Consider the following 230,686-nt stretch of genomic DNA (forward strand, 5'->3'; position numbering starts at 1 on the left):
CTCTTCGTCGTCGACGCCGGCCGCGCCCGGCTGCGCCTGGTCCGCAGCGGCGCCGCGATGAACGGCAAGGTCGAGATCCTCACCGGCCTCAAGGCCGGGGAAACCGTGGTTGTCGAGGGCAGCCGGACACTGGTGGACGGTCAGCCCGTCACCGTCGAATAACGGCCCGCGCGGCCCCCTTTTTGAGATCGCAACCATGGATTTGCCGAACACCCACCACAGTCCGGGATTCGCCGGCAGGCTGGCCACCGCCTTCATCAATTCGAAGCTGACCCCGCTCGGCATCCTCGCCTCGCTGCTCCTCGGGGTCCTCGCCGTCTTCCTGCTGCCGCGCGAGGAGGAACCGCAGATCAAGGTGCCGATGATCGACGTGATGGTGACGATGCCCGGCGCCACCCCGCAGGAGGTCCAGCAGCGGCTGACCATCCCGATGGAAAAGCTGCTCTACGAACTGCCCGGCGTCGAGTACATCTACTCGACCTCGATGAGCGGCCAGAGTCTGCTGATCGTCCGCTTCTACGTCGGCGAGGACCCCGAGACCTCGATCGTCCGCCTCAACCAGAAGCTCGAGACCAACTTCGACCGCATCCCCCACACGGTGTCGAAGCCGCTGATCAAACCGCACACCATCGACGACGTGCCGATCCTGGCCCTGACCTTTCATGGCGGCGGCTCCGACCACTTCACCCTGCGGCGGCTGGCGGCCCAGGTCGACGACAACATCAAGAGCATCAAGGATGTGGCCGAAACCAGGCTGATCGGCGGAACCCGGCGCCAGGTGACGATCAGCTTCGACCCGCTGCGGATGGCCTCGCGCAACCTCACCGTGGCCGAGATCGCCCCCAGGATCCAGCAGGTCAACCTCCAGTCCCACACCGGCAGCCTCACGTCGCTGGACCAGGAGCTGCTGCTGCAGACCGGCACCTTCCTGACCTCGGCGGCGGAGATCGGCCGGGTGGTGATCGGCGTCCATGCCGGGGTGCCGGTCTATCTCGACGAGGTGGCCGAGATCCGCGACGGGCCGGAGGAACCGGACAACTATGTCCTCTTCGGCCAGGGCGGCAGCCACCAGCGCGAGGCCGCCGTCACCCTGTCGCTGGCCAAGCGGCCGGGGGCCAACGCCGTCACGGTAGTGCACGAAGTCCTGGCCAAGGTCGACAGCCTGCGCGGCACCCTGATCCCGGACGCCGTCGAGGTCACCGTCACCCGCGACTACGGCGAGACCGCGGCCGACAAATCGAACGAACTGCTGCTGCACATGGGCATCGCCGTGTTCGGGGTGGCCCTCTTGATCCTGTTCTTCCTCGGCTGGCGCGAGTCGATCGTGGTGATGCTGGCCATCCCCTCGACCCTGGCCCTGACCCTGCTGGTGTTCTACCTCTACGGCTACACCCTCAACCGCATCACCCTCTTCGCCCTGATCTTCTCGATCGGTATTCTGGTCGACGACGCCATCGTTGTCGTCGAGAACATCGTCCGCCACCTCCGCCTGCCCGAGAACAAGGGCCGGTCGGCGACCACGGTCGCGGTCGAGGCGGTGATCGAGGTCGGCAACCCGACCATCCTCGCCACCTGGGCGGTGATCGCCGCGATCCTGCCGATGGCCTTCGTCGGCGGCCTGATGGGGCCCTACATGCGGCCGATCCCGGTCGGCTCGTCGGCGGCGATGGTCTTCTCGCTGTTCATCGCCTTCACCGTCACCCCCTGGGCCGCCACCCGGCTGTTGCGGGGCCACATCTCCCACGGCGCCCCGGACCAGGACGAGCGGATGCCCGACGACTGGTTCACCCGGATCTACCACCTGGTGATGGACCCGCTGCTGGCCCACGCCGGCTGGCGCCTGATCTTCTTCGCCACCATCACCGTCCTGCTCCTCGCCGCCTGCTCGATGGTCTACTTCGGCCTGGTCAAGGTCAAGATGCTGCCCTTCGACAACAAGAGCGAATTCCAGGTCATCCTCAACATGCCGGAGGGCTCGACCCTCGAGCACACCGCCCGGGTGGCGATGGAGATGGGCGATACGGTGAGCGAGGACCCCGATGTGGTCAATTACCAGATCTATGCCGGCACCGCCTCGCCGTACAACTTCAACGGCCTGGTGCGCCACTACTTCATGCGCTCGGGTCCGGCGGTGGCCGATATCCAGGTCAACCTCAAAGCCAAGGGCGAGCGCGACCTGCAGAGCCACGACATCGCCAAGCGGCTGCGGCCGGCGATCGCCGCCATCGCCGCCAGATACGGGGCGGCGGTGGCGGTGGCCGAGGTCCCGCCCGGGCCGCCGGTGCTGCAGACCCTGGTCGCCGAGATCTACGGCCGCGATGAGGGGGACCGCCTCAAACTGGCGACCGAAGTCAAGAAGATCTTCACCGAGACCAGGGGAGTGGTCGATATCGACTGGTTTCAGGAGGAACCGCGGGTCCGGCAGGTGCTGACCGTCGACAAGGAAAAGGCGGCCCTCAACGGCATCTCCGAGGGCCAGATCACCCGGGCGCTGGAGATCGCTGTCCACGGGCTATCCCTTGACATCTTCCACCAGCCGGCCGACAAGGAGGAGATCAACATTGTCCTCGAGCTGCCGCCCGCCGACCGGGCCCGCACCGAGACCCTGCTCAACCTTTCCCTCCGTCCCGACCTGATGGCCGATGCGCCGCTGGTGCCGCTGCGCGAACTGGTCAACATCAGCTCGCAGCCGGTCGAGCAGCCGCTGTACCGCAAGAACCTCAAGGATGTCACCTACGTCACCGGCGACGTCGCCGGCGAGGTCGAGAGTCCGGTCTACGCGATCTTCGACATCAACAGCCGCCTGCGCCGGCTCAACACCGCCGATTTCGGCGGCACCCCCGGACAGCTGGAGCTGTACAACCTCAACCAGCCCTTTTCCGACCGCCAGCCGGCGATGAAATGGGACGGCGAGTGGCATATCACCCTCGAGGTCTTCCGCGACCTCGGGCTCGCCTTCTGCGTGGTGATGATCCTGATCTACATGCTGATGGTCGGCTGGTTCAGGAACTACATCACGCCGCTGGTGGTGATGGCCGCCATCCCCTTCTCGCTGATCGGCATCCTGCCGGCCCACTGGGCCTTCGGCGCCTTCTTCACCGCCACCTCGATGATCGGTTTCATGGCCGGGGCCGGCATCGTCGTCCGCAACTCGATCATCCTCGTCGATTTCATCGAACTGCGGACCAGGGCCGGCCAGCCGCTGGCCAAGGCGGTCGTCGATGCCGGGGCCATCCGCTTCCGGCCGATGCTGCTCACCGCCCTGGCGGTGGTGGTCGGGGCCTCGGTGATCCTCGCCGACCCGATCTTCCAGGGCCTGGCCATCTCGCTGATGTTCGGCGAGATCGCCTCGCTGCTGGTCAGCCGCATGGCCGTCCCGGTCATGTACTATGTGCTCAAGAAACATAGTCATCCGCCGACTCAGGCGGCGGTGGAGGGACAACGATGACCGACGACTCAATCCATCCCCGGGTGGCCGGCCGGAGCGAGCCGGCCGCGCCCCTTCGTTTCGAACCCTTCCAGGACCGGCCCAGCCGCGACATCCGCAACACCCTGTCGACGGCCCTGGCCGAGGCGATCGCCGACGACGGACCGGAGCCGTTCGAGCAGGCGGCGACCCGGCTGCTGAGCGACCATCCCACCGACCGCTACCGCGATTACATCGTCGATCGTCTGGCCCGTTATCGCCGGGCCCTGGCGGCAATCAGCCGGGGGATCACCGATCCCCTTCACCAGGGTATGGTGCTGTGGAACGAACGACTATTTTTCGAGGTGCACGAGGTGCTGGAGCACGCCTGGCTCCAGGCCGACGGCAGGCGCAAGCTCCTGCTGCAGGCGCTGATCCGGGCGGCCGGGGTCTACATCAAGCTGGAATACGGCTACGAGCGCCAGGCGGCGAAAATGGCCGCCAGGGCGAGGGAGGTGCTGGCGACCAGCGGCGATCTGCTGCGCGACTATTTCGACCCGGCGGAACTGCTGGCGGCGTTGGCCCGACTCGATCCGGTCCCGCCGAAACTGGTACCGACACCGACTGGACGACAGGACTGACGGCCACCGGCGGCTGCAATCGGGCCGTCGATTCCATCTTCCGTGGTCAATTCCCCAGGCCGCAGTAGCGGGCCAGGGCCACCAGGCCCATGCCGACCAGCACCGTGGCGAACAGGCTTTTACTCTTCCACGACACCGGAAAGGCCACCAGCGCCGCCCACAAGAAGATGTTGTCGAAACCGAGATCGACCTCCTTCTCCGGCACCAGCAGGGCCGGCAGCAGCATCGCCGCCAGCACCGCCGGCGGCACCAGCCGCAGCCAGGCGACCATCAGCGGCTTGAGGGTCCGGCCGCTGAGGAAGAGGATCGGCAGCAGCCGGGGCAGGAAGGTCACCGCCCCCATCCCGACCATGGTCAGCAGGATCAGCGTCTGGTCCATTGCTCCACCGCCAGGCCGAAGGTTGCGCCGGCCACGGTGGCGGCGATGATATGGAACTGGTGCCAGCCGGCGAGGAACAGCGCCGTCGCCAGCAGCCCCGAGAATAGCGCGGTCGCCAGCCGCACCAGGCTGGTGCACTGGCTGACCAGGAGGCCGATGAACATTGCCGACAGGGCGTAGTCGAGGCCGAGCGGCTTGACGTCGCCGATCAGGTTCGAGGCGACGACGCCGAGGGCGGACCCCAGCACCCACGAGGCCTGGGCGGTGACATTGAGGCTCAGGGCCTCGAGCGGACAGGTGCTCAGATCCCTGGTGGTGGTCGAATGGAGGGCGAAGGTCTCGTCGGTCAGTTCGTAGGCGAACAAGGCCTGGCGCCGCCGCGACCATTTCGCCAGGTAGGGGGCGAGGGAGGCGGCCATCAGCAGGTGGCGGAGATTGACGACGAAGGTCGTCAGGATCACCACCGCCGGGCCGGTGCCGCTGGCGAACAGGCCGACGGCGATGAACTGGGCCGAACCGGCGAAGACGATCAGCGACATGAGCACGGTGTTGGTGGCCGAGATGCCGCTCTTGCCGGCCAGCACGCCGTAGGCGAAGCCGATCGGGACATAGCCCAGGACGATCGGCAGGGCCCGCCGCACGCCCTTGAAGACGGCGGCGGAGGTTGATGGTGGATATTCGTTCATGTCTGGAGAATGGCGAAAGACAAATGCCAAAGAAGCGGCCCGCGCCGATCAATGTGCCAGCGTGTACCCCTTCCCGAACCTTTGCGCCGCTTTATCCGGAGCGCGCGGAATCGCACAGGATATCCCTGCCGCCTTTTCCTGTCAACCGCTTTCCCTGACCGCCGATATCTTCAAACTATGCTGATCCGTAATTTTCGAAGCAAATTGTCGATGTCGAGCGCAAGGTCAGATGTCGCAGATCAAGGTATCATACCCCAGTTCGACCTTCTTTCCCGTCTGTTCGGAACAATACCTCCCGAGTTGTTGTCCCATGCTGCAGGAGACTCCATCCAGTTCCTCGATATGCGACAATATGAACTTTTTCCCTTTTAACATTTTAATCGTATCAATTGTCTCGTTGAGGGTCAGTTCATATTGCAGGATCGGGTGCTTCGGATCCACGTTTCTCTTCCCGTTGATCGGATTAACCTCAACGATACCCAATGGCAGATAGACAAGATCAAATTCCGTATTTCCAATCACTTCATTCGGCACCCACGCTTTCAACTCATCCATTACGACGAGAATTTTTTTGTTCCCGCCCTCAATTGTGAAGCCGAATGAGAAATCGAGTTTCATTTGCACGGGGGTGATTCGATACCCGTTGAGCAGGAATGGTTCCGAATTCTTGACAATGGAGATATCGACCAGTCCATCGCTTGCCAGGAAGTCGAAATAACCTTTGAGCCCAAGAAATTGCTGAAAGGTAGATTCAACTTTTTCTGTCAAGAAAATCTGTGTCTTTCTATTTTCAGGGGGGAGACCAATCCAGTCTTTGTTCATCTCGAATACGCGTTTTCCTGCGGTATGGTCTGGATGCCAGTGAGAATAGACACATCCATCAATCTGCTCTATAGACGAGCGGTTGAGCTGAATGGAGATTTCTTCAGGTGTATCGATCAGAAGATTCGGGCCGTGAATGAAAACACTGGGTCCTAAGCGAGCATCTTGTGCTGATCCTGCTCTCGCCAGTTCACATACAGTGCAGTTACAGAACGGCTTGGGGGTGGTAATCGCCCCGCCGGAACCAAGTATTTCAAGTTTCATCAGCTGCAATCTCCCATAATCTTCACTCCCAGCATCCAACCGGCGGGCCGGTCCGGGTTCAGTGACATGTGCCGTAGTTGCCGCAACATGGCAATCTCCGCTCTGTTTGCTCTCACCATACACCTCAGCGGCATACAGACGCCATCAGATTTCCTGCCTGCCGCTGAGGCTGAAATTCTGCGGACCCGACAAACAACCGCCATGAGGGGCAATGGCAGAAATCGATACCGGCGACCAGATGCCTCTAACCGCCAGGCAATCATCCTGCCGGACTATTCGTTGCAGAGAAAGTCGATGTCCTCTGTGCCGGCCCCGCCTGCAATCGTTTCCTGCTGAGATTCAGACGACTCAAGGATGTTGCCTATCCACTGCTCGATATCATGGTGGACCACTTCCGCCTGCAGATCCCTGAGCAGCATGTGATGGCCGTGATCATAGAGAACAAATCGCCAATCCATTTCTTCATCGGACGGCAACCTTTTGAGCATCTCGCAGGTCGGTTGGCGGGGAATGATCTCATCGTTTCTGCCGTAGAGGATCATCGCCCGGCCGGCCAGAGATCCGGCGGAAGCGAGGGCTTCGTCCATCAGCGTGCTCAAGCCGTAGACCGCATCGACCCTGGTCGTTTTGATCACCAGCGGATCACGTCCCAGCTCGCGCAGCATCTCGATGTTATCGGACGGGTCGATATCCAGCCCCTTGCCGGAAACCCCGAACCAGGGCAGCAGATGGGCGAACAGCCACAGGGTCGAGCGCTGATACCAGGGCATGGTGTTCCTCGCCCATACGGCGGGCGCGACCAGGGTGACCCCGGCGTAGCCACCCTCGGCCTGCAATTCCTTCTGCGCGGCAAGAATCACCGCCCCGCCCATGCTGTCGCCCAGAATGAAAAGAGGTGTCCCTTGATATTTTTGCTTCAGCAACCTTACCATGGTGCGCAGGTCGCCAGTCAATTTCGCAGCCCCATGCCAGTATCTTCGCCCCTCCGTTCTGCCAAACCCTCTCTGGTCATAGGCTATCAGCGTGATATTTCGTGCCGCCAGATACTCGCCGAACGAAAGAAACGAGCGGCTGTAGTCATTAAAGCCGTGCAGGGCCAGAACGACCGCCCGCGGCGGCCCTGGCCGGCCATTGACGATCAGTACAGGCAGGGTGAAACCATCCGGCATCAGGGCGGCATCGGCGGTCAATTCCGGGACGGTCTCGATGGTTTTCCCCTGAAAGACATAGGGCCCGGCACAGCCTGTGAGCGGAAAAAAAGAAAGCAGGGAGAGCAGTATCCCGGCTGGTGACAATCGCATGGACGGATCCCGGTGATGATGAACAACATCCCATGAATAATACGAAGATGCCATCAACGAGCCTTTGGCAGAGTGCCAGAAACCCATTGGATTCTATCCAAGCATCTCTTCAGCGATAAAGCCAGGTAAAAAATCAGATTCTGGCCCCCCGGTCGAACCGGACCAGCACCGCCGAACGCTGCAAATCCTGGTTCAAGATGAATTCGGCCAGCGTGATCTCGTTGGCTTCGATGTCGCGGCTGTCCCCGACAATGACATTCTTCCAGTCCAGCCGCAGCGATTGCCGCCGAACGACCAGGGTGTCGGCCGGAGAGTCCATGATCCGTTTGAGGTGCAAGAGCGTATCGTCCGGCGTTTCCACCTCTTTTCTCGCCTCCCTGATCTCCTCGTCGGTGGCGCTCAGCAGCTCCTTGACCTCGCGCACCTTGTCCTCCTGTTCCGGTTCGCCGCGGCAAAATAATTCGACGCAGCACGATCTCCATCTCCTCCGCCGAGCGGAAGACCGCCTTGACCAGCGGATCGTCATAATAACCGTTCGGGTCCAGCCGGACCGGCCCCGGAATCGTCCGGACCAGCGCATCGCAGTAGGCCACCGCCGTCGCCACCGACGGATGCAGGGTTCGGCGGTAGCGAGGGGCGAGACGAATGATCGGGTCGGCAATCTCGACCACATCCTCGATCGCCTGGCGCAGGACCCGCTCACGTTGTCTATCCCGCTGCAGATCGTTGACCGCCTGGCGCAGCCAGGCAATGCCTGAGTTGAACATGGTACCGACACCCCCGGAAAAGATTTCCCCTCCCGCCGCTGTGCACCGCTGGACGGATCGGACGGCGCGGCGATCGGCACATCGATCGGCCGCCTTGACCAGGCCGGGAAACAACGACGGGAGGCCGTCCCCCCGTCGGCAATGGGGGTTGGCCTCCCGGTAAACGCCTGGAACAATCTCCCCGATTCTCTCAGTGAACCGAGGCATCCCTCAGGCTGCGGTACTTGGTATAGAGATCGTGATATCATGGTCGAGGATATCCAGCGATTCCCCCAGATTTTTCATGAAATCCTTATGGCCCAGCTGGAATGAATCGACCATTGTCCTCTGCATTCTCATGCTCAACCTCCTGTCATGGTATGTTCATACGAGATGTATCCATCGCTTGCAGCGGCATGAACTTGACCCCACCCGATCATGGCATTCGAGCCCGGCGATATTGGCGACACCCGCTCCATCCACCGGTCGTGCCCTCCTGCCGCCGCCGCGGGAACTATGCTCATGCCCAAGCGACTCTTGAGAGAAACAATAATCACTCATTGTCAGCCGACAATCGCTGCGGTTCATGACGATGCTTCCAGCCAGAGTGGCGGGTCGCCTCTCGGAGGACAATCACCGGTGCCCGCGAATCCGTTGATTTTCGTCGGCGCCGGACATATACTCATCCGATACACCCTCCGAAATCGAACCAACAGCCGCCTTACTTCCCGCACCGCCGGCTGGAGATCAACCTTCATCTATCGTGATTATCATGCACAGCGCCGCCGAAACCTACAGCCCCGAGATGCAGCAACTGAAGTCCACCAGGACCCTCGTCCTCGACAGCGGCGAGCCGGAGGCCAAGCGCGACGAGATCCGCCGCTATTTCCACGCCACCTGGGACCTCGACGAACGGCTGTTCGACACCCTGGCCGACGACGCGGTCTTCACGCTGCGGGCCGATCCCCTGCGCCACCCGCTGATCTTCTATTACGGCCACACCGCCGCCTTCTATATCAACAAGCTGATCCTCGCCGGCATCATCACCGAACGGATCAACCCCCGCTTCGAGTCGATGTTCGCGGTCGGGGTCGACGAGATGTCCTGGGACGACCTCAACGAGGCCCATTACGACTGGCCCAGCGTCGCGGAGGCGCAGGAATTCCGAACCAAGGTCCGCCAGGTGGTCGACGAGGTGATCACCACCCTGCCGCTGTCGCTGCCGATCACCTGGAACAGCCCGGCCTGGGCCATCCTGATGGGCATCGAGCACGCCCGTATCCACCTCGAGACCTCGTCGGTGCTGATCCGCCAGCTGCCGCTGGAACGCCTGCAGCCGCATCCGCTGTGGGAAATCTGCCGCGATCGGGGCGAGGCCCCGGCCAACGCGCTGCGCCCGGTGCCGGGCGGCCCGGTGCGGCTGGGCAAGGACCGGAACCACCCGCTGTACGGCTGGGACAACGAATTCGGCCTGTTCGAGGAGGAGGTGGCCGGGTTCATGACCTCGCGCTTTCTCGTCTCGAACGGCGAATATCTCGCCTTCGTCGAGGATCACGGTTATCAGGAACGGCGCTGGTGGACCGAGGAGGGCTGGAACTGGCGGCAGTACCGCCGGGCCGAACACCCGATCTTCTGGGTCAATGAGGGCGAGCGCTGGTTCCTGCGGACGATGGTAGAGAAGATCGAGATGCCGTGGAACTGGCCGGTCGAGGTCAACTACCTCGAGGCCAAGGCCTTCTGCAACTGGATGGGCGAGAAGACGGGGAAGAACCTGCGGCTGCCCACCGAGGCCGAGTACTACCGCCTGCACCAGCTGGCCGGCCTGCCCGACCAACCGTATTGGGACAAGGCCCCGGGCAACATCAACCTTGAGTGGTGGGCCTCGTCGTGCCCGGTCGACCGTTTCGAGAGCGCCGGTTTCGGCGATGTGATCGGCAACGTCTGGCAGTGGACCGAGATGCCGATCTCCGGCTTCCCCGGCTTCGAGATCCACCCCTATTACGACGATTTCTCGACCCCGACCTTCGACGGCCGCCACAACCTGATCAAGGGCGGGTCGTGGATCTCGACCGGCAACCTGGCGACCCGCGACTCGCGCTATGCCTTCCGCCGCCACTTCTTCCAGCATGCCGGCTTCCGCTATGTCGAATCGGCGGCGGCGGTGGTGATCCCCAGCATTGCTTACGAGACCGACGACCAGGTGTCGCAGTACTGCGAATTCCATTACGGCGACGAACATTTCGGCGTGCCGCAGTTCAGCAAGGCGATCGTCGACCAGGTCCTGGCGATGTACGGCGACCGCCCCCGCCGCCGCGCCCTCGACCTCGGCTGCGCCACCGGCCGGGCCACCTTCGAGCTGGCCCGCTATTTCGATCAGGTCACCGGCCTCGACTTTTCGGCCCGCTTCATCCGCATCGGCACCCGGCTCAAGGAGGAGGGTTTCGTCCAGTACACCCGGCTCGAGGAGGGGGAGATCGTCAGCTACCACGAGAAGCACCTGGCCGGGTTCGGCCTCGAGGCGACCCGGGACAAGGTCGAGTTCTTCCAGGCCGACGCCTGCAACCTGCTGGCCCGCTACACCGGCTACGACCTGGTGCTGGCCGCCAACCTCATCGACCGCCTCTACGATCCGGCCAAGTTCCTGCGCGAGATCCCCGCCCGGATCAATCCCGGCGGCCTGCTGATCCTGCTCTCGCCCTACACCTGGCTGCCGGAGTTCACCGACAGGGAGCGCTGGATCGGCGGCTTCCGCCGCGACGGCGAACCGTTCTACACCATCGACGGCCTGAAGGAGCAGCTGGCGCCGCAGTTCACGCTGGTCGCCGCCCCCGGCGACATCCCCTTCGTCCTCCGCGAGACCCGGCGCAAGTTCCAGCACAGCTTCGCCGAGATGACGGTCTGGGAGCGCAACCGGGCATAAAAAAACCCGGCCGGGCCGCAGCGCGGTCCGGCCGGGTTTCGGCTTCGATTGACTCGGTGGGCTACATCCGGGTGTACAGCTCCATCGTCCGGTCGCGGGTCATGATGTCGGCCCAGTCGGGTCCGAGGCAGTTCTGCCACAGCGGCACCAGCCCGAGGGCGGTCGTCACCATCTTCTCCATCGCCGCTGAATCGAGGCCTTTGGTCAGGTTGCGCGGCAGGGCGATATCGTGCCTGGCCATCATCTGCCGGAACTCGGCCACTCCTTCAGGATAGATCTCGTCGAGATAGTCGAAGGCGATGCAGCAGCCGATGCCATGGTGGATGCCGAGGACATAGGACAGGCCGTACGACAGGGCATGGCAGGCCCCGACCTGGGAGTAGGCGATGCTCATGCCGCCGAAGTAGGAGGCCATCATCAGCTTGTCGTCGCGGTCGGGATGGTCCTCGAGGAAGACCTGGCGGCACAGTTCGAGCGACTTCTCGCCGTAGGCGCGGCTGAACTCGTTGATGAAGGTGCCCTGCAGCGACTCGATGTCATGGATGTAACAGTCCATGCCGGTATAGAACCACTGGTCCTTCGGCACATCGGCAACCAGCTCCGGATCGAGGAGGATCTGGTCGTAGAGGGTGAAGTCGGAGTTGATGCCGAGCTTCTTCTCCGGCCCGGTGAGGATCGCCGTGCGCGAGATCTCGGCGCCGGTGCCGGCCAGGGTCGGGACCGCGACATGATAGACGGCCGGGAATTTGATCAGATCCCAGCCCTGGTAGTCGGCCGAAGAGCCGGGGTTGTTGAGCAGCAGCGAGACCGCCTTGGCGATGTCCATCGTGCTGCCGCCGCCGATCCCGATGATCCCGACCGGTTTCTCGAAGTGGTAGGAGCGGATCTGTTTGACCAGGGCGTCGATATACCTGGTCTTCGGCTCGTCGTCGACGTTGACCCGCAGCAGCAGGTCGCGGCCCTTGAGCGGGATCCGGCCCTCCAACTCCTTACCGGTGAAGACGTCATCGATGACGTAGACAAAGTAGGCCTCGCTGCTCGTCCGCTTGTGCTTGATGACATCGTCGAGTTGGTTGAAGGCCCCGCGGCCGAAGATGATATTTGGTACTATCCTGAAATTTCTATACATTTTAACTCCGGAGTTAATCAATTGGCAATCCCGGTGGAGGATCGACCAGCCGCTCCCGCCACCTGTCAACAGTCCCCCTCTCCGTACCAGATATCGGTCCAAAACTCAAGGAGAGTTTATGCCCGCGGGAAGCGGGAATGGTTGATAACATTCCAGATATGCGTTCTTTTTCAATCGATCGCCGGTAACCGTCGCGGAGATCGGTATCTTCGCATCGCTGCAGCTTCCTCTTGACAAGCCGAACGGAACCGCTAGTGTGTCAAAAATCCGCCATTATCCATCCCTCCGGAGCAACCACAAGGAAGCCTGCATGAGCGTTCTCGATCAGGACAGCGTGTTCACCTCGCTGCAGCAAAACGGCCCCCTCGCCACCACCGACGCGGTGCTGCTCGACTCTCCGTTTTCAATTGAGACCAGGGAATGGCTGCGGCGGCTGCGGCAGAACCGGTTGAACGTCACCAAATACCGGGCCCTGCGCAGCCAGGTGTTCGAGTTTCTCAACGTCAGGGGCTTCGAACAGATCCCCGCCCTGATCAGCACCCCGCAGCTGCGCCGGGAACGCAGCCATCGGGCCTGCACCCTGCTCGGCAACATGTTCGGGGTCGAGGGCACATCACGGAAGATCGAGGCCCGGATCTACGAGTACGCCCGGACCGCCGACGCCGTGGTCAACCTGCTCAAGACCAAGATCATGGCCCCCTACTCCTCGCACATCGCCACGACCAACGAAATCGAGGTGACCAACGACCCGGTCAACCTGCTGCTGATCATGTTCGATGACCGCTACCACAAGAAGGCCCGCTTCGAAGCCCGGCGCAAACTGGTGCTGATGAACCTGGCCGGCAGCATCGACCAGCGGGAGCGCGAGACCAAGATCGAGGAGAAGTTCTCGCTGTTTCTCGACTTCCTCAACGACTACGTGTGGAGCCACCGCCAGAAGATCGGCGAACTGGAAATCGTCTATCTCCTCTCGCACCACAATTCCGAAGACTTCAGCTGCACCGAGGTAAAGGTCATCGGCAGGGAGGAGGCCGCAAAGATCGTGCCCGAGCCGTATGTCAAGCTGACGCTGCTCAAGCGCCGCCGGTTCATCGCCGGCGACCGGGAGATTCCGATCTACGTCTCGATCCGCAAGAAATCGCCGGAGGCCAAGGTCCTCAAGCTCCTCCGCAAGAACGAGAAGAACCCGGCCGTGGCGGTCGACGACGAACTCGGCCTGATGGCGGTGCTGGAGACGGTCGCCGATGTCAAGATGTTCCAGAACCGGCTGGTCCGCAGCGCCTCGAAGGCCGATTCCTTCATGGTGCTGGAGGACATCTCCGACACCCTGACCGAGACGGCGCCCTACCGGACCACCTGCACCGGATCGAGCAGCAAGACCCCGATGCTCAAATTTTTCGCCAGGCTTGGCGGCATGCGGGTCGAATTCATCATCCACACCAACCGTTCCTGGCTGAACTACATGTACCAGCAGGACGTCTCCCATGACGAGTACGAGGTCAAGCGCATCTTCGACTCGGGGGTGGCCGAACTGCTCTTCCCGAGCGATATCTTCCATCTCGATCACAGAGCGATCCGCGATGATATGATCAGGCTGTTCCGGCGGCAGATCGAACGGTAGTACCGACAAGGGCCGGGAGGGCTATTGGATCAGGACTGGGCGAGGTACCAGCGGTAGGCGTCGGCCAGCCCTTCCTTGAGGGACAATCGCGGCCGCCAGCCGAGGGCATTGATGCGGCTGGTGGACAGGAGCTTGCGCGGCGTGCCGTCCGGCTGGGCGGGGTTGTAGACCGTCTCGCCGCCAAAGCCGACCAGGGCGGCGATCAGGGCGGCGGTGTCGCGGATGGTGATGTCGCTGCCGCTGCCGATATTGAGAAACGACGGCGCCGGGGCGGCGAAGGCCTCCTGGTCCAGCCCCATGACATGGAGGCAGGCGGCGGCCATGTCGTCGACATGGAGGAATTCCCGGCGCGGCGCCCCGCTGCCCCACAGCATCACCCGCGGCCGGTCATGGACCAGGCGGGACGAGTCGGGAGCCAGCCCGATGGCCTCCCGGATATCGGCGGGGATCGCGCCGTAGCGGGCCTCGTCGCGCCGGATCGCCTCGACCGCGCCCTCGGCCGCCAGTCTGGCGAGGTGGTACTTGCGGATCATCGCCGGAATGACATGGCTGTTCTCGAGGTGATAATTATCCCCCGGACCGTAGAGGTTGGTCGGCATCACCGAGCGGTAGCAGGTGCCGTACTGGCGGTTGTAGGCCTCGCACATCTTGATCCCGGCGATCTTGGCGATGGCGTAGGGCTCGTTGGTCGGCTCGAGGATGCCGGTGAGCAGGTCCTCCTCGCGCATCGGCTGCGGCGCGAACTTGGGGTAGATGCAGGAGGAGCCGAGAAACAGCAGGCGCCTGACTCCGGCCCGCCAGGCCTCGTGGATGACGTTGGCCTCGATCATCAGGTTGGTGTGGATGAACTCGGCCGGATAGGTGCTGTTGGCATGGATACCGCCGACCCGGGCGGCGGCCAGCACCACGTAATCGATGGCCTCGCGGCGGAAGAACTGCCGCACGTCGGCCTGACTGGTGAGATCGAGCTCGGCATGGGTCCGGGTAATGATATGCGCACATCCGCATTGCTCCAGCCGGCGGACGATCGCCGCCCCGACCATGCCGCGGTGGCCGGCGACATGGATCCGCATCGACGGCGCCAGCATCGCCGATTCCTTCACCAGTTCTCCCGTCATCCAAACGCCTCCCCTGCCGCTGCCGTAATCTGCAGCCCCGTCACTCACTCGTTGTGGTTGAGCACGGTAAAACCCTCACGCCGACAGAGGTCATCACGGTTGGCTTCGTCGAGATCGGCGCGCATCATCTCCGCCACCAGCTCGGTGAAACCGGTGGTCGGCACCCAGCCCAGTTTTTCCCTGGCCTTGCTCGGGTCACCGAGCAGGGTCTCGACCTCGGTCGGCCGGAAATAGCGGGGATCAACCCGCACCACGACACTGCCCGGGCGCAGACCGGGAGCGGCACAGGTCGGCGGCAGATTGTCGATGATGCCGATCTCCTCGACGCCCTCCCCCCGCCAGTGCAGGGTTATACCAAGCTCGGCGGCGGCGGCGGCGACGAACTCGCGGACCGAATGCTGCTGACCGGTGGCGATCACGTAATCCTCCGGCCGCTCCTGCTGCAGCATCAGCCACTGCATCGCGACGTAGTCGCGGGCATGCCCCCAATCCCGCTTGGCATTGAGGTTGCCGAGATAGAGACAGTCCTGGAAACCGAGGAAGATCCGGGCCAGGGCGCGGGTGATCTTGCGGGTGACGAAGGTCTCGCCGCGCAATGGTGACTCGTGGTTGAACAGGATGCCGTTGCAGGCGTAGATGCCGTAGGCCTCGCGATAGTTGACGACGATCCAGTAGGCGTACATCTTGGCCACCGCGTAGGGCGAGCGGGGATAGAACGGGGTCGTCTCCTTCTGCGGGGTCTCCCGCACCTTGCCGAACAGCTCCGAGGTCGAGGCCTGGTAGAAGCGGGTGGTCTGCGTCAGACCGAGGATGCGGATGGCCTCGAGCAGGCGCAGGGTGCCTAGGGCGTCGGAGTTGGCGGTGTACTCGGGCTCCTCGAACGACACCGCCACATGGGACTGGGCGGCGAGGTTGTAGATCTCGTCCGGCTTGATCTTTTCGATAATGTGGATCAGGCTCGACGAGTCGGTCAGGTCGCCATGGTGGAGGACGAAGCGGCGTTCCCCCTCGTGCGGATCCTGGTAGAGATGGTCGATGCGGGCGGTATTGAACAGCGACGACCGGCGCTTGATCCCATGAACCTGGTAGCCCTTCTGGAGCAGGAGTTCGGCCAGGTAGGCCCCGTCCTGGCCGGTGATCCCGGTGATCAATGCTTTTTTCATGATATTCTGCCCTTTCTGGTCTGCAGCGATGAAATTTGAGCCATCGCCTCAGACGAGGGTCCGGATAAAGGCCTGCAGGCTATCGCGCATCTCCGGCCGTTCGAGGGCGAAGGCGAGGTTGGCCATCTGGAAGCCGGCCTTGTCGCCGCAGTCGAAGCGGACGCCCTGGAATTTGAAGGCGAAGATCGGCTGGGTGTGCAGCAGCTGCGACATCGCGTCGGTGAGCTGGATCTCGCCGCCCGCACCCTTGCGATGCCCGCCGAGGATGCTGAAGATCTGCGGCGTCAGGATATAGCGGCCAATGGCGGCGATATTCGACGGGGCCTGGTCGGCCGGCGGTTTCTCCACCATCCGCTGCACCCGCATCGTGCCGTTGACCGCCTCTTCGGTCTCGAGGATGCCGTACTTCGACGTCTCCTCCTGCGGCACCTCGATCACCGCCACCATCGAGGCCCGCAGGCGATCGAACTCCTGGACCATCTGGTGCAGGACCGGAACGTCGCTCTGGATCAGGTCGTCGGCCAGCAGGACGGCGAAGGGCTCGTCGCCGACGATATCCCGGGCGCACCAGATGGCGTGGCCGAGACCGAGCGGTTCGCTCTGGCGGGTGTAGATGATGGTGCCCGAATTCGGCACAATCGACTCGATGACCTGCAGCAGTTCTATCTTGTTTCGCTGCTTCAGAGTCTCCTCCAGCTGAAAGGACCGATCGAAATGATCCTCGAGGGCGCTCTTGCCGCTGCCGGTGACGAAGATGATCTGCTCGATGCCGGAGGCCAGGGCCTCTTCCACCGCATATTGGATCAGAGGTTTGTCGACCACCGGCAGCATCTCTTTGGGCATGGCCTTGGTTGCGGGCAGGAAGCGGGTGCCGAGACCGGCCACCGGGAAGACGGCTTTACGTATTTTCATGGTTGTCACTGATAAGGTTTGGGTACGGGGTTTAGCGATTGATCCATCAGACAATGCGGATCCACTATATTGGAAAACCCCGGAAATGTAAACCGCCCTGGCCTGGATTTTCCGTTTATCCCGTTCCTTTGCGAATGGTCGGCAATCGGCCTTTCCCCGTCGTACGGTTAGGATCACATTGGGCTTGACAGCCTGAGCCAAAGTTTTTATCGTAATTCAACGATAAGTGATGATCACCCACAGCCTGCTCCCCTGACCTCACCGGAATCATAATGATGGAATCCGATCTTACAGCACTCGACGCCGCCCGGATGTGCAAGGCCCTCGGTCATCCCGCCCGAATCGGGATTCTCAGGCAGTTGCTGCGCGAGGAACGCTGCATCTGCGGCCGGATCGTCGAGGTGCTGCCGCTCGCCCAGTCGACGGTCAGCCAGCACCTGAAGGTGCTGAAGGATGCCGGACTGATCAGCGGCGAGGTCGAAGGCCCCAGGACCTGCTACTGTGCCGACCGGCAACGGCTGGCCGCCCTGGCGGCAGCGCTGTCGGCGATGCTTTCCCCCTGTCGGGAAGAACAGCGATGAAACCCGAACTCCAACACGATATGAATCTGCAGCCCTTTCCCACCCTGCCCATGGCCTCCCCCCTGGCGCCGCCGGCCGATCACGGTGATGCCGCCCCCTGCTGAGGCCCGAAACCCGATCCCCGGTCAGGGGTCCACGAGCGTCCCGGTTACCGGATCGTTCCCTATGTCACCGATTTCATCGACACGGCGGCCGGTCCGGTGCCGCTGGTCGACACGGCCCTCGCCTGGCGCGACAACCTCGGCACCATCGGCGCCAGGAGCGGTTTTTGTCGCAGCAATTACCGAGCGATACCAGGCTTGTACGGTGTCGGCCAGCCAGGCCCGGATTCGCCGGTCCTCGTCACCGCCAACTACAAGCTGAGCTTCGACGCCCTGCGGCGTCAACTGCCCGGCATCGATGCCTGGATCCTCGTCGTCGACACCCGCGGCATCAACGTCTGGTGCGCCGCCGGCAAGAAGACTTTCTCGACCGCAGAGGTGGCCTACCAGGTAAAGATCAGCCGACTGGCCGAAATCGTCCGCCACCGCCAGCTCATCCTGCCGCAGCTGGCCGCAGTGGGGGTGGCCGCCGGCAGATTGCGTAAGGCCTGCGGCTTCGACGGCGTCTTCGGCCCGATCCGGGCCCAGGACCTTCCCGCCTACCTTCACCGGGGCCGGCAGGCCGACGAGACGATGCGCACGGTGACCTTCGGGGCCGGCGAGCGGGCGGTGCTGATCCCGGTTGAAATCTGTCTGCTGTGGAAGCCGTTCCTTGCGGCAACGGTGGTCCTCGTCCTGATCTCCGGCATCGGCCCGGATATCTATTCCCTGAGCGCCGCCGGGGTCAGGGGGATCCAGGCGATTACCGCCTCCCTGCTGGCGGTGCTGGCCGGGGCGGTTCTCACCCCGCTCCTGCTGCCCTGGATCCCCGGCCGCCAGTTCTGGCTCAAGGGGGCGCTGGTCGGCGGTTTGACCGCTATGGCCGCCCTGCTGCCGACCACCTGGGCTGCCGACCTGCCCGCCGCAACCGCCCTCGTGCTGTGGGCCGCCAGCGTCGCTTCCTACCTGGCGATGAACTTCACCGGTTCCACCCCCTACACCTCGCTCTCGGGGGTTGGCCTGGAAATGCGCCGGGGCCTCGTCTTCCAGCTCGGCGGCACGACGCTTGCCCTGGGGCTGTGGATCTGGAGCGCCTTTGCCTGATGAGGAGACTGCAATGAAGGATTTTCGCTATATCGATGGCGCCGCCATCCTCCGGCTCGACCGAGAGACATGCATCGGCTGCGGCAACTGTGTCACCGTCTGTCCCCACCGCATTTTCCGGCTCGAAGAGCACAAGGCGGCCATCGTCGACCCCGACGGCTGCATGGAATGCGGCGCCTGCGCCACCAATTGCCCGGTCGAGGCCATCTTCGTCAACCCCGATGACGGCTGCGGCTGCGCCGCCCTGATCATCAACCGGTGGCTGTCGAGGATCACCGGCAAATCCGTCTCCGGCTGCAACTGCTGATCCCGATCCCTGGTTTCCGCCGTCGACCGGTGCCGGCCATTGCCGCCAGATGCGGCCGGCTGCGCCTCATCGGCGCCCGCCGGCGACAAAATGACCACGGCACCGGTATCTGCTTACCTTTTTGCGCCATAACCACTACAATGGCTCTATGAGGGGGCTGCCCCGACGCCGGCAGACCCCTGTCCCCCATTCGCCGTACTGCAGATTCCCAGCCCAGCGCTGATCGGTTGCCGACGATGAATGCATCCGGTACGACACCGCAGACCGTCCTTCTGGCAGGACTCCTGCCGCAGGAGACGGCGCTGATCAGAAGACTGATCGCCTCCTTCGAGCTCGAGGCCCTGTCCATCGACATCGCCGATCTCCATCGCGCCGAGTCGCCGATTGCGGAGAAGGATATCTGCCTCGCCCTCTTTCATGTCGCTGCCGCAGCCAGACGGCAGGAACGCGAAATCCGTCTTCTCGCCGAACTGCTCCCCCGGCCGGTGCCGCTGATCGTCCTGGTGCCGCCGGCCCTGGCGAAAAAGGTCCCGACCTATATCGCGGCCGGGGCCGATGATTACAGCCTCCTGCCCCTCGACGAGGACAGTTTTTCGATCCGTTTCTATATCCTGCTCGAATGGGGCCAGGCCCTGCTCCAGTCACCACGGCCGACCTACCCCTGGGACGAGCACGGCCAGCAGAGTACCAAGAACCTGTGGCGCCGCCTGGTCGCCCGTCTGCAGGAAGGCCTGTCCTTTTTCTCCCCCGCCTCGCTCGTTCTCGATGAGGAGGACGACCGGATCTTTCACAAGTGGCGCAAGATCCGCCTGCTGGGCAGCGGCGCCTACGGCGATGTCTGGCTGGTGCAGGAGGTCGGCCGCCAGGAACTCGCCGCCGCCAAGATCCCGCACACGGCCAGGATGAACGTCCGCACCCTGCGCTCCGCCGCCATCCTCAAGCGGTTGATCCACCATCCCAACATCGCCGGCCTGGTCGAGGTGGTGAAGGAGGAGGGGATGTACATCCTGATCCAGGAATACGTCGACGGCGAGTCCCTCGACCGGCGGCTGGAAAAGGGCCTGACCGCCGCCGCCAAGGAGTCGCTCTTCCTCCAGTTGCTGGCGGTGGCGGCCTATTCGCACCAGCACCGGATCATGCACCGGGATATCAAACCGGAGAACATCCTCGTCACCGCCGACGGCCGGCTGAAGCTCCTCGATTTCGGCATCGCCCGGGATCTGGCCTGGGAAAAGGCCGATGCCGCCTCGGGGGGGACCCTCAACTTCATGGCCCCGGAACAGTTCGAGGGGAAAAGCTGCCTGGCCAGCGACGTCTGGGCCATCGGTGTCATCCTCTATGTCCTGGCGACCGGCTGTTATCCCCTGTTCCATCAGGAAAATCCGTACCCCGCAGATATCGACTCGGCATGCAGGGTCCCCGACCCGCACGAGATCGACCCCCGCATTCCAGCCGCGCTCGAGCGGATCATCATGCGCTGCCTGGCCCCATCGCTGGACCGCCGCTACGCCGATGCGGTCGAACTGCGGCAGGACCTCCTCAGATCGCTACCGGGGTTCGGCAATGGTCTGTATCTGCCGGAACAGAGCAAGGTGGAAGAACTTCAGACCTGACGAGAGCGCTCAGGTCCCGGTCAACAGGCGTTCGGCAAAGACCTCCGGCAGCCCGGCCGCCCTGATCTTCCGGGAGGCGGTGACCTGATCGTATTCAACCCGGATGAATTCCACACCCTTCTTGATGCTGTCATAGATCAGGTACGAGGCACGCGGATCGCCGTCCCGCGGCTGGCCGACACTGCCGCAGTTGAATATCTGCCGGTTGAGTTCGGCCGCCGGTACGATCGTCCCGTTGCGGGGGTGACGCAGGTAGACGCAGAAGAAGTTGCGCCGCGTGATCGCCATCGCCACATGGGTGTGGCCGACAAAGAGCATCTTCGCCCGGCTCCGGGCGAAGGAGCGGGAGATATGCGATTTATCGGCGACGTAGTACCATTCCAGCGGCCTGTAGGGGTTGGCGTGGCAGAACAGGGCATCGCCCCAGTTGCGGGAGACCTCGAGGGACTGGAGGAAGTACAGGCTGTCGGCCGTCAGCTGCCGTTTCGTCCATTCGATGACCCGGCGGGCATCCCGACGCATGCTGGAGGCGACGCCGACGACCGCGTGGTCATGGTTGCCGAGGATGAACTCGATATTCGGCAGGGAGCGGACTCGGACAACGCAGGCCTCGGGATCGGCGCCGTAGCCGACGATGTCGCCCAGGCATATGTAACGGTCAACCCTCCGGGTCTCGGCATCGGCGCAGAATGCCTCCAACGCCTCCAGGTTGGCATGGATATCTGAAAAAACGGCTAAACGCATCGCTCTTTTCCTCGGAGACAGGTCCGTGTGGGTATCGTCCGCCCGCCCTCTCGTCGCCTCGTCCCGCGACCGCGGCGCGATCGCTCGCAGTCGCCTCCTCTTCGTATGGTATCCCGAGGAGTCGGAAACAGCAAACAGATATCCGGCGCCGGTCGTCAAGCTGAAAAAGGTCCTGCCGTTCCCGGCTGTCGGGGACACTCTTTCTTTCACTTCAGCCGGCAAATGTGGTATCCTGCACTCCGTCGATTCAACCGTTCAGCTCAGGCAGACGCCGCTGATAAAACCGCCAACCCCTCCGGCTGTCCAACCGTTGCCGGGGCCATGAGGAAGATTATGCCGACTCCGCAATACTGGGCAGACAGATACGTCGAAAAACTGGCAAACGCCACCGATGCCATCAATATGATACGATCGGGGCAGAGGGTCTTTATCGGCTCGGGATGCGGCGAACCGCAGGCACTGGTCAAGACCCTCTGCGACAACTCCAACCACCTCAGCGGCCTGGAAATCGTCCGTCTGCTCGGCCAGGAAACGACCTCGCTGACCGCCATCGCCAACCGCACCAAGGATACCAGTCTCAATATCCGCTCGATCTATCTCGGTTCGACACGGGAGCCTTCCATCGCCCTGCACAAGCGGTTCATCACCCCGATGAACATGTCCGACGTCCCGGCCCTGTTCGCCACCAGGAAACTGCCGCTGAACGTCGCCCTGGTCCAGGTCTCGCCGCCGGATGACTTCGGCTGGATGAGTCTCGGCATCTCGGTCGATGTGACCCTCGCCGCCGCCCGTTCCGCCGATATCGTCATCGCCCAGGTCAACCCGCGGATGCCGAGGGTCATGGGCCAGAGCTTTCTCCATGTCAACGATGTCGACGTGATCGTCGAATGCGAGGAGGAACTGCTCTCCATTCCGACCAATCGCCAGAATTATTCCGAGGCCGCCCAGGCCATCGGCAGTCACATCGCCCGTCTGATCGAGGACGGGTCGACGCTGCAGATCGGCCTCGACGCCGCCTCCCAGGCCACCGTGCAGGGGCTCGCCAGCAAGAACGACCTCGGCATCCACTCGCAGTTCCTGACCGACGACATCATGCATCTCTATGCCGTCGGCAATATCAATAACCGCAAGAAGGGGCTCAACGAGGGCAAGATGGTCGCATCGATGGCGATCGGCAGCCGCAATCTCTACGAGTTCCTCAACGACAATCCGGCGGTGGATTTCCATCCCTCCGACTATGTCAACGACCCGTTCATCATCGCCCAGCATCACCGGATGGTGTCGATGAACGTCGCCCGGACCATGGACCTGACCGGGCAGGTGGCGGCGGAGGCCTCGGCCGTCACCCGTTTCGCCGGCGTCTCCGGCATCCCGGATTTTGTCCGGGGCGCCCGCCGCTCGCCGGGCGGCAAATCGATCCTGATGATCTTCTCCACCGAGGAGACGTCGAACGGGCTCCGCTCCAATATCATCCCCACCTTCGATCGCGTCGTGGTGGTACCGCGCGGCGATGTCCATTATGTCGTCTCGGAGTACGGCGCGGTCAATCTCTTCGGCAAGAGCCTGCAGGAACGGGCGATCGCGATGATCAGCATCGCCCACCCCGATTTCCGTGAGGAACTGTTTGCCGCCGCCAAGGAACAGGGCCTGATCGGCAGCGAGAGGACCCTCGGCGAGGCGGTCAAGGCGATCTATCCGGTCCGGCTGGAGGAGACGATCGAGATCGACGGCCGGCAGGTCATTATCCGCCCGGCGAAACCAGTGGACGAACGGCGGATCCAGGAGCATTTCTACAACCTGCCGAAGGAAGATGTCTTCTCCCGCTTCTTCCACCAGAAAACGATCTTCGGCCGGTCCGACGTCGAATCGCGGTCGAATGTCGATTATGTCCATGACCTGACCCTGGTCGCGGTGGTGGGCGAATTCGGGTTCGGCAAGATCGTCGGCGTCGCCGAATGCATGATGCTCAAGGATTCGAACATGACCGAAGTGGCCTTTTCGGTCAGCCCCGAGTTCCAGGGCAAGGGGATGGGCAAGATCTTCCTCAAGAAGCTGGCCGCGGCCAGCCGGGAGAACGGCGTGCGCGGCCTGATCGCCTATACCATCCCCAGCAACACCGGCATGATCCGCCTGTTCAAGACCCTTCCCTACAAGGTCAAGACCCATTACGAAGACGGCGATCTCGTCCTCAGCTGCCTGTTCGACGAACTCGCCTGAACCTCCTGCCGCTGATGATCACCTGCCGGCCGGTCTTCAGCGCCGCATCAGATGGGCGACGGCCTTATCGAGACCGTCGAGGGACAGTTCGAACATCGGCAGGATCGCCCTGATCAGCTCGATGGTCCGGGTGAACTGCCAGTCGCGTTGCGGAATCGGATTGAGCCATACCGCATGGGGAAAGGTGGCGGCCATCAGCCGCAACCGTTCGATGCTGGGTCGGCCGCTGCGTTCGAAGGCATGGATCGATCCATCCGCCGCCAGCAGTTCGTAGGGGGCCATCGAGGCATCGCCGATGATGATCAGGCGGCTCTCCGGGTCACGGCGGATCAGGTCGTCGACCGCCACCGGCCGTCGCGACCGCGACGCATCCTCCCACAGCTGATCATAGATGGTGTTGTGGAAATAGAGGGTGGTCAGTTCCTTGAACTGGGTCCGGGCCAAGGCGAACAGCGCCTGGACGACATCGACGTAGGGCTCCATCGACCAGCCGCCGTTGTCGATGGCGAGGATGATCTTGAGACGGTCGACGGTCGCCCGCTCGAACACCAGTTCGATCTCGCCGCCGTTTTTGATGGTCTGGTAGATGCTGTCGTCGACGTTGATCCGGTCCCGCACCCCCTGCGGCACCAGATGTCTGAGCCGTTTCAGTCCCTCGCCCAGCGACCGCCGCGACAGCGGGCCGTCGGTCGAATAATCGCGGTAACGCCGTTCCCCCGCCACCTTGACCGCCGAACGGTTCATCGACTCGCCGCCGACCCGCATGCCGCCGGGATGATAGCCCGAATGCCCGACCGGCGAGGTGCCGCCGGTGCCGATCCACTTCGATCCGCCTTCATGCCGTTCCTTCTGATCCTGCAGCCGCTTCTTGAAATAGGCGAGCACCTCCTCCGGCGACATCGACGCCAGCTTCTTCTCGTCCAGGCCCAGGGCATGGGCCAGCCGCTTCGGGTTGTTCAGCCATTCGTCGAGCAGGCCGGCGGCAACGAGGTCGAATTCGGCCTCGCCGGCCTGGGCCAGATCGGCCCCCTCGAAGGTGTGGGCGAAGACCTGGTCGTAGAGGTCGAAGTGTTTTTCGCTCTTGACGAGGATGGCCCGGGCGGCGGTGTAGAAATCGTCGAGCGAGTTGACCAGCCCCTCGCCCATCGCCCGCTGCAGCAGCAGGAACGAGGTGGGGCTGACCGGGATGCCGACGTCGCGGAGGGTATAGAAGAATTGAATGAACACCGGCCTCAGCTCCCGCTCAGCGGAAGAAGCCCCGCTTCATGATCAGGTTGGCGGACTTCAGGTAATCGCCGCTTTTCTTGAACAGGACGCCGAGGTACGGGATCTCCCGGTCGAGCGCCTCGCCGCGGCGGAAATCGGGGTCGGCCTGCAGGGCCCTGATCCAGTTGAGCAGTTCCCTGGTCGCCGGCTTCTTTTCGAGCCCGTCGATGCTGCGGAGTTCGTAGAAAGTGCGGATCGCGCTCTCCGCCAGCTTCTCCGGGATATCAGGGAAATGAGTATCGATGATGCGACGCATCATCTTCGGCTCGGGGAAGGCGATATGATGGAAATTGCAGCGGCCGAGGAACGGGTCGGACAGATCCTTCTTGGCGTTCGAGGTGATGATGATCACCGGCCGATGCCGGGCTTTGACCATTTCATCGGTCTCGATGATATCGAACTGCATCTGGTCGAGGACATCGAGCATGTCGTCCTGGAACTCGGTCTCGGCCTTGTCGATTTCATCGATCAGCAGGACGGTCCGCTTCTCGGCGGTGAAGGCCTGACCGATCCGCCCCATCCGGATGTACTCGCTGATGTCGCTCACATCCCGGCGTGAGTCGCCGAACCGGCTGTCGTTCAGCCTGGTCAGGGTATCGTACTGGTACAGGGCCTCGACCAGCTTCATGTTTGATTTGACGTTGAGAATGATCAACGGCATGCCGAGGGTCTCGGCGATCGCGTGGGCCAGCATGGTCTTGCCGGTGCCCGGTTCTCCCTTGAGCAGCAGGGGCATCTCCAGGGCCATGGAGATATTGACGATCTTGGCCAGTTCCTCGTCGAGCACATAACGGCTCGACCCGGTGAATCGATTGAGTTCCATTCCGTTCCTTTTCAAGATGTATGAAGATTTTCGCCGTGCGTATCCCACACTACAAAAAAACCCCCTCCCGTGTCAACAGGAGAGGGTTGTTGTCAGCCCGAACAAGGGCGATGCGATCAGCCGGCAGCGGCGAGGTAATGCTCGTTCACCTTCTCCCAGTTGATGACGTCGAAGAAGGCGGCGATATAGTCCGGCCGGCGGTTCTGGTAGAGCAGGTAGTAGGCATGCTCCCACACGTCGAGTCCGAGCACCGGGATCTTGCCGAGCATGATCGGGCTGTCCTGGTTGGGAGTGGCGACGATCTCCAGCTTGCGCTTGTCGACAGTCAGCCAGGCCCAGCCGCTGCCGAACACCTTGGTGGCCGCCGTGGTGAATTTCTCCCTGAAGATGTCGAAACTGCCGAACTCGGCCTTGATGGCCTCGGCTATCGGCCCGGCCAGGGCAACATCCTTTTTCAGGAGGGGCCAGAAGAAACTGTGGTTGGCATGACCGCCGCCGTGGTTGCGGACGATGGTGCGGATATCCTCCGGGATCTCGTTGAGGTTGCGGAGCAGCTGGTCGACGCTCATCCTTTCGAATGGTGCCTTCTCCTTGATCGCGGCGTTGAGGTTGGTGATATAGGCCTGATGATGCTTGGTATGATGGATCTCCATCGTCCGCGCATCGATGTAGGGTTCGAGAGCATCGTAGGCGTACGGGAGTTCCGGTAATATATGGCTCATGGAATACCTCCTTGATCTGTGCTGACGGCGGTCCTGGAAAATATCCAGGCCTCGGCCGGTTGGTGGTGGATACAACGAAATGAGGCGCCGGAAGATCAGTGAAGGATCAAGCAAAAACCGTATTTGCTGCAGAGGTGCAATCGATGGCTCTTGACCATCCTCGTGTTCCGGCCTCATATCTTTTTAGAATACGCTAACTATCGAGCTGACTGGAGTCAATCGGCGAAGGCCGAGAAATTTGTGATTGCGGCGGCCCGGAACGATGGAAGATTGGGTGGCGGGTGGCGCCGAAAGGGAGACGGGGGGAGATAGTCAGGGGGGCGGATCGGGACGCCGCCCCCGGTCAAGCCGGTGATTATGGCACCAGCGGATGCCGACCGATCGCCGTTTGGCCAGGCGGCCGGCGACGCGGCGATCGATGCGGCTATTCCTGTTCTTTCCAGACCCTGGCGCCCAGACCGGTGAGCTTTTCCACCAGGTTCTCGTAGCCTCTTTCGAGGTGGTAGATCCGGGAGATCTCGGTCCGTCCCGAGGCGGCAAGCCCGGCGATCACCAGCGAGGAGCTGGCCCGGAGGTCGGTCGCCATGACCTGGGCCCCGCTCAGCCCGTTCATGCCATGGCCGTTGATGACGCAGCTGTGGCCGTCGATCCGGATACCGGCCCCCATTCGCTGCAGTTCCGCCACGTGCATGAAGCGGTTCTCGAAGATGGTCTCGGTGATGACGCAGATATCGGCACTGAGGGCCATCAGGGCCATGAACTGGGCCTGGAGGTCGGTAGGATAACCCGGGAAGGGCATCGTCTTGATATCGACGCTCTTGAGCGCTCGGGGTTTCGCCTGTGGCCAGCGCACCGAGATGGTCGACTCGCCCTCGTCGACGATCAGCCCGGCCAGCCGCAGCTTTTCGAGCAGCGACGGCAGATGGGCGGGATTGCAGTGGGTGACGGTCCCTTCGCCACCGGTGGCGGCGATGGCGATGAGATAGGTGCCGGCCTCGATGCGATCGGGGATGATGTCACAGTCGGCCGGCCTCAACACGTCGACCCCATGGATCGTCAAACGGTCGGTGTTGCGCCCTTCGATCCGCGCCCCCATACCGGTGAGCATGTCGATGAGGTTGGCGATTTCCGGCTCCCGGGCGGCATTCTTCAGGATGGTGGTCCCTTCGGCCAGGACGGCGGCCATCAACAGGTTTTCGGTGCCGGTGACGGTCGGGATGTCGAAGTAGACGGTGTCACCCTGCAGCCGGCCGTCGATCTCGGCATCGACATAGCCGTGCTCGAGGCGGCAGGTCGCCCCCAGTTTTTCGAGGCCGGTGATATGGAAATTGATCGGCCGGGCGCCGATGGCGCAGCCGCCCGGCAACGATACCTTGGCCTTGCCCATCCGGGCCAGCAACGGGCCGAGGACGAGCACCGAGGCCCGCATCGTCTTGACCAGATCGTAGGGTGCCTCGGCACTGCGCAGATTGGTACTGTCGATGATGAGCACGTCCTCCTGCCGTTCATGCCGGACCCCGAGGTTTTCCATCAGCTTCAGAAAGGTCCGGGTGTCCCGCAGGTTGGGGACATTGCCGAGCCGGTGCCGGCCCGGCGCCAGCAGTGTCGCCGCGATGAGCGGCAGGGCCGCGTTCTTCGCCCCACTGATCCGTACCGTACCCCGCAGGGCGATGCCGCCCTCGACTATCAGTTTATCCATGTTCTCCCTACCTTCCGTTTTCGCTCATCGTGAGATGCAGGACCCGGTCGCGTCCCGCATAGTCCTTGAGTATCTCAACCGTTTTCAACAGCCCGTCAGGCCCGGTCGCCGGCACCAGCAGGCGCGACAATGCCGGTCCCTGCTCGGCCCCGATCTCGATGAAGACCTCGCCGCCGGGACGCATGATCGAGGGCAGCATATCCTTGATCCGGGCGATGATGTCAAGCCCGTCCTCGCCGCCGTCGAGGGCCAGCAGCGGTTCATAACCGGCCACCTCGGGGTCCAGCCCCTGGCGGATCTGGCGGCGGCTGACATAGGGCGGATTCGACACCAGCAGGGGAAATTGCCGTCCGGCGGCAAAGGCCGTCAGCAGGTCGGCCTTCACCAGGGCGACCCGGTCGTCGACCCGGTGGCGGCGGCAATTCTGTTGCGCCACCGCCAGCGCGTCGCCGGATAGATCGACGGCGACGACATCGCGTTGCAGCTCCAAGGCGAGGACCACCGCAATCGCCCCGCTGCCGCAGCAGAGATCGAGAATCCAACCGTCCGGCAGGCTCTTGCGCCGGCAGGCCGTCAGGACCTGCTCGACCAGAAACTCCGTTTCCGGCCGCGGGATCAGGACCGAAGGGTTGACGATGAAGGGCAGCGACCAGAATTCCCTTTCACCAAGGATATAGGCGACCGGTTCCCGCCGCTTCCGCCGCTCGAGATAGCGAAGGAAGACCTGCAGCGCCTCCTCCGGCACCTCCATGTCCGCTGCCAGATAGAGCTCGGTCCGGCTCTTGTGCAGACTGGCCCCGAGCAGCAGCTGGCCATCGAGATCGCCGCTGTCGATACCGGCAAGTCTCAGTTCACTCGCCGCGGTGCGGAGGAGATCGATCACACGCATGGTATCCTGTCATGGCCTGCCCGGTACGGACGAACAGGCGGAATTGCTACTGGATGGCCTTCAGCCGTTCGGCCTGGTCGTGGGCGATCAGGGGATAGATGACGTCCTCGAGTTTGCCGTTGAGGATGGCATCGAGCTTGTACAGCGTCAGGTTGATCCGGTGGTCGGTCATCCTCCCCTGGGGAAAGTTGTAGGTGCGGATCCGCTCGCTGCGATCGCCGGAGCCGACCTGGCTCTTCCGGTCCTGGGAAATCCGATCGTGGTGTTCCTGCTGCATCCGGTCGAGCAGCCGCGCCCGGAGGACGACCAGGGCCTTGGCCTTGTTCTTGTGCTGCGACTTCTCGTCCTGGCAGGTCACCACCAGACCGGTCGGCAGATGGGTGACCCGGACCGCCGAATCGGTGGTATTGACGCTCTGGCCCCCCGGACCCGAGGACCGGTAGACATCGAATTTGAGCTCGTTCATGTCGATGTTGAGTTCGACCTCGTCGGCCTCGGGCAGGATGGCCACGGTCACGGCCGAGGTATGGATCCGCCCCTGGGTCTCGGTCTCCGGCACCCGCTGCACCCGGTGGACCCCGCTCTCGTATTTGAGCTTGGAGTACACCTGATCGCCGCTGATCATCGCGATGATTTCCTTGAACCCGCCGATCCCCAGCGGGCTCGAACTCATGATCTCGACCCGCCAGCCCATCGATTCGGCAAAGCGCGAATACATCCGGAAGAGATCGGCGACAAACAGGGCCGCCTCGTCGCCGCCGGTTCCGGCACGGATCTCGAGGAAAATATTGCGATCGTCGTTGGGGTCCTTGGGCAGCAGTACCAGCTTGATCTCACGATCGATGACCTTCTCTTTTTCTTCCAGTTCCTCGATATCGGCCCGGGCGAGTTCCTTGAACTCCAGGTCTTCGTCATCGTCCTGGAGGATCGCCCGGTTGTTGGCGATATCCCTCTGCACCTGCTTCAGATCGGAATGCAGAGTGTGCAGCCGCGCCAGATGGGCATGCTCCCGCACCACCTTCTGGTATTCCTGCTGATTGCCCACCAGGTCCGGATCGGAGAGTCGACTTTCCAGGTGTTGGAGTTTTTCTTCTATGTTGTCAAATACATCGATCATGGATACGGGATATTGCTGGTATGAGGCACAAAAAGAAAAGCCCACAGTCATGGCAACGCATCACTGTGGGCTTTATCGGCTGTAATCCGCAGGTGGGGTAAACTCGTCGGCAGCAGCCTCCGGCGGACAGGATTTTATTTGCCTTTCTGTTCGAAATGCTTGGCGTAACGCTGTTTGAATTTCTCAATGCGGCCGGCAGTATCGACCAGTTTCTGCTTGCCGGTAAAAAAAGGATGACAGGCGGAGCAGATCTCCACTCTGATCTCGCCCATGGTCGATCCCAGCTCGACCTCATTCCCACAGGCGCAGACGGCTTTTATTGTATTATATTTAGGATGTATCCCATCTTTCATGACGTTTTCTTCCTCCGATTCACTTCTCTATGATCACGTTGTACATCGATTATTCTTCAGGGTAAGTAGAAGCTTTCTTTGACACAAACGAAGTATTATACCCTGTCTTCGCAAGAGTTCAAGACAAAACACTATTTGAACAGGTCGTCAGCCATTCATCGAATCAAGGAAATCCTTGTTGGTCTTCTGCGTTCTCAGTTTATCCAGGAGGAAATCCATGCAGTCGGAAGGGTTCATCGAGTTGAGCAGCTTCCGCAGGATCCAGATGCGGTTGAGCACCTCCGGCTTGAGCAGCAGGTCCTCCTTTCTCGTCCCGGACCGCTTGATATCGATGGCCGGGAAGATCCGTTTGTCGGCCATCTTGCGATCGAGGACCAGTTCCATGTTGCCGGTCCCCTTGAACTCCTCGAAGATGACTTCGTCCATGCGGCTGCCGGTCTCGACCAGGGCCGTGGCGAGGATGGTCAGACTGCCGCCCTCCTCGATATTGCGGGCGGCGCCGAAAAACCGTTTCGGCCGGTGCAGGGCGTTGGCCTCGACACCGCCGGAGAGGATCTTGCCGCTCGACGGCGTCACCGTATTATAGGCCCGGGCCAGACGGGTGATGCTGTCGAGCAGGATGACCACGTCCTTCTTGTGCTCGACCAGTCTCTTGGCCTTTTCGATGACCATCTCGGCCACCTGGATATGCCGCTGCGGCGGCTCATCGAAGGTCGAGCTGACCACCTCGGCGGTCTTGACCGATCTGGTCATCTCGGTCACTTCCTCCGGCCGTTCGTCGATCAGCAGGACGATGAGATACACCTCCTTGTGATTGCGGACGATCGAGTTGGCGATCTTCTGCATCAGCACCGTCTTGCCGGTGCGCGGCGGGGCGACGATAAGCCCCCTCTGCCCCTTGCCGATCGGGGCGAACATATCGAGCACCCGCATCGAAAAGTTGTCCGGCTGCCACTCCAGGTTGAGCTTCTCGTTGGGGTGCAGGGGGGTGAGGTTGCCGAACAGCGTCTTCTGTTTCGAGGCCTCGGGGGGATCGAAATTGATCGTTTCGACCTTGAGCAGCGCCAGGTACCTCTCTCCCTCCTTGGGCGAGCGGACCAGACCGTCGATGACATCACCGGTTCTCAGATTGAGGCGGCGGATCTGCGAGGGAGAGACATAGATGTCATCGGGACCGGGAAGGTAGTTGTAATCCGGGGCGCGGAGAAAACCAAAGCCGTCGGGGAGTATTTCAAGAACCCCACTGCCCCGCAGCTTGCCATCCTTGTCGGCCTGATCCTGGAGCAGGGCGAAGATCAATTCCTGCTTGCGCATGGAGCTGTAGCCCTCGACCTTCGCATTCCGGGCGAGTTTGACCAACTCGCCGATTTTCATCATCTTTAATTCCGCCAAATTCATTAAAACCCTTCTCCTCTAAGACGCGTGGCAGGATGGATGGACGGCAAACGAATAGCAGCGGGTCCGGAGAAAATATGAGTCAGGATCGCCATACGTCGATGATGCCGCATGTTATAATTGATAGTATTTCCCAGCAAGAATCCGTACCGTGAGCGCTCACCACCGCATCGGGGCATCATGGCCTTGGAAAACAGAGACTTCGTGTTTCTGGTAGAGGTCTGTAAGATCAAAAGAGAATGGAGTGAAGACGTATCACGGAAACAGTGATTTCACAGCGACAACGGGATTCAACCCAAACCTACCCCAGAAAGGGATTTGACCAGCAAGAGTGTAGTACTGAAGTTATACGGATCCACCAGAGAAAAGGCAGGAAGTGCACTTCGTTTCGCTTTCTCCCTTATACGTATTCAGTTCTGCGGTGTCAAGCCTTGTCTTGCCGTATCGGCAGGTTTTCCCCTTTCCTTGATTTTTTTCTCCAGCAACCGGGCAAGGCTGGAAACCTGCTGCACGGTCTGGGCCCACAGGCCGGCATTACTGATCACGTGGGTGGCCATTTCGGCCTTTTTCTCCGGCGACATCTGGGCGTCAAGTATCCTTCGGGCCGCCTCTTCGCCGATGCCGTCCCTGGCAACAATCCGTCCGACACAGACATCTTCCGGGGCATAGACGACAACCGTCGCATCAAACTCGTCCTGCCATCCAACCTCGAACAGCAGGGGGATTTCAACGACGCATCTGCCTCCCTGCCCCGCGACTGCTGCCATTTTCTGCATCAACTCCCGGCGGATGAGTGGGTGCAGGATCGTCTCGAGCTGCTTTCGCATCGCCTCATCCCGGAAAACGGCGTCACGCATGAGGCCCCTGTCGATGGACCGGTCAGGCTTGAGGTAACGTTCCCCCCATGCCGCAACGATCCCCAGCCAGCCATCGGCGTCCGGCTGCATCAGTTCATGGCAGACAAGGTCGGCGCTGAACAGGTCCGCCTGCACGGCATCGGCCAGCAGCGCCGCGACACTGCTCTTGCCGGAGCCTATCCCGCCGGTTACCGCGATCTTCACACCATCCCCTCGATTTCCATCGGAATATCTCCAAAAATCTGCCTCAAGGCCTCGACAAAATCAGGCCATATCGGTGCAACGATGTCGAGCGGGTTCCTGGTTACGGGGTGAACGAAACGCAGACGAGCGGCATGCAGCATCTGCCGGGGAAACCTGGGATCGCCGGGTCTGCCGCCATAGACGGGGTCCCCGGCCACAGGATGGCCGATATGGCTCATATGAACCCGGATCTGGTGGGTGCGCCCGGTCTCGATCGTGACGGCGAGCAGGGTGAATCGCCCCGCCGCCTCTCTCAGCACCCGCCAGTTGGTCACCGCATGGCGGCCGGAACCCTCCACCACCGCCATCTTCTGGCGATTAACCGGATGGCGGCCGATCGCTGCTACGATTCGACCGCTTTTTTCAGGCAGAATCCCATGGACGATGGCGAGATATTCCTTGTCGACCCGTCGTTCCTTGAAATCGGTGGCAAGCAACCGCAGCACCCGCTCGTCCTTGGCCACCAGCATCAAACCCGAGGTATCCTTATCGAGACGATGCACAATCCCGGGCCTGGCGTTGTCACCCACCAAGGCGATGGCACGGCAGTAGTATACCAGGCCATTGACCAGGGTGCCGCTCCGGTTGCCGCTCCCGGGATGGACCACCAATCCGGGGGGTTTCGACAGGGCCAGCAGGTATTGATCCTCAAACAGGATCTGCAGCGGTATTTTCTCGGGCTCGACCTGGAGGTCCGAAGCCTCCGTCCTGATCAACCCATGGACCCGATCGCCCTCCTTGAGCCGGTAGCTGCTCTTCCGCTCCCGGTCATTGACCTTGAGGGAGCCGGAGCGGATGGAGGCAACAAGGGTCGAACGGGAGTGATCCGGGATGGTCTGGACGAGGAAATGATCGAGTCGGATACCGACCATCCGATCGTCGACCGTGATCGATATGGGATCAGCCTCCTCCTGGCTGCGAGGCGACTGAACAGTGCTGAGACTCATTTTTTTACAGGAAACAGGTTGGCTTCCTATACAGGCGGACTGGAGCATGGAAGGCGGACGGCCTGCCATCATATCAGGAAAATATGGTTTCGATCTTCTGGCTGATCTTGGCCTCGTCGACATCCTGGGCCAGGGACAGTTCCTTGACCAGCAGGTTCTTGGCGGTGTCGAGCATTTTTCTCTCACCGTATGACAGATCCTTATCGATGCTGAGCAGGAAGAGGTCGCGCAGGACCGTTGCGACTTCATGGACGGAACCGGTCTTGATTTTATCCATATAATCCCGATAGCGCCGGTTCCAGGTCTGGGTGCCGATCTCGCTGGTTCGATCCTCGAGAATGGCGATGACCTCCTGCACCTGATTTTTGTTGACGATCGCCCTTAATCCCACGCTCTTGCTGCTGGCGGTGGGAATCATGATTGTCATGTGATTTTCGAGGATCTCCAGGACATAGAACGTCTGGTCAACCCCACCGACGGTCTGCTTCTGAATCGATCTGATCACGCCAACGCCATGAGCTGGATATACAGCCATATCGCCTTCAGTAAACACTCTTTTCTCTCCCCTTGAAGAACATCATGCTACTCGAGACTGTATGCGGACACCACCGAGCGGTACTACTCAACATAGTGATAGAGACTCCAGGACATCCCCGGCAGATGTGGAAACGACAGGAACTTCGCAACGATCCAGGAATCCTGCAATCATTGTGAATGCGCGGGATTATTTCTCCGACGTGGACAAATACCCTACCATATTTTGTTAAAAATTGCCTGTTTTTTCCACCGGCGGAGTCCCGGACTCGCCTGAATCAAGGGAATTGCGGGTAAGCTTTCAGCTACTTGACGCTATTGACGAGATTCATCGCCCAGGCAGGACCTTTCTCGAAATAGAGACGCACCCCTTGCTCGATGACGTCCATCCTTTCATCGAGGAGGCGACGCTCGTCATCGGTCATCGGCGACAGCACGAATCGCTCGACGGCCATATCGGGATGGATTCCCCCTTTTCCGGGACGACCGATACCGATCTTCAACCGCGAGAAATCACTGGAGGATAAGTACTGGATGAGAGACCGGATGCCGTTATGACCGCCGGCACCGCCCCCGTTCACCAGTTTGAGCCGGCCCGGGGCCATGTCCAGATCATCATGGATGACCAGAATATTCCGGGCAGGGATTCTGTAGAAATCGGCGTACCGAACGACAACCTGGCCGCTCAGGTTCATGTAGGTGGTGGGCTTCAGCAGGTGAACACGCCTGCCATTGAGAGAGGTGCGTAAGAAAAAAGCCCGCCATTTTCCAGTGGAAAAATCGCCCCCCCACCTGCGGGCCAGTTCATCAACGACGATAAACCCGACGTTGTGACGGGTATTGAGGTAATTCTCACCCGGATTCCCCAGGCCAACGATGAGATAATCGCTTTCAACCATGCGTTCCAATGGACGAAAAAAACAGATCCGGAAAGACATGATCTTCCCGGATCCGTTTCAGATTCGCCGCAGCGGCGCCTCGAGGCACCGGCAACTCTTCAGATGCTGATCTTCTTGCCCACCTTGACGCAGACCTTATCCGCATTGGATATAAGTTTCAAGGTCTGCGGCAGGGAAATATTGCCGAAGGTCATGTGGTCGCCGATCCGCAGATCGGTGACATCGAGGGAGAACTGATCGGGGATGTCGAGCGGCAATCCTTCGAGGGTGACGCTTTTGTGCTCGATGAACATCTCACCGCCCAGGTCGACACCTTTGGCCACTCCGGTGAAGACTACCGGCACGTCAAAACGACGCGCCTTCTGCAGATCGATCTCACAGAAATCGGCATGGATCAGGGTATCACGAACCGGATCGGTCTGCACCTCCCCGACCAGGACATGCCGATCCTTGTCCCCATCGATCTTGAGCGTCACCACTGCATTCCGGCGATAGATCTCGAGCAGCTGCTGCATCAGCGACTTCGTATCCATCTCAAGAGACAAGGCCGCAGCGCCGCCGCCGTAGACAACTGCCGGTGTCTTGCCCTTCATCCGCAGCTGCCGCATTGCACCTTTACCTGTTGCAGTCCTCACCGAGGCCGACAATTCCACCTGAAGCATACTTCCTCCTTCACCCAATGGCCGGCGCAGGAACCAGTTCCAGTGCAGCCGGGCGGTTTGTAATTATAAGTTATGTTATATCGCAATGTTCACAGATCAATTACACAAACAGCGAACTGACCGAGTCTTCGTTATGGATCCGACGGATGGCCTCGGCCAGGAGCGAGGATACCGACAGAACCTTGATCTTGCCGCACCGTTGCGCCTCTTCCCGCAATGGGATGGAGTTGGTCACGACCAGGGTCTTGATCTCGGAGTGAGTGATGCGTTCAACCGCCGGACCGGACAGAACCGGATGAGAGCAGCAGGCATGCACCTCTTTCGCCCCGTTTTTCAAGAGCGTGGCGGCGGCGCTGCACAAGGTTCCGGCCGTATCGACCATATCGTCGAGCAGTATCGCCGTCTTGCCCTTGACATCACCGATCACGTGCAGGGCCTCGCACTCGTTGGGGCGGTCACGCCGTTTGTCGATGATCGCGAGACCGATGTTCAGCCTCTTGGCGAAGGCCCGGGTCCTCTCGACCCCGCCCGCATCGGGGGAGACCATGATCGGGTTGTCGTACTGGCGGTCGATATGCCTCAACAGAACCGGCGCGGCGTAGAGATGATCGACAGGGATATTGAAGAACCCCTGGATCTGCCCGGCATGCAGATCCATGCAGAGAACCCGCCTCACCCCCACCACCATCAGCATCTCGGCGACGACCTTGGCTGATATCGGCACCCGGGGGGCATTTTTCCGATCCTGACGGGCATACCCGTAATAGGGCATGACGGCGGTAATTCTCCTCGCCGAAGCCCGCCGCAGCGCGTCCACCATGATCACCAGCTCCATCAGATGATCATTGACCGGAGTACAGGTGGGCTGCACGACAAAGACATCCATTCCCCGGACATTCTCCCCGATCTCGACGAAGATTTCGCCATCACTGAATTTCCTCACCTCCGCCTTGGACAGGGGCAGGTCGAGGTGTGTGGCAATATCAAGGGCCAGATCTTTATGGGCGTTTCCTGAGAATATCTTGATTATATTGGCCATCGTCCCGTACTTCCAAATATGGATATGAAGCGCATGATTGGCTGGGGCGGAAGGATTCGAACCTACGAATGCCGGGATCAAAACCCGGTGCCTTAGCCGCTTGGCTACGCCCCACCATTCGCCCGTGCAACAAATACCATCTTCCCGAATTTCCGCTTCAACCTGTCCGCGATTGCCCGCACCTCAACGGCGCTCGTCGACAGATCGGAAAACAGGCCAAACACCGTTGGTCCGCTCCCCGACATCAGCGCAAGTTCAGCTCCCGCTTCCAGAAGATTATCTTTGATACTGGCTAATTCCGGATATTGAGCAAGGGTAACGCGTTCCAGATCGTTCGAGAGCGCACCCAGTGACGGTAGAGCGGGCGCATCTTTTCGAAAACTCGCTAATTTAGATTCTTTCAATGTTCTTGTCAATCCTAAATTCTCAAACACCCAACGGGTGGAAACAGAAAATCCAGGATTTACCAGGAGAACGTGATATTCCCTCAAGCTCTGGGCCGGGTACATCACTTCACCGACCCCTTCGGCGACAACAGCATCATCCTCGACGACAAAAAATGGAACATCGGCCCCGAGGCGGAGGGCCATGGCACAGAGCTCCGCGCGGGAAAATTCATTGTCGAACAGACGGTTCAATCCCCGCAGAACCGATCCGGCATCGCTGCTCCCACCGCCAAGCCCGGCTGCCACCGGGATCCGCTTGTCGATCCGGATGTCGACACCATACCCTTTCCCCCGCCGACCGGCAGAAAAAAATTCTTCGGCTGCCCTCCAGGCAAGATTGGATCGGTCCGTCGGCAGCGATGGATCGCTGCAGACCAACCCCAGAAGACCATCATTCCGGAGGTGCAGTTCCACCGTGTCGCCGAAGTCGAGCTTCTGCATCCAGGTCTCAAGATCGTGATATCCATCCGCCCGCCTGCGGAGGACATGAAGGAAGAGGTTGATCTTGGCCGGGGCGAAAAGCTCCACGGACCTATGGAGATTGATATCCGTCATAGGGAGTCGGGCAGCAGCTCTCGGCACCGCCACTCATCCGCCGTCAATTGACCGGCTATCGTTTCACCGCCTTGACGAACCGCAGTTTCACGTCGTAAATGATGTTCTTCAGCAGTTCCTCTTCATCCTTCTCGAGATTGCCTCTGGTCTTCTGTTCCAATACGACCAGGGTGTCGATCGCATGCCGCGCCAGTTCGAAGTCCGGCTCCCGCTTGCCGGTAGCGGGATCGGCAATCTCCCCGAGATGGTAGAGGACGGAGGTATTCAAAGACATGATGAAGGCCGAAAAGGTGACTTCCGGCATGACACATTTCCCATGCCGATCCGGGACCTTTCCTTCTTCACAGTGGCAATCTTCCTTCTGCCCGTTCTTTGCCGTCGCATGTTCTTCCATAATTCCGTCCTCTCCTTCCGCAAGCGCCAGGATTGTCTTTAGAAGCGGTTCAATTCAAGAACCACCGCATCGTCGATATGTTCCAGTTCCCGCACCTTGGCGAGCAGTTCCCGGGAGATCAATTCGTCGGTACTGAGGAAAATGATATTCTGGTTGCTCGCCTCTTCCCGCCCCACGGTCATGCGGGAGATATTGACCCCGGCGTGGCCGAGGGTGGTGCCGAGGGCGCCGATCACGCCCGGGACATCCTTGTTGTAGACCAGCAGCATCGGACCTGAAGGCAGCGCCTCCAGACGGAACGAATTGAGACGGACCAGACGCGGTTCGTTCTTGCCGAATACCGTGCCGACCAGGACATTCTCTCCCTCGGTGGTCACGACCTTGACCGACAGAACATTATTGAAGTCATGGGCTTTTTCCGACTTCGACTCTATGACCCTGATCCCACGGTCCTTGGCGATGACCGGGGCATTGACATAATTCACCGCATCCTGGAGAATCGGGGTGAACAGGCCCTTGAGGAAGGCGACAGTCACCGGAGCGGTGTTGAGATCCGCCAGCTGGCCGCTGTATTCGATATTGACCGCCTGCACCCCTCCCTTCGCCATCTGCATGTGCAGGGAGCCCAGCATCTCGCCGAGGGTGATATAGGGGCCGACCTGGGCCAGGACGTCGGCACTGACCGATGGGACATTGACCGCGTTGGTGACCGAGCCGCGAAGGAGATAGTCGGCCACCTGCTCGGCGATGATCAGGGCGACGTTTTCCTGGGCCTCGCTGGTCGAAGCGCCCAGGTGCGGCGTGCAGATGAAGTTCTTCAGGCCTAGCAGCGGGCAGTTTTCAAGCGTGGTCGGTTCGCCGGCAAAGACATCGAGCGCCGCCCCGGCGATCTCGCCGTCGACCAGCGCCTCGTACAGCGCCTGCTCGTCGCAGACCCCGCCCCGGGCACAGTCGATGAACATCGCATCCTTCCTCATCGCCTTGAAGAAGTCGGTGGACAGCAGATTCCTGGTTTCCTTGGTCAGCGGGACATGGACGGAGATATAATCGGCACGGTTCGCCAATTCCATCAGATCGACCAGCTCGACCCCGATCTTTTCCGCCATCTCCTTCGGCATATGGGGGTCGTAGGCGATGGTCTTCATCTTCAGTCCCTGGGCCCGGCTGGCGGCGATACCGCCGATCCTGCCGATACCGACGACACCGAAGGTCTTGCCGGTCAATTCCCTGCCCATGAAACTTTTCTTTTCCCACTTGCCCGCCTTCATCGAGGCCGTCGCCTGCGGGATGTTGCGGGACAGGGACATCATCATCGCGATTGCATGCTCGGCGGCGGTGGTGGCGTTGCCGCTCGGGGCGTTCATCACGACGATGCCCTTCTGGCTGGCAGCCGGGATATCGACGTTGTCCAGGCCGATACCGGCGCGGCCGACGACCTTGAGCCGGTGGGCCGCCTCGAGCAGGTCGGCCGTGACCTTGGTGGCGCTGCGGATTACCAGCCCCTCGTAATTGCCGATGATCTTCTTCAGCTCCTCGGGTTTCAGGCCTGGGATGCTATCCACCTCAAGACCGGCTGCCTCCAGTATCTTGACTCCCGCGGGCGACAGATTGTCACTGATCAGTACCTTCATCTCCGCTCCTTCTCCTCCGCTGTGTATGCCTGCCCGATCTCAGAACAGGCTGCTTCCATCTGCAAGTACGCAAATCTCCCCGGATGTCGCCCACGTTTTTCCTGAAAAACCGGGGCAGGTCTCCTGAAATTATTTGCCCGATAAAATTGGTAATTATAATGATATCCTTGAAAGAGGACAATAAAAATGCGAGGCGACGGATTTTCGTCGCTCGGCAGCGGCAAAGAGCGGCAACCGGATCGCCGCCGCCTGCCCGGAAAGTATTCCAGGCAATGATTATCTTGAACAAATCCAGTGAAGACGATATAACGCATTCGCCTCCAGGGGCTGCGGCCGACTATTTCGTTTGCCACGGGCAGCGCCCGGATCGGCAGGAATTGTCATCCCATGGATTGCGAATCCGATAGAGAATACCAATATTTGTATTCAACAGGCAATGCCGGACGCTGAGCCTGCATTGATACCTGGTCCGGCGATGGTCGCCTGATGTTTCCGAAAAGGAGTTGTTGATGACTGAAACACGACTGCGTTTTCCCCCGAGCCCCACCGGTTATCTGCACATCGGCGGGGCCCGCACGGCACTGTATAACTGGCTGTACGTCAAAAAAACCGGCGGCAAGCTGATCCTGAGGATCGAGGATACCGATGCCGAGCGTTCGACCGAGGAATCGATTCGCGGTATCATGGAGGGTCTGGAATGGCTGGGTATCACCTACGATGAAGGCCCGTACTTCCAGACCGATTTCACCGCCGACCACGTGGCTGCCGCCGAAAAACTGCTGCAGGCCGGCCGGGCCTACCGCTGCTTCTGCACCAAGGAGGAGCTCGATGCCAAGCGGGAGAAGGCGCTCGCCGCCAAACAGGCGCTCGGCTACGACCGGACCTGCCGCAACCTGACGCCTCAGCAGGTGGCGGAGAAAGAGGCGGCCGGACTGCCCTCGGTCATCCGCTTCAAGGTGCCTGACCGCCAGGGCCTGCTCGGCTACGACGACAAGGTCATGGGCCGGATCGAATGCGACTACCGGGAGGTGGACGACTTCGTCATCCTCCGCTCCAACGGCAAACCGCTGTACCTCCTGTCCAACGTCGTCGACGACATCCGCGATCGCATCACCCACATCATCCGTGGTCAGGACCACATGACCAACACGATCCGCCAGGTCCTGCTCTATGAGGCCCTGGAGGCGCCGCTGCCGGTCTTCGCCCACATCCCGCTGACCCTCGACAACAAGAAGGCGAAGATCTCCAAGCGCAGCCACGGCGAGATCGTCGCCGTCCATTTCTACCGTGACCACGGCTTCATCCCCTGGGCCTTCAACAACTTTCTCGTCCTTCTCGGCTGGTCGCCCGGCAACGACCGGGAGATCTTCTCCCGGGAGGAACTGATCGAGGCCTTCACCCTCGAACGGATCAACCGCTCCAGCGCCGTCTTCAACTTCCGCCGCGACGACCCGAAGTTCTTCACCGACCCGAAGGCCATCGCCATCAACGAGCACTACCTGCGGACCATGCCGATCGCCGACCTGGCGCCGATGGTGCAAAAGGAGCTCGAGGCGGCGGGACTGTGGGATGACGCCTGGGCCGGTGCACGGCAGGAGTGGTTTCTCCACACCATCGATCTGATTCGCGACCGCTTCCACACGCTGAAGGACTTTACCAGCCTCGGCCGGGCCTACTTTGCCGACGATTTCACCGTCGACGACAAGCCGCTGCAGAAAAACGTCCTGAAGTTTCCCGACCTGGCGACCTGGCTGCCGGCCCTTGCCGACCGCTATGAGCAGTTGGAGACCTTCGACGCCGTCGAGACCGAGCGGGTCGCCCGCGAGATGGCCGAGGAACTCGACATCAAGCCGGGCGTGCTGATCAACGCCATGCGGACCGTCGTCACCGGCCAGCTGGCCGGGCCATCGATGTTCGAGATCCTGCCGGTCATCGGCAGGGACCGGGTCGTCAGGCGGATGCGCGACATCACCCGCTTTTTCCCGGCTCCTTGACCTCTACCCTCAGCCCCAGCAAATACACATCGACATGGACACTCCAGAGAAAACAGCCAGCAGACCCATCGATTTCATCCGGCAGATCATTGCCGACGATCTCCGGACCGGCAAACACCGGACCACGGTGACCCGGTTCCCGCCGGAGCCGAACGGCTTTCTCCACATCGGTCATGCCAAGTCGATCTGCCTCAATTTCGGCATCGCCCTGGAAAACAACGGCGTCTGCCACATGCGCTTCGACGATACCAACCCGAGCAAGGAAGAGGTCGCCTACGTCGAGTCGATCATGCGCGATGTCAGGTGGCTCGGTTTCGACTGGCACGACAAGCTGTTCTACGCCTCCGACTATTTTCCCGCCCTCTACGACTTTGCCCTGCAGCTCATCCGGCTCGGCAAGGCCTATGTCTGCGAGCTGTCGGCCGAGGCCATCCGGGAGTACCGCGGCACCCTGACCGAACCGGGGCGGGAGAGCCCGTGGCGCAATCGCAGCGTCGAGGACAGCCTCGATCTCTTCCAACGCATGCGAAACGGCGAGTTCGCAGAGGGCAGCCATGTCCTGCGGGCCAGAATCGACATGGCCTCCCCCAACCTCAACCTGCGCGACCCGGTCATCTACCGGATTCTCAAGGTGCCGCACCACCGGACCGGCGACACCTGGTGCATCTACCCGATGTACGATTACACCCACTGCCTGTCCGATGCCATCGAAGGGATCACCCACTCCCTCTGCACCCTCGAGTTCGAGGATCACCGGCCGCTCTACGACTGGGTCCTCGATACTCTGCAGACGCCCTGCCATCCCCAGCAGATCGAGTTCGCCCGCCTCAACCTGACCTACACCGTCATGAGCAAGCGCAAGCTGCTGCAGCTGGTGAAGGAAGGCTATGTCGACGGCTGGGACGACCCGCGGATGCTGACCATCTCCGGGCTCCGACGGCGGGGCTACACCCCGGCCGCGATCCGCAGTTTCTGCAACGAGATCGGCCTCGGCAAACGGGAGAGCTGGATCGACATGACCGTCCTCGAGAACGCCGTCCGCGACGACCTCAACGTCACCGCCCCACGGGTGATGTGCGTCCTCGACCCGGTCAAGGTCGTCATCGACAACTATCCCGAGGACCAGGCGGAGGAATTGGAGGCGGCCAATCACCCCCAGGATCCGGCCATGGGCAGCCGCAAACTGCCGTTCTCGCGCGAACTCTATATCGAACGGGCGGACTTCATGGACAACCCGCCGGCGAAATTCCACCGCCTCGGCCCCGGCCGCGAGGTCCGGCTGCGCTACGGCTATCTGATCACCTGCACTTCGGTCGTCAAGGACGAGGGCGGGGCGATCCGGGAGATCCACTGCACCTACGACCCCGCCACCAGAGGCGGGTCGGCCCCGGACGGCCGCAAGGTCAAGGGGACCATCCACTGGGTCTCCGCCGGTCACGCCCTGCCCTGTCAGGTCCGACTCTACGATCGACTGTTTGTCGTCGAAAATCCGGAGGCGGACAAGGATATCAATTTCAAGCAGCACCTCAATCCCCACTCGCGCATCGCCATCGAAACGGCCATGGCCGAACCGTCGCTGGCCGGGCTGGCCGCCGGCACGCAGGTGCAGTTCGAGCGGCAGGGGTACTTCTGTGCCGATACCGTCGACTCGGCCCCCGGCAGACCGGTCTTCAACCGGATCGTCACCCTGCGCGACACCTGGGCCAGGACCCAGCAGAAGCTCGACTGATTCTTCCTCCCCGCCGGGATTGATGCGATTGAATCCACTTGCATCAATCCCGGCAACGCCGTTGCCCCCGCATAGTCGCTGAATGCGGGGTTGCCGGCCTCAACCAAATCCGGATATTTTAGACACACCTGATTTTATTCCGCCTTCTTGAAATATCTGTTGACTGTGACTAATGTTTGGTGTACCTAATAACATCTTTTCAAGATGGAGACCGACATGGATCTGAGAGACTTACACCACGGTTGTCACTGTTTGGCCAACAGGGTGCGGAATTGCTGGGGGAAAGAGAAATGCTCCGAAAGCGTCGCACCGCTGTCACAGAAGGGAAGGACCGGTCGGATCCGCATCTGCAAGGTCACCGGCGACCGACGGCTGTGTGCCCGGATGGCCTCGATGGGCGTCTACCCAGGCATCGAGGCGGAGGTCATCTGTCCGGAGAACGGCAGCCAATGCATCCTCAAGATCGAAGGGGGAACGATAAGTCTCGACAACAGCGTCAGTGACAATATACTCGTCACCGCCCTGTAACCAGCACTGTGCAGAGCCTGTAGTCGCGGGCTCTTTTTTTTGGCCCATTCAATTAGGACCCCCTAACTTACAGGGACGATGGAGGGAATATATGTGGCAGAACATTATTATCTGGCTGATCATCGCGACAGCCGCTTTCTTTATCGGACGCAGGATTTTCCGGCAATGGCGGGCGGCGGTCAGGCCCGGTGCCGCTATCGCCTGCGGCTGCGGTTGCGCCGGCTGCGACTCGATTTGTGACAACCGAAAACAGCCCGAATCAAGGAACTGATATGCCGACAATACTCCTCAGGCAGATGCAGAAGGGACAGACGGGAATTATCCGCGCCGTCAAGGTCGGCGGTGAACTCGGCCGCCGGATCCGGGAGATGGGCCTGATCCCGGGAGCGCAGATCACCATCCACGGGCGCGCGCCGCTGAACGACCCGGTGGCGATCAGGGTCATGAACGGTACCCTGACCCTGCGCAACAGCGAAGCCGACTATATCCAGGTCGAGGTCCAATAGGCTCTCTCCCCGCACTCATACCCTTTCCTTCTGACGCATCTCCGGGAATTCATGACCAGACAAGCCATCATGGCCCTCGCGGGCAACCCCAACGCCGGCAAAACCACCCTGTTCAACCAGCTTACCGGTGCCCGGCAGCACGTCGGCAACTACCCCGGCATCACCGTCGACCACAAGGAAGGATTACTCGACCACAAGGGAACGAGGATCACCATCACCGATCTCCCCGGCACCTACTCGATGACCGCCTACTCGGTCGAGGAACTGGTTGCCCGCGATTACCTGATCAGCCACCGCCCGGAGGTCGTCATCAACATCGTCGATGCCTCCAACCTCGAGCGCAACCTCTATCTGACCTGCCAGTTCCTCGAACTCGGCGTGCCGCTGGTCATCGCCCTGAACATGATCGATGTGGCGCGGGATCGCGGGATCGAGATCAAGGCCGAAAAACTGGCCGAACTCCTGGGAGTTCCCGTCGTGCCGATCATCGCCCGCTCCGGCTTCGGCAAGGACAAACTGATCGACGAGGCCCTCGCCCTGGCCGGGAAAAAGCTGCCATGGCAGCCACGCGACATCTCCTACGGCGACGACCTCGATGCCGCAGTCGCCGCGCTGGTGACGAGGATCGAGGCGGCGCACTTCCTCGACGGGCTGTACCCGCCGCGATACGTCGCCATCAAGTACCTCGAGAACGACGAACAGATCGTGGCCAAGGGCAGCGACACCGACCCGGCGACCGCCTCCGAGCTTGAAGCCATTGTCAGCAAGGTCGGCGAACACACGACCAGGACGCTCGATGTCTATCCGGAAGCGATCATCGCCGACCACCGCTATGGTTACATCAAGTCGATCCTCCGCCAGGGGGTGGTGACCCACCAGTTCGACACCGACCGCCTCTACACCTCCGACCGGATCGACAAGGTGCTCACCAACCGCCTGATCGGACCGGTGATCATGCTGGCGATCCTGTTCGGGGTCTACCAGTTCACCTTCTCCTGGAGCGAATGGCCGGTGGCCCTGCTCGAGGATTTCTTCGGCTGGCTCTCCGCCTCGATCGAGACGATCCTCCCCGACGGACTCCTCAAATCCCTCGTCATCTCCGGCGTCATCGACGGCGTCGGCGGGGTGCTCGGTTTTGTGCCGCTGATCATGTTCATGTTTTTCGCCATCGCCATCCTCGAGGACTCGGGCTACCTCGCCCGGGTTGCCTACATGATGGACCGGGTCTTCAGGATCTTCGGCCTGCACGGCTCCTCGGTGATGCCGTTCATCGTCTCCGGCGGTATTGCCGGCGGCTGCGCCGTCCCCGGGGTCATGGCCACCCGCACCCTGCGTTCGCCGAAGGAGCGGATGGCGACCCTGCTGACGGTCCCGTTCATGAATTGCGGTGCCAAGATGCCGGTACTGGCCCTGCTGATCGGCGCCTTCTTCAGCGAAAACAAGGCCCAGTATATGTTCCTCTTCACCATGCTGGCCTGGATCGTCGCCCTGCTCGCCGCCAGGCTGCTGCGCTCGACGGTGCTGCGCGGGGCCCCGACGCCCTTCGTCATGGAACTGCCGCCCTACCGCTTTCCCACGCTGCGCGGTCTGCTCATTCACACCTGGGAGCGGACCTGGCAGTACATCAAAAAGGCGGGGACGGTCATTCTCGGGATCTCGATCCTGCTGTGGGCAATGATGACCTTCCCGCAACTCCCGGCAGATCGGGTGGCCGGCTACGCGGCGATGCGGCAGAATGTTGCCGCCGGGAAGTTGCGGGAAATCGACAAACGGCAGGCCGAGGAGGCGTTGCGCCATTCGCTCGCCGGCAGGATCGGCACCGCCATCGGGAAGGTATCACACCTCGCCGGTTTCGACTGGCGCACCAATATCGCCCTGATCGGCGGGTTCGCCGCCAAAGAGGTCATCATCTCGACGCTTGGCACTGCCTACTCGATGGGGGAGGTGGATACGGAACAAACGGATTCGCTCGGCGAGCGTCTCAAAAAGGACGCGAACTGGAACCGGGTGGTAGCGGTCGCCGCCCTGGTCTTCATCATGTTCTATGCCCCCTGTTTCGTCACCGTGGTCTGCATCGCCCGGGAGGCGTCATGGCGATGGGCCCTGTTCTCGATCGGCTTCAATACCGTCTTCGCCTTCACCCTTGCCGTGCTGGTGTTCCAGATCGGCAGCTTCTTCCATCTCGGCTGAGATCCGGGAAGCGGGGTCCATCGCCATCCGGCAACGGCGATGGGCCCCGATGGCCGCGGCTATTCGATTCGAATCGAGCCGATCGAGTACTGCGTTTCCCGCTCCTGCTCCGGTTCAGCATTGGTCTTGACGACCGGCCGGACAGGGGGAACGATTCTCTCCCGAATCACCGGCGGCGACGGCTGCAACGGCGGCGAGTGCAACGGCGGCCTCGCCACTCGCTCTTCCTGCTCTTCATCGATCTCGGGTTGGACCGGAATCCGGCCCAACGGCTGTTTGAACACGGCGATAATGCCGTCGCGGGTCTCGATCATCGAAATCAATTCCCACCCCGCCGCCCCGAACTCGTTGAGCGACAGCTCGATTTCCGACTCATCCAGGAAGGCGTTGCCGAGCAGCCCTTCCTTTTTCAACTCGTATAAAACGGTTTTATAGCTCCAGCGCATCCTCGTTTCTACCTCATTCATGCTTATGACTTTCTCGAACCGATAAATCGGTTGTTGTCGAACAACCCTTCGTAGATCTTGCCTGTTTTCAACTCCAGACGCCCCTGCCCATTGCGCTTGCCGCGCCGGAATTCTCCCTCGTAGCGGCTGCCGTCCTTGCCGACCAGCACCCCTTCTCCATCCGGCAGGTCATCCTTGAAATCGCCCTGGTACACCGATCCATCCAGATAGCGCAGTTTCCCCCTGCCGTTGAACTCGCCGCCGGCAAATTCGCCGCTGTAATGACTGCCGTCGGCAAAACTGTATTCCCCTTTGCCTGAAAACAGATCGGCCTTGAACTGGCCGACATATTTGGTCCCATCGGTATAGGAGAACGTTCCTTTCCCCTCCTTCAACCCGGCACGGAAGATTCCATCATATTCGCGACCATCGGCATAGCGGTAGACCCCCCTGCCCTCGAACTTTCCCTGCGAGAAACCGCCCTTGTAGGTATCACCGCCGGGGAGCAGCAACGCCCCTTTCCCGTCCATGCGCCCATCCCTGGCCATTCCCTCGTAGACACGGCCATCCGGGAAGACCACCTGCACCTTGCCGTTGGCCGCGCGGCCGCTTGCGGCGACAACAATCCTGCCATCCTCGAAGCGATAGGCATCGGGCTGACCGGCACCACCGCCAGCGGCTGCAGTCGCATCAGGGTCTTCGTCCGCCACCTCTTCCTCAGGCTTCAACAGCCAGTCAGGGACTTCATCGTCGTTGCCGGTCATAACCGCCGGCGCCGGTGACGGTTCGGATTGGGGGGCCGGTTTACCGTTGAGGAAGGCTCCCTGATATTTGCGGCCGTCGGCATAGCGGATGGACCCTTCCCCATGCATGACGTCACCCGCGAACTCCCCTTTGTAGACGCCGCCGTCGGCGAGGGTCAATCGGCCTTTGCCGTGACGCTTGCCGTGGGAGAATTCGCCTTCGTAGCGGCTGCCGTCGGCATATTCGCGAATGCCCCGGCCCTCTTCCCGGTCCTCGACAAACTCGCCTTCATACCAGGATCCATCGGCGTAGTCCATCTTTCCCTTGCCGTACCGCAATCCATCCTTGAACGTCCCCTTGTACGTGCCCCCGCCGGGATAGCGTTTGATGCCCTCGCCATGCGGCTTGTCCTCGCTGAAGCCTCCCTCGAACTCCTCGCCATTGGCGGCGGTATAGACCCCGAAGCCATGGCGGACCGAGCCGCGGAAATCGCCGGTATACGATCCGCCGTCAATATATTTGCGGGTGCCTCGCCCCTCGGGCTTGCCGTTACGGAACTCCCCCTCGTACCAGGTGCCGTCCGGGTAAGTGAGCTTGCCATGACCATCGACGGTGTTGTTCAGGAACCTTCCCTTGTATTCCCGACCGTCGGGGTAGAACAGGATGCCTTCTCCATGATAGCGGCCGCTGTCGAATTCACCCATGTACTGCAGGCCATCACCACCAACCAGTGTCCCCTTGCCATGGAAGAGGTTGTCCCGGAATTCCCCCTCGTAGCTCAATCCTTTCGGGCCGGTCATCCGACCGACACCGTAGAGCCGGCCGTTGCGGAACTGCCCGCTGTACTCAACCCCATTGGGCAGGGTCAGTGTACCGGTGCCACTGATGACGCCATTCTTGAATTCTCCCTGGTAACGCCGGCCGTCCTTGTGGACGAAGACCCCCTTGCCGTTCCGACAGTCCCCTTCGAGGCAGTCGGCGGCAACCAGGGACGGTGCCGACAGGATCGCCAGGAGCACAAGACAGATATGCACTGCAGGATGTTTCATAGATCGACAGACCTCCGGAAATATACGGCGAATTAACTATTGACCCGAACCGGCATACGCCTTTCCGGCCTCGCGGCCGATGATGGCGATGCCGTTGGCCACATCCTCGTCGTTCTGGGAATAGGTTACCCGAACACATTCCTGCCGATGCCGCCACTCCTCCTTCAACCCCGGGAAGAAATAATGCCCGGATACCACCAGGGCGCCCCGGCGCTTCAATCGGCGGTAGAAGTCGAGGCTCGACAGCGGCAGCCCCTCGAACCACAGCCACAGAAACATCGCCCCCTCCGGCCTGTGGATCCGATAGGGCAGACCGGCGCATTCCCGGCGAACCGCCGCCACCGCCTTTTCCATCTTGCGGCGGTAAAAGGGGCCGATCAGGTTGCGGCTGAGATCGACCACCTCGCCGGAGGCAAACAGTTTCCTCGTCACCATGGCGCCGAAGCTGCCCGGCGACAGCGACATGATGGCATTCATGCTGGCCAGGGCGCGGACGATCTCCGGCCGGGCGACGATGATGCCGGTCCGGACCGCCGGCAGCCCGAGCTTGGACAGCGACAGGCAGACCACGGTGTTGTCGTTCCAGAACGGGGCGGCCTCGGCATAGACCATCCCCGGGAAGGGCAGGCCGTAGGCGTTGTCGATGATCAGCGGCACGCCATGCCTCCGGGCCAGGCGGTCGAGGGCCTGGACCTCACTGTCGGTGATGACGTTGCCGCTCGGATTGGTCGGGCGCGAAACGCAGATGGCGCCGATATCAGGGGTGATCTCGAGGGCGTCGAAGTCGATATGGTACTTGAACATATCGTCGCCGATCCGCTCGATTTTCGGTTTGGTGGCGACGAAGAAATCGTCGCACAGACCGAGATCGGCATAGCCGATATATTCAGGGGCCAGCGGCAGGCAGATCTTCCTGCAGCTGCCGTCGGGACAGACGCCGGCCAGGAGGTTGAACAGCATGAAGAAGGCGGTCTGGCTGCCGTTGGTGAGGCAGATGTTGTCCGGTCCGACCGGCCAGCCGCAGTGCCGGGACAGCAGGTCGGCGAGGACCTCGATGAATGCCGCATCGCCCTGGGGCGGACTGTAGGCCCCGACCAGTTCCCGGAAGGCCGCAGGGTCGCCGCAGATCTCCTGGAGGTTGCGGCGGAGCAGTTCCTGGAATTCGGGGACATGACCGGGATTGCCGCCGCCCATCATCATCATTTCCCCTTCGTATTCGCTGCGGGCCGCCCCCAGATCGTCCATCAGCGAGAGGATGCCGGCGTCGCAGGTCAATCGTTGACCAAATTTCGAAAAGCGCATAGCAGTGTGAGACAGCAGCCTGTTCCGCCATTCAGGCCGTTCCTGTCGGGATCCTTGTCCTTCGTTGTTCAATGTAGCGGGCCAGGCGGACAATACCGAACACTATACCAAGAGAAAAGAGAATCCTCCCCCAAAATATGCCGCCGAACCGGCCGCCGAGCGCCAGCATCAGCAGGGTGTCCTCGACCAGGGAGTGGCAGATCCCCATCAGGGCCATCGAATAGAAGATCTCCCGGCGATCGAGCTTGCCCGAACAGGCCTCGCGGATGATCAGGGCGCCGCCGTAGCTGAGCCCCATGACCATGCCGACGACGGTGAGCGGCGCCGCCTGCCGGCTCATGCCGAACACCGGCAGCACCGGGCCGAGCAGGCGCTCGAACAGCGCCAGGACGCCGATCGCCCGGAGGAGGCGCATGCAGACCATGATAGCAAAGATCACCAAAATGATCATGCCGAGGTTGATGATCTGATCAAGGGCCCAGCCGCCGAGGTCGCGTTCGATCTCGCCGGTCTTGAACAGCAGCCGGGCCGGTCCCTGCCACAGGTCCAGCCACCGGCAGAGCCGGTCGAGCAGGACGGCGTAGAGGACCGCCCCGCCGACCCGCAGGACGGCAATCGGCAGCACTGCCGCCCCGGCCTTTTTGCTGATGCTCAACTCCAGCGGCAGGGTGTGGGCGATCAGCATCATCGAGCAGAGGATCGTCACCTGCGCCCCGGTCAGCGCCAGGCCGGGCGCCAGGGCGGCGAAGACCGCCATGCCGCCGTAGATGCTGGTCAGCATCGCCATCGCCCAGACCAGGCCGAGGGAGCCGGGCAATCCGACCAGGCCCATCACCGGTTCGAGCAGGTAGCCGAGCCAGGTGATCATCCCCAGTTCCTCGAGGACCTTGGTGATGATCACCACCGGCACGGTGATCTTGATCAGCTCCCAGCTGGTGAGCGCCGTTTCCCGCAGCAGGGAGAGAAATACGTCCCGGATCAAGTCGCTGCGGCTGGACGTGGCGTTGTTTTCCGTTTCAGACACCCAAGTTCCCCTTATTCATTGTACCGTCCTTCTCTTTTTCTCGGCGGAGGATGAAGTTTGATGGTCGATCAGCCTCGCCGGGGCGTTGGCAATCCAGTGGCGGATATACCGGACGGAAAACGGTATTTCAACAGCTATGGCAACCTTTATGACCGCGGATCATGCTCCGCACCCCTCGCCCTCGCCTCCCGCCGCAGGATAACCGCGGCCAGGACGGCGGCAACAGTCATCGCCAGGCCGGCCACGACAAAACCGGCGCCGAGGTCGAAGTGATCGCCGATGCCGCCGATCAGGGTCGGCATGACTCCGCCGCCGACCAGAAACGCCATCGGGATGGAGAGGGAAACCGCCGCCGCCCCCAGCTTCTTTCCCCCCAGCGTGCTGAGGACGGCGAAGGCCGAGGGGAAGAAACAGACGGCGACCAGCGGCTGGAGAAAGACCGCGGCGAGCAGAGGGCCGCCGGACAGGAGGCCGAGCGGGATCGTCAGCAGGCCGGCGAGCAGCAGGGCCGCCACCATCACCCGCCGGTTGCCGTAGCGATCGCCGAGCCAGCCGGCCGGGACCGGCATGATGATCGTGCAGAACCGCGACAGCGAGAGGAGACGGTTGGCGCTGTCGCCATCCATCCCCTGGCCGGTGACCAGCAGCAACGGCAGCATCGCATAGATCCCCATGGTCGAGCAGATGGCCAGGGAAAACAGCAGGATCATCAGCCAAAACTGCGGCATGGCCAGAAAGACGCGAAAGACCGCGAGATCGGGAGGCACCCCCCGATCCCTGCCGCCCCGCCCCTTCAGACCGTACAGCACCGCCATGACGATCAGGCCGACACCGATGCCCTCGATCCCGTGGCGCCAGGTCGACCACCGCACCATCACCCCGCAGATCAGCGGCGCAATGATGAAACCGATATTCGGCGCCAGTTCGTGGACGGCGATGCCCCGCCCCCAGAAAGTCGGTGCCACCATCCCGGTGATCGTCGACAGTCCCGCCGGCAGGTAGAGACCGGAGGCGAGGCCGAGCCCGAACAGGGCGGCACGGATGCCGGTCATGGTCCGGCAATGGGCCAGGATGACGAGGACACAGCCGGCGGCGAGGGTGGACAGGACGATTGTCCGTTTGAAGGTGATGCGCGCCGAGACAAACCCGGAGGTCAGCACCGAGGGGAAATAACCAACGGAAATCCACAGAAAAAAGGAGCCCGACACCGTATGGCCGAAGCCGAGTTCCTGCTCGATCTGCGGCAGCAGCGGTGCAAAGATGATGCGGGAGAGAAAATTGAGCAGAAAGAGCGACGACAGGAGTGCCAGCTGCGGCAGTACCCGTCGGAACGGCAGGTATCCGCCGTCTGCCATGGCCTGCGTGCCGGCCGTCATTATTCGCGGCCGGAATGTTTTTTGGGGTAGTCGAAGAACAGCAGGCGGCCGGATCCTTCCTTGAGCTCTGACCATGACCGGCAGTCGAATTCGATGCCGACGGCGCCGCAGGTGGGGATATTGCCGATGCTCCGCCCGGTCAGCCATTCGGCGAGGTCGGTGATGCCGTAGTTGTGACCGACGAGGGCCAGTTCCTCGGTGCTGTCCGGTACCCCGGCGATGGTCTCGAGCAGGGCCGGCACCTCGGCCATGTACAGCGCCGAATCAAGGTGAATCGATTTCTCCGCGAATCCAAGCGCCTCGGCGATGATGCGGGCCGTCTTCCTGGCCCTTTTCGCCGGACTGGCGACAATGAGGTCGGGGCGTACCCCGTGGCCGGACAGTCTCCGCCCCATGAAGGGGGCGTCGGCCTTGCCGCGGTGGTTCAGCGGCCGGTCAAAATCGTCCAGCCCCGCCTCCGCCCAACTCGATTTGGCATGACGGATCAGATACAGCCTTCTCATGCCGGTTCGCTCCGTTGTATCACTTCCTGCCACAGTTTTTCGTACTGCCGGGCGGCCGGTGACTGTCGAGCCGCCGCCCCGACCGGCTGGCGGAGGATGCCCATTTTTTCGATCTCGGCCAGAAAGGGGATCGAGGTCTTTAAAAACAACTGATATTTGCTGTACTTCTCCATGGTCGCCAGGTGCATGGACTTCCGCCGTTCGACCATGGAGAAAAAGGCGAGGATCTTGTCCTTGTCGGCACCGAGTTTGGTGAACAGCTTGAGCAGTTGCTCCAGGGCGATCAGCGACAGCGTGGTGGGAATGACCGGACAGATGAGGACATCGGCCGCCTCGATGATGTTCTCCGAGAGCAGGGTCAGATTCGGAGGGCAATCGAGGATGAGGATTTCATAGTCCTCGGCTAAGGGGGCAAAAAGTCTGACCAGGGCCTGCCGCCGTTTTTTTTTGCTGAATTCGTTCAGGGCGAGATCAAGGTTGCGGAAGGAAAAATGTGCCGGCAGCAGGTCAAGGTGAATAAAATCCGTCCCCCGGATATTCTTCGCGATATCGCCATCGAGCAGTCTCTCGCTGTTGAATTTCTTCTTCGCCTTGATCCGGAAATAGTACGAAGCCGCCCCCTGCGAGTCCATGTCGCAGAGCAGGGTCCGCTGCCCGGACATGGAAGCGGTGTAGGCGAGGTTGACGGCGGTGGCGGTCTTGCCCACCCCGCCCTTGCTGCTGTAGATAGCCACTGTTTTCATTGCCGGGCACCATGTCCTGCGGAGAGTTGGCCATCGCCTGCGGTTGCGGTGATCCTGCGCACCAGTTCCCTGTTGTCGTCGCCGGCAAAATCGGCGAAGGTGGCCTCGAACTCACCGCGAACCTGCTGCTGCCGTTCGGCGATCCGGGTCACCAGGCCGCCAAGGGCGGCGGCAATGGCCAGGACCTGTTTCGGGTCATCGACCCGGCCAGGGCTGCGAAAGGTTCCGAGCATCGCCTGCTGCACGGCCAGATCGTTGTAGTCTCCGAGATTGTTCTGCAGTTTCTTCAGGTGCTTGACCAGCAGGCCAACCTCCTCCGCAGGGAACAGCGAGTAAAAGAATTCGAGGAGATAGCGCAGTTTTTTCGCCTCGATCCGCAGGGCGTGAAGCATGGTGTCGGGGCTGTCGGGACCCAGTTTTTCACCCTCCAGCAGGACCTTCCTGAATCGTTTCTTTACCGCCCTGGCGGCAAAACCCCGGCACGGACGGTCCTGCTCCGTCGAGTCGGCCGGCTGGGGCAGATTTTCCAGAAAATGCTGCCATTCCTTGAGCAGACGCACCAGCCGCGGCGATTTCAGTTGTTTTTTCATCGCCCTGAATTCTTTGTTCCTGAACGCCCGCATTCCCCGGACAAAACCGGCAAGCCCGGGATGGAGGCTGACCGGCAGCATGCTGCGGTACTCTTCCTCCTTCAGCAGATAGACATCGCAGTCACGGACCTTGCCGGTCGCCTGGGTGATCCACCGGAACTCGGAGCGGAAATGATCACAATGAACACCGGGGAGGGCCCTGGCCAAGATCGACAGCAGCGAACGGGTGCGACGCAGCGATATCCTCAGGTCATGGAGAAATTCGGTATCGATGTCGTCGATCGTCCCCGGCAGGTTTCTCCGGATGTCGCCGAACACGGCCAGCCCCACCTGGCGCAGACCGTCCCGCATGGAGATATCCCGCTCGAGGATCACAACCGTCTTCGAGCCGGCGGCACCAATGGTGATACCCGCCCCCGAGAGGACCGGGGCCAGGAAGTGCGTCCGGTCGGTCGGCTGCTCCAGTCCATCTTCCTCAAGCAGACTACGGACAGCCTGATATTCGTGGTCATAGCCGCGGACTCCGACCAGATGCAGCTGCGTCTGCGTGACCGGTCCCCGATTGTCGCCGTTGACGACAACGTGGTCGAGCCACAGCCTGAGAACGGTTTTCTCGTCTTCGTTGAGGAGATGAAACGACCGGCGAACCCTGGACAACTGCAGTTTCGGACAGAGGGCGCGGATATCGGCCCCTTCGCTGATCCCGTCGCGAATCGGGCCGTCGGGAAAATCCCACCGGAACGGCCTTTTTCTGCGCGGCCCCTTCCCTTCCCCCAGCACCGTCCCATCCGCCGCATACAGCCGATACCGCTGTCCCCTGCGGGCCAGCGCCAGGTCTGACCGGTACAGTCCCCATTCGAAGGTGTCGAGGAATTCCTCCTTCCCTTCATCGATCTCCACCTCTCTGACGGCGCAGTCGCCACCGAGGCGAAAAGCGATGGCGGCGGCATCAAAATCAGCACCGACGAGGAAGATGGAGGCGGGGGCCTGTTCGATCATCGGCAGCGGCCGTCAGGACCGGTAGTTGGCGTTGATCTTCACATAATCGACAGAAAAATCACAGGTGTAAATCTCTTCGCAGCCCGCCCCGTCCTTGAGGTCGACGCACACGGCGAAATTTTTCTCCTTGAGCACCCGGGTGGCGGCAGACTCGGCTTCCTTGCCGAGGCCCTGGCCGTTCTTGACGATCAGCACGTCGTTGAAGGCGATGTCGACCTTGTCCGGATTGAATCGCACGCCCGAACGTCCCATGGCGGCGATGATCCGGCCCCAGTTGGCATCCTCCCCGAAAAAGGCGGTTTTCACCAGGCTGGAATTGGCGATGGTCCTGGCCAGACGCTCGGCCTCCTCGTTTTCTTTCGCCCCGCAGACCCGGATGGTGATGGTCTTGGTCGCCCCCTCGCCATCGGTGACGATCATCAGGGCCAGTTCCTTCAGTACCTCTTCAAGGGTATCGCGGAAGAGCTGCCGGTCCTGCTGCGGGGCATCCTCGTCGATCCAGGGGTTGCCGGCACAACCGTTGGCCATCACCAGGGCCATGTCGTTGGTGCTGGTATCGCCATCGACGGTGATGCGGTTGAAGGTACTCGCGACACCGCTGACGAGGGCGGCGTGGAGTTCGGGAAAACTGATCTGGACATCGGTCAGGACAAAGGCGAGCATGGTCGCCATATTCGGCATGATCATCCCCGAGCCCTTCGCCATCCCGGCAATATTGACATCCTTGCCGCCGATATTGATCGTGCGGCAGACCGTCTTCGGGACCGTATCGGTGGTCATGATCGCTCGAGCCACCTGTTCGAAATTGTCGGGCGACAGCCCGGCAACGAGCTGATCGACGCTGTTCTCGATGGCCGTGACGTTCAGCTGTTCGCCGATCACCCCGGTCGAGGCCAGCTGGACCAGGACATCCTGGATGTTCAGCGCTTGCGAAACCAGCATGCCGGCATGGCGGGCATTCTCCATGCCCTGCTCGCCGGTGCAGGCATTGGCGCAGCCGCTGTTGACGAGGATCGCCTGCGCTCGTCCCTGTTTCAGGCGTTCGACATCGATCAGTACCGGCGCCGCCTTGATCTGGTTGGTGGTGAATACCCCGGCGGTGACTGCCGGCGTATCGCTGAAAATCAGTCCGAGGTCAAGCCGATCGGCGTACCTGATGCCGGCCGCGACAGCGGAGGTGGAAAAACCTTTGACACCCATGCAACCTTCCATTCAAAAAAAATCTCCCTCTTCCGGCATGCACGGTCCCCCTGGCCGCACGACGGTCTACCCAGACCGGCCTCCTCCGACCCTCCGAAAGCGGCGCCTGCCCCCGCTCGGAAAATAATATTCATAATAATCTACCACCGCTATCCCTGTCTATGCTAGTATAAAATGGGCTGGCAGTATGCTCCCTTCCGGAGCCGCCGATCGCTGCGTTCCGGAAAAAAGACAGTATTACTACCCCTCGATTCCGGTGCGGCGGCATGGCCCATCATCAAACGACGATTCCCGACACGGTGTTTTTTTCCTTATGGCCCCCGATCCGGTACACTGGAGCTATCACCTGATTTCGACCATCGTACTCCTCGCCGACCTGACCATCCGGGTCGGACTGTCGCTCCGGGTCATCATGCGCCGGCGCCCGTACCCGATCACCCTCGCCTGGCTGGTCGTCATCCTCCTCATCCCCTTCGCCGGGGGGGTCATCTATCTGCTGCTTGGCGAGAACCGCCTGTCCGACAAGAGGACGGCGCGGATATTGAATTCCAATGCCCATTACCAGCACTGGCTGCAGACCCTGCACGGCCGGCCACCGGTGCAATGGCAGCACCTCAGCCCCGGGTGCGGCCCCCTGCAGCTGCAGGCCGAGGCACTGGCCGGCATTCCCGCCCTCGACGGCAACGCCCTGGAACTGATCGAGAGAACGGAAGACATCATCAGGGCCATTATCGACGATATCGAAAAGGCCCGGTCCACCTGTCATCTCCAGTTCTATATCTGGGAGCCGGGAGGGATGGTGGACGAGGTGATGGCCGCCATCGTCCGGGCGACGCGGCGGGGGGTGCGCTGCCGCCTGCTGCTCGATGCCATCGGCAGCCGGGATTTTCTCCGCAGCCGGGAGGCGGCGGGGATGCGGAAGGTGGGGGTGAGGATCCAGGAATCGCTGCCGGCCGGAATCTTCTCCGCCCTGTTCGCCAGAATCGATATCCGCAACCACCGCAAGCTGGTGGTCATCGACGGCAGGATCGCCTATACCGGCAGCCAGAACATGGTCGACCCCCAGGTGTTCAAGCAGGACGCCGGGGTCGGCAGGTGGATCGACCTGATGGTGCGCATCCGCGGTCCGGTGGTCGAGACCCTGGCCGGCACCTTCGTCAGCGACTGGATCCTCGATGCCGACATCCGCCATTTCCGGCCGAAATCGGTGCGCGAGGATATCGACACGGTCCGGCGGATCGCCGATATCCATCCGTCGCCGCCGACCGGGGATATCGCCGTCCAGCTCGTTCCCTCCGGCCCCGGCATGACCCAGGACGCGATCCACAGCCTGCTGCTGACCACCATCTACGCCGCCCGCCGGGAACTGGTGCTCACCACGCCCTACTTCATCCCCGACGAACCTCTGCTCGTCGCCTTGAAGTCCGCCGCCCAGCGCGGCGTCAACGTGCGGATCATCGTCCCTTCGAAGAACGACTCGCTGCTGGTCGAATATGCCAGCCGGGCCCGGTTCGAGGAACTGGTCGAGGCCGGAGTGACCATCCTCCAGTTTACCGACGGCCTCCTCCACGCCAAGACCATCACCGTCGACCGCGACTTCGCCCTGGTCGGCTCGGTCAACCTCGATATGCGCAGTTTCTGGCTCAACTTCGAATCGACCCTCTTCGTCTACAATACGGCGTTCACCCGCCGGTTGTGCACTCTGCAGCAGCAGTACGAAGACCAGTCGGTGCCGCTCGACCGTTCGACCCTGGCGCACCGTTCACGGGTCGAACGGTTCAAGGAGAACTTTGCCCTCCTGATCGGACCGCTGCTGTAGGATGGCGAAGAGAATGGTCGCTCAGGCCCCGCCGTCGTCGAGCATCCCGGCCAGCAGCGTCACATGACGGCGCTCCTCGGTGATGATCGCGGCCAGTTGCTCCTTGACGACCGCATCATCGATGAGATCACTGAGAAACTGATAGAAGAGGATGGTATCCTCCTCAAAGGCCAGCGACTGCCGCAGGGCCGCGGAGATATCGACCGCGGCCGCGAGATCGTCGCCGTCGAGGGAGAAGGTCTGATCCTTGACCATCTCCTGCAGCAGCTCCCGCCCCATCCGTTGAGCCGCCTCCGCCCCGGCTTCGGCCAGCCTCGCCCCCTTGATGCCGGCGAAATATCGGCCGTGCCGTTGTTCTTCCTCGGCCATCCACCTGAACAGCTCGGCCAACCGCGGATCGTCGACCCGGGCCGCCGCCCGCCGGTACGCCGACTCGCCGTTGTTTTCGATCTGGACCGCAATGGCGCGGATATCATCGAAGGTGAACATCGTCTATTCTCCTGCCGGATCCAGCCTGGCCATGGCGGTGATGAGGCGGTCGTTGGCCTTGGCGACCGCCGGATCCTCCATGAACCGGGCGATGCGGATGAACGACCGGCCGAACCTCACTCCCAGGGCATCGGCCTTCTTCTCGAGTTCGGCATAGCGCGGCGGGACCGACTGCTCATACTGCAGTTCCGGATATTTTCTGTTCAGCTCCCGCAACTTCGGCGCCAGTTCCTCCGCCTCGTTGGCGAGGGTGTTGATCGCCCTGGCACAGACCGGGGCGCTTTCCGCCTTTTCGACGACGTCGAGATAGGTCTCGAGCGCCGGCACATACTCCTCGAACAGCTGCCGGGCCTCCTCGTATTTGTCGCCGGCCTGACAGACCACGGCTGACAGCAGCAGCATGGCGGCAGCGCCGACGGACAGAAACTTTCTCACCATTCCGGTCTCCTTTTCCCTGAATTTGATGTCGCGTACCGGTCTGTACGCCTCGGCAACCAGGGTAGCATGAAATGAACGGATGCAAAACCTCAAGGTGCTCCCGGCAGGCACAACGGCCGAAGATTCTCGGGATTTCCGGTTGCCCTGGAAGACCCGAGCTGATAGTCTGGCAGGTGGCGGTGTCTGACGAATGATCGGCCGCCACCATGGTCCGCTCCCCTCCATCGCCTTTCCCCACGACAGTTACGGCCATATGCTCAACATCCTGCTGCTCTCGGACATTCATGGCAATTTCCCGGCCCTGGCGGCGATCGAACAATTCTTCGCCGACGAGCATTTCGACCTGATCCTCAACGGCGGCGATTCCGTCGTCTACGCCCCCTTTCCCTCCGAGACCCTGCGCTGGCTCAGACAGCATCAGGCGATCTCGATCCTCGGCAATACCGACAAAAAGGTCATCCGCCTGCTGCAGGGAAAACCGCTCAACAAGCCGCGGAATATCGACAAGCGGATCATGTACACCTCGACCGCCGGCCAGCTCGACGAGGAAGGCCGTAACGACCTGTTCGCCATGCCGGCGTATCTCGACCTGCAGTTGGCCGTGGGGGATAGCGGGCCGGTCGGCCGGACGGTGGGCCTCCACCACGGCAGCCCGGCCGAACCGCACGAGTTCCTCTTTGCCGATACCCCGAACGAGCGCTTTGCCGAACTCGCCGCCGCCAGCCGTTCCGAGATCATCGTCACCGGTCATTCCCATACCCCCTACCACAAGCTGATCGCCGGCATCCACTTCATCAACCCCGGCTCGGCCGGCCGGATGTTCGACGGCGATCCGCGGGTCAGCTGCGCCGTGCTCCGCCTGTCCGCCGATGCGGTCGAGGTCGAGCATTTCCGCATCGCCTACGACATCGAGACGGTGATCAGGGCCCTGGCCGGCTGTCGGCTCCCGGAGATTTACGCCAGGATGTACCGGGAGGGAAGAAAACTCAATTGAGTAATTGCACTTTCCGCCGGAAATCTGCTACCGTAGCAACGATACCGCGCCCTACCCGACCACGTCGGCACCCAACCCCGATCGACTCAAGCACAACCTGAACCGGAGGATACCAGGCACCATGGCCAAGAAAGCAAAGAAACAGGAAAAAGCTGAGGATGAAAACATCAGACTCGCCGAAGGAACCGCCTACAAGAATAGCGACGGCAAGAAGGGCGAAGACAAGATCGCGGTATGGGTCAGCAGGAGCCAGATCGAGTATGAGAAGGAACTGAAGAAACTGCAGATCGAGCTGATGAAGCTGCAGCTGACGATGAAGGAAAACGGCGACAAGGTCCTCGCCATCTTCGAGGGGCGGGATGCCGCCGGCAAGGGAGGGACCATCAAACGTTTCACCGAACACCTCAACCCCCGCAACGCCCGGGTGGTGGCCCTGACCAAACCGAACGAAACCGAGATGACCCAGTGGTATTTCCAGCGCTACATCGCCCACCTGCCCTCGGCCGGGGAGATCGTCCTGTTCGACCGCAGCTGGTACAACCGGGCGATGGTCGAACCGGTGATGGGCTTCTGCACCGACGAACAGAACAAACGCTTTCTCAAGGATGTGCCGATGTTCGAGGAGATGCTGGTCAAAAACGGCATCAAGCTGTTCAAGTTCTATTTTTCTGTTTCCAAGGAAGTGCAGAAGGAACGGTTCGAGTGCCGCAAGACCGACCTCCTGAAGCAGTACAAACTATCGCCGATCGACAATCTCGCCCAGAAATACTGGGACCAGTATTCCGTGCGCAAGTTTCAGATGCTGTCGGAGACCAACCGTACCATCGCCCCCTGGACCATCGTCCGTTCCGACAACAAGAAACAGGCCCGGCTCAACTGCATGAAATTCGTCCTCAGCAACATGGACTACCGGGACAGGCTGGCGGAAGAGGAACTGCGCCCCGACCCGGAGATCATCATCTCGGGCATCGAGGAGCTGAAACACATGGAGGAGAACCTGATGCAGCCCCGGGAACTGCGCGGTTGATTCGCCCCTGAAAACGACAATGGCCGATACCCCAGCGGGTATCGGCCATTGTCGGTCGTCCAATCTTCGGCGCGATTCAGGGGCCGTTACGAAACAGCCACTACATATTCACCCCTTTCGTTACGGCCCCTGATGCCAGTAACGACGCTCCACTGTTACGGTTATTTTTATAGAACGGCTTATTTGAACCGGCCGCAGCATTTCTTGTATTTCTTGCCCGAGCCGCAGGGGCAATCGGCATTTCTGCCGATCTTGTCCCCTTCCCGCCGCACCGGCTGGTGCCCTGCCGGATCCCCTTCGGCCAGATGGCGGTTCAGCAGCCGTTCCTGCTCCTCCGCCTGCTTGCGCCGCCGTTCCTCTTCCAGCCGTTCGACCTCTTCCGGGTCGATGACCCGCACCCTGAACAGGTGCGAGACGGTCTGCTGCTTGATCGTCTGAATGACCCCGCTGAAGAGCTGGAAGGCCTCGCGTTTGTACTCGTTGAGCGGGTTCTTCTGGCCGTAGCCGCGCAGACCGATGCCCTCCTTGAGGTGGTCCATCGACAGCAGATGCTCCTTCCAGTGGGTGTCGACCATCTGCAGCAGCAGCAGCTTTTCCAGCTGGCGCTGGGTCTCCGTGCCGTTGCGCTCCTCCTGCGCCCGATAGGCCTGCTGGACCATTTCTGTCACCCGCTCCCGCAGCGTATCCGCCTTCAGGTCGCGCCGCTCGTCCTCCGGCCAGCTGAACGGGAAATTGAAGGTTTCGGTTATCCGGTCGGCCAGGGCCTGCCAATCCCAGCCCTCCGAATCGCCGTGTCTCGAGGCGATCTCGGCGACGATTCCGTCGACCAGTTCGGCAGTCATGTCCTGGATCGCCCCGGCGACATCGTCGTCCTCGAGGACCTCGCGCCGCTGGCGATAAATGACCTCGCGCTGCTTGTTCATCACGTCGTCATATTCGAGGAGATGCTTACGGATATCGAAATGGTGCCCCTCGACCTTGCGCTGGGCGTTCTCGATCGCCCGGCTGACCATGCTGTGCTCGATCGGTTCATCCTCCTCCATGCCCAGCTTGTCCATGATGCCGGTGATCCGGCCGGAACCGAAGATCCGCAGCAGGTCGTCCTCGAGCGAGAGATAGAAGCGCGACGAGCCGGGATCGCCCTGGCGTCCCGAGCGGCCGCGCAGCTGGTTGTCGATGCGCCGTGACTCATGCCGCGAGGTCCCGAGGATATGCAGCCCCCCGACCTCCCGCACCCCCTCGCCGAGTTTGATATCGGTGCCGCGGCCGGCCATGTTGGTGGCGATCGTCACCCGGCCGTACTGCCCGGCCAGGGCGATGATCTCGGCCTCGCGGGCATGGTGCTTGGCGTTCAGGACCTCGTGCTCGATCTTCTCCTTCTTCAGCATCGCCGAGATCTTCTCCGACACGTCGATGGAGATGGTGCCGACCAGCACCGGCCGCCCGGCCTCGTGCATCTGCTTGATCTCGCGGACCACCGCCCGGTATTTGGCGGCCTCGTTCTTGTAGATGACATCGGCGTAGTCGTCGCGGATCATCGGCTGGTTGGTGGGCATGACGACGACATCGAGGTTGTAGATCTTCTTGAACTCCGGGGCCTCGGTGTCGGCGGTGCCGGTCATGCCGGCCAGTTTGTCGTACATCCGGAAGTAGTTCTGGAAGGTGATCGAGGCCAGGGTCTGGTTCTCCTTCTCGATCTTGACCTTCTCCTTGGCCTCCAGGGCCTGGTGCAGGCCGTCGCTGTAGCGCCGTCCCTCCATGGTCCGGCCGGTGAACTCATCGACGATCACCACCTGGCCGTTGCTGACGATATAGTCGACATCGCGCTGGAACAGCACATGGGCCTTGAGGGCCTGGTTGAGGTGATGCAGTTTCTCGATGCTGCCGGGATCATAGAGGTTCTCGACCTCGAGCAGCTCCTCGCCCAAGACTACCCCCTCGTCGGTCAGGGACACCTGGCGGGCCTTCTCGTCGACGGTGTAGTGGACGTCCCGCTGGAAACGGGGGATGATCCGGTCGACATTCTGGTACAGGTCGGTGGAGATGTCGGCGGGGCCGGAGATGATCAGCGGCGTCCGCGCCTCGTCGATCAGGATGGAGTCGACCTCGTCGACGATGGCGTAGTTGAAGCCGCGCTGGCAGAAATCGCGCAGATCGAACTTCATGTTGTCGCGCAGGTAGTCGAAGCCGAGCTCGTTGTTGGTGCCGTAGGTGATATCGGCGGCATAGGCGGCACGGCGGGCCTGGTCGTCCATCTCGTGGACGATCTTGCCGACGCTCATGCCGAGAAAGGTGTAGACCTTGCCCATCCACTCGGCGTCGCGGGCCGCCAGGTAGTCGTTGACCGTCACCACATGCACGCCCTTGCCGGTCAGGCCGTTGAGGTAGACCGGCAGGGTCGAGGTCAGGGTCTTGCCCTCACCGGTCTTCATCTCGGCGATCTTGCCCTGGTGGAGGATGATGCCGCCGATCAGCTGGACGTCGTAGTGGCGTTCACCAAGCACCCGGCGCGCCGCCTCCCGCATGGTCGCGAACGATTCCGGCAGCACGTCGTCAACTGGTTCCCCCTTGGCCAGCCGCTCCTTGAATTCAATCGTCCTGGCCGCCAGCGCCGCATCGTCGAGCGACTGCACCGACTTCTCCAGCTCGTTGATCCGGTTGACCAGCGGCTGGATCTGTTTCAGGACCCGGTCGTTCTTGCTGCCGAAAATCTTGGTGAGGACAGTTCCAATCATTGTCGTTATGAAATTGAGGTGAAATATCTATTGCCGCTCAACTCGCCGGATAGCGAGACTGTCGACCGCTGCTCCGGAGACCGCATCGCCATCCTAGGCCTCCGCTCCCCGGCTGCTGTCGAACATCAGCGCATCCTCGTCACAGTCCGGAAACTTATGGCAGTGGAGGCAGTCGCTCCAGATCTTATGCGGCAGATTTTTCTTGTCGATATCCCGGAACCCGAGCTTGCGGAAAAATCCGGGCTGGTAGGTCAGCGTGAATACCCGTTCGATCCCCAGCCTGGCGGCCTCGTCAAGACAGATCCGGACCAGTTGCGACCCGATACCGCGACGCTGGAGACTGCGATCCACCGCCAGCGACCGGATCTCGGCGAGGTTGTCCCAGGTGATCTGCAGGGCGCAGACGCCGACCAGCATTTCATCGTCGTCGATATAGACGACGAAGTCCCGCAGCTTGTCGTAGAGGGAGCTGATCGATCGGGGAAGCAGCAGCCCGTCGCCGGCAAAACTGTTGATGAGGGCGTGAATGTTCTTCACGTCCTCCATCCGTGCAGCACGTATCATACGCATTACATCCGCTTGCGGGTTGACAGCTCAACCCGCCGTTGAGGCCAGTGAGGGGGTTGGTTCCAGACGAATCGCAGGTTACCGGTCCGGTCCGCCCTGCCGTTCAATCCCGAACAGCGGGGCGATAATCGCCAGACCGGCCTCTACCGCCGATTGCTGCCGGGGAGAAGGAGGCTGGAGCAGCGCCTGGCCGGTCCATACCCCGAGGACGAACATCCACAGGCAGATGCAGACGCAGGCCGCCATGATCCCGGCGACACCGCCCCAACTCAGCTCGAACCTGACCTTGCGGTTCTGTTTCATCTCCCGAGCGGACATTCCTACATCTTTTCCGGGGCCGTCAGGCCGACAAAGGCCAGGCCGTTGCCGAGTACCACGAGCAGGGCATCGACCAGGCAGAGCCGGGCCCGGCTCAGGGCGAGGTCCTCGGTGATCACTTTGTGTCTGTTATAGTAACTATGGAACTGCCCCGCAAGTTCCATCAGGTAAAAAATCACCTTGTGCGGCGCCAGTTCCAGGGCCGCGGTCTCGATCATGGCGGGAAAGGCCGACATGGTCTTGAACAGCAGCAACTCCTCCGGCTGCACCAGCAGCGACAGATCGACGCTAGCGCAGTCGGCCCGCTCCACCCCTTTTTCCCGCGCCTGGGCCAGGATCGAGCACAGCCGGGCATGGGCGTACTGGACATAGTAGACCGGATTTTCCTGGCTCTCCTTGGTCGCCAGATCGAGATCGAACTCGAGCTGGCTGTCGGCCTTGCGCATCATGAAGAAAAAGCGGACGACATCGACGCCGACCTCGTTCATCAGCTCATCGACGGTGACGAAGGTCGCCTTGCGGGTCGACATCTTGACCTGCCGGCCGTCGCGCGTCAGGGTGACGAACTGGTGCAGCACCACCGTCACCTTGCTGTCGTCGTAGCCCAGGGCCCGCACCCCGGCCAGGACGTCGGGTACCGTGGCGATATGGTCCGAGCCGAAGATGTTGACGAGCCAGTCGAAATTGCGGCGGAACTTCTCGCGATGGTAGGCGATGTCGGGCAGGCGGTAGGTCGGTTCGCCGGTGTTCTTGATGATGACCCGGTCCTTCTCGTGGCCGAACTCGGTGGTCCGGAACCACACCGCCCCGTCCTTTTCGTAGACGTAGCCCTTGGCCCGCAGTTCGGCCACCACCTCGTCGATCTTGCCGTCCTCGTAGAGCGAATGCTCGTTGAAGTAGTTGTCGAAGGCGATCCCCATCCGCTCGAGGGTGGCGGAGATATCGGCGAAGATATGACGCTCGGCCTTCTCCTTGAAGGGAGTGACATCGGTGTGATCCTTGAGGCTGTCGCCGACCTCGTTCATCAGCGAGCGGGCGATGTCGAGGATGTAGTCGCCCTGGTAGCCGTCCTCCGGAAACTGATTCGGCAGCCCGAGCAGCTCGAGGTACCGGGCCCGGGTCGACTCGCCCAGCACCCGCATCTGCCGCCCGGCATCGTTGTAGTAGTACTCGCGGAAGACGTCGTGGCCGGTCACCGCCAGCAGGCGGGCGATCGCATCGCCGAGGATGGCCTGGCGGCCGTGGCCGATGCTCAGCGGCCCGGTGGGATTGGCGCTGACGAATTCGACCATCACCTTCCGCCCGCCGCCGACGGTGCTGCGGCCGAAATCCCGGCCGCGGGCGATGATCTGCGGCACCACCTCGCGCCAGACCCCGGGGCGGATGAAGATATTGACAAACCCCGGCCCGGCGACCTCGACCCGGTCGACCAGATCGCTGCCCGTCTCCAGCATGGCCGCAATCCTGGCCGCCAGCTCCCGGGGGTTGGCCTTCTCGATGCCGGCCAGGACCAGGGCCATATTGGTGGCATAATCGCCCTGGCCTTCGCGCTTCGGCAGTTCGAGGGCGAACCTGCCGGCCCCGGCGGCCGACCAGGCCCCTTCGGCCACCCCCCGATCAAAACACTCCTCAAGGACACCTTTCAACCGTGAACGGATCATCTCTCCCCATCAATGTGAATTCTGCTGTTGTTGTTGCCGAACAGGCACAGGACCTCATAGCTGATGGTCCCCATCCAGCCGGCAATCTCGTCGGCGGTGATCTCCGCCTCTCCCTGCCGTCCCAGCAGCACGACCTCGTCACCGACCGTAACCCCGGGGATCCCGGTCACATCGGCCATGCACAGGTTCATGCAGATCCGGCCCCGGATCGGTGCCCGCCGGCCGTGAACCAGCACCTCGCCCTTGTTGGACAGATCACGCAGGTAGCCGTCCTCGTAGCCAATCGGCAGGACGGCGATCCGGGTCGGCCGGGTGGTGATATAGGTATGGCCGTAGCTGATGCCGCTGCCGGCCGGCAGGTCCCTGACCTGGGCGACCCGGGTGGCGAACGACATCACCGGCTGCAGCCTGGAGCCGGCGGCGATGTCGGCGCCGTCGCTCCCGTCCGGATAGCAGCCGTAGAGCGAGATGCCGGCCCGCACCATCTCGCAGTGCGTATCCTGAAAATACATGGTCGCCCCGGAATTGGCGATATGGCGGATACCGGTGAAACCGGCGCCAATCCGGGCAATGGTGTCCTGGAAGCAGGAAAAGATCTGTGGTGTACTTGCCGCCTGACGCTGGTCGGCCTCCGGCAGGTGGGCCATGACCCCGGCCAGGAAAATCCCGGGCAGGGCATCGATCCGCTGCTTGAAGGCCGGAACCTCGGCCGGCAGCAGGCCGAGCCGGCCCATGCCGCAATCGAGCTTCAGATGCACCCCGATTTCCCGCCCGTGCCTCACCGCCGCCTGCGACAGGGCCCGGATGTCCTGGTCGAGGAAGACTACCGGGGTCAGGTCGTGGAGGAGAAACTGCTCCGCCTCCTCCGGGACAAAGCCGAGGATGACGAAAATATCGCCGCCGATTCCGGCCCCGCGCAGGGCGACCGCCTCGACCAGCTCGGCGACGCCGAAGGTCCGGCAGCCGCAGTCGGCCAGGACGGCAGCGGTCTCGACCATGCCATGACCATAGGCATCGCCCTTGACCATGGCCATCACCGCGACGCCTGGTCCGACCCCTTCGGTTATGCAGCGGAAATTGTGTCGCAGGGCCCGACAATCGATACGGACCTCATTCCTCGATACCACCAGTCTCTGTTCCATCACCATCAGTCATCTGTTGAATTGCCGCCGGAGCCGCCAGGCATGCCGGCTCGACAGCACCAGGGCCCAGCCGATCGTGACATAGAGAGCTCCGAGCACCGGTTTCGGGATACCCGAATGCCGAAGGAGGTAGCCCATCGCCATCATCGCCATGACCAGCAGCCAGGTCCGGATGGAATACACCGCCCCGACACAGGCCGTGCCGTTGAAACGAAGAATCCGCTGGATGCCTTTTTCGGCCGTCCGGTCGAGAATCAGCAGCGACTTGGCGCTGCCCAGAAGCAGGGCGGGAATGATCAGCCACAAGGCATCGGCCGACCGCAGCCACAGTCCGCCTCGCACCAGCAGCCACATGCCGACGGCGGTCCACAGCACCGCGGACAGGAGCAGATGCACCCGTTTGTCGACACCAGGCGTAAACCGTTTCAGACCGCTGGTCGTCACAACCGCATCCCGAAGAAAAAAAGACAAGCCCATCCCCCGACAGGAAGATGGGCTTGATATGCTACCTGGTGAGCGCAGCTATTACATCTCTGTTACGGTAATGGCGTTCTCAGGACATACTTCGACACAGGTCTCGCAGCCGAGACATTCGTCCATCTCTACCGGCTCGGCCTTGCCATCCACCATCTCGAATACCTGAGCAGGACATGCTGCAACACACTCTTCATCACCAACGCATTTGTCTTTATCGACAACAACCTCAAACATGATTCACCTCCATAAAGTGAGAATTAATATAAGTATTTGTCATACTTATTCAGCAGTCCAAACACTTGCACGGATACTTGTTCCGTGTAATCATCCAATATCCGACCCCCAGTTTTTTGTCAAGCAAAAATGGCCGGGAAAAAATGAATGAAAATAAAAGCCTTGCCCCACATACACTTACCGGATTTGAAGGGATTGCCGTCCCTGAAACCGGGCATGGTGACCTTCGGCGGAGCTGATTCGACAGCCACTCGCCGACCCCGACACCCATCTCCTGCCTGCCGCCGGAATATCGTTGACCCTGGCCGGCCTTTCCATATAAGGTAGGGCTCGCATCGGGCTCGGCCACTCAGGCTGCCGCCGCATCCGCAAACCAGCCAGGAAAAAATCCGTCAAACTGACATCATGAAAAAGAAAGCCCCGGAATTACGCAAAAAGGCCCTGAAGGCAGAAAAACGTGAACAGGCGATGATCGAAGGCATCCTCGAAGGCAGTCCCGACGGCATCGGCGTCGTCGTCATCCGTCTGGAATGCGGCTGCCGCAAGATGGCGGCCGTGGCCAGGGACGGCGAACCGGCCTCGAAGATCATCATGTACCGGGACATGGCGGAAAGCATCTGCGACAAATGCAAACAGGACAACGGGGCCTTTGTCCGGGTCACCGAATCCTTCATCCACTGGGTCGAACCGGCCCCCAGCGAAGAGGACCAGGAGACGATCTACCGCAAGGTCCTCGGCAGCCAACCGTCCCACTGAGCCGGCCCCGGCCGTACTGCTTCCGGGCAAGGGCCCGTCAACCCCTCCCACGCCAGCGCCGGCAACAGTTGACCAAAGCCGGCGCCCATTCCGGGGTGCCATCGGCATGGACGTGGGTATAGAGGGCGAAGACATTGCCGCGGCACAGGCCGTCACGACCGCCGACGAATCCTTTGCCCCGCGACATCCTCAGCACCAGGTCGGCCTCGTCGCCCCGCCAGTCGAGAACGGTCGAATAGCGGAATTCATGGCCGCGTACTTCGGTGCCGATCGGGTAGTACGGATTGTCCTTTTCCACGATACATACCGAGTAGCCATGGGCCTGCGGTTTCTTCGCCATGCCGAAACGCACCGGGAACACCCCGGCCAGTGCGTGTTCCCGGCCGTCGAGAAGGATCGATTCCCCAAGATAGATCAGGCCGCCGCATTCGGCATAGATCGGCATCCCCTCCTCCGCCGCCCGGCGCACCGAGTCGCGGAAGCCGCGGTTGGCCGCCAGTTCCCGGGCACTGGTCTCGGGAAAGCCGCCGCCGATATAGAGCCCGTCGAGTTGCGGCAGTTCCCGGTCCTGCAGGGCGTTGACAAAGACCAGTTCCGCCCCGGCCCGTTCCAGCGCCTCGAGATTCTCCGAATAGTAGAACTGGAAGGCGGCGTCCTGGAGGATGCCGATCCGCACATCCGCTTTGGGCAGGAGTTCATCCAGGACGAGGCTCCGGTCGAAATGAACGGGCTGCATCAACGCGTCGATCCGGGCCAGATCGAGGCCGGCAGACACCGTCTCCACCAGGAAATCCAGGGCCCCGGCGGTACCGTCGTACTCCTGATGGGGGATCATGCCGAGGTGGCGCATCGGAAAGATGTCCCGCTTCAGCCGCGGAATGGCGCCGAGCACCGGCACCCCGGTGTAGCGCTCGACCGCCTCGGTGATCAGCAGGCGCTGGCGTTCGGTGGCGATCTGGTTGAGGATGACGCCGCGGATATCCAGCCGTTCGTCGAAGCGCAGACAGCCGAGGACCATCGCCGCCACGGTGCGGGTGGTCTTGGTGCAGTTGACGACCAGCAGCACCGGCAGGCCGAGGGCGACGGCGAGATCGGCGGTCGAATAGCCGCCGTCGGCGTTGACCCCGTCGAACAGGCCGCGGTTGCCCTCGAGGATCACCACATCGGCGCCCTGGCCATGCCGCTGCAGCGACCGGTGCAGGGCCTCGCCGCTCATCAGGAAGGGGTCGAGATTGTAGCATCTGCGTCCGGCCGCCAGCTGCAGCCAGCCGGCGTCGATGTAGTCGGGGCCCTTCTTGAACGGCACGACCTTTTTGCCCTGACGGGCCAGCGCCGCCGTCAGGCCGACCGAGACCACGCTCTTGCCCGAGCCGCCGGCCAGGCCGGCCACCGTTATTCCCCTGGTATGCATCGTACCGTCATTCATCCTCGTCTATGGTTACCGATTGTCCCGCCCGCCCCTTCAGTGGCCGGTCCGTCCATGCCGCCGCCAGGCCCGGTCGTAGAGTTCGTTGAGCCGGTTTTCCAATACCTGCCGATAATCCTCGATGCCCGCCCCTTTGATATCGGCCGGCACGTACAGCGGCTCGCCGTAGTAGAAATCCACCCGGGCGAAGGGCTGCGGGATCGCCGTCCGGTCCCAGGAACGGAAGGCCAGGTAGCGCGACGCCGACCACATCACCGGCAGGATCGGCACCCCGGTCCGCGAGGCCAGCAGGATCGCGCCGGGCTGAGCAAGGCGCGGCGGTCCCTGGGACCCGTCGGCGACGATTGCCGTGCTCTCGCCGGTCGCCGCCAGTTTCAACAGGTCCTTGAGGGCCTGGGCTCCCCGGTTGTTGCGCGAACCGCGGGCGGTCGAGAAGCCGAATTCCTTCGCCAGACGGGCGATATACTCGCCGTCCCGACTGGCACTGACCATCACCGTCGCCGACTCCCGCCGCAGCTGATAGAAGACGAAGAGAAAGGTGTAATGCCAGAAACTGGCCACCACCTTCCTGCCCGCATCGAGGGTGGTGCGGCGATGCTCCAGGCCATGCACCGTGATCCGGCAGGTGCCGAACCAGGCCCGCACCAGCCAGGCGACGAGCCAGGGCACGACCCGCAGCGACAGCCGGTGCAGCAGGGTCCCCTCTTTCATCCGATCTCGATCTCCAGTTTGCGCAGCATCCTGATCCGGTCCCGCAGGGTGGCCGCCTCTTCGAAGGCCAGCTCCTTCGCCGCCGCCAGCATCCGCTTCTCCAGCCGGCCGATTTCCTTTTCCAACTCGCCGATCGAGCCAAAGGAGGGCAGGTCTTCCGCCGCCTGCAGCAGTGCCGCCTGGCGGTCGACGGCCAGGGTGTAGCCGCTGGCCTGGAGATGCTGCTGCATCGAATCCTTGATCGAGGTGATGACGGTGGTCGGGGTGATGCCGTGCCGGCGGTTATGCTCCTCCTGCAGCGTGCGCCGCCGCTCGGTCTCGTCGATGGTCACCCGCATCGACCCGGTGATCACGTCGGCGTACATGATCACCAGGCCGTTGCTGTTGCGGGCGGCCCGGCCGCAGGTCTGGATCAGCGAGCGCTCCGAGCGCAGGAATCCCTCCTTGTCGGCATCGAGGATGGCGACCAGCGACACCTCCGGGATGTCCAGGCCCTCGCGCAGCAGGTTGATGCCGACCAGGACGTTGTAGTCGCCCTGGCGCAGGTCGCGGATCAGCTCGATCCGCTCCAGGGTCTTGATGTCGGAATGAAGATAACGGACCTTGACCCCGAGCTTGTGGTAGTAGTCGGTCAGGTCCTCGGCCATCCGCTTGGTCAGGGTGGTGACCAGCACCGCCTCGCCGCGCTCGGTCCGCAGGCGGATCTCCTCGAGCAGGTCGTCGACCTGGCTGACCGCCGGCCGCACCTCGATCTGCGGGTCGAGCAGGCCGGTGGGCCGGATCAGCTGTTCCACCACCCGCCCCTGGGCCTGGGCCAGTTCGTAGGGCCCGGGAGTGGCCGAGACGTAGATCGCCTGGTTGATCCGGCCGGCGAACTCGTCGAAGCGCAACGGCCGGTTGTCGAGCGCCGAGGGCAGGCGGAAGCCGAAGTTGACCAGGGTTTCCTTGCGCGACCGGTCGCCGTTGTACATGCCGTTGAGCTGGCCGATGCCGATGTGACTCTCATCGATGAACAGCAGGTAATCCTCGGGAAAGTAGTCGAGGAGGTTGGGGGGCGGCGCCCCCGGCGGCTTGCCGGTGAGATGGCGGCTGTAGTTCTCGATGCCGTTGCAGTAGCCGAGCTCGAGGATCATCTCGAGGTCGAACATCGTCCGCTGTTCCAGCCGCTGGGCCTCCACCAGCCGGTTGGCGCGGTGGAACTCGTCGAGCCGGGCCTTGAGTTCGTCCTTGATCGTGGCCATCGCGGTCTGCAGCCGGTCCTTCGAGGTGACGAAGTGGCTGCCGGGGAAGACCGTGTACTCCGCCATGGCGTCGAGGACCACGCCGCGCAGCGGGTCGATCAGCAGGATCCTGTCGACCGTGTCGCCGAAGAACTCGACCCGCAGGGCCCGTTCCTCCTCGTGCACCGGGAAGATGTCGATGACGTCGCCGCGCACCCGGAAGGTGCCGCGGTGGAACGACATGTCGTTGCGCTCGTAGAGCATGAAGGTCAGCCGCCGCTTGACCTCGTCCATCGGGTAGTCCACGCCGACCCGCAGGAACAGATGCATGTTCTTGTATTCGTCGGGGGAGCCGAGGCCGTAGATGCACGAGACCGAGGCGACGATCAGCACGTCGCGCCGGGTCAGCAGCGAGCGGGTGGCCGAGTGGCGCATCTTGTCGATCGCGTCGTTGATCGCCGAGTCCTTCTCGATGTAAGTGTCCGACTGCGGGATGTAGGCCTCCGGCTGGTAGTAATCGTAGTAGGAGACGAAGTACTCGACGGCGTTGTGGGGGAAGAGCTCCTTGAACTCGGCGAACAGCTGGGCCGCCAGGGTCTTGTTGGGGGCGATGACCAGGGTCGGCCGCTGCACCCGCTCGACGATCCCGGCCATGGTGAAGGTCTTGCCCGACCCGGTCACCCCGAGCAGCACCTGGCTCTTGTCGCCGCGCACGATCCCGGCCGCCAGCGTCTCGATGGCATGCGGCTGATCCCCGGCGGCGGTGAAGGAGGTGACGATTTCGAAAGGTCGGTCCATGGTGCGTACGATCAAGGTGGCAAATGGATAAAATGAAGGACTTTACCAGAAAAGCGACGGTATTGCCACGTCCGCCGGTGCCCGGTCGTGAATTCGACCCGGTCCGGACGAAAAATTGAAGTTCCCCGGGCAGGGAGTGTGGTAGATTGGGGTACAGATCAGCTTCGGCCATACCCGTTCACGGATACAAATCCATTACTACCGCCCGCCCATGAAGAACCTGCCCGCATCGTCGTCATCCTTCGTGACTCTCTCCTCCCTGCTGCTGGTGATCATGCTCTTTTCCCCCGTCCCAACATGGGCGGCTGAGGAACCGGGGGTATTTTTCCTGATGGGCAGCGGCCGGCTCCACCTGAAGAATCTGCGCAACGGCCGGGAGGCCAGGGTCGCACTGCTCAACCCCGACGGTTCGTTGAACGATGCCGCGCTGAACGAAGTCGATCGGGTCTTCGGCTTCCCGACGACGGAAAAAGGAGAGCACATCTCGCCCCGCCTCCTCGGTATGGTCAGCCATTTTGCCGACCGCATCGCCCCCGGGGCGACCATCAACATCGAATCGGCCTACCGCAGTCCGGAGTATAACGACAATATCCGCAAAAAAGGCGCCAATGCCGCCCGGACCAGCACCCACATGGACGGCATGGCCCTCGATTTCTGGCTCGAAGGCGTCGACGGCAAACACCTGTGGCAGACAATCAGGGAGGCTGACTGCGGCGGCATCGGCCATTACGGCGGCAAGGCCATCCACCTCGACGCCGGGAGGCCCAGGTTCTGGGAGGCGGCGACATCGGGGACCAAAACGGTGGAACCCGACTACAACCGCCACCTGTATCTGTCCACCGATTACGACCGCTACCGGCCGGGCGCGCGGCTGCGCCTGTCGCTGTCGGGACTCAGCACCTTCGGGTTCGGAGTCAGACCCATGGCCGTCGTCGAATCCGAAAAAACCGGGGAACAATCGCCGCTGGCGCTTGACCTTCCCGCCGCGGCCGGCAGCGCCTGCATCCCGCTCCAGGACCGCAAGGCCACCCGCTTCCTGCATGCCACACTGCCGGCGGATCAGCCGCCGGGACGCTATCGGATCGCCCTCGAATTCTGCAACAGGCCCTTTCCGCAGATGCCTGACCGGGCGACGTCCAACGCCATCGAGGTCATCGGGGTACCGCCGCCCTGACCGCGATCGCCGCCCGGCGACGATCATCCGTCGGTTGCGGCCCGGGCCATGCTCGACCGCCGTCCCCTTCATCGATCTGCTCCCAGGCGATGCAGTCCTCGGGACAGAACCTGATCGCCTCGGCCACCTTCTCCTGCGGATATTCCGGCAGTTCGGCAACCTCCATCAGCCCGGTCTGGTCGTTGAACCGGAACACCTCGGGGGCGATCTCTACACAGCCCCGGCATTCACTGCAACGCCCCGGGTCGATGACCGGTATCATCCGCATATCGCCTCCGCTTTCCCTGCAGGAACAACAACCTGCCGCTCTTGACATCAGGCAAAAAAGACCAACCTTTTGAACTACTATTGCAATCAGCAGGGGAATGTCAATCGGCATCCGGCGGAGAAAGTTCTGTCCGGTATTGTAATCATCGTTGCCGTATTTTAGTATGGAGTCATCCTCTGCCCGTCACTGAAAAATCCACCTTATCACTGGAGGGGAAGCATGCGCACAACCGAACTGACCAAAGGAATCTACTGGGTCGGAGCGATCGATTGGGACATCAGGGATTTTCACGGATATTCCACCGACAGGGGCACCACCTACAACGCCTACCTGGTCATCGATGAAAAGATCACCCTGTTCGATACGGTCAAGCATTCGCACCTCGATGAACTGCTGCGCCGGATCCGCGCCATCATCGACCCCGAGAAGATCGACTACCTGGTGGTCAACCACGTCGAGATGGATCATTCGGGCTCCCTGCCGGCGATGATGGAAATCATCAAGCCGGAAAAGCTGATCTGCTCTCCGGCCGGCCACAAGGCCATCGTCGACCATTTTCACCGCGAGGACTGGCCGTTTACGATCGTCAAGAGCGGCGACCAGCTCTCCCTCGGCCGGCGCACCATCCAGTTCCTCGAAACGAAGATGCTGCACTGGCCCGATTCGATGTTCTCCTACCTCAAGGAAGACGGCATCCTCATCTCCAGCGACGCCTTCGGCGAGCATTATGCCTCCAGCGAACGGTTCGACGACGAGGCCCCGCTCGGCGACGTGATGAACGAGGCGGCCAAATACTATGCCAACATCCTCTACCTCTACTCGCCCCTGGTCGGCAAGCTGCTGAAGACGGTGAGCGACATGAACCTCGACATCAGGATGATCGCCCCCGACCACGGGGTCATCTGGCGCAGCCATATCGACACCATCCTCAAGGCCTACGACCGCTGGAGCCGCCATCAGGCCGACAGCAAGGCCCTCGTCATCTACGACACCATGTGGCATTCGACCGAAAAGATGGCCGAGGCCGTGGCTCTGGGCCTGGAAGAGGCCGGGGTGGAGTACGCCATGATCAACCTCAAGCACCACCACCGCAGCGACGTAATGACCCAGATCCTTGGAGCCAGGGCGGTGATCCTCGGCAGTTCGACCATGAACAACGGTCTCCTGCCCCGGATGGCCGGCTTCCTCAGCTACATGCGCGGCCTCAAGCCGACCGGCAAGTTCGGCGCCGCCTTCGGCTCCTTCGGCTGGAGCGGCGAGGCGGTCAACCTGCTGACCACCGCCCTGACCGAGATGAAGATCGATGTGATCGAGGAAGGCCTGCGGCTGAAATACGTGCCGACCGCCGCCCAGCTCGAGAAGTGCCGGGAGATGGGCAAGAGGATAGGGCTGGCGGTGGTGAAGGGCGCTGCGGGGGAAGACAGGTGACGCCGGATGGAGCGGCGATGACCCGCATCGCCCAGCACCGGGTCCTTGCCGCCGGCGATTCGTTTGCCGCCTGCAGCCGGCAGGTCCGTCGCTTCTTCGATCTGACCTCGCTGGTCGTCTATGACTGTCTCGAGATCCGGCAGGACCGGTCGCTGGCCGGCGACGACCCGGGATTCGTCGGGGCCCTGGCCGCCGCCGTCGCCGAGAACCGGAAAATCGTCGCTGCGCTGGTCGTCGACCTGGAAAAGACCGGGATTCGCACGATAGCCCAGCTCTCCTCTCTGCAACAGGGGTATCCGAGCAAGGTCCTGCATATCCTCACCCATTTCCTGGACGGCTTCGTCGGCATCGACTCGTACTTCTACAACCTGATCGACGACAGCCACTGGCTGCCGGAGGCGACGAGCGCCGCCATCGGCAAAGATCCCGGTAAATACCGGCTCATCCAGCTCGACGGTTACTCGGCGACCCCGGATCAGGCGGCGCTGCTCCACAAACAGCGCTGAGCCCGGCATATCGTCGTTGACGGCGACATTTACGAAACAGTCCAACCCCGGCAAGCAGAAAACCCACGATGGAAAAACCGATCAACTGGCAGTCATTGTTCGACCAAGGCAGGGAAATCACCGCTGAAGAGGCCCGTGGATATATCGGCAGTCTGCCGCCGCACGACCTCCAGCTCATCGATGTCCGCCAACCCAAGGAATACCGGGAGGCCCACATCCCCGGCGCCAGACTCATCCCCCTCAATGAACTGCCGCAGCGATTAGGCGAGATCGATCCCGCCGGGAACACCATCGTCTAAATTCTTCCTCGAAATGGCCGGCGAGGAACAGCGCCACCTCAACAGACTGGCCCGGGAACTGGACAAGCTGCTGGCATGAGGGTATCATCGACCATGGACCGCGATCGAGCCGATTTTCCCCCAGCAATCTATATCAAGGAGCGTCAATGAGTCTTTTCACCTATACGGCCGCCGAGCTCTATTCCTGGGTCACCGGGAAAGAAGATATCGTCATCATCGATGTCCGCAACTCCGTCGATTTCACCCGATTCCACCTCGAATCACCGTTCCCGGTCGAGATGTACAACATCCCCTACTTCGATTTCATCGAAGACGAGGAGGGATGTGTCGCCAGGATATCGCCGGAAAGGCGGGTCAGGATCGTCTGCGCCAAGGAAAGCTCGGCCCGATTCGTCGCCGAGATTTTCGACCGCCATGGTTACGCGGATGTCGGCTACCTCGAAGGCGGAATCAAGACCTGGGGCAACCTGCTGGTGCCGGTCCTGCTCAACCCCGGCGCCGAATTCTCGCTCTACCAGTTTATCCGCCCCGGCAAGGCTTCGTGCAGCTACGGTCTGATCTTCAGGGAGGAAATGATGCTGTTCGATCCGTCGCGCAACATCAGGTTCTACCTCGATTTCGCCGCCGAGCACGGTTGCCGGCTGGTCGCCACCTTCGAGACCCATCTCCAGGCCGACTATATCGCCGGCAGCCGGCTGATCGCCGCCGCCACCGGCGCCGGATTTTACGCCAACGCCGGCGATTTTACCCACGCCAATCTGAGCTACCGCACGCTGAACGACGGTGAGATCCACACCTTCAGCCAGGCCGGCGGGCCGACCGTCCGGGTCCTGTTCACCCCCGGCCATACCCCCGGCAGCACCAGTTTCATCATCAATGACCAGTACCTGATCTCCGGCGATTCGATCTTTATCCATTCGATCGGCCGCCCCGACCTCGGCGGCAAGGTCGACGAGTGGTCCGGCACGCTCTTTTCCACCCTGCAGATGATGTGGGCCCTCGATGACCGGCTGATCGTCCTGCCGGCCCATTTCATGAGTTGGAACGAGGCCGACGATCACCTGGCCTTTGCCGCGTCGCTGGCCAGGACCCGGGAATACAACCGCGATATCCACGCCATCGCCGACAGCGCCGCCTTCCTGGCCTTCATCAAGGCCAACATGCGCAAACAGCCCGACGAATACGCCACGATCAGGCTGATCAACGCCAATCTCGAACAAGTTGACGACGAACGGGCGGAGGAACTCGATCTGGGCAAGAACGAGTGCGCGGCGGAGGCCTATGCCGCGATGAAGGCCGGAAATTAGGGAACTGCTGGAGACGAACGTTTCCCTGTCGCCGGTGTCGGAGACAGGGAAACGGGATCAGATTTTGGTTTCGGTCAGCCAGAAATCGTGGAGGTTGCAGAAACTGGTGGCGAGGAGAACGCCGGAATAGCCCTTCGGCAACTCATAGGTGGACACGGCCTCGGGATCCTTGGCGGTGAAGGTCCTGCTGCCGAGGACAACGCCGTCGGCCAGCACCAGGGTGTGGCGGACGATAAAATGCTTCTCCGTCATCGGGTGGTTGGTCTGCACCTTGACCTTGCCCCCCTCGACGGTGATCACCGGCGCATGACTGCCTTCCTTCTGCGTCCATTTGCCCGGATGCTCGGCGGTGTAGATAACACTCCCCATCAACGACGAATCGGCGGCCTCGGCCGATCCCGTTCCCATCAAGGCGGCCGCGGCCGCGGCGAGTGAACTCTTCAGAAATGTCCTTCTATCCGGCATGTTCTCTCTCCCCTGCAATATACTCTGGCATCAGCAGCAGTACAGATTGGTTGCAAGTGGCAGACCCTGCCACAAAAAATAACTTCATATTATACCTTCATTTCTCGAAATGAAAAGTCTTTCGGCACGAATGGACGATCGGCGACCATAATCACCCGGGCCCCGCACCGCGCCCCCTTGCCTGCCGATCACCAGTGAAAAATGCCCCTTCGTACCTTGCAGCGAACGGCGCGAGCCTGTACATACGACCTATGCAGATCTACGACGATTACGGCGATGAACCGGTGGACGTCTTCCAACCCCTCCCCGAGGCGCTCTACAGCCGCCTGTACGCGGTGGAGATGGCCGGCTTTGCCGATGACATCGATTTCTATCAAGCGCACCTGCCGGCCGCCGGCGAGGTCCTCGAGATCGCCTGCGGCACCTGCCGGCTCGGCCGGGCCTTGGCAACTTTCAACCGACGGGTAACCGGGATCGACATTTCCCTGCCGATGCTGCGCCGGGCCGGCGAAACAGGGCGGCCGAGCTGCCGGCTGGCGGCGATGGACATGCGGCAGCTCGCCTTCCGCACCCGCTTCGATGCCATCATCATTGCCTACAACAGCCTCAACCTCCTCGTCGCCGAAGACGACATCCGCGCCTGTCTTGCCGGCTGCCGCGCCGTGCAGAAGGACCACGGCCGCCTGCTGTTGCAGCTCTTCGTCCCGGGCCCCCAGCTGCTCCGGCAACCGGGCAAAAAGCTCTTCCAGTTCCAGATCTTCGACGATCCGCAGCTCGGCCGCATCGTCAAGGAGATCCTCCGCGTCTACGATCCCGAGTTCCAGATCCTCGAACTCGAGGAACGCTACCGCCTGCGCCCGACCGGAGGTGACGCCGTCAACGAGGATTTCGCGCAGCAGCTGCGTCTCCGGGCCTGGCCGGCGCAGACATGGATCGATATCCTCGCCGGTTCGGGATTCTCCGTCACCCGCTGCTTCGGCGGTTACGACCTGTCGCCCTTCATTTCCGGGACCGGCAGCATCCTGCTGGTGGTCGCCGACCGCAGCTGCCCCCCTGCTCCGCCCTTTTTTCGAAAAAAAATCACTTCTCTTGACCTAGATCAAGGAGAAGCCAACAACCCTCCTGTAGGATCATCCTCATCAACGGACGGAAAACATCCAACCACTGACCGCCATCAATTTGACAAGCAGCACCTAAAAAGCGTATCCAGTGAGGATAACCCCTCAAGGATACACAACACCATTCAGGAGGATGCCATGTTTTGTAATCAATGCGAACAGACTGCTCAAGGAACCGGCTGTACCAAGATCGGGGTATGCGGCAAGACCAACGAGGTCGCCGGCCTTCAGGATCTGCTCACCTACGCCCTGCAGGGCCTGGCGCTCGTCGCCGTCGAAGGCCGCAAGGTCGGCGTCGTCGATCAGGCCATCAACCGGTTCACCGCCGAGGCGACGTTCGCCTGCCTGACCAATGTCGACTTCGATCCGCTCCGGTTCCAGAACTGGATCAGCACCGCCGTCGAGCTCCGCGAAGGACTGAAGAAGAAGGTTGCCGCCGCCGGCGGCACGATCGATTTCGCGGCCGCTACGGCGACCTATGCCCCGGCCGCCACCCTCGAGGGCCTGATCGCCCAGGGCCAGCAGCTCGACTTCATCACTACCCTCGACCCCAGCCCCGATCTGCGCTCGCTGAAGCAGATCACGGTCTACGGCCTGCGCGGCCTCGCCGCCTATACCGACCATGCGGCGATCCTCGGCCAGGAGGACGACAGCGTCTATGCCTTCATCCATCAGGCCTTGGCCGACCTGACCCGCACCGATCTCGGCCTCGAGACCCTGGTCGGGCTGGCGCTCAAGTGCGGCGAGGTCAACCTCAAGGCGATGGGCCTGCTCGACGCCGGCAATACCGGCACCTACGGTCACCCGGTGCCGACCCCGGTCCCGCTCGGCCACAAAACGGGCAAGGCGATCCTGGTCTCCGGCCATGACCTCAAGGACCTCGACATGCTGCTGCAGCAGACCGCGGGCAAGGGCATCAATATCTACACCCACGGCGAAATGCTGCCGACCCACGCCTATCCCGGACTGAAGAAATACCCGCATTTCTTCGGCCACTACGGCACCGCCTGGCAGAACCAGCAGAAGGAACTCCCCGATTTCCCCGGCGCCATCCTCTTCACCACCAACTGTATTCAGAAGCCGCAGGAATCCTACAAGGCCAACGTCTTCACCACCGGCCTCGTCGGCTGGCCGGATGTCGCCCATGTCGGACCGGACAAGGACTTCACCCCGGTGATCAATCGCGCCCTGGCCCTGCCCGGCTTTACCGAAGACGCCGATCGCGGCACGGTGCTGACCGGTTTCGCCCGCAACACCGTCCTGGGTGTGGCCGACAAGGTCATCGAAGGGGTCAAGAGCAAGGCCATCCGCCATTTCTTCCTGGTCGGCGGCTGCGACGGCGCCAAACCGGGCCGCAACTACTACACCGAACTGGTCGAGCAGATCCCGGCCGACTGTATGGTCCTGACGCTGGCCTGCGGCAAGTTCCGCTTCTTCGACAAGCAGCTCGGCGACATCGGCGGCATCCCCCGTCTGCTCGATGTCGGCCAGTGCAACGACGCCTACTCGGCGATCCAGATCGCCGTCGCCCTGGCCGGGGCCTTCAACTGCGGGGTCAACGATCTGCCGCTGTCGCTGGTCCTCTCCTGGTACGAGCAGAAGGCGGTGGTCATCCTGCTGACCCTGTTCAGCCTCGGGATCAAGGACATCCGGCTCGGACCGTCGCTGCCGGCCTTCATCACCCCGAACGTTCTCAACGTCCTGGTCGAGAATTTCGCGGTGAAACCGATTGCCGCCACCCCGGCCGAAGACCTGCGGGCGATCCTCGGCTGATCCCCTCACGCCGCCGATGCTCCGGCCGGGACCGCCATCCTCCCCCGGCCGGAGGCCTGAGATCCCGGCCCTGTTTGCCATGAACAGGGCCGGGTTGTATATTTGGAGGAGCTTCATCCCCGGCCGGGCGACCAGGCCCCTCCCGGATGTCCGGTCAGCCGTCAAGGCTCCGGGCGCATCAACCCCAGCATGATGGACAGATATTCGAATTTCGCTGAATTGTCCCGACATGAACAGGATGGCCTAGACTTTACCATCCTGTTTCGCCATCGAGATTCCCGGTTCGCCATCATCGCCCCCCATGGCGGGGGGGTAGAGCCCGGCACGATGGACATCGCCGATGCCCTGGCCGGCAGCGATTTTTCCTTTTACGCCTTCAAGGGCAACAAGAAGACCGGGAACAAGGTCCTGCACCTGACCAGCAACCGCTTCGATGAACCTGTCGGACTGTCGATCGCCGGCAACGCCGCCATCGTCGTTTCCGTCCATGGCACCCGCGACCAAAACGACACGATTCTGATCGGCGGCCGCAATGACGAGCTGAAGCAGAGGATGCTCGAGGCCTTGCGCGCCGCCGGCTTCACGGCGGAGATCAGTGAAACGACCGGGTTGCGCGGCCAGGATCCCGCCAATGTCTGCAACCGCTGCACCAGCGGCGCAGGAGTGCAGCTGGAGATCGCCCGGGGCCTGCGGGAAAAGATGTTTGACCATCTCGGCCATCGTCCGGTACGACAGCGCACTCATATCTTCTACGACTTCGTTGCCTCGATCCGGGCAGTCCTGTCCCTGTGGCGTTGAGGCCCGATATCCGACCGCCTCCACCTTGCTCTTTTCCTCTATGATCGTAATGTTGTAAACAGATACTGTTGCATCGGACGATCGGCCGGATTTCGTCAAAGCTCTCGTTATCACCAAGAGATTCCCTTGAGAAGTTGGGAAATCGCCACCGATTGAGATAAAAAATCCCGCCATTTGACCCAGGTCAAAGACCTCCAGCCATCTTCGGCTATACTGGAGCCATACACCGGCATTACCGACCAACTCCTTTACCCTGGAGAACACACATGAAGACTGTACGCAAAATCATCGAGATCGACGAAGAACTGTGCAATGGCTGCGGCCAGTGCGTCCCCGACTGCGCCGAAGGCTCGCTGAAGATCATCGACGGCAAGGCGAGGCTGGTGGCCGATAAATTCTGCGACGGGCTCGGCGCCTGTCTCGGCTCCTGCCCCACCGGGGCGCTGCAGATCGTCGAGCGGGAGGCGGAGGAATTCGACGAGGTCGCGGTCGAGCACTACCTCGAGACGGAAAAGAAGAAGGCCGCCGCCCCGGCGATGGACTGCGGTTGCGCCTCCAGCCATATCCAGACGCTGAAGCCGATGTCGGCCTGTCAGCAGGCCAATGTCCCGGCGAGCCATCAGGCGACCGGGGCGGAGGCGGCCTCGATGCTCGGTCACTGGCCGATCCAGATCCGCCTGGTGCCGCCGCAGGCCCCTTTCCTGCAGAATGCCGACCTGCTCGTCGCCGCCGACTGCACCGCGGTCGCCGCCCGCAATTTCCAGGAAAAATACCTCCAGGGCAAGGCAGTGCTGATGGGCTGTCCGAAGTTCGACGACGCCGACAGCTACGTCCGGCGCTTCGCCGAGATCATCGCCACCTGCCGGCTCAAGAGCCTGACGGTGCTGATCATGGAGGTTCCCTGCTGCTCGGCGATGAACGCCATCGTCAAGAAGGCCCGCGACCTGGCCGGCGTCGACCTGCCGATCGACCAGATCACCATTTCGGTGCGCGGCGAGGAACTGGTGCGCAAACGCTGGTAAAACCGGCTGCTGCCGGACACATCAGGGAAGAGAAGACGGGGTTGTTCCGCCTGGCGGAGCGGCCCCGCTGTTGTTTACGGCCACTGCAGCTCCGGGCCGCGGGAAGTCATGCGTATGCCAAGGCCGAGCGGCTGCAGCAGTTGAAAGACCGGCCGGCCGAAGGCGAACAGTTCGAGTCCGAGCGACAGTCCCAGCCGCCGCACCGCCCGGTCGCGGAAGGTCAGATCGCGGGCCACCAGGTCCTGCAACGCCGTCCGTTCCCCCTCTGTCAATTGTGATATTCCACTCCCCAGGCGCTCGAGATCCGGACAGGGGCAAGCCCGCTCATGGTTCATGATCAGCGGTCGCAGCGGGTCGTCGGCGGCAACGATATCAAGACGGCTGAGGACGTCGGTCTCGACCAGGGCCAGGATCGCGGCCGTATCCCAGCATTGCAGCACCTCGCAGGCCTGCGGCCGCCGGCCGTAGATCCGGCAGCCCCTGGCCGCCTCGTCGTAGTAGCAGCAGCGCCAGTCCCGGCCGCTGCCGGCGATCTTCACCAGCTCGACCCGGGTCGCCCGGACCCCGCCGGCCACGGGGTTGTCGGCCAGTTCCCCCCGGCGGATGGTGATCAGCCGCTCGAGCGGGATGCCGCCGTCGCCGATCAGGGGCAGATCGGCCCGGTGCAGGGCCGGACCGCCCTGGAGGCAGCAGCGGCCGCAGCGCCGGCAGGTGGTGGGTGTCGTCATCGTTGACATGGTGCTCGAAATGGACACAGCGGACCTGGCCCCAGCTCAGAAGTCCATGATATAGCCGAAGACATCCTCTTCGATCGAGGTCTTCACCTTCAGCCCGGAATTGTTGAAGATCGCCTGCATCCGCTTGTTGTTGCGCAGCACCTCGGCAGTGAAGCCGCTGATGCCGCTGGCCATCGCGATATGCTGGAGATGCTTGAAGAGGAACTTGCCGACGCCGAGATTCTGCCATTCGTCGCGAATGACGAAGGCGACCTCGGCCCGGTTGCTCCGCTCGTCGAGGAAATACCGGCCGACAGCGATGAACTCGTCGCCGTGGGCCGCCGGCACGGTGCCGACGATGGCCACGTCCCTGCGGTGGTCGACATAGACGAAGTTCTGGACCTGCCGCTGGCCGAAGCGCTGGTGATGGCTCATGAAACGGTAATAGACGGTTTCCTGCGACAGGTCGTAGAGCAGGTCGCGCATCCGCGGTTCGTCGGTGGGGTGGACCGGGCGGAAAAAGATCTGGGTGCCGTTCTTCATCAGGCAGGTGGTCTTCATGTAGTCCTGGCTGGCGATGATGAACTTGCCCTCGACCTCGGCGAACTCCTGGCGGATATACTTGGCATCGATCGCCTCCTTCAGCAGCTGGGCGCGGAAATCGGGATGGGCCACCGAGATCAGGGCCAGGGTCCGATCCTGCACCGTCTTGCCATGGAGGTAGGCGACCCCCTGCTCGGTGACCACGTAATGCACCGTCCCGCGGCTGATCACCACCCCGGAGCCGGAACTGAGGCGGGACACGATCCGCGACTTGCCGTCTTCGGTGGTCGACGGCATCAGCAGGACCGGCCGGCCGCCCTTGGAGATCGCCGCGCCGCGGTTGAAGTCGACCTGGCCGCCGATCCCGGAGTAAAAATTACCCTGTTCCGAATCGGAACAGACCTGGCCGGTCAGGTCGATTTCGAGCGCCATGTTGAAGGTGACCATCAGGTTCTGGCGGCCGATGACGTTGGAGTCGTTGACGTACTGGGTCGGACGGAAGGAGAACAGCGGGTTGTCGTCGATGTAATCGTAGAGCCGCCGCGAACCCATGCAGCTGCCGGCGACGATCTTGCCCATATCGGTCGATTTCTTGGCCCCGGTGACCGCGCCGCTGGCGATCAGGTCGATGATCTCGTCGGTGATCAGCTCGGTGTGGATGCCGAGGTCGTGCTTGTCATGCAGCAGCGGGATGACCGCCTGGGTGATGCGGCCGCAGCCGGGGACACAGCCGAGGCCGAACTCGAGGGTCGCCCCGTCCGGCACCAAAGCGGCGGCCAACTGGACGATCCGCCTCCCGGTCTCGGTGAGCGGGCGGGAATCGTGGCCGAGCAGCGGCACGTCGGCCGGCACCAGGATATCGAGATCGTAGATATCGATCAGACTGTCGCCGCGGGTCCAGGGCATCCGCGGATTGACCTGGGCGATGACCAGCGAGGCGTTTTCGGCCGCGCTCTTGACGATATCGACCGAGATCCCGAGACTCATCTTGCCGCGGGCATCGGGCGGCGTCACCTGGATCAGGGCGACATCGAGGGGGAGCTGGCCGGAGTCGAAGAGCCGCGGGATATCGGACATCAGGATCGGGGTGTAGTTGCCCCGCCCCTCCATGAAGGCGGCCCTGACGTTATGGCCGATGAAGAAGGAGTTGACCTTGAAGGACTCGCCGTAACGGCTGTCGATGTACGGGGCGTCGCCCTTGGTCAGCAGCTGGACGATCTCGACATCGGCGAGGTTGACGGCCTCCTTGGTCATCGCCTCGACCAGCACCGTCGGCTCGCCGCAACCGGTGCCGACAAAGACCCGATGCCCCGACCGGACATGGGCCACGGCCTTCTTCGGCGTTTCGATCATGTCCCGGTAGCGCGTCTGCCAGTTGGCGTCGTATTCCATCGGCGAATCCTCCCTGCGGATGCGGTCGTTACTTGAGTGCGGCCAGGGTCATGTGGACATCGGCGACGAGCGGGTCGGAACCGATGTCCCCGACGATGAACGGATTGATGTCGAGTTCGAGAATCTGCGGGAAATCGGTGGTCAGCTGGCTGATCCGCTGCAGCCCGGAGGCGATGGCGCCGATATCCACGCCCTTCTTGCCCCGCCGCCCCTCGAGCATGGCATAGGACTTGGTCGACTTCAGCATCTGGATCGCCTCGGTCTCGGTGATCGGGGCCAGGTGGAAGGTCACGTCCTTCATCACCTCGACGAAGATGCCGCCGAGACCGAACATCAGCATCGGCCCGAACTGGGGGTCGCGATTCATGCCGATGATGACCTCGAGCCCCTTGCCGATCATCTGCTCGATATAGATGCCGTCGATCCGGGCCGCCGGCACCTTGCGGGCGATCTTCAGCAGCATCATCTCGAACAGGTCCTCGACCATCTCGCCGTCGCCGACGTTGAGCTGGACCCCGCCCAGGTCGCTCTTGTTGATGATGTCGGGGGAGACGATCTTCATCGCCACCGGAAAACCGATCCGTTCGGCGATCTCGACCGCCTCCTCGGGACCGGCGGCCAGCGCCCCCTTGGGGATCTTGAAGCCATAGGCGTTCAACACCGCCTTGCCCTTGACCTCGTCGAGGTGGAGGCGGCCGGTGCGCTGGCGCCGGGTGATGATCCGCTCGACCCGCCGCGAGTTGACCGGGAAGCGGGTGACCATCCGCGGCGGCCGGTTCTTCCACAGGGCGTAATGGTACATCGCCTTCAGCGCCGCCACCGCCCGCTCCGGCGAGTCGTAGTCGGGGAGACCGGCCCCCGTCAGCTGGCTGCGGCCCGGCATGACGTCGGTCCCGCCCATGAACGAGGCCACCACCGGCTTCGAGCCGTCGAGGTGCATCGCCAGGGCCATCGCCGTCGCCGCCGGCCTGGTCATCACCTGGGGGGTGAGGATGACGAGGATGGCATCGACCGCGGGATCGTTCTGGGCGCTCTGCAGGGCGACGATGTAGCGTTCGGGGGCGGCGTCGCCGAGGACGTCGATCGGATTGTCGACCGCGGCGAAGCGGGGCAGCTGCTCGCGCAGCAGCACCGAGGTCCCGGCGGCGAGCGAGGCCACCCGCATCCCGGCCTTCTCCACCGCGTCGGCGGCGATGGTCCCGGGGCCGCCGGCGTTGGTGATGATCAGCACCCGGTCGCCTTTCGGCAACGGCTGCAGGGCCAGGGCCTGGGCGTAATCGAACAGGGCGTCGAAGGTGTCGGCCCGCACGACTCCCGATTTATTGAAGGCGGCGCCATAGGCGGTGTCGGCCCCGGCCAGGACGCCGGTATGGGAGGCGGCGGCCCGCAGGCCGGCGGCCGTGGTTCCGGCCTTGAGAATGATCACCGGCTTGTTCGAGGCGGCCTCCTCGGCGGCCTTGACGAACTTGTCGCCGGTGCTGATATCCTCGAGGTAGCCGAGGATGATCTGGGTCTCGTCGTCGTGGGCGAGGTAGGTCAGCAGGTCGACCTCGGAGATGTCGGCCTTGTTGCCGACACTGGCGAGCTTGGCCAGGCCGAGGTGTTTCCTGGTGGCGAGATCGAGCATCGCCGTGCAGATCGCCCCGGATTGGGAAAAGATCGAGATGCCGCCGGTCTGGGGCATATGGGGGGCGAACGAGGCGTTGAGCCGAGTCCCGGTATTGATGATGCCGAGACAGTTCGGCCCCAGCATCCGCACCCCGTGTCGGGTGCAGAGCTCGACCAGCTGCTGCTCGAGGGCCGCCCCTTCGTTGCCGATCTCGCGAAAGCCGGCGGTGATGACGATGGCCGCCTTGATCTTGGCCCTGATGGCGTCATTCAGTACCGCCAGCACCGAGGACTGCGGTACGACCACGATCGCCAGATCCACCTCCTGCCCATAATCGGCCAGCGTCGGGAAACACGGCAGGCCGAGGATGCTGTCGGTCGCCGGATTGATCGGGACCAGCCGGCCGGCAAAGCCGCCCTGGATCAGGTTGGCGAGGACGTCATGACCGACCTTGCCGGGCTGCCGCGAGGCCCCGATCACCGCCACGGATGCAGGACGGAACAGTTTTTCCAGATCACCGGGCCGTTTCGGCTTTTTTTCGGATGCATTCATGGTTGACAGGCCTGGTTATGGTTGGATGAGTGTGAAACCGGCGTGCTGCAACAGTCTCCGCGTGACGTCGAACAGGTCGTCGGACGCTGCGGTATCGCCGACGATTTCATCCTGGCCGGCCGTCGTTGAATGATCGCCACCCCACCGGAGTCAGGGCCGAAAGAGGAGAGCTCGGTCGACCTGGCGAGTGGTGCGGGCGAAACATTTCCCGTTGCCCGGCCACGGGGAAATTGGACAGACCTCATGCTCTGGTGTATGGTAGGGCGGATTTGGATCACCGGCGGCGCGAAACCCCGGCTACCTCCACCCACCGAGTATAGGGGGCCGTCCCCTGAATAACAAGCAAATTATGACCATCATTCTCTACCGCACCCGGCTCTGCCCGCGCTGCCATATGGCCAGGAAGCACCTCCTCGATCTGACCCGCCACCGGCCCGACCTGATCGTCGAGGAACGGGAGATTCTCCGTGACCTGATTGCCGCCGGCCGCGACGGGATCACGATGATACCGGCAATCCGGATCGGCGACCGGGTGCTGAGCGGGATCTACCTTCATCGGCAGCGGATCGAGAATTTCCTCCACCAGACAGGCTGCCTGTAGATGCGCCTCCCCCAACCCGGGAAAAAGAGGGCCGCCGCCTCGGCGAAAGCCCCCCTGTCATGCTTCTTGTCCTTGCAATTCCATGATTTTCTGGGCTACACTCACAGCAATAGCGCGATCGTCAGAGCCCACGGCAGCCTGCACCGCCAGCCGGCGATCATCACCATGAAACCTTACTCCAGCGCCTCGAAACATGAAATATCTCCTGACAATCCTGGCGATCGCCTGTCTGGCGAGCGTCATTGCCCTGTTTTCCCTGTGGCCTGCAAAGCAGCCCAACGAGAAGGATACCGCCGTTACCATCAACGGTCATCGGCTGGCGAAGTCGGTCATAGAACAGGAATCTGGCGGCGATGGGTATCACCGCGGCAGCCAGGCGGAGTTGATGGAATCGGCAATCACCCGCGAACTGCTCCTGCAGGAAGCGCAAAGGCAAGCCATCGACAAGGAGCCGACCTTCAGGACCTCGCTCGAAACCTTCTACGAACAGTCATTGATCAAGGTCCTCCTTGATCGCCAATATCGCAAGGCGGAGGCGACCGTGTCCGAGGAGGAGATCGACACCTTTCTCGCCTGCTACGGCCAGCGGGTGGTCTTCTCCCGCCTGCCGACAAAAGACGGATCATCTGAGCCCCGGACTGCCGGGAATGGCCAGCAGACGTCGGCCATTTTCGATGATCTGGCCGAACCGCTGCAGGTCATCATCTCCTCCCTCAAACCCGGGGAATCGACGACAAAATACGATACGGGCAGCGACCAGTACATTATTCGCCTGGACAGCATGACCTTCGCCCCAACCGGCAGCGGGACTCCTCCTGATCGCCAGGCAGTGCGCCGGCTCCTGGTCGAACACAAGCGGGAACAACAGATCAATATCTGGCTGAACGACCTGAGAAAATCTGCTTCCATCACCATTCACAGCAAATAGGTCAGACATGAAAAAGCCGTACAAGCGCAGAAATTTTTTCATCAAGAAGGATTTTCAAGGCAAGCTGATACTCGGCTATTTCCTCTTTGTCATGGGCGGCTGCCTGCTCTTCATCATCCTCCTCGGCATCCTCTCGGCCGATACCCTCACCATCACCTATTCGGATCATGACCTCCAGTTCGGCCAGACCCCTGTCATCCTTCTCAAGAACGTCATCGCCGCCAACTGGATCTTCCTCATCCTCGGCGGCACCCTGCTCGTTCTCGCCGCCATGCTGATCACCCACCGGATCGCCGGCCCCCTGTTCCGGTTTGAACGGGCGGTGGATAGCATGATCGATGGGAAACTCAACGATTTCATCTCGTTACGTGAGAACGACGAGGGCAAGGAGCTGGCGGAAAAGATCAATACGTTCAACCGGAAATTGTCCGGCACGATCAGAATGATCGATACCAATGCCATCCTGCTCTCCAGTCTGGTAATGCAGGCCCGGGCCGCCGCCAACCCGGGCGACCAGTCTGCCGATGTCGCCGAGATCTACCGCAAGATCGACGAGTCGGCCGGCCAGATCCGCCAGGTATGTTCTTCCTTCATGCTCGGGAATGAATAGCCCCGTCCATCTGCTGATCGTGCTGCTCCTGGTCGGTTCCCTCCCGGCCATACCGCTGCCGGCCTGGGCCGAGGCCGAGATCGAGTTCGAAGAAACCTCGAGCGGAGGAACCGCAGTCAAGGGAACAGAGGTCGAAAAAACGCCGATCGAGGGAACCAGGGTTGAGGAAACCAAGGTCGAGGGATCCGGGTTCGCGGGGAGTTCTGCACCGGCGACTGAAACCGAGGGAACTGAGGTCAAGGCAGGCGATCGGCACAAATCCGAAGACCAGCATACCGGGTCCGATCAGCCCGAGACCGGGGAAAATGGAGCCACGGAGGCCCAGGCTCAGAAATCGGCGGCCAGGGGAGACGAGCCCAGCGGCAACGAGGTCAAGGGGAGATATGTGACCGTCGAATCCATCAGCCGGGATCTGCTGAAGGTATTCAATGAAGAACTGTATCTCGGCCGCAGGCTTGGCTATCTGATCAAGAACAAGGATATCGTGACCGTCGAGGACGAAGTGCGGGCCAAACTTGACGCCATCATGGAAAAGGTGGAGGTAACCCTCGACATGTTCCCGCCGGACCTCCACATCACCCTGGTCCTGCTGCCCTCGGCCGATGATGTGTCAGAGGTTTACCAGCGCAATTACGGCAAAAAGGTCAATCACATCGCCTATTATTCGTTATCGGAAGACACGATCTATGTTTCCGTCGAGGATACCCGGCTTGAAGTCATCGCCCATGAAATGGGGCATGCCATCGTCGACCACTACTTTACGGAACGCCCGCCGTATACCATCCATGAGTTGATGGCGCAGTTTGCGGAAAAACATATCGCCGACTGAGCCTCGTCTGTGCGCATTGCCGGCAGGACGGATGCAGGGGATTTCCATTGATCTTTGCGGGGCCTGCGGCATCCCGTTGACGGGCCGGACTGCACCATCCCCCGCTCAGTAACTGTCGGCGAATCCGAGACGTCTGAGGGAGCGCTGTGCCGTTTGGTTGGCTGGCTCCAGCATCAGGGCGCGCTCGAATTCCTCTTTCGCCCGATAGATGATCCCTTCCTTTTCATAGTACCGCCCAAGCTGGACGTGAAATGAGGCGTGGTCTGGAAAGGCCTCGATCGCCTGCCGCAGGACTTCCTGGCTCCGGCCTTCATCCCCATGCGCCTGGTAGAAGCTGATGATCTGCTGGAACCACCCCGGTTTCGGCCGGTTGTCGCGGGCGAGCAGCTCAAGGGCTCTGCCGGTATAGAATTCGGCACCGGTCACATCCCCCATCCTTTCCCTCATTTCCCCGAAGCGCAGCCAGGCCTCGACCGAAGGGGGGAGGATGCCCGCGATCTCCTTCCGGTCGAAGGAATAGTGCTCGAGCAGCGGCAGGATCACCCCCATCAGCTGGGGGCGGGCCTGCAACCGTTCCCTGATGACCGTCCCGGCTTCCTCGCGGCGGTCCTTCGATAGCAGCCATTCCGCCAGACTGACGGCCAGTTCGTCTTTGTTCTGCGCCCGTGCGTAGCCCTCCCGGATAAGCTGACCACCCTTTTCCTCATCGGTCAGGAAAAATCCGAGTCGCTGCAGGAAGGCCCCTTCCATCGGACTGTCCAGGGCAGCGAGAAGATAATACCGCTGCGCCAGGTTCCTGTCGTCTGTCAGGAACCACTGCACCGTCCCCATGGTGAACGGATACAGCCCCTCGAGGGGATCCCAGCCCATCGCCTTTTCCAGCCGTTCGGCAAGTTCCACAAGCCGATCGGCGGCCAGGCGGCCGCTGAGGTACACCTTCCTGACCTCGCTGTACTGCGCCCTGGCCATGCCGACACCGGACTGGACGATCAGGATGACACCAAACAGGCAGCCGCTCAGGAGGACAAACACGCCATTATGCCGTATCGGCAGTTTTGCGAGCAGGCTTTCCTGGGCCGCGTAGTTGAAGCGGACATTGACGGCAGCAACGAGCAGGCCGCACAGGAAGAAAAAATACAGCCCGACCGCCCCGTTGTGCATGTTGAAATCGGTGATGCCATGCATCAGCATGGCAAAAATGCCGGATATGGCCCCGATGCCCACCAGGACGGCGTAATGATCCCGCCTGGCCCGCACCATCCTCCAACCATGCCGAAGTACGGCGAGCACAAACCAGGAAGCGAGGAGGAAGCCTGCGAGGCCGCCGTCCGTCAGCAGTTCGAGATAATCATTGTGGGCGTGATTGTAACTCAGGGTATCCGTCAGACTTTTGTATCGCGGATACACCTGCTGGAAGGTGCCGAAACCCGATCCCAGCAGAGGGTAGTCTTTGACAATGGCGAGCGAATCGCGCCACAGGGTCAGCCGTGCGTCCCGGATCCGCCCCTCGCTGTCGAAGCCGTGCCTGAATTCGGCCACCACGAGGTCCCAGCCGAACCACGATACCGCCAGGAAGGCGAAACAGATCAGCATCATGAGCGTAAGGCGGCCCCGCTGCTGTTTCTTGGTACCGTACAGAACGATAAAGGCCATGCAGGCAAGGGTCACCGAGATGATACCCCCCCGGCAGAGGCTGACAAAGACTGCGAGGACCAACAGGATGCTGCCGAAACCATAGTAGAAGTATCGATTGGCCTCAGGCTGGGTGAACAGGGCAACGAATCTTTCGCGCCACGATTGATCCGAGTCGATTCTCGGTTTATAGAACAGGAACAGGGCCAGAGCGAGAGGGCTGATCATCTCGATATAGCCCGCAAACTGATTGGGATTCACCCACGGGCCGAAGGGATGGGCATTTTCCGGGACCGTTCTGAACCAGTAAATCCTGTCCGGAGAGCTGACCTGCTGGAGAATGGCGAGAAAGGCGATCCCGACCGCCAGGAAGATCACGAAGTTCGTGGTCTTCTTCAACGGCACCGGGGCGTTCAACAACTGGATCGTCAGAATATAGGCCATGGCACAGGACGAGATCCTGAACAATTCCTGGATGGTGGCCTTCTGGTTGAGCGAGATGGGCAGCCATCTTCCCTGATCGGCGAGATCGGCGACAGGAACATAGGCCGCAAAGGCGTGCGGCGACAGCACCTTGAGCACGGCCGGCGGCAACGGCACGATCTGGACCACCATCAGGGCCAGCAGCAGCAAGAGCGGGAGGAACCCCGGCACCGCCAGGTGCTGTTGCCGGGAAATCCAGGTGATGCCGAAATACAGGAGCGCTGCGGCGCCGACGAGCAGCTCCAGCGTCGTTATCGACCAGTGCTCGACCGTGCCGAAGGCGAGCGGGGCGAAGATGAGCGCAAGGGTGAAGACATGGAGAGGGACATGTGCCATCGTACCGCCCGATCAAGCTGAAGATGCAGAAAAATTACGGTCACACAGCCTTAATCGTCATCCCGGGCGTAGTAGGAATGGTAGCCGTAATAATGCTTGCCGGCATCCTGTTGCTTGATCCCGTTGAGGACGAAGCCCAGGACGCGGCTGTTGATATCGCCCAGTTTCTTCAATCCGCCTTCAAGGACCTCGAAGGTCGTCTTGCCGGCCCGGACCACCAGAATGGTGCCGCTGACAAACCGGCTGAGGGCGAGACTGTCGGTCACGCTCTGGATAGGCGGCGAATCGAGCAGAACGAAATCGAATTGCCCGTTCATCTGATCGATCAGGTCCTTCATCTTCTTCGACCCCAGCAGCTCGGCCGGGTCCGGTGGCACCGGACCCGATGGAATGAGCGAGATGGCTTCGTCCTGGATCTTGAAGATGATGTCAGGTCCGCAGTTGCCGGCCAGAAAACGGCTCAGACCGACACTGTTGTCCATGCCGAGCAGGGAATGCATCCGCGGCCGCCTCAGATCGCAGTCGATCACCAGAACGCTGTTCCCCCCCTGGGCGAGGGTCCGGGCCAGGTTGACCGTCGTCGACGATTTCCCGTCCTGGGCCTCCATGCTGGTCACGAGGAGGGTCTTCGGCGGATGTTCGGCGGATGACAGGAGCAGGCTGGTGCGGATCAGGCGGTAGCTTTCGGCCGTTGGCGAGAGCGGCTGCAGTTTGATGAAGGATTCGATATCCTGGCCGTCACCGCGCATATCGTCGACGGCCCCGAGCACCGTCAGGCCGAAACGCTCTTCCAGTTCCTTCGGCTGCCTGATGGTGTTGTCGAGGTAGTCGATGAAGAATGCCAGGCCGACACCGCTGCACAGACCGAGAATGAGGCCGATGAGGATGTTCCGCTTCTTGTTCGGCTTGGTCGGGGCACCCGGCAATTCGGCCGGCTTGACCACCCAGACGTTGATGCTCTGGGACTGCTCGGTCACCCCTTCCTTTTTGATCCCCGCCTGGAGGGTGTCATAGACGAGGCGGTTGCTGTCGACCTCCCGCTTCATGATCGAGTACTGGACAAATCGCTCGTTGAGGTTGAGCACCTCCAGCTTGGTCGAGGCCAGCAGTTCGTCCAGGCTCTTCTTCTTCGAGGAGGCGAGGGCCAGGGAATTCTTGACCGAGGAGACGATGCGGTCGATCTCAAAACGGCGCTCCTCCCTCAGGATCCGCAGTTCGTCGTTGGCCTTGACCATCATCGGGTGCTTCCGACCGAACTTCTTCGACAGGTCCTGGATATTCTGATTCGCCTTGTATATCCGCTCGCGGATGCCCTTCAATACCTCGCTGGCGGCAAAAGTCTGGATCGTCTCCAGCCGGTCGGGACTGTCGATGACGGCGTTGATCTGCTCCAGCAGGTCCTGCAGCTCCTTCTCCTCGGTCTCGGCCTTCGACAGCTGCACCCCGACCTCCGACAATTTCTGCGGCAGAACGGTCAACTTGTTCTCGACTGTGACCAGATCGTTCTCCCGCATGTATGACTGCAGATCCCGCTCCGATTTTTCCAGCTTGTCCCGTTCCTCCGCCGCCTTCGAATTCATCCACTTCAGGGAATAATTGCTGGTGGCCAGCTTGATCTCCAGCAACTCGTCGATATAGGCCTGGACCACCGCATCGGCAACGAGCTTGGCGACCGCAGGATTCTTGTCGGCATAGGTGATGGTGACGATCTTGGTATTTTTCAGCGGTTTGACGCTGAGGCCACCCTGGATGATCCCGGCGATTATCTCCTCGTCGCTCTTCGGCAGCACCGTTTCGAAAATGTCCTTCGAACCGGTCTTCCGGTCATCGTCTCCGGCGAAAAACGAGCCGATGCCGGCGATCATGCCGCTGAAGGCCTTCCTCACCGTTCCAATCAGCGACAACCCGTTTTTGTCATCTTCCAGGAAATAATGGCGATACTGCGTCGCCAGCTTGAGCCTCGCCACCACCTTCCTGGCGACATTGGCACTGCGGATGATCTCCGTCTGGGTATCGAGAAATTCAGGCTCATAGGCATAGGACTGGTATTCCAGGCCGCTGTTGGACCTGTTGCGCTCGATCAGCACCTGAGAGGCGGCGGTATAGATGGGAGTCGCGGTAAAGGTGGCGATGACGGTTGAAAAAAATATCAGCCCGAGGACGATAAGCACCACGGTCCGCCGCTTTCTGATGACGGCCAGATAGTCCCGAAGATGCATTTCCCGCTCTTCGGGTTCTTCATGGTATTCCCTTTGATACGAATTCTGCATGGGAGAATCAGCCTGTAAGCAAATGAGAAGGGGTCCGAGGATCAGAAAAAGCTTTCCGGTACGACGACGACATCATTGTTGGTGAGCGTGGCTGAGAGGTCGACATCATCGAGCACCGTTTTCTTGTTGTCGACGAGCCTGACAATATTGATGCTCGATTTCGAGGCCTTTCCGGTAAATCCTTTGGCCAGGGCAACCAGTTTCAGGACCGTCGCCCCTTCTCCGCACGGATAGGTTCCGGGTTCCTTGACTTCACCGGTGATATAGCACATCCCCGATTTGGAGATGAAAACAGAATCGCCGTCGTTGATCTGAAGATTCTGGGTAAGGTCCCCGCGATCAATCAGGGCCCGCAGGTCGATCACGATGACCTCCTTGGCCTCGCCGGTGCCTTGTCGCTGCAGGGTGGCGGTATCTCCGGCGTCCTTGTCGAGCCCGCCCGATTTGGATAACAGTTCGAGGAAATTGGTGGGGCCGTTCAGTTCCACCAATCCCGGGGTCTTGACACTGCCCAGGACGACGACCTTCTTGCTCCTGAATTCCTCGACAAAGACGTTGACCTGGGGGTTGACCAGATAGCCGTCGGACAGCATCCGGGTGATCTTTTCGGTAATTTCATTGATCGTCAGATCCTTCACTTCCAGCTGTCCGAGGAGCGGCATGACGATCGTTCCGGCACTGGAGACCCGCACCTTGGTCGCCAGATCGTCGTTATCGTAGACGGAGACGCTCAGGACGTCCCCCGGGCCGACCCGGTAATCCTTGGCAAGCAGGGTATCGGCGCGCCAGAGGCAGACAAGGGATGCCAGCAGAACGGAGAGTATCAGTTTCATATCCATTTTGTTTCGTTGCATGAAAAATCAAAAAAAACCTCTCTGCCAGTATAAAACCCGAGACAGGGAGGAGACAAGGAAGCATGCAATTTTTTCAGGAGCCGATGACGGCGCTATAAGGCAAAATTGATACTGGCAATGATCGTGTTGGTGTCATAATCGAAGTAATCGTCGGTTGAATTCCGGCTATCATACGAATAGGCCAATTCCGCCATCAGCCATTTCCGGAACAGATATTGGACCGCCGGCCGCAGGATGAAACGGTCATCATCACGGTCCTGACTGATCAACTGCCTGTAATCGGCATCTTCATACCGGAAATCGAACCGGCCGAAAATCTTGTCGGTGTATTGCTGGAAATAGCGAAGGTAGACGCCCGTGACCTCCTTGTCGAGGGCAACGGCGCTGTCGGTTTCCTCGTTCTTGCGGTAGACGTTGAGGACAAGCTCGGCCCTCTCCCTGAACCGGTAGGTCGACTGGAGATCGAGGGCCAGACCGTCATAATCCCTGTGTCCGGACGTCTCGGTATCATACTCTTTCTGCTGGTACCCGGCCTTGAACAACAGTGACAATTTCTCCGTCGTATCCCACTTCATGCCGCCATAGAGATAATCCTGCTGGTTATCGAGGGGGGAGATGTCGTAGGTCACCTCCATCAGCGAATACTGGATGAAAAACGAGGTTTTTTCGCTGTAGATGTAATAGCCGTACAGATCAAGGACATCGTCATCACGATTGAGGAAGTAGTTGATCTCGTCTTCGTAATCCAGATTGAAATTGGAAAGGTCCGCCTTCAACCGCACCTTTTCGGTCACCAGCCAGTCGGCGGTTGCCATGACGATATTCGAATCGAATTCTCTCAGCTTTTCCGAGGTCAAGGCGTTTCCGGCATCGAATCTGTCGTGCCCCAGGCTGTAACGATCGAGCAGCTGCAGGGAAAGACCGCCGCGCATGTTGTATCTCGCCAGACCTTCAAAATTGCCGTCAACGGAATCCAGGTCCGAATCATCGGAATAGGTCAGGAAGTCGAGACCGCCGAGGGCGTACACCTGGTAACGGTCGGTGCCGGAATGATCCTTCAGCTGCTGCTGCAGACCACCTGCCGAGGTGTTATGGGGGGTGATGGTGACCGGGATGATCTTGGCCCGGGGAACGGCGAGCCATACACCGGGGGAGACCTTGGTCAGAAAATTCGATTGCGTATCATCCTTGAGATTGTAGAGGTTATCGGTCCATTCTCCGCTCAGAGAGAGGTAGGGATGAAAATACCCCCCTTTTTTTCCGAACAGTTCCTCGTCCTCCCCTTTCACCGAGGCATCCTCCGGAAGCAGCGATTCCTCACGCTCTGCGGACTGTCCCATCGGTACATCCTCGACCGCCGGGGTATCCGCTGCCGCCGTCAACGCCGTTTCATTGCTCTCCATGCCGGCTGAGACGCCTGTGGCCTGCAGGACTGCCCAACATACCCCGGCGACGAATATGCCACGTGAATACAGCTTGCTGCTCATCCATCCTCCTCAAAACACACTCAATCTCTTCCGGTAATCGGGAAATGCTTCCTCCACCGCAACCTCCACACCTGCCCCTCGAACGTATCCAGCCGGAACCGGAGCCGGCACAACACGAACGTTACTGCTCCGTTCCATCCGGACTGGCAGAGGAATTGTCAGACGGAAGCTCGGGAGCTCCGGCGAAACCCATTGCTATGGGAGTATAGGCCTGACTGTCGGCGATCTGGTCACCGCACTCTTCTATCGCCTTCTTGTAGCCGGCGGCAAGAATGATCTCGCTGATTTCATGCTGCTGGGCAGCCGCGATAATGTCCTTGCCGTTGGCCCCGGCGCAGTACAGGGCCTTGACAAGATTCTGCGGATTCAACCCTTCCAGTTGCAGGCCATTCTCGACGATATCGACCGGCAGGGCTCCCTGCTCGATCGCGGCGATTACCGCCTTGTCGATCCCTTCTTTCCTGTACTGTTCCGGAAAATCCATCTTCCATTCGGCAAAGGCTGCAGTCGCACACAACACCAGAGCCAGACATACGCCCATCTTCGTTTTCATAGGTTTCTCCACGGTAATCTTCATCTCTTCAAGCTGTGCTGATCGGACCGGGCACGCCATGTGGTCATTTCAAATCCTGCAAACATCATTCCCAGTCAAATAAAAAGATGCAGCGGCAGTGGATACAGAGGACAATATCATCTCTCTGAATAGTTTACCTTTCTTTTCTTTCGGCAAAAATAAAATGTCAATCCTTTTTCCGCAACAGCGGGCGATCACCGGCCTGATCGTGCTGCCCCCTCTCCCGTTCTCTCCACCCCGGCAAGGCGAATGGGCCGCTATCGCGGCTCAACGCGGAGCCGATGGCCTTTTCCCCCGCGACGGCCTTCCCCACATCCCGGCAACCTCAATTGACAAGACGCACTTCCCCAGTGGTGTCAACATATTGCCGGAGCAGTTCAGCAAGTTCGATTTTCCTGTCATCCTCGTTTTTAAAGCGAAACCCGTGAAAGAACTTATCGTCCCGCTCGTTCAGCCACAGGTGTTCGGCCACCAGTTCAAGGACGCGCTCCCCCGAGTCGAATTGAAAAAAAATCCGGACCTTCATATCCTCGTTTCCCCAATCAAGGTCGGCGATGGAGGCCATGAACCCATCGCTCGAGATATTCAGCACCGTTCCTCGAAAACTGCTTCCCCCGTTTCCCAACTCGCAGACCATGTCCAGTTGCACCGGATACCGCGGGACTTTTCTGGCGATCCGGGAGAGACGGAACCACATGGTGACCGTCCTGTCCGCCATGAATCTTTCGAGGAGAACCATCGGGCTGTCATTGAAGTGCTCACCCCGACGGAACGCCCGCAGAATGTAGGCGGAGGAAGCGATGTTTACCACTGCATAGCCGAGATAGATCAGAAACAGATTCCGATCGGTCAGCTGGTACGCCGGTCCCAGGAAACTGAGCAGACACAGCAGCGTGCTGAGAAGAAGGATCACCTTGACCACCTCGACCCTGCTGAAACCGTACCTCAGGATGATATGGTGGAGGTGGAACTTATCGGCCTTGAAGGGGCTTTCGCCGCGAATGACACGCCTGATCATGACGATGACCGTGTCGGTGATCGGTACCGCCAGGATCAACAACGGTACCACCGGACTGGCCTTGCCCCCTTCTCCCTGGGTCAGGGCGATAGCCATGAAGGCCAGCGAGAAACCGAGACAGAGACTGCCGGCATCTCCCATGAACAGGGTGGAGGGCGACCAGTTGTATTTCAGGAACCCCAGGACGGACCCGGCCAACGCCAGGTTCAAGAGCATCAGCGCATGGTTGCCGATCAGCGAGGCGTGGATCGCAAAGGCGAGAAAGGCCAGGAAGGAAATGCCGCCGGCCAGGCCATCAAGGCCATCGATCATGTTGATCGCATTGATCACCCCGACAATGCAGAAGAGCGTCACTGCCCAGACCAGCAAGGTGCTGCCCGAGAAATCCATATCCCCCAGACCGAGCAGGTCACCGAAGGAATGCAGATTGATTCTGCTGAAGTAGATCAGGAAGGCCGTTGCGATGATCTGGGCGACAAACTTCTGCCTGTGGCCGATTTCCTTGAAATCGTCAAAAATACCGACGACAAGCAGGAACGAAAGCCCGAGGAAATACCCGCGCAAGCCTTCACTCGGGATGAAGAGCAGGGCGCTGAAGGCCGCGGCGATCGCCATCCCGATCCCTCCCACCAGCGGCCGGGGCGTCCGGTGGACCTTCCGCTCGTTCGGGCGGTCGACGAGACCGACACGGCGGGCGATCCGGGATATCCTGGGCAGGATGAAGAGCGTGGTGAAGCAGGCCGCCAGGAATATCAGAACGGTTTTGAGTTCAAGGGTAATCATGTGCCCTCGATCCCGGCGAACTGGCGGAAATTTTCAATTCGTGAAATGTCTGTCACAGTTTCATCTGCTGCAACTCCCACGCCAGGTCGATAAGCCGTTGTACAACAATCAAGGGAACAAATATCTACCGGAACGGCATAAGGAGCCGTAACAAAATGGGAATGATCGATTCAGTCTTTTCGTGACGGCCCCCGACTTCCTGTCACCGGAAATCAACCGAACCAACCAGAACGACGGTACGGAACCACTCGTTGTCCCTACACCTCACTGAGGGCGTCCGGCTTCCCGGTCAGGCCCCTGCTCCTGTCGTACTGGCACACCAGGTCGCACAGTTCGTCGGCCATTTCGCTGATAATTCCCTCGTCCTGGCCTTCGACCATGACCCTGATCACCGGTTCCGTCCCCGAGGCCCGGACCAGAATCCGCCCCGAGGCCCCGAGTTTCTCCGAGAACAGCCCCACCCTTTTCTGGAATCCCGGAATGGCCTCGACACGTATTTTCCCAGTTGTCCGGACGTTTTTAAGGATTTGCGGAAAATTTTCCATGATTCCGGAAAGCTCGGAGAGCGGCTTATGATGCTTCTCCATTACCGACAACAGCTGCAGGGCCGCCAGAATACCGTCCCCGGTCGTGATATGATCGAGGAACACCAGGTGGCCCGACTGTTCGCCGCCGAAGGAAAAGCCCTTGCGCCGCATGCATTCGACAACGTAGCGGTCGCCGACCCCGGTCCGGACCATCCGCCCCCCCATCCGCTCCATGGCCACCTCGAGCCCCATATTGGACATGATCGTCGCCACGAGGGTCTTCTTCTTCAATTTCCTTCGCTTCAGCAGATCCTGGGCGCAGATGGCCATGATGTGATCGCCGTCGACGATCTCCCCATGCTCGTCGGCGACAATCAGCCGGTCGCCGTCGCCGTCGAGGGCCAGGCCGATGTCCGCCCCGACCTCTTTGACCTTGGCGGCCATCAGTTCGGGATGCAGCGCCCCGCACTGGTGATTGATGTTCTTGCCGTCGGGCGTGATGGCCAGCGGCGTCACCTGCGCCCCGAGTTCCCGGAACACCCAGGGAGCGACGCCGTAGGTGGCGCCGTTGGCGCAATCGAGAACGACATGAAAGCCGTCGAGGGTATAGTCTTTGGGAAAGGTGTTTTTCAGGAAGACGATATAGCGGCCCCTGGCGTCATCGATCCGGGTCGCCTTGCCCACCTCGTCGGCGACCGGACGGAGGGCGGCCATCTTGTCCGAGCGCATCAGCTCCTCGATATGGGCCTCCACCTGATCCGGCAATTTGAAGCCGTCACCGGAGAAGATCTTGATCCCGTTGTCCTGGAAGGGGTTGTGCGAGGCCGAGATCACCACCCCGGCATCGGCCCGCATCGATGTGGTGATAAAGGCGATGCCCGGTGTCGGCAGCGGCCCCACCAGCAGGACATCGACCCCCATCGAGCAGATCCCGGCCGCCAGGGCATTCTCGATCATGTAACCGGAGACCCGGGTATCCTTGCCGATGACGATCCGATGCCTCTTGCCCTTCTCCTTGACAATGTAGGCGATCGCCCTGCCGACCTGCATCGCGGTTTCAATCGTCATCGGGTAGGTGTTCGCCACCCCCCGGATTCCGTCCGTGCCGAAAAGTTTTCTCATCGTCTTTCTTTCAATCTCACTGATGCATTGACTGTAATTCATGATCCTGCCGGCAGCCGGAACGTCGGCTTACCGCCGGCCGGCGAGCACCTTGACGAATGTTCCTTCCTATCCCTTCCTGCTGTCCACCACCCTCCTGGTCTTCCGCTGGCTTTCGGACTGGTTGAGATGCCTCGGTTCCCGCTTGTCGTCGTCCTTTTCGGGGACGAGGGTGACAAACTCCGGTTCGACGGCGACCACCGTGAGGTCGCCACCCGCATCATCAACCGGAACGACCACGACCTTCAACTTCCCTTCCCCGGCTACCTCGGTGGCAGTGACATTGAACTTCTTCTTCAGACTGCCGTTGCCGTTCAACATGGTCTTGGGAATTCTGGCGGTGACCGTCACCACCGCCGGCCTGACTGTTCGCTTCCTGCCGTCAACGGTTGCCGAGACCGGAATATCCATGATCTTTCTCTCGACCGTCTCGAGCCCTACCTGGATATCTGCCGTGACCAGGGTTTTTCCGATCAGGTCGACCAGCGCCGGATCGAGCTTGAGCGGAACCTGCCGTTGCTGCGATTCGGACATCCCATTGACATTGATGTTGGCGGTATGGAGCTGGTTGACCTGACCCAGGAGGGTCTCGGGACCGGTGATCGTGATGACCTCCGGATTCATTTTCAGCCCTTTCAGCACATGCCCCGCCGCCACCTTGCCGCTGATCGAGGGTATCACCGTAAAATGCTTCTGGACCAGTTTATCGAGCGACAGGATGAGCGACGACGGCTGCACGCGCAGCACCTTGATCCCCCGCGGGACTGGAATCGAATCGATCGAATTTTCGATCACCATGGTCCCGGGGCTGGCTGAGGACAGGTCGATCTGCCGGGTAACCGCCTGATTGTTCAGATCGAGGATCTGTGAACTGGGGCCGGTCACCGTCACCTCGATCTCCTTCTTGAACTGGCTGGAGATAACCAGATCCCGCGGCAGATTGATGATCTCGATCGGGACCATGACGATCTTGTCGACGGTGTCCTTACCGCCGACAAAATACCACAGCATGACAGCCATGCAGAGCGACAGTCCTTTAAGGAACCAGCTTCTCGACAGCAGGTGCTGCCAGCACTGTGGATCCAGCAGTTTGTCCTTCAGACTGCCTATTTTTTCAAGAACCAGCTTTTCCATGAATGGGAAGGTCCTTCCTTTTCGATGAATATGTCCCTGAGGCTGTTGACCAGGTTGATCTCGTCAGGCTGCGTGGTCAGGACACCGTTTTTGACGATCGAGATCTCCTGCGTCTCCTCCGACACGACAACGATCACCGCATCGGTCTCTTCGCTCAGTCCGATTGCCGCCCGGTGTCGCGTGCCGTACCGTTTGTTGATGGAAGGGTTCTGCGACAGGGGAAGAATGCAGCCCGCGGTCAGAATACGGCCGTTGCCGACAATGACCCCGCCATCATGCAGGGGCGAGACAGGCATGAAGATCGATATCAGCAATTCGCGGGTCAGCCTCGCGTCAAGTTCGATCCCGGATTCGACAAAATCACGCAGGCCGGTCTCCCGTTCGATGACGATCAGGGCCCCGATACGGCGTTTGGCCAGGTACAGCACCGAGCGGATGATTTCATCGAGATCTTTGTCGGCGAAATCCATGTCCTTCTGGAACGGTGTCTTGCCGACCTGGGTCAAGGCCCGGCGGATATCCTGCTGAAACACGATGATGACGATCAGAAGAATGGAGCTGAGAAAATTCTGCAGCAGCCACATGAGCGTGGACAGATCGAGAACCTTGGCGAGAGAATAGACAATCGACAGAATGATGAGCCCGAGGGCCATCTGCACCGAACGGGTCCCGCGGATGATGGAAATCAGCTGATATATGACAAAAGCGACAACGAGGATATCGACGATATCCTGCCAGCGGTAATAATTGAAAATATCGATCATCGTGAACAAACACCATCCGTTAATGCATTCAACCTTTCATATCCCTGCAGGATTGTCTTTCCGTCAGATCGGGTACTGAGGAGAAAGTCCACATTATCAATCCATAGGACACGGTGACGGGTTAAATCCTACCAGCACCCTTCTCAAGTTACAACAAATACTCTTTTGTCCGCAATCTACCCCATTCACGGCTGACATTCAAAGTTCCAATGCAAATTCAAATCGTTTTACAGATATGCCATGACCGTTCGCGGCGCCTTGAAAATTGATCGGATGCATACAGGCGTGGAACCCCGCAGACCGGCATTTCGTTGCGTATCATTTTTTTCCCATGACATCTCCCGGTATTGCATGTACTCTTTTTCATTCTTCTACCGGCTCCTCCCTCCGCCTGCATGCGCATGCCCACCGGGCATCGGCAGTCAAATCGCCAGACCAGAGGGTTTCCAACCGAATCAGTTACATAAACCACGTTTCCCCGAACACCTCTCTGACTGGACAAGCGGTCAGTCAACCAGGACCTGTCACCACACTCATTCATGTCGGACAATTTTGGCAACATTTCCATCTCCCCAACCCCGCCGGAACACCCCCCTGCATCCCCAGCGGGCAAAGGGAGCAGCGAACGTCGGCTCAAACAACGCGCACCCGGCAAAAAACGTCCCGGCAAAAAGGACCAGCCGGCCACCCCGGTATCCACGGGGCGCCTCTTCAAGGTCCTGATCCCCTGCATCCTCCTCCTGACGTTGTTCTATACGCTCGGCGGCTTCTGGCTGGTGCCTCGCTATCTCAAGAAGTCCCTTCCGGAAATGCTCAACGCCAGGACCGGGATGCAACTCGACATCGAGACCATCGAGTTCAACCCCTTCACCTTCAATTTTTCGCTGCAGGACCTGCAGCTCCAGCCTTCACGCCCGGCCGAGGACAACCGGCGCCTGCTCCGGATATCCCGCATCGATGCCGACCTCGCCCCCCTGTCCCTGCTGCGGCACGATCTCGTCAGCAACTCTCTGGCGATCAGGGGGATAGAGATGAACATTGTGCGTTCCCACGACAATCGCTACAACATAACGGATGTATTTTCTGTCAAACGTACCGGTACGGCTTCGGATATCATCAGTTTTTCCGAACTCCCCTTTCTCTTTTCGCTCAACAATATCTCGATCAGAGAAGGCAGCGTCACCTTCCAGGATGTCCCCGCCGCCACGACCCATACCGTCGAGCAGATCGAGCTCGACCTGCCCTCCCTGTCCAATTTCCCCTTCCAGACCAGCCAGAACATCCATCCCAAATTTTCCGCGGTGATCAACGGCAGCAAGGTGGCATTGACCGGCCAGACCTCGATCCCGTCGGATCCCAATGGCAAGGGGAGCGAGACCAAACTGTCGTGCAGCATCCAGGGCATGGACCTGCCGCAATACTTCAATTACCTGCCGGTCACGGCACCGATCTCCCTGACCAACGGCAAGGCCGACGGCAGCCTTGAGCTCAATTTCACCAACGGCACAGCCGAGCAGGAAGCCAGGTTTTCCATCGAATTCACCGGCAAGATTGCCGAGATGGAGATCACCGGCAAGCAACATCCACTCGAAGCGACCATCCCGAATACCATCCTCGAGGGTTCCTTTTCCCCGATTGACCGGCAGATCCATATCCGAAAACTGTCCCTCAGCAACCCGCGCATGAAAAGCCGGTCGGCAGACATCGCCGAGCTGTTTATCCCCCTCCTGCCGGCGACGGGCCGCGACAGTGCGGAGCAGCCTGCCGGAGGATCACGCCCGGTCTCCGTCGCCGTCGACCTCCTGTCGATCGAAGACGGCAACGTCGACGTTGTCCGGAACGAAAAAGCGAAACCCGAGATCTGGTCCGCCCTGCAACTGAACATCAGAAACTACCATTGGAACGGCCTCCCCGCCGCCGATGGCAAGCCCGGCGGCAGCTTCGATTTCAGCAGCGAAAACACCACCTCCGGCATGACCTTTTCCTGGCAGGGGGCGCTCGAGAGCAACGGCGCCTTGAATGGCCCATTCAGGTTTGAAAATTTCCCCGCCGCAACCTTCCTGACAACGATCGGCATCCCCCCCGAAACCATCCAATCCGGAAAAGCGAACCTCCAGGGCAAGCTCAAGGTATCAAGAGACAATGCGAAGGAGATGCGACCGGCCGCCGACCTCTCCGAGACGGAAGCCACCGTACAGAACTTGAAGCTCACGGCCGGCAGGAAACTGTGGCTTGATGCGCCGATACTGACGCTCACCGGCCTTTCAAAGAGCGGCTCCAAAGTAAATCTCGGCGATCTGCGCCTTGAAAACGGCTCGATCGCCCTCCAGGCCGGACGATTCCCCGATATCTTTACAGCAGTCGCCGCCAGCGACGGTATGATGACGTTGAATTCCATCGACTACAGCGGCAAGATCTCCGTCGCCGGCAAGTCCTCGTCCCCGCTGGCGCTCAGCTCGGTGCTGCTGCAGGCAAAATACCTCAACAGCCGGCGGAACGCCGGCGACAACCTGGTGCTCTCGGCCAGAATCAACGACAAGGGGAACTTCAAGGCCAAGGGAACGGCTCGGCTGGCTCCCTTTCAGGCGTCCCTCAACACCGGATTTTCCGGTCTCAGGGCAAAAACCATCCTCCCCTGGTTCTCTTCTCTGCCGCTGTTGACCGAAGCACAGACCACCATTGCCGGAAAAGGGCTGCTGACCTTGCCGGAGGCCTCCTTCAGCGGCGAATTGAAATTCGACGAGGCCGTCTTCAACCACGCCGGCAAACCCCTTCTGTCCTGGAAACAGTGTGACATCCAAGGCCTTTCCTACTCCAGATCGCCTTTTCATCTCGGTGTCGCCCAAATGGATATCGATTCCCCGGTCATGGACTGGCAACGAGCGCCAAACGACAAGCATCCGTCGCTGCAATTCGGCGCCTTTATCCAGGCCATGCTGCCGGCGGAGAAAACGGCCCGGACCGGCGGCAAGGGAAAAATCGCCATATCACAGCTCGATATCCAGAAAATAATTATCAAAAACGGCAAGGTGCCGTATCGCGACACCCGGCTCTCGCCACAATGGTCCACCACCATCCTGATAACCGAGGGCGCGATCACCGACATCCATGCGCCGGGCGCCAACGAACCCGGCCGATTTTCATTCTCCGGCAAATTCGACCAGAGTCCCTTTACCCTTACCGGCGCCGCCGACCTGTTCGGTAAAAACCCCGGCGGCGAGACCTCCTTCCAGGCCTCCGGCCTGCGTCTCTCCGACTTCGCCAGGCACGTGCCGTCCGACCTGGACATCGATGCCCGCAAGGCCACATTCTCGACCACTGGTACAACGACCTGGAAAAACGGCCGCCTGGCGGAGAATACACGGTATATCTTCACCGGCCTGCAGACTGCCACCCCCAACGCCGAAACCGCCCTGCCCCTGGCCTTCCTGACCGGCCCCGAAGGCAACGTCGTGCTGGATGTCAGGAGTGAACGCGATTTCCCGGGGGAAAACATCCCGGCCCTCGATAACGCTGTGGCCACCTTCCAGCGCCAGGTCGTCAAGGCCAAGGTCTCTCCCATCCTGCTGGCCGGCAAGGAATTCGCCGACCTGGTCGGCAGCGAATTCGCCGAATTCCGGCCGGGAGGCTATGAACTGACCGAGCAGGGTCAGAAAGTTCTTGCCCGTTTCGCCGCCCTCCTCAACGTTCATCCGTCTGTCGGCCTCCGCATAACCGGAGCGGCGGACAAGATCATCGATGGCGACACCCTCAACCGGCAACTCGAAGATATCGAAGCCCAACGCGTGGCCGAGGAGAACAAGCGGAGGAAGGCGGCCTGGCAGGTGGAACGGGATGCGGAATTGGCTCGCCGCAAGGCGGCAGTCAACACCTCACAGGGCTTTGTCGAGAAAGACCTGATGCCTGATTTCCCCCAATTCGTTCCTCTGAAACCGGCCCCTGTGGCCTTTCAGGACTCGACGCTGAAAGATCTCGCCCGGCGACGGGCAGACCTGGTGCAGAAACTGCTGGTCGAACAACTTTCCCTTGCCCCGACCCGGGTCGCCATAGCACCCAGACAGCAGATAACTGCAGACAGCAGCATGCCGGGCAATCGCGCCCTGCTTGAGTTGCGCGCCCTTGCCGCCCGGCACGATGCCGCTGTCGAACGGGGGGACAGGAAGCAATGAACAACCAGGCCGCAGTTTCCACCCCCGCGGGAATCCCGCCACTTTTGTACTGACTCCTATGCCCGGTATGGAATGGGACACCATCGAAACCACCCTGCAGTGGCTCGGCATCGTCTCCCTGTTTACCTTTTTCGTCAGCCTGGCGTTTATCCCCTGGTTGATATCCAGGCTGCCGGTTGACTATTTCGTCCGCCCCCATCGTTTCCGGCACCCTTTTTCAGCCGGTGCGGGTCTGCTTTTCCCAGTGTGGTTCGTCTTTCGGAACATCGCCGGCGTCGTGGTCCTGCTCGCCGGAACGGCCATGCTCTTTCTGCCCGGACAAGGCATCCTGACCATCATTCTCGGAGTCGCCCTCATGTCGTTCCCCGGCAAATACCGCCTGCTTTTTACCCTGACGACCAGACCATCGGTTCAACACAGCCTCGACTGGATCAGGACCAAAACCGGTCACCCGAAATTCATCTGGCGGTTGGATGGGCATCGGTAACAGCGTCTGCCGGCGGACATCGATCCCGAGCCGCACTCCGCTGTGAAGGCAGACTCCGCTTTTTCCCGCCGATAGCGGGGGCACCATGTGTTTTTTCGAAAAAGTGGAATATTTATCTCCAGTTTTTCCACTTTTTCGTATAGCATGACCCTAGTACAGTTTCCTTTCTTTTTCGGATAGAGACTCAGCAATCGCCATGAACGTACCTCATACCCTAATGAACGATACCAGACAGGATATCGAGCGACTCATTCATAACCAGAAAAGTCTCCTTGATGTGATGCCGTCCATGGTCCTGATCATCAAGGAGCACGATTCCATCGAGTACATGAATGCGAGCGCCAACCTCTTTTTCGGCAACCTTCTTGAAGGTGAGTCCAGCAATCGCTTATACACGGCCGAAGAGACGATCAACGCCCTCCTCCTGCTGAGCCGTAAAGGTCAGACCCAGAAGAAACCGGGAGAAAAACTCGAGGAAAAGATCAACGGTTACCACGTCCAATATGCCATGGCACCGTTCATCGGTTACCGCGGTGATCGCCTGTCCTGGCTTTTCATCCACGACCTGACCGAGGAAAAGAACCATATCGAGGAACTCTCCCTTTTTCACAAGAGCATCGAGACCATCCTGACCGACAAGATCAACGAACTGAAGGAAAGTGAACGAATCCGCCAGTCCCTGTCCCAGGAACTGAACCACTTGAAGGACCATCTGGTAAAGAAGGAACCGGCCGAAGGGACCATGGTCGGAAACAGCAAGGCCTTGCGGGAACTGCGCGACATGGTATCCCAGGTCGCCAAATCGGACGCCACCGTTCTCATCACCGGCGAGTCGGGTACCGGCAAGGAGCTTGTGGCCAACCTGATCCGGGAAACCAGCAACCGCAACGACAAACCCTTCCTCAAGATCAACTGCAACGCGATCAACGACTCGTTGCTCGAGAGCGATCTCTTCGGCTACGAAAAGGGCGCATTCACCGGCGCCGACAGCAAGAGAAAAGGAAAATTCGAGGTCGTCGACGGGGGGACGATCTTTCTCGACGAGATCGGCGACATCAGTCCGAGGATGCAGGCCGCCATGCTCAGAGTTCTGCAAGACGGAGAACTTATCCGGGTTGGCGGAAATACTCCGGTCAAGGTCGATGTCCGGATCATCGCCGCCACCAATGCCGACCTGGCAAAGGCGGTCCAGGCCGGGACTTTCCGCCTCGACCTCTATTATCGCCTGAATATCATAAATATTTCAATTCCACCGCTGCGCCAACGCAAGGAGGATATTGTCGATCTCGTCACCCATTTCGTCAGACGATATCGCCAGGCATTCAAGAAGGATATCAATTTTCTGCCCCAGTCGGTCATCAACCGTCTGCTGCGGCATGAGTGGCCCGGCAATGTGCGGGAACTGGAAAATGTCATCCAGCGCGCGGTACTGATGGCAAAGGGCAATATAGTCACCGAGAACGAACTGATCTTCGACACCCCGGCCGAGTCCGACCAGCCGACAGGCTCGTCACCCACTTCCTATCTGAAACGCCTGGAGGGGATGCCGCTCAAGGGAATGATCGCCGAACTCGAACGGGAGATCATCCTGCATTCACTCGAGAAGCACAGAGGCAACGTCGCCCTGACCGCATCGGATCTTCAGCTTGGCAAGACAGCCTTCTACGACAAGATGAAACGGTACGACATCGTACCAAAAGAGCTCAAGTAGCCCTGGCGGGCATGTATTTTGCACTAAATAAGTGATGATTTATGCAATTTCATTGTCGGAATTTTAAACTTGCTGACATCGACATGGTATGGCCGAAATAATCCCAGACAAGAAATCCTGCCCCTACTGGTCTCCTATCTCGTTGAAGTGCAGCCTCTGCAATGAGGGACTGTTCATTCCGCTGGAGAACCATATCGAGATCTACTGCCGGACGGAAGCCTACACGATGTGCATGCAGTACAGCCTCAGCAGCGAATTCTACCGGCCTTCCCTCGCCGAAAACACCGCCGCCCCTCGGGACAACCGCCGCCGGCATATCCGGATGGAGGACAGGCAACGCGTCACCCTGGTTCAGCTCAACAGATCCGAAACGGTTGCCTCCCATGTCTCAACTCCAGCCAGGACCATCGATCTGAGCCTTGGCGGGCTGCGCCTGCAGACCGCGGAACCGCTTGTCAACGATACCGTCATTCGATTCTCGTTCGACGATCTTGCCCCTGATTTTCCTCTCGCCGGGACCGCCACCGTCAAATGGTGCCACCGCCTCATCGACTCTCCCGAGTACCAGGCCGGTCTCGCCTTCTCCAACGAACAGACGGCTGAAGCCATGGGGATGTACCTCGGCACCCGCCACTTTCTGCGTTAACCATCGCCCCGCGGAATCACCACCACCGTCATCCGCACCAGCCAGATCAGTCCCAGCACCGGGATACCCATCACCGCCGTCATCAGGAAGAACGACTCATAGCCGAACGCGGTGACGAGCGAACCTGAGTAGCCGCCGATCAACTTCGGCATCAGGGTCATGATCGAGCTGAATATCGCATACTGGACCGCAGTAAAGGAAACGCTCGTCAGGCTGGAGAGGAAGGCGACAAAGGCCGTGGTCGCCAGGCCGGCGCTCAGGTTGTCGGCGGCGATGACGGTCGCCAGGAAAGCGGTATCCTTGCCGGCGCCGGCCAGGAGCATGAAGAGCAGGTTGGTGATCGCCGACAGGAAGGCCCCCAGCAGCAGTATCGAATTGACCCCGAAGCGCAGGGTCAGCATCCCGCCGAAAAAGCCGCCGAGCAGCGTCATCGCCAGCCCGAACGTCTGTGAAACGTAGGCGATGGTGTCCTTGCTGTACCCCATGTCGAGATAGAAGACGTTGGCCACCACCCCGAGGACGACATCGGAGAGCCGGTAGAAGCCGACGAGGGCGAGCACCAGCAGCGCCGCCCGGAGGCGGTAGCGGCTGAAAAAATCCCGCACCGGTGCGGCATAGGTCACCTCGACCATTTTGCGGTCGACGAAACCCGTCGCCACGCCGAACCGGGCTATCGTCAACGCGGCCACGACGGCAATGAAGAATCTCGGAACCTCGACAAGGAAACCGGACAGATGGCCGAGGGATGGAAGCTGGCGGCGGAGGTAATCCTGCATCGCCTGAAACCAGCCACCGGAGGCGAAGAAGGTGAGGGCGAAGCCGGCCGCCGACAGGACAAAGAGAAAGAAGAGACGACGATACTGGGCCGGCAGATAGGTATAGAGGTCCTTCCTCTCGACCAATGGTTCCCTGATGCGCAGCGTGGTGACAACCCCGACCAGCATTACCGAGGCCATGACAAAATAGGTCAGGCGCCAGGCCGGATAATCATAGCCGCCCGAGCTCGTGGCGAGATGGGAGGCCAGTAGCAGGGCCCCGGCCCCGGCGACCAGCATGCCGATCCGGTAGCCGGCGATGTACATCGATGCCAGCATGGCCTGCATCGATTGCCCAACACTCTCGATGCGATAGGCATCGATGACGATATCCTGGGTGGCCGCCGAAAACCCGAGGAGGACGGCGGCACAGGCCATCGTCGTCAAACTGCCGGGGTGGGCGGCGGGATCAACCAGGGCCATCGATGAGATCGCGCCCATGATCAGCAGCTGCGCCAGCAGGAGCCAGGCCCGCCGCCGGCCCAGCCGTCGGGTGAGAAAGGGGAGCGGCATGAGGTCGACCAGCGGCGCCCAGACGAACTTGAAGGAGTAGCCAAGGGCCGCCCAGCTGAAAAAGGTGACCTCGGAACGGCCGGTCCCGGCCTCGCTGAGCCAGACTGACAGGGTGGAGAAAATCAGCAGCAACGGAATCCCCGCCGAAAACCCGAGAAAAAACATCGCGACGACCCGGGAATCGGTCCAGGCGGCAAAGGTCTGGCGCCACGGGGCTTTTTGCTCAATTTCTGCGCGCATTCTTGTCTTTTCCCCCCATTACGATTATCTTGTCGACCACAGGAATCAAAAAAATCAACATTTTTCAAAAGCTGCGCCTGTATCCGGCTTCCTGTCGCCATGATGAAGGGAACACGATCCAACGGCTGACCGGGTGCAGGGATGTCCTTTTTTACACTGTGACGGCGGCGAACGCCAGCGTTTCATCCACCACGAACGGATCGACCGACCCGATATACTTTCTCGCACCCGAATGACCATCAAGATCTTCAACACCCTATCCGGGAAGAAACAGCCGCTCGAGCCGCTCGAGCCGGGGCATGTCAAGCTCTATGTGTGCGGCATCACCTCGTACGACTACTGCCATATAGGACACGCCCGCTCCGCCCTCGCCTTCGACATGATCGTCCGCTATCTCCGCTATCGCGGCCTGCGGGTGACCTATGTCCGCAACTTCACCGACATCGACGACAAGATCATCAACCGGGCGGCCGAACAGCACACCACCCCCGCAGAACTCGCCAATCGCTTCATCGACGAGTTCTATGTCGACATGGACCGACTCGGCATCGACCGACCCGACCTGGAACCGAAGGCCACCGAGCACATCCCCGAGATGATCGGCCTCATCGCCGAACTGGTCGCCAAGGGCATGGCCTACCAGTCGGGCAACGACGTCTATTATGCGGTCAACAGCTTTCCCCGGTACGGCAAGCTCGCCCACCGCAACCTCGACGACATGCAGGCCGGGGCGCGGATTTCGATCAACGAGCAAAAACGACACCCGATGGACTTCGTCCTGTGGAAGGGCTCGAAGCCGGGCGAACCGACCTGGGACAGCCCCTGGGGTCCGGGCCGACCGGGCTGGCATATCGAGTGCTCGGCGATGAGTCGAAAATATCTCGGCGACACCTTCGATATCCATGGCGGCGGCAAGGACCTGATCTTTCCCCATCACGAAAACGAAATCGCCCAGAGTGAAGGGGCGAACAACAAGCCCTTCGTCAACTGCTGGATCCACCACGGGTTCGTCACGATCCGCGACGAAAAGATGTCGAAGTCACTGGGTAATTTCCTGACGATTCGCGACATCCTGGAGCACTATCACCCCGAAATCCTCCGCTTTTTCATCTTCTCCACCCACTATCGCAATCCCTTGGATTTTTCCGAGACGGCGATGCTCGATGCCGCCGCCGGACTCGAACGCCTCTATGCCTGCATCGCTCAGGTCGAGGCCCTGGCAAAGGGCCGGCAGCGGCAGGGGGAAGGAAACATACCCCCGAAAGATATCGCGGCCATCGACGCCATCGAAGGGCGGTTCCAACAGGCGATGGACAACGATTTCAACACCGCCCAGGCCCAGGGAGTCCTCTTCGATCTGGCCAAGATCATCAACCGCCTGTGCAAGTCCCTGCCTGCCGCCCCGGCCGCAACCGACATCGACGCCCTCGACCGGGCGACCCGGACCATGAAGCGGCTTGCCGCCATCATGGGGATCCTGAATGAAGACGCCGCCGCTTTCCTGAAGGCACGCAAGGAGAAACTGCTGGCCGGTCTCGAGATCGACGAGGAGCGCATCATCGCCCTGATCAAGGACCGCTACTCCTGCCGGGCCGAAAAAAACTGGGCCCGCGGCGATGAAATCCGCGACGAGCTGCTCGCTAAAGGCATCGAACTGAAGGATGGTCCGGACGGGACCACATGGAGTGTCAAACGCAGCTGAGCCATTTTTCTGCCCGAGGTGACGCCATGCAACGATATCCAGCCGTAGCCGACCGTTTTTACCCGGGAAACCCCAAGACCCTGGCCCGGGCCGTGCAGGACATGCTCCCGGCCCAACCGAAAGGAGGCCGCAAGGCCCTCGCCGTCGTTGCACCCCATGCCGGCTACATGTACTCCGGAGCCGTCGCCGGCGAGGTGATCGGCCTCGTCAAGGTCCCGGAAACCGTGATCCTGCTCGGCCCGAACCACCACGGTCTTGGCGGTCCGGTCGCGCTGTCGACGGCCTTATGGCGCATGCCGATGGGCGATGTGCCGGCCGACACCGAGATCGCCGAGCGCCTCCAGGCCGCTTCCCGCTCGCCGATCGTGGCCGATGAGAGCGCGCACCGGTTCGAGCATTCCCTCGAGGTCCAGGTGCCGTTCCTGCAGGCGCTGCAACCGAGGCTCCATATCGTCCCGCTGGTCCTGTCCCATCTGTCCTACTCCGTCTGTACCGAGGTCGCCAGGGTCATCGCCGAGGTCGTCACCGCCGCCGGCCGCGAGATCCTGATCGTCGCCTCCAGCGACATGACCCATTACGAGTCGAGGGAATCGGCGCAAGTCAAAGACCGGATGGTCCTCGACCGGATCGAACATCTCGATGCCGAGGGACTGTATCGCACCGTCGCCGACAACAGGATCACGATGTGCGGAATCATCCCGGTGACGATCGCTCTCCTCGCAGCCGTCAAACTCGGCGCCCGCCAGGCCCATGTCCAGATCTACACCGATTCGGGAGCGGTCTCGGGAGATATCGACCAGGTGGTGGGATATGCCGGGGTCATCATCAGCTGAATCTCTGCCGATATCCCTTTTTGCTTGACAGGGAGCGGCCTTTTTTCTATATAATTGTCCGCATCGCACAACCCTGTGCTGGGGGATGGTCTAATGGTAAGGCGGCGGACTCTGACTCCGCTTATCGAGGTTCGAGCCCTCGTCCCCCAGCCAAGTAAATTCAAGCACTTATCGTTAACTCGGTAAGTGCTTTTTTGTTTTCAAGATCATTTTGGTCAACCCCTGGTCAACCTTTTTTCCGAATGCCGCTTTCCGGACCGCTGTCACCTTCCCCCCGATCAACTCCCCACCTTCAAAGTCTCCCTTGCCTGGGCGGCACCTATCCCGCCCCCCGGTCCCTGGTCATCAACTATAGATTGAACAGGCTGCCCCTGGTCGGTCGCCAGGGAAAGAGCCGGGCTCGGTATAGCTGTGACGTCCTCCGCCCGTGGTGGCGATTCTGGGCGCTTCCTTGAGGGCATGGCAGGACGACTGTTGCCAGCAATGTCCATACCCGGCGCCAGGGTGTCTACTGTTCCGCCCGGTCGCCTCCCGCTGTAACCGATCTGTGAGTGTCGCCGGGTATCCTTCCCGTTTCCATTCAGGGGGAAAGGATATGAAGGACGAGCTTGAGGAATTGATCGATGCCGCCCACGATCTCTATGGTGACTACTCGATCTATGAGGTGATGGACCTAGACAGGCTCACCGCCATTGATCGAATGGTGGAAATGTACGGTCCAGTTGATATAGGAAAGGTGGAGAGGTATCTTGCCGTCCTCGACCGGATCAGGGGGTGGAGAGAACCAGCACTGCCACAGGAAAGGATTCCTCTTGATACGTCTGCCTTCTGGGAAAAGAGCTGAGTCCAACCTTAGAGACTGAGTCCCTATTGTTCTCTGCGATCAGTTTCTAGCCGACCTGTGTTCCTTATCAGCAAGTATACCTTCCCTTCTAGATACTCCTGCTGGATATATCCAAACGCATTGTTGAACAGATCCTGGTCCTTGATCTGATACTTCACGTAAATCAGCCTGCGCTGGTCTTCTGTCCCTCGCGCTCACCGGCCTTAGTGTATTGCCAACCAGGGAACCGGATCAGGCGCGCAATCTCGTCTGTGTCGGTCACGCTCGGCTCTACCACCCTCGGCGTTTTGCTGTTCTTCACCTCGGCGAACAATTTGATCAGGGCCGTTTTGGTCTTGGCCTGTTCATTGACCAGTACTACCTGCTTTTCGGCTTGGACGACACTCTCTGGCCAGGATCTTTTTTGTCCTGGTCTTTGGCATCGAACAGCCCCTAAAAGACCTCCCCCGCCCATCGCCTGAGTGTCCAGAACGCCACGCACCGTCTTTAGAACAAACGTTCTCTTTGAAAAAGACCATACTAAATTCACAGATTAATCGACCATTGCTTTTAGGAAAGCTTCCCTGGCATCGGAATAAAATTGAATGTCGATCTTCGTCGCCATATCATCGGACAAGTCGAAAAGTTGTCTACGGCAGGCAACCGGCATCAAGAGAGTCGAGGCACCTTTCTCAACTGCGATCTCGACAACAGTGACGGAATTGTGGATAGGCTCGATAGAGCCACCCAGGTTAATCTCTCCCACGATGATCAGGCCGCCGCGAACACTTTTCTTCAAGAGAGCCGTGCAGAGCGCAATGAGTGATGCCATGCCTAGTTTCGCACCGGACTTGGATGCGTCAAAGGCTCTGAGTTGGGCGGTGAATTCGTGGTGACGAGGGTCTTTGTCCCCGACCAATTGCATCGCCCGGGCGTAGAGGTTTTGTTCGGCGTAACCCATGCTTTCCTTAAAAGCAGGCGGCACGGGTTTGTTAAGGATCTTGACACCGGAACCTGGGCCTTCATTGATCTCGATACGGTAAAGTCCCGGGTGCTCTTCACCGCCACCCGGCGAGATGGTCCAGACCTGGCCTGGCTCAAGGGGGTCGCCACCAATGCTGTTTTCGCTTTGCAGTTCTGGAGTCGAGACAAACTTTTCTACGCCATCAGCCCCCATCACGTAGCTGAAGTGGGTATTACGGAATTCCGCCGCGCCGATGCGCTTCTGCTGTTCCTTGACGCGACGCCTTGCCTCCATGGCGATATGGACGGCCCACTCGATGTCCTCATCGGCTGCCTCGCCTTCACCGGGATAGAGGAGCTTGAGCAATCCACTCACGGTTTTATTGACCGCGTTGGTATCGCGCCCCGACAGAGCGCCACCGAAGAACACCCGGTTTTGCAATACGCTCACTCTGCTTTGATTGCGAAGCTGGCTCCAGCACTCGGACAAGAAATCGCTCACCAGGCCGAAGTGATTCGTCAACAGCTCCTTGCTGATTTTGGGAACATCCCAGCCGGGCAGAAAAGCGTGGATTCGGTCCATGAACGCGGTGTCGTCTTTCATCTCGGGTGGCATGGGGCCAAACAGGTGTCCGATGCGCTGCTGATGTTCAACATCAACATCGAAGTTGCCTACCAGGACGATGCTGCCATCGGCTCGGATGCTTTCCTTGCCACGGCTGAATTCACCGGACTCCATGTATCCCTTCATGATGTTCACGCCATCCTTCTGGTCGAAAGAGACGCCGGACACCTCATCGAAGCAAACCACGTCGTATTGGCAGACCAATCCGCGCTGGCCGGTTGCGTTGTTGACGAACATCCGGGCAACCGTGGCCTTACCTCCAGAAATCAGATGCGCATACGGAGAAACCTGCTGGAAGAGATGGCTCTTGCCCGTTCCTCTGGGACCGAGTTCCACCAGGTTGTAGTTGCGCTCGACAAAAGGAACCATTCGCAGCATTAGGGCATCGCGTTGCCGCCGGGACAATCCGTTCGGTTCTATGCCGATGGATCGAAGCAGAAACTCCTTCCACTCGTCGGTACTGAAGGACTTGCGAGCCTCGGCCAGGATGTCGAGCACATCTCGTTTGGATAGCTGGATTTCACGGAGCGACTCAATACCGAACGGTCTACCTTTGCTCTCCTGGGCGATAGCCGCATCGTAGTTCAGACTGATTTCGGCATAAAAGCCACCTGTCAGCATTCGCTCATGTTCATTCACCAACTCGGGGCTAATGCGGACATCGGTCAGACGCAGGCTGGGCAGTGTTGCGATGTAGGAGTCGGTCTTCGCATCCAGGCGAGCGGTGATGAGGTCGATGATTTTAACCTCGCCATTTTCCCTGGCCCGAGCCTTGAAAAGTTCTTCTTCCCCGGCCTTGACCGTTCGCGATTTGAGTTGCCGTTGGACGATCTCGAGACCTTCATCAATTTCGTCCTGCTCGATGCTGGCGCAGTACCGGCCGAGCAGGAACTCGACCACATACGTCGGCACCGGAAACTGGCGGCTAAATGTCCGGACCAGATCCTTCCGGACCAGGTACCCCTCTAGCGAGGAGGCCGCTTTTTTGTCGATCTGGTCCATTTCAATCATGTATTACCTCCACCAATTACTGTGGCGATTTGCGCGACCAGCGATCCATTGGCATCGACCAGGACCACCGTTGCTTCACGCCCCTCCATGTCCTCGTCCTCGACGACGACGGAGGCTGTTCCGTTGTTTTTAAACGGTTTGCTGCCTACGACCACACTGGACAATGAATTGCCCGCTTGGCTACGAACATCAAGTGATAAACCCGAGAAGTTGCCATCCACGGCAACGGTACAGCGCAGACCCTTCCACACCACGTCAGTAAATTCGACAGATGCCGCAGCCTGGGCAGATTCGCCTCGCGTTACCGTCAATTGCAGCGTCAGGCACTCTTGCAGACTCAGGCCGCCATGGGTGTACTCCTCGCCCTTTTTGAAGCAGCTCACACCATCAGCGAGGGCAAAATACTGGTTTGGATTCCAGTACCATGGGTAAAGCCGCTCCTCGGAAGTGGCCCCGGGTTTTAATGAGGCGCATCGGCCCCACTTGTTATCGGCCAGGGCGCTGGGAAGATCGATTTTTGGCAATCCCCCGGGCAGCAACAACCAGCCATGGTCTGTCACAACCCGAACACGCTTCCATCCTGCTGCCAGAAGCTCCGTGATACGGTCTGTGATCTCCAGAATCAGGGCATCGATGTGCTTGGCAAGTTTCCACCCACGGTCGTGTCCTTCGTGGTCGATGTCTCCAAACTCGCACCAAGCCATACCCTGGCCATCGCCATCAGCAGAGCGCTCAAGGATCGACCATCCCGCGTTGGTCAGTAACTTCTTCAGGTGATAGCCGCCCTTTAATGACTGACCGGTATCTGCTACAGACGGCTCAAAATCAGGGCTGTCATCCTCACCGCGAATTCTGTCTCGTACCGGAGTTACCGCCGCCTTGCCGGTTGCCGTTACACTCGGCAGGGCTGTCCAGGCAGGTTCCTCTGAAATCTCAAACCCACGCGCATCTAAAGAGCCAACCAATCGCTTTCCAGCATCGAAACGGAGTCCGTCGAAGAAGAGAACGCAATCCCCGGGACTGAAATGTGCTGTTTTTGCCGTCAGGCATGTGCCTCCCGGGTACGATGCACCATCTACCAATTTCTGGAGATAGCGGGCTGATTTTTCTACCCATGGCAGGTAAACAGATCGAATAGCGGTCGTCACGGCATCAAAGTCGGCAGAACTTTCGACCTGGGCCAAAGCCCCGATCACTCCGTCATCGACCCGCCATCCGTGACTGCGATATCCCGCTGCGAGTTCATCCACCGAACCTGCGGCAAGGCCGCTTTTGGTGATCTCGGCAATGGTAGCCAGGTGTTCCACTGCGCAGGCCAAGGGGGCATCACCCAGTTCGGCCCAGACCAGAGAGCGCCTGCGTCCGTGCTGTTTTTCCAGTTCCTTAATCTTCGCCCTCGCTTCGTGCGCGGGCGCTTTGGTAAGGGCCATCAAATCACGGTGAAGGTTTTTCTCCTGGTCGTCATTCCACTGCGGCCAGCCGTCAAAAGAACCGTCTCCCATGTGCCAGAAAATGGTGTCACTTGGCGGACGACATTTTCTGATTTGTGCCGGAATGTTGGGGTAGCGCTTAGGTGCCTCGCAGTAGCGCTCCCAAACGGCATGCCACGGACCTTCATGGTTTGCTAGCTTGGTACTCCCGGCCAAGACGCCTTCGTTCTTGGGGTTGAAGGCCAGTTGAGACTTGCAAACCTCGACAAAGGCTTTCCATTCGTTCTCGCCACGACTTGCCTGAAACGCGTCCCCCTGATCGAGCCATTGCAGGAGGTCGCGAATCGGGTCGCCACCCGTCAACAGAGTGTTGAAGTAATCCTTGTCCAGACGCTTGCCTTTTAGCAAGGAGACATCCTCGTCGAGGAGCCGATACAACGCGAGCTGCATGGCGTTCTTGGCATCGTTGTCCTGTGCCACATCCAGCCCAAGCCCACCCTGGTCCGATTTCAGGTAGGCCAGGATCGTCCAGTCTTTGGCATTGATTTGCGACCAGATAACGCCCCGGTATTGCAGTTCGGCAAGGGCTTTAAGGTGATCCGGGCAAGTTTCAATAGCCCGCAGATCCTGGCGGCTGACGCCGGGGAGATAAAAAATCGGTGTCCGGTCCTTGGGCAGTGAAATATCCCCGGCACGGCCGGCAATCACGCAACGCAACCAGATGGCAGGCCCCATACGCTTATCGGGCGCGTAATCGCCCAGGATCATGAGTTCAGGCAGTTCGGCCTGAAGAATGGGTATGACGGCTTCCCATTGACGGTCACGATCCGGCCAGAGGATGCAGGCCGGGGCGACCTGGACCTCCGGGTTGTAGACGGCGGCATCGCGGACGGCTTTAATCAAGTATTCAGAGATTCTCATAGCAGCCCCTGACGGTTGGCTTCTTGCCAGACGAAGGGTGACTTTTTTTTCAGATAGTCGGCAGGCAATCCATACTCAAGATAGTCCTGATACCATCGCGCACGTAACTCGCGACATTGAGGGTCATCTAGTCCAAGTCGATCTATGGTTTCTTCAACGATGCGCATAGCCCTGACATCCAAGCTCGGATTTGGATATATATGTCCAGTAGAAAGCTGGAGCCGAAACAGATCGGGAGCAAGAAAAAATGGGTCTAGCACATCGGTGTAATCACGTTTGCGGCTGTTCATCGTTGAACAGACAAGACGATAATTATTCCAATCATATGCTAGCCTAGCATTTGCTGACTTGGCAATAAAGTGGTCAACGCTGCCTCCTCCCATGACACGCTCAAAAAAAACGCAGAGATAGGCACAGACACCACCATAAGCTTTATGGAGATCGTTTAAACAGTCGCGCCAATATGGTTTAATATCTGCCTTTGGAGGTAAAGGTTGATTCAGCGCATATCCTTTTTGGGCAAGATGGGCTAAGCCCTTCTTTCGGACTTTAGTTTCGAATGTTCGGGGCTCAGGTTGGGCTGCAACAGGAATCATTTCAACCACCCCTGCTTCTCACCGACATATCGCCAGCGAATCCAGAAAGGATCGGTATCACCTAGCAGGCCGCGCAACTGAGCATCCAGCTCTTTTGCACGCTCATGGTCAATCACTTTTTCGGATAAAATTTCAGCTGCTTGCCGTAGTAAATTTTCAGCCGGTAAGGATCTGGCACTGCCTAAGTCAAACGCTTCGCTCATTAGCCATCGAGATACTTCACCTTGGCGTACAAACTGCCGTTTAGCGAGGGTGACTTTGTCCTTGATGAGATCCAAATCAAACCAAGCATCTTTTTGAGAATCGAAAACTGGTTCCACAGAGGCCATTATCAAGGGAGAATGCGTAGCAGTGATCAGTTGGACCTCAGCATTTCTTGTTAACTTCTCCATGACAGAGAGCAAAGCCGGAACAATGCTTCGCTGCCAGCTCGGGTGCAGATGGGACTCGATTTCGTCAATGAGAAAGGTGATTTGCTTCGTAGCAGGTTCACCGATTTGTTTGGCTGCTTGTTTGTGTTCTTCCCATGCCCATACTAGAAAGTAGGCCAATGCCATGATACGGCGCATACCAGACGAGGCATGCACAACAGCCACATCTTGCCGATAGGGCATGCGTATGGTTGGCATGTCACGCACATCATCCAAACTGATCCGTGTTAAATCGCCAGACTCCAAGGTTTCTTTGGTCGAGGGAGAAAGCACCTTTAACACACTTTTTAACTGACTGAATGGCCTTCCGTTCTCCTTCTGCCAACCGGCCCAGTCTCGAATGAGCCCATTGCAGAGCCAGGTGCTCCCCTGTCCGGGAAGTCCATCCCAGACCTCCATAGGACTAAACACATAGGCAGGTACCCTATCTTGAACATCTAATCCACCTTGTGTACGCCAATAATTACGATCTGGATCCCAGACTGCAAAGCTGCCATCCGACATAGCATAAAGTACCAATCCAGGATTTGCTGGTCTTCCTGGCCGTCCGGTCCAGGCTTGTTCCTTGCGAAGATAACTGCTTTCATAACTCTCTTCCTTGCTCTTGCCAGAAAAAGAGAAACTGATTTTGGCTCTTCCTTCAGCAGCAGGGAGCGCCTTTTTTCCTGCGGTTAGTTTCGGGTTAATTTCGGCAGGCCATCTGCGTGTCAGTGCCCACCAGGCGATATCCAGCAAAAAACTCTTTCCCATGCCGTTATCGCCGGTAAGCAGATTCAGCCGCTTGCCGAATTCCAACTCCATCTTTGCTGCCGGCCCGACATTGGTCATTTTTAAATGTTTAATCATAGGAAAATCTCCTTCACTCCCTCGGTTTGTCGAAGCACCGGTTATTCGAGTGACGCTTGACGTGTTTCTCGCGTAGCAGAAGCATTCTTGAATCCATAAGGAGCAGTTCCAATGGCAAGTAATACTTTAGCGTAGCCATGATCCTTGATATACGCCACCGCCCTGTTCAATCGGCCAAATGACAACTGTGTATGGCTTTCGAGCTCTGGCCCCTCCGCGTCCTTAAGAGCGGCTATTGCATTGAGCACTATCTTTACGTCCTCGCTGGGGGAATACTCCAGAAATTCACTGAGGGCATGGAAGAGGAGATATGTTGCCTCGACAAATCCGAAATCATAGGGGTGTGTACCTATTTCCTTGTTCGTTTCAGCGAGTCCTTGTGACTCCAATTCATCCACTGCGTCATTGAGTTCAGTTGGGGTAAGATGAAGAGCCTCAGCAAAATCTGTATTTCGGACTGCCCGCATGAATGGTTCGTCAACATCTGTCGCCCGGAGAAGGTGAAGCCCAACTGTCGAAGCCAGCCGAGATAGTCCGGCAACAGGCTCTACAATCGACTTCAGGTGTGCTGGGGTCTCACCGAGTGGCGGTTTGTCCGATACTCTGGCAAGCACATTGAGAATAGACCTCACTCCGTTGTCAAAATCAGTTCGCATGTCTACCCAGTGGAGGGCGCGGAGCGCGGTCGGGATTTCTACATCTTCTTTGAGAATAGGGATGACACGAACCAGATCTTCAATACGTCGTATTGTCGCTACGTTTAGCTCTTCTCGGACCCAGCTTGAGCGAACACTCTCCTTCGAGAGTACAATGGCGAAGGCAGCGGCGTTAGCGAGGCCCTCCTCGAAGATCTTGCTGACGATTGAGTCACCTGGCTGAATGTCCCACTTGTCAAACCACACATCTTGTCCCTGGGCAATGAGTTCGCGGGCTAAACGCTCTGCGAACTCTTTATCGTTGTGGGAATGGCTGAGAAAAACCTTTTTATCCGAGGTCATTGGCTGCCTCCTTTATGCGCTGCAGGTCAACGGAGGTGCGAACAATCAGATCTGCCGGTCGAAGACCTCCCGCCGAATGTTCTTTAATGTGGGTTGGATTGATCTTTCCGATGGGGGCTGCCTGGTACGCTCCGCATGAGTTTCGGGAGGCAATTCGAACAAGCGAGAGGGGAACCTCCGCAGCCCCCGTCTTTTTGTGAATATCAATTACGGTGCCAACGGCAAGATCAACGTCCCCGACAAGTACAAAGAGCCATCCTTCTGGCATGTCGCGATTACGCTCAAACGATGATACTTGCAACCCGCCCAATCGCCCTAAATAGAGCTGCCATCCTTGGCCGAGGACCGAAAGGGTTACGAAAATCAGCGAGAGAGCGACGAAAGTAGCAGTCATCATCGCAGCGCCACTCAACTTAATGCCTTGCGAAGGCGTGATATACATTGCGAGGATTGATGCGCATCCGGTGAGCACAGCCCACCAATTACGAAAGAACGGGCTAAAGAGGAAGCGCAGGAAGCTGGGTAGGGTTTTCGCTGTCTGTGAATAGCTCATTGAGAAACTCTCATGTTATTTCGTCACCTCCCGTGCGGTACGTTTTTCGGCCAGGGTCAGGTGGTGGTCGTTGATGCGGTCACCGCCAAAGAGGTGGTACCAAGGGGCGGATTTCACATCCTTGCCACGGTCCTTGTTCCAGTTGATGTTGGGCTTGTCGCGTAAGCACCCTGTGCCTTTTTTGCCGACATCGGACACCGTGAGGAAAGGGCGGATATTAAGGCGCACACCGTCATTGAGGTCAGGGTCCCAGCCGATGGGCTGTTTTTCCAGTGGTTTCCAGCGCACGAAGATATCGTAGGGCGCTTCGCCTTCGAGGATCAGCTCCAGCTTTTTCTTGAGGGCCTCGGCGGCGGCCAGGCGTTCTTGGGCACCATCGGTCCCCTTGGCGATGGCATCCTTCTGAGTTCGAATCCAGTCGCCCAGGTAGGTGTAGGTCAGGGTCTCCAGAAGCTTGGCATCGAGCTTGTGGTAGTTGACCAGGGCGGCGAAGCCGTCGCGCAAGCCATCCCAGATGTGCCAGATGAAGGGGCGGTGTTGGAATAGCTTGCAGTGTTGGGTGAAGAACTTCTCCCGCAACCAGGTCTCCAGTGTCTTGCCCGCGTGATCTGCGCTTTTGAGCAGCGCGGCCAGGATATCGTTGGACCAGGCATCACCATAGGCGGCGGCCAGCAGGTTCAGCAGACGGTCGGATGCCGACGCCTCGCCCCGCACCGGCGGGATGCAGACGATGCCGTCATCATCGGCGTAGCCAGCTAGGGCTTCACAGCGCTTGACCCATTCGCGCTGCTCGTCGGCCAGTTCCATGTTCGGGTCCAGCTCGGCAGGCCAGCGGTAGCCGAGGAGTCGAGCGACAGCGATATGCAGTACGCTGTCATCAGTACGCAGCGGGCCATTGGCTGTCCATTTTTTCTCGTCATCCCAGATAACTGAACCGCAAGGATGGCCGTGAAAAATCCACTGGGTGGGATCGTCTGTGTAGGGTTTGGGTAGGCCATTGGGGTATAACTGTGTGGCTTTGTGAATCCAATTTTGCTTATCGAAAGGTGCAGCCAGAAACGTTTTGACCTCTACCTTTCTATTCTGATTAAGGTTTTTTACTTCCGTTGTGAATGAGCCACCATAACAATAAGACCACAAGCCATTGGTGTCTTCTGGATTGAAAGGGACTATTGCGCAACAATTTGGGTCGTATATAGCCCCAGTGTAAATTGAAGCTGGGAAATTTCCCATCTGGCTAACAATTACGCCCATCTTTCCCCAATTAGGTTTGCCTCGTCGCCAATTTTGTGCTGCATGATTTAGGTGCCGCACACTCTCTGCGAGTTGCGCCAGTCTTCCTGCTTCTTTCTGCCAGAATATTATTTCCGACATGCCATCAAATGGATCTACTCCCTTTGGGGTTGTTTGATGAAAAGTCCAGTTAGAGCCGAAACATTGTACTTCCCAATAATTTCTTACAAAGCTTGGAGCGTCACCAGTTCCGCACCCTCGTAAAGCTGAAGCGTACTCAGCCAAAGATTTGGCATCTGCAGATCTAGAAAAGGAAATAATATGCTGAGGCTTTGAAAGCTGCTCTAAAATTTCAATTCGATTTAATTCGTTATGAATAATACCTGTGGACTTTTGGGCTACGTCTTTCTCATCGCTTACGTCTATCCCTAAGAAAAAATCACTCTCAGCGAGCCTTCTTTTATGTATGATATTAAGCGCTACTTGTTCGCCATTCGATTGTGCGCTCTGAAACCCTTGTTCTCCTAATCTGGCAACCATGGCAATTGAATGCTCGGTCATTAGCTTATGACGGAAATGTCTGTATCCCTTTAAAAACATCCAACTTTGAGGCGCTACATAACATGCAATCCCGTATTTCTGTAATAGTTCTATGGAACGTAATGCCATTGCTGTTGCAAGGTTTGCTTTTGCGGATTGATACGTTTTTTCGATATATTTTTTTAACGGATCGGAGTACTTGATAGCAGTAAGAAATGGCACGTTTGTGCTTATCAGATGAAATCTTTCTGCTGTTATAGTTGCTGTCTTACTGAGTCCTTTTGCTACAACCGCCATCTCCGCCTTTTCATCATCCTTTTCACCCGCCAACGCTTTAGTCAGCAGAGGTCCAACTTCTTCCCACTTGAATTCAAACAGTGACCCCTTGCCCAAACTCGCTTCCGGGTTGATCAGACTGCCGAGCACCGGTGCATCCTTGAACTGCTTATAAAGCTCTTCGAGAGCAAGCCGCAGATTGGTATTGTCTCCGGCCAGTGCCAGCCAATCCTCCTTTTTGGCGCTGATCGACAAACCAGAGCAGGCAACATTCAATTCCGGCAACACCCGGTAGCCACCAGAGTTCGGGTATTTCCATGCGGCCAGCGCCAGGGCAAAGGCGGCCAGCTCCACGCAGCGCTGATCCAACTCCAGGCCATGGATGTTTTCCCGCAGCACGGCGTCCACTGCCTCCTTGGCCGAAAGACCGTCGCGCTCCATGCGCATGGGCACCAGCATCAGGAAGGCTGCCACCAGGAAATGGCCCGACCCGCAGCAGGGGTCGAGGGTCTTCAGGTCGGCAAGCTGCGAAGGCCAACCGTCGAAGGTTCCTGCCGCCGGTGTCCAGGTGCCATCTTCCCGTTGCACAAAGCGCAGATAGTTCAGCGGTACACCAGGGATCGCCGCCTTCCGGCGCAGTTCCTTTTCGTTGCTGGCGTTTCTAAGGTCGGCTTCGCTGAGCCGTCTTGCCGCCCACCAGGCCCCCAGGGAATTGTCGAGCAGGAAGCTAACCATGTAGGGCTCGGTGAAGAGCTGGGTAACGGCAGGCAGCTCCCGTGCGCCAATCTTGAGCTCGGAGGCGTTGACCTCGTCCTTCTTCTTGGCCTGCCAGAATTGATAGACCCAACCGAGGCTGTCGGAGGCGGTGAAGACCTCCAGCGGCAGGTCGGCCACCAGACGCTCCAATTTCTGCTGGTGCTCGGGCGGCAGGACCAGTTGGAAAACCGGAGAGTCAAGCCGGAAGATCTGCGGCAGCATGCGGGCGGCAAACCGGGCGGCCAGCTCCCAACCGTTGGCTGCGCCTTCATCAGGGGCGAGGTCTTCACACTCTTCGAGGGTGACCGCCACCGGATCGTCCGGGTCGGGATACATCAGCAGATTGTTCTCGGCCAGGAAGCGGGCAAAAAGCATGCGGTGCCAGTGCTCGTAGGCGACCTCTTCGATCAAGCGGTCCATGGTCTGGATCTTGCCGCCGTTCAGGGAATCACCCCGTTGGCGGCCGTGAACGCGCAGCTTGCGGCGCAGCTCTCGGTCCTGTTCGCTCAGGTGAGCAAAGGGCGCGGCCTCACCCACACCGAGTTGTTCCAGCGCGGCACGGGCGGCGTCCTCGGCAATATCACGCGCATCCTTGATGGTGCGTTCGAGTCGGTTTCTTAATGTTTTGTCGAGCGGCTGCATGCGTTATTTCCCCTGAAGGCTGCTTATCGAATCACTATCGGCCCGTTTTGCAGGGCGGCCTTGAGTTGTTGTTTCACGTCGTCGACCCAGGCATCGATCTCATCAATGGTTTTCAGTGTGCGGCGCGGCACCTGAATGAACTGAGCCTGGGGTTCACACAATTCGGCGGCCCCGCTGGCGACGTTGTCGAAGCGGGCCGGCATGGCCGCCACACGGTCGCCAAACATCGATAGGGAGCAGTGGTCCAGCGTGGCCAGTACGTCACTCGTCGATTGGACCTTGACGTTGGGCCGGGCAGATTCGTGCAAGAACTGGGCGGACATGAGCTGGTAGCGCTGCTCCGGTTCCAGTTGCTGCCAGTTACTGTCATCCGCCAGGCGTTTGAGGCCTTCCGCATGACGGGAGGTATATTCGCCATCGAGCTTGTTGAGCTCATCGCGCAGCAGTTGGGTCAGGTTGGCGATCAGCGGTCCGACCAGGTCAGGCTCTTCCAGAAGCTGGCGCTGCTGCTCAATAGTCTTCACCTGGGCCAGGATTACCTCGGCGTCCTGAAGCCCGGAAGCGTGGGCCATCAGGCGCTTCAAAACGCTCCAGTTGGGCCAGCGTTTGGCGATGCGCTCAGCGAGATCGGTCCAGCTATCGATGCTGCTACCCAATTCATCCCGCCGGTTGTAGAGGGCAAGCAGTTGTTCATTGCCCGCCGTAAGGCGGATTTCGTCGAGGGACGTTGTGTCCGGCCGGGCCGGTTTCGGTGCCTCGCCGCCAGCCTGGTCGGCAATCTCCACCATTTTCTGCAGGAACTGCGGTATATAGGCCAGTTCCTCGCCCTGCTTGGCCGAGAGCCCGACCTTCTGCAACAGCTTGCGGATCTGGATACGTTGGGCGGTGGTGACGGTGGCGGATTCCACCTTGAACATCACCTTGCCGATGGTTTTGCGCTCCAGTTCCTTGGGGTCGAGGGGTTGGCCACGATCGTCTTGCGCCCGGATCAGCCCGGCTACCAACAGCACCTGTAGACCGCCGTCCACGGCGTCACGCGACCATCCGTAGGGTGAAGACTCGAACTGGGTGCGGATATCTGCGCCTTTTTTGCCACCGGCGATGAAGCCGAGGATGGCTTTACATACCGGATTTTTCGCAGGTTCGCCTTCGTCACCGACGGCCTTGAGCGCATCAGGAGCGCCTTTCTGGGCTTTTTCATAAACCTTCGACCAGCCGATATGATCGGCGGTGTGGAACTGCGGGTAGAGCCGTTGCAGTGAATTTCCTGCCGCTTCGAGAGACATTTCCTGGAGATTGTTACCAAGAATCTCATTGCCGCCGCCCTGAAAGACGCGGGCTCCGGAGAAGGCTTCTTCGAGCAGTTCGCGGATCTTGCCTTCGGCGGTCTGCTTGGTGGTCTCCATGGCCGCACGAGCTTCGGTGCCTTCCGGGGTGTTGGGAACACCGCGTTTATCCAACGTGGCGCTGGCGGCCTTGTAATCGATGAGGTGGTGGCGAAGGTCATCGGCCGAACGCTTGGGGATGAACACAAAGACGGTCGGGGATTGATTGCCCGCTTGCCGTGAATCGGCCCGCACCGAGTTTTCGTCAATGCTCCAGCCGTCGCGAACCCAGACGCAAATGCGCTGATCGGCATCGGTGGGAAGCTGGGCGTCAAACACCGGAAAGATGTCGCGGGTAACCTTCGAGCTACCCTGGGTGAGGGAGAGCTTGCGTACCATCTCACCGAATCGCTTGCGGATGCGGTCGTCGCGTTCGGCCTCGATGCGGTGCGCCTCGTTGGACAAGGCGGAGCGCTGGCTCAGAAACTCATCATTCCAGGCAGCACTTTCCTCGGTTTGAATGCGATATTCATCACCGACCTTCATCAATAGTTCGCATTTGTCGAGTAATCCAGGTAACTTGCTGCGCAGAGCACCAGAGCCACGGGAAAGATTCTCAACCAGCAAATCGGCCAGGGTGTCGATAGTGGCGCGGATGCCAATTTCGTTATTGCTGCTAGCGAGCTTGTTGATGAGAAACACCAGGCCGCAGGCACGCCCCATGAGTTGTTCGTCATCCGACCCCTTGCTCCAGCTCATGGTCTTTTCGTGGACCTTGCGGGGCAGGATGCGCGACTGCAACAGCTTGTCGGCAGAATCAAAATAGAGATAGTCAGCCGGAACAACACTCCCCAGAGATTCGTTGAGATTGGTCTGAATGACCTTGTGAATCATACTGAGCTGGTTACGGAGCTGACTGTCGGTTCCGGTCTGATCCAGCACCCGGAGGGTGTTTTCCCAAAAACGGCGACGCACCGGAAGAATCGGATAGTCCTGGGGGAAGAAAGCAATGTCGTACTGCTGATGGCCGATGGTTGTGCCCGCCAGGTGCCGGGAGATCTCGCCCAGATTGGTTTGCATGATCTGCTCAATGGGCGTCTTGGCTTCCGGTTTCTTGGCCAGAATGACCTGACGAATGACCGCATCGACATCGGCATCGGAGAGCTCCACACGGATGGTGAAACGCCCCTCGAGCTTTTTCAGGTTGCTGGTACCAGTCACGGCCGTCTGACCAGTGCCGATGAAGAGGAGTTTGCCGCCAATGTTTTTGCTGCAGGCTTCCACCGCCTCCTGGACATCAATTGAGCGTTGGCTGTCTTCGCCGATGTACTGTTGAACCTCGTCGAGCACGACAAGCGTCAGGGGGAATTTGCCATCCTTCGTCAGGGCCTGCCGAATCGCCTTGAGCATGTCATCACTGGAGATGTCCTGAACGTAAGGGTAGAGATTGTTAAGAGACTCGACGCAGGATACGGGTGATGAGAAGAGTTTGGGCTTGGCCTGAACCAGGGCATCGTGAAGGCCTTCAGCGACGTAAAAGTTATCCAGCTCTTCGTCCCAGTCGAAGCCATTCTGTTCAACATGAGCGCGAACCTGGTCATAGATGCCTTCGTGTTTGAGCCACATGACGAAGCGGGCAACCGGATACTGCTCAGGCAATCCAGCGGATTTCAATATGATGCGCAGGAGTGCCAGCCGGACACTGCCGCTCGCACCGGCTCCCAGTGTGCCGGAGACGGCGTGCAGCCCTCCATGGCGTTTGGCCTGGGTGCTCAGTTCCTTGAAATTATCAGTGATGCCTTGAGGCAGGTTGGCAATGCCGCGAGCCGTGGCTCCATCCTCGAAGACCGTGTCAACCCAAAGCGCACGGAGCATTTTGACGAGGTGCGATTTACCTGATCCGTAAAAACCACTGACCCAGACGGCGGGTTGCTGTGCCTGGTCGATGTTTTTCAGGTAGGTCTCGAGGATGTGTGACATCCCTTTCTCGTATTGGCCGTCGCAGACGAAGGTCTCCAACTCGTAACGGAGTACCGCCAGGGCCTGACTGGTCTTCTCGTCGTTGACGCTTGCCACACCCTCGTTGACCAGCTTTCGGGTGGCCGGATCTTTTTGGTAAATATCGCGATTATTCATCATCAACCCCACGTTCAATATTCCTTGTCCGCAGTGATCGGTACGGCGAGATAGTTCCACCCGTCATAGCCATCCAGCAGCCTGTAGTTGTTGTTTTCATAGCTGCCCGGGAAAAAGACCAGCAGCCGTCCCTTGACCATCGGGGCCAACTTGTCGACGACCTCTTTCACTTTCAGAAATCCGAAAAGCGAACCGACGCCTTTAATTGCCACGACGGAATCGGGTCCGATCTCGTTCGTTTGGAGGAAAGTCTCGAATTCATCGGTTATGAATGCGAGGTATTTCGGCAGTAGCGTGGAGAGCAGATGCGGCTTCTGAAAGTAGCTTTTGGCGTACCTTTGCGAGGCGAGCCAAATGGCAAAAGTATCCGTCAGGTCGAACATGGCCCACTCATGGCCTGCCTGTCGCGTGACGATTTCAAATTCATCGACCTTGGCCCGCAGCCAGCGCTCCTCCGTTTCGTTGTAGACACAGAAGATCACGCGCTGTGCGGCAGCGGCATCATCGCGCCACGGAACGGAGATGTATTTGCTGTAGGACTGTATCAGCCGCTTAACTCTGCTCACGAAGCCACTCCATTTCTTCTTGATTGATCAGGTTCGGAAACAGAACCTCGATGACATCACCCACGCGTTTGAACACGATCCAGCCTTTGCGAGAGGCCTCTTCGGCAAGTACAATGGCTTTGTCGAACGTGCAATCGAGCAACTTGGTGTATTCCGTTTGGAAAAGCGCCTGTCCTCGTGCGCCGGTGAGATAGCCAAGAAGCAAAGCGTAAGAGACACTCCCGGCGGTAGGATTAGCGCGGGAGCGCACTTTCCGGGCGCGTCCATACAGGTGGCCGGACTTGGTCCACGTCGAATTGATATTTTGTGCCGTTGATTTAAGTGTCGCCTTGCTGAAGCGGCCTGGCTCCAGGGCGTCAATAAACTCCTCAAGAGACTCGCGGGTAATCGTATCGCCTTCTGGAAATTTCAGAATGAACGGTGCCGTAGACCGGAAAATGGAGTCCCGAGCGTATGTGCAGAGCAGCGCAAGCAATGGCTGTCCATCGATGTCACGATTCCAAAAGTAGAGGAGAGCTCGAAAAAGGACGTTGGTGCGGTCAAGCGAGTAAAGATCAACGAGATGTCGATATGTGAGAGTTCGGGTCTTACCAGAGCGCTTACCTAGGCAGTTCTCATCATCTATCGCTTGAAGGTAATCACTCTTCTCAGCCACGGGCCAGTCAACATAGGTCAATAAGGCCCCCAACTCCTCAAGCATCATGGTGCGAGAAGTATGAGCGCCTCCGCGTTCGAAGCTGAATCCGAACCGGGATATTTGTTTATTCTTTTCCGTCATGCTCACCGCTGGTCTCAATTGCTCCGCCTTTGCGAACCCATTCGTCGATTTCGTCTTTCTCGAATTTTCAGAGACGACCGATTTTGTGGGCATGCATGGCTTTTTCGCTGATCCACTTGTAGGCCGTATCTCGCTTTATGCCGAGATAGGCTCGAGTTTTTTTTACGCCTGCAGGCTAGTTATGTTACCATCTATTTTCCATACAGACTAACATGTTGACGTCTTTTTTTTGGTATCGCTGCTGACACCGAGGTGTTTGCCTATATAGTCACAGGTAAAAAAGTGTTTTCTCATCTCGACCATTTCCTAAATCCTCATGGACAATAGGTTTTTTACAACGTCAGGGGTGGCAATTGGGATGCAGGAAACAACCTCCCAACTAAAATATCCTCCATATATATTTTGATAGGAGACGATTGCAAACGCTTTCGTCCGGATTAAATACAAAATTTGCTCACAGACTAACCACTGTCCGCCAGCATCCAGCCCCAGATAAGCGAGTATGATATCCTGTAAAATCAGGCATTAATTCTACCTCGATTCGCAGAAAGTTGGGGGGCTGGCCGGCGGGGTTGAACAATTATTCCTGAGGGTCAATGAGAAACAGGAAGAGGCTGTGTGAATCGGAAACATAAGGCCGGCCCCGGCAAAGGGACCAGCCTTTCGTTCAAGGGCATGGCGCGAGAGCGATTCAGACAGGGTAGATGCCAGTCGGATCCGGGTCAAAGAACGCCGGGTCGCACAGGTCGCACCGCTTGATCCTGTCGCCGTCCACCTCGAAGACCATCACCGAATCGGTGTCCCGGTTCTCGCCCTGCTGCAGCACGACACAGGCCTTTCCGAACTGGTTTCCAGCCCTCGCGGTGGACAGCTCGCCCCGGACCTTCTTGCCGGATGCCTTGATTCTCTCCATCTTGCCGGCAAGGTAATCGGCAATACCCTCTTTGCCTTCTAGTGGAGTGAACACCCACTGAGATTCATACACAGCGTCATCAGCCAGCAAGTGAATGAAATCGGCACAATCAAGGCGGTTCCATGCCTTGGCGAAGGCGGTTGCGGCGTCGTGCTCGGTTAAGATGGTTGGTTCGTGGTTCACATTGTTCGGTAATCCCGTCATCGAAATAGGATCCTGGTCGAATGAATCTTTATTTCCGTAATGCCAAGTGAGATAATCCTGAAGAACAGGCTGGATTGGTTCCCATCCATTCCAGGAGATACAGTCTGCTGCCTCAATACAGTAACAAAATGACCGACCTGCCTTGGTCGCACCCTTATCTGGAAACCACTCTTTAGCGGCAGCCAGGAGCAGCGCCCATAACCCAACATATTCAGCCTCATTATCACATTGAGCAAAAAGCCATGGCTTCATTTCGCGATGAAGGGCGATGTAGGAGGGGTGCCACAAGTCAACATCGTCAAGCTTGAAATCAGGGTTGTCTTTTAGCCATCTATCAACCAGCCGAGTGATTTTTTCTGTTGGTGGCAGATCAGATGCCAAAATGCTTTTGCACCATGGGTCGGCAGAGTAGTTCTTTGATTCGACCTTTTTATGCCTTTTCCGTATTGACTGAATTTGTTTGTCAGTCATCGGCGAGCCGATCTTATCCCATTCCTCTATCTGTTCTCGCGTCAGCTTCGGATTCTCTGACAGCAGCTTCAGGGTAAAAGCTTCCCGTTCTTCCGGGGTCGGTATTTTCCTCATTCTCAATCTCTTTCCTTGCCTGATTCGCCCGTACCTTTTCCCGAGATTATCGGCGTCGGTGATGGTGTAGTTGGTCGCTACAGGCTGGTCAGGAACTCGTTCAGGTAACTGGTCGATATCTCCCTTGCCACGTCCCGAGCCCGGTTTTCTTCCTGACTTCTTTTCAGGTCGTCCTCCGGCAGGTTCTCCGTCATCTGCTTGAAGATCGTTCGTTCCGTCTCCCGGTGATCCTTTTCGATCCCCTCCAGGAACTCCTCCAGCACTCCCTCGTTCTCCATCCGCTTTAGGTCGTCCGGGTCGTGCTGCTGCAGGTATTCCACCGTCATCTGCTTGTAGTTGCTCATTGCCGGCACTCACAGTGTTCTTCTGTGTTACTGAGATTCGCGGAGGTCAAATCATCGGCGGCAGATTCCTCGTTATCAAGGAAGAACTCCTCCTTGCCGGTTGGGATCGCCTGAACCTCATCGTAGGACTGCATCCCGGTACTATCCACCCCTGGCCAATCGCGGGCGGCGTTATACCATATCTTCAGGTACGGCCGGAAGACCTCACCAAACTCTTCAAGCATGATATTCGCGTAATCAGAGAACTTCCTTGTGCCGGCCTCAACGTGATAAAGCGATGCTTGGACCCCGAGGTAAAACAACTCCGGGTCGAACCCGGACCGCAACGTGTTCAGCTTCGCCTTCAGCCGCGCCCTGGCCGCCGCTACGGCGTCACTGGTGAATATCTTGTTGCCGGCGAACTGGTCGGTTTTTTCTTTGTCAGATTTGCTTAATTCAGTGGCAGGCTCCGGCTTTGAATCCTGCTTTTCTCCCTGCTTTTCCGCCTTATTTTTAATTGATGGGTGATTGATTGAATCAACAGTATCGCGACATTCCTCGTCTTCCATCCTCCCTGTCACCTCGTCGTCCAGCGCCTTCATCCACTCCTCCAGCGTCAGACTGTCGTACAACTCCCTCGCCCCCGGTATCTCCATGGGGTCTTTCCCGGACGGCCTGATCGCCGACCCGATCCAGGTCCTCAACTCCTGGCCCTCGTCCATGATCTGCATCACGAAGTCCCTGTCGCTCAGATCCTCCACGTCCGGGGGAAGAAGCCCGAGGCCCGACAGCAACACTTCCAGATCCTGTCTGCCCTCCTGGTACTCCTCCTGCGACTTCTTCAGCAGGCGATATATCTTCCCGCTCTGCTGGTCCATTATCCTGGAGTACAGGCTTATAGGGACTCCCTTCTGATCTGGTACGAGGCATACGCTCAGGATTTGCTGCCTCCTGGTCCCGTCGGGTTTCATCCACGCCAAAAGCCGTGGCCTCTCCTTTTTCAATGGCATTGTTGCTACCTCCTTTTCGTTCCACCGTATCGCGATAGTCAGGAGATATCAAATCTTCGGTGAAGTTTTTTCGTTCCAGCCTGCTTCATGGTCTGGGGCAGGGCATTTGAATTGATTGGACAAGCCATGCAAGATCGAAGATCCAGCCTTGCTGGGTGAGGACGGGGAGGGTGAAGCAGGAGGAGATGGTGATTCCGGAAACGGAAAGGGGCAGGTACCTTCAGATCTTCGCCAGGGGGCCAGGATCGACGCCAAGGGCAGGAATCAAGCCGGGCAATGCGCCTGAGGTCATTCACATCCTGGCGACGATCTCAGGACCTTCTGGCTACTTCGTCCGGCGATAAAACTTCATCGCGCCGCTGTAGGTCATCTTACCCCGTGAATCTCTGATTTGACCTCCCCAGGTGCCACGGCCCGGACCGTGATATTGATCCCGGTTACAGGCTCACCCTTATCGTTGACGAACTGGTGCCGGTGCTGAGACGGGGCGTTGTATCCGTGCATCGCGTTCAATTCCTTCACCGCGGCGATCCTGCTGGTTGCCGGTTCTGTTGCCGATCTCGCAATCCCCGAGAGCACGATCAATGAATCGTGCCGCTCCCATACGAACTTCTCGATGATCTTTGCCCGCAATTCCTCGATCCTTGAGGATATCTTGGGGGTTGCCAGCAAAGCTGAGGCGGATTCGTTGATGCTCTTCTTCGTCGTCGTTATTCGCACCTGATATGCCTTCCGGTACGCTTCCGAGGCGTTCCCGGTCTCCAGGTACGCCAGACAAAAGGCTTCTTGCTTCGGTGTCAGTGTCATCATTATTTGCTACATCCTCCTGAGTTAGTCTTCATCCACTGGTGCGCCTTGACCTCTGAACCGAATACACGGCGCACCCATTTCACTTTGTCCGGCTCGATCCGCCGCACCCACTCATCAAACGGGACCACCCACGAAAAGGAGGCCCCTTGTTTTGACTTGATCTCGGCTGGTCCTGGAGTTGATCCTGTCGAACCGCTCAACCTGTCCGCTGAGTCGGAACTCGGCCGGATACTTCATTGTCATGGTCTCCATGCTGTTACGATTCCGCCAGGGTAAGAACCTGGTCCCTTTTCCTGGCGGGGCGTGCAGCCCCATTTACTATTGCTCCAATCCTCGGCAAGCAAACCGAAGGCTTGCCCTTTCGTATCTCGCAGGTTGAGGCCAGGGTCGAGTATCAGTTTCATCACCCGCGCCAATCGTGCAGCATCTTTCTTAGAAAACCAAGGAGGATTAAGGTCACCGAATAGCCAAAAGCTCCCCCGTATAGCCACAGGCTCATCCTTTCTGACGTGAACCCAGGGATACTCCGCATAGTCAACAAATTCGTCTGTAGCGATCCCGCAGGGCTTGTAATCGCGATTCAGCCAAATAAAGTTACCTCCCCCCGCCTCATGAAGGCAATAAGGCAGGAAAGGCTTTAATGCCCGGATGGATTGCTTACTGAATCGATAGCCCGGTGGCGGAGCGAGTGTTGCTTCAAGTGCAACAATTGCTGACGAAAACACCTTCTTCCAAGATTGCTCATTGCTCATTTCAACCTCCTCAGTTTGTTTTTATCGGCCTGGCTGTCTGCCGGATTGCCGAGCCGTGTTCCATAAACCAGAACTCAATAACCCCATCAGGCATGATTGAAACCTGCAGGTCGGACCGGTTCCATAAACTCATCCACAAGATGCCTTTTGATTTGTTGCGTCGATACAGTTCCCGGCCCGTCCAGCCGGCCGCCTTCAATCTTGCCCGATACTCATGCAGCCAGGAGAGAGCCGCAGGAGGGGCGCCAAGCAGAACTTCCCGCCCCCGCGCCTCCTTTTTCCCGGCTTCCGCCTTTCTTCCAGCCTCGGCCCCTTCAGGCGCTTTCTGTTGAGGGATGCCTTGAAGGATGTCCGCCCCGTCCCTCACGGCTAGGCTTTCCAGGATGTCTGCCTTCCGATTCATTATCAATGCCTGGAGTTGGTGGGTTATCAATTCACGGGGAACGACCATCAGCTCACCCGGCCGTGAAATGGAAAGGCTCAATCCTGCCCCTTCCAGGAGGCTGAGGACATCAGAAGAATTCTGCATTCGTGGCCTCCTCGGGATGCGGAGGTAACCCCTCCCGGTTTAAACCGGAGGAGGGTTTACCCTCCCCCGTAGGGGAGAGAAATCCACGGTATACAGTTTCGCAATTACGCGGACTTACGAACCGTAGGGCATCGTTTCTCCGGTTTGTTTCCTCCGGTATATCTTTATCCTTTGATTTCGAAGAGTTATAAACCGTAGGCTCTCCTTTCTCCGGTATTCTCCGGTTCTCCGGTATTTTTTCCTCCGGTATTTTCTCCGGTATTTTCTCCGGTTCTCCGGTATTCTCCGGTATAGCCTCCGGTTCCAATTCAGTGACTGGTTCAGGGTATCGACTCAGGTAGAGTACCGTCCGACCAGCACCATTTTTCCCCGCGCGCTCGAACAACTCGCCACCCAAGAGACATGCCGCAATGGCCTGCTCAACTACGGGTCGAGTGATGGCTTGATTCTCGGTTTTCCATTCTCGACATTTGCCGTCCATCAGCATTCGCTTTGTCAACTGTCGCCCTTCCATGGAAAGCACGAAGTCCAGGACAAGCCCCTTGACGGCCGCTTCCAGGTCGGCGTCAATCTCTCTCATTCTCGGTTCGCATGGTCTCAGCATTCCGCCCCGCAATCGTTCAAGGAAGTGCACCGGCTCGGGTGCGCCGTAGTTTTTCTTGCAGACCTTCAGGGCCAGATACTGGCCCGGATCCGACGCAGGGACGCCCATGATCTTCTTTGCGTTCTTTTCGGGAAGCCCGAACAGGTTGCATTGCCATCGGACCCCGTTGGTCAATCCGCTCGCGCCCCTTGATGCATCCTGGTGCATCGCGGCATCGAGGTCAAAACCGTGAACATCAGCACCGGCGCGCTTGCCAACATGGTGCAGGATGATCACCGCCGCGCCTGTTTGTTGAGCACAACGCTCCATCAGGCTGACGAGAAACGTACCGGCACCGTTGTCGTTTTCCTCCAGGCCGTGGAACCTGGAACAGGGATCAAGGAGGATTAGGCGCAGGTCCTCAATACCTACGATTGAATCCAGGACTTCTTGAAAAAAATCGGATTTGGATAACTCCCTATCCACCTGGCTCAAAAAACGGACGTCATACCCAACGGCGGGGATCACCTTCATGTTCGCCCGGAGCAAATCCCGCGCCTCGGGATCGTGTTCAAAGAGTTGGTTCGCCATGGCGTACATCCGGTGATGAATGATAGTTTCGTCGTCTTCAGCGAACACCCCGAGCACCTTCCCTGCTCGTGTTGGCGTGAAGATGCCGGGTAGGATATCCCGCCCCGTTGCCGACGCTATCAGCATCAGCAGACCCAATGTTGACTTGCCGGCCGCGCCCGGCCCCACCAGCATTCCGGTTGTCTTGGCCAGCAGCGTGCCTTGAAAGATCCAATCGAGAGGCGGCGGCGGTGTGTCGATAAACCGTGATACAGACCCCTGTCTCAAGGCATCTGGAAACCATGGCTGTGAGGCCGCCTCTCGGGGCGGTTCTTCTACAACCGCTTTCTTGAATCGCTCAAAGGTGTATCTGGTCTCGCCGTGCGCGAACGAATTGATGATCGGGTTGCCATCATTCCAGTAGAACAATGCCTTGGTCAGACTTCCGCCGTCGTATTCTGGTTCAAGCGGATCGGCCAAAGGTTTCTTATGGTAGACGGTCGGATTGTCCAGCACTTCGGCAACCGAGACAGCTTTTCCTCTCAGGTGAGCAAAATAGAGTTGGTCCCCGTCTTTAAGGATGTGATTCTGACGCGAGAGAACGATTTCCCTGGCTTCATCAAGACTGATCCCTCTTTCGGTAGATAGCTCCCCCGCCGCCTGCTCAAGATATTTTTCCTTTACGACCGCCTGTGAAGGTTTCGCGAGTTCGGTCAAGCGGGCCTTAATGGCCTCGTATTCTTCTTCCTCGGCTGGGGTCAGGTCGGGCAATAGTGCTGTGTTAAGGCGCGTCCCTTCCTTGACTTGTGGCGGGGGTAGTTTCTGCACAAGACCGTCCTCGCAAACAGCCCCCGCCACAAAGTCCAGCCTCTCGGGGCTGGCAACGGACAGGTCTATAAGGGTTCTGAATAACAGTGCACCTGATCGCGATATCTCAACCCTTCCGTAACCCGCTAAAAAGAGCCGCTTGCCCAAGACTTTGAGGAACCTGGGGATATCTGTGCCATGCTCGACAACGAAATAGAGGTGAAAGCCTGACCCTTCGCCGCGAAGTTCCTTACCGGTTTGGTCGAAAATGCAGGACGACGTTGACGGGGTGCTCACCCACCCCGCATTTCCCATCTCCCGCATGATCCTCGTTATCAGCTGAATCAATTCGACAGGTGAAAACGATTGCAGGGCGCCATCGTTTTCGGCTACAGAATTTGGCCGGGCCTTGTCATGATCGAACATCATGAGAGCGGAATTGTCCGGATAAGAGATGTATTCTTTTGATCGGGCGATAACAGGCAGGGCGCCGGGTTTCTGCTTTACATACGGTAGCCGCCTCACAGTCGTTATAGCCGCCTTTGTGTACTGAGATACTCCGTGGACCAGTGCTTGATTCCGTGCCAACAGTCGCAGACTGTCGGCGAAATGCTGAAAGCTCCTTACGAAGACCTGCTTGATATTCCCCGAATTCATTGAGCATTGACTAGCGTCCTTGATCACCATGCCTGTTTCAGGATCATCACGCATGATCTTGGTCAATAGCCCCTCCGCCTTGGTAACCACGGAGAAGATGGCGAGGATATCGGAGTCTTGGACGGTTTCCACGTTGTTCATAGGCCCGTCCTCCCGCCGAAAACCAGCGCCAGCCAGGCCGCAATGGTCACTGCATCGACGACCGCGAGAACTCCGAGAAAGAACCAATCTATCTCTTTATTAAATCGTGAAAATTGGCTAGTATGCGCTTGTTGTTTTGAAGCGGTTTCCCTCGGCCTGCCAGCCATACAGGGGGGAACCGCTTTTCCGTTGGCGGGCATGGGTCACGCCTCCATCCTGCTGATGAGCCATTCACAGAGGGCGTCCACCGGGTAGCATCGCTGCCGCCCGATACGAAACGCGCCTTGTGGTCCCCGGCCCTCTGAGTCCAGATTCGCCAACGTCCCAACCGCAATCAATCCGCCGGTGAAGGTCGGCACCTGTGATCGCGGTACAAAACTGGTCGGCCACTTCTCCGCCGCCTTCCTGATGGTTGCTGCTGCTGCTTCTCTATCGAATCCCATTTTCAAAACCTCCGTAGGCTTTTCGTCCGGCGCCGAACGATTGATAAGCCTATGGTACCCACTGTTTTGAGGGGTGTAAAGGTAGAAAGCTAAATGAAACCAGACACTTAGGTCTTAATGCTCAGGTCTCAGTGTCTTAAAAAAGAAACGCTCCAACCGACTCGAAAGTCAGTTAGAGCGCGGGCGGGGAGGGGATTGTGCTAAGTCTTAAAAAATAAGGCTTCTGGTCTTAAAAATTATTTTTTCTTCGATGTTATTTTTTTCTGGCCGACTTGATTCTCCTTTTAGTGGCCTTGACTCTATCGAGTTGGGATTGAAGAAGTGATGGTGATTTTCCAACATAAGTAAATTCAATCTTCGGCTCGGAGAGAGCCATATATTTTCTAAGGGTCGCATCTGACATTCCGGATTCGGTTCGAAGCTCCACGTTGCCTGTAAACGGATGATCTTGATCGTCTCCTGCCGGGACCGCATGTGTAGGTGGTAGCTGTGTGCCCTCTATTTCTCGGCGTTCGTTGTTGAGTTCGGCCAATCTTCTTCTGATCTTTTCATCTTGATCAATATCCTTCGCCTGCATGGATTCCACACGGGCAATCTCTGAATCGATCTCCTTCAGCCTTACGGCATTGTCAAACCCCTTCTCAAACTCCGGGGTTGTCTCAGGCGGATCGTACTCCGGCATCTGATCTTTCCAACCTTTCACCACTTTCAAGCTGTCGTCTGCGTCTTCCTTCCATTTCTTCCATTCATCCAGCAATTCGTCCTTCTTGTTTTGGTCTCCCATCCTCGTCCCTCACAAGGTCCCCTTGATAAAAAACCGGGCAGGCCGCCAGGGTCGTTGCTCTTCGGTGGTGATGATCAGTCACCGCCTAGCCCGGTCAAATACGCTTGATGCGTAGGCGTCTCAATTATCGAATTACCAAACCAGGAATGGAAGGATCGGGGTGTGGGATCTTCTTTCGTAATCCTTCGCGGTACAGCTTTTCCAGTTGACCCTCGATCTCGCCCGGTCGTGCCGGTCGCCTTTGGCTGTCCCACTCCGTTATCATCTCGGGCGTTACGCTGGGAATCTCGGACATTATCTGCCGGGCGTTCTCCTCCAATTCTTCCGGTGTCGCCTTCTTTCGCTGCACTTCTCAATCCCTCCCACTTTCGCTTCAATGGACAGTCCGGGTTGCGCCTTTTCGGTGATCAGCCTAGCCCGGCAAAGGTCATTATCCGTTCTGCAATTTCAATACTGCCTGCCTCCGCTGGTTATCACCGATGTGGGCGTAGCGTTCGGTTATCTTCAGGTCGGAGTGCCCCAGCAGATCCTTGACCAAGTACAGATTGGTGTCCTTCTCAACCAGCCAGCTTGCAAACGTATGTCGAAGGGTGTGGAAGTTCACCCACTGCTTCTTGTCGGTTACGCCCTGGTTGAACAGTTCTTTCACCACCTTATAGTAGACGGAGCTGATCATGTAATGAGGCTTGTTGTCAGTGCCCCGCGCAGGGAAAACGAGATGGTCAGGCTCCCCCGGCCCGATGCTTGACATCAGTTTTTTGACGCCAGGATTCATATAGGCTGGCCTGTCCTTCCCGCTCTTCGTATTCCGGAGCATGATTACCCCCTGGAACAGGTCCACATCGCCCCATTTCAGATTCGCCACTTCACCGAACCGCATCCCGGTGTAAAGGCTCAGATAGGCCATGTTGTGGACTTCGTCCGATCTCTTGGCCAGCTCGCCCAAGAGAAGTCCGGCCTCTTCGCGGCTCAAGTATCGATCCTTCTTGTTGTCCTGCTGCGGGTATTCGATACCGGCGGCCCTGGAGCTGATACTGGTTTTCTTTTTCTCTTGGGCTGGATTCGGTCCTGAATACAATCCTTCGTCACTGGCGAAATTGAAGACGATCCTGATCACATGCAATGCGTACCTGATAGTCCTTGGGCTCAACCCGGCCTTCGCCATGCTGTTTTGGATTTTTTGGATGTGCGGCACCTGTGCGACATTCATCAAGGGAAGACTTCCGACCACCGGGAAAATATGCAACCTGGCGAGTTGGTCCTCTCGCTTCCAGGACCGGGGATTCCGTTTCTTCAGCTTCGACGCAACCAGATATTTTTCGAACACTTCCGTGAAGGTGAGATTGAGTATTGCTTCGACAGCTGCTTCCTCCCTGGCCGCCTGTAACGTTTCCTCGTTCTGCTGCCGATACTCCGCCAGGGTGAAGGGTGGCGTCCGATCCTTCCGATTATCTCGCAGCTTCTGATTAATCCTCCTAGCGTGATCCTCGTTTTTTATGTACTCTCCTTCCCATCCAAGGGACTCGGATACAGTCTTACCATCAAGCTTGTATGTCATCATGTAGTAGCGCAAGGGTCTTTTCCCCCGCCCCACTCCGGTGGTCTTGCTCTCATGTTCTCGGTACCTCAGCCCTGTGTGTTCTGACTTTATCCACTCCACCATTGCCAGTCCTCCGCGAGTCCGCTTATCTGGTTTCTGCATCCGCTTATCTGGTTTTGGTCAACCCCTGGTCAACCTTTTCAGGTAAATAGGGTGAATCCCTGTGAAGTATGCTATTCGATAAATGCTTGAAAGTCAAGGGATAGTGATGTCTGGTGAAGGTATGGGAAATGGCTTGAAAAGGACTCTGACTCCGCTTATCGAGGTTCGAGCCCTCGTCCCCCAGCCAAGCAAATATCAGCACTCAAAGCGCTCCAGCTTTAAGTGCTTTTTTTGTTTCCGCAGATGTTGCCCCCATGTTCAATCGGTATTCATGATTATGATTACTGAAGAACATGTCCCCGCCGCACAGCCGCAAGGGGTTGCGTGGCGTGAACAACGTTGATCGGAAGTCTATTTCTTTTTTGGCGGCAAAGGTGCCTGGGACGCCGGTATTTTTAAATTTTTATTTTTAGACAAGCATTTATGGAAACGACTACACTCGTATTGATCGGCCTGTTGGGAATGGCGCTTTGCTGGATGATGACAATTCACATCAAGGAAGAAAGACGAAAAATAAAACAATTTATCCAGGACGAACAAAACAAATTGGAACAAGCGGAGAGAATGAAACGATTAACAGGAAAATTTTAAATCATGTTCGCACTCAAGACGACCCGATCAAAAATTCCTCAGGCGGCTCTCGAAAGCCGTCCTTGATGATTGGAGAAGAAGCGGTCCGTCAAACTGTTTTTTTTCTCCTGGTAGTAGTCAGCGATAGTGGCCGATCCAGTCTCACGCCCTCGCCCCATCACACCCGGATCTCATCCGTTTCATTTGACTTATCGAGAGTTTTTCCGTAATTTCACATTATAATACAAATTGTCATCGCATACGCACCGGCCAGTCCGGTACGCATCATGACCGAATCGATACCGGTGTTCGACGCTGAACCCGCAATCGGCCTGAATTGCCTTGCCCTCTCCGCAACCGACGGTACCTGTATCGCCATCGTTGTCGACGGCGGCAGAGCCGGCCGATGTCTTCACCATCAGGCCAGTCCCGACGGTCACAACCGGATATAAACGATGAAAAGCGAAACACCCAGGCCGGTGAAAAATCCGGACCAGGAGATACCGAAGGTCACCGATCTCTCCAGTCCCAAATGGTTTCTGAACCGTGAGCTGACCTGGCTCGAGTTCAACCGCCGGGTCCTCGCCGAAGGCCAGGATCCGCGGACACCGCTGCTCGAGCGGGTCTTTTTCCTCGCGGTGATCGGCTCCAACCTCGACGAGTTCTACATGAAGCGCATCGGCGGCCTGAAGCAGCAGCTGTGGGCCGGCGTCAAGAGACCCTCCATCGACGGCATGCTGCCCAAGCAGCAGCTCGAGGCCTGCTACTCGGTCGTCAAGGACCTGCTCGACCAGCAGCAGCAGCTCGAGGAGACCCTGCTCAAGCTCCTGGCCGACGAGGGCATCAGGGTCTGCCAGTTCGGCGAGCTGAGCCAGAAACAGCAGCAGGAGATGACGAAATATTTCAGGAAAGAGCTCTACCCCCTGCTGATTCCGCAGGGAATCGACCCGGCCCACCCCTTTCCCTTCATCTCCAACCTCTCGGTCAATTGGCTGGTGGCGACCAGCGAGAAGGGACAGGAGCAGGTCTTTCTCAACCGGCTCAAGGTCCCGACCGGCATCGGCGCCCCCCGCTTCATCAAGGTCGGCAGCGACCACCTCTACATCACCTTTGAAGACCTGGTCAGCAACAACCTCGACATTATCTTTCCGGGATTGGTCATCCACAGCTGCGAGCTGTTCCGGGTGACCAGGAACGCCATAACCGAGCGGACCGGCGAGCAGGCCAACGACCTGCTGGCGATGATCGAATCAGCCCTCCGCGACCGCAAGTTCGCCGACATCGTCCGCCTCGAGGTCGGACCTTGCATGACCAAAGACCACCGCGGCCTGCTGGCGGCGGAACTCGGCATCGACGTCGAGGAGGACGTGATCGAGTCCCCCGGCATCATGGGCAAGCGTGACTTCCTCGAGATCGCCAGAATCGATAAGCCGTCGCTCCACTATCCGCCGCACCAGCCGTGCGACCACCCGAAGCTGCTGACCGAGGAACCGAACATCTTCCACATCATCCGGGCCCAGAAGTCGATCCTGCTCCAGCATCCCTACGAGTCCTTCGACACCACGGTGGAGAGGTTCCTCAAGGAGGCGAGCACCGATCCCAAGGTCCTGGTGATCAAGATGACCCTCTACCGCACCAGCGCCGACTCGCGGATCATCGAGTACCTGATCGACGCCGCCCAGAACGGCAAGCAGGTGGCGGTGGTGGTCGAGCTGATGGCCCGTTTCGACGAATCGGCCAACATCCGCTGGGCCGAGACGATGGAGGAGGCCGGGATCCACGTGACCTACGGGGTGGTCGGGCTGAAGACCCACAGCAAGGTCATCTTCGTCGTCCGCCGCGACTACAGCGGCCTGCAGCGCTACGCCCATATCGGCACCGGCAACTACCACGCCGGCACCGCCCGGGGCTACAGCGACATCGGCCTGCTGACCAACGATCCGGTGATCTGCGAGGACCTCACCGAGCTCTTCAACTACCTCACCACCGGCTACGCCCCGGCCCGCAAGTACCAGAAGCTGCTGCCGTCGCCGAACATGCTGAAGAAGGCCCTGCTGGCCAAGATCGAGCGGGAGATCAGCGAGCACAGCGACACCAGCCCCGGCCTGATCCAGTTCAAGACCAACGCCATCGAGGACAAGCAGATCACCGAGGCCCTGTACCGGGCCTCCCAGGCAGGGGTCCATGTCGACCTTATCGTCCGCGACAGCTGCCGCCTCCGTCCCGGCATTCCCGGGCTGTCGGAGAACATCTCGGTGATCTCGGTGGTCGGGCGCTTTCTCGAACACTCGCGGATCTACTATTTCCGCAACGGCGGCAATCCAGAGTACTTCATCGGCTCGGCCGACCTGATGAAGCGCAATCTCGAGGCCAGGGTCGAGGTCGTGGTCCCGGTCGAGGGCAAGGAACTGCAGCAGGAACTGCGCGAGATCCTCGACGTCCACATCTTCAACCGCCGCAGCGCCTGGGAATTGCAGCCCGACGGTTCCTACGTCCAGCGGCAGCCGAAGGAAGGCGACGAGGGCCGTACCGTCCAGGAGATCCTCATCGACCTGGCCGAACAGCGCTTCGCCGCCTCGCCGCTGGCACGAAGAAAGAAGGGCAAAAAAACGGCCAAAGGGACCTTGCGGAAAAGGAATTAGTTGCCTCTCCGCCTCGCCCTGCCGCCGCTGCCGGTCGACCAAGACGGCAGCCCGCATCCCCATGCCGTCCGGCCGAATAGCACGTGAAATTTCCCTCACCTGACAGTACAATGGGGGACCTTCGTCATCGCCCGAAGAGATATTTTCTCAGGCCGGGCAGGATTCCCGTACAGCTGCCGGGATCGCTATCCATCACCTACAGCAATGCACAATGAGTGACATAGAAGGGAGCATGACACCAATGAAACTGAAATCGACGGGACTTTTCCTCATTCTCCTCGCCGGATTGTCGACTGCATCACCGGGCCAGGCAACAGAACCGTCGCCATTCGCCCTCCCTCCTGCAAGCGATGAAGAGCAGAGCGCGACCGCCTCGCCGTTCGTCCTGCCCGCGGACAAACAGCCGCAGCCAAAAGCCCCGACCCCCGGTCCGGACAGCGCCTTCGACCAGCCGGCCGAAAGCCGGGGAGCGCCCACCGCCCCTGCCGCCAACCAGCCGCCAGCCGGAACGGTCGTCGACCTGGGGGCCGCGCCGCCACCGGCGCCGTCAACGGTCGGTACCGCTCCGGCGACAGGTCCAACATCGGTCACCGGCACCCCGGCGGGTGGCCTGTCCGTCACTGAACTGCTCGGAATGGGGACCGATTTCGCCCGCCAAGGGCGATACGAGGAGGCGCGGGTGGCCCTGGAGAAAGCCGCGGCCATCGATCCCGGCAATGTCTATGTCCTCAACAACCTGGGCCTTGTCATGCGCCGGCTCGGGCGCATCGACGAGGCGACCCGGGCCTATACCTCGGCGATCCAGTACAACCCGGGATACGCCCTTACCTACAAGAACTACGGCATCCTCCTTGAACAGCACGGGGAGACGCGACGGGCGATCGACGCCTATCGTCGTTACGCGAGCCTCGCCCCGGATGCCCCCGATGCCGGCATGGTCAGCCAGCGGGCCGACTGGCTGGCAGGAGGGTACTGATATGGGTGCCGAGTTCACCGTATGGCGACGGGCCATTCTCCTTGCCACCGGCAGTCTCGTCCTGATGATGGCGGGGTGCGCCGAGGTGCCGCCGCGGGGCGGGATGGTCTATGCGCCGCCGAGCAGGAACTACATGACCGTCCAGACCGACACGCTCAACATGCGGCAGTGCCCGGATACCTCCTGCCAGGTCACGGTCCTTCTCTATCGGGGGGAAACGGTTGCCGTTCGGCAGCAGAACGGGATGTGGTCGGAGATCGAAACGAGGAAAGGGGCCGTCGGCTGGGTCGCCTCACGTTATCTCGTCAACCTTCCTTCCTTCGACAATCCGGCGGCCACGATGGGGTCCGCCCCTCCCGCCATGCCGGAAGAGGAACTGGCAGCGCCGGTTGCACTACCCGCACCCGCCACCCGGCCACCGGAGATATCGGAGGAATTCAGCCAGTAGCGGCTGATTTCCTACCGAACCGGCGCCATCAACTTCAGCGATTCCACCATGTGCTGGAAGATCGCCACGTTCTGCTGGTAGATCTGCCGCGGCGCCGAGTAACTGATGAGCAGCAGGTAGGGCGAATGGTCGATGCCCAACTGGGTATGGCCGAAGGTGACCCGTTGTTTCTTCGAGTCCTCGGCCGGATAGGTGGCCAGAAAGAACGGGGCGACCTGGCCCGCGGCCTGGATCTGGCTCTTGGATTCGATCCTGGCCCCGTCCATCTGGGAATACCGGTTGAGAAGGGTCAGCATCCGATCCTTGAGACTGCCGACCACCCCTTTCTCGGTATCGACCACCTGAACGATGACGCTGATCTCGGACTCCGGGGTTCCGGGCTGGCCGCTGAACATGTAATCGCTGTTGACCCCGACGGTCTGAAATGTCCAGGTCTCCGGCAACTCGAACGAGAAGCCGAACTGCTTATCCTGGAAGGTCTTGTATGTCAGGCCGGGTTGCGACGGCCCAGCTGCCTGTCCGCCCTGTGGCGGCGGAGCGGCAGGGGCAGGGGCCGGGGTTGGGGCGGCGGGAGCGTCGCCCTCCGGTTGAGCGGCAGGCGGCAGATCCTCGGGTTGGTTCTGCGGCGGCGCCGGTGGCACAGCCTGGCCGGGCGCGGGCTGCTGCCCCGGGGTGGTCGGGAATCCCTTCGTCGCCGGCATGCCGGCGGCAGGCACGACCGAGAAGCCGGTCTGTTCCTCGACCTCGCCGTCGAGGACAAACTCCACCTCGTAGCGTCCAACCGGCCAGCCGTTTTCCGGCGGGTTGAAGGCGTAGCTGAGATAGCGGCTGCCCTCGACCTTCACCGTATCCTCGGCAATCTGCTGCCGGTTTCCTTCCAGATAATAGAACACCGCCTTGACGCCGGTGTCCGCCGGGGCGTTCTTCACCCTGACCGTGGCATAGAGCGTCTTGGTGTCGGAGGGAAAGATCGTCGCCTTCTCCAGCGGCGCCTTGGTGTTGAGATCGACGGCGGTACTGATCGCCGGTTCGCTGAGTCCGGTGGTCGTCAGCTGCAACGGTGACTCACAGCCGGCGAGCGCCAGAGTCATGACGGCTAGGAGAAGAACAAGACGGCGCATACGAATCCTCCCACATGGCAATGTGGATACATTTCCTATGAAATTCGGCAGGATTGGATCAATCCTCGACCACCCGGGATCATCCCGGCGTGGCTGGTTGCAATCTAATGTGTTTTACCGGAGTGTTCAAGCATCTCGGGCCATTCCTGCCGTCAATCTCCGAGTCCCGGCGGGAAATTGCCATCGTAGACCTCGGCCGTCCGGAAAGGGACCCCCTGCATGTCCTTGACGGAAAGCACCGGTTTCCCGTCCAGCGGCCAGGTGATGCCGAGATCCGGGTCGTTCCAGATAATGCAGCGTTCGTGCTCCGGGGCATAGTAGTCGGTGGTGCGATACAGGAACTCGGCCGACTCGGAGAGCACCAGGAAGCCGTGGCCGAATCCCGGCGGCAGCCAGAGCTGTTTCTTGTTCTCGGCGCTGAGGATCTCGCCGACCCACCGGCCGAAGGTCGGCGAATTCCGGCGCAGGTCAACCGCGACATCGAAGACTTCGCCCACCACCACCCGCACCAGCTTGCCCTGGGCCTGCCGGATCTGGTAGTGAAGCCCGCGCAGGACGCCGCGGATCGAGCGGGAATGGTTGTCCTGAACAAAGGCTGCCGTCAGGCCGGTCTGCTCCCGCCACTCCCGCTGATTGAAACTCTCGTAGAAAAACCCCCGCTCGTCGCCGAACACCTTCGGTTCGACGATCAGCACCTCGGGAATGGTTGTCTGTAGTACCTGCATTGTTTCTCTTCCTTGTCACCGTGCTGCGGGGGTGCGGCAGCCTCCGTCCATCAGTGGGCGCCGTACATCGTCCGGTAATATTCCTGGTAGCTGCCGTCCACCACCGCGGCTACCCAGTCCCGGTTGGCCAGGTACCAGTCGACGGTCATTTCGATCCCCTGCTCGAAACCGACCTTCGGCTGCCACCCCAGTTCTTCCCTGATCCTGGTGGCGTCGATGGCGTAGCGGCGGTCGTGGCCGAGCCGGTCCTTGACGAAGGTGATCAGCGACCGGCGGGTCATCCCCGTTGCCGGCAGGCCAAGCCTCCGGTCGAGGATATCGCAGACCAGGGTCACCACCTCGATGTTCATCTTCTCGTTGTTGCCGCCGATATTGTAGCTGCGGCCGGGCTCCCCGCGCTCCAGGACCTCGAGCACGGCCTCGCAGTGGTCGCCGACATAGAGCCAGTCGCGGATATTGCGGCCGTCGCCATAGACCGGCAGGCTTTTTCCCTGCATGGCGTTATGGAGGATAAGCGGGATGAGTTTTTCCGGGAACTGGTACGGGCCGTAGTTGTTCGAACAGTTGGTGATGAGCGTCGGCAGGCCGTAGGTGTGGAAATAGGCGTTGACCAGATGATCGGAGGAGGCCTTCGAGGCTGAATAGGGCGAACGCGGGTCGTACGCGGTGGTCTCGCTGAAATACCCTTCGGCCCCGAGCGAGCCGTAGACCTCGTCGGTGCTGATATGGAGAAAGCGCGGCGCCGCCGCCTGCGGCCCTTCTCCCGACCAGCTTTTGCGGGCCGCTTCGAGCAGGGTGAAGGTGCCGACGATATTGGTGGTGATGAACGCGGCCGGGCCGGTGATCGACCGGTCGACGTGTGATTCGGCGGCGAAATGGACCACCGTGTCGATCCGCTCGGCGGCGAACAGCTCCTCGACCGCGGCCGCATCGCCGATATCGGCCCTGACAAACCGGTACTCCGCCCCCTCGTCGATGCCGTCCAGGTTGTTGAGGTTGCCGGCATAGGTCAGCCTGTCGAGGTTGATCAGCCGCCAATCCGGGCGTCTGTCCCGGAGCAGGCGGACGAAATTGGCGCCGATGAAGCCGCAGCCCCCGGTCACCAGGACGGTGCGTGTTTTTTGCATGGGAATCCGATTTCTGTTTGCATTATGGAAAAAAGGACCTATTCTGCTGTGTTTTTCTCAGCCTGTTCTTATAATACCTGTTACCGATATCGCAAAGGACAATTTTTTACAATAGCATCATGAACAAACAACTTGAAGCGGAAATAGCCAAGCGGCGGACCTTCGGCATCATCAGCCATCCCGACGCCGGCAAGACCACCCTCACCGAAAAGCTGCTGCTGTTCGGCGGCGCCATCAACCTCGCCGGGGCGGTCAAGTCGCGCAAGGTCGAGCGCCATGCCACCAGCGACTGGATGGCGATCGAGCAGGAGCGCGGCATCTCGGTGACCACCTCGGTGATGAAGTTCACCTACCGCGACTATGAGATCAACCTCCTCGACACCCCCGGCCACCAGGACTTCTCGGAGGATACCTACCGGGTGCTGACCGCCGTCGACTCGGCGATCATGGTCATCGACAGCGCCAAGGGGGTCGAGGCCCAGACCGAGAAGCTGATGGAGGTGTGCCGGATGCGCAACACCCCGATCATCACCTTCATCAACAAGCTCGACCGCGAGGGCCTGGCACCGCTCGACCTCTTGGCCGAGATCGAGGAAAAACTGCAGATCGAGTGCACCCCGCTGACCTGGCCGATCGGCATGGGCAAGACCTTCAAGGGTGTCTACAACATCCTCCGCCGGCAGCTGCACCTGTTCACCGCCGGCCAGGACAGCCGGCTCAGCCCCGGCATCACCATCGACGGCCTCGACGACCCCGAGCTCGACCGGCTGCTCGGCCACCAGGCCGATGAACTGCGGACCGACATCGAACTGCTCGAGGGGGCGGCCAACCCCTTCGAATACGATCATTATCTGACGGCCAGCCAGAGCCCGGTGTTCTTCGGCAGCGCCATCAACAACTTCGGGGTGCGCGAACTGCTCGACACCTTCGTCGAGATGGCCCCGCCGCCCGGACCGCGCCAGTCGGCCACCCGGGTGGTTGAACCGCAGGAGGAGGCATTCTCCGGTTTCGTTTTCAAGATCCAGGCCAACATGAACCCGGCCCACCGTGACCGCATCGCCTTCCTCCGCATCTGTTCCGGCACCTTCACCCGCGGCATGAAGGTCCGCCACCACCGGCTCGGCAAGGACATCACCCTCGCCAACGCCACGATCTTCATGGCCCAGGAGCGCTCCCACGTCGAGGAGGCATTCCCCGGCGACATCATCGGCCTGCACAACCACGGCACGATCAAGATCGGCGACACCTTCACCCCGAAGGAGGAACTGAAGTTCACCGGCATCCCCAACTTCGCCCCGGAGCACTTCCGCCGGGTGCTGCTGAAGAACCCGCTGAAGATGAAACAGCTGCAGAAGGGGCTGGTACAGCTGGCCGAGGAGGGGGCAATCCAGGTGTTCCGGCCGATCATCGGCTCGGACTACATCATGGGGGCGGTGGGCGTGCTGCAGTTCGAGGTGACGATGGCCCGGCTGAAGAACGAGTACGGGGTCGAGGCGGTCTACGAACCGGTCGAATACCAGGCCGCCCGCTGGGTGAGCTGCGGCGACAAGAAGAAGTTGGCGGAATTCGAGCGCAAAAACCAGATGGCCCTGGCCTACGATTCGGAAGGGTTCCTCACCTACCTGTCGCAGAGCGAATGGATGCTGAAGTTCTTCATGGAGAAGTGGCCGGACGTCGAGTTCCACAAGACCCGCGAGAATATCTGACCAGCCGCGACCGAAAAAAGCACCGGCCTCACCACACGGCGGGAGAAGGGCATCCGGAATCGATAGAAAGGCGGGACTGAGCCGGCGGGAAGCGACGGGAGGGGAGGTTTATGCCTGTTCGTCCTCATTGACGAAGATCAGGGCCTGCCCCTCGGCAAGGGCGGTCGCCGTCTTCTTCCTGGCCAATGTGATGATCCGCTGGATTGTCCCCCGCGAAACCCCCATCTTCTGACCGGCCTCTTCCTGGGTCAATCCCTCGCTGTCGCACAGGATCAAGGCCTCGAGTTCGTCCCGATACAGGTTAACCTGCTCAAGCTCGGTCAAGGGGGTCCCGGTCGGTTTGAAGGCCCGGCCGCAGAAATTACATTGGCAGTGGCGGATTTTTTTTGGTCGTGGTGACATCGACGGCATCTATGTGGAGATTGAGGCAGGCCCGCAACCACGGGCCTGCCGGAAGGACCATTCTCATCTTATACTGCCGATCAGCGTAAAAAGCAACGATTCTGTCAATGATGACAATTACCTGAGCCTTGGCACACCTGGTCCGGATGCATCACCGGCAACTGATTGGCTGCAAGATGATCGATGACCGCACTGACGCTGGGGACCGCCTCGCGATTGGCGAAATAGACCTTGATACCGACCTCGGCGAAACCCTGCATCGGCCTCGCCCCCATGCCTCCGACGACAATCGCGTCGACGCCGGCATCGTGGAGGATCCTGACCGGAACCATGCATCCGCCCGCCTCGTGCGTCCCGTTCGCCACCGTCTCGACCGCGGTGACGGCGTTGTTGTCATCAAGATCGACCACGGTAAAGATCTCGCAATGCCCGAAATGATCGGATCGTACGGCATCCAGCCCGCCGGGCCGATCCGTTGGTATCGCTACTCGCATTTTCATTCTCCTGTTGATAAAATTATCGATGCTTTTCGGATGTGCATATGCACATTTAATCGTGTATATGCACATGTAGTCTCCCGGCTGCCGTTTGTCAAGATATAATGACGGGTTCCCGGGCTGGAGCTTTCAGACCTTCTCCAGCAGGAACAAGCGATGGACAGTTGTTACCATTTCAGGTAGATTGTCCGCATATCCGTCCACCCTGACAACATCCCGGTTCAGTAGAGTAACTCTTTTTATAGCAATGAATTAGCGTATTGATGTTGAAAAGAATTTTTCTCCTCCTGCTGATGATCGCGCTCACCACCCAGGGGTTGTCTCCAGCCGGGGCAGAGGAGAATGAAGATGCGGCCATCGTCGATCTCACGGCGACCAGTTCCGACTCCCATCTGCTCCTCTTCGGCTCCCTCCGCAACAGCTTTACCGAGGAGATGCTCGAGGGTCTGCACAGCGGCATCCCCATCCGCTTTTCCTTCTTCATCGAACTGCATCAACGGACGAGCTCGATGGCCGACAAGCTGGTCGTCGCGCGGTCCTTCACCCACATCTTGACCTACGATATCCTCAAGGAAACATACCATGTCGAACTCGAGGAGGACAGGCGGAAGATCCATATCTTCGCCTCATTGCTCGATGCCCAGACCGTCCTCAACGACCTGAATGGCGTCAAAATCATCGAGCTTTCGCAATTATCCCCGAACGCCGTCTACACACTTCAGGTCAAGGCCGAAATCTTCAACAAGACCCTGCCCCTGAGCCTGCAGCATGTCGTCCCGTTCGTGTCATGGTGGGATATCAAGACCGACTGGCACACTCTTACCTTCAAACTCGGAACACCCGACAGGCCCCGATGAACCCGACGCCTCCACAACAGAACACGCCTTTGCCGGACGACAACCAGGCGCCGGGAAAACTCCCCTACACCCCGGAACAGCTCGCCCAGAAACGTCGGCTCATCCGCTGGGTCATCGTGGTCTGTGCCTGCTTCATCCCTCTCTCGGTCTGGCTCCAGGGCTCGCTGCTGGGGCACGAAGCGACGTTGCCGACCAGCAACAACATCCTCATCTTCGCCCTGCTCAACCTCAACGTCCTGCTGGTCCTCTTCGTCCTCTTCCTGGTCCTCCGCAACCTCGCCGAACTGCTGTTCGAGAGGCGGATCAACCGGCTGGGCAGCAAGTTGAAGACCAAGCTGATCGTCTCCTTCCTGTCGCTTACCCTGATCCCGACCATCCTCCTCTTCTTCGTCTCGCTGCAATTCGTCTCGACCAGCATGGAGTACTGGTTCAACACCAGCATCGAGAACTCGCTCCAGGAATCGCTCAAGCTGGCCCAATCCCTGCTCCTCGAGACCGAAGAACAGGTCGGCCAGATGAGCAAGGGGGTCGAAGCCCGGTTGCGGCAGCTGGAGCTGAAGTCCACCAACGCCCTCGAAATCAACCAGTCGCTCGAACACATCCTCGCCTTCAACGCCATCAACGGCCCGGACAGCCTGGCGATCATCTCCGACGACAACAATCTCGAGATCTCGGTGGTCAGTCCCGACCTCAAGGACGTCGATCTGCCGAAGATCCCGCTCAGCCTGATGCGCGATGTCAGAACCAACGGCAAACGCCGGACCACCATCCAGGATACGCCCAAGGGCGACCTGGTGCGCTGCGTCAGCAAGATCGAGGTCGGCAATCTGCCCTCGACCCTGATCACCTCGCTGCTGGTCAACCAGGAACAGGTGTCACGGATGGAGGTGATCTCCAAGGGGCTCGAAGGCTATCGCCAGCTCAAGCATTTCAAGGACCCTTTCAAGTTCTGGCTCTTCGTCATCCTGCTGATCGTGACCCTGCTGATCATCTTTGCCGCGATCTGGTTCGGGCTCTACATCTCCCGCGGCATCACCGGACCTCTGGAGAAGCTGGCCGCCGCCACCCGCCGCGTTGCCGAGGGCGATCTCGAATTCGAAATGGAGGCCGAATCCGATGACGAGATGGGCCAACTCGTCACTTCGTTCAACACCATGACCCACAATCTGAGCACCAGCAACCGCCATCTGGCCGAGGCTCATGCCGCCCTGCAGACCAGCTCCCAGGAGGCGGAACAGCGGCGGCGCTATACCGAAATCATCCTCCAGAGCGTCTCCACCGGAGTCATCTCCCTTGACGAACACGGCCACATCACCACCTTCAACCGTTTCGCCGAGAAGCTTCTCCACATCGACCGTTCCCTTTTCCTCGGCCGCCGTTACACCGAGATCCTGCCGCCGCAGCAGGCGGCCATCGGCGCCGGCTTCATCGACGAGCTCAATGCCACCGGCAAGACCACGATCGAGCAGCACCTCCGGCTCAACATCATGGGCCGCAACTACTCGCTGCTGGTCACCTTCATGCGGCTGACGGACGAGGGCAGGAATCCGCTCGGATTCGTTCTCGTCTTCGACGACCTGACCAAGATGGAGAAGATGCAGCGGGTGGCGGCCTGGCGGGAGGTGGCACGCCGGATCGCCCACGAGATCAAGAATCCGCTGACCCCGATCCAGCTCTCGGCCCAGCGACTGCGCAAGCGCTACCCGGAGATCCTGACCGAGGAGGACGGCGTCTTCGATTCCTGCACCAGCACCATCATCACCCAGGTCGACGAACTCAAGCGCCTGGTCAGCGAATTCTCCCAGTTCGCCCGGATGCCGAAGGTCCACAAGGCCCCGTCCGACCTGACCAGACTGACCCGCAACACCATCTCCCTCTACGAACAGGCGCATCGGGACATCACCTTCCGCTGCAACGAGGTCAACCCGATCCCGATCTTCAGCTTTGACCCCGAACAGATCAAACGCTGCATCATCAACCTGCTCGACAATGCGATTGCAGTTTTGCCGGACGGAGGTACAATAGACATCGAATTGTCCCTGTCTCAGGAAGGCGAAAGTGTCGTCATCAGGATCTCCGACGACGGACCGGGAATCTCCAAGGAAAACAAGCTCAAACTCTTCGAGCCCTATTTTTCGACGAAGAAGGCCGGAACCGGTCTCGGGCTCGCCATCGTCTCGACCATCGTCTCCGACCATAACGGCTATGTCCGGGTGCAGGACAACATGCCGAAGGGCTCGACCTTCATCGTCGAACTCCCCGTCGCCGCACCGGAATCGCGCAAGGGATAAGCAATCGGAACGGGCAGACGCAGGCCGGGCAGCGACGCCGCACCGGGCATCCGGCCGGACCGTCCCTTTTCCACCTCAACCACAGGAGCAGACCATGGTTTTTCCAGAATATCGACCGCGCCGGATGCGCAAGAACGAGGCCTTCCGAGGCCTGATCCGCGAGACCCGGCTTGATGCCGCCCAGTTGATCCATCCCCTCTTCGTCATGCCGGGCAAAAACAAACGCGAGGCCATCGGCTCGATGCCGGGGGTCTTCCGGGTCAGCGTCGACCAACTGGCGCAGGAGGCGAGGGAATGCCTCGATCTCGGTGTCAACTCCGTCATCCTCTTCGGCCTGCCGGAGAAGAAGGACGCCATGGGTTCCGGCGCCCATGCCAAGAACGGCATCATCCAGCAGGCGATCCGGGAATTGAAGAACAAGGCCCCGGAACTGATGGTCGTCACCGATGTCTGTCTCTGCGAGTACACCGATCACGGCCACTGCGGCTGCCTGATCAACAATGCGGTCGACAACGACGCAACCCTGGAGATCCTGGCCAAGACCGCCCTGTCCCATGCCGAGGCCGGGGCCGACATGGTCGCCCCCTCCGACATGATGGACGGCCGCGTCGCCGAGATCCGCGCCGCCCTCGACGAGCACGGCCACGAGACCGTGCCGATCATGTCCTACGCCGTCAAGTACGCCTCCGCCTTCTACGGCCCGTTCCGCGACGCCGCCGACTGCGCCCCCCAGTTCGGCGACCGCCGCGGCTACCAGATGGACCCGGCCAACAGCCGCGAGGCCCTGCGCGAGGCTACCCTCGATGTCGACGAGGGGGCCGATATCCTGATGGTCAAACCGGCGGTGGCCTACCTCGACATCATCAGCAAGCTGCGCGACGAGTTCGACCTGCCGATCGCCGCCTACCACGTCAGCGGCGAGTACGCGATGATCAAGGCCGCCGCCGAGAAGGGGTGGATCGACGGCGACAAGGTCATGGCGGAGACCCTGCTGTCGATCAAGCGGGCCGGCGCCGATATCATCATCACCTATTTCGCCAAGGACATGGCCCGACTGCTGCGGGGGTGATCGCAGTATTCGGGGCAATAAAAAAGGGAGCCGGGATCATCCCCCGCTCCCTTTGCTCCCCTCGTCGTCGATCAGCCCGACCGGACGTTGCGGTCAGCCCGACTCCTTGCCGACGGCTCGCTTGCCCGCCTGCACCTGCACGACAACCCACCCCGCGGACACGACGACGGCGCCGAAGGTGTCGGCCACAATGTCCGCCAGGCTGGGAAACCGGCCGGGAATAAAGGATTGGTGGAACTCGTCGGAGAGGCCGTACACCAGACACCAGATGACGACGATCCCGACCACCGGCCAGGGACGGCGCTGCCGCAGATCCGGCTCGAAGGCGCCGACCAGGGCCGCCGCCAGCAGCCCGTAGATGAAGAAATGGGCGATCTTGTCGAAGTGCGGAAACAGCGGCGGCAGGTCATCCGCCTGCTGGTGCGACAGCAGGAAGATCGCCGCCATGACCCCGATCGCCGGCAGCAGACGGGCCGGGGCCGGCAACGAACGGCTCATACGGCGGGGCTCTCCTCCTTGTTCGGCAGGTGAATGGCCCGCAGCTGGCTATCGGAAAACCGCTTGCGGATCCTCCTGATCGCGGCGCTGATCTCCCGGCTGGGGGCATCGGCCAGGACCTGCATCGACTTGTCGGCATAGGCGGTGATCTCGAGCTGTTTGTCGCGGATGGCGAAGGTATGGCTCCAGTTGATCTCGATGATCTCCGGATTCTCGTTGATCGGCGACTCCAGGATCTCGCCGCCCCTCGCCACCTGGACGCAGTCGCAATCGGTCATCTCCAGCAGCCAGGCATCGCCGGTCGTCGTCGCATAGAGGAAAAAGACCCCCAATTCGCGATTGACCGCCCTCTTCTCCCGCGCCGCCTCCTGGATGGCCCCGACCCCGCTCATCAGGGTGATCTTCAGGGCCGCCTCGGCACTGAGCTGCGGCTTGGCCTCCCGCTCCTTCAGACCGCAGCAGTGTTTGTACTTCCTGCCGCTCTGACACGGACATTTCTCGTTTCTTCCTATTTTTCCCATCTCGTCACACCTTACAATCGCTGATCTTGCCCTTTATGAACATTTGCTGTAGCCGCAGGAGCGACAGGTCTCGCATCCTTCCTCAAACACCAGTCGGCCGGAGCACTCCGGGCAGATGCTGGAAAATCCCTGCTGGGTGCCGGCCAGAAACGACTTGAACAGTTTACTCAATTGCGCCGGCAGGTCAAGCATATGACCGCTCGAGCGGTCGAGTTGCTTGATGATTTCATCCATCGGCACATTGAAGCGGAGGGCCAGCGACACCAGGCGGCAGGTGGTGGTCCACATCGTCGACTTGTCCTTGAGGTCGAAGCGATTGTCGAAGGGGAACTTGGCGAAGACCTCCATCGGTTTCTCGTTCTCGTCAAAGCAGACGATAATATACACCGACTTCTGGTCCTGGTCCTTCAATTTATAGCGCTTGGCGTCGAGGATATCGGGCAGGGTCTTTTTGACCGGGCCGCTGGTCGAGACGACCGCCGTCTCCTCCTTTCCGGCGTTGTCTTTGGTGTTGAGCACCTGCGAATCGCGGGAGCCGTCGCGATAGACGGTCAGCCCCTTGCAGCCCAGTTTGTAGCCGGTGATGTAGGACAGCTTAACGTCTTCGCGGGTCGCCGCCTTGGGCAGGTTGATGGTCTTCGAGATCGAGCTGTCGACGCCGCTCTGCTGCAGGATCCCCTGCATCCGGATATGGTCCTCGGGGCTGATGTCCTGGGCGGTGCGGAAGATTTCCTGCCATTGCCCGGGGATCTCGGGATGGCCGATGACCGTGCCGCTGTCCGCGACCCGGCTCATCAGCTCTTCCGAATAAAAGCCCTCGGCCCTGGCGATCTGCTCGAAGTACTTGTTGACCAGGATCAGCCGATCGCCGTCCATCACGTGCTTGACCATGACGATGGAGTAGTACGGCTCGCAGCCTGAAGCGCAGTCGGCGATCATCGACACGGTGCCGGTCGGCTGGATCGAGGTCAGGGCCGCGTTGCGCCGGGCCGGATAGTGGTTGACGGCCGGATCGTAGGCCGGGAAGGGTCCCTTCTCGGCCGCCAGTTCAATCGAGCGCTCCTCCGCCGCATCCCTGATGAACTGCATCACCCTGGCCGACAGTTCCCGCCCCTGCTCGCTGCCGTAGGGAATGCCGAGCTGGATCAGCATGTCGTGCATCCCCATGATGCCGAGGCCGATCTTCCGCGTCTTCAGGGTCATCGTTTCAATCTCGGGGATCGGGAAGCGGTTGCAGTCGATGACGTTGTCGAGGAAATGGGTGGCGATCCGGGCGACATGCTTCAGCCGCTGGTAGTCCACCTCTCCCCCCCGGACGAAATTGGCGAGGTTGATCGAGCCGAGGTTGCAGCTCTCATACGGCAGCAGCCACTGCTCGCCGCAGGGGTTGGTGGCCTCGAACTCGCCCAGCTGCGGCGTCATGTTGGCGCGGTTGGCGGCGTCGATGAACAGGACCCCCGGTTCGCCGTTATGCCAGGCGAGATCGACGATCTTCTCGAAGACGGCGCGGGCGCTCAGGGTCGCCGTGACCTCTCGGGTCGACGGTTCGATCAGGTTGTAGTCGTCCCCCTCCTCCACCGCCTGCATGAAGGCATCGGTGACGGCGACACTGAAATTGAAGTTGTTGAAGCGGTTCGGGTCTTCCTTGGCGGAGATGAAATCCATGATGTCGGGGTGATCGACCCGCAGGACCCCCATATTGGCCCCGCGCCGCTTGCCGCCCTGCTTGATCGTCTCGGTGGCGGCATCGAAGACGGCGGCAAAGGACAGCGGACCCGAGGCGACACCCTGGGTCGAGCGGACGGAGGCGTTCTTCGAGCGCAGGCGGGAGAAGGAGTAGCCGGTGCCGCCCCCGGTCTTGTGCACCAGGGCGCCGTTGCGGATGGCGGAGAAGATCCCGTCCATCGAGTCCTCGATCGGCAGGACGAAACAGGCCGACAACTGGCCGAGATCGGTACCGGCATTCATCAGGCAGGGGGAATTGGGCAGAAAATCCATGCGATAGATGAGGTTGAAAAAGCTATCGCGCAACGCCCCGATCTGCTCGGGTTCCCGGTCGACCGCCGCCACCGCCCCCGCCACCCGGCGGCACAGCGTCTCCCAGGTCTCGATGGGATTGCCTTCGCTATCTTTCAAATAGTACCGCCTGGCCAGAACCGTCTCGGCGGTACTGGTCAACACCTGTTTCGTCAAATCCGGCGCCATCTCCCACCCTCCTCAAGGTGTAAAAAAACTGCATTGGTATACTCTCTGCTCCGTGCCCCCCGGCGTTGCCCTATGCGCGACACATGCCGGTCGAAACCGTCCGGCATAGGTCTGCGAAAAGTGGCAATCGAGTCAGTTTATACACCACATTTATTGGCCGCTCAAGCCTTATCTACAATATGTTGTATCTATGGAAATAAACCGAAAAACAACGGGATGACGTTCCGCAACCGGTTTCTGCCGGTTCAAGAAGGATTATTGCAGGGGTCAGGATGTCCCCTTGCCCCGGTGACGAACGATCGTCATCCCAATCAGCCGGGAAACAACGACGGCGATATAGGCGACACCGGCGAACTGTTCGAGCATCACCAGCACCCGCGCCGGCGGGGTAATGGGCACGATATCGCCGAGGCCGGTCGCCGACAGGTTATTGAAGCTCAGCGACAGCAGTTCGAGAAAGGTCTGCGGCTGACTGGAGGAAGGGTCGCCGCCGAAGCTGCCCGGGATCCAGATCTGGCAGGCCAGGTAGGCATAGGCGAACCCCCAGGCAAGCAGGGTGAAGGTGGCGCCGGCGGCGAACAGCTCGTCGGTCGTCACCCGGTAATCCCCCATCATGTAGGTTATCAGGCTCGCCGCCGCGTACAGGTACAGGACCGCCTCCATCGACGACGACCACAGCAGCAGGGTCGGGTTGACGATCATCACGGACAACAGCGACAGCCCGATCGCCGGGGCCGCGAGGAGCCAGGTGATCCAGCGGACCATCGGACTGCGGTCGATAATCCAGACGACAATGGCCAGCAACAACACGCCGAACGTGCCGAGAACGGCCGGCCCGCCCGAACTGCCGTCAAGCACGGCATACAGGAGCAGGCTCACCAGTTGCGCGACGAGCAGGAACGCCGACGGGTGGCGGCGCGCAAAACTCCGCCGGTTCAGCGACAACGTTTCAGTGGTCATAGCGGCTGCGGCCCCCTGAGTCTTTTGCGGCCAACAATTTTGTTTTTTCCCGTGTTCATCCCATCCCTCCTTTTTTATCAACGCGACGGGCCTCCATCCCCCCTCCCGACCGGACCATTCCAGTCCCGGAGGCTGTCCAGGCCTGGACCCCATCACCACCCGAGGCACTGGCGGCCGCGAAAAGTTGTGCCATAACGACGCCTGGCATCACCGTTATCGTTCATTTTCTGACAGAATACCGGCGCAACACCCGTTTGTACAACAAATGGCACCCGATTTGGTACCGCAACACCGATAGGCTGAAAAAACCATGAAGGGCCTATTCAGGCAGCAAGTTTGTAAGGTTACTACGCAGTCATCGTATTGAGCGGATTATAACCGATCACCCCCACGGACAGCCGCATGGATATCCCATTTTGTCATCGGGAAAAAGATCAGATGACAATCGAACGGAATCGGCTCTGGCGGCGGATACTTTTCTGCCACATCAAGGTTTGGACCTGATCCAATCTTTCATCCACAGCACGGCAGAGGACAAGCGCCACCCGCCTGTGACACATTGTGACACTTGATTTCACGATGGCGAAGAAATAAAATAAGCATATGTTCATTTGAACGACCTCTACACGGAGGAGAACTCCAATGAAAGAGGTTTTCCCGAAGTTACGATCGCAAGGCCTCCACAGGAACAGACGGTTCCGATGGAGGCCTTTAATTTTTTTGGCGAAGCGGAAGGAACCCGCAGATCAACGGCCCGGGAAACGTGCCCGGATCGGGCAGACAACACTACAATGGAGGACAATATGAGACTATGCATAAGCGCCAGCGGCAAAGACATGGATGCCAGGGTGGATACCGCCTTTGGCAGGACTCCCTATTTTCAGATCATTGATACGGAGAGCATGGCACGAGAGGTGATTGAGAACCCGGCTGCCGCCGGCGGCCAGGGGGCAGGTATCGCCGCGGCCCAGTTGATGGCGGACAAGGGAGTACAGGCCATATTGACCGGTGTTGTCGGTCCCAATGCCTCCGATGCCCTGCGGGCCTGCAATATCACGGTCTTTGAAGGGGCCTCCGCCGCCGATACCGTGCAGGAGGCGCTGGCCAGGTTTTTGCGCAGTGAATTCAAGGAGGTCTCTGCGGCATCTGCAGGTCAGGGATGCCGTCCCGGCATGGGGCAGGGCATGGGACGGGGCCGGGGACAGGGAATGGGCAGAGGAACGGGGCGATGCCGCCGGTAATTCAACAGATAACCCAGGTCGTCGCGGGGTAAGCAATGAGAACACTGCATCCCGAATTGCTCAAGGCCTTTCACGGCAGGGGTTTTTCAACCCCGGTCATCGGCGTCACCGGCGGCAAAGGCGGAGTCGGCAAAACCACGGTCGCCGTCAATCTGGCCTCCGCCATTGCCGGCATGGGATTCAGGGTGGCGCTGGTCGATGGGGACGTCGACAACCCCAATGCCGGGATCATCCTGGCCATGGAGGTTGCCGATCCGGAAGAGATATACACGACCATCCCGGAAATCGATGCCGCCCGCTGCAATGCCTGCGGCGACTGCGTCAGGGCCTGTCGTCTCCACGCCCTTCTGCTGCCGCCGGGCAAGGCGGCAATGCTCGTCGGCGATTGCAACGGCTGCGAGGCCTGCCTCCTCGTCTGCCAGCAACAGGCGATTATCAGGGGGCGAAAACTGGTCGGCAGGACGTATGCATCCCGCGATGACCTTCTCACCCTCTTTACCGGTGAACTGTTGCCCGGCCAGGAAGAGAGCGCTGCGGTCGTGAAGGCTGTCAAGAAGAAGGCCTTTCAGGAGGCGGAACACTTTGATCTCGTCGTGGTCGACACCTCGCCGGGAGTGCACTGCAACGTCATTTCCGCCCTGGAAGGCGCCGACCTCGCCATCGCGGTGACGGAACCGACGCGCCTCGGCGCCCACGACCTCGACCTGATCCTCCAACTCCTGGACCTCTTTCAGCTCGCCGGAAAAATCGTCCTGAACCGCGCCGATCTGCCCGGCAGTAAAGAGGAAATAGAGGCGATCGCCGGCCGCCATGGAAGGCGCGTCTGGAAGGAAATCGACACTGACGAGGCCCTGATGCGGAGTTTTGTCGAGGCCGTTCCCATTGTCCGGAGTAATCCGGAGGCGCCCAGCGCCACGGTTTTTCGCGATCTCGCGAGCGAGATCGCCAAGGAGTACCTGAGATGAAGGAAATCGTTGTCCTGAGCGGCAAGGGCGGGGTCGGCAAGTCATCGATCACCGCATCGCTGGGGGATATCCTTGCCGAGAGATATGCCCTGCTCCTGGCCGACACCGATGTCGACGCCCCCAATCTCCATCTCGTCCTCGGCGCCCGGCGCGACAGCTTCGAGGAAATCGCGACCTCCGAGAAGGCGGTGATCGATGACGACAAATGCGCGCGCTGCATGGTATGCGCTGCGACCTGTCGCTTCGATGCCATCATCGGCGAGGATAAACCGATCGTCGCCTTTTATGCCTGCGAGGGATGCGGGGCCTGCGCGATTGCCTGTCCCGAACAGGCGATCGAGATCCGCCACGCGACCAACGGCAGGGTGAACGCCTACTCGACCCCTCTGCTGCATGTGATCGGCGGAGAACTGTATATCGGCGAAAGCAGTTCCGGCCGGTTGGTCGACATCGTCAAACGGACGGCAAGGCGGAAGGCGGAGGATATCGGCGCCAAACTCATCCTGACCGACGGGCCGCCCGGTATCGGTTGCCCGGTGATCGCCTCGATCAAGGGGGCAGCCTTCGTGCTGATCGTTACCGAGCCGTCGCCTGCGGCCCTGCATGACATGGCGAGGCTGCTCGAGGTCATCGGCTTTTTCAAGGCGCCGGCCGGTCTGGTCCTCAACAAGACAGGACGGCAACCGCGTATCGAGAAGATCATCCAGGATTTTGCCGACAATCATGGGCTGCCGATCCTTGGCGAAATACCGTACGACATCGCGATGCCGCTGGCCATCAGCATGGCCCAACCAGTGGTGACCGCCTTTCCCGACAGCCCGCCGGCCCTGGCCATCCGGGCGATTGCCGATCGGCTGGCGGAAGCGATCGGCCCATAACAGCAGCACCACCGGAGACGAGACATGGCAGTGACAGAAAGGATCGCCTGTTTATCGATCGCTACCAACCTCCTGCTGGTGGCGATCAAGGCAGGCCTTGCCGTGCTTTCCGGAAGCCTGGCGATCAAGGCGGATGCCATCCATTCCCCGACCGACGTGGCCTCTTCGGTCATTATCCTGCTCGGCATCAAGATCGCCCAGCGTCCCGCCCGAGGATTTCCCTACGGCCTGTACAAGGTGGAAAACCTGGTCGCCCTGGGGACATCGGGGCTTATTTTCTATGTCGGCTATGAGATCTGCGCCGAGGTGCTGGCCGGCCCGCGAATGCTGCCAACCCAGATCCCCTGGGCAGCCCTGGGAATCGGCAGCACCATTGTCATAACCTGGTGGTTCTCCCGCTATGAACTGAAAAAAGGCAGGGAGACGGGCTCGCCCAGTCTGGTGGCGGACGCCCGGCATGTCTGGAGCGACATGCTCTCCTCGCTCGTGATCCTCGTTTCCCTCCTCGGTGCCGCCACCGGCGTGTACCTCGACCACTATGCCGCCCTGGTCGTCGTCGTCTTTATCGGGCGGACGGCCATCGGCATCTTCCTCGACGCGGTGCGCGTCCTTCTCGATGCCTCCCTGGACAATACCAGCCTGACCAGAATCCGCACCCTGGTGCTGGCCGATCCGCGGGTGGTTGAAATCAACGAGCTCCGGGCGAGGAACGCCGGCCGCTACAAGTTTGTCGAACTCGACATCACCCTCCGCGTCAGCGACCTGGAGAGGGGACACCGGATATCGGAGGAACTGGAAAACCGGCTGAAGCGGGAAATCGCCCAGGTTGATCGCATCCTGATCCACTATCAGCCCCGACAAAAGGCGCAGCTCACCTACGCCATACCCATTGCCGCCGACCGCAAGACAGTTTCCGAGCATTTCGGCGCGGCGCCCTTTTTCCGGCTGGTCACCCTGCAGACGGTAAGCGGCATGGTCATTTCCGAACGCATCTTGGAAAACCCCTATCTCGAGGAGGAAAAAAGCAAAGGAATCAAGGTGGCGGAGTGGTTGCTCGAAAACGGACTCGATGTGCTGATCTCCCACCAAGACCAGGCCGGCAAAGGGCCGCAGTTTGTCCTGGGAAACAGCGGTGCGGAAATTCTCATCACGAAGGAACGCGAAGCCGACAACGTCCTGTCCATGGTGCAGGCCAAGGCAAAAAAATATGCCGGCAGGAATGCGGAACAGATGGAGTCAACCAGCTGAAAACAGCAGTGACGGGGACAAAGGAGACAAAGATGATGACGGAAAAGGAAATTGGCGCGGCATTGCGGGCAATCATACATCCCAGCCTGAAAAAACCGCTGATCGACCTGGGGATGATCCGCGACATCGCGGTCCGGGGGACGGAGGTCAACCTGACCCTGGCGTTGAAATCGGACCATGGCCCTCTGAAGGAAAAATTTGTCCGGGATATTGAACAAACCGCAGGGGCATTGCCCGATGTCTCGGCGGTGAAGGTGAATGTCGCCATCCTGAGCGAGGAAGAGCTGCAGCGGCTGTTCCCCAGGGTGCCGCTCAAGGGGATCGAAAAGGTCCGCCATATCGTGGCCGTGGCGAGCGGCAAGGGCGGGGTGGGCAAGACCACGGTCGCCGTCAACCTGGCCCTGGCTTTTGTGCGCAACGGCCTGCGCACGGGACTGCTCGACGCCGACGTCTATGGCCCCAGTGTCCCCCTGATGCTGGCCCTGCCCGATTCCCTCGAGGAAGAAGCGGGAATGATCCTGCCCAGGGAAAAATTCGGTCTGCGTGTCGTCTCCCTGGGCATGACCGCCGGCGAGACCGACGCGTTTATCTGGCGCGGCCCCCTGGTTTCGAAAATGATTCGCCACCTGCTGGAGCGGGTGCAGTGGGGCGAACTCGATTATCTGGTCATCGACCTGCCGCCGGGGACCGGAGATCCCTCCATCACCGTGGCCCAGGCCATACCCCAGGCCTCGATCCTGATGGTCACCACCCCGCAGGAAGTGTCGCTGATCGATGTACGGCGGTCGGTCACCCTCTTTCGGAAACACCGCCTGCGCATCGCCGGTCTGGTGGAAAACATGTCGTACTTCCGCTGCGGTCATTCGGTACAGCCCATAGAGATTTTCGGCCATGGCGGCGGCGAGAAACTCAGCCGGGAAACCGGTCTTCCCCTGCTGGGCGCGATCCCCTTCGATCTTGAACTCGGGCGCGGCGGCGACAGCGGTCTGCCGCTCCTGGTGTCGGCGCCCGATTCCGAGACCAGCCGGGTTTTTCTGGAGGTGGCAAGTAAACTGAACCAACAGAACGAAGCGGCGAGCCGATGAACCCGCGACGCTCTCACATTTTTTGCCGGCGCTGGAAAGCACGCCTGAGCATCGCAGGGCAACAATCGCGGTTTCCGGAAAGCCGCCACCTTCTCGTGCAGCGTTGACAACCGACAAACACCCAAAAAAAGGAGGATGACATGCCGGAATTCGGGACACCATTTTCAGGATTGGCAAGGGACAGGAAGCTCACCCATGAGGAACTCGTCAGGGCGATTCGATTCATGGTGGCGGCGGAGTATGAGGCCATCCAGTTGTACATGCAGCTGGCGGAATCGACAGACAACAGGCTGGCCATCGAGGTGCTCAAGGATATCGCCGACGAGGAACGGGTCCATGCCGGCGAGTTTCTGCGCCTGCTCCATGAACTCGCCCCCGATGAGGCAACCTTCTATGCCCAGGGGGCAAGCGAGGTGGAGGAAGAGATCGGCGAGCTTAAAGCAGCGCGGCACACAGTGACGGATGACAAGAGCCCGGTCGCTTGAAACAGGCGATCGAACCGCTTCGCCCAGAACATGACCACGGCGCGTTCGTGGTCATCGCGTCGATGAGAGAATATAAATTATTGTGCAATTCCGTCATGATGCGGAATATTTTCCGCCATGGTCGATCATCGAGCACCCAATGGCAATGACCTGTCTCCCGGTTCGATTGGCCTCAAAGGTGTCATCTACGTTCAGTGGGTGCACTGTTACTCAGAAAACAGCCAAGGCCGGTGTTTCCCTGACTGCCGATGAATGTCCGCTACTCGGATGCGGTATCGCCGGTTGCCTCCTCCCCCAGGCGTCAATTGTTCCGGGTGAGTGGCCGCGGGTCGCCATGGAACGGCGTGGTCAAATTGTCGGGGTCGTCTTCGGAGGAGTTGAAAGGTGCTGTCCGCGCAGGTAAACTTTTTTTAAGGCGTGCCGGTGGTTGTTTATCCTGCGCATCACAACGAGAGGAGCTTGATGAGCATGGTGGCTCGAGACGTCATGGATAGCCGATTTCATCTCCTCCATCCTCGGGATACCTTGTCCCGGGCAGTCGAGATGTTTCAAACCGCCAGTCGCGAGGAGAAGAGAAAGATTTTCGGCCTGATGGTGGTGGATGACGAGGACCGCCTGGTGGGGATGATTTCGATGTACGACATCCTTCTTTTCCTCCAACCCAAACATGTCAGAATCTGGAGTGAGATGGAGGAACCGGACCTCGACCAGCTCTTCACCGAGCTGCTGGAGCGGGCCAAAGGGATTGAGGCGGGAGATATCATGACCACCGAAGTGGTCACCATCAGTCCGGACACCCATCTCCTCGCCGTCGCGGATATCATGCTGAAAAAACATGTCCGCCGCCTGCCGGTGACGGAAAATGGCCGGATAATCGGGATTGTCTACATATCTTCCCTGTTCCACCACATGCTCTCCGGATTTCTGCCGTCCCAGGGGCAAACGCCATGGTAATCGTCAGGCAGAGAAGCGTCCTGGCCGGACTGCGGGTCCGGGAGGTGATGCGCCGACGGGTTACCCGTCTGCCCGGCAAGGCCACCCTCTCCCACTGCATCAATCAGCTGGTAAAAAACAAGATCAGCGCCCTCCTGGTCATCGACGGGGAGGAGCATCCGATCGGCGTGGTGTCGAAGACCGATTTGATCGGTGCTTTTTATGCCGGACTGCCGCTTGACACCAGGATCGATCAAATAGTCGCCGGAGAACCGCTGTTCCGTCTTCCCGACGACAGCCTCGAATCGGCCATCGATCTGATGCACGGCAAGGGAGTCCATCGCTTGTACGTGATGGGGGCGGATGGCGGTCGGATCGTCGGCAAGCTGGCCTATCCCGATATCGTCGCCCTCCTGTATCGGTATTGCCGGGCCTGTCCCAACAGCTCCGCCACAGGGCGCCGGTCGGCGACGGCGGCCGCCGATGCGCAGCGATTGCGGGTGAGCGAGGTCATGACGGCGGGCGTCCTGTCGTGCCCGCTCCAGACCAGCCTGGCCGAGGTCGTCGAGCAGTTGACCGCCCGGCGTTTCGGGGCCGTCGTGGTCACCGATGCCGCCGACGTGCCGCAAGGAGTGCTGTCGAAATCCGATCTGGTTCTGGCCTACAAGCACGGACTCGGCATAAACCACCCTGCAACGGCGGTCATGCAGACCCCGGTGCTCAGCTGTGGCCGCGACGACCTGCTCACCACCGCGCTCCGGCAGATGCTCCTCAAGGACGTGCAGCGCCTCTTTGTTCACCAGGGTCAACCGCCCCGCATGGTCGGCGTGCTTTCTCTCTCCGATTCAGTCCGTTTCCGCTCGGGTTCCTGCCGGGCCTGCATCTCCGGCCGCCTGATTGCCGGAGAGTAGAACTGGCGGCAGCAGTTCCCTGGACGTTTGATTTTTTTGCGGAGGCACCAGTGCTCCATCTGCCACGAAGAATGGATATGATCTCACGCCCGCACCGCAACCTCCCAGTTTTACTGCTGTTCCTCCTTGTTTGCTTCCTGGTCGGGGCAACCCGTGCACAGACCGCCCGTGACGTCCGGATCGGCCTCCTGGCCAAACGGGGCTCGGAGATCGACGTCAAGCTGTGGACCGCGACCGCCGACTATCTCACCGCCCGATTGCCCGGCCATCGTTTCCACCTCGTTCCGCTCGATTTCACCGAGATCCACGATGCCGTCCGGGAGGCGAAGATCGATTTCGTCCTCGCCAATTCCGCTTTCTACGTGGAACTGGAAAAACTGTACGGGGTGAACCGGATCGCCACCCTGATCAACCGGAATCTGCCGGGGCAGCAGACAACCATCTTCGGCGGCGTCATCTTTGCCCGGGCCGACCGCCATGAAATCAAGGAAATCAAGGATCTGCGCAACCGCCGGTTCATGGCGGTCGAGCCGCGCTCCTTCGGCGGCTGGCTGGTCTGCTGGCGTGAACTGAAACGTCTCGGCATCGATCCCCTCCGCTTCTTTGCCTCGCTGGAGTACGGCAATACCCATGATGCCGTGGTCCAGGCCGTGCAGAACGGTACGGTCGACGCGGGAACGGTCCGCACCGATACCCTGGAGCGCATGGCCGACGCCGGCACCATCCGGCTTGACGAATTCCGGATTCTCAACGAGCGGCACATCGCCGGATTCCCCTTCAAACTCAGCACCGCCCTCTATCCGGAATGGCCGATGGCGGCCATCCGGACCACCCCCGCCGACCTGACCCGCCGGGTCGCCTCGGCCCTGCTGGCCATGGACAGCGACGATCCCGCGGCCAGGGCCAGCAAGAGCGCCGGATGGGCCGCACCGCTGAACTACCAGCCGGTGCACGACTGTCTGCTCGACCTGCGCATCGGCCCCTATGCGGATTTCGGCCAGTTCACCCTCAACGACGTCCTCAGGCGCTATTGGCGGCAACTGGCGATTCTGCTGCTCCTCGTCATGGCGGTTCTCCTGACCTCCCTCTACATTCTGCGCCTCAACCAGCGCCTGAGGCAGAAGAAAAGAGAGGTCGACGAACTCAACGCAACGCTGGAGGACAAGGTGGTCGAGCGGACCAGCCGGGTCAACACCCTGCTGGACCAGGAGTTGTATCTCCGCGAAATCATGGAGACGATTGCCGAAGTCAACGCGCTGCTGATTTCAGCCACCGACCTGGATACGCTTCTGCATGCGGCATGTAAGGCGATGGGCGAACACAGTCATTACGGCCACAGCTGGATCGGGCTGCTGCACGATGGCCTGGTCGACCGGGTGTTCAGCACCGACGATTCCCTTCGTCCGCCCGGCACTCCCCCCTACAATCCCCATGACCCCACCGACCCGTTCGCCTCGTCGGCCGAAGGCAGCTGTATGACGAAGAATCAGACCGTGGTCATGGTCAGGAAGGAGGAGCAGGGTGCCGCCACCTCCCGCCCCGATCCGGCCACGACCGGCAAATTTCGTGCCGTCATCGCCTTGCCGCTGCGCGCCGACCGCTATTCCTCCCCCCTGGGGGCGCTCTGCGTCTATACCATGCGCCGGGAAGGCTTCGAGCAGGAGGAGATCGCCATGCTCGAGGAACTGGCGGGCGACATCGGGTTTGCCGTCAACTCTTTCCGGCAGAAGGAACAGGTGGCCGACCTGGAGAAGGCGCGGATCGAAAATTACCAGCAGACCATCCGATCATTTGCCGACATGATCGATCAACGGGACACCTTTACCGCCGGGCACACGGTTCGGGTCGCGGAGTACAGCAGGCTGCTCGCCACGCAGATGGGACTTGCAAAAGAGCAGATCGACCTGCTGCAGCAGGCGGCAATCCTCCATGACATCGGCAAGATCGCCACCCCTGACTCGGTGCTGCTCAAACCGGGAAAGCTCTCCACCCTTGATTACGAATTGATCAAACTCCATGCCTCCGCCGGCCACGCCATGCTGGCAAGCATTCCCATGTACCGGGAGCTTGCCGAAATCATCCGCCATCATCATGAGCGCCATGACGGCATGGGCTACCCGGATCGCCTGCGGGACAAGAATATCCCTCTGCTGTCGCGGATCATTGTCGTTGCCGACTCCTTCGACGCCATGACCACCAACCGCATCTACAAGCCGCGCAAGACGGTTGCCGAGGCCCTCCGGGAGTTGGAAACGCTCAGCGGCAGCCAATTCGACCCGGACGTTGTCGCCGCCGGGCTGATCGCGTTGCGCAATGTGGAGAGCCCTGATTCCATCGACCAACTTCCCAGGAATCAAATGGAAGAGCGCAGGTTTTCGTACTTTTTCAGCGACAAGCTGACAGGGCTCTACAACGAGGACTACCTCCAGATCATGCTGCGGAACAATCAGGTACTGCACGAATTTCGCTGTCTCCACAGCGTGCATGTCAATAATCTGGAGCAGTACAACATGCGGTTGGGTTGGGAGCAGGGTAACCTGCTGATGCAGAAAATCGCCACCGAACTGCAGGCACTTTTCCCCGGGGCGCTGCTGTTCCGGGCCTATGGCCGTGATTTTGTGATCATCACAGCCCACCATGTCAACCTTGCTGCGGATTTGCTCCGTTTGGCCAGCCTCAAGGGAACAGAGGTGACGCTGGAATCAAGCCATATCGACCTGCTCGAGGAGACAACCTACTATATCGACAAGATGGAACGTCTTGAAATCAAGTGCGAAATGCAGAAATGCCGATGACATCGCGGTACGCGGTGCACCACTTTTTTGTTGACCGGAATGATCAGGTCCGACCTGAGGAGATTCTACGAAAGGCCGGATTGCGTCCGGGGCCGAGATCACAGCGAGGGGGGGTCGGAAAAAATCCTGCAAAAAAATGAAACCACCATGGCACGGGATATTTGAGCCGGACATCCACCAGCCGGCCGCCGCCACATCAGCGGCGGGCGGATTTCCACCCTCGTGCTATCGGCCGCGTACAGTCCGTCCATTTTAAAGGTCTGATTCGTCATAGCTGGACACATAACCACTGTAGCCCGCCCTTGAAGGGTGGGATTTCCCCTGCAGCAGCAGTTTATCTCTCTGGTTCCGGAGCATTCGGTTGATCACCTGTTTCCTGGTGGTATGGGCGTTGCTCTTGCCCCAGGCGACAAGAATGACATCAGACTCCGCAATCGCCTGCTCGATGTGCCGATCGTTGTCGGCACCGATATCCATCTCCGTCCCGGAAAACGCCTGAGTCTGGATCAAGGCAAACTGGTTGACGATTATCAGCCTCTGCGCCCCGGCGAACTGTGGCAGCCCCTGCAGGAATACCAGCTTTTCGAGGAACTGGACCGATTTGTCGGCGATGGCGGCGTTGGCGACGCTGGGGTTCTGCAGGATCGCGCCGACAGTCAGCGGGTGACCGGCCACAGGCGGATTGCGGCTGACCTCGAGCCGGTAGCGGTACTTCCGACAAGGTGAAAAGGTGGCCGTGACCTGGACGCCATCGATATGCCGGTAGATCCGCATCGAGTCCTTCGCGCTTTGGCAAGCCGCACTCCTCTCGCCTATTTCCCCATTATTTCGTCCGTCCGGAAACGGCTCTTTTTCCCTGACCCTTCGTTGCTCTCAGCAATGTAATCCACCGGTAAGCGAGGTACGAGACTCCGAGATATCAAATATATGCCTGCGGTCAAATTCATCGAGCGCCTCGATTCATGAAAAAATATCTCGTTTCCGGCTGGACACTGTTTCATTCCGCCCTCCCGCTCTCCTCCGCCCCGGGATGGCATCGCGAGGCGGAGGCCAGGCCGGGGTTCACCAACCCGCGATCGCCGACTTCCGGGTGCCATGGGCGATCACGACCCGCTCACCTCCCTGTGTTCAGAAACTCCAGGACATCATCCCACCACGCCGCACCGGGATGGCTGGGCCAGTCGTTGTGACCGGCATCTGCAAACGTCCACAGCCGTTTAGGCTGGGAGAGCGCGCGGTACAGCCGTTCCGTCAGCCGGTTCGGGATGATCTCATCCCGTCCGGCCATAATAACGGCGACCGGACCGGCATAGTGCACCAGGTTTGCCGCATTATCGTAGGTGTCCTGCAGCAGCAGTCCGACCGGAAGCCAGGGATAGTGAACCTTGGCCTCATTGGCCAGTGAATCCCACGGGGTGATCAGGACAACTCCCCGCGGGCGGAGCTCGGCATCGGCGGCCAGAGCAGATGCCACGCCGCAGCCCAACGATTCGCCCCACAGGTACAACGGCCCGCCAAACTCCTGTTGCGCCCGTAGCGCCGCCCGGCGACCATCGGCGATAAAACTCTCTTCGCCCAATTCACCGCGCCGCCCGCCATACCCGGGATATTCGATCAATACCACGCGGAAGCCCCGACCCTCCAGGGCGGCGATATAGTAAGAGCGGTCCACTGCCGCCCCGGCATTGCCGTGGCACACAACGATCGTGCCCCTGGAACCGGCCGGACCTTTCCGGCTCACTATGCCGTAATATCCTGCATTATCGTCAGGCCACAATCGCAGATCCTTTGCCGCGGCGAAGCGGCGCACTTCATCAATCGTGTGTTGTCCGGGGTAATAGAGCAGAGCGCGCTGGATATTGCCGCGGGCAAGGACGGCGACAATGAGCCCAAGGACCGTGACGACAAAGGCAATCTTGACCATGATGGATGTCAACCCCTCCCACCTGTAAGGTTCGGTATCACGCTGCTGCGGACCGACTGCCGCTACCGGCCTTCGGCCCTGAACCCTGCATGGAACGTCACTTTGCCCTGGGGGTAGAGGCCGTTGAAAGACAGGGCGAAGAAGACCTCCGGCGGAACCCCCTCCACCACGAATTCCGAGACGTTTTCGAAACCGAATTTTCTGTAGTACTCCGGATGCCCCACCAGACAGCAGCCTCGAGCTCCCAGGTCGTGCAGCCGTGCCAGTCCCTGCCGGATCAGGGTCGTGCCGATTCCCCGCCGCTGGTATCCCGGCAGCACCGAGACCGGTCCGAGCCCGTACCAGTCCGAAGTGCCGTCGGAAATGGCCACCGGCGAAAAGGCGATATTGACCGCTCTATTATTGTGGAATTTTTGTGAAACAACGATACCTGCAGTCTGGCCGAAAATTTCCTTGTACCTGATAATCGAATCCAAGGTTCGTCTACCTGCGTAATCACAGATAATATCCTGTTCCGGTACACCTGAAAGGACGAGGTCATTTTTCATATCCCGGGGTTCATTGTACCCCACCTTTCTATTGTCTCCCGAGACGATAATTTTTTTACATTTATTTGCCAGGTACAGCTTCGAAGCCGCCTTGATTCTATTGTTATGATACTGGTTTTCCCGGCCATTTCTTAATTTCTTCGAAGTCCCCAGAACTATGACTGAATAGGCTGGTGCAATATCATCGATGGTATCGTACGTGAATCTGCTATAATTATTGACCGCTATATTCGCTATTGTCACACTAAAAGTTAACGTAAGTATCACAAAAACACTCAGTGTTAGAAGTACTTTCTTTTTTTTCATGATGCCGTGTTATGATTCCATTCCAAATGATCAGAGTTCAGCGAGTCCATATGAAGCTCATTTTTTCTGCCCGACGTGCGTGTAAATGGATGCCGCCGGAATCCCACGTATGCGATCCTATTTAATTTTTTTAACACAAAGGACTTACCGCTGGCAAGAGCATTGTCGTGAGGTGATGCCCGGAGGATTTCAAAGCGCAGTGGAGAGAATACACCGAAGGCGAGAGCGGCCGGAGGGAACAATAACCGGCAGTGCAACGATGCCGGCAGAAAAACAGATATGTCAATCAGGGCGAGTCTGATCAAGAGGCTGAAGGATGGGCAACCAGACTGAAGTCCTAGCGCGGCTCCAGTCGGATTGCAGTCAATGAGCCGGCTCTCTCACCGAACAGCGCAGGTGGTGTATCTCAACTTGCGGATCGTCTCCCGTCGCGATGAACGGAACTCTCTTCTCATCGTCTCGAACGCCTGGCCCGGGAACTGCATGGAGTGAAGCGTATGCTCCCAAGCAGCCATTTTTCAGCACTTTCTGTACGATATACCTTAATCTGTTTCTATCGCATACCAATCAATTTTTCTGGTAATGTACATCACACTACTAAGGATAATAAAAAGACCTATACTTCCCATTACTAAGGCATAGTCTTCAAGTTGCAGGACAATAAATAAATATGAATACAAAATTGTAAGTATCCCTGAAACAGTATATGCAAATCTTTTGTTTTTTATTATCCCATACGCGTAACCTGTAATAGCAATGGTAATAGATGCAGCAGACGCAATATATGCATAATTGAATTTTATATATTCTGATAAAGAAATCAACAACGTGTAAAAAAGTAAAACAGCCAGACCAATCAGAATATATTGTATAGGATGCAATTTTCGTTTATTGATTATTTCTGAAAAGAAAAAAGCCGAGAATGTAAAAATAATAAACATTATAGCATATTTCGATATTCTCGTTGCTTTTTGATAAACATCTGCCGTCAACATCAATTTGAGCCCGAACGCTGACTCCTCAATTTTATATTGATTGCCGATCCAGTATTGGGGATAATTTCGGTTCAGGTGCAATACTTTCCATTTCGCTGAAAAACCATCATCTTTGACTTCTCTCGATGCGGGCAAAAAAGCGCCGTTAAAACTCGGCGAAGGCCATTTTGAATGAAGTTTTACAGTGTTAGTCTCGGCAACAGGAATAAAATTCAGTTGTTCACTACCGTTAACGTTAATCTTAAATGAAAATTTATTCTTCCCTTCAGTCGACAGGGATTGTATTAATGTGCCGACGCCAGATGAGGCTAAATCCGTCGTTTTCAAGCCTGGATTGCAATCATATACCGCTTCGTTGAATTGTATACCTATTTTTTCCTGAATTCCCCGAAGATCAGTAATTCCAATCGAGAAAAATGCCTTATCCCATAGGACGTTTACATCTTCTATATTTAAATGGGATAATGGTGGAATTTTTATCGTTCCATTAAAATCAAGTCTGACATTATACAATACCGCCTCGTATAAACTTCTGTATCGTATCTCCGGCATTATTTCTCCTGAAATATTCAACTCATCTGGAAGAATATGCAGGTAATTTATATTAAATTTGGTTTTTTCGTCGTTATCCTTGTAGAAATTTTTATAAGGAATGGTAATGAACGGTCCTGTAATTGTCTGACTCGTTCCCCATTTACTACTGATCTCATCTACGACAGTATTTTTTCTTGATTCTCTTTCATGTATCAACGATTTTATCATTGATGCCGGTATCAGCAATACCAGCACCAAAATTCCCATAGAAAATATTTTAACAGTTGCTGACGTCTTGATATAGCTGGATGTTTTTTTAATTGTTTCTTGTGGGTTGATCATTTTTATCTCGTCTTTTGAGTGATGTGCCATTGGCAATAACCATCGTACGCAGCAGCACAGATTTCCATAAACTGAAGTGCAGGACACGTCTGATTCATTGCATTGATGTCAGATTTTGATATCTTGCAAAAAAACGTTCAGGGTAACCGGTACTCTGCGGTGAGCCCACATTCTCCCATGAATGTGCCCGGCATCGGCAAGAACTGTTCGGGTTAAACTCCATTGTTCGTTATCCTGTGTTAAATCATCATCTCAGCATGAGCTACTCATCGCCGGCATGAGCATTGTTGCTAAGCTATACCGGGAGGACGACGAGGCTCTACGGAGAGTACCTCTTCTTTCTGTTCGTCTCGAATCGCACTGAACGGTGGTCGACGACCACCACCTCGAACAGGAACTTTGCCGACCGGCAGGGACTATTCGGCAATTCCGGCTATGGTTACCTCAGTCCTTGACAGTCTTCTCAACCACAGCAGCGTCGCGATATCAAGGAACACATCTGCCGCCGGAGCTGACATTCCATTTCCGAACAGACCCTCAGAGCGCACCAGCACCATGATACCATCGGCAACATGCATTCTGCTGACATCTAGTGGTACATTTCTCCGTTACCACAACTGGTCCAGTTTTCAGAGCCATGAACAGCAGATAGTACATCGCGGACCGCAGCGCCGGCGGATGAAGCTTTCGTCGCTCCGGCGTGAGTACTCCACACGCCGCCAAAAGGCGGCCGGTACGGTTGATTCAGTCAGCGGGATGATCGCCGGCGCAACCGAAATATCCGGTATCGGTGGCCTGGTGCAAATGGATTGTCAGGCTGACTTAGATGGAATGGGCATTTCGGAACTCTTCAGGTTGGGCAGTACTATCCTGTAGTATTTTCACCGAAAATTATATGCAGGCACATGTCATTATTATCTTGCTGAAAAGTCTTTAATCTGATTTCTCTTTTCGTATTCATCAAGTTAAAAGCCGGTATTCTTTTTAAGGAAAGGGAACTGATAAACGGCACGTAGAAGTTGGTTCGATAAATCTCAATGACGATTTGGAGTTTGATCTCAGGATAAACAGAGCAGTTCATTCTTTTTCAAGGGGGGGAGAATGACGAGAATTGTATTATTGGCCGCTATGGTTTTGGCTACACTTCCGGTGCGCGCCGAAGCAGAGATATTCAAACGGGCGGATGACTCAAGACAAGTGCATCTGTCCAATAGCGCCTTGCCCACTGCCGGCGATTGTCGTCAGGTCGGAGACGAGGCAATTGAGAACAAAGCGGCGCTGAACAAACGGCTCAGCCGGGATGAAATCACATCGATCATCACAAATTTACACCGGACTCGTTCTGAGCTGCAGGCCCAGATTGAAAGCCAACGGCGGCAGGTCCTGCAGTTGGAAGAGGATATCGCCAAAATAATTGCCTACCTGGAGGGTGAAAATCGTCCTCAATCGACCTCTGAAAGCAGCCATCCCGTCAAGTCGCCCGAAATGCATCCGGCCAATGATTCTGCTGATTCCAAGCTGAAGATCTCAGAAAACAATGTGACCGATCAGGGCAAAGGGTGGATCCGCAACGAAAGAACCGGCGATACCATTTCGTTGAGACATGGGAAAGTCACGATGGCCGATCGAGGAGGCAAGCTCATCGACCGGCCTGCAGTGATGCTGACCTCGACCAGGGTGCATACTCCGGATGCGCCATTGCGGGTTGGCAATCTGGATGTCAGCTTCAGCCCGAGGGTCTCAAAGCAGGTAAAAATGGCATTCCTGCAATATCCTACAACTCCAACGACGCATATCCAGAGAAATGAATTGTATGCGAATATCCCGAAAGATAGCTCCTCCGGCGTAAGTCCACCGCCGAAAAAAGAAGGGCCGGTCAAACTGGAGGGTATTGGCGGTGTCCGTCAGATCAGGACGAGGCACCACGCGGTTGCAACCGTTGATTCTCCCATGAACCATCAAAAACCAACCAGATCGATGGAATCGGGTGACGTAACCGAGGTCGGGACAGGTGGGCAAAATTCTCGTCTCCTTACGGAACGAAATCGCACCATACCCGTTGGAAATGGAATACAGGCCGGTATCGGCAAGGGGCATAACGGGATGAGGCCGGAGGAGGCGACCGGCTTCAACTTGCGACGCAAGGCCGCAGAGAAAGAACCAGATGTACCTTCGAAAAAGAAAGTGGCATTTTTGATGTTGCAGGATGAATACATCGATCCAAGAACTTCCAATCAACGCAAGATCGAGATCGCCTCGATGCTTTACTCTCTGGGAGGTTGATATTCAGCGGTTCGGATCAGACCTTCCGCCACCTGATGCGAATCGAAATCAAGCCTGCCTCAAAACATCACTCAGCGGCAGCGTCGGCGGCAAAACCCGGCGGACCCGATCCGCTGCAGTGCAGCCGATCAGGACAACGGCTGGGCAGCATCACCCCGAAATCTTCACTTTGAGGGCAGAGAGAGTCATGGCGCTTTCAGTAGTCGACCTGTATCGAGATATTCTGGCCAAAACCAATTGCCGGGATTGCGGTCTTCCGACGTGTCTCGCCTTCGCCTCCAAGGTTGTCTCGGAAAAACACCCGCTCCAAAACTGTCCCCATATTCCCGCCGACCTCCTGGCGCGTTGTGAAACTGAACTGGCCGAGCAGTACAGCCAGGGGAAATGGTTGAAGCGGGATATGGCCGAGGACGCCCTGCAGTGGGCCAGGAGCAGAGCCGCATCGCTGGCGATCGAGGACCTGCCGGCGCGAATCGGCGGGGAATTGATCCGGATCGGCTCCGACACCCTCCTCCGCCTGCCCTATTTCAACGGGCATCTCCACATCCTCGGCACGACCATCACGAAAGAGGACGGCGGCCAGGTGTCCCGGTACGAGCAGGTGTTCATCCTCAACCACCTGGCCCAGGGCGGCAGTCGTCCACCCACCGGCAGATGGAAGGGGTTTGTCGAGTTTCCGAACACTGTCTCCAAGATGGTCAGCATGAAGGGCGCCGTCGAAGAGCCCCTGATCGCAGGATTTTCCGGCCGGACCGATGAACTGCGCCAGCGCGCCCTGGAACTCGGGGCTCAGCCGATGCCATCGAACGCCGGGTCGGCCGATGTCGCCGTGGTCTTCACCCCGCTGCCGCGGGTTCCGGTGGCCCTGTTGTTCTGGGATGCCACCCCCGGTGACGACGTCCAGTCCCAGGCGAAACTGATGTTCGATGAAACGGTGATCGAGCACCTCGACATCGAATCGATCGTTTTTCTCAGCGAACGGCTCCGCCAACTGCTATGCGAGTGAGCGCCGCCGATTACCGGTACTGATTCCGGCTCTTCGTCGAAGGAGGTCGGTCGGAGACGGCGCCGGACTGTTTCTGTTGCCGTCGCCGGGCTTCCGGAGAAAATCTCAAACCTTGTCGTGCCGTGCCGTGCCGTGGTCCCGTCTTTCCGGGTCAATCCACCAAGATTCCAGATCTTTTCCGCCCGTGATCCCAGGTACCAGAAGCTGAGGGCAAGGATGGCGAAAAAGATCGCCTTGTGGGTGGAGTCCCAGAAATATTCGAAAAAGCGCGTATAGAGGTTGATGAACAGAAACGTGACGCCGAACCCCCTGGTCATGCCGTCATCCTCTTTCATCCCATGATAGATCGAGGCGATGGCGGCGATTCCGAACACCAACGACCAGTGAAACAACTCTATCTGTTTGACTTTCAGCCATTGATCGATGTCGCCATAATTCCCGAAGATTATAAAGCAACTACGACCGCGGCCAAAGCCGGTTTTCCACTGTCCTTGCTGTAAATCGCCAATGATGATTGTAAAATTTCGCAGGAACGTCAGGCACCCGGGATAGCAGCTTATAACCGGTGCGGCCTCACTATAAATTTCATCTGGAGGAATGCCTTTCTATGAAATAATTGATATTTTTTCGCCTCTTCCAGGCAAATGGACAACTGCGCCTTGCGTAAAGTGCATACCATTCGGTTGCACTCCTGACAAATCCCTCGAAAAAAGATAATTCCTTATATTGTCAACGGGCTCGTCCAACCAACGGATAAGATTGTGGTTCGCTTATCGCTCACACAATCTATCCTTATTCGATATGTTATGCCTTTATATGTTTTTGGATTTCAAGTAATTCAACTTTTTGCTTTTCTAAAGATGAAAGTTTTCTCTTAAGGCTATTTATTTCTCTGTTAATTTTCTTCAACTTAAACTTTATCTCTTGTTCTTCTACTGCTTTATTTCCATGTAACTCTTTGGCAAATGCCTCAACTTCTTTTCTGAGTACTCTGAAATACGGATTGCCATGAGCATAGTTCTGACGGTATTGTAATTTTCCCGCTTTCATTGCATCAATTATTTCATCTTCTGTTAGGCCAAATTCTTTACACGCATTTTTGTGACTGAACGTCCCACCTTGCTTGGTCCATTGAGAGTCTGACATTTTTAATATCCAATTTTAGTTGAGCAATCGAGGTAGGACGGCCAGTTTCCCGACCGCCCCCTCACAGATCCCTGCGTGCGGTTTTCTCGCACAAGGCTCCTCAGTATTGCTCGCTTCGTACAAGAACATTCGCATGTTCTCTTTGCTATTCCCCTCAGTGAGGTTTGCTTGCATAATCCAGCCTTTCATATCCGGTACAAGTTTCCTTTGTGGGCTGCACAATACCGTCATCCCCTTCCCCATGTGATCGGCGTTACCGTCTCAAAGTACTATGAGATGATCTGATTCCCTTCGCTTTGTTGACCCGTCGGACAGCCTTTTTGTGATTGAACTGTCCTACCACCAATCGGTAAATCGGTGGAGGTGGAAGGGTCTCCCAAGTTCCCGATGCTTCTCTCACTACATGCCACGCTCTTGGACCCCGGCAGCCCCTCGGGAATCTCACCATTCGATTCCTCTGTACCGGCTTCCGATACGTTAAAACCGTCGCCGACTGCTTTGATTACTCCGACGAGGCTGAATTGCTTTGGGGAGGTACGTCTCCCCTGCGGCCTGCAGTGTTCCCTGTGTACGCTTCACGATCTTTGTTCACCGGTCTTGCAACCGACTCCGCCGACCGCGCAACACTCGGTACGGGCTGTTGGTTAGACTTTGCCCGAGGGGGACTTCCTGCCCGGGAACTTAAGCAGGGCACCCTATAAGAAGCACCAAGCTGCGCTTGGCGCACCAACGACAAAATCAGCCGCGCGGCTTTTTGCGTCGGCTGAATTAGCGTGGTTAGATGATCTTTTCACCAAACATTGACCTCCATTCCTCAGTAACAGAATCTGGGTATCCTCTACGAAAGTGTCTTGGCCATGGATATGCGCTCAATTGTGGATTGTCTTTTAATTTGATTTTAGAAGTTTCACATAAGATTTTTGCAGGATTTCCGGCGACTACCATACCATATGGAACATCCTTGTTAACGAGACTGTGAGCACCTACCAATGCGTGTTCATTGACTGTGATACCTGGGAGTATAACCGCCATGGTAGCAATAACAGCAAAATCTTTAACCGCAACGCCCAACATTGTCTCACTTGGAGGATGGGGATCATTTGTGAGAACGACATAGGGAAATATCCAGATATAGTTTCCTATCTTTGAATGCTTCCCTATATGAACATTACTATGCGTTCGAACGTAGTCTCCGATCTGACAATCACCTTGAATGTCTGACAAAGTACCAATTTGCAAATTCAATCCAGCATAGGTTTTTTCACGGACAGTAACTCGATGGCCAGTTACTAATTTCTCCTTGAAAGATGATCCCTCATAAAATATGCTATGTGATCTTATATATGAGTTATTGCCAATTATTAATGGATTCCCATCTGCTAAGTTTGTTGGATAACCGATTTCACAAAACCCTTCAATAATGGTATTATCTCCAATAACCACATTGTCATATATTACAGAATAATGACCGATTTTGACATTTACCCCTATTTTCGCTTTCGAACTGATGATCGCGCTCTTATGAATCATTTCATCTCCTTATTTGCGGATACGCATCTAACGTTTAATAGTAGGCTGCCGCTTTTTGGGAGAAATCCTCTGGCTAATATGGCGACAGCCTCTTTCTGTTGGAAATAGCCTGTACTCCATTCCAACCGTAATTCTGTAATCTGGCCTTCGGTCGTGTGTCGCATATCACAGAAATGTCATGCATTCTGGTTATAGTAACCCAAGCATACATCAGTAGCAAGGAAATCATGTTAGGAATTTCCTGCAGCTTTATCACGTTATTTTCCAGTTATAGGGCTGCCGGATAACAAGAAAAAAGAGTTCGTGCATACTTTCTTGCTATCCTCATTGCGAGGCATGTAAATGTCAGGCAAGGCGTCTTTTCAGGGTAATTCACCCTATATGCAGCTGATCTACGAAGTTTGAAATAACTCTATTGTTGATTATAACGTCAATGATACCGATGAGATATCGTGTGGTGATTTTGACATGTTTTCCTGGACAGCAGTATCACTGCCCCCTCCTGAAATAAAGACTGCCGATTGCTGCATGGCCGCAAGCCCACCGTCGCCGATTTGAAACTGCAATAGCTTCGCGAAGTGGTTCGCCTCTTGGTTTTTTGCTCTAGAGTGAAGAAGGCTGAAAAATGAGGCCGGCAACTCGGATGGAGTGCTACTGGAAATTTGTACGTCGGCTGAACCGTTCGAACCGACTGAAAAAGAGATTTCTCGCTTCGCTTCGAAATGACAGCGGTGGTGGGCGTCTCGACTTTTGCCCTATCGGGAACAATGAGATTTCTCGCTGGCGCTTCGAAATGACAAAAGGGGGGGGCATCAGGGCCTTTGCCCTACCGGGAACAACGAGATTTCTCGCTTCGCTCGAAATGACGGGGGAGGAGGGTTGAAATGTCTGGAAGAAGATCCAAATGGAGAATGAAGATCCAAATGGAGAATGAAGATCGAAATGGAGAAAGCAGCTCGAAATGGCGGAAATTTTGTTCGATTTGGCAGGAACTTAGTTTGATATGACAGGAATTCAGTAGGTCGCAGCGCCCTTCTCCGACCCAAAAAGGCCGGCCGCAAATAGAAACAGCCGCTTGGACATATATCCAAGCGGCTGCTATCGGTGGTGGACGAGGCGGGATTCGGACCCGCGACCTTCGGCTTCGGAGGCCGACACTCTATCCAGCTGAGCTACCCGTCCCTGTGGTCGATCGATGCAGAGGGCTGGTGCTGCCTACCCTCTGAAAGAGAGGCACATAGTACCACAAAATACAGTGTTGGCAATACAATTATCATCCTCAAACGGCCGGAATCAGGCCGTCGGCCGTCAATCGTGGTTCGGCGGCGAGGGGTTGGCGCCGTGGAGCAGGTATTCCTCCCATTCGAGGGGCAGCATCACCTTTTTGCGGTTGTTGCAGTCCTTGCAGCACGGCACCAGGTTGTCCCTGGTGCTCCGCCCGCCCCGGGCCAGCGGCACGAGATGGTCCATGGTCAGCTCGGTCCGCGCGAACCTGCCGCCGCAATAGTGGCAGACGCCGGCGGCGATCTTGTGCTGCCACCATCGCGTCCGGCGCAGGTCGCGGGCTTTGGCCTTCTCCCGGCGCAGGACCTCGTCGTCGACCCCGTCGAAGCCGAAATCATCGATCATCCGTCAACGACCTCGCCGCGCAGGATCTTGCGCACATCGCCGAGCAGATAGAGCGACCCGGCGACGACGATACAGTCCTCGGGGCCGGAGACCGCCCCGGCCCGGGCGAGGGCGGCGCGGATGTCGCCAACGCAGTCGGCCTTGGCCCGCCCTTCCGGAGGCAGGCAGGCCAGCAGCCGCTCCGGCGTGGCGGCCCGTTCTCCCGGGGCGCTGGTCAGGATCAGCCGGTCGACGACCGGCGAGATGGCGGCGAGGGCGGTGGTGATATCCTTGTCGCCCATCGCCCCCCAGACGCAGACCAGGCGCCGGTCGCCGAATTCGGCCACCAGGGCCTCGACCAGCCGCTGGACCCCGTCGGGGTTGTGGGCCCCGTCGAGCAGGTACCACCGCTGATTAGGGCCGGCGTCGCCGACATCTCCCGGCTCCCGCACGACATCGGCCTGGAAATACTCCATTCTCCCCGGCCACGAGACCTCCGCCACCCCGGCGGTGACTGCCGCCGGCTCGAGCGGAAAGCCGAATTGGCCGAGCAGCAGCGCCGCGGCGATGGCAACCGAGCTGTTCTGCCGCTGGTACCCGCCCCGCAGGGCACAGCGCAGGCCGGAGATCGTGCGCTGCAGCGGCGGCGCCTGCCCCTTCCAGGTCCAGCTGCCGTCGGGATCGTCGGCGAAGTCGAAATCCCGGCCGAGCAGGTAGAGGGCCGCCCCCCGCTCCCGGCAGGTCCGTTCGACCACCGCGGCCGCCTCCGGCACAACGGCGCTGGAGATCACCGGCACCCGCTCCTTGATGATGCCGGCCTTCTCCCCCGCCACCTCGGTCAGGTTGGTGCCGAGATAGGCCTCGTGGTCCATGCTGATGCTGGTGATGATCGAGACCAGCGGCGTCACCACGTTGGTGGCGTCGAGCCGGCCGCCCATCCCGGTCTCGAGGACGACGACGTCGACCTCGCTCTCGGCGAACCACAGCAGGGCCAGGGCGGTGCAGAACTCGAAGAAGGTGATCTGGTCCGGGCCGAGGACCTCGCGGATCCGCGTCGCCAGGCGGGCGAAGGACTCCCGGTCGATGAAGCGGTCGCCCAGCCGGAACCGCTCGCGCACGTCGCTCAGGTGCGGCGAGGTGTAGAGCCCGGCCCGGTAGCCGGCCCGGCCGAGGATCGCGACCAGGGTGGCGCTGACCGAGCCCTTGCCGTTGGTGCCGGCGACATGGACGCAGCGCAGGCCCTGCTCCGGACTGCCGACCCGGTCGAGGAAACCGCGCATCGCCTCGAGTCCGAGCTTGATCTTGTGCATCTGCAGGCTATAGAGATAGTCGACGGCCTCCTGGTAATCCATACGTCTCCTGACAGTTAAGGGTGCGGGGCGATGACACGGCCGCCGGCAACGCCGAGCCGACCGTCACAGAATGGTCAGCTTGGCATAGTCGAGATGGAGGGTCTTCATCCCATGCCGGTCGAACAGGACGTCGAGCGTCCGGGGGCCGGACAGTTTGGTCACCTTGCCCTCGCCGAAAAACGGGTGGCTGACCTTGCATCCCTTCGTGAAATCCGCTGCCGCCGGCTGCTGCCGGGCCGGACCGGCAGCGAGCCGGGGGGCGACCGGGGCTGAAAATTCGGTCGGTCCGGTCCATTCCCGAGCGATTCCGGCCTCCGTCACCCGTTCGTAGAGTCCGGGGCCGAGCTCCGCCAGAAACGGCGACATGCCGACCCGGCGGAACTGCCGGTCCGGGGTCATCAGCTCCCGCGGGTAGCAGAGGTAGAGGAATTTTTTGGCCCGGGTGGCCGCCACGTAGAGCAGCCGCCGCTCCTCCTCCCACTGCTCGCCGATCATCGCCGCGGCATGGGGGAAGCGGCCTTCGGCCAGGCCGATGACGAACACCGCATCGAACTCCAATCCCTTGGCCGAATGAATGGTCGACAGGATCAGCCGCTCCTCCTGCCGCCGGTGGCCGTGCTGGCCGGACTCCGGCGGATCGAGGGCGGTGTCGTCGATGAACGACTGCAGGTCCTGGTAGCCGGCCATGACGCCCTTCAGCTGGTCGAGATCCTTCTGCCGCTTCGGGTAGTCATCGGCGAAGAGCTGCTCGAAGATCGGCTGGTAATAGGCGAGAACCACCTCGTACAACTCGGGCAGGCTGCGCTCCCTGCCCCGCAGGTCGGCAAAGAGCTGGTTGAGGCGGTCGAGGCCCTGCCGCCAGCTCTTGCCGGCCGGGTGCCCGGCCAGGGCCTGGAACGGGTCGCCGGCGGTCATCACGGTCTCGGTGATCTTCTGCGCCGTCTTCGGCCCGACCTTGTCGAGTTGGAGCAGGATCCGGTTCCAGCTCAGGGAATCGCGGGGATTGGCGACGACCCGCAGGAAGGAGAGAAAATCCTTCATGTGGGCCGATTCGGTCAGCTTCAGGCCGCCCCGTTTCTCGAAATCAACGCCCGCTCCTCCCAGTTCGAGTTCGAGCCTGTACGAGTGAAAACCGGAGCGGAACAGCACCGCGATCTCCTCGATCGGGGTGCCCTGGGCCAGCAGCTCCCGCACCCGGCGGATGACGAACAGCGCCTCTTCCCGCTCATCGCGGCCGGCGAAGACACAGGGGCGGACCCCGCCTTCGGTTCGCGAAAACAGGGTCTTGGTATACTTTTCGGCGGCGTTGCGGATAATGTCGTTGGTCAGCGACAGGATCGGCTGGGTCGAACGGTAATTCTCCTCCAGCTTGATGATCCGGGTGTTGGCGAAGACCTTGGGGAACCGCATGATGTTGTAGAAATCGGCCCCCCGGAACGAGTAGATGGACTGGGCGTCGTCGCCGACCGCCATCACGTTGTCATGGGTAGAGGCGGCCAGCCGGACGATATCGGCCTGGATCAGGTTGGTGTCCTGGTACTCGTCGACCATGATGTGGGAGAAGCGCTCGGAGATGGAGCGCCGCACCTCCGCCGATTCCTGCAGCATCCGCTTCCAGTTGACGAGCAGGTCGTCGTAATCCATCAGGCCGTTGTCGCGCTTGAACTCCTGATAGTGCCGCTGCAGGCTGAGGATGTCGTCGAGGTGTTCGCTGAGATGGGTGTACTGCTCGAAAACCAGGTCTTCCAGATCCATCGATTTGTTGACGGCGCCGCTGATTATCGAGATCAGGACCCGTTTGGAGGGAAACTGCTTCGACGCCCCGCCGAGGCCGAGCGATGACTTGAGGAGGTTGATGATCCCCTCGGCGTCGGCCCGGTCGATGATGGTGAAGTTCGAGGCGAAACCGAGACAGGAGCCGTAGCGGCGCAGCAGCATGTTGGCGGTGCCGTGGAAGGTGCCGCCGACCACCCGGCTGCAGGTGTCGTTGAGGAGGCGGCCGGAGCGCCACAGCATCTCCTGGGCGGCCTTGCGGGTGAAGGTCAGCAGCAGGATCTTCTCCGGCGGCACGCCGTGCTGCATCAGGTAGGCCACGCGGTAGACCAGGGTCCTGGTCTTGCCGCTGCCGGCCCCGGCTATGACCAGGACCGGGCCGTCGACCGTCGTCACCGCCTCGTACTGGGCATCGTTGAGTTCGGTCAGATCGACGGCGGCGGCGCCCCTTGCCCCTGAAAATGGTCCCTCGTTGTTCATGGGCGCTACTCTAACACAGGCCCCGCGGCCCCGCAACGTCGGTTGACAAAATGCAGTTTGCCGCTATAGTTAGCTGTTGAAGCCGGTACCGCCGGCCGGTGTCCCTGAAATCCCCAATTCCCTCACGACCCGAACCGCCATGGATGCAACCACCCTGCCGACCCTGTTCACCCCCGAAACCCTGCTCCGGCTTTTTCCCCGGGAACGTTCGAACGAGTTTTTCGAGGCCCTGTTCGGTGACGCCGGCGAGGGCGCCTACGATATCGAGCTGGGATACCGCAGCCTCCAGGGCAACGAGCTGGTCATGGAACTCCGGCTGCACGAGCGACCGGGCCGCTGTCTCGCCTGCAATCTGACCCAGGGCCTGCCCCAGGTCTTCTCCCGCCATCCGATCATCAACCTCAACCGGCTGGTCGAGAACATCGGCGGATTGCTCGAAGGCCAGGCCAGATGCACCGGATGGTCGCTGGGCTCCACCGAGCAGCAGAGCCGGTCGCTCCATGTCGTTCCGCTGAAGATCCGGATCGAAAGGATCTGATTCGAGCCGGGCCATGGCAACCAGAGGCAGGCCGCGCCGGCAGATCCGCCTAATTTCTCCGCCCTGACAGGACCGCCACCGCCCCATGGACCTTCCCCAGCAGATCGCCCAACTCCTGATCGTCGGTTTCAAGGGCGACCGGCTTCTCCCGGACAGCGTCCTCTGCTCCGATCTGCGCGATCGGGCCCTGGGCGGGGTCATCCTCTTCGACCGCCTCCTCGCCGCGAAGCAGCCGGACAACAATATCATCTCGGCGACCCAGACCGCCCGGCTCTGCGCCGAGTTGCAGGACTGCGCCGGCGGCCGGCTGCTGATCGCCGTCGACCAGGAAGGCGGGATGGTCAGCCGGTTCAAGGCCGAACGCGGCTTTCCGACCACGGCCTCGGCCAGGCGCCTGGGTGAGAGCGGCGATGTCGGTCTGACGGCGATCAGCGCCGCCTGTACCGCCGAGATGCTCGGCGCTGTCGGCATCAACCTCAACCTCGCGCCGGTGGTCGACCTCGATGTCGAAGGAGACAATCCGATCATCGGCCGCTATCAACGCAGCTTCGCCGCCGACCCGGCCGTCGTCGGCCGCCATGCCGCAGAGTGGATCACCGCCCACCGCCGGCGCCGCATCCTCACCTGCCTCAAGCATTTTCCCGGCCACGGCTCGTCGCTGGCCGACTCCCATCTCGGCTTCGTCGATATCAGCGCCGCCTGGCGGGAGGAGGAACTGGCCCCTTACCGCACCCTGATCGCCGACGGCATGGCCGATCTGGTGATGGTCGGCCATCTCTTCAACAGCCGGATCGATCCGCTGCTGCCGGCCACCCTGTCGCCGGCGACGATCGGCGGTCTGCTGCGCCGCGATCTCGGCTTTGACGGCGCGGTCATCACCGACGATCTGCAGATGCGGGCCATCACAAACCGCTACGGCCTGGCCGAGGCCTGCATCATGGCCTTGACAGCGGGGGCCGACATCCTCATCATTGGGAATAACCTTCAGTATGATCCGCTGATCGTCACCAAGCTCATCGCCCCGATCGTCGAGGCGGTGCGGCAGGGCCGGTTGACCGAGGAGCGGATAAACGCGGCCTGGCGGCGGGTCAGGAAACTGCAAACCTTCATCCACAGGTAAGGAACATGCGGACGGACAATTCCCCCACCCATTCGATCGTCGTCGGCTATCTGCTCTGGCTCGTCGGTTTTCTCGGCGCCCACCGGTTCTACTACGGCCGGCAGATCTCCGGCACGATCTACTTCTTCACCCTCGGCCTGCTGTTCATCGGCTGGATCGTCGATCTCTTCCTGATCCCGAAGATGAACGAGGAAGCCGACATCCGCTTCAACGACGGCGCGATCGACTTCAATGTCGCCTGGCTGCTGCTGGCCTTCGTCGGCCTGCTCGGCATCCACCGGATGTACATGGGCAAGTGGCTGACGGGACTGCTCTATCTGTGCACCGCCGGGCTCTTCGGCATCGGCTGGATCTATGACCTCTGGACACTGAACGATCAGATCAGCCTGATCAACGGCCGTCGCGATCAGGATGACGGGCGGTGAGACGGGACCGGCTGCGCTCAACCCCGGCCGGCAACGTCGGCCCGGCGGAGGACCCGGTGCACCACCGACGCCAGCTGCCGCAGCGTCAGCGGTTTGGTGCAGTAATCGAGAATTCCGGCCTGATCCGCCAATTGCCGCGAAAATTGCTCTGAGTAACCGGTAAAGAGGACGACGGGGAGATCGGGGCGGAGCGACCTGAACCGGGCGCTCAACTCGATGCCGGTCAGATCGGGCATGGTCAGATCGGTGATCAGCAGATCGAACTCACGTTCCCCCTTGGAGAACAGACTCAGCGCCTCGGTGGCCGAGGTCATGCCGACGACCTCGTAACCGAGGCTGCGCAGCATCTGCCCGGTCACATCGACCACCTGTTCCTCGTCGTCGACCAGCAGGATGCGTCCCTCCCCCTGCATGATCTCCGTCATCGAGATGATCTGTTCCAGCTGGGTCGGCTCACGCGAGATGGGCAGCAGGACCCGGAAGACGGTGCCGACGCCGATCTGGCTCTCGACGGTGATCCGCCCGCCCTGACGGGTGATGATGCCATGCACCATCGCCAGTCCCATCCCGGTCCCCCGGCTCTTCTCCTTGGTCGTGAAATACGGCTCGAAGATCCGGTCCAGCATCTCGGCCTCGATGCCGCAACCGGTATCGGCGACACTCAGCTCAACCCATTCCATCCCGTCCTCGTCCCGGCCGGCCTTCGCCAGCCGCACCGTCATCGTGCCGCGCCGGCCGGCCATGGCGTGGGCGCTGTTGGTGCAGAGATTGATCAGGACCTGGTGGATCTGCACCGGATCGACCGAGACGAGACCGCAATGCTCGTCGATCTCCTCCTTGATCTGGATGGTGGCCGGCAGGGTGACGCGCATCAGCTTCATCACCTCCTTGACGATCGGATGGATGTGCTGCAGGATCTCCTTTTTTTCGTGGCTGCGGGAAAAGGTCAGGATCTGCTCGACGAGGCTCTTGGCCCGCCTCGCCGCCTTGAGGATCTCGTCGATATAGTCGCTGACGGTCTGGTCGGGGTAGCCGTCCCGCCGCATCTTCAGACGCACGATCTCGGAATACCCCATGATCGGGGTGAGCACGTTGTTGAAGTCGTGGGCGATCCCTCCCGCCAGGGTCCCGATCGCCTCCATCTTCTGGGTATGGCGAAGCTGTTTTTCAAGCCGATGGCGCTCCGAGACATCCCTGGCCATCATGACGACGCCGTCGATCGCCCCGGACGCCAGCACCACCGGGACGCCGGTGACGTCATAGACCTGCTCCTCCCCTTCCTCGTTCGAAAGCTCGACGCATTTGACGCGCTTCTCGATCTTTCCCGACTGCATCGCCCGCCAGATGGCACAGGCATGATCACAGGAGGTCCGGCGGCGGCAGAAGATCTCCCGGCAACTCCGGCCGAGCGGATCGGCGCAGAACCTGCGGATGCCGTCGTTCACCCAGACCGCCTGCAGATTACGGTCGAAATAGCCGAGGATGCCGGGAAAGCCCTGATTGATCGCCTCACGCTGCAATTCGGCGGCAGCCTGCGCCGTTTGCGCCGCCTGCAGATCGGAGAGGTCGACCAGCGTGGTCATCATCGCCGAAGGAGCCCCGTTGTCATCCCGGAGCAGGGTTCGGTCGCAGCGGACCGACTTGGTCGCTCCCGACGCGGTGACGACGCTGCCGTCACATGATTGGCTCGTGTTTCCCGCCAACGACTCTCGATCGACCAGACGGAGGGCTTCGGCCACGTCGGCGGAGAGGCAGTCGGAGAGCGTCCGGCCGGCCATCGCCGCCGCATCCTGCCCGACCAGGCGATGAAAACCGGGGTTGCCGTGCACATACCTGCCCCGCAGGTCGGTGACGACACACGGGGCGGCGACCGCGTCGAGCAGCCGCCGTTCCCGGCCGCTCATGACCGGCACGTCGAGCCCATCGTCCGGCGATGTCCGCCGGTATTGTTCGTCGCTCGTCATCCTGTGCCCATTCCTGTCCTGCCGTGCCATATACCGTCTTCCCCTGCTGCACCGCGCCGTTGTCCGGGGGCCATCGTCGATCACCGTCTGTCGTTACCACAGTATCGTGCCGTCACGGCGATGACAAGCTCAATCCGCCGTTGTCAGACGTTCATCCGCCACCGGCGGCAGCGCGTTTCCGCTCCCTTTCCCTTGACTCCTGGCGGACAAATCAGTATTACTTGATGCCGATTCCAACAACCGCCATCTCCACCCCCGACACCTGTTCATGGACCATCAACACCGCCGGCCGGAAATCGTCTACCCCTGCATCTGGAGCTACAAGGTCATCGGCGAAGAAGCCGATCTCCTGCAGCAGGCCATTATCCTGGCCTGTGCCCCGCACCCGGTGCAGATCTCGGTCAGCCGGTCGAGCCGGGGGGGAAGATACCACAGCCTCGAAGCCACCATCGAGGTCGGGGACGAGGAGACCCGACTGACAATCTTCGACCGCCTGAAAAGCCATCCTGCAGTCAAGATCCTCCTGTAACGCCATGACCAACGACAAAGCCGCAATCAAATCCCAGCTCCTCCCGGCCCTCCGCGAAGGGCTCAGCGTCATCCAGATGATTGTCTTCAAGGAGATCCGCGCCCAGCTCGCCCGCAAACGGCCGGAGAGTGATCCCGCCCACCTGTCGCGGCTGGCGGGGACCATCACCAACGAGCTGTTCGGCACCCCCAACCCGGAGGAGCAGTTCGTCCGGTTCCGCCAGGAACACTGGGGCACCATCGAACAGGAACTCCTCGGCATCAGCACGGAAAACCCCGGTCTCCGCGCCCCGATCACCGATGCCCTGCGGGTCCAGGCCCTCTGCGACAGCCAGGAGGGGCTCGGTGACGACGCCTCCGTCCTGGCCCGGGCCGATGCCCTCGGCATCCTGGTCCGCGACCGCGACATCCCGCTCCCTTCGACCTTCATGACCATGGTGCGCGAACTGGGCCGCCAGCACAACCTGATCATCCCCCCCATGCCGATGGACGCCGCTCCGGGACCGGGGATGGTGCATTAGCCGGCCCGGCGGTCAAGACACCCCTGCCGCCCGCCGCAGCGTCACCCGCACCAGCCCGCGCACCGCATTGCAGAGGTAGACCGCCTCGGCGGCCGCCACATCGGCCGGCGTCAGGACCGACTCGACGACCGGCCGCTCCCGATCCTGGAGCAGCTGTTCGCGCATCACCCCGGGCAGCAGACCGCAGGCCAGCGGCGGCGTGCGGTAGCGGCCGTCGCCATAGATGACGACGTTGCTGATGCAGCCCTCGGTCACCTCGCCCTGCCGGTTGACGAACAGCAGGTCGAACAGCCCCCGCTCCCGCCCCGCTTTGAACTCCCGGTCGTACAGGTCCCGACAGGTCGTCTTGTGCCGCAGCCAGGGCGAATCGCCATCGATCGCCTGCGGGGAGAATTCGATCTCGGCCAGACCGGCGGCGGCCGGCTCCGGGCGGGCCGGCAGGCGGAGCAGCGTCGGGGCGTCGCAGGGTACGGCGGCGATTCCAATCGCCCCGTCCTTGGCCAGGGTCAGGCGCACCCGCATGCACTGGCCGGCAAAGGCGGCGGCCTGCCGCTCCAGCCGCTGCCGGAGCTCGGCCTCCGGCCGGGAAAAGCACATCTCCGCCGCCGATCTCCTCAGTCGCGCCAGATGCCGGTCAAGGCACCAGTATCCCGAACCTGGCTGCCACAGCATCGTCGTCAACAGTTCGAATCCCGGGCGGCAGTGGCTGAGGAACCGGCCTTTGAGCAGGCATTCCTGCCATTCCTGCTCGGGGTCGGAATCGATGATGATCCCGGAGCCGATCCCCATCTCGCCGCGACCGCCGCGCAGGACCACCGTCCGGATCGGGACGCTGAAGACCGCGGTGCCGTCGGGGGCGAGATAGCCGATGGCCCCGGTATAGACGCCCCGCCGCTCCCTCTCCAGTTCGTTGATGATCTCCATGGTCCGGATCTTCGGCGCCCCGGTCACCGAGCCGCAGGGGAAAAGGGCATGAAAGAGCTCGTAGAGATGGAAATCGGCACCGGCCTCCTCCCCGTCGGGGCGGGCCTTGACGGTCGAGGTCATCTGCAGCAGGCTTTCGTAGGTCTCAACATCGAACAGGGACGAAACCCGGACATTGCCGCCGCCGAGGCGATGCATCAGCCTGGCCAGATCGTTGCGCAGCAGGTCGACGATCATCACGTTTTCGCTCCGGTTTTTCGGGTCCCGGGCCAGACCGTGGCGCAGATCCCGGTCCTCGGCCGCGGTCCGGCCCCGGCGGGAGGTCCCCTTCATCGGCCGGACCGTCAGCTCCCGGCCGTCGCGGCGGAAGAACAGCTCCGGCGAAAACGACAGGATCCGCTCCTCGTCCCGGCGGATACAGGCCCCGAAGGGAACGGTCTGGTTGTGGCGGAGATCGCGGTACAAGGCCTCGACCGAACCGCTCCAGGCGAACAGCAGCTTGAGGGTGTAGTTGACCTGGTAGGTGTCGCCGGCGGCGATGTAGTCGCGCAGCCGCCGGATAGCCCGGAGATATTCAGCGTGGCCGACGTTCGGCTGCAGGCCGTCGATCCGCCAGCCAGGGACGGAGGCACCGCAGGGTGCGGCCGGCAGATCACCGGTGCCGGTGGCGTGATCGTAGATGTATGGTTGGCGGTACACGCCAAGGTCGGCGAGGGCGGCGGGAGCGTCGGCTGCCTCCCGGTCGAAGGCGAGCCTTTCCTCGAGCAGGCCGCCGAAATCGTAATCGAACCAGCCGGCCAGCCACAACCCCTGCCCGAGCCAATCCTCGGCGGTCCGCAGGAATTTGCCCGCATCCTCTCCCCGGTGGCAGCGCAGACGGGCCACCGGCTCGGTGAACAGCAAGGATGTATGGTTCTCCCGGTCCGGACGGGATGTATCGAGGAAGACAAAATCCTTATGGTCCGAGAGAAATCCAAACACTCCCTCGAGATCCCCCCATGCAAGACTTTTCATATCCACAACCCTCTGCCCCGGCTCATATCGCCTGTCCCGTCCACCGCCAACGTCGGCCGGGACAGGCTGCGGCTGCAAACAATGCATTCAATTTTTTTATATACATCATCATCCATGTTAATGATTGCGAAGCATCGAGAAATGATCTAGTATGTTTAGCTTTATCTTCAATATTACAGTTATTGTAATTGGCCTTGACAGGCTCTATAATATATCATTTGACGAAGACTATGCGATCTTTCGTTGAATGCCGGATCCCGATTCCCGCCGTCGTACGGCGGGAATTTCTGTAAACGGGTGAGGCATTTCCATCAGTTGTACATCGACAGCATCATTCATTCAAAACGCGCTGCACGGGCAGCGCATCCCGTTCCTACAGAGGAGAACAGCTCATGTCGAGAAGAATGGTCACCATCGACGGCAACCAGGCCTGCACCCATGTCGCCTATGCCACCAGCGAAGTCATCACCATCTACCCCATTACGCCATCCTCGCCGATGGCGGCCGAAGCGGACTCGAAAGCGGCCGTCAAGCAGAAGAACATATGGAACTCCATTCCGGTCGTCACCCAGATGCAGTCCGAAGGCGGGGTGGCCGGGGCACTGCACGGCTCGCTGACCACCGGTTCCCTCTGCACGACCTTCACCGCCTCGCAGGGCCTCCTGCTGATGATCCCCAACATGTACAAGATTGCCGGCGAGTTGACACCGACGGTCTTCCACATCACCGCCCGGTCGCTGGCCGCCCAGGGGCTGTCGATCTTCGGCGACCATGCTGACGTCTACGCCGCCCGCCAGACCGGCTGGGGCATGCTCTGCGCCCAGAACGTCCAGGAATGCATGGACATGGCCCTGATCTCCACCCAGGCCTCGCTCAAATCGCGCATCCCTTTCATGCATTTCTTCGACGGCTTCCGGACCTCGCATGAGATCCAGAAGGTGGAGGAGCTGACCTACGACGACATGCGCGCCGTCATCGATGACGACCTGGTCATCGCCCACCGCAAGCGGGCGCTGTCTCCCGACCGGCCAATGATCCGCGGCACCGCCCAGAATCCCGATGTCTACTTCACCGGCCGCGAGACCGTCAACAAATACTACAACGCCGTGCCGGCGATCATACAGGAAACGATGGACAAGCTGGCCGGGCTGACCGGCCGTCAGTATCATCTTTTCGACTACCATGGCGCCCCGGACGCCGAGAACGTCGTCGTCATGATGGGTTCGGGCTGCGAGACCGTCGCCTCGACCGTCGATTACCTGGTGTCCCAGGGACAGAAGGTCGGCCTGGTGATCGTCCGCCTGTACCGCCCCTTCGACGGCCGCGCCATGGTCAACGCCCTGCCGCCGACCGTCGAACGGATCACCGTCCTCGACCGCACCAAGGAGCCGGGAGCGATCGGCGAGCCGCTCTACCTCGATGTCCGCGCCGCCGTCGGCGAGGCCATCGAGGCCAAAGGCACCACCATTCCACCGATCATCCTGTCCGGCCGCTACGGCCTCGGCTCGGCCGAGTTCACCCCGGCGATGGTCAAGGCGGTATTCGACAACATGGTGACAATGGTCCCGAAGAACAAGTTCTGCGTCGGCCCCAACGACGATGTCACCTTCGCCAGCCTCGATTACGACCGCTCCTTCGACATCGAGGGCAAGGACGTTTACCGGGCGATGTTCTACGGCCTCGGTTCGGACGGCACCGTCGGCGCCAACAAGAACACGATCAAGATCATCGGCACCGAGACCGACAACTCGGCCCAGGGTTATTTCGTCTACGACTCGAAAAAGTCGGGCTCGATCACCACCAGCCACCTCCGTTTCGGCAAGAACCCGGTCGTCGCCCCCTACCTGATCAACAAGGCCAACTTCATCGCCTGCCACAACTTCACCTTCCTCGACCAGTACGACATGCTCCGCAACCTCGAGGACGGCGGCACCTTCCTCCTCACCACCAGCTTCGGGGCGAAGGATATCTGGAAGAAACTGCCGAAAACGGTGCAGAGCGACCTGATTGCCAAGAAGGCCAGGTTCTACATCATCGACGCCGTTTCCCTCGGCCAGGCGCTGGGCCTCGGCGCCCGCATCAACATGATCATGCAGACCGCCTTTTTCATGATCTCCGGCATCCTGACCCAGGAAGAGGCGATCGCCGCGATCAAGAAGGCGATCAAGAAGACTTACGGCAACAAGGGCGACAAGGTCGTCAATATGAACTACAACGCGGTCGACGAGGCGATCAAGAATATCGTCGAGGTCAAACTCGGCAAGACCGCCACCGGCCATGAACTGCCGCCGACCGTCCCCGCCGACGCCCCGGATTTCGTCAAGGAGGTCACGGCCAAGATCATCGAAGGCAAGGGCGAATTGCTCAAGGTCTCGCAGATCCCGGATGACGGCACCTGGCCGACGGCCACCACCCAGTACGAGAAACGCAACATCGCCGTCCACACCCCGCAATGGCTGCCGGAGAACTGCATCCAGTGCGGCCAGTGCGCGCTGGTCTGCCCGCACGCCGCTATCCGCACGAAGATCGTGCCGGAATTGAAGAATCCGCCCGCGGCCCTCAAGTCCACCGATGCGGTGGGCAAGGAATTCAAGGGCTCGAAGTTCATCGTCCAGGTCTTCACCGAGGATTGCTGCAGCTGCACCCTCTGTGTCAGCGTCTGCCCGGCCAAGACCAAGGCCCTGCAGATGATTCCGAATACCGAGGAACTCCGGCTGACGGAGCGTGAAAATGTCAAGTATTTCCTCGATCTGCCGGAGATCGATCCAGCCAAGATCAACCCGGCTTCGATCAAGGGCAGCCAGCTCCTGCGGCCGCTCTTCGAGTTCTCCGGCGCCTGCGCCGGCTGCGGCGAGACCCCCTATGTCAAACTGGTCTCCCAGCTGTTCGGCGACCGGATGCTGGCGGCCAACGCCACCGGCTGCTCCTCGATCTATGGCGGCAATCTCCCCACCACCCCTTACGCCAAACGGGCCGACGGACGCGGGCCGGCCTGGTCCAACTCGCTGTTCGAGGACAACGCCGAGTTCGGATTGGGCATGCGCTTCTCGGTCAACAAGCTCGCCTCCCAGGCCGCCGAACTGCTGCAGGAGGCCGTGAGCGGCAAGCTGATCACCAAAAAGATGGCCGACGACCTCCTCCAGGCCGATCAGTCGACCCAGACCGCGATCGAGGAACAGCGGCGGCGGGTGGCCGAGCTCAAGGCCAAACTCGAAGGCAAGACCAGCCCGATCGCCGTCCAGCTGTATCACGTCGCCGATTATCTGGTCAAGAAATCGGTATGGATTATCGGCGGCGACGGCTGGGCCTATGACATCGGCTACGGCGGACTCGACCACGTCCTCGCCTCCGGCGAGAATGTCAACGTCCTGCTGCTCGACACCGAGGTCTACTCCAACACCGGCGGCCAGATGTCGAAATCGACCCCCCGCGCCGCCACCGCCCAGTTCGCCGCCGGCGGCAAGAAGCTGCCGAAGAAGGATATCGGCATGATCTTCTCAACCTACGGCAATGTCTATATCGGCCGAATAAGCCTCGGCGCCAATCCCACCCAGGCGATCAAGGCCATCACCGAGGCCGAGGCCTACGACGGGCCGTCGCTGATCATCGCCTACGCCCACTGCATCAACCACGGCATCAATATGGCCAAGGGCCTGGAGCAGCAGAAAAAGGCGGTTGCCTGCGGCCACTGGCCGTTATACCGCTACAACCCGACACTTGATGCCGAGGGCAAGAACCCGCTGACCATCGACAGCAAGGATCCGTCGATCACCTTCGAGGAGTATGCCCTCGGTGAGAACCGCTATCGCGCCCTGAAGATGGTCAATCCGACAGAGGCCGACGCCCTGATGGCCCAGTCCCAGAAGGATGTCACCCGGAGTTGGAAATTCCTCAAAGGACGCGCCCAGGCGATGGAACCGGAGGGAGAGAAGTAATTCGCCAGACTCCCCCGCCGCAAGGCGGGGGCAGGCATGAAAAAAGGGGTTCCGGTCAGAAGACCGGAACCCCTTTTCATTTGCAAATTACCAGCCGGCACCACAACTGCGGCGCCGATGGTTTCCTTGACCGTTGTACCGACCGGCGCCTTATTGCCTTTCCCGCTCGGCCTTCATCTCCTCGTACTCCCGGACCGACTGCAGCACCGACTCGTCCTGCCGCTTCTTGATCTCCTCGACCTTCGCCCGGATCTTCTCTTCCCTGATTTTCAGATTCTGCACCCCGAACAGGGTGGACGCCAGGTACCTGAACGAGAACAGCATCAGCTCGACGTCGTCGTTTTTGATCCTGTCGATGGTTTCCTCATCGAGCACATAGGTGTCGAGGAAGGAACTCTCGAAGATGAAACGGCGGAAATGGGCGAGATCGGTGGAGGCCATGAAGAACATCCGCTTCGCCTGCTCGGAGAGAGTGGCCTGCAGGCCGAATGATTTGCGCCGCATGACCAGCCGCAGCCATTCCTTGTTCATCTCGTCACGGACGTCGACCCCCTGGTCCTTCCGCCATTCCTCGATGGTCCACTCCTTGTCCTCTTCGAAACCCTTGCAGTGGTCCTCCTTGACGACGAAGAAGAATTTATCCTCGGCGCTGGGCAGTTCCTCACCCTTCTCGTCCCGGGTGCCGCCTTCATGGAAATCGGCCATGCCGACCGGATAGTAACGGCAGGCCGTAGGCCGATCGGTATAGACCGTGCAGCCCTGCGGGGTGACGAAGGGGCACTTGTTGTCCTCCTCGCGCAGTTTGATCATCACTCCCGGCATATCGGTTTTTTCGAGATAGGTCGGCAGGGTGTACTGCTGCAGGAATTCATGGGCGGGGATATTCAGGCGCCTGGTGAGCTGGAGAATGTCGTACGGAGTCAGAATGATCTTAATCCCGCCGCAGCAGGCGGTAAAGCAACGGACCCCGGGATGGCAGCGAAACTTGATTCTGCTCTTGAGGGTCAGTTTCTGGGGGAGGATATTGGAGGGGTTGTTGTCCTTGCCGAAGAGAGGCTTTCCCTTGATATTCAAATCGTCTTGACTCATTCCTTCACCTTGTCGATTATGATTGCAGACCGCCCGAGGCGGAAGTTTGTGGTACATCGCGAATCCCGTATAATAAACATGGCCGGCCGGCGTGTCAAACTCAATCGGGAACGGTGCGGCATCGCCCGGAAAGGCAGGAGGAAGTATCGCGGGGAATCTGTTAATCCTTGCAGTTTTCCGGAAAACGCCGTATATGTCGTGTTTCCTGTTGTTGTCCGAAGTCCGTTCAAATTCCCCTGCATTGTTGTTGAAAAGGATATCCTGAATGAAGCTGTTCGTTTCCCCGATCGATCTTTCCGCCGTCAGCACCCTGTATTACCATCTCCCCGATGGTCCGGTTCTCTCCCTGAAGGTGGATGGCCTCGAAGACTATATCGACCTGGGGCTGGAAATGGGACATATCTGCGATACCTCGGCGATCGACGGCGTCGTGCATTTCTTTCCGAAAGGAAATGCCTGACCGGCGACCGCTCTCCCAAACCCGCCTCCCCCCGAATACCCCGCGTTTCCCCCGGTGAAGGGACCATGCCCGTTCCCGCGCCCACCATCGACATTTCCTGCGACGGACACATCCATACCCGGTTCTGCCATCACGCCAGCGGCGAAATGGAAGATTACGTCCGCTCCGCCATCACCAAAGGCCTGAGAAAGATCGTTTTTCTCGAGCACATGGAGGATGGTGTCAGCTACATGGAGGCGACCTGGCTGACCGAGAGCGATTTCGATGCGTATTTCTCGGAGGGCGAACGACTGCAGCGGATCTATCGGGGACGGATCGATATCGGGCTGGGCGTCGAGGCAGGGTATAACCCGGAACACGTCGAGCGACTCCGCGACAGGCTGGCCCGAAGACCGTGGGACCGGATCGGGCTGTCCTTCCACTATGCCCGCCTGGCCGCCACCGAGCAGCATCTCAACCTGCTCAGCCGCAAGGCCGGGAATATTCAGCGGGCCCGGGAGTTCGGGGCCGAAACGCTGCTGACCCGATACCTCGACGCTCTCATCGGCGCCGTAACCCTGCTGCCGGCGGATGTGCTCTGCCATCTCGACGCCGCCCTGCGCTATCTCCCCGAGCTGACCTGGACGCCGGACCATCTGGAGCAGATCGACAGATTACTGGCCCTGGTGAAGGACAGCAGGATGTGCCTCGAAATCAATACCTCCGGCCTGCCGATCCGCGGCGAGCCCTTCCCTTCATCGACGATCCTGCACAAGGCGATCAACCTGGGCATCCCCCTTGTCGCCGGATCGGATGCCCATCGACCGGAAGACGTCGGCCGCCATTTCGACCGCATCGAAGACCATATCAGGAAGGCGGTTTCCCGAGGTCAAGCACTGTGATTTGAGGGCGGTGACGATGCGGTTCAACGCCCCCCCCTTCCCCGCCTCGCCAGACTCGACGCGACCGGCGATGCGGAGAGGAGGATCGACACGACCTGGGATGGAGGGGTGACCGGATCGATCGGATCAGACCAGGATATCGGCGTCGATCCGCTTGATCATGTTATACCCGCCGGGCAAGACCAGCGTGTTGCGCAGGCCCACGGCATCGAGGGCGATCTGGCTTTCATAGGAGCGGGAACCGGCATTGCAGACGATGATCATCATCTTGTCCGACGGCAGCACCTGATAGCCGCTGCGGACCTTGTCATAGGGGAGCGACAGCCACCTTTCCGCCCCGAATTTCTCGATATTCGGCTGTGCCTGTTTTGGGTGCCTGACATCGAGGGCGACCCAGTCCGGTTGGGTTGCGGGATCGGCGAGCCAGGCCAGAAACGACTCGATGTCGATCTGCCGCATCCGGCCGTCACAGAGATTTTCCGCCGCATAGGCGGCGCTGTTGATCGCATCGATGGCGGTCGAGAAGGGGGGGGCATAGGCCATCTCGATCGTGGCGAAGTCATCGATCGTCGCCCCGGCGGTGATCGCCACCGCCGCCGCATCGATCCGTACCGAAAGCGAATCGTTCATCGGCCCGATCCCCTGGAATCCCAGCACTTTCCGGGTGCGGCGATCAAACACCAGCTCAAGGCAGATGATCTCGCTGCCGGGGAAGAAGTGGGCCCGATCGGCGGAGGCGGTCAGCGACGATTCCGCCTGGAATCCCTGCGCCCTGGCCATTTCAAGGCTGAGACCGGTGGCGCCGATCGACATCTCGAAGGCCTTCATCACGAAACTGCCGATCCCGCCCTTGAAGACCGCGGGAATACCGGCCATGTTGTCGGCGGCGACCCGCCCCTCCTTGTTGGCCAGACTGCCCAAGGGGGCATAGAGGCCCCGGCCGGAGACGAGGTGACGGATCTCGACGCAGTCGCCGGCCGCATAGATGGACGGATCGGAGGTCTGCATCCGGTCGTTGACGACGATCCCGCCGTTCGCGGCCACGTTGAGGCCGGCCTCCCGAGCCAGCTGCGACCGGGGCCGGACCCCGACCGCCATGATCACCATATCGGCATCGATCGTCCTCTTCCCGGTCCGAACCCCCACGGCCTTGCCGTTGTCGACGACAATCTCGGTCGCCGCCTCGCCGAGGTAGACTTCAACATTGTGCTGCCGCAGATGATTGGCGAGGGCGGAGGCCATCGGCCAGTCGACGATCTTCGGCAGCAGCTGGTCCATGTACTCGACGAGGGCGGTTTCGATGCCCCACAGGTCGGTGAGCGCCTCGGCCATCTCGATCCCGATCGCACCGCCGCCGATGACCACGGCCTTGCCCACCATTCCCCGGGCGATTCTCTTCTTGATCTCGATCGCCTTGTGAAGATCGCTGATGGTGAACACGCCGTCGGCTTCATTTCCGGGAATGGGGAGGACAAAGGGCTGGCTGCCGGTGGCGAGCATCAGGTTGTCATAGGGAATGGCACTCCTGACCCCGGTCCCGAGATCCTCGACCTCGACGGTCTTCTCCCGGCGGTCGATCGCCAGGGCCCGGGTGGAGGTCATGGTCCTGACTCCCTTGGCCTGGGTGAAGAAATAGGCATCCCGCACCATGTGAAAACTGGTGGAGCGCAGCTCCTGCTCGTCGGAGACATCGCCCGACACATAATAGGGAATGCCGCAACCGCCATAGGAAATCAGATTATCCTGATCGATGAGGGTCACGTCGGCCTCCGGCAGCACCCTCTTGATACGGCTGGCAGCCTTCGGCCCGGCCGCAACCCCGCCAATAATGACAATTCGCTTGCCCATCACAACCCTCCGTTATACTTGATATACGCTCCTCCAGCGGAGCCAGATATTTGACATATGAACACTATCAACGACAAAAAACAAGCGGTTTTCCAGGTCCGATCCGGTCGTTGTTCCCGGCCGGCGACGACTGGCGCCACAACCGCCCATACCGGAAAAAACAAGGCCCAGCCGGCCGGGATCGGCATCGATGGCGGCGGGCCCTAGGCCACCGGCAGGCGGATCGTGAAGGTTGTCCCTTCGCCCGGGCGACTGGCGACGAGGATTTCACCCAGATGCCCCTCGATGATGTTTTTGGTGATCGCCAGACCAAGGCCTGTGCCCTTGTTTTTGTCGGTAAAAAACGGTTTGAAGATCTGGGTCAGCTTGTCTTCATCCATGCCGCAACCGCTATCGCCGATGACGATCTCGATCCGGCGCCCGCCGTCGCTGCTGCCGGTGCTGATCTGGAGGGTGCCGCCGTGCTCCATGGCCTGTGTGGCATTGAGCAGGATATTGAGCAGGGCGCGATACACCTTATCGACATCGACCGCTGTTTCCGGCAGGTCGGGGGCCAGATCGGCGATCACATTGACCTGCTGCTCCCTGAACATCGGGGCGAGAAAGGCCAGAACCTTGTCGATGATGGCGTTGATCTGTCCCCTCTCCATCTTCATCTGCTGCGGTCGGGCAAAATCCAGGAATTCGACGACGATGTTGTTCAGCCGCGTCGTTTCATCGACGATGATCCTGGCCAGATGTTCGTTGCCCGGCGCCACCTTCTGAATCCTTTTTTCGAGGATCTCGGCGGTGCTGCGGACGATGCCGAGCGGACTCTTGATCTCGTGGGAGACGGTGGCGACCATCGTTCCGAGATGCGCCAGTCTCTCCGTCTGGTTGAGTTTCTCCTCGAGCCGCAATCGCTCCAGGGCCTTGCTCTCCATGATCCGGCCGGCGCGGGAGACGATCGTCCGCAGGACCAGGAACAACACCCCCATGACGGCCGCCGACACCAGGATGATCCGGCTCTGCAGGTCGATGATGGAGGCGTAGTTGTTCGACAGGTCCTTGACGATCTCGATGACCCCCATGATGACCTCGCCGCTCTCCCCGTCTTCACGCACCTGGCGAAAGGGGATATAGGCCCTGAGCTGACATCTGACCGCCGGGGCCACCGACAGCAGGCTGAACACCGAGCCGCGGTAGATGAACCGCGAATTGGCCTTGCCCTTCAGGGCCTGCTCGTATTCCACCCCGCCCTTGTCCTTCACCCCGACCAGTTCGGGGACGGTCGAGTAGGAGATGATATTGACCCGTGAATCAAAGATGGTCACGGAGTCGATCTTCAGGCCCTGGATCAGACCGCGGACGATCCGGTCGAGGTTCTCGAACTGCTCGGGGTTACTGAGGGCGATGCCGCCGTAGCGCACGACGGCAGGGAGGACAAAGCGGCGAAAGACCTGCTGGTTGATGTTTTCGGCGAGGAGCAGCACGTACTCCTGGCTCTGCTCGAGCATGACCCGGCGGGCATGGTTCGAGATGATCCACGACAGGATAAGGGTGAAGACGAGGATAACGCCGAGACTGGTAAAGGAAAAATACTTGACCAGCTTGAATGGCTGCAGGCCGGTGTCGAATTTCTGCCGGCGGATCGAATCAAACACCTCCTGCGGGTCCTGCCTAGATTCCATGACACACCCCGCAACGGCGACAGATCGCGGTATCGCACGGCGGCGAGGTCTTCTCGGCGAAGGCTTTCCGGTATTCCCGCCAGAGATAGCCGCGGCCGATGCCATGATCGAGGATGTCCCAGGGAAAGACACTCGTCTCGTCATGGCCGCAGATCACGAATTGCTCGACTTCCAGCTGCTGCCGCGCCATCGCCTTCTTCCATGGCGACCGGTTGGTGACCATGTCCAGCAGGACGGCGGCCAATCGGCGGTCCCCCTTGGCCAGCAGCGCCTGGAACAGAACCTGTTCCGGCCGGTCATGGGTGAGGTGGACATTGGCCAGCCCTGTTATCCCGGCACGGAGCAGTTCCTGGCGGCGCCGGAGTTCGGCGACGACCTGACGGGCATCCCCATGCTCACCGGGCGGCAGGGGCTCGCTCAGGCCGAAGGGATGGTACTGGAACGGGGTCCAGGGCTTGGGAGCAAAGCAGTTGACCGAGATCCTAATCTCGCACAACCGGCCCCTGGACCTGCCGATCGGGTCGATCCGCTCCTTGATCCTGACGACGAGAGCCAGGAACTCCCGCAGGTCGTCGTCGGTTTCGGTCGGCAGGCCGATCATCAGGTAGATCTTCAACTTGAAGAGGCCGGCCGTCACCAGCTGTTCGGCGGCCTGGAGGAGATCGTCTTCGCTGATGTTCTTGTTGATGACCCGGCGCAGCCGCTCGGAACTGCCGTCCGGAGCGATGGCCACGCTCTTCAGCCCGCTCCTGCCGAGCAGTTGCAGCAATGGCCGGCTGATCCGGTCGGCCCGCAGCGAGGAAAAAGACAGGGCGCAGCCATTCAGTCCGATATGGTCGGCAATCTGGTCGAGAGCGGCCGGATCGGCCATCTCCATGCCGAGCAGCCCGATGCGCCTGACCGAGGCGTCGCGGGCCTCGAGGCCCCTGATCACCGCCGCCACATCCCACAGGCGGGGGGGCCGATAGACGAATCCGGCGGTACAGAACCGACAGCCGCGCGAACAGCCCCGCCCGAGTTCAGTCAGATAGAGGTCGGCGAACTCGGCCTCGGGAGTCAGCAACTGCGAATGCCCGGCAACGGCGCAGGCCGACAGACTTGCCTTCCTGATCCGCGGCGGCAGCCCGGCCGGCCGGTCGAATCCAGCGAACCGACCCCGCTCGTCATATCGCGGAGAATACAGCAGGGGCGCGTAGCAGCCGGAAAGGTCACGGTTGATCGACCGCAGCAGATCCCGGCGCGAGGCGGAGCCGGAGAGGCCGGCGGCCAACGCTCGCATCAACTGCGGCAGGACAGGTTCGGCCTCGCCCACCACAAACAGATCGACAAACGGCGCCAGAGGCTCGGGGTTCATGAAGGCGACCACGCCGCCGCAGACCAGCAACGGGGAATCTGCCGAGATCACCGGATCCCGTTTTTCGGCCCAGGGTTCGATCCCGGCGGCAAGGAGCATCGCCACCAGGTGCTGGTAGTCGTGCTCGAAGCTGATGGAGATGAAGATGAGGGAAAAATGGCCGAGCGGCCTGTCTGACTCGATCGAGCGGAGAGACTTCCCCGCGGATGGCAGGAAGAAGCGCTCGCACACGACCGCCTCTTCCTCATTGAGCAGGCTGTACACCAGTTGGAAGCCGAGACTCGACATGCCAACCTGGTAGGTGTTCGGATAGACCAAGGCCACCGGCAGGCGACCGGTCCATTTCTTCAGGAATCCCCCCCGTTCCCTGTCGAGGAGCGCCTGACGCGGACTAATCCCGGCTTTTCCCGGTTTCCGTCTGTCGATTCCAGCCACTCCGCCTTAATTGGCCTTTTTCCGGAGATAGGTCGGGGTCTCCAGATAGTCGTCGTTCCAATTGTTGTTCCTGCGCGCCCTTTCACCCTCGTTGATATTGGACACCCCGAGGTTTTCAAATGAATCGAAGTTGGAACCGGGAAGCGGTGCGACCCTGGGATGACGATTGGCCTGGGCAGGTACCGCGGTCGTCTGGACCTCCGGCTCGCGAATCTGCTTTTTCTTCACCAGATCATCCACCTGGGCGATCGTCTCCTTCTTCTTGAGGACATCACCGATGCCGGTGGCTATGACCGTCACCTGCAGGGCATCTTCCAGCGAATCGTCATAAAGGGCGCCAACCACAATTTTGGCATCCTGGTCGACTTTTTCCTGGATCAGGGCCGAGGCCTCCATGAACTCGGCGAGCGTAAAACTCTCCTCCGAGGCCGAGATGTTGATGATCAGCCCCCGGGCGCCATCGATGCCGACGTCTTCGAGGAGTTGATTGTCGATCGCCCGTTTCGCCGCCTCGATGGCCCGGTTCTCTCCCACCGCCCGACCGGAACCCATCACCGCCGGCCCCACCTCCCGCATCACCGTGCGGAGATCGGCAAAATCGGCATTGATCAGGCCCGGCATGTTGATCAGGTCGGTGATCCCCTTCACCGCCTGGAGCAGCACCGTGTCCGCCATGCTCAACATGTCGGCGAGTTTGCTGGTTTTCTGCATCAGCGACAGCAGACGGTCGTTGGGAACGGTGATGATCGTATCGGCATATTTCTGCAGTTCCTTCCAGCCGACCTCGGCATTGCTGGCCCGGTGACGGCCTTCAAAGCTGAAGGGTTTGGTCACCACGGCCACGGTCAGGGCGCCAAGTTCCTTGCTGGCCCGGGCCACCACCGGCGCGGCACCGGTACCGGTACCGCCGCCGAGGCCGGCGGTGACAAAGACCATGTCGCTCCCCTTCAGGGCCGATTTCAGGTCCTCCAGGGATTCCAGAGCGGCCTGGGCCCCGGTCTCCGGGTCGGCGCCCGCCCCCAACCCCTTGGTAATGCCGGGGCCGATCTGGAGACAGATGTCCGCTTTTGACAGATTGAGGGCCTGCTTGTCCGTATTGGCAACGATGAATTCGACCCCCTGGAGCCGATTGGTCACCATGGTATTGATGGCGTTGCCCCCACCGCCGCCGACACCAATGACCTTCACAGTTGCAACACCTTCCTGCTCCGCCATTCTGAACGGCATAATCTCTCTCCAATATTGACTGGACCTTTAAGTCACAAGGTCAATAATTCGTATTAATTTACGGAATATAGCACTTGCGGCCATTCCCTCAACCAAAAACTCGGCACTACATTATTTTTTTAAACCACCCCTTCATCTTCCCGATCACCGACATGTCATTCTGACGGTTTTCCCGCCCCTTTTCACGACCATACATGACCAATCCCACCGCCGTCGTGCATCGGGGCGAATACACCTCATCGACCCGCCCGGAGATGCCCGTCGGATAGCCGATGCGGACCTGCATATCGAAGATCTGCTCCGCCAGGTCAACCACATTGGCCAGCAGGGCGGTCCCCCCGGTGATGACCACGCCGCCGTTGATCCGATTCTTCTGCCCGGAGGCGACCAGTTCCCGATCGACCATCTCGAGGATCTCGATCATCCGGGCCTCGAGGATATCGACCAGCACCTTCTGGGTGACCTTCCGCGGCTCGCGGTCGCCGACCGTCGGCACGTCGACGACCAGGTTCGGCTTGATGATCGAGGCGATCGCCCCGCCGAAGTCCTCCTTCAACCGTTCGGCCTCCTGCAGCGGCGTGCGCAGTCCGACCGAAAGATCGTTGGTGAGGTTGTGTCCGCCGAGGCCGATCTCGCAGGTGTGACGGATGGTGCCGTCACAGAACACCGCGACATCGGTGGTGCCGCCACCGATGTCGACCAGGGCGACACCGAGCTCCATTTCGTCCCGGCTGAGTACGGCGTTGGCCGCGGCGATGGATTCCAGCACGATATCGGCAACTTCCAGCCCGGCCTTGTTGCAGCAGGTGACCAGATTATGTACCGCGCCGATATCAGCGGTCACCATATGGACATTCGTCACCAGCCGCACCCCGGTCATCCCGATCGGGTTCTGGATGCCGGTGTGATCGTCGACCATGTATTCCTGCGGCATCACATGGATGACCCGCTGGTTCTCCGAGATCTTGACCGTGCGGGCGGCGGTGATCACCTCATCGATATCGGCCTTCTTGATCTCGCGATTGTTGATCGCCAGGATCCCCGGACTATTGAAGCCCTTGATATGGTTGCCGGCGATCCCGACATAGACGTCGACCGCGCGCAGGTCGCAGCCGGCGGTCTCTTCCGCCGCCCGCATGGCCTGCTTGATGGAATTGACCGTGCTCTCGATATTGACGACAATACCCTTTTTCAACCCCTGCGAGGGAACGATGCCGACACCGATGATCTCGGTGGTCTCATCCGACACCTCACCGACCACGCAGCAGATTTTGGTCGTCCCGATATCAAGGCCGACAACAATTTCTCCCGGTTCCCGCTCCATCTCCACCTGGTCGGAGGCCTGATCAATCTCAACTTCCTGCATTTCATCCATCCTGTTCAACCTGATCCGCTCTGTGCCACCAGCACCTTGTCTTCCAGATAATCCATCCGGATATACTCCACCCGGGAAATCTGCATTTCTTTCTCTTGTTTCTTATACAGAACTTCGAGCACCTTCACCAGTCGATTATATTTGGTCTCCGCCTTCCCTCGGCCAAAAAAAATAGGGAACGGATATTCCACAAGGAAAATAACCAGTTCTCCGATATCGTTGACATGCATTTCCGAAACCGCCTGCATCGGCAGATTCGGATTGTTCTTTTGGGTCTGCCGCAGGAACCCGAGGATGTCGGTCAGCGCCTGCCGCCTCCGCTCTTCCTCCTTGACCCGTTCAAGGCCGGTAATGACGGGGAGATCGATATCCATCCCGGCACCGACCCTGATGAAGACCTTGCCGTCCCTGTTCATATAGAACAGCCCGGAATCATCCTTTTCACCAAGGCGATAAACCATGGCGAACGGTTCATGTTCGGTGACCCTGACAATGACCGACGACGGCCAGTCGCGTTCGACTCTGACTGAACTCACCAATGGGTTTTCGGCGATCTTCCTCTCCACTTCAGCGGTATCGAGCCGCAGGAGATTGGATCGGTAGAGGACCAGTCCGGCCTGGCTGCGCAAGGCGCCCTCCTTAATGGCCGAACCACCGATAACGGTTACCTTGTGCAGTTGAAAAATCGGCAAGGCCGGCATGATACTCCGCCACCCCTGCCACCCCCGCCCGACCTGATAACCAACAGCGACGACGAGAAACAGGACTACAACGACAGCGATCCTGACCACCGGGATCTTCGTCGGTTCTTTTCGCCGGTAGCCCTCATCCCTGACCACCTTCTTCCTGGAAAACAACTGGAGAAGCGAGGACAGCGGAATCCGTCGCTTCTTCTTTTTGACGGTCCTCTTGTCGCCGTAGGCTGTCTGGAACTGGGGATCGAACGAGCGGTAGCCGGCTTTTTTCTTCCGACGCGAAAAAAATTTCCCGATCTTCCCTATGCCATCCTGAATCCGCTTCTTCATAGCTTTCAGAGGAAATGAACCTCGGGTTCCAGCTCAATACCGCTGTCCTGCCGCACCTTGTCCTGCACCAGCCGCATCAGGGTCAGGACATCGGCCGCCGTGGCGCCGCCGGTGTTGACCAGAAAGTTGGCGTGCCGCTCCGACACCATCGCCCCGCCGACCCTGGTCCCTTTCAGGCCCGCGGCCTCGATCAGCCGGCCGGCGGCATCGTCGGCCGGATTCTTGAAAAAGGAGCCGGCGTTGCCCTGCCCCGGCGGCTGACCGGCACGTCGCCTGGCCTGCATCGCCGCATGCCGCCGGCGGATCTCCTGCGGGTCGTCCACCTTCAGCTCCAATTCGACCGCGACCACGACCGCTCGACCGCCGAATTCGGGGAAGTCCCGCCAGCAGCGATAGCCGAAATCGAGACTGTCCCGACACAGGACCCGTTCGCCCTCCGGTCCGAGAACCGTCACCGTCCTGATGACAGCCGCCATGTCTCCACCCCAGGCCCCGGCATTCATGATCACCGCCCCGCCCACGGTACCGGGGATCCCGCCGGCGAATTCGAGGCCGGTCAGCCCCCGGTCCATGCAGACCGCCGCCGTCTTGGCCAGGCTGCAGCCGGCACCGAGTGCAACCATGCAGCTCCCGGCCCGGCAGCGACCGAATTCCATCTGCCGGAAACCGTTCCCCAGCAGGATGATGACCCCGGCAAAGCCCTCGTCCCGGACCAGGAGATTCGTGCCGCGGCCGATGATCCGCCACGGCACCCGCGTCCGGCCGAGGAAGGCCAGCAGCGCCGCCAGTTCCCGGCGGTCACGAACTTTGGCCAGGGCCTCGGCCGGGCCGCCGATCGCAAACGAGGTGTAGCCGGCCAGGGGACAGTCCCACTGCACCGGCGCGGTGACGATCCTGCTGAGTTCCTCCCTGATCGCGGGGTCCATACGTTCCTACTGGTGCCGTTGATCGAGGAGAAGGAGCAGCTCTTCCCCGACCTTGACGATATTGCCGGCGCCCAGCGTCAATACCAGATCATTGTCCTGCAGCAGCGGCGGCAACTCCGCCGCCATCGTGCCGATATCGGCGATATACAGGGTATTGCGCTGCCCATGGCGCTTGATTTCCTCGAGCAGCACCCGGCTGTTGACCCCTGCGATCGGCTCCTCGCTGGCAGCATAGACCTCGGTCATGACCAGGACATCGGCCTGGTGGAAACAGGTCAGAAATTCCTTGAACAGCGCCTGGGTCCTGCTGTAGCGGTGCGGCTGGAAGAGTACCACCAGCCGCTTCTCCGGCCACGCCTCCTTGATCGCCGCCAGCGTCGCCCGGATCTCGGTGGGATGATGGCCGTAATCGTCGATCACGGTGACCCCGGCGACCTCGCCCTTCTTCTGCATCCGGCGCTGCACCCCGGCGAAGGTGCGCAGGGCCCCGGCAATGACGCCGAACGGGATTTCCAGTTCCAGTCCGACGCAGACAACCGCCAGGGCGTTATAGACATTGTGCCGGCCGGGAGGGGCGAGATCGAGGCCGCCCAGTTCGGCACCACCCTTCTTCACGATGAAATGGACCCGGCCGTCGCGGAAAAAGATGTTCTCGGCGTAAACATCGGCCTGCGGGTTCAGGCCGTAGGTGATGATCCGCCGCCCGATCGACGGCAGCAGGTCGACGATGTTCTGGTCATCCAGGCAGAGGACGGCGGCCCCGTAGAACGGGATTTTGTTGATGAACTGGAGGAAGGTCTCCTTGATATGGTCGAGGTCGCGATAGTAGTCGAGGTGCTCGAGATCGATATTGGTCACCACCTCGACCACCGGCGACAGCTTGAGGAAGGAGCCGTCGCTCTCGTCGGCCTCGGCGACGAGGAAATCGCCCTGCCCCAGTTTGGCGTTGCCGCCGAGACTGTCGACCTTGCCGCCGACCACGATGGTCGGATCGAGCCCGGCCCGGGCCAGGAGCCAGGAGACCATCGAGGTCGTCGAGGTCTTGCCGTGGCTGCCGGCGATGGCGATGCCGAATTTCTTCAGCCGCATCAGTTCGGCCAGCATCTCGGCCCGCTGGATCACCGGAATGAACTGCTCCCGCGCTGCGACGACCTCGGGGTTGGCAGCGGCGATGGCCGAGGAGGTGACGACGACATCGGCGCCGGTGATCCACTCGCCCCGATGCCCCTGGTAGATCGTGCCCCCCAGACGGCTGAGATTGGTGGTGATCGCCGAGCTGTGGAGATCGGAGCCGGAGACCGTATAGCCAAGGTTCAGCAGCAGTTCGGCGATACCGCTCATGCCGATGCCGCCGATCCCGACAAAATGGATGTGTTTGGTTTTCCTGTACATGGTTGCCTTTTAAAGGCCGGTATCCGGCTTATCTCCCGCTGATCAACTGCCGGCAGACGGCGACAATCGCCTGCGCCGCCTCCGGCAAAGCAGCCTGCCGCATCGCTGCCCCCATCTTCGCCCGCACAACCTGATCTCCCGCCAGTCGGCCGATTTGTTCGGCGAGCAGGTCGGCGGTGAGGTCTTTTTCCCGCACCATCAGGGCCCCGCCGCCCCGGACATAATACTCGGCGTTTTTTTCCTGGTGGTTGTCGGCGGCGAAGGGGTAGGGAACCAGGAGCGCCGGCAGGCCAAGGACCGCCAGTTCGCTCAGGGTCGTGGCCCCGGCCCGCGATACCACCAGATCGGCACGGCCGTAGACATCCGGCATATCGCGGAAAAAGGCGGCCACCTCGGCCGGAACCCCGGCCTGGCGGTAACTGGCCGTGATCTCCGCCTCATCTTTTTCCCCGGTCTGGTGGATCAGGCGGAGGCCGCCCAACCGCTGTCTCCCCGCACCACAGAAGGCGTCCCGGACCAGCATGTTCAGGGCATGGGCCCCCTGGCTGCCGCCCAGCACAACCACCGTCAGGCCGGTTGCCGGCTCCGGGCGCACGCGGCGGGCCAGATCGGCGATCCCCTGGCGCACCGGGTTGCCGGTCAGGACACATTTCCGGGCCGGGAAAAACCCGTCGTTGTCCGGCAGCGACAGACAGATCCGGTCGACGATCGCCGCCAGCTTGCGGTTGGCCAGGCCCGGCACCGAATTCTGCTCGTGGATGACGGTCGGGATGCCGAGCGTCCGGGCGGCGGCCACCACCGGGCCGGTGACATAGCCGCCGACCCCGAGGACCACATCGGGCCGGAAACGGCGGATATGGCCGATGGCCTGGACAAACGACAGCGGCAGCACGAGCAGCGCCCTGACCAGCTCGATCGGGTTCTTGCCCTTGAGCCCATGGCAGTCGACGCTGCAGCCGGTGAAACCGTGATTGCCGAGGCTGACCGCATCCATCTTCCGTTTCGTGCCGACAAAGAGCACCTGGGTGCCGGGATACTCGGTGCAGAAGGCCTCGGCGGCGGCGATCGCCGGGAAGAGATGGCCGCCGGTGCCGCCACCGGTCAGCATCAGATGGATCGGCCGCCGTCCGCTCATACGCCCCCGCCGGCGGCCGCCGGTGCGGCCGTCCCCTTCAGCCCCCGCACCGCCGCGGCAAACACATCGCCCCGGTGGGCGTAGCTGGTGAACATGTCGAAACTGGCACAGGCCGGCGACAGCAGCACGGCATCACCCGGCTGCGCCGCGGCCTGGGCCAAACGGACGGCTTCCTCCATCGTCGCAGCCCGGTCGAGCGGTGCGGCCCCGGCCAGCGCCGCCGCGATCTGGTCGGCGGCCTCGCCGATCAGGATGACGCACCTAGCCTTGTCCCGCACCCCGTCCTGCAGCAGGGCATAGTCCTCGCCCTTGTCCCTGCCCCCGGCGATCAGCACCACCTTGCCCTTCACCCGGGCCAGGGCGGCCAGGACGGCGCCGGTGTTGGTCGCCTTGGAATCGTCGTAGTAGGTGATCCCATCGATCCGGGCCACCTCCTCCACCCGGTGCCGCAGCGGCTGAAAGGCCAGCAGGCCGGTCAGGATTTCTTCCGGGCTGCAGCCGGCCGATCTGGCCGCCAGGATCGCCGCCGCCGCGTTCATCAGACCGATGGCGTTGGCCAGCCGGCTCCCGGCAAGATCGTAGATCTCCTCCTCCGGCCAGCGCACCACGATCCGGTCGCCGTCGATCCTGGCCCGGCAGTCGGCGCTATGGCCGAACAGCAGAACCCGGCCGGTGATTGTCGTCAGCGCCTGGCGGCAGAAGGGATCGTCGCCGTTGAGGATGGCGGTGTCGGCCGCCCCCTGGTTGGCGAAGACCTTCAGCTTGGCCCGACTGTAGCCGGCCAGACTGCCATGGCGGTCGATATGGTCGGGGGTGATGTTGAGCAGCAGGGCGATATCGGGTCGGAATCCCCCCGCCGTATCGAGCTGGAAGCTCGACACCTCGAGGACCACGGCGTCGGCTCCGGCCCCGTCCAGGAGATGGGTAAAGAGGGGCGTTCCGATGTTGCCGCCGACAAAGACCTTCTTGCCGGCCACCTGCAGCAGCTGGCCGATCAGGGTCGTGACGGTGGTCTTGCCGTTGGTGCCGGTGATGGCGAGCACCGGGGCGGCGAGGACCGGGGCGGCGACCGCCAGTTCGCCGACGATTTCGCCCCCGCGCCGCCGCAGATCCTCGAGCAGGGGCAGGTCGAGCGGGACCCCGGGACTGACGAAGACCATGTCGACCCCGGCAAAAAAGGCGGGACTGTGGCCGCCGGCCTCCCAGGCAACCCCGGTCTCCTGGAGGAAGCCGCCTTCCTGGGCGACAAACTCGGCCTCACGGCGGCTGTCGGAGACGACGACCTCGGCCCCGCAGGCCGACAGGTACCGGACCGCCGCCCGACCGGACAGTCCCAGGCCGATGACGGCAACCCGCATTCCCGGTTTGATCAAGGGGTTGGTTCTCATCGCAGCTTCAATGTCGCTATGGCCAGAAGACCGAGGAGGACCGAAACGATCCAGAAGCGGACCACGACCTTCGACTCATGCCAGCCTTTTTTCTCGAAATGGTGATGGAACGGGGCCATCAGAAAGATCCTCCGCCCATGGGTCATCTTGAAGTACCCGACCTGCATGATGACCGACAGGGCCTCCAGGACGAAGATGCCGCCGACGATGGCGAGCAGAAATTCCTGCTTGATGATGATCGCGACGGCACCCAGGGCGCCGCCCAGGGCCAGCGATCCGACATCGCCCATGAACATCTGCGCCGGATAGGCATTATACCAGAGAAAGCCGAGGCAGGCACCGACGATGGCGCCGCAGAAGATCGCCAGTTCGCCGCTGCCGGGGACATAGGGGATCTGCAGGTACTGGGAGAGTACCAGGTGACCGGCGAGATAGGAGAAGACCAGGTAGACCGCGGCGGCGATGATCGTCGGTCCGGCCGCCAGGCCGTCGAGCCCGTCGGTGAGATTGACCGCATTCGAGGCGCCGACGATGACGATGATGGCGAAGATGACGTAAAACCAGCCGAGATCGGGATTGAGATTCTTCAGGAAGGGGAGACTGAGGTGGCCGTCGAAGCCGGGGTGGAGCAGGATATAGAGGCCGACAACCGAGGCGCCGGCGATCTGCAGGACCATCTTCCAGCGGGCGCTGAGCCCCTTGCTGTTGTTCCTGCTGACCTTGCGGTAATCATCGACGGCGCCGATCAGACCGAAGAACAGCGTGATAAACTGGAGCAGCCAGACCAGGCTCGAATCCAGCCGGGCCCAGAACAGGGTCGAGAGGGAGATCGAAACCAGGATCAGCAGACCGCCCATCGTCGGTACCCCCTGCTTGGCGAGATGGGTCACGGGGCCGTCGTCCCGGACCACCTGCCCGATCTGCAGGCGCTTCATCGCCCGGATGAAGGCCGGGCCGAAAATATACATGATCAGAAACGCCGTGATGGCGCCGCAGATGCACCTGAAGGTGATGTAGCGGAAGACATTGAAACCGATAAAGGTGGTGTGGAGGGGGTATAATAAATGATACAGCATCGGGTCATTCTCACGTGTTCAATTTGGGGTCGGTCCGTCCTCAAGAAACAGAAAACAGCTTTGTACATTGATCACCGTCATTCCTCAAGCCTTTCCTGTCAACCGGGAGACGACAGTCTCCAATTTCAATCCACGTGAGGCCTTGACCAGGAGCCAGTCCCCCTTGCCAAGTCTCCCATCCCGCACCAGATCCTCGATCCACGCTGCCGCCTGCTCTTTGTCGGCAAACACCCTGACCCGTTCCCCACCCATTCCGGCCAGGATCGCCGCCTCGGCCACGAGCAGGGCGAAATCACCGACCAAACCGAGGTAATGAACCCGGCATTCGGCCGCCAGCCTGCCCACCTCCCGATGCGCCGCCTCGCTGCTGTCGCCGAGTTCGAGCATGTCGCCGAGAATCGCGGCCGACACCCGCGCCTGCATTTGGGCAAGGGTGTGCAGGGCCGCCGCCATCGAGGCCGGGTTGGCGTTGTAGGTATCATTGAGGATGCCATAACCGGCAGGAGCCGCAATCATCTCCATCCGTTTCGTTGCCGCCCGGAAATCGCCGAGGCCGGCCGCGATCGCGTCGCCATCGGCACCTGCCGACCAGGCGAGGGCGGCGGCGGCCAGGGCGTTGGTGACGTTGTGCGGGCCGGCGGCGGTGAGCCGGATATTGACCGAACCACCCGGGTGGTGCAAGGTGAAGGTTATCCTGCCATCGCCGCCGACCTCGATTTCCGTCGCCCGGAAATCGGGCAGCGGAGTCCCTGCCGCCGTCTGCAGGCCGAAGGTGATCTGTCGCTGCCGGTATTTCGCGGCACAATCTCCGACCAGCGGATCGTCGGCGTTGACGACCAGGATCCCATCCGGCGAGGTCCCGGCGAACAGCTCCTCCTTGGCCCGGGCGACCCCTTCGATCGAGTGCAGTCCTTCGAGGTGGGCGGCATGGATGTTGGTGATGCAGCTGATATCCGGCTCGGCGATCGCCGCCAGGCGCGCGATTTCACCGAACCGGTTCATCCCCATCTCGATCACCGCCGCCCGATGCCTGACCGTAAGCGGCAGCAGCGACACCGGCATGCCGATCAGGTTGTTGAAGTTGCCGGTCGTCTTCAGCACACTGTCGACCGGGTTATCGGGCCCGGGCGGCCAGTGCCGGGCAAGGATCGCCGCGGTCATCTCCTTGACCGTCGTCTTGCCGCAGCTGCCGGTCAGCCCGATCACCACCGGGGCAGTCAATCGTCGGATCAGCCGCCGCCGGTAGTTGGCCATATCTCCCAGGGCGTGCTGGGTATCGCCGACCACGACCTGCGGCACAGCGCCGGCGTATCGTGTCTCGAGGCGCCGCGACACGACGATACAACCCGCCCCCTTGGCGACGACCTGGCCGACAAAGTCATGGCCGTCAAACCGCTCGCCCTCGAGAGCAACGAAGATATCCCCGGGCTGGACGGCACGGCTGTCCGTCACCACCCGGCCGAGGAACTCAGTGCGTGTCGTTTCCGGTCCTTCGCCGCCCGTCGCCGCGACAACGGCACCCACGGTCCAGCCGCTCAGGACATCCATCGCCTCGAGGCGGTCGTCGAAAAATCGTTTTTCCCCGCCCAGCAGTTGATATTGCTCATGGCCCTTGCCGGCGATCAGCACGATATCCCCCCGGCCGGCGGTGCGGATCGCCAGTGCAATCGCCTCTCCCCGCCCGGCAACGATGACGCAGCCCCGTTCGCCCGAGTCCCTGGTCGCCAGCCAACCGACCGGCCGACAGGGCATCCCGGCGGCGGCGACACCGGCCGCCACCTGCTCCCGTATCGCCTCCGGCCGTTCGCTGCGGGGGTTGTCATCGGTCACGATCACCACCTCGCTGATCTGCGCGGCAATCCCCCCCATCACCGGCCGCTTGCCGGCATCGCGGTCGCCGCCGCAGCCGAAGACGCTGACCAGTTGTCGATGCGGCAGGGCGGCCAGCGCCGCCAGCACCTTTTCCAGGGCATCCGGCGTGTGGGCGTAATCGACCAGGACGACAGGCCGACCAGCGGTATCGTCACCGTCGATCGCCACCCGCTGCAGCCTGCCGGGGGCGCCCTGCGCCCGGGCGAGCAGGGGCAGCGCTTTGCCGGTCGGAATCCCGAGCGCATGGACCACGGCGAGCGCAACCATGACGTTGTCGGCGTTGAAGCGACCGACGAGCGGAGAATGGAGGGAGTGCCCGCCGTCCGGGGTTGCCACCGTCATCCGGTTGCCCCTCAGGTCGGCCTCAAACCCGGTCAGCCGGATATCGGCTTCCGGATGGGCGCCGCAGATCAGCGCTCGAATCCCTCGATCCCGGCACTGCAGGGCGAGCATCCCGGACCAGCCGCCTTCCTCGGCGGTCCCCTGGGGATAACCGATAACCGCCTTGCCCGCCGCCTTCAGGTGGTGGGTGAACAGGCGTGCTTTTGTTTCAAAATACTCATACATATCGGCATGATAATCGAGATGATCACGCGTCATATTGGTGAAGGCGGCGACATCGAATTGGATGTTGCCGATCCGCGCCTGGGCCAGGGCATGCGAGGAGACCTCCATGATGACATGGCTGACGCCGGCATCGGCCATCCGCCGCAGCAGTTCCTGCAGGTGCAAGGCGTCGGGTGTGGTATGGGAGGCGGGCAGAACGGCCTTTCCGCCGGCGGCGGTATAGCGGTAATTGACCGTCCCGATGACGCCGACGGCGTATCCCAGGCCGGTGAGGATCTCCTCGAGGAGATAGGTGATCGTCGTTTTGCCGTTGGTTCCGGTGATACCGATAAGCCGCAGCGAAGCCGAGGGGGAGCCGTACCAGGTCTCCGCCATTTCCGCATACGCCTCCTTGCTGTCGTCGACGGCGACGATGCAGGCGTCCCCGGCCGGCGCCGGGGCGGGGGTGAAACGTCCCTTCTCGACGACGACGGCGGCACAGCCGCGACGGATCGCATCATCGATATAGACATGACCGTCGAGCAGAGTGCCGGCGATGGCGACAAAGAGGCTGCCGGGGAGAACCTGGCGTGAATCGGATGTTATTCCGGCAACATGAGGCATCCGATCCTGCCCCCCTGTCCCTGTCCGGATCACCTCGTGGGGCAGCCTGCCGAGAAGCTGTGCGAGCGGCACCGAAGAGCGGTTCATTGATGTGCCGGTCATGATCTCTTTCCCTGTTCCTCACCCATCGCTACCGTGCCTCCTTTTGCAACGGTTCTTTTTTTTCCAGATTTTTCAGGCGAACAGCTTCTTCTTTCTGCAGCACGAGGACACATTCACCATTTTTTGCCAGCAGCTCCCCGGGCTTCGGCTCCTGCCCCGTGACCTTGCCGGTGCCGACGATCCGAATCCTGACATCCGCCTGCCCCAGTGTCCGGAGGGCCTTCCGCAGGCTCATCCCCTTCAGATCCGGCATCGGGAAGACCTTGTCCTCCTCCGATAATGAACCGACCCTGATCGTTCGGTCCTGCATGGCATCGTCTTTTGCTGCGGTATAATTGATCTTCTTTTGCTCTCCGGGCGACACGACATCGGAGACCGTCATTCCCACCTGCTGGAGGACGGCAATCCGTTCCACCACCGAATCGACCGCCTTGGCCAGATCCATGTCCTCCGTCTTTTTGGCCCTGACCTCGATAGCCGGAGCCTCGACCACCATCAGCAGGACCAATTCGGGATGGAGGGAGGGCACAACGGTAAGCTGCAGGCGGTGGCGATTCAGATGCCATAAGGATTTTTTCCCCGTCGCCACCAGATTTTCCGTCTCATAGGAGACCGAATCGAGTTGGCCCGGTTGCGACTGCCCTGCCAGCAATCGCATGATTTCCCGCGACGTCTGGGCTGAAACGGTCTGCTGGCCGATGAGGGATTCCTGCCTCCCCGGCAGGGGGTACTCCCTCTTGGTCTCCGCATCAACCAACTGTGAGACCGCCCTGGCCCGGATTTTTTCCCCGCTGTTCAACAGACAGGTCACCGAGGTCAGCAACTGCAACGGCGTCAGGAACTCCGGCACCGTATCGAAGTTCTCCTCTTCCTTGGCAACTATCTCATGCATCTCACTTGATGCCGACAGCAGTTTGCCGTCTTCGATAAACTCGGGCGGCAGCGGTTCGTTGAGACCGATCCTGTCCCAGAGCCGAACCTGGCTGCCCAGACTCTCGTCGGGAGGGATCAGGCTCCACGGCAGCTGGGCCCCGGTCACCTCGTTCTGACTGTTCAACAGGGCGGCATCCCGAAGAAAGCGGCGAATTTGGACAGGAAGCAGCATCGGCTCCAGAAACAGGTTGGACAGCACTGCCTCCGGATATTCCCGGTAATTATTGGGGTTGTAGGCAGGGTACTGCACCGACGCCACCATCGCCCCGGACCCGGCATCCATCAAATAGGCCCCGGCTTTGACGCCCGGCTGGCGGGCAATAATGTTTCCGACCAGTTTCTCGAGGATGCCCTGGATCTTCAGATCGATCGTCAAGACGAGATGGGGGAAGCCCCGGAGATGATCGGCATTCTCCTCGCTGACCGTCGTGTGCCGGCTGAGCAGTGAATCGTAATAGTACTCGATTCCCGAGAGGCCGATGTCGTTTTCGGCGAAACCGACAAGGTGGGCGGCTGTTTCTTCCTGGGGATAGAAGCGGGCCTTCTCCTGGCTCAGAAATATCCCGGGGATATTGAGCTTTTTGACCGATTCCTCCTGCTGCTGGCTGATATTCTGCACGACCCAGGTCCGCAGGGCATCTCCCTGCAGTCTCTCGAGGATCTGCTGACTGTCGACCCGCAGGACGGAGGAGAGCTTGGCCGCGGTCTCCTCGGCTGACGGGATCTCCCTCATCCTGGCGCAGACCGAGACCTTCGGGAGCGAGACCGCTATTTCCTTGAAATTGCGATCATAGATTGTCCCCCGGGTGTCACTCCCGGAATCCATCGATTTCCGGGCGACATCAAAAAAATCCCGTACCCGGATGAACACCTTGTGGAAGTCTATGTAATGCCAGGCAACACCGGACAGTACGATCAGGAGGATGGCAAACAGGATCGCCGGTCTACGCCCGGTATTCTTCCTCGTACGTAGACGGGATTGTTTTGCCATGTTTCCACTCAGAGATACCTGAACTGCCCGGAAGCGCGATGATACCTGAGCACCTGCCCCTTTTCCGGCTTATACAGAGAGAGCGCGCCACCGGCAACCGAGGTGACCTGTTCCGGTGTCAGCAGCCGTGATCTCTCAGCCTTGAGCAGGCTGTTGGTGATCATGAGATTGTAATGGAGGTCGTCGGCTTTAGCAATAGACTCCTCGACACCTGATATCAGGTGACCGAAGAGGAGTTGCATCCCGAGCACCACCGGCAGCAGGACCACCAGGCCTTTACCGATGGCCTTCCAGACCTGGACACCGCCCGGTAGTTCAATACTGCCGGTCCGATTCAGATATTGCCGTATCCTGATTGGTACGGCGGAACGATAACACGCGTGCGTTGATCCCTGATACAACATGACTCTCCCCCCTCATTGTTCCGCTTTTTTGCAGGCGACCCTCAACCGCGCGCTGCGAGAGCGCGGATTGTCCTCCATTTCTTCGGCCCGCGGCATGACGGGCTTTGCCGTGAGTATTTCCAACTGTTTGTTTTGACGAAATTTTCTTTTCACTATCCGATCCTCGAGAGAGTGAAAGGAAATCACGCACAATCGTGCGCCGGGCTTCAACAGCGGCACGGCCTCGTCAAGTATCCGGGCCAGGTTTTCCAGTTCGGTGTTGACGGCGATGCGCAGGGCCTGAAACACCTTGGTCGCGACATGGATCCTCTTCGGATGGAATCTCCGCGGCACCGCTGCCGCCACCAGCCCCGCCAGCTGCCGGGTAGTGCGAATCGGATCTTTTTCCCGCGCCCTGACTATCTCTGCCGCAATCGGCCGGGCCTGGTATTCATCACCAAAATAAAAAAAGATATCCGCCAGTTGTTCTTCGCTACACGACGCCAGGAGGGAAGCAGCCGTTGTATCCTGGCGGATATCCATTCTCATGTCGAGGGGCTCGTCCCGCTGGAAACTGAACCCTCTCCCCCCCTGTCCAACTGCAGTGACGACAGGCCGATATCTATCAGCACGCCGTCCACCCGGTCGATTCCCAGCCCCTCGAGGCCGACGACGATCTCGGCGAAATTGCTCCTGATAATCGTCAGTCGCGAACCGAAACCGACCAGGCGCTTGCGGCTCAGCTCGATCGCCGCTTCGTCCCATTCAAAGGCGATCACCCGCCCGTCCGGTGCACAGCGGGACAGGATGGCCGCCGTATGTCCGCCCAGGCCGAGGGTACCGTCGACATAGAGGCCTCCCGGCACGGGATCGAGGTACTGCAGCACCTCGTCGAGCAGGACCGAGCGATGGATCTCTTCGATCGCCGCTTCCAGACCCATCAGAGGATCCCGAGACGGGCAAGGCTCTCGCCGAAATCGTTGAACGTCTCGCCGGTCGTATCGTTATCCCGGGTCCAGGCGTCCTTGTCCCAGATCTCGATCCAATCAAGCATTCCGGTCAGAACAACATCCTTCTTCAACCCGACATCCTGCCGCAGGTTCTGGGGCAACAGGATCCGCCCCTGCTTATCGGGTACACATTCGGTGACGCCGCCGATGACATAACGGACGAAACTGGTGATACCCTGCTGCCCCTTGCCTTCCGTGAGCAACGTGTTCTCCAGGATATCCCAGGCGACAAGCGGATAGGCACGGAGGTGCTGCTTGCCCCAGGCGGTGATCATCAAGGTCTCAGACTCATACTGGCGAAGCACTTCGCGGAAACGACTGGGAAAGTTCAACCTTCCCTTGTCATCAAGTGTGTGTTCCGACCGGCTGCGAAATCTGCTCTTGATCATGAAACCGCCGTTCTCCTCCCCCCAACCACCAGCAACCACCTTTCCACCACTTTGCCCCACTATCTGATCTTTTATCTCAGGATGAGTGATGCTGTCAAGGAAAAATACATGTAACTTCAGGCAGGTAACCAATTCGACAGGAAGTGCGCGATGTAACTATATATAGACTAACTAGACCAACTTATACCACATGAAGTGTATAGAAATTTTCCGCGGAATTCCCGCCTCCAGCCCATCGTCGCTGGCAACAGTCGACGTGGCCTTATATTTCAAGCACGGCGTCAGCAATCAGGCCTTGAACCGACATTCCTGAACAGAGCATGTGGCGAAAAGTGGATAAAGATGGGAGAGAGATACAGCCAAAATGACAAGTTCGGGACGAGAACCGGGAAGGCCCGGTCGGAGGGGCGCTGTATTGGGATGGCAGGCGACCTCGGCCGTAAGGACCGAGGTCGCCCCGTGGTGAGATGCTATTCCGCCAGGAGTTGGCGGTAATCGATACTGTCGGCGAAGCTGTGCTCTACGCCCGGATAGGAGCCACTGCGCACCTCGCGGTTGTAGCCGGCAACCGCCGCCTTGATCAGCGGCGCCAGGCTGGCATACTGTTTGACGAATTTCGGTTGGAATTTCTCGAACATCCCGAGCATGTCATGACCGACCAGGACCTGGCCGTCGCAATGGACACCGGCCCCGATGCCGACGGTCGGAATCGACAGGGACGAGGTGATGACCTCGGCCAGCCCCGCCGGCACACACTCAATCGTCAGGGCGAAGGCCCCGGCCTCTTCCAGGGCCCGGGCCTCGGCGACCAGCCGCCGCGCCGCCGCGAGGTCCTTGCCCTGGACCTTGAAGCCGCCGAGCTGACTGGCGGTCTGGGGGGTGAGGCCGATATGGCCCATGACCGGCACGCCGGCCTCCACCAGCCCCTTCACCACCCCGCACATCTCGAGACCGCCCTCGAGCTTGACGGCGTCGGATCCGGCCTCCTTCATGATCCGCAGGCCGTTGAGCACCGCGTCCCGCACCCCGGTATGGTGGGAGCCGAAAGGCATGTCGCAGATCACAAAGGCCTGTGGCGCACCCCGACGCACGGCGGCGGCGTGGTGAATCATGTCTGCCATCGTCACCGGCACCGTTGAATCATAGCCCAGCATCACCATCCCCAGCGAATCCCCGACGAGGAGGATATCGACCTCGCAGGATGCGAACAGTGCCGCCATTGAGGCATCGTAGGCAGTCAGCATCGTGATCTTGCCGCCGCCGGCCTTCATCGCCTTGATATCTCTGATTGTCTTGCGCATCATGTCTCCTCTGTTCGGGGGTTGGCTGCTCTGACCTTCAGCACTCACTGATCTTCCAGCTCTTCAAACAGCGATGGGTGATTCTTCAGCCGGGACGGCGACTTGCGCTGAAAATGCTCATACGCCTTGACGGTCGCCACCCGCCCCCGCGGGGTCCGTTTGATGAAACCGGACTGGATGAGGAAAGGCTCATAGACGTCTTCAAGGGTGTTCTTCTCCTCGCAGACCACGGTCGCCAGGGTCTCCAGGCCGATCGGTCCACCGTGGAACTTGTCGATGACGGTCAGCAGGATGCGGCGATCCATGTCATCGAGGCCGAAGCGGTCGACCCCGAGCAGATCGAGGGCCGCGTCGGCAACCCTGGCATTGACCACCTGGTGCCCCCCGACCTCGGCAAAATCCCGCACCCGGCGCAGCAGGCGATTGGCGATCCGCGGCGTGCCGCGCGACCGCCGCCCCAGTTCCAGCGCCCCGGAGTGATCGACCCGCATTCCCAGCAGGGCCGCCGAGCGGAGGACGATGGTGACCAGTTCCTCCGGCGAGTAGAATTCGAGCCGCAGCACGACGCCGAACCGATCGCGCAGCGGCGGGGTCAGCAGACCGGTGCGGGTGGTGGCCCCGACCAGGGTGAAGCGGGGCAGATCCATCTTCACCGAGCGGGCCCCCGGCCCCTGGCCGATGATCAGGTCGAGCTGGAAGTCCTCCATCGCCGGGTAGAGCACCTCCTCGACGACATGGTTGAGGCGGTGGATCTCGTCGATGAACAGCACGTCCCCTTCCTGCAGACTGGTCAGGATCGCCGCCAGGTCGCCCTGTTTTTCGATCACCGGACCGGAGGTGACCTTGATCCCGGCCCCCATCTCGTTGGCGATGATATACGACAGAGTCGTCTTGCCGAGACCGGGAAAACCGTGGAAGAGGACATGGTCGAGCGGTTCCCCCCTTCCCCTGGCCGCCTTGATGAAGATATCGAGGCTGCGGCAGACCTGCTTCTGGCCGATATAGTCAGCCAGCCGCTGCGGCCGCAGGGCGTGGTCGTTCACCGGTTCCCGGCTGAGCGGCTGGGGGTTGACCAGACGGCCATCGACGGCGATGTCTTCTTCCCTGTTCATGCCAGCGCCCTCAAGGCCTCCTTGATCATCTCTTCAAAACTCATACCACCGAAGGCCTCTTCGCCGATGCGTTTTTTCACCGCCGCCAGCGTCTGCCGGGCCACCGGGTCGGGATAACCGAGATTGGCGAGGGCCGACAGGACATCGTAAACCGCCGATCCCGGCCGGGCCGGGGCAGCGGCGACAATGCCGGCCAGAGATGCGTCCGGCGCCAGCCGCCCAACCTTGTCCCGCAGTTCGATACAGATCCGCTCCGCCGTCTTCTTGCCGATGCCGGGCAGCGCGGTCAGGCGCTTGCCGTCGCCCTCGGCGATGGCCCGGCACAGCTCGCCGGCCGCCATCCCGGAAAGCACCGCCAGGGCTAGTTTCGGCCCGACCCCGGCCACCGTCTTGAGCATCAGGAACATTTCCTTCTCCTGCTCCTCGAGAAAGCCGAAAAGGACCAGGGTATCCTCGCGGACATAGGTATGGATATGAAGGAAGATCTCATCGCCCTTGTCGGGCAGGCGGGAGATGCAGTCGGTGGTGACATAGACCTCGTAGCCGACGCCCGCCACATCGACCACCACCCGGTCGTTGTGTTTGAACAGTATCCTGCCTGATAGCGCAGCGATCATTTCGTCACCCGGTACTGGTTGGCATGGCAGATGGCGACGGCCAGGGCATCGGCGGCGTCGGCGCTGGGCGTGGCCGACAGACCGAGGAGGACCCTGACCATGTGCTGGACCTGGGTTTTCTCGGCCTGGCCATACCCGGCCACCGCCTGTTTGACCTGGCGCGGACTGTAATCATGGACCGCCAGACCGTTCTGCATCGCCGCCACCACCGCCGCGCCGCGGGCATGGCCGAGCTTCAGGGCCGAGCGGGGATTGGCGGCGAGAAAGACGTCTTCGACCGCCGCCACCGCCGGCTGGTTCACTTGAATGACCTCATTGACGCCATCGAAGATCTCGTTCAGCCGGTGGGCGAAGGGATGTTTGCGGTCGGTGACGATCGTGCCGCAGGCGATGAAGCGCAGCCGCCCGCGGTCGATTTCGATCACCCCGTAGCCGGTTATCCGGGAACCGGGATCAATGCCGAGAATCCGTTCCATTGCCGGCAGCCCGATCATTGCCACGGCGCCGCTGCCGCCGGAAAGTGGCGCTGCACCGTCGCCCCTTAAGAAATCTGCTCCATGAGCTCGTCATCGATATCGAAGTTGGCGTTGACATTCTGGACGTCATCGTGATCTTCGAGATTCTCGAGCAGTTTCATGAGACTGCGGGCATTCTTCTCGTCGGTGACCTCGACCGTGTTCTTCGGTATCCGGGTGATCGAGGCCTCGAGGAAGGTCAAACCGGCCTCCTCCAGCGCCGTCCGCACCGTATCGAAATCCTCGGGCGCCGTCAGCACCTGGTATTCGGTCTCCTCCTCGACCACGTCCTCGGCCCCCGCCTCGAGCGCCATGTCCATCAGCTTTTCTTCGGTGATCAGGGATTTGTCGACCTGGATCAGGCCTTTTTTCTCAAACATCCACGACACGCAGCCGAACTCGCCGAGGTTGCCGCCGCTCTTGGCGAAATAGTGCCGGATATCGGCCACCGTGCGGTTGCGGTTGTCGGTCATGCAGTCGACCAGGACGGCGACGCCGCCGGGACCATACCCCTCGTAGAGGATCTCCTCGTAGACCTCGCCGGCGATTTCACCGGTCCCCTTCTTGATCGCCCGGGCGATATTCTCCTTGGGCATATTCTCGGTCTTGGCGGTGTTGATCGCCGCCCGCAGCCGGGAATTACCCTCGGGGTCACCGCCGCCGCTGCGCGCCGCCACGGTGATCTCCTTGATCAGCCGGGTGAAGATCTGACCCCGTTTGGCGTCAATCGCCCCTTTCTTCCTCTTGATCGTTGACCATTTCGAATGACCTGACATACCTTCCCTATCTGTTGATCGATATCCTCTGACCGGGGTCGCCCCTCAGTCGCTTTCATTCATCCCATCCATGCCGACATGGTCCGGAATGGCGGTGGCGGCAACCGCCTCCGGCCTCCGGTATTCCATCGCCAGGACAAAGACCTCGCGGCTCTCGACCCGCGAACTCTTCGGTTTGAGCACCTTGACCATCGCAAAACGCTGCTTGACCTCGTCGACAAAGGCCGGCAGGTCCTCGCCCTGGAAGACCTTGCAGATGTAGTGGCCGCGGTCGAGCAGCAGGATCTCCGCCAGGGCCAGGGTCCGGCGCACCAGATCGATCGAATGCTGGGCATCGGCCCAGCGGTTGCCCGTGGTTTTCGGCGCCAGATCGGAGATCAGCACCTTGAAGGCCGGCCTGATCCGCCGCACCAGAGGCACCAGTTCCGGCTCCATGATATCCTGGCAGAGCCAGTGGATCGGGGCGCTGCCGGGCCGGGGAGACTCGACCGCCTGCTGCAGGTCGACCCCGACCACGACGCCCTTCGGACCGACCACCTCGGCGGCAAACAGCGACCAGCTGCCGGGAAAACAGCCGAGATCGAGCACGCTGTCGCCCCGCCGCATGAACCGGTACTTTGCCTGAACCTCTTCCAGCTTATAAACCGATCTGGCCGGATATTGGTCCTTTTTGGCCTTTTTGAAATAGTAGTCCTGAACTTTACGCACGTTTTAGTCCATTTGGTTTTCTTTGACAAGACGAAATCAGCGGGTTACCGGCGGTTGTCACGGCTGTTCGGCGCCATCGCCGCCACCGTTGGCGACAAAGGCCGCAACCCACGCGAGCGCCTCGTTCCTGGCGGTGATCCGGCCCTCGACCCGCAGGGCCTCGAGCTCCCGCAGGATGGTGCGGAACAGGGGGCCAGGCGTCAGGCCGAGTTCGGTAATCAGGTCATCGCCGGTGAGCAGCGGCGGTCCGGCCGCCACCGGCCGGATATCCTCTTCGATGATCCGCAGCACCTGGCCGAACAGCTCGACCAGTTCCGCCTCCATCCGCGGCGGCTTCTTGTCGCCGCGGCTGGCCAGGCTGTCGGCCATCGCCAGCAGGAAGAGGCCGTCGAGGTCGGCCCCGGCCCGCTGGCTCAGTTTCAGCACCGCCCGTTTGCTGAGCGGCTCGCGGCGGCGGACGTTGCACAGGTGGAAGGGGTGCATGTGCATGGCGATCAGCTGCCCGGTCCGCTCCCGCTCCTCCTTACCCCATTTCAACCGCTCTGCAAAGAGGTGAAAGATGCGGCGGCCGATCTCGTCATGATTATAGAAGGTGATGCGATCACCCTCGGATGCGGCCGCCCTGGCGGCGGGCTTGCCGATATCGTGGCACCACGCCGCCCACTTCAGGCAGCGCCGCACCGGCCCGGCGGCGAGATAGGCCTCCAGCCGTCCCGCCGCCGGCGGATAGTACCGCCCCGGTCGGGCGATGATCGCCTCCATGGCCTCGAAGGCGGCAAAACAGTGATGAAAGACATCGAGATGATGGAATTCCGGCTGCTCCACCCCCACCCCGGCATAGAGTTCAGGAACGATGTGCCGCAGCAGCCCGGCCGCAGCCATGGCCCGGAAGGTCGGACAGGCCCGCGGCGAATCCATGATCAGCCCGAGTTCATAATTGATCCGCTCCACCGCCGGCCTGGCGATCAGACCGGCACAGCGGCCGATCTCGGCCAGACTGGCCGGATCGAGGGCGAAGTCCAGGGTCGCCATGAAGCGGAAGCCGCGCAGCATCCGCAGCGGGTCGTCGTCATAGGCCCCGGGGCAGCCCCGGAGGATGCCCTGCCGCAGATCGTCGCAGCCGCGCAGCGGGTCGACCAGCACCGCCTCCCGGCCGTCGCCGAGTCCGTCCAGCGGCACCGCCATGGCGTTGACGGTATAGTCCCGGCGGCACAGATCCTCTTCAATTGTTCGGGCCCGCCCGCGAAAACCGGCGAAATCCACGGTCAGTCCCCG

Annotated in this window: 198 protein-coding genes, 3 tRNA genes and 5 pseudogenes (2 of these 206 running past the window's edge); 71 read left to right on the forward strand and 135 right to left on the reverse strand. The window is 60.0% G+C overall.

The genetic code is table 11. From position 1 onward, the window contains the following. The 3 genes in view from ACWGKN_RS08810 to ACWGKN_RS08820 are tightly spaced (at most 34 nt apart) and all read left to right on the forward strand, a layout consistent with a single transcriptional unit that may run on beyond the window. Positions 1 to 162, forward strand: partial view of an efflux RND transporter periplasmic adaptor subunit gene (locus ACWGKN_RS08810; protein WP_424255204.1) — the final stretch only. Its footprint begins 879 nt before the window's first position; only the last 162 of its 1,041 coding nucleotides appear in the window; the start codon falls outside the window, past its left edge; the stop codon is at positions 160 to 162. A gap of 34 nt (positions 163 to 196) precedes the next feature. Next, positions 197 to 3,448, forward strand: coding sequence for an efflux RND transporter permease subunit (locus tag ACWGKN_RS08815; protein WP_452095067.1), 3,252 nt, complete (start codon positions 197 to 199; stop codon positions 3,446 to 3,448). Next, positions 3,445 to 4,047 (forward strand): DUF309 domain-containing protein, encoded by a 603-nt coding sequence (locus ACWGKN_RS08820; RefSeq protein WP_035230771.1) that lies wholly within the window; start codon positions 3,445 to 3,447, stop codon positions 4,045 to 4,047. Before ACWGKN_RS08815 ends, ACWGKN_RS08820 begins: the two co-directional genes overlap by 4 nt. 46 nt (positions 4,048 to 4,093) lie before the next feature. Here the strand turns inward: ACWGKN_RS08820 and ACWGKN_RS08825 are convergent, their stop codons facing one another. The 5 genes from ACWGKN_RS08825 to ACWGKN_RS08845 all read right to left on the reverse strand — a co-directional run bounded on the left by ACWGKN_RS08825 (position 4,094) and on the right by ACWGKN_RS08845 (position 7,923). Next, a complete protein-coding gene (locus tag ACWGKN_RS08825; protein WP_035230769.1) occupies positions 4,094 to 4,426 on the reverse strand; it encodes an AzlD domain-containing protein in 333 nt (110 codons plus the stop codon). Beyond that, the gene (locus ACWGKN_RS08830; protein WP_035230767.1) at positions 4,411 to 5,112 is read right to left on the reverse strand and encodes an AzlC family ABC transporter permease; all 702 of its coding nucleotides are present in this window, start codon (positions 5,110 to 5,112) and stop codon (positions 4,411 to 4,413) included. Before ACWGKN_RS08830 ends, ACWGKN_RS08825 begins: the two co-directional genes overlap by 16 nt. A gap of 225 nt (positions 5,113 to 5,337) precedes the next feature. Next, on the reverse strand, positions 5,338 to 6,198 hold the full coding sequence (locus ACWGKN_RS08835; RefSeq protein ID WP_424255407.1) for an MBL fold metallo-hydrolase: 861 nt from the start codon (positions 6,196 to 6,198) through the stop codon (positions 5,338 to 5,340). A 272-nt stretch (positions 6,199 to 6,470) separates the two neighbouring features. Beyond that, positions 6,471 to 7,499 carry an alpha/beta hydrolase gene (locus tag ACWGKN_RS08840; RefSeq protein ID WP_052160112.1) on the reverse strand — a complete coding sequence of 343 codons (1,029 nt, stop codon included), beginning with the start codon at positions 7,497 to 7,499 and terminating at the stop codon, positions 6,471 to 6,473. Positions 7,500 to 7,632: 133 nt separating this feature from the next. After that, complete coding sequence (locus ACWGKN_RS08845) at positions 7,633 to 7,923, reverse strand: hypothetical protein (RefSeq protein WP_035230763.1); 291 nt, start codon at positions 7,921 to 7,923, stop codon at positions 7,633 to 7,635. Between ACWGKN_RS08845 and ACWGKN_RS08850 the strand changes: the two genes are divergently transcribed. After that, positions 7,910 to 8,257: a hypothetical protein gene (locus tag ACWGKN_RS08850; RefSeq protein ID WP_452095068.1), complete on the forward strand. Its 348-nt coding sequence runs from the start codon at positions 7,910 to 7,912 to the stop codon at positions 8,255 to 8,257. The genes ACWGKN_RS08845 and ACWGKN_RS08850 overlap by 14 nt on opposite strands. A 219-nt stretch (positions 8,258 to 8,476) precedes the next feature. Here ACWGKN_RS08850 and ACWGKN_RS08855 read toward each other — a convergent pair whose 3' ends face one another. Next, the gene (locus ACWGKN_RS08855) at positions 8,477 to 8,605 is read right to left on the reverse strand and encodes a hypothetical protein (RefSeq protein ID WP_424255402.1); all 129 of its coding nucleotides are present in this window, start codon (positions 8,603 to 8,605) and stop codon (positions 8,477 to 8,479) included. A gap of 412 nt (positions 8,606 to 9,017) precedes the next feature. On the opposite strand from ACWGKN_RS08855, the gene ovoA reads away from it, so the two are divergent. Continuing rightward, complete coding sequence (gene ovoA / locus ACWGKN_RS08860) at positions 9,018 to 11,165, forward strand: 5-histidylcysteine sulfoxide synthase (RefSeq protein ID WP_052160108.1); 2,148 nt, start codon at positions 9,018 to 9,020, stop codon at positions 11,163 to 11,165. Between the two features lie 61 nt (positions 11,166 to 11,226). Here ovoA and ACWGKN_RS08865 read toward each other — a convergent pair whose 3' ends face one another. Further along, on the reverse strand, positions 11,227 to 12,294 hold the full coding sequence (locus ACWGKN_RS08865; RefSeq protein ID WP_035230759.1) for an iron-containing alcohol dehydrogenase family protein: 1,068 nt from the start codon (positions 12,292 to 12,294) through the stop codon (positions 11,227 to 11,229). 310 nt (positions 12,295 to 12,604) lie between these two features. Between ACWGKN_RS08865 and ACWGKN_RS08870 the strand changes: the two genes are divergently transcribed. Beyond that, on the forward strand, positions 12,605 to 13,915 hold the full coding sequence (locus tag ACWGKN_RS08870) for a hypothetical protein (protein WP_035230757.1): 1,311 nt from the start codon (positions 12,605 to 12,607) through the stop codon (positions 13,913 to 13,915). Between the two features lie 29 nt (positions 13,916 to 13,944). Here ACWGKN_RS08870 and ACWGKN_RS08875 read toward each other — a convergent pair whose 3' ends face one another. From ACWGKN_RS08875 to galU, 3 genes are read right to left on the reverse strand one after another with little or no spacing between them, the layout of a single operon-like run. After that, positions 13,945 to 15,033 (reverse strand): GDP-L-fucose synthase family protein, encoded by a 1,089-nt coding sequence (locus ACWGKN_RS08875; RefSeq protein WP_052160106.1) that lies wholly within the window; start codon positions 15,031 to 15,033, stop codon positions 13,945 to 13,947. Positions 15,034 to 15,077: 44 nt separating this feature from the next. After that, entirely contained in the window at positions 15,078 to 16,199 is a 1,122-nt protein-coding gene (gene gmd, locus ACWGKN_RS08880) for a GDP-mannose 4,6-dehydratase (RefSeq protein WP_035230756.1), read from the reverse strand. Positions 16,200 to 16,244: 45 nt separating this feature from the next. Continuing rightward, positions 16,245 to 17,108, reverse strand: coding sequence for a UTP--glucose-1-phosphate uridylyltransferase GalU (gene galU, locus ACWGKN_RS08885; RefSeq protein ID WP_035230855.1), 864 nt, complete (start codon positions 17,106 to 17,108; stop codon positions 16,245 to 16,247). 272 nt (positions 17,109 to 17,380) lie between these two features. Between galU and ACWGKN_RS08890 the strand changes: the two genes are divergently transcribed. The 4 genes from ACWGKN_RS08890 (at position 17,381) to ACWGKN_RS08905 (ending at position 20,793) form a co-directional block, all read left to right on the forward strand. After that, positions 17,381 to 17,689, forward strand: coding sequence for an ArsR/SmtB family transcription factor (locus ACWGKN_RS08890; RefSeq protein WP_424255396.1), 309 nt, complete (start codon positions 17,381 to 17,383; stop codon positions 17,687 to 17,689). Continuing rightward, a complete protein-coding gene (gene hgcA / locus ACWGKN_RS08895; RefSeq protein WP_452095069.1) occupies positions 17,686 to 18,873 on the forward strand; it encodes a mercury methylation corrinoid protein HgcA in 1,188 nt (395 codons plus the stop codon). Before ACWGKN_RS08890 ends, hgcA begins: the two co-directional genes overlap by 4 nt. A gap of 13 nt (positions 18,874 to 18,886) precedes the next feature. Continuing rightward, positions 18,887 to 19,180, forward strand: coding sequence for a mercury methylation ferredoxin HgcB (gene hgcB, locus ACWGKN_RS08900; protein WP_035230751.1), 294 nt, complete (start codon positions 18,887 to 18,889; stop codon positions 19,178 to 19,180). A gap of 236 nt (positions 19,181 to 19,416) precedes the next feature. Then, positions 19,417 to 20,793 carry a serine/threonine-protein kinase gene (locus ACWGKN_RS08905; RefSeq protein WP_035230750.1) on the forward strand — a complete coding sequence of 459 codons (1,377 nt, stop codon included), beginning with the start codon at positions 19,417 to 19,419 and terminating at the stop codon, positions 20,791 to 20,793. Positions 20,794 to 20,802: 9 nt separating this feature from the next. On the opposite strand, the gene ACWGKN_RS08910 is transcribed toward ACWGKN_RS08905, so the two are convergent. Then, positions 20,803 to 21,537 (reverse strand): metallophosphoesterase family protein, encoded by a 735-nt coding sequence (locus ACWGKN_RS08910; protein ID WP_035230748.1) that lies wholly within the window; start codon positions 21,535 to 21,537, stop codon positions 20,803 to 20,805. Between the two features lie 333 nt (positions 21,538 to 21,870). Between ACWGKN_RS08910 and ACWGKN_RS08915 the strand changes: the two genes are divergently transcribed. Further along, positions 21,871 to 23,754, forward strand: coding sequence for a bifunctional acetyl-CoA hydrolase/transferase family protein/GNAT family N-acetyltransferase (locus tag ACWGKN_RS08915; RefSeq protein WP_035230745.1), 1,884 nt, complete (start codon positions 21,871 to 21,873; stop codon positions 23,752 to 23,754). A 36-nt stretch (positions 23,755 to 23,790) separates the two neighbouring features. Here ACWGKN_RS08915 and ACWGKN_RS08920 read toward each other — a convergent pair whose 3' ends face one another. From ACWGKN_RS08920 to serA, 18 genes are all read right to left on the reverse strand, one after another. Next, entirely contained in the window at positions 23,791 to 24,981 is a 1,191-nt protein-coding gene (locus ACWGKN_RS08920) for a vWA domain-containing protein (RefSeq protein WP_035230743.1), read from the reverse strand. Positions 24,982 to 24,997: 16 nt separating this feature from the next. Then, the gene (locus ACWGKN_RS08925) at positions 24,998 to 25,843 is read right to left on the reverse strand and encodes an AAA family ATPase (RefSeq protein WP_035230741.1); all 846 of its coding nucleotides are present in this window, start codon (positions 25,841 to 25,843) and stop codon (positions 24,998 to 25,000) included. 116 nt (positions 25,844 to 25,959) lie between these two features. Next, positions 25,960 to 26,565, reverse strand: a complete 606-nt coding sequence (locus ACWGKN_RS08930) for a superoxide dismutase (protein WP_035230740.1) — start codon at positions 26,563 to 26,565, stop codon at positions 25,960 to 25,962. Positions 26,566 to 26,989: 424 nt separating this feature from the next. After that, positions 26,990 to 28,264: a UDP-N-acetylglucosamine 1-carboxyvinyltransferase gene (gene murA, locus ACWGKN_RS08935; RefSeq protein ID WP_035230737.1), complete on the reverse strand. Its 1,275-nt coding sequence runs from the start codon at positions 28,262 to 28,264 to the stop codon at positions 26,990 to 26,992. A 7-nt stretch (positions 28,265 to 28,271) separates the two neighbouring features. After that, positions 28,272 to 29,153: a peptide chain release factor N(5)-glutamine methyltransferase gene (prmC, locus tag ACWGKN_RS08940; RefSeq protein ID WP_452095070.1), complete on the reverse strand. Its 882-nt coding sequence runs from the start codon at positions 29,151 to 29,153 to the stop codon at positions 28,272 to 28,274. Between the two features lie 46 nt (positions 29,154 to 29,199). Continuing rightward, positions 29,200 to 30,270, reverse strand: a complete 1,071-nt coding sequence (gene prfA / locus ACWGKN_RS08945) for a peptide chain release factor 1 (RefSeq protein WP_035230733.1) — start codon at positions 30,268 to 30,270, stop codon at positions 29,200 to 29,202. Between the two features lie 134 nt (positions 30,271 to 30,404). Continuing rightward, positions 30,405 to 30,623 carry a 50S ribosomal protein L31 gene (gene rpmE, locus ACWGKN_RS08950; RefSeq protein WP_035230731.1) on the reverse strand — a complete coding sequence of 73 codons (219 nt, stop codon included), beginning with the start codon at positions 30,621 to 30,623 and terminating at the stop codon, positions 30,405 to 30,407. 147 nt (positions 30,624 to 30,770) lie between these two features. Continuing rightward, the gene (gene rho / locus ACWGKN_RS08955) at positions 30,771 to 32,021 is read right to left on the reverse strand and encodes a transcription termination factor Rho (RefSeq protein ID WP_035230728.1); all 1,251 of its coding nucleotides are present in this window, start codon (positions 32,019 to 32,021) and stop codon (positions 30,771 to 30,773) included. A 407-nt stretch (positions 32,022 to 32,428) separates the two neighbouring features. Then, positions 32,429 to 33,079 carry a dephospho-CoA kinase gene (coaE, locus tag ACWGKN_RS08960; protein WP_052160103.1) on the reverse strand — a complete coding sequence of 217 codons (651 nt, stop codon included), beginning with the start codon at positions 33,077 to 33,079 and terminating at the stop codon, positions 32,429 to 32,431. Next, the gene (locus ACWGKN_RS08965) at positions 33,076 to 34,065 is read right to left on the reverse strand and encodes an RluA family pseudouridine synthase (RefSeq protein WP_424255385.1); all 990 of its coding nucleotides are present in this window, start codon (positions 34,063 to 34,065) and stop codon (positions 33,076 to 33,078) included. Before ACWGKN_RS08965 ends, coaE begins: the two co-directional genes overlap by 4 nt. Positions 34,066 to 34,138: 73 nt before the next feature. Continuing rightward, positions 34,139 to 34,618 (reverse strand): CarD family transcriptional regulator, encoded by a 480-nt coding sequence (locus tag ACWGKN_RS08970; protein ID WP_035230727.1) that lies wholly within the window; start codon positions 34,616 to 34,618, stop codon positions 34,139 to 34,141. A gap of 286 nt (positions 34,619 to 34,904) precedes the next feature. Then, a complete protein-coding gene (pth, locus tag ACWGKN_RS08975; protein WP_424255382.1) occupies positions 34,905 to 35,498 on the reverse strand; it encodes an aminoacyl-tRNA hydrolase in 594 nt (197 codons plus the stop codon). A 98-nt stretch (positions 35,499 to 35,596) separates the two neighbouring features. Then, a complete protein-coding gene (locus tag ACWGKN_RS08980) occupies positions 35,597 to 36,160 on the reverse strand; it encodes a 50S ribosomal protein L25 (protein WP_452095071.1) in 564 nt (187 codons plus the stop codon). Between the two features lie 100 nt (positions 36,161 to 36,260). Next, the gene (locus ACWGKN_RS08985; RefSeq protein ID WP_035230723.1) at positions 36,261 to 37,199 is read right to left on the reverse strand and encodes a ribose-phosphate pyrophosphokinase; all 939 of its coding nucleotides are present in this window, start codon (positions 37,197 to 37,199) and stop codon (positions 36,261 to 36,263) included. A gap of 38 nt (positions 37,200 to 37,237) precedes the next feature. After that, a tRNA-Gln gene (locus tag ACWGKN_RS08990) sits at positions 37,238 to 37,313 on the reverse strand. Continuing rightward, positions 37,304 to 38,200 carry a 4-(cytidine 5'-diphospho)-2-C-methyl-D-erythritol kinase gene (ispE, locus tag ACWGKN_RS08995; RefSeq protein ID WP_424255377.1) on the reverse strand — a complete coding sequence of 299 codons (897 nt, stop codon included), beginning with the start codon at positions 38,198 to 38,200 and terminating at the stop codon, positions 37,304 to 37,306. Before ispE ends, ACWGKN_RS08990 begins: the two co-directional genes overlap by 10 nt. A 55-nt stretch (positions 38,201 to 38,255) precedes the next feature. After that, entirely contained in the window at positions 38,256 to 38,594 is a 339-nt protein-coding gene (locus tag ACWGKN_RS09000) for a DUF1844 domain-containing protein (protein ID WP_035230721.1), read from the reverse strand. A 38-nt stretch (positions 38,595 to 38,632) separates the two neighbouring features. After that, positions 38,633 to 40,225, reverse strand: coding sequence for a phosphoglycerate dehydrogenase (gene serA / locus ACWGKN_RS09005; RefSeq protein WP_035230720.1), 1,593 nt, complete (start codon positions 40,223 to 40,225; stop codon positions 38,633 to 38,635). A 509-nt stretch (positions 40,226 to 40,734) separates the two neighbouring features. Here serA and gltX point away from each other — a divergent pair. The 6 genes from gltX (at position 40,735) to feoB (ending at position 47,172) form a co-directional block, all read left to right on the forward strand. Then, positions 40,735 to 42,219: a glutamate--tRNA ligase gene (gene gltX / locus ACWGKN_RS09010; RefSeq protein WP_424255375.1), complete on the forward strand. Its 1,485-nt coding sequence runs from the start codon at positions 40,735 to 40,737 to the stop codon at positions 42,217 to 42,219. A 34-nt stretch (positions 42,220 to 42,253) separates the two neighbouring features. After that, on the forward strand, positions 42,254 to 43,948 hold the full coding sequence (locus ACWGKN_RS09015; protein ID WP_035230718.1) for a glutamine--tRNA ligase/YqeY domain fusion protein: 1,695 nt from the start codon (positions 42,254 to 42,256) through the stop codon (positions 43,946 to 43,948). A gap of 216 nt (positions 43,949 to 44,164) precedes the next feature. Beyond that, complete coding sequence (locus ACWGKN_RS09020; protein ID WP_424255372.1) at positions 44,165 to 44,476, forward strand: FeoA family protein; 312 nt, start codon at positions 44,165 to 44,167, stop codon at positions 44,474 to 44,476. Positions 44,477 to 44,567: 91 nt separating this feature from the next. After that, positions 44,568 to 44,747 carry a FeoB-associated Cys-rich membrane protein gene (locus tag ACWGKN_RS09025; RefSeq protein ID WP_035230716.1) on the forward strand — a complete coding sequence of 60 codons (180 nt, stop codon included), beginning with the start codon at positions 44,568 to 44,570 and terminating at the stop codon, positions 44,745 to 44,747. 1 nt (position 44,748) lies between these two features. Further along, positions 44,749 to 44,982 carry a FeoA family protein gene (locus ACWGKN_RS09030; protein WP_035230715.1) on the forward strand — a complete coding sequence of 78 codons (234 nt, stop codon included), beginning with the start codon at positions 44,749 to 44,751 and terminating at the stop codon, positions 44,980 to 44,982. A gap of 51 nt (positions 44,983 to 45,033) precedes the next feature. Further along, on the forward strand, positions 45,034 to 47,172 hold the full coding sequence (gene feoB, locus ACWGKN_RS09035; protein ID WP_452095072.1) for a ferrous iron transport protein B: 2,139 nt from the start codon (positions 45,034 to 45,036) through the stop codon (positions 47,170 to 47,172). Between the two features lie 59 nt (positions 47,173 to 47,231). Here the strand turns inward: feoB and ACWGKN_RS09040 are convergent, their stop codons facing one another. The 9 genes from ACWGKN_RS09040 to argJ form a co-directional block, all read right to left on the reverse strand. Then, positions 47,232 to 47,639: a DUF4177 domain-containing protein gene (locus ACWGKN_RS09040; protein WP_424255367.1), complete on the reverse strand. Its 408-nt coding sequence runs from the start codon at positions 47,637 to 47,639 to the stop codon at positions 47,232 to 47,234. A 2-nt stretch (positions 47,640 to 47,641) separates the two neighbouring features. Then, on the reverse strand, positions 47,642 to 49,411 hold the full coding sequence (locus ACWGKN_RS09045) for an MORN repeat-containing protein (RefSeq protein ID WP_035230712.1): 1,770 nt from the start codon (positions 49,409 to 49,411) through the stop codon (positions 47,642 to 47,644). 36 nt (positions 49,412 to 49,447) lie between these two features. Continuing rightward, on the reverse strand, positions 49,448 to 50,713 hold the full coding sequence (locus tag ACWGKN_RS09050) for a valine--pyruvate transaminase (protein ID WP_035230711.1): 1,266 nt from the start codon (positions 50,711 to 50,713) through the stop codon (positions 49,448 to 49,450). Positions 50,714 to 50,744: 31 nt separating this feature from the next. Continuing rightward, on the reverse strand, positions 50,745 to 51,737 hold the full coding sequence (locus tag ACWGKN_RS09055; protein ID WP_424255365.1) for a nucleoside recognition domain-containing protein: 993 nt from the start codon (positions 51,735 to 51,737) through the stop codon (positions 50,745 to 50,747). Between the two features lie 146 nt (positions 51,738 to 51,883). Then, positions 51,884 to 53,092: an MFS transporter gene (locus tag ACWGKN_RS09060; protein WP_452095073.1), complete on the reverse strand. Its 1,209-nt coding sequence runs from the start codon at positions 53,090 to 53,092 to the stop codon at positions 51,884 to 51,886. 20 nt (positions 53,093 to 53,112) lie between these two features. Continuing rightward, a complete protein-coding gene (locus tag ACWGKN_RS09065) occupies positions 53,113 to 53,616 on the reverse strand; it encodes a SixA phosphatase family protein (protein WP_035230709.1) in 504 nt (167 codons plus the stop codon). Further along, a complete protein-coding gene (locus ACWGKN_RS09070) occupies positions 53,613 to 54,359 on the reverse strand; it encodes a ParA family protein (RefSeq protein WP_035230708.1) in 747 nt (248 codons plus the stop codon). The genes ACWGKN_RS09065 and ACWGKN_RS09070 overlap by 4 nt, the downstream gene beginning before the upstream one ends. Continuing rightward, entirely contained in the window at positions 54,356 to 55,948 is a 1,593-nt protein-coding gene (locus ACWGKN_RS09075; protein WP_035230707.1) for a CHAD domain-containing protein, read from the reverse strand. The genes ACWGKN_RS09070 and ACWGKN_RS09075 overlap by 4 nt, the downstream gene beginning before the upstream one ends. Positions 55,949 to 55,960: 12 nt before the next feature. Then, positions 55,961 to 57,148 carry a bifunctional glutamate N-acetyltransferase/amino-acid acetyltransferase ArgJ gene (gene argJ, locus ACWGKN_RS09080; protein WP_035230706.1) on the reverse strand — a complete coding sequence of 396 codons (1,188 nt, stop codon included), beginning with the start codon at positions 57,146 to 57,148 and terminating at the stop codon, positions 55,961 to 55,963. A gap of 313 nt (positions 57,149 to 57,461) precedes the next feature. Here argJ and cls point away from each other — a divergent pair, with 313 nt between their 5' ends. Next, on the forward strand, positions 57,462 to 58,967 hold the full coding sequence (gene cls / locus ACWGKN_RS09085; protein ID WP_035230705.1) for a cardiolipin synthase: 1,506 nt from the start codon (positions 57,462 to 57,464) through the stop codon (positions 58,965 to 58,967). A 21-nt stretch (positions 58,968 to 58,988) separates the two neighbouring features. Here cls and ACWGKN_RS09090 read toward each other — a convergent pair whose 3' ends face one another. Together ACWGKN_RS09090 and ACWGKN_RS09095 are read right to left on the reverse strand one after the other, a co-directional pair. After that, positions 58,989 to 59,456: a ferritin family protein gene (locus ACWGKN_RS09090; protein ID WP_452095074.1), complete on the reverse strand. Its 468-nt coding sequence runs from the start codon at positions 59,454 to 59,456 to the stop codon at positions 58,989 to 58,991. 3 nt (positions 59,457 to 59,459) lie between these two features. Beyond that, on the reverse strand, positions 59,460 to 59,894 hold the full coding sequence (locus tag ACWGKN_RS09095) for a hypothetical protein (protein ID WP_035230703.1): 435 nt from the start codon (positions 59,892 to 59,894) through the stop codon (positions 59,460 to 59,462). Between the two features lie 190 nt (positions 59,895 to 60,084). Between ACWGKN_RS09095 and ACWGKN_RS09100 the strand changes: the two genes are divergently transcribed. Continuing rightward, positions 60,085 to 60,888 carry a metallophosphoesterase family protein gene (locus ACWGKN_RS09100; RefSeq protein WP_424255357.1) on the forward strand — a complete coding sequence of 268 codons (804 nt, stop codon included), beginning with the start codon at positions 60,085 to 60,087 and terminating at the stop codon, positions 60,886 to 60,888. A gap of 121 nt (positions 60,889 to 61,009) precedes the next feature. Beyond that, positions 61,010 to 61,915: a polyphosphate kinase 2 gene (ppk2, locus tag ACWGKN_RS09105; protein WP_035230702.1), complete on the forward strand. Its 906-nt coding sequence runs from the start codon at positions 61,010 to 61,012 to the stop codon at positions 61,913 to 61,915. 179 nt (positions 61,916 to 62,094) lie between these two features. Here ppk2 and secA read toward each other — a convergent pair whose 3' ends face one another. From secA to ACWGKN_RS09140, 7 genes are all read right to left on the reverse strand, one after another. After that, complete coding sequence (secA, locus tag ACWGKN_RS09110) at positions 62,095 to 64,650, reverse strand: preprotein translocase subunit SecA (protein ID WP_035230701.1); 2,556 nt, start codon at positions 64,648 to 64,650, stop codon at positions 62,095 to 62,097. Between the two features lie 93 nt (positions 64,651 to 64,743). Then, complete coding sequence (locus ACWGKN_RS09115; protein WP_035230700.1) at positions 64,744 to 65,214, reverse strand: N-acetyltransferase; 471 nt, start codon at positions 65,212 to 65,214, stop codon at positions 64,744 to 64,746. Between the two features lie 81 nt (positions 65,215 to 65,295). Then, positions 65,296 to 65,520 carry a hypothetical protein gene (locus tag ACWGKN_RS09120; protein WP_424255352.1) on the reverse strand — a complete coding sequence of 75 codons (225 nt, stop codon included), beginning with the start codon at positions 65,518 to 65,520 and terminating at the stop codon, positions 65,296 to 65,298. Positions 65,521 to 65,537: 17 nt separating this feature from the next. Further along, entirely contained in the window at positions 65,538 to 67,196 is a 1,659-nt protein-coding gene (gene argS, locus ACWGKN_RS09125) for an arginine--tRNA ligase (RefSeq protein WP_035230698.1), read from the reverse strand. Continuing rightward, positions 67,193 to 68,338 carry an alanine racemase gene (gene alr, locus ACWGKN_RS09130; RefSeq protein WP_452095075.1) on the reverse strand — a complete coding sequence of 382 codons (1,146 nt, stop codon included), beginning with the start codon at positions 68,336 to 68,338 and terminating at the stop codon, positions 67,193 to 67,195. The genes argS and alr overlap by 4 nt, the downstream gene beginning before the upstream one ends. 9 nt (positions 68,339 to 68,347) lie before the next feature. Further along, positions 68,348 to 68,782 carry a hypothetical protein gene (locus ACWGKN_RS09135; RefSeq protein ID WP_035230841.1) on the reverse strand — a complete coding sequence of 145 codons (435 nt, stop codon included), beginning with the start codon at positions 68,780 to 68,782 and terminating at the stop codon, positions 68,348 to 68,350. A gap of 81 nt (positions 68,783 to 68,863) precedes the next feature. Then, positions 68,864 to 69,049, reverse strand: coding sequence for an indolepyruvate ferredoxin oxidoreductase subunit alpha (locus ACWGKN_RS09140; protein ID WP_035230697.1), 186 nt, complete (start codon positions 69,047 to 69,049; stop codon positions 68,864 to 68,866). Between the two features lie 405 nt (positions 69,050 to 69,454). On the opposite strand from ACWGKN_RS09140, the gene ACWGKN_RS09145 reads away from it, so the two are divergent. Beyond that, positions 69,455 to 69,805, forward strand: coding sequence for a hypothetical protein (locus ACWGKN_RS09145; protein WP_035230696.1), 351 nt, complete (start codon positions 69,455 to 69,457; stop codon positions 69,803 to 69,805). A gap of 37 nt (positions 69,806 to 69,842) precedes the next feature. On the opposite strand, the gene ACWGKN_RS09150 is transcribed toward ACWGKN_RS09145, so the two are convergent. Genes ACWGKN_RS09150 through uvrB form a run of 3 tightly spaced genes read right to left on the reverse strand, consistent with a single transcriptional unit; the run spans position 69,843 to position 73,960 of the window. Next, positions 69,843 to 71,216 (reverse strand): cobyrinate a,c-diamide synthase, encoded by a 1,374-nt coding sequence (locus ACWGKN_RS09150; RefSeq protein ID WP_035230695.1) that lies wholly within the window; start codon positions 71,214 to 71,216, stop codon positions 69,843 to 69,845. Positions 71,217 to 71,267: 51 nt separating this feature from the next. Next, the gene (locus tag ACWGKN_RS09155) at positions 71,268 to 71,942 is read right to left on the reverse strand and encodes a lysophospholipid acyltransferase family protein (protein ID WP_035230694.1); all 675 of its coding nucleotides are present in this window, start codon (positions 71,940 to 71,942) and stop codon (positions 71,268 to 71,270) included. After that, on the reverse strand, positions 71,939 to 73,960 hold the full coding sequence (gene uvrB / locus ACWGKN_RS09160; RefSeq protein ID WP_452095076.1) for an excinuclease ABC subunit UvrB: 2,022 nt from the start codon (positions 73,958 to 73,960) through the stop codon (positions 71,939 to 71,941). The genes ACWGKN_RS09155 and uvrB overlap by 4 nt, the downstream gene beginning before the upstream one ends. Positions 73,961 to 74,171: 211 nt before the next feature. Here uvrB and ACWGKN_RS09165 point away from each other — a divergent pair, with 211 nt between their 5' ends. Then, positions 74,172 to 75,134 carry a YcbK family protein gene (locus tag ACWGKN_RS09165; RefSeq protein ID WP_052160094.1) on the forward strand — a complete coding sequence of 321 codons (963 nt, stop codon included), beginning with the start codon at positions 74,172 to 74,174 and terminating at the stop codon, positions 75,132 to 75,134. On the opposite strand, the gene ACWGKN_RS09170 is transcribed toward ACWGKN_RS09165, so the two are convergent. Continuing rightward, the gene (locus ACWGKN_RS09170) at positions 75,112 to 75,402 is read right to left on the reverse strand and encodes a ferredoxin (protein ID WP_424255344.1); all 291 of its coding nucleotides are present in this window, start codon (positions 75,400 to 75,402) and stop codon (positions 75,112 to 75,114) included. The two genes, ACWGKN_RS09165 and ACWGKN_RS09170, sit on opposite strands and share 23 nt — an antisense overlap. A gap of 219 nt (positions 75,403 to 75,621) precedes the next feature. Here ACWGKN_RS09170 and ACWGKN_RS09175 point away from each other — a divergent pair, with 219 nt between their 5' ends. The 4 genes and pseudogenes from ACWGKN_RS09175 to ACWGKN_RS09190 all read left to right on the forward strand — a co-directional run bounded on the left by ACWGKN_RS09175 (position 75,622) and on the right by ACWGKN_RS09190 (position 78,942). Then, the gene (locus ACWGKN_RS09175) at positions 75,622 to 76,830 is read left to right on the forward strand and encodes an FprA family A-type flavoprotein (protein ID WP_424255342.1); all 1,209 of its coding nucleotides are present in this window, start codon (positions 75,622 to 75,624) and stop codon (positions 76,828 to 76,830) included. Continuing rightward, positions 76,827 to 77,336 carry a hypothetical protein gene (locus tag ACWGKN_RS09180; RefSeq protein ID WP_424255340.1) on the forward strand — a complete coding sequence of 170 codons (510 nt, stop codon included), beginning with the start codon at positions 76,827 to 76,829 and terminating at the stop codon, positions 77,334 to 77,336. Before ACWGKN_RS09175 ends, ACWGKN_RS09180 begins: the two co-directional genes overlap by 4 nt. A gap of 68 nt (positions 77,337 to 77,404) precedes the next feature. Then, positions 77,405 to 77,632, forward strand: a pseudogene (locus tag ACWGKN_RS09185) (rhodanese-like domain-containing protein); the annotation flags it as partial. Between the two features lie 149 nt (positions 77,633 to 77,781). Then, entirely contained in the window at positions 77,782 to 78,942 is a 1,161-nt protein-coding gene (locus tag ACWGKN_RS09190; RefSeq protein WP_424255338.1) for an MBL fold metallo-hydrolase, read from the forward strand. A 57-nt stretch (positions 78,943 to 78,999) separates the two neighbouring features. Here ACWGKN_RS09190 and ACWGKN_RS09195 read toward each other — a convergent pair whose 3' ends face one another. Continuing rightward, entirely contained in the window at positions 79,000 to 79,407 is a 408-nt protein-coding gene (locus ACWGKN_RS09195; protein WP_035230689.1) for a desulfoferrodoxin family protein, read from the reverse strand. A 341-nt stretch (positions 79,408 to 79,748) separates the two neighbouring features. Between ACWGKN_RS09195 and ACWGKN_RS09200 the strand changes: the two are divergent. The 4 genes and pseudogenes from ACWGKN_RS09200 to ACWGKN_RS09215 all read left to right on the forward strand — a co-directional run. Then, positions 79,749 to 80,084: pseudogene (locus tag ACWGKN_RS09200) on the forward strand (class I SAM-dependent methyltransferase); the annotation flags it as partial. A 579-nt stretch (positions 80,085 to 80,663) separates the two neighbouring features. Further along, the gene (gene hcp / locus ACWGKN_RS09205) at positions 80,664 to 82,298 is read left to right on the forward strand and encodes a hydroxylamine reductase (protein WP_452095322.1); all 1,635 of its coding nucleotides are present in this window, start codon (positions 80,664 to 80,666) and stop codon (positions 82,296 to 82,298) included. Between the two features lie 189 nt (positions 82,299 to 82,487). Then, positions 82,488 to 83,096: a poly-gamma-glutamate hydrolase family protein gene (locus ACWGKN_RS09210; protein WP_035230829.1), complete on the forward strand. Its 609-nt coding sequence runs from the start codon at positions 82,488 to 82,490 to the stop codon at positions 83,094 to 83,096. Positions 83,097 to 83,362: 266 nt separating this feature from the next. Then, positions 83,363 to 84,118 (forward strand): ATP-binding protein, encoded by a 756-nt coding sequence (locus tag ACWGKN_RS09215; RefSeq protein WP_035230688.1) that lies wholly within the window; start codon positions 83,363 to 83,365, stop codon positions 84,116 to 84,118. 74 nt (positions 84,119 to 84,192) lie between these two features. Here the strand turns inward: ACWGKN_RS09215 and ACWGKN_RS09220 are convergent, their stop codons facing one another. From ACWGKN_RS09220 to ACWGKN_RS09230, 3 genes are read right to left on the reverse strand one after another with little or no spacing between them, the layout of a single operon-like run. Then, positions 84,193 to 84,846 (reverse strand): YkgJ family cysteine cluster protein, encoded by a 654-nt coding sequence (locus ACWGKN_RS09220; protein WP_452095077.1) that lies wholly within the window; start codon positions 84,844 to 84,846, stop codon positions 84,193 to 84,195. 45 nt (positions 84,847 to 84,891) lie between these two features. Then, positions 84,892 to 86,769, reverse strand: a complete 1,878-nt coding sequence (locus ACWGKN_RS09225) for a bifunctional acetyl-CoA hydrolase/transferase family protein/GNAT family N-acetyltransferase (RefSeq protein ID WP_035230687.1) — start codon at positions 86,767 to 86,769, stop codon at positions 84,892 to 84,894. Positions 86,770 to 86,797: 28 nt separating this feature from the next. Further along, positions 86,798 to 88,930 carry an acetate--CoA ligase family protein gene (locus ACWGKN_RS09230; RefSeq protein ID WP_052160087.1) on the reverse strand — a complete coding sequence of 711 codons (2,133 nt, stop codon included), beginning with the start codon at positions 88,928 to 88,930 and terminating at the stop codon, positions 86,798 to 86,800. A gap of 349 nt (positions 88,931 to 89,279) precedes the next feature. Between ACWGKN_RS09230 and ACWGKN_RS09235 the strand changes: the two genes are divergently transcribed. Next, complete coding sequence (locus ACWGKN_RS09235; protein WP_035230686.1) at positions 89,280 to 89,531, forward strand: glutaredoxin family protein; 252 nt, start codon at positions 89,280 to 89,282, stop codon at positions 89,529 to 89,531. Positions 89,532 to 89,588: 57 nt separating this feature from the next. Here ACWGKN_RS09235 and ACWGKN_RS09240 read toward each other — a convergent pair whose 3' ends face one another. Beyond that, entirely contained in the window at positions 89,589 to 89,726 is a 138-nt protein-coding gene (locus tag ACWGKN_RS09240; protein WP_452095078.1) for a hypothetical protein, read from the reverse strand. On the opposite strand from ACWGKN_RS09240, the gene ACWGKN_RS09245 reads away from it, so the two are divergent. The 3 genes from ACWGKN_RS09245 to ACWGKN_RS09255 are packed head-to-tail and all read left to right on the forward strand — an operon-like array spanning position 89,725 to position 91,898. Next, entirely contained in the window at positions 89,725 to 90,459 is a 735-nt protein-coding gene (locus tag ACWGKN_RS09245) for a hypothetical protein (RefSeq protein WP_035230685.1), read from the forward strand. The genes ACWGKN_RS09240 and ACWGKN_RS09245 overlap by 2 nt on opposite strands. Positions 90,460 to 90,466: 7 nt before the next feature. Then, on the forward strand, positions 90,467 to 91,069 hold the full coding sequence (locus tag ACWGKN_RS09250; protein ID WP_052160085.1) for a HAMP domain-containing protein: 603 nt from the start codon (positions 90,467 to 90,469) through the stop codon (positions 91,067 to 91,069). Continuing rightward, positions 91,062 to 91,898 carry a hypothetical protein gene (locus ACWGKN_RS09255; RefSeq protein WP_035230684.1) on the forward strand — a complete coding sequence of 279 codons (837 nt, stop codon included), beginning with the start codon at positions 91,062 to 91,064 and terminating at the stop codon, positions 91,896 to 91,898. The genes ACWGKN_RS09250 and ACWGKN_RS09255 overlap by 8 nt, the downstream gene beginning before the upstream one ends. Before the next feature lie 105 nt (positions 91,899 to 92,003). On the opposite strand, the gene ACWGKN_RS09260 is transcribed toward ACWGKN_RS09255, so the two are convergent. The 10 genes from ACWGKN_RS09260 to cdaA all read right to left on the reverse strand — a co-directional run bounded on the left by ACWGKN_RS09260 (position 92,004) and on the right by cdaA (position 104,921). Next, the gene (locus ACWGKN_RS09260) at positions 92,004 to 94,349 is read right to left on the reverse strand and encodes an O-antigen ligase family protein (RefSeq protein WP_452095079.1); all 2,346 of its coding nucleotides are present in this window, start codon (positions 94,347 to 94,349) and stop codon (positions 92,004 to 92,006) included. 50 nt (positions 94,350 to 94,399) lie between these two features. Beyond that, the gene (locus ACWGKN_RS09265) at positions 94,400 to 96,619 is read right to left on the reverse strand and encodes a GumC family protein (RefSeq protein ID WP_424255326.1); all 2,220 of its coding nucleotides are present in this window, start codon (positions 96,617 to 96,619) and stop codon (positions 94,400 to 94,402) included. A 41-nt stretch (positions 96,620 to 96,660) separates the two neighbouring features. Then, positions 96,661 to 97,452 carry a polysaccharide biosynthesis/export family protein gene (locus ACWGKN_RS09270; protein ID WP_035230817.1) on the reverse strand — a complete coding sequence of 264 codons (792 nt, stop codon included), beginning with the start codon at positions 97,450 to 97,452 and terminating at the stop codon, positions 96,661 to 96,663. Between the two features lie 113 nt (positions 97,453 to 97,565). Then, positions 97,566 to 98,960, reverse strand: a complete 1,395-nt coding sequence (locus tag ACWGKN_RS09275) for an outer membrane beta-barrel protein (protein ID WP_452095080.1) — start codon at positions 98,958 to 98,960, stop codon at positions 97,566 to 97,568. Between the two features lie 121 nt (positions 98,961 to 99,081). Then, positions 99,082 to 99,513: a hypothetical protein gene (locus ACWGKN_RS09280; RefSeq protein ID WP_452095081.1), complete on the reverse strand. Its 432-nt coding sequence runs from the start codon at positions 99,511 to 99,513 to the stop codon at positions 99,082 to 99,084. A 187-nt stretch (positions 99,514 to 99,700) separates the two neighbouring features. Further along, positions 99,701 to 99,847: a hypothetical protein gene (locus ACWGKN_RS09285; RefSeq protein ID WP_452095082.1), complete on the reverse strand. Its 147-nt coding sequence runs from the start codon at positions 99,845 to 99,847 to the stop codon at positions 99,701 to 99,703. Positions 99,848 to 99,859: 12 nt separating this feature from the next. Beyond that, positions 99,860 to 101,335, reverse strand: a complete 1,476-nt coding sequence (locus ACWGKN_RS09290) for a PilZ domain-containing protein (RefSeq protein WP_452095083.1) — start codon at positions 101,333 to 101,335, stop codon at positions 99,860 to 99,862. A gap of 257 nt (positions 101,336 to 101,592) precedes the next feature. Beyond that, positions 101,593 to 102,984 carry a phosphoglucosamine mutase gene (gene glmM / locus ACWGKN_RS09295; protein ID WP_035230812.1) on the reverse strand — a complete coding sequence of 464 codons (1,392 nt, stop codon included), beginning with the start codon at positions 102,982 to 102,984 and terminating at the stop codon, positions 101,593 to 101,595. Positions 102,985 to 103,092: 108 nt separating this feature from the next. Then, entirely contained in the window at positions 103,093 to 104,157 is a 1,065-nt protein-coding gene (locus tag ACWGKN_RS09300) for a CdaR family protein (protein ID WP_052160078.1), read from the reverse strand. Continuing rightward, positions 104,130 to 104,921 (reverse strand): diadenylate cyclase CdaA, encoded by a 792-nt coding sequence (gene cdaA, locus ACWGKN_RS09305; protein ID WP_035230809.1) that lies wholly within the window; start codon positions 104,919 to 104,921, stop codon positions 104,130 to 104,132. The genes ACWGKN_RS09300 and cdaA overlap by 28 nt, the downstream gene beginning before the upstream one ends. Positions 104,922 to 105,460: 539 nt before the next feature. On the opposite strand from cdaA, the gene ACWGKN_RS09310 reads away from it, so the two are divergent. The 4 genes from ACWGKN_RS09310 to ACWGKN_RS09325 all read left to right on the forward strand — a co-directional run bounded on the left by ACWGKN_RS09310 (position 105,461) and on the right by ACWGKN_RS09325 (position 111,934). Further along, a complete protein-coding gene (locus ACWGKN_RS09310; protein WP_452095084.1) occupies positions 105,461 to 109,090 on the forward strand; it encodes a DUF748 domain-containing protein in 3,630 nt (1,209 codons plus the stop codon). A gap of 58 nt (positions 109,091 to 109,148) precedes the next feature. Beyond that, positions 109,149 to 109,577 (forward strand): PGPGW domain-containing protein, encoded by a 429-nt coding sequence (locus tag ACWGKN_RS09315; RefSeq protein WP_452095086.1) that lies wholly within the window; start codon positions 109,149 to 109,151, stop codon positions 109,575 to 109,577. Between the two features lie 217 nt (positions 109,578 to 109,794). Beyond that, positions 109,795 to 111,288, forward strand: coding sequence for a sigma 54-interacting transcriptional regulator (locus ACWGKN_RS09320; protein WP_052160076.1), 1,494 nt, complete (start codon positions 109,795 to 109,797; stop codon positions 111,286 to 111,288). 88 nt (positions 111,289 to 111,376) lie between these two features. Then, the gene (locus tag ACWGKN_RS09325) at positions 111,377 to 111,934 is read left to right on the forward strand and encodes a PilZ domain-containing protein (RefSeq protein ID WP_424255311.1); all 558 of its coding nucleotides are present in this window, start codon (positions 111,377 to 111,379) and stop codon (positions 111,932 to 111,934) included. Here the strand turns inward: ACWGKN_RS09325 and ACWGKN_RS09330 are convergent. Further along, a complete protein-coding gene (locus ACWGKN_RS09330; protein ID WP_052160074.1) occupies positions 111,931 to 113,502 on the reverse strand; it encodes an AmpG family muropeptide MFS transporter in 1,572 nt (523 codons plus the stop codon). The genes ACWGKN_RS09325 and ACWGKN_RS09330 overlap by 4 nt on opposite strands. A 232-nt stretch (positions 113,503 to 113,734) precedes the next feature. Here ACWGKN_RS09330 and cysS point away from each other — a divergent pair, with 232 nt between their 5' ends. From cysS to ACWGKN_RS09350, 4 genes are all read left to right on the forward strand, one after another. Continuing rightward, a complete protein-coding gene (cysS, locus tag ACWGKN_RS09335; RefSeq protein ID WP_452095087.1) occupies positions 113,735 to 115,204 on the forward strand; it encodes a cysteine--tRNA ligase in 1,470 nt (489 codons plus the stop codon). 26 nt (positions 115,205 to 115,230) lie between these two features. Next, positions 115,231 to 116,037, forward strand: a complete 807-nt coding sequence (gene amrB / locus ACWGKN_RS09340; RefSeq protein ID WP_424255307.1) for an AmmeMemoRadiSam system protein B — start codon at positions 115,231 to 115,233, stop codon at positions 116,035 to 116,037. A 79-nt stretch (positions 116,038 to 116,116) separates the two neighbouring features. Further along, positions 116,117 to 116,190, forward strand: a tRNA-Gln gene (locus ACWGKN_RS09345). A gap of 442 nt (positions 116,191 to 116,632) precedes the next feature. Further along, positions 116,633 to 116,881 carry a hypothetical protein gene (locus ACWGKN_RS09350; RefSeq protein ID WP_452095088.1) on the forward strand — a complete coding sequence of 83 codons (249 nt, stop codon included), beginning with the start codon at positions 116,633 to 116,635 and terminating at the stop codon, positions 116,879 to 116,881. 163 nt (positions 116,882 to 117,044) lie between these two features. Here the strand turns inward: ACWGKN_RS09350 and ACWGKN_RS09355 are convergent, their stop codons facing one another. The 22 genes and pseudogenes from ACWGKN_RS09355 to ACWGKN_RS09460 form a co-directional block, all read right to left on the reverse strand. Further along, a complete protein-coding gene (locus tag ACWGKN_RS09355; protein WP_452095089.1) occupies positions 117,045 to 117,410 on the reverse strand; it encodes a hypothetical protein in 366 nt (121 codons plus the stop codon). A gap of 3 nt (positions 117,411 to 117,413) precedes the next feature. Then, on the reverse strand, positions 117,414 to 119,459 hold the full coding sequence (gene brxL, locus ACWGKN_RS09360) for a protease Lon-related BREX system protein BrxL (RefSeq protein WP_452095090.1): 2,046 nt from the start codon (positions 119,457 to 119,459) through the stop codon (positions 117,414 to 117,416). Next, positions 119,456 to 121,810 carry a BREX-1 system phosphatase PglZ type B gene (pglZ, locus tag ACWGKN_RS09365; protein ID WP_452095091.1) on the reverse strand — a complete coding sequence of 785 codons (2,355 nt, stop codon included), beginning with the start codon at positions 121,808 to 121,810 and terminating at the stop codon, positions 119,456 to 119,458. Before pglZ ends, brxL begins: the two co-directional genes overlap by 4 nt. Continuing rightward, entirely contained in the window at positions 121,807 to 122,406 is a 600-nt protein-coding gene (locus ACWGKN_RS09370) for a hypothetical protein (RefSeq protein ID WP_452095323.1), read from the reverse strand. The genes pglZ and ACWGKN_RS09370 overlap by 4 nt, the downstream gene beginning before the upstream one ends. Next, positions 122,403 to 123,683 carry an AAA family ATPase gene (locus ACWGKN_RS09375; RefSeq protein ID WP_452095092.1) on the reverse strand — a complete coding sequence of 427 codons (1,281 nt, stop codon included), beginning with the start codon at positions 123,681 to 123,683 and terminating at the stop codon, positions 122,403 to 122,405. The genes ACWGKN_RS09370 and ACWGKN_RS09375 overlap by 4 nt, the downstream gene beginning before the upstream one ends. Positions 123,684 to 123,724: 41 nt before the next feature. Continuing rightward, a complete protein-coding gene (locus ACWGKN_RS09380; RefSeq protein ID WP_452095093.1) occupies positions 123,725 to 124,681 on the reverse strand; it encodes a toll/interleukin-1 receptor domain-containing protein in 957 nt (318 codons plus the stop codon). Continuing rightward, positions 124,668 to 125,234, reverse strand: a complete 567-nt coding sequence (locus ACWGKN_RS09385) for a hypothetical protein (RefSeq protein WP_452095094.1) — start codon at positions 125,232 to 125,234, stop codon at positions 124,668 to 124,670. The genes ACWGKN_RS09380 and ACWGKN_RS09385 overlap by 14 nt, the downstream gene beginning before the upstream one ends. A gap of 15 nt (positions 125,235 to 125,249) precedes the next feature. Continuing rightward, positions 125,250 to 128,681, reverse strand: a complete 3,432-nt coding sequence (locus tag ACWGKN_RS09390) for an Eco57I restriction-modification methylase domain-containing protein (RefSeq protein ID WP_452095095.1) — start codon at positions 128,679 to 128,681, stop codon at positions 125,250 to 125,252. 23 nt (positions 128,682 to 128,704) lie between these two features. Next, a complete protein-coding gene (gene brxC / locus ACWGKN_RS09395) occupies positions 128,705 to 132,142 on the reverse strand; it encodes a BREX system P-loop protein BrxC (protein WP_452095324.1) in 3,438 nt (1,145 codons plus the stop codon). Positions 132,143 to 132,156: 14 nt separating this feature from the next. After that, positions 132,157 to 132,708 (reverse strand): BREX protein BrxB domain-containing protein, encoded by a 552-nt coding sequence (locus ACWGKN_RS09400; protein WP_452095096.1) that lies wholly within the window; start codon positions 132,706 to 132,708, stop codon positions 132,157 to 132,159. Then, on the reverse strand, positions 132,695 to 133,486 hold the full coding sequence (locus ACWGKN_RS09405; RefSeq protein ID WP_452095097.1) for a hypothetical protein: 792 nt from the start codon (positions 133,484 to 133,486) through the stop codon (positions 132,695 to 132,697). The genes ACWGKN_RS09400 and ACWGKN_RS09405 overlap by 14 nt, the downstream gene beginning before the upstream one ends. A gap of 70 nt (positions 133,487 to 133,556) precedes the next feature. Next, positions 133,557 to 133,625: pseudogene (locus ACWGKN_RS09410) on the reverse strand (transcriptional regulator); the annotation flags it as partial. A 552-nt stretch (positions 133,626 to 134,177) separates the two neighbouring features. Further along, positions 134,178 to 135,188: a nuclear transport factor 2 family protein gene (locus tag ACWGKN_RS09415; protein ID WP_452095098.1), complete on the reverse strand. Its 1,011-nt coding sequence runs from the start codon at positions 135,186 to 135,188 to the stop codon at positions 134,178 to 134,180. 77 nt (positions 135,189 to 135,265) lie between these two features. Further along, positions 135,266 to 135,532: a hypothetical protein gene (locus tag ACWGKN_RS09420; RefSeq protein WP_452095099.1), complete on the reverse strand. Its 267-nt coding sequence runs from the start codon at positions 135,530 to 135,532 to the stop codon at positions 135,266 to 135,268. Then, positions 135,529 to 136,521 (reverse strand): hypothetical protein, encoded by a 993-nt coding sequence (locus ACWGKN_RS09425; RefSeq protein WP_452095100.1) that lies wholly within the window; start codon positions 136,519 to 136,521, stop codon positions 135,529 to 135,531. Before ACWGKN_RS09425 ends, ACWGKN_RS09420 begins: the two co-directional genes overlap by 4 nt. Positions 136,522 to 136,887: 366 nt before the next feature. After that, positions 136,888 to 137,331, reverse strand: a complete 444-nt coding sequence (locus ACWGKN_RS09430) for a terminase small subunit (RefSeq protein WP_452095101.1) — start codon at positions 137,329 to 137,331, stop codon at positions 136,888 to 136,890. A gap of 239 nt (positions 137,332 to 137,570) precedes the next feature. Beyond that, a complete protein-coding gene (locus ACWGKN_RS09435; RefSeq protein ID WP_452095102.1) occupies positions 137,571 to 138,083 on the reverse strand; it encodes a hypothetical protein in 513 nt (170 codons plus the stop codon). A gap of 10 nt (positions 138,084 to 138,093) precedes the next feature. Further along, positions 138,094 to 138,612 carry a hypothetical protein gene (locus tag ACWGKN_RS09440; protein WP_452095103.1) on the reverse strand — a complete coding sequence of 173 codons (519 nt, stop codon included), beginning with the start codon at positions 138,610 to 138,612 and terminating at the stop codon, positions 138,094 to 138,096. After that, positions 138,596 to 141,370, reverse strand: coding sequence for an AAA family ATPase (locus ACWGKN_RS09445; RefSeq protein WP_452095104.1), 2,775 nt, complete (start codon positions 141,368 to 141,370; stop codon positions 138,596 to 138,598). The genes ACWGKN_RS09440 and ACWGKN_RS09445 overlap by 17 nt, the downstream gene beginning before the upstream one ends. 696 nt (positions 141,371 to 142,066) lie before the next feature. Continuing rightward, positions 142,067 to 142,597 (reverse strand): hypothetical protein, encoded by a 531-nt coding sequence (locus ACWGKN_RS09450; protein WP_452095105.1) that lies wholly within the window; start codon positions 142,595 to 142,597, stop codon positions 142,067 to 142,069. 124 nt (positions 142,598 to 142,721) lie between these two features. Beyond that, positions 142,722 to 142,946, reverse strand: coding sequence for a hypothetical protein (locus tag ACWGKN_RS09455; protein ID WP_452095106.1), 225 nt, complete (start codon positions 142,944 to 142,946; stop codon positions 142,722 to 142,724). A gap of 81 nt (positions 142,947 to 143,027) precedes the next feature. Further along, positions 143,028 to 144,260, reverse strand: coding sequence for a tyrosine-type recombinase/integrase (locus ACWGKN_RS09460; protein ID WP_452095107.1), 1,233 nt, complete (start codon positions 144,258 to 144,260; stop codon positions 143,028 to 143,030). A gap of 462 nt (positions 144,261 to 144,722) precedes the next feature. Between ACWGKN_RS09460 and ACWGKN_RS09465 the strand changes: the two genes are divergently transcribed. The 4 genes from ACWGKN_RS09465 to ACWGKN_RS09480 all read left to right on the forward strand — a co-directional run bounded on the left by ACWGKN_RS09465 (position 144,723) and on the right by ACWGKN_RS09480 (position 148,935). Further along, the gene (locus ACWGKN_RS09465; RefSeq protein ID WP_424255305.1) at positions 144,723 to 144,890 is read left to right on the forward strand and encodes a hypothetical protein; all 168 of its coding nucleotides are present in this window, start codon (positions 144,723 to 144,725) and stop codon (positions 144,888 to 144,890) included. 434 nt (positions 144,891 to 145,324) lie between these two features. Then, complete coding sequence (gene ppk1 / locus ACWGKN_RS09470; protein ID WP_052160073.1) at positions 145,325 to 147,511, forward strand: polyphosphate kinase 1; 2,187 nt, start codon at positions 145,325 to 145,327, stop codon at positions 147,509 to 147,511. A gap of 232 nt (positions 147,512 to 147,743) precedes the next feature. Continuing rightward, positions 147,744 to 148,487, forward strand: a complete 744-nt coding sequence (locus tag ACWGKN_RS09475) for a tetratricopeptide repeat protein (protein WP_424255303.1) — start codon at positions 147,744 to 147,746, stop codon at positions 148,485 to 148,487. A 1-nt stretch (position 148,488) separates the two neighbouring features. Next, positions 148,489 to 148,935, forward strand: coding sequence for an SH3 domain-containing protein (locus ACWGKN_RS09480; protein ID WP_452095108.1), 447 nt, complete (start codon positions 148,489 to 148,491; stop codon positions 148,933 to 148,935). 11 nt (positions 148,936 to 148,946) lie between these two features. Here ACWGKN_RS09480 and ACWGKN_RS09485 read toward each other — a convergent pair whose 3' ends face one another. The 3 genes from ACWGKN_RS09485 to rfbB form a co-directional block, all read right to left on the reverse strand. Then, the gene (locus tag ACWGKN_RS09485; RefSeq protein ID WP_424255299.1) at positions 148,947 to 150,056 is read right to left on the reverse strand and encodes a hypothetical protein; all 1,110 of its coding nucleotides are present in this window, start codon (positions 150,054 to 150,056) and stop codon (positions 148,947 to 148,949) included. 152 nt (positions 150,057 to 150,208) lie between these two features. Continuing rightward, positions 150,209 to 150,781 carry a dTDP-4-dehydrorhamnose 3,5-epimerase gene (gene rfbC / locus ACWGKN_RS09490; protein WP_035230671.1) on the reverse strand — a complete coding sequence of 191 codons (573 nt, stop codon included), beginning with the start codon at positions 150,779 to 150,781 and terminating at the stop codon, positions 150,209 to 150,211. A 50-nt stretch (positions 150,782 to 150,831) separates the two neighbouring features. Beyond that, positions 150,832 to 151,908 (reverse strand): dTDP-glucose 4,6-dehydratase, encoded by a 1,077-nt coding sequence (rfbB, locus tag ACWGKN_RS09495; RefSeq protein ID WP_452095109.1) that lies wholly within the window; start codon positions 151,906 to 151,908, stop codon positions 150,832 to 150,834. 119 nt (positions 151,909 to 152,027) lie between these two features. Between rfbB and ACWGKN_RS09500 the strand changes: the two genes are divergently transcribed. After that, positions 152,028 to 153,614: a peptide chain release factor 3 gene (locus ACWGKN_RS09500; RefSeq protein WP_035230667.1), complete on the forward strand. Its 1,587-nt coding sequence runs from the start codon at positions 152,028 to 152,030 to the stop codon at positions 153,612 to 153,614. Between the two features lie 108 nt (positions 153,615 to 153,722). On the opposite strand, the gene ACWGKN_RS09505 is transcribed toward ACWGKN_RS09500, so the two are convergent. Together ACWGKN_RS09505 and ACWGKN_RS09510 are read right to left on the reverse strand one after the other, a co-directional pair. After that, entirely contained in the window at positions 153,723 to 154,016 is a 294-nt protein-coding gene (locus ACWGKN_RS09505; RefSeq protein ID WP_424255296.1) for a DUF134 domain-containing protein, read from the reverse strand. A gap of 104 nt (positions 154,017 to 154,120) precedes the next feature. Then, positions 154,121 to 154,510, reverse strand: a complete 390-nt coding sequence (locus tag ACWGKN_RS09510; RefSeq protein ID WP_052160071.1) for a NifB/NifX family molybdenum-iron cluster-binding protein — start codon at positions 154,508 to 154,510, stop codon at positions 154,121 to 154,123. 266 nt (positions 154,511 to 154,776) lie between these two features. Here ACWGKN_RS09510 and ACWGKN_RS09515 point away from each other — a divergent pair, with 266 nt between their 5' ends. The 3 genes from ACWGKN_RS09515 (at position 154,777) to hemB (ending at position 158,730) form a co-directional block, all read left to right on the forward strand. Further along, positions 154,777 to 155,370, forward strand: coding sequence for a DUF4390 domain-containing protein (locus tag ACWGKN_RS09515; protein WP_052160068.1), 594 nt, complete (start codon positions 154,777 to 154,779; stop codon positions 155,368 to 155,370). Beyond that, positions 155,367 to 157,661, forward strand: coding sequence for a sensor histidine kinase (locus ACWGKN_RS09520; RefSeq protein ID WP_452095110.1), 2,295 nt, complete (start codon positions 155,367 to 155,369; stop codon positions 157,659 to 157,661). The genes ACWGKN_RS09515 and ACWGKN_RS09520 overlap by 4 nt, the downstream gene beginning before the upstream one ends. 94 nt (positions 157,662 to 157,755) lie before the next feature. Beyond that, positions 157,756 to 158,730, forward strand: coding sequence for a porphobilinogen synthase (hemB, locus tag ACWGKN_RS09525; protein WP_035230661.1), 975 nt, complete (start codon positions 157,756 to 157,758; stop codon positions 158,728 to 158,730). A gap of 93 nt (positions 158,731 to 158,823) precedes the next feature. Here the strand turns inward: hemB and ACWGKN_RS09530 are convergent, their stop codons facing one another. The 4 genes from ACWGKN_RS09530 to ACWGKN_RS09545 form a co-directional block, all read right to left on the reverse strand. Next, positions 158,824 to 159,228, reverse strand: a complete 405-nt coding sequence (locus tag ACWGKN_RS09530) for a VanZ family protein (protein WP_424255290.1) — start codon at positions 159,226 to 159,228, stop codon at positions 158,824 to 158,826. Continuing rightward, positions 159,225 to 159,749, reverse strand: coding sequence for an SEC-C metal-binding domain-containing protein (locus tag ACWGKN_RS09535; RefSeq protein ID WP_452095111.1), 525 nt, complete (start codon positions 159,747 to 159,749; stop codon positions 159,225 to 159,227). The genes ACWGKN_RS09530 and ACWGKN_RS09535 overlap by 4 nt, the downstream gene beginning before the upstream one ends. Before the next feature lie 33 nt (positions 159,750 to 159,782). Beyond that, on the reverse strand, positions 159,783 to 161,954 hold the full coding sequence (locus ACWGKN_RS09540) for an adenosylcobalamin-dependent ribonucleoside-diphosphate reductase (RefSeq protein ID WP_452095112.1): 2,172 nt from the start codon (positions 161,952 to 161,954) through the stop codon (positions 159,783 to 159,785). Positions 161,955 to 162,221: 267 nt separating this feature from the next. Then, entirely contained in the window at positions 162,222 to 162,914 is a 693-nt protein-coding gene (locus tag ACWGKN_RS09545; protein ID WP_424255285.1) for an ion channel, read from the reverse strand. Between the two features lie 803 nt (positions 162,915 to 163,717). Here ACWGKN_RS09545 and ACWGKN_RS09550 point away from each other — a divergent pair. The 9 genes from ACWGKN_RS09550 to ACWGKN_RS09590 all read left to right on the forward strand — a co-directional run bounded on the left by ACWGKN_RS09550 (position 163,718) and on the right by ACWGKN_RS09590 (position 173,455). Beyond that, positions 163,718 to 164,155, forward strand: a complete 438-nt coding sequence (locus ACWGKN_RS09550; RefSeq protein WP_035230791.1) for a NifB/NifX family molybdenum-iron cluster-binding protein — start codon at positions 163,718 to 163,720, stop codon at positions 164,153 to 164,155. Between the two features lie 35 nt (positions 164,156 to 164,190). Further along, complete coding sequence (locus ACWGKN_RS09555) at positions 164,191 to 165,120, forward strand: P-loop NTPase (RefSeq protein WP_452095113.1); 930 nt, start codon at positions 164,191 to 164,193, stop codon at positions 165,118 to 165,120. Then, a complete protein-coding gene (locus ACWGKN_RS09560) occupies positions 165,117 to 165,998 on the forward strand; it encodes a nucleotide-binding protein (protein WP_452095114.1) in 882 nt (293 codons plus the stop codon). Before ACWGKN_RS09555 ends, ACWGKN_RS09560 begins: the two co-directional genes overlap by 4 nt. A gap of 24 nt (positions 165,999 to 166,022) precedes the next feature. After that, positions 166,023 to 167,246, forward strand: coding sequence for a cation diffusion facilitator family transporter (locus ACWGKN_RS09565; RefSeq protein ID WP_052160064.1), 1,224 nt, complete (start codon positions 166,023 to 166,025; stop codon positions 167,244 to 167,246). Positions 167,247 to 167,278: 32 nt separating this feature from the next. Beyond that, positions 167,279 to 168,331, forward strand: coding sequence for an Mrp/NBP35 family ATP-binding protein (locus ACWGKN_RS09570; protein WP_035230655.1), 1,053 nt, complete (start codon positions 167,279 to 167,281; stop codon positions 168,329 to 168,331). A 140-nt stretch (positions 168,332 to 168,471) separates the two neighbouring features. Then, the gene (locus ACWGKN_RS09575) at positions 168,472 to 168,816 is read left to right on the forward strand and encodes a ferritin family protein (RefSeq protein WP_452095115.1); all 345 of its coding nucleotides are present in this window, start codon (positions 168,472 to 168,474) and stop codon (positions 168,814 to 168,816) included. A gap of 486 nt (positions 168,817 to 169,302) precedes the next feature. Further along, a complete protein-coding gene (locus ACWGKN_RS09580; RefSeq protein ID WP_424255277.1) occupies positions 169,303 to 169,770 on the forward strand; it encodes a CBS domain-containing protein in 468 nt (155 codons plus the stop codon). Beyond that, the gene (locus tag ACWGKN_RS09585; RefSeq protein WP_452095116.1) at positions 169,764 to 170,660 is read left to right on the forward strand and encodes a CBS domain-containing protein; all 897 of its coding nucleotides are present in this window, start codon (positions 169,764 to 169,766) and stop codon (positions 170,658 to 170,660) included. Before ACWGKN_RS09580 ends, ACWGKN_RS09585 begins: the two co-directional genes overlap by 7 nt. 77 nt (positions 170,661 to 170,737) lie before the next feature. Further along, positions 170,738 to 173,455 (forward strand): PhnD/SsuA/transferrin family substrate-binding protein, encoded by a 2,718-nt coding sequence (locus ACWGKN_RS09590; RefSeq protein WP_424254010.1) that lies wholly within the window; start codon positions 170,738 to 170,740, stop codon positions 173,453 to 173,455. Positions 173,456 to 173,707: 252 nt separating this feature from the next. Here the strand turns inward: ACWGKN_RS09590 and ACWGKN_RS09595 are convergent, their stop codons facing one another. The 4 genes from ACWGKN_RS09595 to creD form a co-directional block, all read right to left on the reverse strand. Beyond that, positions 173,708 to 174,229 (reverse strand): DUF1643 domain-containing protein, encoded by a 522-nt coding sequence (locus ACWGKN_RS09595; RefSeq protein WP_035230651.1) that lies wholly within the window; start codon positions 174,227 to 174,229, stop codon positions 173,708 to 173,710. A gap of 340 nt (positions 174,230 to 174,569) precedes the next feature. Beyond that, entirely contained in the window at positions 174,570 to 175,379 is an 810-nt protein-coding gene (locus tag ACWGKN_RS09600; RefSeq protein ID WP_424254008.1) for an alpha/beta hydrolase, read from the reverse strand. A 62-nt stretch (positions 175,380 to 175,441) separates the two neighbouring features. Continuing rightward, the gene (locus ACWGKN_RS09605; RefSeq protein WP_424254006.1) at positions 175,442 to 176,233 is read right to left on the reverse strand and encodes a GNAT family N-acetyltransferase; all 792 of its coding nucleotides are present in this window, start codon (positions 176,231 to 176,233) and stop codon (positions 175,442 to 175,444) included. A 542-nt stretch (positions 176,234 to 176,775) separates the two neighbouring features. After that, positions 176,776 to 178,104: a cell envelope integrity protein CreD gene (gene creD, locus ACWGKN_RS09610; protein ID WP_424254004.1), complete on the reverse strand. Its 1,329-nt coding sequence runs from the start codon at positions 178,102 to 178,104 to the stop codon at positions 176,776 to 176,778. A 287-nt stretch (positions 178,105 to 178,391) separates the two neighbouring features. Here creD and ACWGKN_RS09615 point away from each other — a divergent pair, with 287 nt between their 5' ends. The 3 genes from ACWGKN_RS09615 to ACWGKN_RS09625 all read left to right on the forward strand — a co-directional run bounded on the left by ACWGKN_RS09615 (position 178,392) and on the right by ACWGKN_RS09625 (position 181,393). Next, a complete protein-coding gene (locus ACWGKN_RS09615; protein ID WP_424254002.1) occupies positions 178,392 to 178,559 on the forward strand; it encodes a hypothetical protein in 168 nt (55 codons plus the stop codon). 646 nt (positions 178,560 to 179,205) lie between these two features. Beyond that, positions 179,206 to 180,387: a hypothetical protein gene (locus ACWGKN_RS09620; RefSeq protein ID WP_424254000.1), complete on the forward strand. Its 1,182-nt coding sequence runs from the start codon at positions 179,206 to 179,208 to the stop codon at positions 180,385 to 180,387. A 187-nt stretch (positions 180,388 to 180,574) separates the two neighbouring features. Further along, the gene (locus ACWGKN_RS09625) at positions 180,575 to 181,393 is read left to right on the forward strand and encodes a DUF3786 domain-containing protein (RefSeq protein ID WP_424253998.1); all 819 of its coding nucleotides are present in this window, start codon (positions 180,575 to 180,577) and stop codon (positions 181,391 to 181,393) included. Positions 181,394 to 181,551: 158 nt separating this feature from the next. Here ACWGKN_RS09625 and ACWGKN_RS09630 read toward each other — a convergent pair. The 7 genes and pseudogenes from ACWGKN_RS09630 to ACWGKN_RS09660 all read right to left on the reverse strand — a co-directional run. Then, positions 181,552 to 181,839 (reverse strand): annotated as a pseudogene (locus ACWGKN_RS09630) (DUF2157 domain-containing protein); the annotation flags it as partial. Between the two features lie 358 nt (positions 181,840 to 182,197). Next, the gene (locus ACWGKN_RS09635; RefSeq protein ID WP_452095117.1) at positions 182,198 to 182,539 is read right to left on the reverse strand and encodes a hypothetical protein; all 342 of its coding nucleotides are present in this window, start codon (positions 182,537 to 182,539) and stop codon (positions 182,198 to 182,200) included. 777 nt (positions 182,540 to 183,316) lie between these two features. After that, positions 183,317 to 184,069 (reverse strand): acyltransferase, encoded by a 753-nt coding sequence (locus tag ACWGKN_RS09640; protein ID WP_424255843.1) that lies wholly within the window; start codon positions 184,067 to 184,069, stop codon positions 183,317 to 183,319. A 1,105-nt stretch (positions 184,070 to 185,174) separates the two neighbouring features. Then, positions 185,175 to 185,251, reverse strand: a tRNA-Arg gene (locus ACWGKN_RS09645). Positions 185,252 to 185,377: 126 nt separating this feature from the next. Then, the gene (locus ACWGKN_RS09650; protein ID WP_424255845.1) at positions 185,378 to 185,698 is read right to left on the reverse strand and encodes an HNH endonuclease; all 321 of its coding nucleotides are present in this window, start codon (positions 185,696 to 185,698) and stop codon (positions 185,378 to 185,380) included. Beyond that, a complete protein-coding gene (locus ACWGKN_RS09655; RefSeq protein ID WP_424255847.1) occupies positions 185,695 to 187,029 on the reverse strand; it encodes a bifunctional folylpolyglutamate synthase/dihydrofolate synthase in 1,335 nt (444 codons plus the stop codon). The genes ACWGKN_RS09650 and ACWGKN_RS09655 overlap by 4 nt, the downstream gene beginning before the upstream one ends. Positions 187,030 to 187,092: 63 nt before the next feature. Continuing rightward, positions 187,093 to 189,282 carry an ATP-dependent helicase gene (locus ACWGKN_RS09660; RefSeq protein WP_424255849.1) on the reverse strand — a complete coding sequence of 730 codons (2,190 nt, stop codon included), beginning with the start codon at positions 189,280 to 189,282 and terminating at the stop codon, positions 187,093 to 187,095. A gap of 139 nt (positions 189,283 to 189,421) precedes the next feature. On the opposite strand from ACWGKN_RS09660, the gene ACWGKN_RS09665 reads away from it, so the two are divergent. From ACWGKN_RS09665 to ACWGKN_RS09675, 3 genes are all read left to right on the forward strand, one after another. Then, positions 189,422 to 189,820, forward strand: coding sequence for a hypothetical protein (locus ACWGKN_RS09665; protein WP_035228505.1), 399 nt, complete (start codon positions 189,422 to 189,424; stop codon positions 189,818 to 189,820). A gap of 85 nt (positions 189,821 to 189,905) precedes the next feature. Then, on the forward strand, positions 189,906 to 190,940 hold the full coding sequence (locus tag ACWGKN_RS09670; protein ID WP_424255852.1) for a glycoside hydrolase family 3 protein: 1,035 nt from the start codon (positions 189,906 to 189,908) through the stop codon (positions 190,938 to 190,940). A 5-nt stretch (positions 190,941 to 190,945) separates the two neighbouring features. After that, a complete protein-coding gene (locus ACWGKN_RS09675; RefSeq protein ID WP_424255854.1) occupies positions 190,946 to 191,365 on the forward strand; it encodes an NINE protein in 420 nt (139 codons plus the stop codon). Between the two features lie 17 nt (positions 191,366 to 191,382). On the opposite strand, the gene ACWGKN_RS09680 is transcribed toward ACWGKN_RS09675, so the two are convergent. Next, entirely contained in the window at positions 191,383 to 193,329 is a 1,947-nt protein-coding gene (locus tag ACWGKN_RS09680) for a PAS domain-containing hybrid sensor histidine kinase/response regulator (RefSeq protein ID WP_424255856.1), read from the reverse strand. Between the two features lie 268 nt (positions 193,330 to 193,597). Here ACWGKN_RS09680 and ACWGKN_RS09685 point away from each other — a divergent pair, with 268 nt between their 5' ends. Both ACWGKN_RS09685 and ACWGKN_RS09690 read left to right on the forward strand, forming a co-directional pair. Continuing rightward, positions 193,598 to 193,858, forward strand: a complete 261-nt coding sequence (locus ACWGKN_RS09685; protein ID WP_035226018.1) for an HP0495 family protein — start codon at positions 193,598 to 193,600, stop codon at positions 193,856 to 193,858. 4 nt (positions 193,859 to 193,862) lie between these two features. Beyond that, on the forward strand, positions 193,863 to 194,378 hold the full coding sequence (locus ACWGKN_RS09690; RefSeq protein WP_035226015.1) for a hypothetical protein: 516 nt from the start codon (positions 193,863 to 193,865) through the stop codon (positions 194,376 to 194,378). Between the two features lie 12 nt (positions 194,379 to 194,390). On the opposite strand, the gene pabB is transcribed toward ACWGKN_RS09690, so the two are convergent. Further along, the gene (pabB, locus tag ACWGKN_RS09695; RefSeq protein WP_424255859.1) at positions 194,391 to 196,316 is read right to left on the reverse strand and encodes an aminodeoxychorismate synthase component I; all 1,926 of its coding nucleotides are present in this window, start codon (positions 196,314 to 196,316) and stop codon (positions 194,391 to 194,393) included. 392 nt (positions 196,317 to 196,708) lie between these two features. Between pabB and nifJ the strand changes: the two genes are divergently transcribed. Further along, a complete protein-coding gene (gene nifJ / locus ACWGKN_RS09700; protein WP_424255861.1) occupies positions 196,709 to 200,251 on the forward strand; it encodes a pyruvate:ferredoxin (flavodoxin) oxidoreductase in 3,543 nt (1,180 codons plus the stop codon). A gap of 150 nt (positions 200,252 to 200,401) precedes the next feature. On the opposite strand, the gene ACWGKN_RS09705 is transcribed toward nifJ, so the two are convergent. Then, complete coding sequence (locus ACWGKN_RS09705; RefSeq protein ID WP_035226011.1) at positions 200,402 to 201,340, reverse strand: YkgJ family cysteine cluster protein; 939 nt, start codon at positions 201,338 to 201,340, stop codon at positions 200,402 to 200,404. Positions 201,341 to 201,605: 265 nt separating this feature from the next. Here ACWGKN_RS09705 and ACWGKN_RS09710 point away from each other — a divergent pair, with 265 nt between their 5' ends. Continuing rightward, positions 201,606 to 201,800, forward strand: coding sequence for a hypothetical protein (locus tag ACWGKN_RS09710; protein WP_035226007.1), 195 nt, complete (start codon positions 201,606 to 201,608; stop codon positions 201,798 to 201,800). Positions 201,801 to 201,865: 65 nt separating this feature from the next. Continuing rightward, positions 201,866 to 202,681, forward strand: a complete 816-nt coding sequence (locus tag ACWGKN_RS09715; RefSeq protein ID WP_424255864.1) for a histidinol-phosphatase — start codon at positions 201,866 to 201,868, stop codon at positions 202,679 to 202,681. Between the two features lie 126 nt (positions 202,682 to 202,807). Here the strand turns inward: ACWGKN_RS09715 and ACWGKN_RS09720 are convergent, their stop codons facing one another. After that, the gene (locus ACWGKN_RS09720; protein WP_424255866.1) at positions 202,808 to 204,529 is read right to left on the reverse strand and encodes an FAD-dependent oxidoreductase; all 1,722 of its coding nucleotides are present in this window, start codon (positions 204,527 to 204,529) and stop codon (positions 202,808 to 202,810) included. 57 nt (positions 204,530 to 204,586) lie between these two features. On the opposite strand from ACWGKN_RS09720, the gene ACWGKN_RS09725 reads away from it, so the two are divergent. Beyond that, positions 204,587 to 204,736, forward strand: a complete 150-nt coding sequence (locus ACWGKN_RS09725) for a hypothetical protein (RefSeq protein WP_424255868.1) — start codon at positions 204,587 to 204,589, stop codon at positions 204,734 to 204,736. Here ACWGKN_RS09725 and ACWGKN_RS09730 read toward each other — a convergent pair. From ACWGKN_RS09730 to ACWGKN_RS09835, 22 genes and pseudogenes are all read right to left on the reverse strand, one after another. Continuing rightward, the gene (locus ACWGKN_RS09730; protein WP_424255870.1) at positions 204,733 to 206,199 is read right to left on the reverse strand and encodes a two-component system sensor histidine kinase NtrB; all 1,467 of its coding nucleotides are present in this window, start codon (positions 206,197 to 206,199) and stop codon (positions 204,733 to 204,735) included. The genes ACWGKN_RS09725 and ACWGKN_RS09730 overlap by 4 nt on opposite strands. Next, positions 206,189 to 207,988, reverse strand: coding sequence for a radical SAM protein (locus ACWGKN_RS09735; RefSeq protein WP_424255872.1), 1,800 nt, complete (start codon positions 207,986 to 207,988; stop codon positions 206,189 to 206,191). Before ACWGKN_RS09735 ends, ACWGKN_RS09730 begins: the two co-directional genes overlap by 11 nt. Before the next feature lie 6 nt (positions 207,989 to 207,994). Then, positions 207,995 to 209,215: a cell division protein FtsZ gene (ftsZ, locus tag ACWGKN_RS09740; protein ID WP_424255874.1), complete on the reverse strand. Its 1,221-nt coding sequence runs from the start codon at positions 209,213 to 209,215 to the stop codon at positions 207,995 to 207,997. A gap of 106 nt (positions 209,216 to 209,321) precedes the next feature. Beyond that, positions 209,322 to 210,581 carry a cell division protein FtsA gene (gene ftsA / locus ACWGKN_RS09745; RefSeq protein WP_424255876.1) on the reverse strand — a complete coding sequence of 420 codons (1,260 nt, stop codon included), beginning with the start codon at positions 210,579 to 210,581 and terminating at the stop codon, positions 209,322 to 209,324. 14 nt (positions 210,582 to 210,595) lie between these two features. Next, positions 210,596 to 211,615, reverse strand: coding sequence for a cell division protein FtsQ/DivIB (locus tag ACWGKN_RS09750; protein ID WP_035226002.1), 1,020 nt, complete (start codon positions 211,613 to 211,615; stop codon positions 210,596 to 210,598). A 5-nt stretch (positions 211,616 to 211,620) separates the two neighbouring features. Further along, positions 211,621 to 212,541 (reverse strand): UDP-N-acetylmuramate dehydrogenase, encoded by a 921-nt coding sequence (murB, locus tag ACWGKN_RS09755; RefSeq protein WP_052159588.1) that lies wholly within the window; start codon positions 212,539 to 212,541, stop codon positions 211,621 to 211,623. 6 nt (positions 212,542 to 212,547) lie between these two features. Continuing rightward, entirely contained in the window at positions 212,548 to 213,933 is a 1,386-nt protein-coding gene (murC, locus tag ACWGKN_RS09760) for a UDP-N-acetylmuramate--L-alanine ligase (RefSeq protein WP_035225999.1), read from the reverse strand. A gap of 28 nt (positions 213,934 to 213,961) precedes the next feature. Beyond that, complete coding sequence (murG, locus tag ACWGKN_RS09765) at positions 213,962 to 215,068, reverse strand: undecaprenyldiphospho-muramoylpentapeptide beta-N-acetylglucosaminyltransferase (RefSeq protein ID WP_452095118.1); 1,107 nt, start codon at positions 215,066 to 215,068, stop codon at positions 213,962 to 213,964. Further along, complete coding sequence (gene murD / locus ACWGKN_RS09770) at positions 215,065 to 216,456, reverse strand: UDP-N-acetylmuramoyl-L-alanine--D-glutamate ligase (RefSeq protein WP_452095119.1); 1,392 nt, start codon at positions 216,454 to 216,456, stop codon at positions 215,065 to 215,067. Before murD ends, murG begins: the two co-directional genes overlap by 4 nt. Continuing rightward, entirely contained in the window at positions 216,453 to 217,532 is a 1,080-nt protein-coding gene (gene mraY / locus ACWGKN_RS09775) for a phospho-N-acetylmuramoyl-pentapeptide-transferase (protein WP_035225995.1), read from the reverse strand. The genes murD and mraY overlap by 4 nt, the downstream gene beginning before the upstream one ends. An 84-nt stretch (positions 217,533 to 217,616) precedes the next feature. Beyond that, positions 217,617 to 220,676 carry a bifunctional UDP-N-acetylmuramoyl-L-alanyl-D-glutamate--2,6-diaminopimelate ligase MurE/UDP-N-acetylmuramoyl-tripeptide--D-alanyl-D-alanine ligase MurF gene (gene murF / locus ACWGKN_RS09780; RefSeq protein ID WP_452095120.1) on the reverse strand — a complete coding sequence of 1,020 codons (3,060 nt, stop codon included), beginning with the start codon at positions 220,674 to 220,676 and terminating at the stop codon, positions 217,617 to 217,619. A 28-nt stretch (positions 220,677 to 220,704) separates the two neighbouring features. Next, positions 220,705 to 222,600, reverse strand: a complete 1,896-nt coding sequence (locus ACWGKN_RS09785) for a PASTA domain-containing protein (RefSeq protein WP_035225989.1) — start codon at positions 222,598 to 222,600, stop codon at positions 220,705 to 220,707. An 8-nt stretch (positions 222,601 to 222,608) separates the two neighbouring features. Next, complete coding sequence (locus tag ACWGKN_RS09790; RefSeq protein ID WP_035225987.1) at positions 222,609 to 223,004, reverse strand: hypothetical protein; 396 nt, start codon at positions 223,002 to 223,004, stop codon at positions 222,609 to 222,611. A gap of 12 nt (positions 223,005 to 223,016) precedes the next feature. After that, positions 223,017 to 223,924, reverse strand: a pseudogene (gene rsmH, locus ACWGKN_RS09795) (16S rRNA (cytosine(1402)-N(4))-methyltransferase RsmH). Further along, positions 223,924 to 224,382, reverse strand: coding sequence for a division/cell wall cluster transcriptional repressor MraZ (locus ACWGKN_RS09800; RefSeq protein ID WP_035225983.1), 459 nt, complete (start codon positions 224,380 to 224,382; stop codon positions 223,924 to 223,926). Before ACWGKN_RS09800 ends, rsmH begins: the two are co-directional and overlap by 1 nt. Positions 224,383 to 224,852: 470 nt before the next feature. Further along, positions 224,853 to 225,683, reverse strand: coding sequence for a 3-methyl-2-oxobutanoate hydroxymethyltransferase (panB, locus tag ACWGKN_RS09805; RefSeq protein WP_424255889.1), 831 nt, complete (start codon positions 225,681 to 225,683; stop codon positions 224,853 to 224,855). Positions 225,684 to 225,727: 44 nt separating this feature from the next. Next, a complete protein-coding gene (gene ruvB / locus ACWGKN_RS09810; RefSeq protein WP_035225978.1) occupies positions 225,728 to 226,795 on the reverse strand; it encodes a Holliday junction branch migration DNA helicase RuvB in 1,068 nt (355 codons plus the stop codon). Continuing rightward, complete coding sequence (gene ruvA / locus ACWGKN_RS09815) at positions 226,792 to 227,412, reverse strand: Holliday junction branch migration protein RuvA (protein WP_035225976.1); 621 nt, start codon at positions 227,410 to 227,412, stop codon at positions 226,792 to 226,794. The genes ruvB and ruvA overlap by 4 nt, the downstream gene beginning before the upstream one ends. After that, positions 227,409 to 227,888: a crossover junction endodeoxyribonuclease RuvC gene (ruvC, locus tag ACWGKN_RS09820; RefSeq protein WP_052159596.1), complete on the reverse strand. Its 480-nt coding sequence runs from the start codon at positions 227,886 to 227,888 to the stop codon at positions 227,409 to 227,411. Before ruvC ends, ruvA begins: the two co-directional genes overlap by 4 nt. A 65-nt stretch (positions 227,889 to 227,953) precedes the next feature. Further along, entirely contained in the window at positions 227,954 to 228,703 is a 750-nt protein-coding gene (locus ACWGKN_RS09825; protein WP_035225971.1) for a YebC/PmpR family DNA-binding transcriptional regulator, read from the reverse strand. 45 nt (positions 228,704 to 228,748) lie between these two features. Beyond that, positions 228,749 to 229,411 (reverse strand): SAM-dependent methyltransferase, encoded by a 663-nt coding sequence (locus tag ACWGKN_RS09830; RefSeq protein ID WP_452095121.1) that lies wholly within the window; start codon positions 229,409 to 229,411, stop codon positions 228,749 to 228,751. Positions 229,412 to 229,468: 57 nt separating this feature from the next. Beyond that, positions 229,469 to 230,686, reverse strand: the 3' portion of a protein-coding gene (locus ACWGKN_RS09835; protein WP_052159585.1) for an HD domain-containing protein. It continues 285 nt past the right edge of the window; the window shows 1,218 of its 1,503 coding nt (coding positions 286-1,503); its start codon lies beyond the right edge, outside the window; its stop codon occupies positions 229,469 to 229,471.

The organism is Desulfoprunum sp., assembly GCF_053613775.1.

What these genes read in the sequence shown, in the direction of transcription:
- ACWGKN_RS09690 (WP_035226015.1), top strand. Translation starts at nt 193,863, where the DNA reads ATGACCAACGACAAAGCCGCAATCAAATCCCAGCTCCTCCCGGCCCTC.
- brxL (WP_452095090.1), bottom strand. Translation starts at nt 119,459, where the DNA reads ATGATTGAAATGGACCAGATCGACAAAAAAGCGGCCTCCTCGCTAGAG.
- ruvB (WP_035225978.1), bottom strand. Translation starts at nt 226,795, where the DNA reads ATGAACAGGGAAGAAGACATCGCCGTCGATGGCCGTCTGGTCAACCCC.
- ACWGKN_RS09270 (WP_035230817.1), bottom strand. Translation starts at nt 97,452, where the DNA reads ATGAAACTGATACTCTCCGTTCTGCTGGCATCCCTTGTCTGCCTCTGG.
- uvrB (WP_452095076.1), bottom strand. Translation starts at nt 73,960, where the DNA reads ATGGACCGACCTTTCGAAATCGTCACCTCCTTCACCGCCGCCGGGGAT.
- ACWGKN_RS09385 (WP_452095094.1), bottom strand. Translation starts at nt 125,234, where the DNA reads ATGAGCTATTCACAGACAGCGAAAACCCTACCCAGCTTCCTGCGCTTC.
- ACWGKN_RS09420 (WP_452095099.1), bottom strand. Translation starts at nt 135,532, where the DNA reads ATGAGCAACTACAAGCAGATGACGGTGGAATACCTGCAGCAGCACGAC.
- ACWGKN_RS09535 (WP_452095111.1), bottom strand. Translation starts at nt 159,749, where the DNA reads ATGGGAAAAATAGGAAGAAACGAGAAATGTCCGTGTCAGAGCGGCAGG.
- pabB (WP_424255859.1), bottom strand. Translation starts at nt 196,316, where the DNA reads ATGAAAAGTCTTGCATGGGGGGATCTCGAGGGAGTGTTTGGATTTCTC.
- ACWGKN_RS09520 (WP_452095110.1), top strand. Translation starts at nt 155,367, where the DNA reads ATGAACCCGACGCCTCCACAACAGAACACGCCTTTGCCGGACGACAAC.
- ppk1 (WP_052160073.1), top strand. Translation starts at nt 145,325, where the DNA reads ATGAAAAGCGAAACACCCAGGCCGGTGAAAAATCCGGACCAGGAGATA.
- rfbB (WP_452095109.1), bottom strand. Translation starts at nt 151,908, where the DNA reads ATGCAAAAAACACGCACCGTCCTGGTGACCGGGGGCTGCGGCTTCATC.
- ACWGKN_RS08915 (WP_035230745.1), top strand. Translation starts at nt 21,871, where the DNA reads ATGCCGACTCCGCAATACTGGGCAGACAGATACGTCGAAAAACTGGCA.
- prfA (WP_035230733.1), bottom strand. Translation starts at nt 30,270, where the DNA reads ATGATCGATGTATTTGACAACATAGAAGAAAAACTCCAACACCTGGAA.
- hemB (WP_035230661.1), top strand. Translation starts at nt 157,756, where the DNA reads ATGGTTTTTCCAGAATATCGACCGCGCCGGATGCGCAAGAACGAGGCC.
- ACWGKN_RS09170 (WP_424255344.1), bottom strand. Translation starts at nt 75,402, where the DNA reads ATGCGGATGATACCGGTCATCGACCCGGGGCGTTGCAGTGAATGCCGG.
- hcp (WP_452095322.1), top strand. Translation starts at nt 80,664, where the DNA reads ATGTTTTGTAATCAATGCGAACAGACTGCTCAAGGAACCGGCTGTACC.
- ACWGKN_RS09045 (WP_035230712.1), bottom strand. Translation starts at nt 49,411, where the DNA reads ATGAAACATCCTGCAGTGCATATCTGTCTTGTGCTCCTGGCGATCCTG.
- ACWGKN_RS09375 (WP_452095092.1), bottom strand. Translation starts at nt 123,683, where the DNA reads ATGATTAAACATTTAAAAATGACCAATGTCGGGCCGGCAGCAAAGATG.
- ACWGKN_RS09475 (WP_424255303.1), top strand. Translation starts at nt 147,744, where the DNA reads ATGACACCAATGAAACTGAAATCGACGGGACTTTTCCTCATTCTCCTC.
- ACWGKN_RS08870 (WP_035230757.1), top strand. Translation starts at nt 12,605, where the DNA reads ATGAGCGTTCTCGATCAGGACAGCGTGTTCACCTCGCTGCAGCAAAAC.
- ACWGKN_RS09235 (WP_035230686.1), top strand. Translation starts at nt 89,280, where the DNA reads ATGACCATCATTCTCTACCGCACCCGGCTCTGCCCGCGCTGCCATATG.
- ACWGKN_RS09800 (WP_035225983.1), bottom strand. Translation starts at nt 224,382, where the DNA reads ATGATCAAGAGCAGATTTCGCAGCCGGTCGGAACACACACTTGATGAC.
- ACWGKN_RS09025 (WP_035230716.1), top strand. Translation starts at nt 44,568, where the DNA reads ATGTGGCAGAACATTATTATCTGGCTGATCATCGCGACAGCCGCTTTC.
- ispE (WP_424255377.1), bottom strand. Translation starts at nt 38,200, where the DNA reads ATGACGGATATCAATCTCCATAGGTCCGTGGAGCTTTTCGCCCCGGCC.
- ACWGKN_RS09750 (WP_035226002.1), bottom strand. Translation starts at nt 211,615, where the DNA reads ATGAAGAAGCGGATTCAGGATGGCATAGGGAAGATCGGGAAATTTTTT.
- ACWGKN_RS09720 (WP_424255866.1), bottom strand. Translation starts at nt 204,529, where the DNA reads ATGGGCAAGCGAATTGTCATTATTGGCGGGGTTGCGGCCGGGCCGAAG.
- ACWGKN_RS08925 (WP_035230741.1), bottom strand. Translation starts at nt 25,843, where the DNA reads ATGGAACTCAATCGATTCACCGGGTCGAGCCGTTATGTGCTCGACGAG.
- gltX (WP_424255375.1), top strand. Translation starts at nt 40,735, where the DNA reads ATGACTGAAACACGACTGCGTTTTCCCCCGAGCCCCACCGGTTATCTG.
- ACWGKN_RS09540 (WP_452095112.1), bottom strand. Translation starts at nt 161,954, where the DNA reads ATGGCGCCGGATTTGACGAAACAGGTGTTGACCAGTACCGCCGAGACG.
- amrB (WP_424255307.1), top strand. Translation starts at nt 115,231, where the DNA reads ATGCAACGATATCCAGCCGTAGCCGACCGTTTTTACCCGGGAAACCCC.
- ACWGKN_RS09785 (WP_035225989.1), bottom strand. Translation starts at nt 222,600, where the DNA reads ATGGCAAAACAATCCCGTCTACGTACGAGGAAGAATACCGGGCGTAGA.
- ACWGKN_RS09095 (WP_035230703.1), bottom strand. Translation starts at nt 59,894, where the DNA reads ATGGTGAGAAAGTTTCTGTCCGTCGGCGCTGCCGCCATGCTGCTGCTG.
- ACWGKN_RS09655 (WP_424255847.1), bottom strand. Translation starts at nt 187,029, where the DNA reads ATGGATTACCAGGAGGCCGTCGACTATCTCTATAGCCTGCAGATGCAC.
- creD (WP_424254004.1), bottom strand. Translation starts at nt 178,104, where the DNA reads ATGATCAACCCACAAGAAACAATTAAAAAAACATCCAGCTATATCAAG.
- ACWGKN_RS09210 (WP_035230829.1), top strand. Translation starts at nt 82,488, where the DNA reads ATGATGGACAGATATTCGAATTTCGCTGAATTGTCCCGACATGAACAG.
- ACWGKN_RS08965 (WP_424255385.1), bottom strand. Translation starts at nt 34,065, where the DNA reads ATGAGTCTCAGCACTGTTCAGTCGCCTCGCAGCCAGGAGGAGGCTGAT.
- ACWGKN_RS09530 (WP_424255290.1), bottom strand. Translation starts at nt 159,228, where the DNA reads ATGAGCCGTTCGTTGCCGGCCCCGGCCCGTCTGCTGCCGGCGATCGGG.
- ACWGKN_RS09140 (WP_035230697.1), bottom strand. Translation starts at nt 69,049, where the DNA reads ATGTTTGAGGTTGTTGTCGATAAAGACAAATGCGTTGGTGATGAAGAG.
- ACWGKN_RS09260 (WP_452095079.1), bottom strand. Translation starts at nt 94,349, where the DNA reads ATGGCACATGTCCCTCTCCATGTCTTCACCCTTGCGCTCATCTTCGCC.
- ACWGKN_RS09705 (WP_035226011.1), bottom strand. Translation starts at nt 201,340, where the DNA reads ATGAGTCAAGACGATTTGAATATCAAGGGAAAGCCTCTCTTCGGCAAG.
- ACWGKN_RS09450 (WP_452095105.1), bottom strand. Translation starts at nt 142,597, where the DNA reads ATGGGAGACCAAAACAAGAAGGACGAATTGCTGGATGAATGGAAGAAA.
- ACWGKN_RS08820 (WP_035230771.1), top strand. Translation starts at nt 3,445, where the DNA reads ATGACCGACGACTCAATCCATCCCCGGGTGGCCGGCCGGAGCGAGCCG.
- ACWGKN_RS09315 (WP_452095086.1), top strand. Translation starts at nt 109,149, where the DNA reads ATGCCCGGTATGGAATGGGACACCATCGAAACCACCCTGCAGTGGCTC.
- ACWGKN_RS09330 (WP_052160074.1), bottom strand. Translation starts at nt 113,502, where the DNA reads ATGCGCGCAGAAATTGAGCAAAAAGCCCCGTGGCGCCAGACCTTTGCC.
- ACWGKN_RS09015 (WP_035230718.1), top strand. Translation starts at nt 42,254, where the DNA reads ATGGACACTCCAGAGAAAACAGCCAGCAGACCCATCGATTTCATCCGG.
- ppk2 (WP_035230702.1), top strand. Translation starts at nt 61,010, where the DNA reads ATGGCCAAGAAAGCAAAGAAACAGGAAAAAGCTGAGGATGAAAACATC.
- ACWGKN_RS09150 (WP_035230695.1), bottom strand. Translation starts at nt 71,216, where the DNA reads ATGCATACCAGGGGAATAACGGTGGCCGGCCTGGCCGGCGGCTCGGGC.
- ACWGKN_RS08985 (WP_035230723.1), bottom strand. Translation starts at nt 37,199, where the DNA reads ATGGCCAATATAATCAAGATATTCTCAGGAAACGCCCATAAAGATCTG.
- ACWGKN_RS08930 (WP_035230740.1), bottom strand. Translation starts at nt 26,565, where the DNA reads ATGAGCCATATATTACCGGAACTCCCGTACGCCTACGATGCTCTCGAA.
- ACWGKN_RS09555 (WP_452095113.1), top strand. Translation starts at nt 164,191, where the DNA reads ATGAGAACACTGCATCCCGAATTGCTCAAGGCCTTTCACGGCAGGGGT.
- ACWGKN_RS09580 (WP_424255277.1), top strand. Translation starts at nt 169,303, where the DNA reads ATGGATAGCCGATTTCATCTCCTCCATCCTCGGGATACCTTGTCCCGG.
- ACWGKN_RS09565 (WP_052160064.1), top strand. Translation starts at nt 166,023, where the DNA reads ATGGCAGTGACAGAAAGGATCGCCTGTTTATCGATCGCTACCAACCTC.
- feoB (WP_452095072.1), top strand. Translation starts at nt 45,034, where the DNA reads ATGACCAGACAAGCCATCATGGCCCTCGCGGGCAACCCCAACGCCGGC.
- argJ (WP_035230706.1), bottom strand. Translation starts at nt 57,148, where the DNA reads ATGGGTGTCAAAGGTTTTTCCACCTCCGCTGTCGCGGCCGGCATCAGG.
- ACWGKN_RS09510 (WP_052160071.1), bottom strand. Translation starts at nt 154,510, where the DNA reads ATGCGAGTAGCGATACCAACGGATCGGCCCGGCGGGCTGGATGCCGTA.
- ACWGKN_RS08890 (WP_424255396.1), top strand. Translation starts at nt 17,381, where the DNA reads ATGATGGAATCCGATCTTACAGCACTCGACGCCGCCCGGATGTGCAAG.
- ACWGKN_RS09435 (WP_452095102.1), bottom strand. Translation starts at nt 138,083, where the DNA reads ATGAGCAATGAGCAATCTTGGAAGAAGGTGTTTTCGTCAGCAATTGTT.
- ACWGKN_RS09325 (WP_424255311.1), top strand. Translation starts at nt 111,377, where the DNA reads ATGGCCGAAATAATCCCAGACAAGAAATCCTGCCCCTACTGGTCTCCT.
- ACWGKN_RS09250 (WP_052160085.1), top strand. Translation starts at nt 90,467, where the DNA reads ATGAAAAAGCCGTACAAGCGCAGAAATTTTTTCATCAAGAAGGATTTT.
- ruvA (WP_035225976.1), bottom strand. Translation starts at nt 227,412, where the DNA reads ATGATCGCTGCGCTATCAGGCAGGATACTGTTCAAACACAACGACCGG.
- ACWGKN_RS09425 (WP_452095100.1), bottom strand. Translation starts at nt 136,521, where the DNA reads ATGCCATTGAAAAAGGAGAGGCCACGGCTTTTGGCGTGGATGAAACCC.
- ACWGKN_RS08980 (WP_452095071.1), bottom strand. Translation starts at nt 36,160, where the DNA reads ATGCTTCAGGTGGAATTGTCGGCCTCGGTGAGGACTGCAACAGGTAAA.
- ACWGKN_RS08830 (WP_035230767.1), bottom strand. Translation starts at nt 5,112, where the DNA reads ATGAACGAATATCCACCATCAACCTCCGCCGCCGTCTTCAAGGGCGTG.
- ACWGKN_RS09685 (WP_035226018.1), top strand. Translation starts at nt 193,598, where the DNA reads ATGGACCATCAACACCGCCGGCCGGAAATCGTCTACCCCTGCATCTGG.
- murG (WP_452095118.1), bottom strand. Translation starts at nt 215,068, where the DNA reads ATGAGCGGACGGCGGCCGATCCATCTGATGCTGACCGGTGGCGGCACC.
- galU (WP_035230855.1), bottom strand. Translation starts at nt 17,108, where the DNA reads ATGAAAATACGTAAAGCCGTCTTCCCGGTGGCCGGTCTCGGCACCCGC.
- ACWGKN_RS09600 (WP_424254008.1), bottom strand. Translation starts at nt 175,379, where the DNA reads ATGGTCAAGATTGCCTTTGTCGTCACGGTCCTTGGGCTCATTGTCGCC.
- ACWGKN_RS09575 (WP_452095115.1), top strand. Translation starts at nt 168,472, where the DNA reads ATGCCGGAATTCGGGACACCATTTTCAGGATTGGCAAGGGACAGGAAG.
- ACWGKN_RS09115 (WP_035230700.1), bottom strand. Translation starts at nt 65,214, where the DNA reads ATGATACGTGCTGCACGGATGGAGGACGTGAAGAACATTCACGCCCTC.
- glmM (WP_035230812.1), bottom strand. Translation starts at nt 102,984, where the DNA reads ATGAGAAAACTTTTCGGCACGGACGGAATCCGGGGGGTGGCGAACACC.
- ACWGKN_RS09040 (WP_424255367.1), bottom strand. Translation starts at nt 47,639, where the DNA reads ATGAATGAGGTAGAAACGAGGATGCGCTGGAGCTATAAAACCGTTTTA.
- ACWGKN_RS09445 (WP_452095104.1), bottom strand. Translation starts at nt 141,370, where the DNA reads ATGAACAACGTGGAAACCGTCCAAGACTCCGATATCCTCGCCATCTTC.
- ACWGKN_RS09665 (WP_035228505.1), top strand. Translation starts at nt 189,422, where the DNA reads ATGGATGCAACCACCCTGCCGACCCTGTTCACCCCCGAAACCCTGCTC.
- murB (WP_052159588.1), bottom strand. Translation starts at nt 212,541, where the DNA reads ATGGACCCCGCGATCAGGGAGGAACTCAGCAGGATCGTCACCGCGCCG.
- ACWGKN_RS09090 (WP_452095074.1), bottom strand. Translation starts at nt 59,456, where the DNA reads ATGTTCACCTTCGATGATATCCGCGCCATTGCGGTCCAGATCGAAAAC.
- ACWGKN_RS08815 (WP_452095067.1), top strand. Translation starts at nt 197, where the DNA reads ATGGATTTGCCGAACACCCACCACAGTCCGGGATTCGCCGGCAGGCTG.
- ACWGKN_RS09515 (WP_052160068.1), top strand. Translation starts at nt 154,777, where the DNA reads ATGTTGAAAAGAATTTTTCTCCTCCTGCTGATGATCGCGCTCACCACC.
- ACWGKN_RS09465 (WP_424255305.1), top strand. Translation starts at nt 144,723, where the DNA reads ATGGAAACGACTACACTCGTATTGATCGGCCTGTTGGGAATGGCGCTT.
- ftsZ (WP_424255874.1), bottom strand. Translation starts at nt 209,215, where the DNA reads ATGCCGTTCAGAATGGCGGAGCAGGAAGGTGTTGCAACTGTGAAGGTC.
- ACWGKN_RS09275 (WP_452095080.1), bottom strand. Translation starts at nt 98,960, where the DNA reads ATGAGCAGCAAGCTGTATTCACGTGGCATATTCGTCGCCGGGGTATGT.
- ACWGKN_RS09595 (WP_035230651.1), bottom strand. Translation starts at nt 174,229, where the DNA reads ATGCGGATCTACCGGCATATCGATGGCGTCCAGGTCACGGCCACCTTT.
- ACWGKN_RS09075 (WP_035230707.1), bottom strand. Translation starts at nt 55,948, where the DNA reads ATGATCGAACAGGCCCCCGCCTCCATCTTCCTCGTCGGTGCTGATTTT.
- ACWGKN_RS09255 (WP_035230684.1), top strand. Translation starts at nt 91,062, where the DNA reads ATGAATAGCCCCGTCCATCTGCTGATCGTGCTGCTCCTGGTCGGTTCC.
- ACWGKN_RS09145 (WP_035230696.1), top strand. Translation starts at nt 69,455, where the DNA reads ATGAAAAAGAAAGCCCCGGAATTACGCAAAAAGGCCCTGAAGGCAGAA.
- ACWGKN_RS09485 (WP_424255299.1), bottom strand. Translation starts at nt 150,056, where the DNA reads ATGCGCCGTCTTGTTCTTCTCCTAGCCGTCATGACTCTGGCGCTCGCC.
- ACWGKN_RS09100 (WP_424255357.1), top strand. Translation starts at nt 60,085, where the DNA reads ATGATCGGCCGCCACCATGGTCCGCTCCCCTCCATCGCCTTTCCCCAC.
- murD (WP_452095119.1), bottom strand. Translation starts at nt 216,456, where the DNA reads ATGAGAACCAACCCCTTGATCAAACCGGGAATGCGGGTTGCCGTCATC.
- ACWGKN_RS09190 (WP_424255338.1), top strand. Translation starts at nt 77,782, where the DNA reads ATGAGTCTTTTCACCTATACGGCCGCCGAGCTCTATTCCTGGGTCACC.
- prmC (WP_452095070.1), bottom strand. Translation starts at nt 29,153, where the DNA reads ATGCGTGTGATCGATCTCCTCCGCACCGCGGCGAGTGAACTGAGACTT.
- ACWGKN_RS09620 (WP_424254000.1), top strand. Translation starts at nt 179,206, where the DNA reads ATGACGAGAATTGTATTATTGGCCGCTATGGTTTTGGCTACACTTCCG.
- ACWGKN_RS09640 (WP_424255843.1), bottom strand. Translation starts at nt 184,069, where the DNA reads ATGATTCATAAGAGCGCGATCATCAGTTCGAAAGCGAAAATAGGGGTA.
- secA (WP_035230701.1), bottom strand. Translation starts at nt 64,650, where the DNA reads ATGATTGGAACTGTCCTCACCAAGATTTTCGGCAGCAAGAACGACCGG.
- ACWGKN_RS08840 (WP_052160112.1), bottom strand. Translation starts at nt 7,499, where the DNA reads ATGCGATTGTCACCAGCCGGGATACTGCTCTCCCTGCTTTCTTTTTTT.
- ACWGKN_RS09120 (WP_424255352.1), bottom strand. Translation starts at nt 65,520, where the DNA reads ATGAAACAGAACCGCAAGGTCAGGTTCGAGCTGAGTTGGGGCGGTGTC.
- ACWGKN_RS09730 (WP_424255870.1), bottom strand. Translation starts at nt 206,199, where the DNA reads ATGGAATCTAGGCAGGACCCGCAGGAGGTGTTTGATTCGATCCGCCGG.
- ACWGKN_RS09215 (WP_035230688.1), top strand. Translation starts at nt 83,363, where the DNA reads ATGAAGACTGTACGCAAAATCATCGAGATCGACGAAGAACTGTGCAAT.
- ACWGKN_RS09635 (WP_452095117.1), bottom strand. Translation starts at nt 182,539, where the DNA reads ATGTCAGACTCTCAATGGACCAAGCAAGGTGGGACGTTCAGTCACAAA.
- ACWGKN_RS09050 (WP_035230711.1), bottom strand. Translation starts at nt 50,713, where the DNA reads ATGCGCTTTTCGAAATTTGGTCAACGATTGACCTGCGACGCCGGCATC.
- ACWGKN_RS09585 (WP_452095116.1), top strand. Translation starts at nt 169,764, where the DNA reads ATGGTAATCGTCAGGCAGAGAAGCGTCCTGGCCGGACTGCGGGTCCGG.
- ACWGKN_RS09440 (WP_452095103.1), bottom strand. Translation starts at nt 138,612, where the DNA reads ATGCAGAATTCTTCTGATGTCCTCAGCCTCCTGGAAGGGGCAGGATTG.
- ACWGKN_RS09225 (WP_035230687.1), bottom strand. Translation starts at nt 86,769, where the DNA reads ATGGAATACGACGCCAACTGGCAGACGCGCTACCGGGACATGATCGAA.
- ACWGKN_RS09710 (WP_035226007.1), top strand. Translation starts at nt 201,606, where the DNA reads ATGAAGCTGTTCGTTTCCCCGATCGATCTTTCCGCCGTCAGCACCCTG.
- ACWGKN_RS09605 (WP_424254006.1), bottom strand. Translation starts at nt 176,233, where the DNA reads ATGAAAAAAAAGAAAGTACTTCTAACACTGAGTGTTTTTGTGATACTT.
- ACWGKN_RS09790 (WP_035225987.1), bottom strand. Translation starts at nt 223,004, where the DNA reads ATGTTGTATCAGGGATCAACGCACGCGTGTTATCGTTCCGCCGTACCA.
- ACWGKN_RS09545 (WP_424255285.1), bottom strand. Translation starts at nt 162,914, where the DNA reads ATGACCACTGAAACGTTGTCGCTGAACCGGCGGAGTTTTGCGCGCCGC.
- ACWGKN_RS09230 (WP_052160087.1), bottom strand. Translation starts at nt 88,930, where the DNA reads ATGAATGCATCCGAAAAAAAGCCGAAACGGCCCGGTGATCTGGAAAAA.
- ACWGKN_RS08910 (WP_035230748.1), bottom strand. Translation starts at nt 21,537, where the DNA reads ATGCGTTTAGCCGTTTTTTCAGATATCCATGCCAACCTGGAGGCGTTG.
- cls (WP_035230705.1), top strand. Translation starts at nt 57,462, where the DNA reads ATGGCCCCCGATCCGGTACACTGGAGCTATCACCTGATTTCGACCATC.
- rpmE (WP_035230731.1), bottom strand. Translation starts at nt 30,623, where the DNA reads ATGAAAGATGGGATACATCCTAAATATAATACAATAAAAGCCGTCTGC.
- rho (WP_035230728.1), bottom strand. Translation starts at nt 32,021, where the DNA reads ATGAATTTGGCGGAATTAAAGATGATGAAAATCGGCGAGTTGGTCAAA.
- ACWGKN_RS09680 (WP_424255856.1), bottom strand. Translation starts at nt 193,329, where the DNA reads ATGACGAGCGACGAACAATACCGGCGGACATCGCCGGACGATGGGCTC.
- ACWGKN_RS09675 (WP_424255854.1), top strand. Translation starts at nt 190,946, where the DNA reads ATGCGGACGGACAATTCCCCCACCCATTCGATCGTCGTCGGCTATCTG.
- ACWGKN_RS09350 (WP_452095088.1), top strand. Translation starts at nt 116,633, where the DNA reads ATGAAGGACGAGCTTGAGGAATTGATCGATGCCGCCCACGATCTCTAT.
- ACWGKN_RS09245 (WP_035230685.1), top strand. Translation starts at nt 89,725, where the DNA reads ATGAAATATCTCCTGACAATCCTGGCGATCGCCTGTCTGGCGAGCGTC.
- ACWGKN_RS09560 (WP_452095114.1), top strand. Translation starts at nt 165,117, where the DNA reads ATGAAGGAAATCGTTGTCCTGAGCGGCAAGGGCGGGGTCGGCAAGTCA.
- pth (WP_424255382.1), bottom strand. Translation starts at nt 35,498, where the DNA reads ATGGTTGAAAGCGATTATCTCATCGTTGGCCTGGGGAATCCGGGTGAG.
- ACWGKN_RS08905 (WP_035230750.1), top strand. Translation starts at nt 19,417, where the DNA reads ATGAATGCATCCGGTACGACACCGCAGACCGTCCTTCTGGCAGGACTC.
- hgcB (WP_035230751.1), top strand. Translation starts at nt 18,887, where the DNA reads ATGAAGGATTTTCGCTATATCGATGGCGCCGCCATCCTCCGGCTCGAC.
- ACWGKN_RS09155 (WP_035230694.1), bottom strand. Translation starts at nt 71,942, where the DNA reads ATGAAAGAGGGGACCCTGCTGCACCGGCTGTCGCTGCGGGTCGTGCCC.
- ACWGKN_RS09320 (WP_052160076.1), top strand. Translation starts at nt 109,795, where the DNA reads ATGAACGATACCAGACAGGATATCGAGCGACTCATTCATAACCAGAAA.
- panB (WP_424255889.1), bottom strand. Translation starts at nt 225,683, where the DNA reads ATGCGCAAGACAATCAGAGATATCAAGGCGATGAAGGCCGGCGGCGGC.
- ACWGKN_RS09280 (WP_452095081.1), bottom strand. Translation starts at nt 99,513, where the DNA reads ATGAAAACGAAGATGGGCGTATGTCTGGCTCTGGTGTTGTGTGCGACT.
- ACWGKN_RS09065 (WP_035230709.1), bottom strand. Translation starts at nt 53,616, where the DNA reads ATGAGAAGGCTGTATCTGATCCGTCATGCCAAATCGAGTTGGGCGGAG.
- ACWGKN_RS09290 (WP_452095083.1), bottom strand. Translation starts at nt 101,335, where the DNA reads ATGATTACCCTTGAACTCAAAACCGTTCTGATATTCCTGGCGGCCTGC.
- murA (WP_035230737.1), bottom strand. Translation starts at nt 28,264, where the DNA reads ATGGATAAACTGATAGTCGAGGGCGGCATCGCCCTGCGGGGTACGGTA.
- ACWGKN_RS09300 (WP_052160078.1), bottom strand. Translation starts at nt 104,157, where the DNA reads ATGGAAAAGCTGGTTCTTGAAAAAATAGGCAGTCTGAAGGACAAACTG.
- ACWGKN_RS09590 (WP_424254010.1), top strand. Translation starts at nt 170,738, where the DNA reads ATGATCTCACGCCCGCACCGCAACCTCCCAGTTTTACTGCTGTTCCTC.
- ACWGKN_RS08825 (WP_035230769.1), bottom strand. Translation starts at nt 4,426, where the DNA reads ATGGACCAGACGCTGATCCTGCTGACCATGGTCGGGATGGGGGCGGTG.
- ACWGKN_RS09165 (WP_052160094.1), top strand. Translation starts at nt 74,172, where the DNA reads ATGAAGAACCTGCCCGCATCGTCGTCATCCTTCGTGACTCTCTCCTCC.
- ovoA (WP_052160108.1), top strand. Translation starts at nt 9,018, where the DNA reads ATGCACAGCGCCGCCGAAACCTACAGCCCCGAGATGCAGCAACTGAAG.
- argS (WP_035230698.1), bottom strand. Translation starts at nt 67,196, where the DNA reads ATGATCCGTTCACGGTTGAAAGGTGTCCTTGAGGAGTGTTTTGATCGG.
- ACWGKN_RS08855 (WP_424255402.1), bottom strand. Translation starts at nt 8,605, where the DNA reads ATGAGAATGCAGAGGACAATGGTCGATTCATTCCAGCTGGGCCATAAG.
- mraY (WP_035225995.1), bottom strand. Translation starts at nt 217,532, where the DNA reads ATGCTGTATCATTTATTATACCCCCTCCACACCACCTTTATCGGTTTC.
- ACWGKN_RS09505 (WP_424255296.1), bottom strand. Translation starts at nt 154,016, where the DNA reads ATGTCACCACGACCAAAAAAAATCCGCCACTGCCAATGTAATTTCTGC.
- ACWGKN_RS09670 (WP_424255852.1), top strand. Translation starts at nt 189,906, where the DNA reads ATGGACCTTCCCCAGCAGATCGCCCAACTCCTGATCGTCGGTTTCAAG.
- ACWGKN_RS09405 (WP_452095097.1), bottom strand. Translation starts at nt 133,486, where the DNA reads ATGACGGAAAAGAATAAACAAATATCCCGGTTCGGATTCAGCTTCGAA.
- ACWGKN_RS09650 (WP_424255845.1), bottom strand. Translation starts at nt 185,698, where the DNA reads ATGATCGATGATTTCGGCTTCGACGGGGTCGACGACGAGGTCCTGCGC.
- ACWGKN_RS09725 (WP_424255868.1), top strand. Translation starts at nt 204,587, where the DNA reads ATGAACACTATCAACGACAAAAAACAAGCGGTTTTCCAGGTCCGATCC.
- ACWGKN_RS09175 (WP_424255342.1), top strand. Translation starts at nt 75,622, where the DNA reads ATGCGCACAACCGAACTGACCAAAGGAATCTACTGGGTCGGAGCGATC.
- ACWGKN_RS09390 (WP_452095095.1), bottom strand. Translation starts at nt 128,681, where the DNA reads ATGCAGCCGCTCGACAAAACATTAAGAAACCGACTCGAACGCACCATC.
- rfbC (WP_035230671.1), bottom strand. Translation starts at nt 150,781, where the DNA reads ATGCAGGTACTACAGACAACCATTCCCGAGGTGCTGATCGTCGAACCG.
- cdaA (WP_035230809.1), bottom strand. Translation starts at nt 104,921, where the DNA reads ATGATCGATATTTTCAATTATTACCGCTGGCAGGATATCGTCGATATC.
- ACWGKN_RS09500 (WP_035230667.1), top strand. Translation starts at nt 152,028, where the DNA reads ATGAACAAACAACTTGAAGCGGAAATAGCCAAGCGGCGGACCTTCGGC.
- pglZ (WP_452095091.1), bottom strand. Translation starts at nt 121,810, where the DNA reads ATGAGAATCTCTGAATACTTGATTAAAGCCGTCCGCGATGCCGCCGTC.
- ACWGKN_RS09460 (WP_452095107.1), bottom strand. Translation starts at nt 144,260, where the DNA reads ATGGTGGAGTGGATAAAGTCAGAACACACAGGGCTGAGGTACCGAGAA.
- ACWGKN_RS09195 (WP_035230689.1), bottom strand. Translation starts at nt 79,407, where the DNA reads ATGCCGGATAGAAGGACATTTCTGAAGAGTTCACTCGCCGCGGCCGCG.
- ACWGKN_RS09310 (WP_452095084.1), top strand. Translation starts at nt 105,461, where the DNA reads ATGTCGGACAATTTTGGCAACATTTCCATCTCCCCAACCCCGCCGGAA.
- ACWGKN_RS09715 (WP_424255864.1), top strand. Translation starts at nt 201,866, where the DNA reads ATGCCCGTTCCCGCGCCCACCATCGACATTTCCTGCGACGGACACATC.
- ACWGKN_RS09480 (WP_452095108.1), top strand. Translation starts at nt 148,489, where the DNA reads ATGGGTGCCGAGTTCACCGTATGGCGACGGGCCATTCTCCTTGCCACC.
- murC (WP_035225999.1), bottom strand. Translation starts at nt 213,933, where the DNA reads ATGTACAGGAAAACCAAACACATCCATTTTGTCGGGATCGGCGGCATC.
- ACWGKN_RS09550 (WP_035230791.1), top strand. Translation starts at nt 163,718, where the DNA reads ATGAGACTATGCATAAGCGCCAGCGGCAAAGACATGGATGCCAGGGTG.
- ftsA (WP_424255876.1), bottom strand. Translation starts at nt 210,581, where the DNA reads ATGCAGGAAGTTGAGATTGATCAGGCCTCCGACCAGGTGGAGATGGAG.
- ACWGKN_RS09070 (WP_035230708.1), bottom strand. Translation starts at nt 54,359, where the DNA reads ATGAAAACAGTGGCTATCTACAGCAGCAAGGGCGGGGTGGGCAAGACC.
- ACWGKN_RS09430 (WP_452095101.1), bottom strand. Translation starts at nt 137,331, where the DNA reads ATGATGACACTGACACCGAAGCAAGAAGCCTTTTGTCTGGCGTACCTG.
- ACWGKN_RS09625 (WP_424253998.1), top strand. Translation starts at nt 180,575, where the DNA reads ATGGCGCTTTCAGTAGTCGACCTGTATCGAGATATTCTGGCCAAAACC.
- ACWGKN_RS09240 (WP_452095078.1), bottom strand. Translation starts at nt 89,726, where the DNA reads ATGTTTCGAGGCGCTGGAGTAAGGTTTCATGGTGATGATCGCCGGCTG.
- brxC (WP_452095324.1), bottom strand. Translation starts at nt 132,142, where the DNA reads ATGAATAATCGCGATATTTACCAAAAAGATCCGGCCACCCGAAAGCTG.
- murF (WP_452095120.1), bottom strand. Translation starts at nt 220,676, where the DNA reads ATGACCGGCACATCAATGAACCGCTCTTCGGTGCCGCTCGCACAGCTT.
- ACWGKN_RS09000 (WP_035230721.1), bottom strand. Translation starts at nt 38,594, where the DNA reads ATGGAAGAACATGCGACGGCAAAGAACGGGCAGAAGGAAGATTGCCAC.
- ACWGKN_RS09660 (WP_424255849.1), bottom strand. Translation starts at nt 189,282, where the DNA reads ATGAACAACGAGGGACCATTTTCAGGGGCAAGGGGCGCCGCCGCCGTC.
- ACWGKN_RS08835 (WP_424255407.1), bottom strand. Translation starts at nt 6,198, where the DNA reads ATGAAACTTGAAATACTTGGTTCCGGCGGGGCGATTACCACCCCCAAG.
- ACWGKN_RS09415 (WP_452095098.1), bottom strand. Translation starts at nt 135,188, where the DNA reads ATGAGGAAAATACCGACCCCGGAAGAACGGGAAGCTTTTACCCTGAAG.
- serA (WP_035230720.1), bottom strand. Translation starts at nt 40,225, where the DNA reads ATGAAGGTACTGATCAGTGACAATCTGTCGCCCGCGGGAGTCAAGATA.
- ACWGKN_RS09265 (WP_424255326.1), bottom strand. Translation starts at nt 96,619, where the DNA reads ATGCAGAATTCGTATCAAAGGGAATACCATGAAGAACCCGAAGAGCGG.
- alr (WP_452095075.1), bottom strand. Translation starts at nt 68,338, where the DNA reads ATGGAACAGAGACTGGTGGTATCGAGGAATGAGGTCCGTATCGATTGT.
- ACWGKN_RS09020 (WP_424255372.1), top strand. Translation starts at nt 44,165, where the DNA reads ATGGATCTGAGAGACTTACACCACGGTTGTCACTGTTTGGCCAACAGG.
- ACWGKN_RS09380 (WP_452095093.1), bottom strand. Translation starts at nt 124,681, where the DNA reads ATGACCTCGGATAAAAAGGTTTTTCTCAGCCATTCCCACAACGATAAA.
- ruvC (WP_052159596.1), bottom strand. Translation starts at nt 227,888, where the DNA reads ATGGAACGGATTCTCGGCATTGATCCCGGTTCCCGGATAACCGGCTAC.
- cysS (WP_452095087.1), top strand. Translation starts at nt 113,735, where the DNA reads ATGACCATCAAGATCTTCAACACCCTATCCGGGAAGAAACAGCCGCTC.
- ACWGKN_RS09030 (WP_035230715.1), top strand. Translation starts at nt 44,749, where the DNA reads ATGCCGACAATACTCCTCAGGCAGATGCAGAAGGGACAGACGGGAATT.
- ACWGKN_RS09370 (WP_452095323.1), bottom strand. Translation starts at nt 122,406, where the DNA reads ATGATTCCTGTTGCAGCCCAACCTGAGCCCCGAACATTCGAAACTAAA.
- ACWGKN_RS08875 (WP_052160106.1), bottom strand. Translation starts at nt 15,033, where the DNA reads ATGACGGGAGAACTGGTGAAGGAATCGGCGATGCTGGCGCCGTCGATG.
- ACWGKN_RS09220 (WP_452095077.1), bottom strand. Translation starts at nt 84,846, where the DNA reads ATGACGACACCCACCACCTGCCGGCGCTGCGGCCGCTGCTGCCTCCAG.
- ACWGKN_RS09825 (WP_035225971.1), bottom strand. Translation starts at nt 228,703, where the DNA reads ATGTCAGGTCATTCGAAATGGTCAACGATCAAGAGGAAGAAAGGGGCG.
- ACWGKN_RS09570 (WP_035230655.1), top strand. Translation starts at nt 167,279, where the DNA reads ATGATGACGGAAAAGGAAATTGGCGCGGCATTGCGGGCAATCATACAT.
- ACWGKN_RS09060 (WP_452095073.1), bottom strand. Translation starts at nt 53,092, where the DNA reads ATGGCAGACGGCGGATACCTGCCGTTCCGACGGGTACTGCCGCAGCTG.
- nifJ (WP_424255861.1), top strand. Translation starts at nt 196,709, where the DNA reads ATGTCGAGAAGAATGGTCACCATCGACGGCAACCAGGCCTGCACCCAT.
- ACWGKN_RS08865 (WP_035230759.1), bottom strand. Translation starts at nt 12,294, where the DNA reads ATGTATAGAAATTTCAGGATAGTACCAAATATCATCTTCGGCCGCGGG.